General features: G+C 45.2%; 226 protein-coding genes and 2 pseudogenes (1 of these 228 cut by a window edge). 24 read left to right on the forward strand and 204 right to left on the reverse strand.

Annotated features, from left to right (window positions below; all coding sequences use genetic code 11):
- Positions 1-112: 112 nt before the first annotated feature.
- From BLQ53_RS06130 to gltB, 3 genes are all read right to left on the reverse strand, one after another.
- The gene (locus tag BLQ53_RS06130) at positions 113-1,408 is read right to left on the reverse strand and encodes a globin-coupled sensor protein (protein WP_170829599.1); all 1,296 of its coding nucleotides are present in this window, start codon (positions 1,406-1,408) and stop codon (positions 113-115) included.
- Positions 1,409-1,579: 171 nt separating this feature from the next.
- Positions 1,580-3,064 (reverse strand): glutamate synthase small subunit, encoded by a 1,485-nt coding sequence (gene gltD / locus BLQ53_RS06135; protein WP_093726421.1) that lies wholly within the window; start codon positions 3,062-3,064, stop codon positions 1,580-1,582.
- A gap of 15 nt (positions 3,065-3,079) precedes the next feature.
- On the reverse strand, positions 3,080-7,627 hold the full coding sequence (gene gltB / locus BLQ53_RS06140) for a glutamate synthase large subunit (RefSeq protein WP_093726422.1): 4,548 nt from the start codon (positions 7,625-7,627) through the stop codon (positions 3,080-3,082).
- A 133-nt stretch (positions 7,628-7,760) separates the two neighbouring features.
- On the opposite strand from gltB, the gene gltC reads away from it, so the two are divergent.
- Complete coding sequence (gene gltC / locus BLQ53_RS06145; protein WP_093726423.1) at positions 7,761-8,663, forward strand: glutamate biosynthesis transcriptional regulator GltC; 903 nt, start codon at positions 7,761-7,763, stop codon at positions 8,661-8,663.
- Between the two features lie 34 nt (positions 8,664-8,697).
- On the opposite strand, the gene BLQ53_RS06150 is transcribed toward gltC, so the two are convergent.
- Complete coding sequence (locus BLQ53_RS06150) at positions 8,698-9,585, reverse strand: 5'-3' exonuclease (RefSeq protein WP_093726424.1); 888 nt, start codon at positions 9,583-9,585, stop codon at positions 8,698-8,700.
- A 132-nt stretch (positions 9,586-9,717) separates the two neighbouring features.
- On the opposite strand from BLQ53_RS06150, the gene msrA reads away from it, so the two are divergent.
- Entirely contained in the window at positions 9,718-10,248 is a 531-nt protein-coding gene (gene msrA, locus BLQ53_RS06155; protein ID WP_093726425.1) for a peptide-methionine (S)-S-oxide reductase MsrA, read from the forward strand.
- Between the two features lie 38 nt (positions 10,249-10,286).
- On the opposite strand, the gene BLQ53_RS06160 is transcribed toward msrA, so the two are convergent.
- On the reverse strand, positions 10,287-11,291 hold the full coding sequence (locus BLQ53_RS06160) for an LLM class flavin-dependent oxidoreductase (protein ID WP_093726426.1): 1,005 nt from the start codon (positions 11,289-11,291) through the stop codon (positions 10,287-10,289).
- Positions 11,292-11,416: 125 nt separating this feature from the next.
- A complete protein-coding gene (locus BLQ53_RS06165) occupies positions 11,417-11,968 on the reverse strand; it encodes a GNAT family N-acetyltransferase (RefSeq protein WP_093726427.1) in 552 nt (183 codons plus the stop codon).
- 932 nt (positions 11,969-12,900) lie between these two features.
- On the opposite strand from BLQ53_RS06165, the pseudogene BLQ53_RS06170 reads away from it, so the two are divergent.
- Positions 12,901-13,266, forward strand: a pseudogene (locus tag BLQ53_RS06170) (ArsR/SmtB family transcription factor); the annotation flags it as partial.
- 66 nt (positions 13,267-13,332) lie between these two features.
- On the opposite strand, the gene BLQ53_RS19160 reads toward BLQ53_RS06170, so the two are convergent.
- On the reverse strand, positions 13,333-13,590 hold the full coding sequence (locus BLQ53_RS19160; protein ID WP_244499274.1) for a hypothetical protein: 258 nt from the start codon (positions 13,588-13,590) through the stop codon (positions 13,333-13,335).
- Between the two features lie 163 nt (positions 13,591-13,753).
- On the opposite strand from BLQ53_RS19160, the gene BLQ53_RS06175 reads away from it, so the two are divergent.
- A complete protein-coding gene (locus BLQ53_RS06175; RefSeq protein WP_244499275.1) occupies positions 13,754-16,042 on the forward strand; it encodes a heavy metal translocating P-type ATPase in 2,289 nt (762 codons plus the stop codon).
- Positions 16,043-16,706: 664 nt separating this feature from the next.
- Positions 16,707-17,057 carry a hypothetical protein gene (locus BLQ53_RS06180; protein ID WP_093726428.1) on the forward strand — a complete coding sequence of 117 codons (351 nt, stop codon included), beginning with the start codon at positions 16,707-16,709 and terminating at the stop codon, positions 17,055-17,057.
- A gap of 56 nt (positions 17,058-17,113) precedes the next feature.
- On the opposite strand, the gene BLQ53_RS06185 is transcribed toward BLQ53_RS06180, so the two are convergent.
- The 3 genes from BLQ53_RS06185 to xylA form a co-directional block, all read right to left on the reverse strand.
- Positions 17,114-18,076: a TRM11 family SAM-dependent methyltransferase gene (locus BLQ53_RS06185; protein WP_093726429.1), complete on the reverse strand. Its 963-nt coding sequence runs from the start codon at positions 18,074-18,076 to the stop codon at positions 17,114-17,116.
- Between the two features lie 504 nt (positions 18,077-18,580).
- Entirely contained in the window at positions 18,581-20,080 is a 1,500-nt protein-coding gene (gene xylB / locus BLQ53_RS06195; RefSeq protein ID WP_093726790.1) for a xylulokinase, read from the reverse strand.
- 73 nt (positions 20,081-20,153) lie between these two features.
- Positions 20,154-21,476: a xylose isomerase gene (gene xylA / locus BLQ53_RS06200; protein ID WP_093726431.1), complete on the reverse strand. Its 1,323-nt coding sequence runs from the start codon at positions 21,474-21,476 to the stop codon at positions 20,154-20,156.
- A 401-nt stretch (positions 21,477-21,877) separates the two neighbouring features.
- Between xylA and BLQ53_RS06205 the strand changes: the two genes are divergently transcribed.
- Complete coding sequence (locus tag BLQ53_RS06205; RefSeq protein ID WP_093726432.1) at positions 21,878-22,492, forward strand: YesL family protein; 615 nt, start codon at positions 21,878-21,880, stop codon at positions 22,490-22,492.
- Positions 22,493-22,537: 45 nt separating this feature from the next.
- On the opposite strand, the gene BLQ53_RS06210 is transcribed toward BLQ53_RS06205, so the two are convergent.
- From BLQ53_RS06210 to BLQ53_RS06220, 3 genes are all read right to left on the reverse strand, one after another.
- Positions 22,538-23,359, reverse strand: a complete 822-nt coding sequence (locus tag BLQ53_RS06210; RefSeq protein ID WP_093726433.1) for a carbohydrate ABC transporter permease — start codon at positions 23,357-23,359, stop codon at positions 22,538-22,540.
- A gap of 15 nt (positions 23,360-23,374) precedes the next feature.
- The gene (locus BLQ53_RS06215; RefSeq protein ID WP_093726434.1) at positions 23,375-24,253 is read right to left on the reverse strand and encodes a carbohydrate ABC transporter permease; all 879 of its coding nucleotides are present in this window, start codon (positions 24,251-24,253) and stop codon (positions 23,375-23,377) included.
- A 76-nt stretch (positions 24,254-24,329) separates the two neighbouring features.
- Positions 24,330-25,619 carry an extracellular solute-binding protein gene (locus BLQ53_RS06220; RefSeq protein ID WP_093726435.1) on the reverse strand — a complete coding sequence of 430 codons (1,290 nt, stop codon included), beginning with the start codon at positions 25,617-25,619 and terminating at the stop codon, positions 24,330-24,332.
- A gap of 139 nt (positions 25,620-25,758) precedes the next feature.
- Here BLQ53_RS06220 and BLQ53_RS06225 point away from each other — a divergent pair, with 139 nt between their 5' ends.
- Together BLQ53_RS06225 and BLQ53_RS06230 are read left to right on the forward strand one after the other, a co-directional pair.
- Positions 25,759-26,943: an ROK family transcriptional regulator gene (locus tag BLQ53_RS06225; protein ID WP_093726436.1), complete on the forward strand. Its 1,185-nt coding sequence runs from the start codon at positions 25,759-25,761 to the stop codon at positions 26,941-26,943.
- Between the two features lie 35 nt (positions 26,944-26,978).
- The gene (locus tag BLQ53_RS06230) at positions 26,979-28,610 is read left to right on the forward strand and encodes a glycoside hydrolase family 43 protein (RefSeq protein WP_093726437.1); all 1,632 of its coding nucleotides are present in this window, start codon (positions 26,979-26,981) and stop codon (positions 28,608-28,610) included.
- Between the two features lie 72 nt (positions 28,611-28,682).
- Here BLQ53_RS06230 and hisIE read toward each other — a convergent pair whose 3' ends face one another.
- From hisIE to BLQ53_RS06265, 7 genes are read right to left on the reverse strand one after another with little or no spacing between them, the layout of a single operon-like run.
- Positions 28,683-29,333 carry a bifunctional phosphoribosyl-AMP cyclohydrolase/phosphoribosyl-ATP diphosphatase HisIE gene (gene hisIE, locus BLQ53_RS06235; protein WP_093726438.1) on the reverse strand — a complete coding sequence of 217 codons (651 nt, stop codon included), beginning with the start codon at positions 29,331-29,333 and terminating at the stop codon, positions 28,683-28,685.
- A complete protein-coding gene (gene hisF, locus BLQ53_RS06240; RefSeq protein ID WP_093726439.1) occupies positions 29,323-30,081 on the reverse strand; it encodes an imidazole glycerol phosphate synthase subunit HisF in 759 nt (252 codons plus the stop codon). Before hisF ends, hisIE begins: the two co-directional genes overlap by 11 nt.
- A complete protein-coding gene (hisH, locus tag BLQ53_RS06245; protein WP_093726440.1) occupies positions 30,078-30,701 on the reverse strand; it encodes an imidazole glycerol phosphate synthase subunit HisH in 624 nt (207 codons plus the stop codon). Before hisH ends, hisF begins: the two co-directional genes overlap by 4 nt.
- Positions 30,698-31,285, reverse strand: a complete 588-nt coding sequence (hisB, locus tag BLQ53_RS06250; protein ID WP_093726441.1) for an imidazoleglycerol-phosphate dehydratase HisB — start codon at positions 31,283-31,285, stop codon at positions 30,698-30,700. The genes hisH and hisB overlap by 4 nt, the downstream gene beginning before the upstream one ends.
- A gap of 16 nt (positions 31,286-31,301) precedes the next feature.
- Positions 31,302-32,576: a histidinol dehydrogenase gene (gene hisD, locus BLQ53_RS06255; RefSeq protein WP_093726442.1), complete on the reverse strand. Its 1,275-nt coding sequence runs from the start codon at positions 32,574-32,576 to the stop codon at positions 31,302-31,304.
- Entirely contained in the window at positions 32,573-33,193 is a 621-nt protein-coding gene (hisG, locus tag BLQ53_RS06260) for an ATP phosphoribosyltransferase (RefSeq protein WP_093726443.1), read from the reverse strand. Before hisG ends, hisD begins: the two co-directional genes overlap by 4 nt.
- Complete coding sequence (locus BLQ53_RS06265) at positions 33,190-34,308, reverse strand: ATP phosphoribosyltransferase regulatory subunit (protein WP_093726444.1); 1,119 nt, start codon at positions 34,306-34,308, stop codon at positions 33,190-33,192. Before BLQ53_RS06265 ends, hisG begins: the two co-directional genes overlap by 4 nt.
- 122 nt (positions 34,309-34,430) lie before the next feature.
- Between BLQ53_RS06265 and hisJ the strand changes: the two genes are divergently transcribed.
- Entirely contained in the window at positions 34,431-35,258 is an 828-nt protein-coding gene (gene hisJ / locus BLQ53_RS06270; RefSeq protein ID WP_093726445.1) for a histidinol-phosphatase HisJ, read from the forward strand.
- Positions 35,259-35,456: 198 nt separating this feature from the next.
- Here the strand turns inward: hisJ and BLQ53_RS06275 are convergent, their stop codons facing one another.
- The 9 genes from BLQ53_RS06275 to BLQ53_RS06315 form a co-directional block, all read right to left on the reverse strand.
- Complete coding sequence (locus tag BLQ53_RS06275) at positions 35,457-35,903, reverse strand: hypothetical protein (protein WP_093726446.1); 447 nt, start codon at positions 35,901-35,903, stop codon at positions 35,457-35,459.
- A 207-nt stretch (positions 35,904-36,110) separates the two neighbouring features.
- Entirely contained in the window at positions 36,111-36,317 is a 207-nt protein-coding gene (gene copZ / locus BLQ53_RS06280; protein ID WP_093726447.1) for a copper chaperone CopZ, read from the reverse strand.
- A 27-nt stretch (positions 36,318-36,344) separates the two neighbouring features.
- On the reverse strand, positions 36,345-38,729 hold the full coding sequence (locus BLQ53_RS06285) for a heavy metal translocating P-type ATPase (RefSeq protein ID WP_093726448.1): 2,385 nt from the start codon (positions 38,727-38,729) through the stop codon (positions 36,345-36,347).
- A 14-nt stretch (positions 38,730-38,743) separates the two neighbouring features.
- Positions 38,744-39,046: a metal-sensing transcriptional repressor gene (locus BLQ53_RS06290; protein ID WP_093726449.1), complete on the reverse strand. Its 303-nt coding sequence runs from the start codon at positions 39,044-39,046 to the stop codon at positions 38,744-38,746.
- Positions 39,047-39,288: 242 nt separating this feature from the next.
- Positions 39,289-39,525, reverse strand: coding sequence for a glutaredoxin family protein (locus BLQ53_RS06295; RefSeq protein WP_093726450.1), 237 nt, complete (start codon positions 39,523-39,525; stop codon positions 39,289-39,291).
- A gap of 10 nt (positions 39,526-39,535) precedes the next feature.
- On the reverse strand, positions 39,536-40,144 hold the full coding sequence (locus tag BLQ53_RS06300; RefSeq protein WP_093726451.1) for a methyltransferase domain-containing protein: 609 nt from the start codon (positions 40,142-40,144) through the stop codon (positions 39,536-39,538).
- 36 nt (positions 40,145-40,180) lie between these two features.
- Entirely contained in the window at positions 40,181-40,534 is a 354-nt protein-coding gene (locus BLQ53_RS06305; protein ID WP_093726452.1) for a rhodanese-like domain-containing protein, read from the reverse strand.
- A gap of 52 nt (positions 40,535-40,586) precedes the next feature.
- The gene (locus BLQ53_RS06310; RefSeq protein WP_093726453.1) at positions 40,587-40,883 is read right to left on the reverse strand and encodes a rhodanese-like domain-containing protein; all 297 of its coding nucleotides are present in this window, start codon (positions 40,881-40,883) and stop codon (positions 40,587-40,589) included.
- 314 nt (positions 40,884-41,197) lie between these two features.
- Positions 41,198-42,895: an FAD-dependent oxidoreductase gene (locus BLQ53_RS06315; protein WP_093726454.1), complete on the reverse strand. Its 1,698-nt coding sequence runs from the start codon at positions 42,893-42,895 to the stop codon at positions 41,198-41,200.
- A 348-nt stretch (positions 42,896-43,243) separates the two neighbouring features.
- Between BLQ53_RS06315 and BLQ53_RS06320 the strand changes: the two genes are divergently transcribed.
- Complete coding sequence (locus BLQ53_RS06320) at positions 43,244-43,504, forward strand: metal-sensitive transcriptional regulator (protein ID WP_093726455.1); 261 nt, start codon at positions 43,244-43,246, stop codon at positions 43,502-43,504.
- A gap of 602 nt (positions 43,505-44,106) precedes the next feature.
- A complete protein-coding gene (locus BLQ53_RS06325; RefSeq protein ID WP_093726456.1) occupies positions 44,107-44,406 on the forward strand; it encodes a metal-sensing transcriptional repressor in 300 nt (99 codons plus the stop codon).
- Between the two features lie 254 nt (positions 44,407-44,660).
- Here BLQ53_RS06325 and BLQ53_RS06330 read toward each other — a convergent pair whose 3' ends face one another.
- The 3 genes from BLQ53_RS06330 to BLQ53_RS06340 all read right to left on the reverse strand — a co-directional run bounded on the left by BLQ53_RS06330 (position 44,661) and on the right by BLQ53_RS06340 (position 47,071).
- The gene (locus BLQ53_RS06330) at positions 44,661-45,878 is read right to left on the reverse strand and encodes a multidrug effflux MFS transporter (RefSeq protein WP_093726457.1); all 1,218 of its coding nucleotides are present in this window, start codon (positions 45,876-45,878) and stop codon (positions 44,661-44,663) included.
- A gap of 51 nt (positions 45,879-45,929) precedes the next feature.
- On the reverse strand, positions 45,930-46,178 hold the full coding sequence (locus BLQ53_RS06335) for an HPr family phosphocarrier protein (RefSeq protein ID WP_244499276.1): 249 nt from the start codon (positions 46,176-46,178) through the stop codon (positions 45,930-45,932).
- Positions 46,179-46,333: 155 nt separating this feature from the next.
- Positions 46,334-47,071 carry an SDR family oxidoreductase gene (locus BLQ53_RS06340; protein ID WP_093726459.1) on the reverse strand — a complete coding sequence of 246 codons (738 nt, stop codon included), beginning with the start codon at positions 47,069-47,071 and terminating at the stop codon, positions 46,334-46,336.
- 138 nt (positions 47,072-47,209) lie between these two features.
- Between BLQ53_RS06340 and BLQ53_RS06345 the strand changes: the two genes are divergently transcribed.
- Positions 47,210-48,106 (forward strand): LysR family transcriptional regulator, encoded by an 897-nt coding sequence (locus tag BLQ53_RS06345; RefSeq protein WP_093726460.1) that lies wholly within the window; start codon positions 47,210-47,212, stop codon positions 48,104-48,106.
- Between the two features lie 98 nt (positions 48,107-48,204).
- Here BLQ53_RS06345 and BLQ53_RS06350 read toward each other — a convergent pair whose 3' ends face one another.
- Positions 48,205-49,245, reverse strand: a complete 1,041-nt coding sequence (locus BLQ53_RS06350) for an NAD(P)-dependent alcohol dehydrogenase (RefSeq protein WP_093726461.1) — start codon at positions 49,243-49,245, stop codon at positions 48,205-48,207.
- Between the two features lie 232 nt (positions 49,246-49,477).
- Between BLQ53_RS06350 and BLQ53_RS06355 the strand changes: the two genes are divergently transcribed.
- The 3 genes from BLQ53_RS06355 to BLQ53_RS06365 all read left to right on the forward strand — a co-directional run bounded on the left by BLQ53_RS06355 (position 49,478) and on the right by BLQ53_RS06365 (position 51,239).
- Positions 49,478-49,897: a MerR family transcriptional regulator gene (locus BLQ53_RS06355; RefSeq protein ID WP_093726462.1), complete on the forward strand. Its 420-nt coding sequence runs from the start codon at positions 49,478-49,480 to the stop codon at positions 49,895-49,897.
- A 134-nt stretch (positions 49,898-50,031) separates the two neighbouring features.
- On the forward strand, positions 50,032-50,778 hold the full coding sequence (locus BLQ53_RS06360) for an SDR family oxidoreductase (RefSeq protein ID WP_093726463.1): 747 nt from the start codon (positions 50,032-50,034) through the stop codon (positions 50,776-50,778).
- 80 nt (positions 50,779-50,858) lie between these two features.
- On the forward strand, positions 50,859-51,239 hold the full coding sequence (locus tag BLQ53_RS06365) for a DUF2255 family protein (RefSeq protein ID WP_093726464.1): 381 nt from the start codon (positions 50,859-50,861) through the stop codon (positions 51,237-51,239).
- Between the two features lie 71 nt (positions 51,240-51,310).
- Here BLQ53_RS06365 and BLQ53_RS06370 read toward each other — a convergent pair whose 3' ends face one another.
- From BLQ53_RS06370 to BLQ53_RS06380, 3 genes are all read right to left on the reverse strand, one after another.
- Positions 51,311-52,486, reverse strand: coding sequence for a NupC/NupG family nucleoside CNT transporter (locus tag BLQ53_RS06370; protein ID WP_093726465.1), 1,176 nt, complete (start codon positions 52,484-52,486; stop codon positions 51,311-51,313).
- A gap of 786 nt (positions 52,487-53,272) precedes the next feature.
- Positions 53,273-54,226, reverse strand: a complete 954-nt coding sequence (locus BLQ53_RS06375) for an SDR family oxidoreductase (protein WP_093726466.1) — start codon at positions 54,224-54,226, stop codon at positions 53,273-53,275.
- 349 nt (positions 54,227-54,575) lie between these two features.
- The gene (locus BLQ53_RS06380; RefSeq protein ID WP_093726467.1) at positions 54,576-55,094 is read right to left on the reverse strand and encodes a TetR/AcrR family transcriptional regulator; all 519 of its coding nucleotides are present in this window, start codon (positions 55,092-55,094) and stop codon (positions 54,576-54,578) included.
- Between the two features lie 265 nt (positions 55,095-55,359).
- Here BLQ53_RS06380 and BLQ53_RS06385 point away from each other — a divergent pair, with 265 nt between their 5' ends.
- Together BLQ53_RS06385 and BLQ53_RS06390 are read left to right on the forward strand one after the other, a co-directional pair.
- Positions 55,360-55,809, forward strand: a complete 450-nt coding sequence (locus tag BLQ53_RS06385) for an AraC family transcriptional regulator (RefSeq protein WP_093726468.1) — start codon at positions 55,360-55,362, stop codon at positions 55,807-55,809.
- Positions 55,810-55,885: 76 nt separating this feature from the next.
- Positions 55,886-56,392, forward strand: a complete 507-nt coding sequence (locus BLQ53_RS06390; RefSeq protein WP_093726791.1) for a DUF6141 family protein — start codon at positions 55,886-55,888, stop codon at positions 56,390-56,392.
- A gap of 37 nt (positions 56,393-56,429) precedes the next feature.
- Here BLQ53_RS06390 and BLQ53_RS06395 read toward each other — a convergent pair whose 3' ends face one another.
- From BLQ53_RS06395 to BLQ53_RS06470, 16 genes are all read right to left on the reverse strand, one after another.
- Complete coding sequence (locus tag BLQ53_RS06395; RefSeq protein ID WP_244499293.1) at positions 56,430-56,825, reverse strand: PH domain-containing protein; 396 nt, start codon at positions 56,823-56,825, stop codon at positions 56,430-56,432.
- 146 nt (positions 56,826-56,971) lie between these two features.
- Positions 56,972-58,474: an FAD-dependent oxidoreductase gene (locus tag BLQ53_RS06400; protein WP_093726470.1), complete on the reverse strand. Its 1,503-nt coding sequence runs from the start codon at positions 58,472-58,474 to the stop codon at positions 56,972-56,974.
- Between the two features lie 60 nt (positions 58,475-58,534).
- On the reverse strand, positions 58,535-62,095 hold the full coding sequence (locus BLQ53_RS06405) for a dynamin family protein (RefSeq protein ID WP_170829600.1): 3,561 nt from the start codon (positions 62,093-62,095) through the stop codon (positions 58,535-58,537).
- 89 nt (positions 62,096-62,184) lie between these two features.
- Positions 62,185-63,231, reverse strand: a complete 1,047-nt coding sequence (locus BLQ53_RS06410) for a C45 family autoproteolytic acyltransferase/hydrolase (RefSeq protein WP_093726472.1) — start codon at positions 63,229-63,231, stop codon at positions 62,185-62,187.
- Positions 63,232-63,303: 72 nt separating this feature from the next.
- Positions 63,304-63,699 carry a hypothetical protein gene (locus tag BLQ53_RS06415; RefSeq protein WP_093726473.1) on the reverse strand — a complete coding sequence of 132 codons (396 nt, stop codon included), beginning with the start codon at positions 63,697-63,699 and terminating at the stop codon, positions 63,304-63,306.
- 108 nt (positions 63,700-63,807) lie between these two features.
- Positions 63,808-63,897, reverse strand: coding sequence for a YjcZ family sporulation protein (locus BLQ53_RS06420; protein WP_093726474.1), 90 nt, complete (start codon positions 63,895-63,897; stop codon positions 63,808-63,810).
- A 249-nt stretch (positions 63,898-64,146) separates the two neighbouring features.
- Entirely contained in the window at positions 64,147-64,746 is a 600-nt protein-coding gene (locus tag BLQ53_RS06425) for a PepSY domain-containing protein (protein ID WP_093726475.1), read from the reverse strand.
- 89 nt (positions 64,747-64,835) lie between these two features.
- A complete protein-coding gene (locus BLQ53_RS06430) occupies positions 64,836-66,173 on the reverse strand; it encodes a sensor histidine kinase (RefSeq protein WP_093726476.1) in 1,338 nt (445 codons plus the stop codon).
- Positions 66,170-66,862, reverse strand: a complete 693-nt coding sequence (locus tag BLQ53_RS06435; RefSeq protein WP_093726477.1) for a response regulator transcription factor — start codon at positions 66,860-66,862, stop codon at positions 66,170-66,172. Before BLQ53_RS06435 ends, BLQ53_RS06430 begins: the two co-directional genes overlap by 4 nt.
- Before the next feature lie 16 nt (positions 66,863-66,878).
- The gene (locus BLQ53_RS06440; RefSeq protein WP_093726478.1) at positions 66,879-67,343 is read right to left on the reverse strand and encodes a flavin reductase family protein; all 465 of its coding nucleotides are present in this window, start codon (positions 67,341-67,343) and stop codon (positions 66,879-66,881) included.
- Positions 67,344-67,493: 150 nt separating this feature from the next.
- Positions 67,494-69,935, reverse strand: a complete 2,442-nt coding sequence (gene parC / locus BLQ53_RS06445; RefSeq protein ID WP_093726479.1) for a DNA topoisomerase IV subunit A — start codon at positions 69,933-69,935, stop codon at positions 67,494-67,496.
- Positions 69,936-69,947: 12 nt separating this feature from the next.
- Positions 69,948-71,900 (reverse strand): DNA topoisomerase IV subunit B, encoded by a 1,953-nt coding sequence (parE, locus tag BLQ53_RS06450; RefSeq protein WP_093726792.1) that lies wholly within the window; start codon positions 71,898-71,900, stop codon positions 69,948-69,950.
- A gap of 333 nt (positions 71,901-72,233) precedes the next feature.
- Positions 72,234-73,658, reverse strand: a complete 1,425-nt coding sequence (locus BLQ53_RS06455; RefSeq protein WP_244499277.1) for a protein adenylyltransferase SelO — start codon at positions 73,656-73,658, stop codon at positions 72,234-72,236.
- Between the two features lie 87 nt (positions 73,659-73,745).
- Complete coding sequence (locus tag BLQ53_RS06460; RefSeq protein WP_093726481.1) at positions 73,746-74,174, reverse strand: CoA-binding protein; 429 nt, start codon at positions 74,172-74,174, stop codon at positions 73,746-73,748.
- Between the two features lie 17 nt (positions 74,175-74,191).
- Complete coding sequence (locus tag BLQ53_RS06465) at positions 74,192-75,712, reverse strand: ABC transporter permease/substrate-binding protein (RefSeq protein ID WP_093726482.1); 1,521 nt, start codon at positions 75,710-75,712, stop codon at positions 74,192-74,194.
- On the reverse strand, positions 75,709-76,776 hold the full coding sequence (locus tag BLQ53_RS06470; RefSeq protein ID WP_093726483.1) for an ABC transporter ATP-binding protein: 1,068 nt from the start codon (positions 76,774-76,776) through the stop codon (positions 75,709-75,711). The genes BLQ53_RS06465 and BLQ53_RS06470 overlap by 4 nt, the downstream gene beginning before the upstream one ends.
- 155 nt (positions 76,777-76,931) lie before the next feature.
- On the opposite strand from BLQ53_RS06470, the gene plsY reads away from it, so the two are divergent.
- The 3 genes from plsY to yidD all read left to right on the forward strand — a co-directional run bounded on the left by plsY (position 76,932) and on the right by yidD (position 78,827).
- Positions 76,932-77,534, forward strand: coding sequence for a glycerol-3-phosphate 1-O-acyltransferase PlsY (gene plsY, locus BLQ53_RS06475; RefSeq protein WP_093726484.1), 603 nt, complete (start codon positions 76,932-76,934; stop codon positions 77,532-77,534).
- 107 nt (positions 77,535-77,641) lie between these two features.
- Positions 77,642-78,574, forward strand: a complete 933-nt coding sequence (gene folE2 / locus BLQ53_RS06480) for a GTP cyclohydrolase FolE2 (protein ID WP_093726485.1) — start codon at positions 77,642-77,644, stop codon at positions 78,572-78,574.
- Between the two features lie 4 nt (positions 78,575-78,578).
- On the forward strand, positions 78,579-78,827 hold the full coding sequence (yidD, locus tag BLQ53_RS06485; RefSeq protein ID WP_093726486.1) for a membrane protein insertion efficiency factor YidD: 249 nt from the start codon (positions 78,579-78,581) through the stop codon (positions 78,825-78,827).
- 26 nt (positions 78,828-78,853) lie between these two features.
- Here the strand turns inward: yidD and BLQ53_RS06490 are convergent, their stop codons facing one another.
- The 5 genes from BLQ53_RS06490 to acnA all read right to left on the reverse strand — a co-directional run bounded on the left by BLQ53_RS06490 (position 78,854) and on the right by acnA (position 85,144).
- Positions 78,854-79,162 (reverse strand): hypothetical protein, encoded by a 309-nt coding sequence (locus BLQ53_RS06490; RefSeq protein WP_093726487.1) that lies wholly within the window; start codon positions 79,160-79,162, stop codon positions 78,854-78,856.
- A gap of 3 nt (positions 79,163-79,165) precedes the next feature.
- Positions 79,166-79,585, reverse strand: a complete 420-nt coding sequence (locus tag BLQ53_RS06495) for an acyl-CoA thioesterase (protein WP_093726488.1) — start codon at positions 79,583-79,585, stop codon at positions 79,166-79,168.
- The gene (locus tag BLQ53_RS06500) at positions 79,582-81,834 is read right to left on the reverse strand and encodes an AAA family ATPase (RefSeq protein WP_342005100.1); all 2,253 of its coding nucleotides are present in this window, start codon (positions 81,832-81,834) and stop codon (positions 79,582-79,584) included. Before BLQ53_RS06500 ends, BLQ53_RS06495 begins: the two co-directional genes overlap by 4 nt.
- A 65-nt stretch (positions 81,835-81,899) precedes the next feature.
- On the reverse strand, positions 81,900-82,343 hold the full coding sequence (locus BLQ53_RS06505) for a TlpA family protein disulfide reductase (protein WP_093726489.1): 444 nt from the start codon (positions 82,341-82,343) through the stop codon (positions 81,900-81,902).
- A gap of 92 nt (positions 82,344-82,435) precedes the next feature.
- Positions 82,436-85,144, reverse strand: a complete 2,709-nt coding sequence (gene acnA, locus BLQ53_RS06510) for an aconitate hydratase AcnA (protein ID WP_093726490.1) — start codon at positions 85,142-85,144, stop codon at positions 82,436-82,438.
- A gap of 245 nt (positions 85,145-85,389) precedes the next feature.
- Here acnA and BLQ53_RS19300 point away from each other — a divergent pair, with 245 nt between their 5' ends.
- On the forward strand, positions 85,390-85,515 hold the full coding sequence (locus BLQ53_RS19300) for a small acid-soluble spore protein P (RefSeq protein ID WP_084160682.1): 126 nt from the start codon (positions 85,390-85,392) through the stop codon (positions 85,513-85,515).
- A 40-nt stretch (positions 85,516-85,555) separates the two neighbouring features.
- On the opposite strand, the gene BLQ53_RS06520 is transcribed toward BLQ53_RS19300, so the two are convergent.
- From BLQ53_RS06520 to BLQ53_RS06575, 12 genes are all read right to left on the reverse strand, one after another.
- Positions 85,556-86,662 (reverse strand): ATP-binding protein, encoded by a 1,107-nt coding sequence (locus BLQ53_RS06520; RefSeq protein WP_244499278.1) that lies wholly within the window; start codon positions 86,660-86,662, stop codon positions 85,556-85,558.
- 187 nt (positions 86,663-86,849) lie between these two features.
- Entirely contained in the window at positions 86,850-87,323 is a 474-nt protein-coding gene (locus tag BLQ53_RS06525) for a CcdC family protein (RefSeq protein WP_093726491.1), read from the reverse strand.
- A 29-nt stretch (positions 87,324-87,352) separates the two neighbouring features.
- The gene (locus BLQ53_RS06530; protein WP_093726492.1) at positions 87,353-87,718 is read right to left on the reverse strand and encodes a response regulator; all 366 of its coding nucleotides are present in this window, start codon (positions 87,716-87,718) and stop codon (positions 87,353-87,355) included.
- On the reverse strand, positions 87,687-88,160 hold the full coding sequence (locus BLQ53_RS06535; protein ID WP_093726493.1) for a Na(+)/H(+) antiporter subunit B: 474 nt from the start codon (positions 88,158-88,160) through the stop codon (positions 87,687-87,689). The genes BLQ53_RS06530 and BLQ53_RS06535 overlap by 32 nt, the downstream gene beginning before the upstream one ends.
- A gap of 54 nt (positions 88,161-88,214) precedes the next feature.
- Entirely contained in the window at positions 88,215-88,910 is a 696-nt protein-coding gene (locus tag BLQ53_RS06540; protein ID WP_093726494.1) for a cytochrome c biogenesis CcdA family protein, read from the reverse strand.
- Positions 88,911-88,995: 85 nt separating this feature from the next.
- Entirely contained in the window at positions 88,996-89,409 is a 414-nt protein-coding gene (locus BLQ53_RS06545) for a YndM family protein (protein ID WP_093726495.1), read from the reverse strand.
- A 280-nt stretch (positions 89,410-89,689) separates the two neighbouring features.
- Positions 89,690-90,451, reverse strand: a complete 762-nt coding sequence (locus BLQ53_RS06550; RefSeq protein ID WP_093726496.1) for a nucleotidyltransferase domain-containing protein — start codon at positions 90,449-90,451, stop codon at positions 89,690-89,692.
- 312 nt (positions 90,452-90,763) lie between these two features.
- On the reverse strand, positions 90,764-90,985 hold the full coding sequence (locus tag BLQ53_RS06555; RefSeq protein ID WP_093726497.1) for a YneF family protein: 222 nt from the start codon (positions 90,983-90,985) through the stop codon (positions 90,764-90,766).
- A 43-nt stretch (positions 90,986-91,028) separates the two neighbouring features.
- Positions 91,029-91,427, reverse strand: coding sequence for a sporulation inhibitor of replication protein SirA (gene sirA, locus BLQ53_RS06560; RefSeq protein ID WP_093726498.1), 399 nt, complete (start codon positions 91,425-91,427; stop codon positions 91,029-91,031).
- Between the two features lie 154 nt (positions 91,428-91,581).
- A complete protein-coding gene (gene tkt, locus BLQ53_RS06565; protein WP_280137060.1) occupies positions 91,582-93,609 on the reverse strand; it encodes a transketolase in 2,028 nt (675 codons plus the stop codon).
- A 102-nt stretch (positions 93,610-93,711) separates the two neighbouring features.
- Positions 93,712-93,936, reverse strand: coding sequence for a DUF896 domain-containing protein (locus BLQ53_RS06570; protein WP_093726500.1), 225 nt, complete (start codon positions 93,934-93,936; stop codon positions 93,712-93,714).
- 42 nt (positions 93,937-93,978) lie between these two features.
- Complete coding sequence (locus BLQ53_RS06575) at positions 93,979-94,638, reverse strand: YneB family resolvase-like protein (RefSeq protein ID WP_093726501.1); 660 nt, start codon at positions 94,636-94,638, stop codon at positions 93,979-93,981.
- Positions 94,639-94,922: 284 nt separating this feature from the next.
- On the opposite strand from BLQ53_RS06575, the gene lexA reads away from it, so the two are divergent.
- On the forward strand, positions 94,923-95,552 hold the full coding sequence (gene lexA, locus BLQ53_RS06580; protein WP_093726502.1) for a transcriptional repressor LexA: 630 nt from the start codon (positions 94,923-94,925) through the stop codon (positions 95,550-95,552).
- Between the two features lie 356 nt (positions 95,553-95,908).
- Here lexA and BLQ53_RS06585 read toward each other — a convergent pair whose 3' ends face one another.
- From BLQ53_RS06585 to BLQ53_RS06615, 7 genes are all read right to left on the reverse strand, one after another.
- A complete protein-coding gene (locus BLQ53_RS06585; RefSeq protein WP_093726795.1) occupies positions 95,909-96,688 on the reverse strand; it encodes an AraC family transcriptional regulator in 780 nt (259 codons plus the stop codon).
- Positions 96,689-96,908: 220 nt separating this feature from the next.
- Entirely contained in the window at positions 96,909-97,739 is an 831-nt protein-coding gene (locus tag BLQ53_RS06590; protein ID WP_093726503.1) for a carbohydrate ABC transporter permease, read from the reverse strand.
- The gene (locus BLQ53_RS06595; protein WP_093726796.1) at positions 97,739-98,644 is read right to left on the reverse strand and encodes a carbohydrate ABC transporter permease; all 906 of its coding nucleotides are present in this window, start codon (positions 98,642-98,644) and stop codon (positions 97,739-97,741) included. The genes BLQ53_RS06590 and BLQ53_RS06595 overlap by 1 nt, the downstream gene beginning before the upstream one ends.
- Positions 98,645-98,715: 71 nt before the next feature.
- Positions 98,716-99,963: an ABC transporter substrate-binding protein gene (locus BLQ53_RS06600; RefSeq protein ID WP_093726504.1), complete on the reverse strand. Its 1,248-nt coding sequence runs from the start codon at positions 99,961-99,963 to the stop codon at positions 98,716-98,718.
- 104 nt (positions 99,964-100,067) lie between these two features.
- Positions 100,068-101,393 (reverse strand): alpha-glucosidase/alpha-galactosidase, encoded by a 1,326-nt coding sequence (gene melA, locus BLQ53_RS06605; protein WP_093726505.1) that lies wholly within the window; start codon positions 101,391-101,393, stop codon positions 100,068-100,070.
- A gap of 336 nt (positions 101,394-101,729) precedes the next feature.
- A complete protein-coding gene (locus BLQ53_RS06610) occupies positions 101,730-102,110 on the reverse strand; it encodes a DUF2513 domain-containing protein (RefSeq protein WP_093726506.1) in 381 nt (126 codons plus the stop codon).
- 388 nt (positions 102,111-102,498) lie between these two features.
- Positions 102,499-103,257, reverse strand: a complete 759-nt coding sequence (locus BLQ53_RS06615; RefSeq protein WP_093726507.1) for an SDR family oxidoreductase — start codon at positions 103,255-103,257, stop codon at positions 102,499-102,501.
- A 147-nt stretch (positions 103,258-103,404) separates the two neighbouring features.
- Here BLQ53_RS06615 and BLQ53_RS06620 point away from each other — a divergent pair, with 147 nt between their 5' ends.
- Complete coding sequence (locus BLQ53_RS06620) at positions 103,405-103,962, forward strand: TetR/AcrR family transcriptional regulator (RefSeq protein ID WP_093726508.1); 558 nt, start codon at positions 103,405-103,407, stop codon at positions 103,960-103,962.
- A gap of 17 nt (positions 103,963-103,979) precedes the next feature.
- Here BLQ53_RS06620 and BLQ53_RS06625 read toward each other — a convergent pair whose 3' ends face one another.
- The 123 genes and pseudogenes from BLQ53_RS06625 to smc all read right to left on the reverse strand — a co-directional run bounded on the left by BLQ53_RS06625 (position 103,980) and on the right by smc (position 226,882).
- A complete protein-coding gene (locus BLQ53_RS06625; protein ID WP_093726509.1) occupies positions 103,980-104,258 on the reverse strand; it encodes a holin in 279 nt (92 codons plus the stop codon).
- 315 nt (positions 104,259-104,573) lie between these two features.
- Positions 104,574-105,314, reverse strand: a complete 741-nt coding sequence (gene map, locus BLQ53_RS06630) for a type I methionyl aminopeptidase (RefSeq protein ID WP_093726510.1) — start codon at positions 105,312-105,314, stop codon at positions 104,574-104,576.
- Positions 105,315-105,948: 634 nt separating this feature from the next.
- Entirely contained in the window at positions 105,949-107,283 is a 1,335-nt protein-coding gene (gene glnA, locus BLQ53_RS06635) for a type I glutamate--ammonia ligase (protein WP_093726511.1), read from the reverse strand.
- A 16-nt stretch (positions 107,284-107,299) separates the two neighbouring features.
- Positions 107,300-107,692, reverse strand: coding sequence for a MerR family transcriptional regulator (locus BLQ53_RS06640; RefSeq protein ID WP_093726512.1), 393 nt, complete (start codon positions 107,690-107,692; stop codon positions 107,300-107,302).
- A gap of 97 nt (positions 107,693-107,789) precedes the next feature.
- Positions 107,790-109,043: a methionine gamma-lyase family protein gene (locus BLQ53_RS06645; protein WP_093726513.1), complete on the reverse strand. Its 1,254-nt coding sequence runs from the start codon at positions 109,041-109,043 to the stop codon at positions 107,790-107,792.
- On the reverse strand, positions 109,040-110,281 hold the full coding sequence (gene hflX / locus BLQ53_RS06650) for a GTPase HflX (RefSeq protein WP_093726514.1): 1,242 nt from the start codon (positions 110,279-110,281) through the stop codon (positions 109,040-109,042). The genes BLQ53_RS06645 and hflX overlap by 4 nt, the downstream gene beginning before the upstream one ends.
- Before the next feature lie 146 nt (positions 110,282-110,427).
- Entirely contained in the window at positions 110,428-111,573 is a 1,146-nt protein-coding gene (locus BLQ53_RS06655) for a Ger(x)C family spore germination protein (RefSeq protein WP_093726515.1), read from the reverse strand.
- Complete coding sequence (locus tag BLQ53_RS06660) at positions 111,545-112,657, reverse strand: GerAB/ArcD/ProY family transporter (protein WP_170829602.1); 1,113 nt, start codon at positions 112,655-112,657, stop codon at positions 111,545-111,547. The genes BLQ53_RS06655 and BLQ53_RS06660 overlap by 29 nt, the downstream gene beginning before the upstream one ends.
- Before the next feature lie 12 nt (positions 112,658-112,669).
- Positions 112,670-114,310: a spore germination protein gene (locus tag BLQ53_RS06665; RefSeq protein WP_093726517.1), complete on the reverse strand. Its 1,641-nt coding sequence runs from the start codon at positions 114,308-114,310 to the stop codon at positions 112,670-112,672.
- A 130-nt stretch (positions 114,311-114,440) separates the two neighbouring features.
- Positions 114,441-115,361: an AAA family ATPase gene (locus BLQ53_RS06670; protein ID WP_093726518.1), complete on the reverse strand. Its 921-nt coding sequence runs from the start codon at positions 115,359-115,361 to the stop codon at positions 114,441-114,443.
- A gap of 138 nt (positions 115,362-115,499) precedes the next feature.
- Positions 115,500-115,733: an RNA chaperone Hfq gene (gene hfq, locus BLQ53_RS06675; RefSeq protein ID WP_038560416.1), complete on the reverse strand. Its 234-nt coding sequence runs from the start codon at positions 115,731-115,733 to the stop codon at positions 115,500-115,502.
- Positions 115,734-115,768: 35 nt separating this feature from the next.
- Positions 115,769-116,704, reverse strand: a complete 936-nt coding sequence (gene miaA / locus BLQ53_RS06680; RefSeq protein ID WP_093726519.1) for a tRNA (adenosine(37)-N6)-dimethylallyltransferase MiaA — start codon at positions 116,702-116,704, stop codon at positions 115,769-115,771.
- An 85-nt stretch (positions 116,705-116,789) separates the two neighbouring features.
- Positions 116,790-117,248: a Dps family protein gene (locus BLQ53_RS06685; RefSeq protein WP_093726520.1), complete on the reverse strand. Its 459-nt coding sequence runs from the start codon at positions 117,246-117,248 to the stop codon at positions 116,790-116,792.
- Positions 117,249-117,285: 37 nt separating this feature from the next.
- Complete coding sequence (locus BLQ53_RS19170) at positions 117,286-117,519, reverse strand: peptidoglycan-binding domain-containing protein (protein ID WP_244499294.1); 234 nt, start codon at positions 117,517-117,519, stop codon at positions 117,286-117,288.
- Positions 117,514-117,909, reverse strand: a pseudogene (locus BLQ53_RS19175) (M23 family metallopeptidase); the annotation flags it as partial. The pseudogene BLQ53_RS19175 and the gene BLQ53_RS19170, both read right to left, overlap by 6 nt.
- 111 nt (positions 117,910-118,020) lie before the next feature.
- On the reverse strand, positions 118,021-119,853 hold the full coding sequence (gene mutL / locus BLQ53_RS06695; RefSeq protein ID WP_093726522.1) for a DNA mismatch repair endonuclease MutL: 1,833 nt from the start codon (positions 119,851-119,853) through the stop codon (positions 118,021-118,023).
- Between the two features lie 12 nt (positions 119,854-119,865).
- The gene (mutS, locus tag BLQ53_RS06700; protein WP_093726523.1) at positions 119,866-122,457 is read right to left on the reverse strand and encodes a DNA mismatch repair protein MutS; all 2,592 of its coding nucleotides are present in this window, start codon (positions 122,455-122,457) and stop codon (positions 119,866-119,868) included.
- Between the two features lie 114 nt (positions 122,458-122,571).
- A complete protein-coding gene (gene cotE, locus BLQ53_RS06705; protein ID WP_093726524.1) occupies positions 122,572-123,144 on the reverse strand; it encodes an outer spore coat protein CotE in 573 nt (190 codons plus the stop codon).
- Between the two features lie 300 nt (positions 123,145-123,444).
- A complete protein-coding gene (locus tag BLQ53_RS06710) occupies positions 123,445-123,807 on the reverse strand; it encodes a YlbF/YmcA family competence regulator (protein WP_093726525.1) in 363 nt (120 codons plus the stop codon).
- Positions 123,804-125,366 (reverse strand): tRNA (N6-isopentenyl adenosine(37)-C2)-methylthiotransferase MiaB, encoded by a 1,563-nt coding sequence (gene miaB, locus BLQ53_RS06715; RefSeq protein ID WP_093726797.1) that lies wholly within the window; start codon positions 125,364-125,366, stop codon positions 123,804-123,806. The genes BLQ53_RS06710 and miaB overlap by 4 nt, the downstream gene beginning before the upstream one ends.
- 101 nt (positions 125,367-125,467) lie before the next feature.
- Positions 125,468-125,728 carry a stage V sporulation protein S gene (locus BLQ53_RS06720; RefSeq protein WP_093726526.1) on the reverse strand — a complete coding sequence of 87 codons (261 nt, stop codon included), beginning with the start codon at positions 125,726-125,728 and terminating at the stop codon, positions 125,468-125,470.
- 156 nt (positions 125,729-125,884) lie between these two features.
- Positions 125,885-126,682, reverse strand: coding sequence for a TIGR00282 family metallophosphoesterase (locus BLQ53_RS06725; protein ID WP_093726527.1), 798 nt, complete (start codon positions 126,680-126,682; stop codon positions 125,885-125,887).
- Between the two features lie 61 nt (positions 126,683-126,743).
- The gene (rny, locus tag BLQ53_RS06730; RefSeq protein ID WP_093726528.1) at positions 126,744-128,306 is read right to left on the reverse strand and encodes a ribonuclease Y; all 1,563 of its coding nucleotides are present in this window, start codon (positions 128,304-128,306) and stop codon (positions 126,744-126,746) included.
- 411 nt (positions 128,307-128,717) lie between these two features.
- Positions 128,718-129,761, reverse strand: a complete 1,044-nt coding sequence (gene recA, locus BLQ53_RS06735; RefSeq protein WP_093726529.1) for a recombinase RecA — start codon at positions 129,759-129,761, stop codon at positions 128,718-128,720.
- 168 nt (positions 129,762-129,929) lie between these two features.
- Positions 129,930-131,174, reverse strand: a complete 1,245-nt coding sequence (locus tag BLQ53_RS06740; protein WP_093726530.1) for a competence/damage-inducible protein A — start codon at positions 131,172-131,174, stop codon at positions 129,930-129,932.
- Position 131,175: 1 nt separating this feature from the next.
- Complete coding sequence (gene pgsA, locus BLQ53_RS06745) at positions 131,176-131,754, reverse strand: CDP-diacylglycerol--glycerol-3-phosphate 3-phosphatidyltransferase (RefSeq protein WP_093726531.1); 579 nt, start codon at positions 131,752-131,754, stop codon at positions 131,176-131,178.
- 75 nt (positions 131,755-131,829) lie between these two features.
- Positions 131,830-132,756, reverse strand: coding sequence for a RodZ domain-containing protein (locus BLQ53_RS06750; RefSeq protein ID WP_170829603.1), 927 nt, complete (start codon positions 132,754-132,756; stop codon positions 131,830-131,832).
- Positions 132,757-132,785: 29 nt separating this feature from the next.
- Positions 132,786-133,541: a DUF3388 domain-containing protein gene (locus BLQ53_RS06755; RefSeq protein ID WP_093726533.1), complete on the reverse strand. Its 756-nt coding sequence runs from the start codon at positions 133,539-133,541 to the stop codon at positions 132,786-132,788.
- A gap of 158 nt (positions 133,542-133,699) precedes the next feature.
- A complete protein-coding gene (locus BLQ53_RS06760; RefSeq protein ID WP_093726534.1) occupies positions 133,700-133,960 on the reverse strand; it encodes a DUF3243 domain-containing protein in 261 nt (86 codons plus the stop codon).
- A gap of 79 nt (positions 133,961-134,039) precedes the next feature.
- The gene (ymfI, locus tag BLQ53_RS06765; protein ID WP_093726535.1) at positions 134,040-134,753 is read right to left on the reverse strand and encodes an elongation factor P 5-aminopentanone reductase; all 714 of its coding nucleotides are present in this window, start codon (positions 134,751-134,753) and stop codon (positions 134,040-134,042) included.
- 2 nt (positions 134,754-134,755) lie between these two features.
- Complete coding sequence (gene yfmH, locus BLQ53_RS06770) at positions 134,756-136,045, reverse strand: EF-P 5-aminopentanol modification-associated protein YfmH (protein ID WP_093726536.1); 1,290 nt, start codon at positions 136,043-136,045, stop codon at positions 134,756-134,758.
- Complete coding sequence (gene yfmF, locus BLQ53_RS06775) at positions 136,038-137,324, reverse strand: EF-P 5-aminopentanol modification-associated protein YfmF (RefSeq protein WP_093726537.1); 1,287 nt, start codon at positions 137,322-137,324, stop codon at positions 136,038-136,040. The genes yfmH and yfmF overlap by 8 nt, the downstream gene beginning before the upstream one ends.
- 164 nt (positions 137,325-137,488) lie before the next feature.
- Positions 137,489-138,442: an ABC transporter permease gene (locus BLQ53_RS06780; protein WP_093726538.1), complete on the reverse strand. Its 954-nt coding sequence runs from the start codon at positions 138,440-138,442 to the stop codon at positions 137,489-137,491.
- A gap of 1 nt (position 138,443) precedes the next feature.
- Positions 138,444-139,487, reverse strand: coding sequence for an ABC transporter permease (locus BLQ53_RS06785; RefSeq protein ID WP_093726539.1), 1,044 nt, complete (start codon positions 139,485-139,487; stop codon positions 138,444-138,446).
- Entirely contained in the window at positions 139,487-141,019 is a 1,533-nt protein-coding gene (locus BLQ53_RS06790; protein WP_093726540.1) for an ABC transporter ATP-binding protein, read from the reverse strand. The genes BLQ53_RS06785 and BLQ53_RS06790 overlap by 1 nt, the downstream gene beginning before the upstream one ends.
- A 150-nt stretch (positions 141,020-141,169) precedes the next feature.
- Positions 141,170-142,240, reverse strand: a complete 1,071-nt coding sequence (locus BLQ53_RS06795) for a BMP family lipoprotein (protein ID WP_425288287.1) — start codon at positions 142,238-142,240, stop codon at positions 141,170-141,172.
- A 220-nt stretch (positions 142,241-142,460) separates the two neighbouring features.
- Positions 142,461-144,779, reverse strand: coding sequence for an FtsK/SpoIIIE family DNA translocase (locus tag BLQ53_RS06800; protein ID WP_093726542.1), 2,319 nt, complete (start codon positions 144,777-144,779; stop codon positions 142,461-142,463).
- 152 nt (positions 144,780-144,931) lie between these two features.
- On the reverse strand, positions 144,932-145,141 hold the full coding sequence (locus BLQ53_RS06805; protein WP_093726543.1) for a YlzJ-like family protein: 210 nt from the start codon (positions 145,139-145,141) through the stop codon (positions 144,932-144,934).
- Entirely contained in the window at positions 145,138-145,869 is a 732-nt protein-coding gene (locus BLQ53_RS06810; protein ID WP_093726544.1) for a ClpP family protease, read from the reverse strand. Before BLQ53_RS06810 ends, BLQ53_RS06805 begins: the two co-directional genes overlap by 4 nt.
- A 100-nt stretch (positions 145,870-145,969) precedes the next feature.
- Entirely contained in the window at positions 145,970-146,833 is an 864-nt protein-coding gene (gene dapA / locus BLQ53_RS06815) for a 4-hydroxy-tetrahydrodipicolinate synthase (protein WP_093726545.1), read from the reverse strand.
- A gap of 35 nt (positions 146,834-146,868) precedes the next feature.
- Positions 146,869-148,080 carry an aspartate kinase gene (gene dapG, locus BLQ53_RS06820; RefSeq protein ID WP_093726546.1) on the reverse strand — a complete coding sequence of 404 codons (1,212 nt, stop codon included), beginning with the start codon at positions 148,078-148,080 and terminating at the stop codon, positions 146,869-146,871.
- Between the two features lie 9 nt (positions 148,081-148,089).
- On the reverse strand, positions 148,090-149,139 hold the full coding sequence (gene asd, locus BLQ53_RS06825; protein ID WP_093726547.1) for an aspartate-semialdehyde dehydrogenase: 1,050 nt from the start codon (positions 149,137-149,139) through the stop codon (positions 148,090-148,092).
- Positions 149,140-149,261: 122 nt separating this feature from the next.
- Positions 149,262-149,852 (reverse strand): dipicolinate synthase subunit B, encoded by a 591-nt coding sequence (gene dpaB / locus BLQ53_RS06830; protein ID WP_093726548.1) that lies wholly within the window; start codon positions 149,850-149,852, stop codon positions 149,262-149,264.
- 15 nt (positions 149,853-149,867) lie between these two features.
- On the reverse strand, positions 149,868-150,746 hold the full coding sequence (dpaA, locus tag BLQ53_RS06835; RefSeq protein ID WP_093726549.1) for a dipicolinic acid synthetase subunit A: 879 nt from the start codon (positions 150,744-150,746) through the stop codon (positions 149,868-149,870).
- A gap of 150 nt (positions 150,747-150,896) precedes the next feature.
- Positions 150,897-151,127, reverse strand: coding sequence for a YlmC/YmxH family sporulation protein (locus BLQ53_RS06840; RefSeq protein WP_093726550.1), 231 nt, complete (start codon positions 151,125-151,127; stop codon positions 150,897-150,899).
- 16 nt (positions 151,128-151,143) lie between these two features.
- Entirely contained in the window at positions 151,144-152,358 is a 1,215-nt protein-coding gene (locus BLQ53_RS06845; RefSeq protein ID WP_093726798.1) for a M16 family metallopeptidase, read from the reverse strand.
- A gap of 40 nt (positions 152,359-152,398) precedes the next feature.
- Entirely contained in the window at positions 152,399-153,352 is a 954-nt protein-coding gene (locus BLQ53_RS06850) for a polysaccharide deacetylase family protein (protein WP_244499279.1), read from the reverse strand.
- 110 nt (positions 153,353-153,462) lie between these two features.
- Complete coding sequence (gene pnp, locus BLQ53_RS06855; RefSeq protein WP_093726552.1) at positions 153,463-155,592, reverse strand: polyribonucleotide nucleotidyltransferase; 2,130 nt, start codon at positions 155,590-155,592, stop codon at positions 153,463-153,465.
- A 137-nt stretch (positions 155,593-155,729) separates the two neighbouring features.
- Complete coding sequence (gene rpsO, locus BLQ53_RS06860) at positions 155,730-155,999, reverse strand: 30S ribosomal protein S15 (protein ID WP_093726553.1); 270 nt, start codon at positions 155,997-155,999, stop codon at positions 155,730-155,732.
- Positions 156,000-156,136: 137 nt separating this feature from the next.
- On the reverse strand, positions 156,137-157,075 hold the full coding sequence (locus BLQ53_RS06865) for a bifunctional riboflavin kinase/FAD synthetase (RefSeq protein ID WP_093726554.1): 939 nt from the start codon (positions 157,073-157,075) through the stop codon (positions 156,137-156,139).
- Complete coding sequence (gene truB, locus BLQ53_RS06870) at positions 157,062-157,982, reverse strand: tRNA pseudouridine(55) synthase TruB (protein ID WP_093726555.1); 921 nt, start codon at positions 157,980-157,982, stop codon at positions 157,062-157,064. Before truB ends, BLQ53_RS06865 begins: the two co-directional genes overlap by 14 nt.
- Positions 157,983-158,057: 75 nt before the next feature.
- On the reverse strand, positions 158,058-158,408 hold the full coding sequence (rbfA, locus tag BLQ53_RS06875; RefSeq protein WP_093726556.1) for a 30S ribosome-binding factor RbfA: 351 nt from the start codon (positions 158,406-158,408) through the stop codon (positions 158,058-158,060).
- Between the two features lie 30 nt (positions 158,409-158,438).
- Entirely contained in the window at positions 158,439-158,717 is a 279-nt protein-coding gene (locus BLQ53_RS06880; RefSeq protein ID WP_093726557.1) for a DUF503 domain-containing protein, read from the reverse strand.
- The gene (gene infB / locus BLQ53_RS06885; RefSeq protein ID WP_093726558.1) at positions 158,714-160,867 is read right to left on the reverse strand and encodes a translation initiation factor IF-2; all 2,154 of its coding nucleotides are present in this window, start codon (positions 160,865-160,867) and stop codon (positions 158,714-158,716) included. Before infB ends, BLQ53_RS06880 begins: the two co-directional genes overlap by 4 nt.
- A 4-nt stretch (positions 160,868-160,871) precedes the next feature.
- Entirely contained in the window at positions 160,872-161,189 is a 318-nt protein-coding gene (locus BLQ53_RS06890) for a L7Ae/L30e/S12e/Gadd45 family ribosomal protein (RefSeq protein ID WP_093726559.1), read from the reverse strand.
- Positions 161,186-161,458 (reverse strand): RNase P modulator RnpM, encoded by a 273-nt coding sequence (gene rnpM, locus BLQ53_RS06895; protein WP_093726560.1) that lies wholly within the window; start codon positions 161,456-161,458, stop codon positions 161,186-161,188. Before rnpM ends, BLQ53_RS06890 begins: the two co-directional genes overlap by 4 nt.
- Positions 161,459-161,473: 15 nt before the next feature.
- Entirely contained in the window at positions 161,474-162,577 is a 1,104-nt protein-coding gene (gene nusA / locus BLQ53_RS06900) for a transcription termination factor NusA (protein WP_093726561.1), read from the reverse strand.
- A 14-nt stretch (positions 162,578-162,591) separates the two neighbouring features.
- Positions 162,592-163,065, reverse strand: a complete 474-nt coding sequence (gene rimP / locus BLQ53_RS06905) for a ribosome maturation factor RimP (protein ID WP_093726562.1) — start codon at positions 163,063-163,065, stop codon at positions 162,592-162,594.
- 277 nt (positions 163,066-163,342) lie between these two features.
- Positions 163,343-167,635, reverse strand: a complete 4,293-nt coding sequence (locus tag BLQ53_RS06910; RefSeq protein WP_093726563.1) for a PolC-type DNA polymerase III — start codon at positions 167,633-167,635, stop codon at positions 163,343-163,345.
- A 78-nt stretch (positions 167,636-167,713) separates the two neighbouring features.
- Positions 167,714-169,411: a proline--tRNA ligase gene (locus BLQ53_RS06915; protein WP_093726564.1), complete on the reverse strand. Its 1,698-nt coding sequence runs from the start codon at positions 169,409-169,411 to the stop codon at positions 167,714-167,716.
- Positions 169,412-169,426: 15 nt separating this feature from the next.
- Positions 169,427-170,683 (reverse strand): RIP metalloprotease RseP, encoded by a 1,257-nt coding sequence (gene rseP, locus BLQ53_RS06920; RefSeq protein WP_093726565.1) that lies wholly within the window; start codon positions 170,681-170,683, stop codon positions 169,427-169,429.
- 15 nt (positions 170,684-170,698) lie between these two features.
- Positions 170,699-171,844 (reverse strand): 1-deoxy-D-xylulose-5-phosphate reductoisomerase, encoded by a 1,146-nt coding sequence (dxr, locus tag BLQ53_RS06925; RefSeq protein WP_093726566.1) that lies wholly within the window; start codon positions 171,842-171,844, stop codon positions 170,699-170,701.
- Positions 171,845-171,869: 25 nt separating this feature from the next.
- Entirely contained in the window at positions 171,870-172,694 is an 825-nt protein-coding gene (locus BLQ53_RS06930; protein ID WP_093726567.1) for a phosphatidate cytidylyltransferase, read from the reverse strand.
- A gap of 15 nt (positions 172,695-172,709) precedes the next feature.
- Positions 172,710-173,474 carry an undecaprenyl pyrophosphate synthase gene (locus BLQ53_RS06935; protein ID WP_093726568.1) on the reverse strand — a complete coding sequence of 255 codons (765 nt, stop codon included), beginning with the start codon at positions 173,472-173,474 and terminating at the stop codon, positions 172,710-172,712.
- Between the two features lie 144 nt (positions 173,475-173,618).
- On the reverse strand, positions 173,619-174,176 hold the full coding sequence (gene frr / locus BLQ53_RS06940) for a ribosome recycling factor (protein ID WP_093726569.1): 558 nt from the start codon (positions 174,174-174,176) through the stop codon (positions 173,619-173,621).
- Positions 174,176-174,901 (reverse strand): UMP kinase, encoded by a 726-nt coding sequence (gene pyrH, locus BLQ53_RS06945; protein ID WP_093726570.1) that lies wholly within the window; start codon positions 174,899-174,901, stop codon positions 174,176-174,178. Before pyrH ends, frr begins: the two co-directional genes overlap by 1 nt.
- A gap of 67 nt (positions 174,902-174,968) precedes the next feature.
- Positions 174,969-175,850, reverse strand: a complete 882-nt coding sequence (tsf, locus tag BLQ53_RS06950; protein WP_093726571.1) for a translation elongation factor Ts — start codon at positions 175,848-175,850, stop codon at positions 174,969-174,971.
- Positions 175,851-175,931: 81 nt separating this feature from the next.
- Positions 175,932-176,678 carry a 30S ribosomal protein S2 gene (gene rpsB / locus BLQ53_RS06955; protein ID WP_093726572.1) on the reverse strand — a complete coding sequence of 249 codons (747 nt, stop codon included), beginning with the start codon at positions 176,676-176,678 and terminating at the stop codon, positions 175,932-175,934.
- Positions 176,679-176,842: 164 nt separating this feature from the next.
- Positions 176,843-177,316 (reverse strand): DUF6115 domain-containing protein, encoded by a 474-nt coding sequence (locus BLQ53_RS06960; protein WP_093726573.1) that lies wholly within the window; start codon positions 177,314-177,316, stop codon positions 176,843-176,845.
- Positions 177,317-177,352: 36 nt separating this feature from the next.
- Positions 177,353-178,129, reverse strand: a complete 777-nt coding sequence (locus BLQ53_RS06965; protein ID WP_093726799.1) for a FliA/WhiG family RNA polymerase sigma factor — start codon at positions 178,127-178,129, stop codon at positions 177,353-177,355.
- Between the two features lie 50 nt (positions 178,130-178,179).
- Positions 178,180-178,674, reverse strand: a complete 495-nt coding sequence (locus tag BLQ53_RS06970) for a chemotaxis protein CheD (RefSeq protein ID WP_093726574.1) — start codon at positions 178,672-178,674, stop codon at positions 178,180-178,182.
- Positions 178,667-179,311, reverse strand: a complete 645-nt coding sequence (locus BLQ53_RS06975) for a chemotaxis protein CheC (protein WP_093726575.1) — start codon at positions 179,309-179,311, stop codon at positions 178,667-178,669. The genes BLQ53_RS06970 and BLQ53_RS06975 overlap by 8 nt, the downstream gene beginning before the upstream one ends.
- Positions 179,311-179,781, reverse strand: a complete 471-nt coding sequence (locus BLQ53_RS06980) for a chemotaxis protein CheW (protein ID WP_093726576.1) — start codon at positions 179,779-179,781, stop codon at positions 179,311-179,313. Before BLQ53_RS06980 ends, BLQ53_RS06975 begins: the two co-directional genes overlap by 1 nt.
- A 12-nt stretch (positions 179,782-179,793) precedes the next feature.
- Positions 179,794-181,794 carry a chemotaxis protein CheA gene (locus BLQ53_RS06985; RefSeq protein ID WP_093726577.1) on the reverse strand — a complete coding sequence of 667 codons (2,001 nt, stop codon included), beginning with the start codon at positions 181,792-181,794 and terminating at the stop codon, positions 179,794-179,796.
- Complete coding sequence (locus tag BLQ53_RS06990) at positions 181,785-182,861, reverse strand: protein-glutamate methylesterase/protein-glutamine glutaminase (RefSeq protein ID WP_093726578.1); 1,077 nt, start codon at positions 182,859-182,861, stop codon at positions 181,785-181,787. Before BLQ53_RS06990 ends, BLQ53_RS06985 begins: the two co-directional genes overlap by 10 nt.
- Entirely contained in the window at positions 182,833-183,720 is an 888-nt protein-coding gene (locus BLQ53_RS06995; protein ID WP_170829604.1) for a MinD/ParA family protein, read from the reverse strand. Before BLQ53_RS06995 ends, BLQ53_RS06990 begins: the two co-directional genes overlap by 29 nt.
- Positions 183,713-184,813: a flagellar biosynthesis GTPase FlhF gene (flhF, locus tag BLQ53_RS07000; protein WP_093726580.1), complete on the reverse strand. Its 1,101-nt coding sequence runs from the start codon at positions 184,811-184,813 to the stop codon at positions 183,713-183,715. Before flhF ends, BLQ53_RS06995 begins: the two co-directional genes overlap by 8 nt.
- Positions 184,810-186,843: a flagellar biosynthesis protein FlhA gene (flhA, locus tag BLQ53_RS07005; protein WP_093726581.1), complete on the reverse strand. Its 2,034-nt coding sequence runs from the start codon at positions 186,841-186,843 to the stop codon at positions 184,810-184,812. Before flhA ends, flhF begins: the two co-directional genes overlap by 4 nt.
- 18 nt (positions 186,844-186,861) lie before the next feature.
- Complete coding sequence (gene flhB, locus BLQ53_RS07010; protein ID WP_093726582.1) at positions 186,862-187,941, reverse strand: flagellar biosynthesis protein FlhB; 1,080 nt, start codon at positions 187,939-187,941, stop codon at positions 186,862-186,864.
- Positions 187,942-188,721, reverse strand: coding sequence for a flagellar biosynthetic protein FliR (gene fliR, locus BLQ53_RS07015; protein WP_093726583.1), 780 nt, complete (start codon positions 188,719-188,721; stop codon positions 187,942-187,944).
- A gap of 4 nt (positions 188,722-188,725) precedes the next feature.
- Entirely contained in the window at positions 188,726-188,995 is a 270-nt protein-coding gene (gene fliQ, locus BLQ53_RS07020) for a flagellar biosynthesis protein FliQ (RefSeq protein WP_093726584.1), read from the reverse strand.
- A gap of 22 nt (positions 188,996-189,017) precedes the next feature.
- Positions 189,018-189,683 carry a flagellar type III secretion system pore protein FliP gene (gene fliP, locus BLQ53_RS07025; RefSeq protein ID WP_093726585.1) on the reverse strand — a complete coding sequence of 222 codons (666 nt, stop codon included), beginning with the start codon at positions 189,681-189,683 and terminating at the stop codon, positions 189,018-189,020.
- Entirely contained in the window at positions 189,676-190,365 is a 690-nt protein-coding gene (fliO, locus tag BLQ53_RS07030; protein ID WP_093726586.1) for a flagellar biosynthetic protein FliO, read from the reverse strand. Before fliO ends, fliP begins: the two co-directional genes overlap by 8 nt.
- A gap of 15 nt (positions 190,366-190,380) precedes the next feature.
- Positions 190,381-190,743, reverse strand: coding sequence for a response regulator (locus tag BLQ53_RS07035; RefSeq protein WP_093726587.1), 363 nt, complete (start codon positions 190,741-190,743; stop codon positions 190,381-190,383).
- Between the two features lie 26 nt (positions 190,744-190,769).
- Entirely contained in the window at positions 190,770-191,888 is a 1,119-nt protein-coding gene (gene fliY / locus BLQ53_RS07040) for a flagellar motor switch phosphatase FliY (protein WP_093726588.1), read from the reverse strand.
- A complete protein-coding gene (fliM, locus tag BLQ53_RS07045; protein ID WP_093726589.1) occupies positions 191,881-192,882 on the reverse strand; it encodes a flagellar motor switch protein FliM in 1,002 nt (333 codons plus the stop codon). Before fliM ends, fliY begins: the two co-directional genes overlap by 8 nt.
- 32 nt (positions 192,883-192,914) lie before the next feature.
- A complete protein-coding gene (locus BLQ53_RS07050) occupies positions 192,915-193,328 on the reverse strand; it encodes a flagellar basal body-associated FliL family protein (protein WP_093726590.1) in 414 nt (137 codons plus the stop codon).
- A complete protein-coding gene (locus tag BLQ53_RS07055; RefSeq protein WP_093726591.1) occupies positions 193,318-193,536 on the reverse strand; it encodes a flagellar FlbD family protein in 219 nt (72 codons plus the stop codon). Before BLQ53_RS07055 ends, BLQ53_RS07050 begins: the two co-directional genes overlap by 11 nt.
- A 35-nt stretch (positions 193,537-193,571) precedes the next feature.
- Positions 193,572-194,447: a flagellar hook-basal body complex protein gene (locus BLQ53_RS07060; protein ID WP_093726592.1), complete on the reverse strand. Its 876-nt coding sequence runs from the start codon at positions 194,445-194,447 to the stop codon at positions 193,572-193,574.
- Between the two features lie 21 nt (positions 194,448-194,468).
- Positions 194,469-194,912, reverse strand: coding sequence for a flagellar hook capping FlgD N-terminal domain-containing protein (locus tag BLQ53_RS07065; RefSeq protein WP_093726593.1), 444 nt, complete (start codon positions 194,910-194,912; stop codon positions 194,469-194,471).
- A complete protein-coding gene (locus tag BLQ53_RS07070) occupies positions 194,909-196,291 on the reverse strand; it encodes a flagellar hook-length control protein FliK (protein ID WP_170829605.1) in 1,383 nt (460 codons plus the stop codon). Before BLQ53_RS07070 ends, BLQ53_RS07065 begins: the two co-directional genes overlap by 4 nt.
- Positions 196,284-196,928, reverse strand: a complete 645-nt coding sequence (locus BLQ53_RS07075; protein ID WP_093726595.1) for a magnesium transporter MgtE N-terminal domain-containing protein — start codon at positions 196,926-196,928, stop codon at positions 196,284-196,286. Before BLQ53_RS07075 ends, BLQ53_RS07070 begins: the two co-directional genes overlap by 8 nt.
- Positions 196,929-196,931: 3 nt before the next feature.
- The gene (gene fliJ / locus BLQ53_RS07080; protein WP_093726596.1) at positions 196,932-197,378 is read right to left on the reverse strand and encodes a flagellar export protein FliJ; all 447 of its coding nucleotides are present in this window, start codon (positions 197,376-197,378) and stop codon (positions 196,932-196,934) included.
- A gap of 4 nt (positions 197,379-197,382) precedes the next feature.
- Positions 197,383-198,693 (reverse strand): flagellar protein export ATPase FliI, encoded by a 1,311-nt coding sequence (gene fliI / locus BLQ53_RS07085; protein ID WP_093726597.1) that lies wholly within the window; start codon positions 198,691-198,693, stop codon positions 197,383-197,385.
- Positions 198,693-199,436 carry a flagellar assembly protein FliH gene (gene fliH / locus BLQ53_RS07090; RefSeq protein ID WP_170829606.1) on the reverse strand — a complete coding sequence of 248 codons (744 nt, stop codon included), beginning with the start codon at positions 199,434-199,436 and terminating at the stop codon, positions 198,693-198,695. The genes fliI and fliH overlap by 1 nt, the downstream gene beginning before the upstream one ends.
- A complete protein-coding gene (gene fliG / locus BLQ53_RS07095) occupies positions 199,429-200,442 on the reverse strand; it encodes a flagellar motor switch protein FliG (protein ID WP_093726599.1) in 1,014 nt (337 codons plus the stop codon). Before fliG ends, fliH begins: the two co-directional genes overlap by 8 nt.
- 15 nt (positions 200,443-200,457) lie before the next feature.
- Positions 200,458-202,074 (reverse strand): flagellar basal-body MS-ring/collar protein FliF, encoded by a 1,617-nt coding sequence (gene fliF, locus BLQ53_RS07100; protein WP_093726600.1) that lies wholly within the window; start codon positions 202,072-202,074, stop codon positions 200,458-200,460.
- A gap of 78 nt (positions 202,075-202,152) precedes the next feature.
- Positions 202,153-202,452 carry a flagellar hook-basal body complex protein FliE gene (fliE, locus tag BLQ53_RS07105; RefSeq protein WP_093726601.1) on the reverse strand — a complete coding sequence of 100 codons (300 nt, stop codon included), beginning with the start codon at positions 202,450-202,452 and terminating at the stop codon, positions 202,153-202,155.
- A gap of 13 nt (positions 202,453-202,465) precedes the next feature.
- Positions 202,466-202,921 carry a flagellar basal body rod protein FlgC gene (flgC, locus tag BLQ53_RS07110; RefSeq protein ID WP_093726602.1) on the reverse strand — a complete coding sequence of 152 codons (456 nt, stop codon included), beginning with the start codon at positions 202,919-202,921 and terminating at the stop codon, positions 202,466-202,468.
- Between the two features lie 2 nt (positions 202,922-202,923).
- A complete protein-coding gene (gene flgB / locus BLQ53_RS07115; RefSeq protein ID WP_093726603.1) occupies positions 202,924-203,322 on the reverse strand; it encodes a flagellar basal body rod protein FlgB in 399 nt (132 codons plus the stop codon).
- Positions 203,323-203,735: 413 nt separating this feature from the next.
- The gene (codY, locus tag BLQ53_RS07120; protein ID WP_093726604.1) at positions 203,736-204,512 is read right to left on the reverse strand and encodes a GTP-sensing pleiotropic transcriptional regulator CodY; all 777 of its coding nucleotides are present in this window, start codon (positions 204,510-204,512) and stop codon (positions 203,736-203,738) included.
- A gap of 17 nt (positions 204,513-204,529) precedes the next feature.
- Positions 204,530-205,918 carry an ATP-dependent protease ATPase subunit HslU gene (hslU, locus tag BLQ53_RS07125; RefSeq protein WP_093726605.1) on the reverse strand — a complete coding sequence of 463 codons (1,389 nt, stop codon included), beginning with the start codon at positions 205,916-205,918 and terminating at the stop codon, positions 204,530-204,532.
- A 2-nt stretch (positions 205,919-205,920) separates the two neighbouring features.
- Positions 205,921-206,469, reverse strand: coding sequence for an ATP-dependent protease subunit HslV (gene hslV, locus BLQ53_RS07130; protein WP_093726606.1), 549 nt, complete (start codon positions 206,467-206,469; stop codon positions 205,921-205,923).
- A 15-nt stretch (positions 206,470-206,484) separates the two neighbouring features.
- Positions 206,485-207,393 (reverse strand): tyrosine recombinase XerC, encoded by a 909-nt coding sequence (gene xerC / locus BLQ53_RS07135; RefSeq protein WP_093726607.1) that lies wholly within the window; start codon positions 207,391-207,393, stop codon positions 206,485-206,487.
- 450 nt (positions 207,394-207,843) lie between these two features.
- Positions 207,844-209,925 (reverse strand): type I DNA topoisomerase, encoded by a 2,082-nt coding sequence (gene topA, locus BLQ53_RS07140; RefSeq protein ID WP_093726608.1) that lies wholly within the window; start codon positions 209,923-209,925, stop codon positions 207,844-207,846.
- A gap of 152 nt (positions 209,926-210,077) precedes the next feature.
- Complete coding sequence (gene dprA, locus BLQ53_RS07145; protein ID WP_170829607.1) at positions 210,078-210,974, reverse strand: DNA-processing protein DprA; 897 nt, start codon at positions 210,972-210,974, stop codon at positions 210,078-210,080.
- Positions 210,975-211,035: 61 nt separating this feature from the next.
- Positions 211,036-211,938, reverse strand: a complete 903-nt coding sequence (sucD, locus tag BLQ53_RS07150) for a succinate--CoA ligase subunit alpha (RefSeq protein WP_093726610.1) — start codon at positions 211,936-211,938, stop codon at positions 211,036-211,038.
- 16 nt (positions 211,939-211,954) lie between these two features.
- The gene (gene sucC, locus BLQ53_RS07155; protein ID WP_093726611.1) at positions 211,955-213,115 is read right to left on the reverse strand and encodes an ADP-forming succinate--CoA ligase subunit beta; all 1,161 of its coding nucleotides are present in this window, start codon (positions 213,113-213,115) and stop codon (positions 211,955-211,957) included.
- 201 nt (positions 213,116-213,316) lie between these two features.
- On the reverse strand, positions 213,317-213,592 hold the full coding sequence (locus BLQ53_RS07160) for an EscU/YscU/HrcU family type III secretion system export apparatus switch protein (protein WP_093726612.1): 276 nt from the start codon (positions 213,590-213,592) through the stop codon (positions 213,317-213,319).
- On the reverse strand, positions 213,589-215,364 hold the full coding sequence (locus tag BLQ53_RS07165; RefSeq protein WP_093726613.1) for a hypothetical protein: 1,776 nt from the start codon (positions 215,362-215,364) through the stop codon (positions 213,589-213,591). Before BLQ53_RS07165 ends, BLQ53_RS07160 begins: the two co-directional genes overlap by 4 nt.
- A 15-nt stretch (positions 215,365-215,379) precedes the next feature.
- Positions 215,380-216,156: a ribonuclease HII gene (locus BLQ53_RS07170; RefSeq protein ID WP_212733358.1), complete on the reverse strand. Its 777-nt coding sequence runs from the start codon at positions 216,154-216,156 to the stop codon at positions 215,380-215,382.
- A 78-nt stretch (positions 216,157-216,234) separates the two neighbouring features.
- Positions 216,235-217,089, reverse strand: a complete 855-nt coding sequence (gene ylqF, locus BLQ53_RS07175; protein WP_093726614.1) for a ribosome biogenesis GTPase YlqF — start codon at positions 217,087-217,089, stop codon at positions 216,235-216,237.
- A 15-nt stretch (positions 217,090-217,104) separates the two neighbouring features.
- Positions 217,105-217,662, reverse strand: a complete 558-nt coding sequence (lepB, locus tag BLQ53_RS07180) for a signal peptidase I (RefSeq protein ID WP_093726615.1) — start codon at positions 217,660-217,662, stop codon at positions 217,105-217,107.
- An 85-nt stretch (positions 217,663-217,747) separates the two neighbouring features.
- The gene (gene rplS / locus BLQ53_RS07185; protein ID WP_093726616.1) at positions 217,748-218,092 is read right to left on the reverse strand and encodes a 50S ribosomal protein L19; all 345 of its coding nucleotides are present in this window, start codon (positions 218,090-218,092) and stop codon (positions 217,748-217,750) included.
- Positions 218,093-218,220: 128 nt separating this feature from the next.
- Entirely contained in the window at positions 218,221-218,949 is a 729-nt protein-coding gene (trmD, locus tag BLQ53_RS07190) for a tRNA (guanosine(37)-N1)-methyltransferase TrmD (RefSeq protein ID WP_093726617.1), read from the reverse strand.
- Positions 218,946-219,467 (reverse strand): ribosome maturation factor RimM, encoded by a 522-nt coding sequence (rimM, locus tag BLQ53_RS07195; RefSeq protein WP_093726618.1) that lies wholly within the window; start codon positions 219,465-219,467, stop codon positions 218,946-218,948. Before rimM ends, trmD begins: the two co-directional genes overlap by 4 nt.
- Before the next feature lie 16 nt (positions 219,468-219,483).
- Positions 219,484-219,867 (reverse strand): YlqD family protein, encoded by a 384-nt coding sequence (locus BLQ53_RS07200; RefSeq protein ID WP_093726619.1) that lies wholly within the window; start codon positions 219,865-219,867, stop codon positions 219,484-219,486.
- A 71-nt stretch (positions 219,868-219,938) separates the two neighbouring features.
- Entirely contained in the window at positions 219,939-220,166 is a 228-nt protein-coding gene (locus BLQ53_RS07205) for a KH domain-containing protein (protein ID WP_093726620.1), read from the reverse strand.
- 14 nt (positions 220,167-220,180) lie between these two features.
- On the reverse strand, positions 220,181-220,453 hold the full coding sequence (rpsP, locus tag BLQ53_RS07210) for a 30S ribosomal protein S16 (protein ID WP_093726621.1): 273 nt from the start codon (positions 220,451-220,453) through the stop codon (positions 220,181-220,183).
- Between the two features lie 79 nt (positions 220,454-220,532).
- Positions 220,533-221,876 carry a signal recognition particle protein gene (gene ffh / locus BLQ53_RS07215; RefSeq protein WP_093726622.1) on the reverse strand — a complete coding sequence of 448 codons (1,344 nt, stop codon included), beginning with the start codon at positions 221,874-221,876 and terminating at the stop codon, positions 220,533-220,535.
- A 12-nt stretch (positions 221,877-221,888) separates the two neighbouring features.
- Complete coding sequence (locus BLQ53_RS07220) at positions 221,889-222,215, reverse strand: putative DNA-binding protein (protein ID WP_093726623.1); 327 nt, start codon at positions 222,213-222,215, stop codon at positions 221,889-221,891.
- 74 nt (positions 222,216-222,289) lie between these two features.
- Entirely contained in the window at positions 222,290-223,300 is a 1,011-nt protein-coding gene (gene ftsY / locus BLQ53_RS07225; protein ID WP_093726624.1) for a signal recognition particle-docking protein FtsY, read from the reverse strand.
- A 15-nt stretch (positions 223,301-223,315) separates the two neighbouring features.
- Complete coding sequence (smc, locus tag BLQ53_RS07230; RefSeq protein WP_093726625.1) at positions 223,316-226,882, reverse strand: chromosome segregation protein SMC; 3,567 nt, start codon at positions 226,880-226,882, stop codon at positions 223,316-223,318.
- A 134-nt stretch (positions 226,883-227,016) separates the two neighbouring features.
- On the opposite strand from smc, the gene BLQ53_RS07235 reads away from it, so the two are divergent.
- A complete protein-coding gene (locus BLQ53_RS07235; RefSeq protein WP_093726626.1) occupies positions 227,017-227,238 on the forward strand; it encodes a DUF1128 domain-containing protein in 222 nt (73 codons plus the stop codon).
- 36 nt (positions 227,239-227,274) lie between these two features.
- Here the strand turns inward: BLQ53_RS07235 and rnc are convergent, their stop codons facing one another.
- From rnc to plsX, 5 genes are all read right to left on the reverse strand, one after another.
- Positions 227,275-227,958, reverse strand: a complete 684-nt coding sequence (rnc, locus tag BLQ53_RS07240) for a ribonuclease III (protein WP_093726627.1) — start codon at positions 227,956-227,958, stop codon at positions 227,275-227,277.
- Between the two features lie 93 nt (positions 227,959-228,051).
- Complete coding sequence (gene acpP / locus BLQ53_RS07245; RefSeq protein ID WP_093726628.1) at positions 228,052-228,285, reverse strand: acyl carrier protein; 234 nt, start codon at positions 228,283-228,285, stop codon at positions 228,052-228,054.
- Positions 228,286-228,353: 68 nt separating this feature from the next.
- Positions 228,354-229,097, reverse strand: a complete 744-nt coding sequence (fabG, locus tag BLQ53_RS07250) for a 3-oxoacyl-[acyl-carrier-protein] reductase (RefSeq protein ID WP_093726629.1) — start codon at positions 229,095-229,097, stop codon at positions 228,354-228,356.
- A complete protein-coding gene (fabD, locus tag BLQ53_RS07255) occupies positions 229,094-230,044 on the reverse strand; it encodes an ACP S-malonyltransferase (RefSeq protein WP_093726630.1) in 951 nt (316 codons plus the stop codon). Before fabD ends, fabG begins: the two co-directional genes overlap by 4 nt.
- On the reverse strand, positions 230,045-230,686 hold the 3' portion of the coding sequence (gene plsX / locus BLQ53_RS07260; RefSeq protein ID WP_093726631.1) for a phosphate acyltransferase PlsX. It continues 369 nt past the right edge of the window; only the last 642 of its 1,011 coding nucleotides appear in the window; its start codon lies off the right edge, out of view — the gene reads right to left on this strand; its stop codon occupies positions 230,045-230,047.

The raw sequence follows: 230,686 nt of genomic DNA on the forward strand, positions 1-230,686 counted from the left end.
TTTTCTGCATAAAAAATACCCTCCAAATTGACACTTAGTTTAAGTGTACCACTTGAAGGGTGTTTTTTTATGTCCCATTTGACTAGGTTAGTCTACTTGACTGCTGGTTTTTTTATGCTTCTGTCAGTTCATTCAATCGACGCAAAATACCTTCTGCTTGCTCCATGGCTCCTTTCACATCCGTGAGCTCAGCTGAAAATCGTTTGATGCTTTCCTCCGTCCGGCTGCTGATTTGTTCATTGCTCTGGGAATGGGTCATGATGTTTTCGAATTTACTGGTGACATCCCCAAGCTGCACCGTACCATTGGAAATCAAATCCTCCGCCGTTGCCATGAACTTGCTTACATTGCTGATTTGCGCGTGTGTATCTTGAATAAGCACTGAGACATCGGAGACAGATGTTTTCGTCTCTTCTGCTAGTTTCCGGACTTCGCTTGCGACAACAGCAAACCCTTTCCCCTGCTCACCTGCCCGAGCCGATTCAATCGAAGCATTAAGAGACAGCAGATTTGTCTGCTCGGCAATACCTTCGACCAGACCTACAATGCTGCCAATTTTTGCAGCCGCTTGCTCCAAAGCGATCAGTTCCTGCTGTACCATCGTCATCTGCTCTCCGATACGCTGCATCCGTTCCTGTTGGGATGCAAGTCCTGCTTGTCCTTCCTCCGAGTGACTCACGACTTCTTTTGCTGTATGTTTCGTTTCATTGCTCTGCTCTGTCAGTGTTGCCGAGAATGCAACCAGCCCCTCTACAGCTCGGTTCACCTGCAGGAATATGCTTGTAAGGCTCTCGGAAGTAACTTGAATGCGCTCATGCAGCTTATCTTGCGTTGTAATATGTTCAATATGTACTCGTTCATGTTCTGTATTGTAAGCATCCAATACAATTTGCTGTTCGATATTGAAAATTTTCGTCGTAGCCAAAACGGCTGTACGATAAGCGTGGAAGTCAGTAATATGCTTTTCATAAATGGACAGCATCTGCTGCAGAAGATCTTGGAAAGCTCCCATATACCATTTCGGTTCCAAGCCGATTTTGGCATGTATCAAAGCGATTCGTTTGCGTTTCTCCACATAGTCTCCGTCTACTTTTCCATCAAACATTTCCTCGATATGCCGTTTCAACGTTTGCTTCAGCCTGTCAACGGAACTATTTGATTCGATGATAGCAAGCAAATTATCTTGATTTGTAATGTTTTGATAAAAACGGCTCACAATACTGTCGATCTCCTGATAAACAAGCGGCTGCATATTGATCAAGATACGCAAATCCTCTGCTGTCAAATGGATCATATCCAGTTGCTTCCTGAGCTCGCCATCGATTTGCACGACTACTTTGGCTTCTTTTGTTTGCTTTGCATGTTCCTCGGTTTCAATTTTTCTCTCTTTTTTTCGTTTTAATAACATTTTGGTCCTCCTTATTGAATCCCCCATTTTTACATTATCGGTTGATCAGCAGAAAAATGAAGGTGTCCTTCCAAAATACTGGCAGGAATCCTCACAAGTTGCTGGCTCCATGGCGTTTCTCAAGGCATAATAAAAGCAGAACTTCCGTCTGACGGAAATTCTGCTTCTTGATTAAGGTAAAACTGTCTCACCCATAAGCTGAAGATCGACTTGTTTGGCAACGTCCCTGCCTTCATTGATAGCCCAAACGATCAGACTTTGTCCGCGACGGGCATCGCCGGCAGCGTAAACGTTATCTACATTCGTACGATAATTTCCATATGCTGCTTCTACACGTTTATTCGGTGTAACGTTAACCCCAAACTCTGTAAGCAATGGCGTTTCAGTACCTTCAAAGCCGATCGCAATCAACACGAGCTCAGCAGGCCATACTTTTTCAGATCCTTCGACTTCCTGATAGACGAACATGCCTTGTTCATTACGGACTTTCTGCATATCGATCGTATGCAATTCCTTTAGATTTCCTTGCTCATCCATTACGAATTTCGTTGTCTGGATGGAGTATTGGCGCGGGTCTTGGCCATAGACCGCTTTTGCTTCTTTGTGTGCATATTCCAAGCCGAATACATGCGGATATTCCGGCCATTGGTTATCAGCACTGCGAGCAAGCGGCAGCTGTGGATGTTTACCGAATTGCGTAACACTTTTCGCTCCTTGACGGACAGCAGTTGCGATACAGTCTGCTCCAGTATCTCCGCCGCCGATGACGATGACATTTTTACCTTCAGCATCGAACGCAGGCTGAATGGTGTGTTTGTCATCAAGCAGCGCTTTTGTGGAAGCTGTCAAATAATCCATAGCGATGTGGATTCCTTTTGCTTCCCTTCCTTTGATGACAAGGTCGCGCTGTTTCTGTGCACCTGTGCAGAGAATGACCGCATCATACTGTTCGCGAAGCTCCTCAGCAAGGATATCTTTGCCGATTTCTGTGTTCAGGATAAAATCGATTCCTTCCTGGCGTAATAAATTCACACGGCGCTCTACCACGTCTTTTTCGAGCTTCATATTCGGAATACCATACATTAGCAAACCACCAGCACGATCAGCACGCTCATAAACCGTTACAGAGTGACCAGCTTGGTTCAGCTGATCGGCACTTGCAAGACCAGCAGGGCCGGAACCGATGATGGCTATCTTTTTGCCAGTCCGTTTCTTCGGGATACGTGGTGTAATCCAGCCATTTTCAAAGCCTTTATCGATGATGGCCCGTTCGATATTCTTGATGGTCACTGCCGGGTCGCTGATTGCAACCGTACAGGAACCTTCACAAGGTGCCGGACAGACACGGCCTGTGAATTCCGGGAAGTTATTTGTCAGCATCAATCTTTCCAATGCTTCTTTCCATTTCCCCTTATACACTAGGTCGTTCCACTCCGGGATCAGATTGTAAATCGGACAGCCGGATGTAGCGCCGCCGATTTCCATGCCGATATGACAGAACGGTGTACCGCAGTCCATACAGCGGGCCCCTTGTGTCTTCAGCGTAACATCAGAGAAAGGAGCGGCGTATTCGTTCCAGTCCCCGGTGCGCGTTTTCGGATCGCGTTCAGTTGCTTCTTCTCTTTTGTAGTCGATAAAACCGGTTGCTTTCCCCATACTTCCACCTCTTTCTTAATGTACAGCTGCTGGTTTCTCGGATTCTTTCACTGGTAGCGGCTGCTGATTCTTCAATACAAATGCTTCCATGGCCGCTTCCTCCTGAGAAAGTCCAAGTTCACGCTGTGCATCAATTTGATGCATCATGCTGCGGTAATCAATTGGAATCACTTTTACAAAGTAAGCTAGTTCCGCTTCCCAGTTTTCCAGGATGAAGGATGCTTTTTCACTTTCTGTGTAAGCAGCATGCTTCTCGATCATACTCCGAAGCTCTGCAATTTCTTTTTTATCTGTTAACTGTTCAAAGTCGATCATTTCCGTATTGCAAAGCTGTTTGAATGCTTCCCGATTTGCAGTGTGGACATAAGCGATACCGCCAGACATTCCGGCTGCGAAGTTTTTGCCAACCTCACCGAGTATGACCACCTTACCGCCTGTCATATATTCACAGCCATGCTCCCCGATTCCTTCCACAACTGCTGTCGCGCCGCTATTACGGACTGCGAAGCGTTCACCAGCCATACCGTTGATATAAGCTTCGCCTGAAGTAGCTCCATACAGCGCCACGTTTCCAGCAATTACTTGATGGGCAGCGGATGCTTGGAATTCAGCCGGTTTTTTGACGATCAGTTTTGCCCCGGATAAGCCTTTGCCGACATAGTCATTGGCATCTCCTGTCACCTTCAGCGTCATTCCTTTTGGTGTGAAAGCACCAAAGCTCTGTCCTGCTGAACCGTTGAAATGCAGATTCACTGTGTCTTCCGGAAGACCAGCTTCGGCAAATTTCTTGCTGATATTGCTTCCTGCAAGCGTCCCGGCCACACGGTTGATATTGCGGATCGGCATTTCCAGATTTACTTTTCCTTCGCCAGAAAGTGCTTTTTCCAGCTGCGGCAGGATATCAGTCGTATCCAACGCGATATCGATCTTATGGTTTTGCGGTGTGCTGTAAGTCCGCGGACCATCGATTTGATGAAGCAGTCTGCTCAAATCTAGCTGACCTGCTTTCCAATGCGATTTGGCCCGTTCGGAAACTTCCAGCACGTCTGTTCGGCCGACCATTTCTTCCATTGTGCGGAAACCAAGCTCTGCCATTATTTCCCTGACTTCCTGCGCGATGAACGTCATGAAGTTGACGACATGATCCGGATCACCCATGAATTTCTTGCGCAGCTCTGGGTTTTGCGTCGCGATGCCGACAGGGCAAGTATCGATATGGCAGACACGCATCATGACACAGCCCAAAACTACCAGTGGAGCTGTCGCAAAGCCATACTCTTCTGCACCAAGCAGTGCTGCCATGACAACATCACGGCCAGTCATCAATTTACCGTCGGTCTCCAAACGGACACGGTCGCGCAAACCATTCAGCATAAGCGTCTGGTGTGCTTCCGCCAGTCCGATCTCCCATGGAAGACCAGCGTGCTTGATACTTGTTTTCGGCGATGCTCCTGTACCGCCGTCGTAACCACTGATGACGATAACGTCAGCAGCGCCTTTGGCAACGCCGGCAGCAATCGTTCCGACGCCGCCTTTTGCGACCAATTTAACACTGATTCTTGCGTCGCTATTGGCATTTTTCAAATCGTGGATCAGCTGCGCCAAATCCTCGATACTGTAAATATCGTGATGCGGAGGCGGAGAAATCAAACCGACACCAGGAGTCGATTTCCGAACATCTGCAACCCATGGATACACTTTCTTGCCTGGCAACTGTCCGCCTTCTCCTGGTTTTGCACCTTGAGCGACTTTGATTTGCAGCTCATTTGCTTGCACTAGATAAGAACTCATGACACCGAAACGGCCAGAAGCTATCTGCTTGATGGCACTGCGGCGATAATCCCCGTTTTCATCCGGCGTATAGCGCTTCGCGTTTTCGCCACCTTCACCACTGTTACTTTTTCCGCCTAAACGGTTCATTGCTATGGCTAATGCTTCATGTGCTTCTTCGCTGATCGAGCCAAAGGACATCGCACCAGTCTTGAAGCGCGTCACGATGCTTTCCACCGATTCAACTTCTGCAAGCGGAATCGCCTTCGTTTTCTTGAAATCAAATAAGTTGCGGAGGAAGCCGAGCCGTTCTTGATCGGCAGCTTCGGTATATTCTTTGAACAAATCGTAATTATTGCGTCGGCATGCCCATTGCAGTGTATGGATCGTTTTCGGGTTGAACGCATGATGCTCGCCGTTTTTACGCCATTGATACTCGCTGCCCGTTTCAAGGGTTGTCGTTTGTGATTTATAAGCCTCCTGATGGCGTTTTTTCGCCTCAAGAGCAATCGTGTTCAAGTCGATGCCATCAACTTGGGATGTTGTTCCAGTGAAATACTTGGAAATGACTTGATGACTGATACCGACTGCTTCAAAGATTTGGGCCCCGCGGTAGCTTTGTACAGTGCTGATTCCCATTTTGGACATGACCTTGACGACGCCTTCTGTCATCGCAGCAGCATATTGTCTGATGGCATCAGGATATGACAATGCAATATCATCGTTATCGATCGCTTCCTTCACTGTTGCATAAGCCAGATAAGGATGGATGGCATCTGCTCCATAGCCGAGCAGTGTTGCAACATGATGCACTTCCCTAACTTCCCCGGCAGAGGCGATCAAGCTGACCTTCGTCCGAAGACCTTTGCGGACAAGATGCTGATGCAAGCCGCTCACAGCTAGCAGCGTCGGAACCGGTACATAAATATCCGACATGAGGCGGTCTGTCAGCACGAGTACGCTGACACCCTTACTGATCGCTTCCTCTGCTTCCTGGAAAATGCGCTGCATGCTTTTCTTCAGATTTTCCCCGAATAATGTGTGGATTTCCTGCAGCTTGAAATCACCGCTTTGGTCGGATACCAGCTGTTCCAGTTGATTATTCGTCATGACAGGTGATGATAATTTGATCCGTCGGCAATTCGTTTCATCCGGATGCAGCAAATTGCCCTCTTTGCCAAGATAAGAAAGCGTGCTTGTGACGATTTGCTCTCGATACGCATCGATTGGCGGGTTCGTTACTTGGGCGAATAGCTGTTTGAAATAATTGAACAGCGATTGCGGCCGATCGGACAGCACGGAAAGTGGCGTGTCATTCCCCATCGCTCCGATTGGGTCTTTGCCTTCCGATACAAGCGGAACAAGATACTTCTTCACATCTTCATAGGTGTAGCCGAAAGCTTTCTGTCGTGTGACAAGATCTTCGATAGCGCTATCGTCCGAAACCGTCTGATCATGAAGTTCCACGATATGATCATCCAGCCATTTTTGATACGGCTGTGCCGCAGCCATTTCTTGCTTGATTTCCTCATCAGGGATCAGGCGGCCTTGCTCCATATCCAATAACAGCATTTTGCCAGGGCTGAGTCGTTCTTTGAGCAGGACATTTTCTTCTTCGACATCAATGACGCCTACTTCAGAGGAAAGGATAAGATGATCATCTTTCGTCACATAATAGCGGCCTGGACGCAAACCGTTGCGGTCAAGGACTGCTCCGATTTGTTTGCCGTTCGTGAATGAAATGGCTGTCGGTCCGTCCCATGGCTCCATCAATGTGCTATGATAAGCATAAAATGCACGTTTTTCTTTATTCATGTATGGGTTCTTATCCCATGGTTCCGGAATCATCATCATGGCTGCATGAGCCGGTTTGCGACCCGCAAGCACGAAGAATTCAAAAGCATTATCCATGATGGAGGAATCACTTCCGTCCGTATCAAGAATCGGCAGAATCTTCGCAGTGTCCTTACCAAAAGCTTTTGAAACCAACTGCTTCTGTCGGGCGTGCATCCAGTTGACGTTCCCTTGCAGTGTATTGATTTCGCCATTATGGATGAGATAACGGTTTGGATGGGCGCGTTCCCAGCTTGGGAATGTATTTGTACTGAATCGAGAGTGTACAAGTGCAAAAGCACTTTCAAAAAGCGGATCCTGAAGATCCAGATAAAACTGATCCACTTGCACGGAAGTCAGCATCCCTTTGTAGACGATCGTTTCACTGGAAAAGCTTGCGAAATACAAATGCTGCTGCATTTCTTTTGCTTCGTTTTCCGCTTGCTTGCGAATCACGTACAGTTTGCGCTCGAACGGGAGCCCTTTTTCAGTCTGCTCGCCGATTCCGACGAACAGTTGGCGGACAAAAGGCTTCACATCGCGTGCCATCGTGCCGATGTGCGTGTCATCGACAGGTACAGTGCGCCAGCCGATTACGTGCTGCCCTTCTGCTTCCACAAGCGCGCTGATCTTGCTTTCCAATTCTTCTTGCTGTGCGTCCTGTGTGTTGAAGAAAATCATGGCTACGCCATAGAGCCCTGCTTCAGGTAAAGAAAATTCCGTCTTTTCGGAAAAATAACGGTGTGGAAGCTGTACCATGATCCCTGCTCCGTCCCCTGATGCGGGATCGCTTCCTTGACCGCCGCGGTGATCCAGCTGACATAATAGCTGCAATCCTTTTTGAACGATATAATGGGCGGCTTTCCCCTTCATATGCGCGTATAAGCCGATACCGCATGCATCGTGCTCGAATTCCGGGCGATAAAGGCCTTGTGCTTTTGGTAGAAAATGAAATGCCATTATTAATCCCTCACTCTCTGTCTCGAAACCGACATGTTGTCTTATAGAACATTGTAGGTTTTCTGATTGATCGAAACAATATATAATTTAGATAGAATCAATCTCATTTTGAGATAGAACGGAGGAAAACTGCATGGAATTACGTCAACTGCGCTATTTTATCGAGGTTGCCAAGCGGGAGCATATGTCGGAAGCGGCCGAATATTTGCTTGTTGCACAGTCAGCCATCAGCCGGCAAATCAGTAATTTGGAAGATGAACTTGGGGTGGACTTGTTCGAACGGGAAGGTAGAAATGTCAAGCTGACCAAAATCGGCCGCACCTTCCTTTCCCATGTCGAGACAGCCATGCAGGCAATCGATTATGCGAAAAAGCAAATCGATGAGCATTTGGATCCGGAGCGCGGGTCCATCAAAATCGGCTTTCCGACCAGCTTGGCCGGTCAGCTCTTGCCGACAGTCATCTATTCTTTTAAAGAAGCTTACCCGAACATTCAATTTCAGCTTCGCCAGGGTACCTATCAATTCCTTATCGAGCAAGTATCCCGCGGCGATATTGATATTGCTTTCATCGGCCCGGTTCCTAGGGATCATGACCGGATTGAAGGCGAAATCCTCTTCACGGAAAGCTTCTCTGCGCTCGTACCTGTCGCGCACCGTTTCGCTGAGAGGGAACAGCTGCAGTTGAAGGATCTGCAGAATGAGCAGTTTGTGCTTTTCCCTGACGGATATAAGCTGAGGCAGCTGGTGATGGATGGGTGTAAAAAAGCAGGTTTTGAACCGACTGTATCATCGGAAGGCGAAGATCTTGATGCCATCAAGGGCCTTGTCGCGGCTAGTATCGGCATCAGCATTTTGCCGGAAAGTACATTCTATGATGCCACGCCCCGGCTGACAACAAAAATCCCCATCACCTTCCCGGAGGTCAGGAGATCTGTCGGTATCATTATGCCGAAGGAAAGGCAAGTGGCGCCTTCTGAACGTTTATTTTATGAATTTGTGCGGGATTTCTTTTCCCGTCTGCAGCAATTCAGATGAAAAAAAGCGATTGTGCGTTGTGCACAATCGCTTTTTAGTTTGCCAGCTGGTCAGCCGGGCGCAGTAGACGGCTTAGTTTTGTCAGTTCGAATTCCTCAAGCATCGCTTGTTTCTGCTTCTCATCCACTGCCCAGACAGCATCTTCCAGAGAACAGCTGATCGGAACCTCACAATGGATAGCCGCGAGCTTTCTGCTCAAATGCAAGTTATCCAAGTCTGACTCGATCTTTTTTCTGACGCCATTGGGCAGTTCTGTTAAGTTCTCCAGCAGTTTATCGATGTTTTCAAATTGGGTCAGCAGCTTAATCGCTGTCTTTTCACCGATTCCTTTGACACCAGGATAGTTATCCGAGCTATCTCCCATCAAACCTTTCATATCGATGATTTGTGCTGGAGTCAGGCCTTTTTGTTCCAAGAAGGTGGCTTCCTGGAATACTTCATAGTTGCCTTCGCCTTTACGCATGATGGCCACATCGACATTCGGGCGGACAAGCTGCAGCATATCCTGGTCACCGGTAACTATCGTCACTTGATGTCCTTCTTCTGCATAAAGACATGCCAATGTCCCGATGCAGTCATCTGCTTCATAATTTTTGAGTCCGATATTGGGGATGCCATATCCAGCTGCGACCTGTTTGACTGCCTCGAATTGCGGAATCAGTTCAACAGGCGGTGCTTCACGATTACCTTTGTACGTATCCAGCATCTCGCTGCGGAATGTCTTCGAACCCATATCCCAGCAGGCAGCAACATGCGTCGGTTCAAAGTGTTCGACAGCTGCGGACAAATGCCGGATGAAGCCATGCAGGCCATTTGTCGGCATCCCTTTTGAATTGACCATATAATAATTGCGGTAAGCTGTGGCATGAAATGCTCGGAATAAAATCGCCATGCCATCTATTAATAAAATGTGGTTTTTCATACGTTTCTCAATGTCCCCTTCTTTTCTTTCATCCTCTTATCCAATATTACAAGCTTTTAGTTTAACATACTAGTACAAGTTATTTATATAGGGTAAAATAAGTCATATTACACCAGGAAGGAGCTATTGAATATGACAACAAACTTTGCCAAAGCAACATTCGCAGGAGGATGCTTCTGGTGTATGGTGAAACCATTCGATCAATGGGATGGAGTGGAATCAGTCATTTCCGGCTACACAGGAGGCCACGTCGAAAATCCGACATACGAACAAGTGAAAACAGGGACATCGGGACACTATGAAGCTGTCGAAATCACCTATGACCCAACCAAAATAACATACCAGCAAATTCTGGATTTATATTGGCCGCAAATCGATCCCACCGATGCAGGCGGGCAATTCCACGACCGCGGCGACCAGTACCGTACAGCTGTCTTCTACCATGATGATGTACAGGAAGAGCTAGCCCAATTTTCCAAGAAGGCGCTAGAAGAAAGCGGCAAGTTCAAGCAGCCGATCGTGACGGAAATTCTTCCGGCAGCTGTCTTCTACCCTGCCGAGGAATATCATCAGGACTTCTATAAGAAAGAAAAAGAAGCTTATGAAGAAGACCGCGCCAAATCCGGGCGTGATGAATTCATCGATGAGCATTGGAATAAATAAAGGAGCGACTTTTCGCTCCTTGTTTTCAACTCTTTGGTTTACATAATGATATTATGGTCGACTTCATGCTTGATCAGTTCATATGATTTCCATTTCGCTTCCTTATCGTGGATATTCGTGATCAGCATGAACTCGTCCGCTTGATAAAGTTCCTTCAGTCTTTCCAGCTCCATCCTGACTTGCTCAGGTGTTCCAATGACGCAGCGTTTGCGGTTTTGCCGAATTGTTTCTCTATCCGTTTCTGTAAGCTGGCGTTTTGCTATAAGCTCAGGCGACGGAACTTGTGTATCGCGCCCTTTCCCGACGCTCAGCAGCCAATGATCCTGACTCTCCGCCAACGCTTCCGCCTGTTCTTTTGTTTCCGCACAGACAACGAAGATACAAACAATGCCATATGGTTTCTCCCTCGTGACCGATGGACGAAATGCTTCCTTATATATAGGCATCGCTTTTGGCTTAGCTGGACTGATGAAGTGACCGAATACATAACCGATACCCAATTCACCCGCCCGTTTGGCACTCTCTTCCGATAAACCAAGGACCCATAATGGAGCTGGCTCCTTAACACGCGGTGATGCTTTCACCGAACGATAAGGGTGATCACGCGGGAGTGTGTTGGATAGAAAGCCTTGGAGTTCTTCGAGCTTTCTTGGAAATGCTCCCATGCCGTTTTCTGCTCCATCCGCCAAAGCACTTCTCGTCTGTTCATTTCCCCCTGGTGAACGGCCGACTCCCAAATCGACCCGTCCAGGAAATAATCCCGCCAACGTATGAAAGGTTTCCGCTACCTTCAACGGGCTGTACTGCGGCAGCAATACCCCGCCCGTCCCAACTTTTATCGTTTTCGTCGCACTAGCAATTCTCGTCGCCATGATTTCAGGTGCGACGCTGACCAGTCCGTTTGTATTGTGATGCTCTGCAAACCAGTAACGCTCATAACCTAATCCTTCTGCATGCTGGGCAAGTTCTACTGCTTCTTGTAATGCATCTTCCGGCGTAGCGCCCCTTCTGATCGGTGCCTGATCCAATATGCTGAGCTTCATGCGCCCACCTCTTCTCTGATCTTCTCATTTTTATTTTAGGGAAAGTGATGGGAGGCATACAAGGTATTCGCTCAGCAACGCTAAAAATTACTTTTTAAGGGAGATGCCTAAATTATGAGATTGGCTTACTTTATTATTTTTCGTTCTAAAGTGTCCTCTATCAAGGACCAGGCTTCATGACAGCTGGGAGTTGTGATAAACGGTTTAAATCCATAGTTTAGGTACATATTAACCGCTTGGTAACTTGTTGTTTGCGAAGTTAGATAGGCCTTTGAGTGATAGTTTGCCAAGATATTCATGGCTGCACTCAGTAAAGGTTTGGATAGTTTTTTTCCTTGATATGCAGGAACAATTCCTACCCAATGGATTCTCCCTAAAATTTCTCCATCGTCTTTTAAGCTGCCATACCATGCCGTTGTGGTTCCAATCACTTCTCCATGTTCATTTTCGATGAACACACATCTTTTTATCATTTCTTCAATGTATGGTCCAAATTCTTTATGAAAGTGCTCTATTGCAGATTCTTTACTATCAAATTCATCTACACTTGCTTCCACACGTGCCCAATGATGTTCGTCACCTTTCTCAAAAAATCTGATTCGAAATCCATCAGGAAGCGGGTATTGAGGAATATGCAACAAATCCTCTCTCACCATACGAAGTGGAATTCTTTTCATTTAAATCATCTCCTTATAAAATTACATGTCTTGTACGCATCCGCCTCGAAGTTCGAAGTGATTCACTTTACTAAACCTTGCATTCACTTATGTATTCTACTAAAAAAAGTGTTTAGTCTTTACCAATCCTTCAATAACTGCTCAGAAGTGGCATATCCAGCACCCGGTGCTGCGTTCAGTGACAATTACAATCTCTCCTTTCTACGAATGCACTTTCATCATTTCATTGCCTTTTACTAGGTTTTGAAACACATGAATGCGAGGTTAAGCTGGCATTTAATTAAGTTTCTCAACGCAAAAAAGCTTCATTAACAAACTACTGCCTGCCACGAAAACAATGCCTTCACCCCCTTGTTGGCAACACAGGGTTCAATTATCGCAAATCCTGCTTTAACAAGGCATCGCATCCATACCCTCAATTGTAAGCGATAACAAGTCTATCAGCTATTCTTCTTGCATGTTTGATGATTATATGAGGGCTGTACTGCGGCAGCAATACCCCGGATGTTCAAACTTCGATTGTATGGAACGTACTCGCAATCCGCGTTGCCATGATTTCAGTGCGACACTCCCTTTTGTATGATGATGCTCCGCAAACCAGTATAGCTCATAGCCTAATCTTTCTGTATGCCAGGCTAATTCTGGGCTTTTCCTGCAATGCCTCTTCCGGCGTAGTTCCCCTTCTTATCCCTGCTTGCCTCAATACGCTGAGCTTTTTGCGCCCACATCTTCTCAGCTAATTCTATTTAGCATTGTAGGGAATGAAACAGGAAGCATGCAAGGTATTCGCTCAGCGATTGTAAAGACAAAATTTTAAAAAGGGGTGAGCAGCACTAATGCTTTTTCATACTATATTCAAATATAAACTTGAACAAAAAAACCGCATTCTATATACTTTATTCAAATATTACTTTGAATATGGAGATGACGAAATGGCAAAAGAAACAGCTTTTTGCAATGTTACCTGCCTCCACGAGGATAAAGTGAACCGAGTCAAGGAGAACTTGTCCGATGAACATTTACATGATGTTACCAAGTTATTGAAAGCTGTTGCGGATCAAACACGTATAAAGATCATTTCAGCTTTGACAATCGAAGAAGAATTATGTGTCTGTGACGTAGCCAATATTCTGGATTGCAGCATTGCCACCACATCCCATCACTTGCGTACGTTAAAAAAAGCTGGACTTACGAGTACAAGGAAAGAAGGCAAAACGGTTTATTATAAGCTTAGCGATCATTATATGACCGGCTTTATCCTCCAGGCCATTTCACAACAAAAAGAAATAGCACTAATAAAAGGAGAATGCGAAAATGACAAATCAAAGCAAAAAAAGCTCCTGCTGTCAGGGAGCCGTTCAGAATCAAAATAATTGCTGCAGCACGAACATGCAAGTTGCTGCAACGTCCACTGCATCCCATGCCAATTCAACTTCAGAAGGAATTAATAACACTGTCACTGTTGCGGTAAAAAACGAGAAAAAAGAAGATTGCTGCTCGGCGGACGACCCCGACGAATCGGACAGAGGAAACTGTTGTCCTTCTGGCGGAATCGGGACTGACGAAGCACCTTGTTGCTCTTCTTCAAAAACCCAAACAGAAACATCTTGCTGTTCTCCCATTGAAGTGGCCACTTCAGAGATTTCTTGCTGCATAAATAGTACGGTAAAAGACCTTGATACCCTATCAAAAACAGACACCTTAGCAGGCAGTAACTGCTACACTGCTGATACTTGCAAATCAACTGCAGCGGCACAGCATAAGGCTCTTTCTAATAGCCCAATCATGACATATAATGTCTCCGGCATGGATTGCGGTGCATGTGCAAAAACAATTGAGAAAGCGGTCCGGATGCTGCCTGGCGTTCAATCCGTCAAAGTGCAATTTTCCACTGGAAAGATGAAAGTTGCTGCCAAAGAAGCGTCACAACTTACCATCATTCCGAAGACTGTTTCGAAACTTGGCTACAGTGCTGTTGAGCTTCCTGGTAATGGAGAAACATATGTGGTCGAAGGAATGGACTGCGGTGCATGTGCCAAAACGATCGAGAATCATTTACGGAAAATACCTGAAGTCAAACACATAGAAGTTAACTTTTCTACAGGTAAAATGCAAATTGATCACGAAGCTGATAAAGAAACGATTATCCGTGAGGTTCAAAAAGCTGGTTATAAAGCAGAGTTATCCTCCAAGCGAAATCCTTCAGACCCCGAGGAGAAAAAAAGTTTTGACTTTGGCAGTATTTCTGTCGCTGGGTCCGGTATCCTCCTCGTCCTGGGATTTGGCCTTAGCTATACTGAGATACCAAGCCTTGTCTCAGTTCTGCTTTATGCACTTGTGATGGTAATCTGCGGGTATAAGCCTCTGAAAAGCGCTTATTACGCTGTTAAAAGCGGTTCACTTGATATGAATGTACTGATGTCTGTAGCCGCGATCGGCGCTGCCATTATCGGCGAGTGGCTGGAAGGTGCCGTTGTCGTCTGGCTGTTCTCCCTAGGCGCCATGCTCCAAATGAGGTCGGTGAATCGAACACGTCATAGCATCAAAGAATTGATGGACCTTGCTCCACCGGAAGCATGGGTAAGAAAAGGCGGTGACTTAATAAAAGTCGCCGTGGAAGAAGTCAAGCTTGGTGACACGATTGTTGTCAAAGCCGGTGATCGCATTCCGCTTGATGGTGAGGTAATCAAAGGAGAATCCAGTGTAAATCAGGCATCGATCACCGGAGAATCCATCCCTGTTGATAAAACAGTCAACGATAATGTCTTTGCAGGTACAGTAAATGAAAATGGCACATTGGAAATCAATGTCACCAAGCTAGTCGAAGATACAACCATCGCTAAAATCATTGAAATGGTAGAAGAGGCACAAGGGAAGCAAGCGCCAACCCAAGCATTCATTGATCGGTTTACCAGCATCTATACACCCGTCGTGTTTGTACTGGCGCTTTTGGTTATCGCTGTTCCCCCTTTTTTTGGATTTGGCACTAGGAGTGAATGGGTTTATCGGGGGCTTGAACTGCTTGTCATTGCATGTCCTTGCGCCTTGGTCATTTCCACTCCCGTAGCAATCGTTGCGGCAATCGGTAACGCTGCAAAAAATGGCGTGCTGATCAAAGGCGGCACTTCATTGGAAATCGCAGGAAAAATCAGTGCGATTGCATTTGATAAGACAGGAACAATAACGGAAGGAAAACCGAAAGTTACCGACATACGAGTATGCAGTGGCAGTCAGGAATCTTTGTTGGAGATCGCAAAGACACTTGAAGCTTATTCCAATCATCCAATCGCTAATTCGATTGTTGCATATGCGGATGAACTGAATATTCACCAATTAGAAGGCGATAAGTTTCAAAGTATTGCCGGAAAAGGTGTATCTGCTTTAATAGATGGAAGAACCTATTTCGCAGGAAATGTAAAGTTATTCAATGATTTGAAAGTAACCATTCCTCCTGTCATTGGGGATATACAGGAGCAAGCAAAAACAATCGTTATCGTTGGCAGCAGGCAAGCGATACTTGGTGTTATTTGTGTAGAGGATACAATCCGCCATATAACGGTGAAAGCAATCCAGCAGCTGGAAGCAGACGGCCTGAAGGAAATGGTCATGCTCACCGGCGATAATGAAAAAACAGCCGCACTTATGGCCAAGAAATCAAAGGTGAACCGCTATTTCGCCAACTTACTGCCGGAAGATAAAGTGACATCCATCAAAAAGCTGCAGCAGGAAGGCTACAAAACGGCAATGGTCGGAGACGGCATCAATGATGCTCCTGCCTTGGCAACAGCGGATCTGGGAATCGCCATGGGCGGTGCCGGCACGGATACGGCCATCGAAACAGCAGACATCGTCCTGATGGCCGACAATCTTGAGAAACTGCCTTTCACGATAAAACTCAGTAAAAAAGCCATAACTATCATCAAACAGAACATCTGGTTCTCCATTTTGATAAAAGCGGCAGCTTTAGTATTGATTGTTCCCGGCTGGCTGACCTTGTGGCTGGCGGTTTTGAGTGATACCGGTGCGGCAATACTCGTTATATTGAGTAGTTTACGTCTGTTTAAAATGAAATAACGTATTGTTAAAACCCTGATCAGCAATCTTAGATCGGGCTTTAATAAGAAAAGTTGTATCATTGTAATTGAGGATCTCTTCTTTATTCAGAATTGAAGTGGCTTTCCTTAAACATTGAACTCAATTCATCAAATAACGAATCTTATTTCCATCAAGGTCATAGAAAACACAGTTTTTCCTGCATGTACCCTGCTTTTAATCTGTCCACCCATAATTTGTTTGTCCATAAAATCCCTTAGTATTGATTACAACGCACTTAATCTATTAGCTTACAAAAGGTAATGAAAATGCTCTTTGCCGTGAATAGCAATGATAATTGCGAGGTGATTTTCTTAGCCGATCCAAGCATTTTTCCTTGAAAAATACGGTTGGTGCACGCTGCATCGGTATTCTTTCCATGAATGCTTGGTTCTTTTCTTGGTTCTCAGTTGTAAGTGGCCGTTCTACTGAGCCTAGCAATTTCGTATTGTCCCGTATATTGTAACGAGCTATCTCAAAAGCAAACAGCTGATTATAGCTGAATGCATAATCATTTCATACCTTATGCAACTTGGAGCCATATAATTAAAGAATTGAATGAAATTAAAGAGGATCATTAGTCGCGACTAGTAAAAAGCATCACAAACATAGCATTGCAACACAAAAAATGTAAAGGTGTTTCAAAATGAAAAAAATAACCCATTATTTTTATGTCACCTGCTTCCTTTTTCTCATTACAGGTTGTCAACAACAACAAAATACAGGCGAAGAGAAAGTGATTATTTACGTTATGGAATCTGTTACATCACCTGTGCAGGGTTTTACTGTCACACTAGCAGAAACAGGTGAAGAAGTACTTGATATAGGAATAATACTTGAGCCGACAGATACGCAAGGGAAAACAGAAGCAGTGTTGAAAGTTGGGACGACGTACGAAGCTTCCTTAGTTCTCAATGATCACCAAACTCAATACGAAAAAATTACAGTTTCAGAAGATGCAGACGATAATATATTCACTTTTGTACTTGATGAATAATGAAACAGCCATCTGTTTCTACATAAATGGCTGTTTTGAGATACTAACGTAATTATCTATTCACAAACAATAACCTGCCTAGAAAACAAAGCCTTGAGACCCTTATTAGCAACACATCGATCAATTATTGTGAATCCTGCCTCCCACAACATCTCATCCATATCCTCGATTGTAAGGATCACAAGTCTATCAGCTATCCTTCTGGCGTTCTTGATAATAGTGAATTGCTCTTCTGCAGTCGCACGGGAATACAGATTATAAGGCATATCAACGATTGCGACATCGTAGTGCCCTTCTTGTTCGGCAATGTCTTTGACAGCAACTTCCCCCTGATAGTTAAAGTGCGCAATATTTTCCCGTGCTCCTTTTACTGCGAGCGGATTACGATCGGCACCAACGATAGGGATACTCATCGATAAAGCTTCCACTAAAACGGTGCCAATCCCACAGCAAGGGTCGATAACACTGACTCCACGTGGATTTGGCACTGCGATATTTACAATCGTTCTTGCCAAACGTGTGTTTAAAGCTGTTGAATATTCCTGTGGCTTTTTGGCATGATGCAGCCAGACCGATTCATTCTTTACATAGGTGCCGAAATACCATCGCCCTTTGAATGGAACGATGCCAAAAAGAACATCAGGATTCCGCATTTTTGCTTTTCCGGTTATATTCCAGCCAACTTTCCTCTCAATAGCTCGCTGTTCCTCAAATTCTATTTTCTGTTCATTGTCTAAATCATTTATTTTTAGGTAAAGTACCTTAAAGGTTTTATCTTGAAGCTTTATTTGATGCACCAGTTCGGCGATATCATCAATAGTCTCCCCTGAGTAAAGAATGGAAAGTCTTCCTTTGATGAATGGACTCCTGCTTGGCTCGATTTTTGTCGTACTTTTGATCAGGTTGTCTGATTCCTGTCCGAAAAGTGATCTTTGCTCCAATTTACATAGGGAAGTCTCTTCCCTGCCCGCTGTAAAGGTATATAAATATTCCAATGATTCGATGGATTTTATCGTCATGTATCTGCCTTTCTTAAACCGCAATTAAGAATCCATTATAACAGAAATGGCGTAAAGGTCTTCGAAAGTATATGACAAAAGAAAATTCTCATAATGAAAGGAGCGAAAATTGATAGCGCAGGAAAGATTGAAAGATATTCAGGTTTGCATGCCCTATGTGGAGTGATTCTGGACTCGGATACAGCGGTCTTTTAAGCTTCGCATTGAAACAGGCAACCTATAAAACAGTGGAAAGGGGGATTGATTACATTCCAAATTTCAGTAATAATGAATCGAACTTGGAGAAGGAACATAAAAGTCCAGGGCTTATCCGCTTACCGGTAAGGCTAAATGATGTGAAGGATTCACTTGAGGATTTAAAGCAGACTGCAATACTATTGCTGGGATATAACTCTTCCTAAATCGAGAGAGGATAAATCAGAAAAGCCAAGCCTTCCTAGTGACCTGGCCTCATCCATTAGCAGAAAGACTACATTTTAAGATGGATGCCTTCTAACAGCAATACTACTTTCTAAATGATTTCAGTTCCTGATTTAAGCCCTTCGTAGAAACATAAACTTCCTGATAAATGCGGAATAATCTTTTGTATCTTTCCACGTTTGCAGCAATCGGCTTGAACTCTTTCATCTTTTCCGTAAACACTTCGGCACATTCTTCAAGTGACGTAAACCACCCGACACCGACAGCTGCCAGCATTGCCGCTCCAACACCGGGGCCTTGTTCACTCTTTAAGCGTACAATCGTGGCATCGAAGATATCCGCCTGCATCTGAAGCCATGCATCATTTTTTGCTCCTCCGCCAATCGAGACAACGGTATCAATGACTTTGCCATTCTCCCGGAATATCTGGATGGATTCATGAAGTGAAAACGTTATTCCCTCCAGTACCGCTCTTACAAAATCTTTAATCGAATGAGAAGAGTCCATACCAATAAAACTTCCGCGAATAACCGAATCAGCATAGGGAGTTCGCTCACCAGTAAGATACGGTGTAAAGATCAATCCGTTGGAGCCGATTGGTACATTGTCAGTTCCCTCCAACAATGTTTCAAAATCATTCTCTTTGGCAAAAACCTCTTTGAACCAATGAAGACTGTGGCCTGCCGACAGAGTGACACCCATGGTATAGAAGGCGTCCTTTTTGCCATGATTAAAATAATGCACCTTTCCTTCAAAATCCAAGTCGCCTTTGTCTTCATAAGACAAGATGACTCCCGAGGTTCCAATACTGCATAAAGTTTCCCCTTTTTTTAAAATTCCGGAGCCAATTGCTCCGCAGGCATTATCCGCCCCTCCGGCAAACACTTGCGTTGCTGGTGACAGGCCCGATTCAGACGCAAAAGCCGGAGTCAGTGTTCCGACACAGTCCTGTGATTCTACCAGCGGAGGACATAAAGTAGGCGGGATTCCCAAAGCTTCGCATATTTCCAAACTCCATGTTTTTTCATTTATATTCAATAAGAGCGTCCCCGCCGCATCGGAATATTCAGTCGCGATATGGCCCGTCATACGATAACGCACATAATCCTTTGGAAGCATGAATGTTGATGCCTTACTGAATAATTCCGGTTCGTTCTCTTTCACCCACAATAATTTTGGTAATGTAAAGCCCTCCAGCGCTGGGTTTTTAGTGACAGTCAATAGCTTTTCCTTGCTGAATTTATTATAAATTTCCTCACATTGCTTGGCAGTGCGGGTATCATTCCATAGGATAGCATCACGCAGAACATTCCCATCCCCATCAAGCAAAACAAGTCCATGCATCTGACCGGAAAAACTAATCCCTTCTATATCCTCGATATTTCCTTCAAATCTCCTTAATAAGCTTTGCAGGGCGTCAATCGTCTTACGTATCCACTCCTCCGGATCTTGTTCGCTGAATCCAGATTTTATCTGTATTAAAGGATAGCCCCTTGTTTCCTCCAAACAAACTGCTCCCGCTTTGTTTAGGAGCAGTATTTTTACAGCGCTTGTTCCTAAATCTATTCCAAGCACATATTTCAATTCCTCTCCTCCTTTTCTCGAAACAATAGGATATACCAAATGAAATCCCTCCATGTGGTATATCCTGAATTTCCTATTCTGCCAGAACGGTTAATAAGTATTGATTAATGGTCGCTTTCAGCTGTTCTGTACGGCCTGAATCGTTTTTGATTTCTCCTAATCCCAAAGCATATTCCTCGAGTTTATGAAAGTCCGTATTGTTGTCTACGATTTCCTTTCCTATCCCGCTTCCAAAACTGTTATAACGAGTTTCGATAAAGTCCTCCAATACGCGGTCTTCCAACAATTTTTGGGCCGTCTTCAAACCTGCCGCAAAGCTGTCCATTCCCGCAATATGTGCATGGAATAGATCCTCCGCTTCAAATGACCCTCTTCGTACCTTCGCATCAAAGTTTAAACCACCTTTACCAAGTCCGCCGTTTTGCAGGATTTCGTACATCGCTAAAGTGGCAGCATACAAATCTGTTGGAAATTCGTCTGTATCCCAGCCAAGCAGTGGATCACCCTGGTTTGCATCAACGGAACCCAACATGCCATTGATGCGCGCGACTCGAAGTTCATGTTCGAACGTATGGCCGGCCAATGTGGCATGATTTGCTTCTATATTAAATTTAAAATGATCCTGCAAATCATAATTTTGGAGAAATGCTAACCCGGTGGCCACATCAAAGTCATATTGATGTTTTGTAGGCTCTTTTGGTTTTGGTTCAATCAAGAATTGTCCGGTGAATCCGATTTCTTTAGCATAATCCACAGCCATGTGGAAGAACCGGCCAAGATTATCCTGCTCCAGCTTCATATCTGTGTTCAATAGCGTTTCATATCCCTCGCGGCCGCCCCAAAATACGTAATTTTCAGCCCCAAGGTCTTTGGCTATTTCGAGTCCCTTCTTTACCTTGGCAGCAGCATAAGCATACACGTCCGCATTGACCGCAGTTGCGGCACCATGGACAAAGCGAGGATGTGTAAACATATTCGCTGTATTCCACAAAAGCTTCGTTTTACTCGTATTCATATATTCCTTGATCATAACTATGATTGTATCTAGATTTTGATAAGTTTCCGCCAAGGAACTTCCTTCAGGTGCAACATCTACATCATGGAAACAAAAGAATGGGACATTCAGCTTTTCGAAAAACTCAAATGCTGCCTCAACACGTGCCTTAGCTAGATCCATCCCGGAGAATCTATCCCATGGGCGCAGCATATTCCCGCTGCCAAATGGATCGGAACCATCCATGGTCATCGTGTGCCAATACGCAACACCAAACCGAAGAATTTCTTCCATCGACTTTCCCGCAACCATTTCTTCAGGGTTATAAAATTTAAAGGCTAGTGGGTTGGTAGAATCAGCACCTTCGAATACAATTTTATCAACGTTTTCAAAATAAGCCATGTTACGACCTCCTATTGTTTTTTACTTGAAATATTCAAACAATCAAGATGATGTATCGTTTCCTTTGCCTGCATCTCCATTTCCATATCATCCGCACTGTCATTTCCAACTTCTTTACCGATAAGCGGCTAAGCTGAACAGCAGACAATCCCAACATAAGTAAGCCCTTACATTTTTCCGCGTAACCTAAGCCTCCCCTTCTTCCATCATCAACTCTTTCCATTTGATGATATCACTGAAAACTTAGTTTGTCTAGACGATAAACTAAGTTTTATGAACGATCATCATCCCCATCTTCCGGAAAAAAGCGTATACTTATGGAATCTATTATCTTATAATGTAAGTGCTTTCATTTTTTTTGGGGGAGTGTTTCTTTTCATGACGGAAAAGGAGGTATTGAAATGGACAGAATCAGCAGTTCCATTTATCTTATATTGGAATGGATCACCCGTTTTGCTTATTTGAATGTCCTCTGGATATTATTCACTTTTGCCGGCGGTATTATCTTGGGATTTTTCCCTTCCACAATTGCTATGTACAGCATCATCAGGAAATGGTTGAGAGGAGATGCGGATTCTGCCCTATTTACGACGTTTTGGACATCATACAAAAAGGAATTTTGGAAAAGTAATAAATTAGGGCTATTCGTTGCACTGCTCATGGTTGCCATCATCTTGGATATATGGTACATGTACATTCTTCCCCCTGGCTTGTCATGGACGCACGTTCCTTTTCTGGTATTCATCCTTTTTTCCTTTCTTTTCTTATTTTATCTTTTTCCGACTTTTGTTCATTTTGATTTGAATGTAAGAACAATCATCAAACATGCTTTTTTGATCATGTTGATTCATCCTTTGCACACACTTTTTATCATTGTCTGTCTTGCTTGTTTGTTGCTTATCATGTATACGCTCCCTTCCTTGGCATTTATATTTGGCGGCAGTTCTTTTGCATTCATCACGATGTGGCTCTGTCTGCATGCTTTTACTGGATTGAATAGAAAAAATACCATGTAAAAAAGAGCAATCTTCGTTTAGAGATTGCTCTTTGGCTTTTTCTCCTTACCCTTTCACTGCACTGGAAGAGATGCCTTCTACTACTTTATTGCTGAAAAATAGGAAGGCTAGCAATATTGGCAGCATGCTGATGATTAAAGTTGCCCCGATTGCTCCCCAATCCGTCATATACTGTCCAATGAAATTTTGTATCCCGACTGTCAGTGTTTTGTATTCATCTGAGCTGATAAAAGTATTCACGAACACAAACTCGTTCCAGTTATAAATCATGTTGATGATCACTGTAGTGGACAGAACTGGCACTGTCATCGGTAGGATGATCCGGAAAAATATCCGATGAACTGAACAGCCATCCATGATGGCTGCCTCTTCTATTTCGCGTGGTAATGTATAGTAAAACCCTAACAAAATCATCAAGGTGATCGGCAAATTATAAGCTGTATACGTTATAACGATCGACCAAGGATTGTCTATCATATCCACTTTTAAAAACATGTTGAATAAAGGAATGATGGAAGAATGTATAGGAATCATCAATCCCACCATAAATAAGCCCAGCACGGCCTTGCTTAACTTCCATTTCATCCGGGTAATTGCGAATGCAGCCATACTCGCCAATAATACGGTAAAAACGATGGCAACTCCTGTGATCCAGACACTGTTCCAGAAATAACCGCCTATCCCGCTATCCCATACTTTCATATAATTTTCCCATCTAAATTCCGTCGGCAAGGAGAATGGGGACTTAGAGAAGATCTCCTGATTATTTTTCAAAGAAAAAAGAAACAGCCATAAAATCGGGAATACTTGAAACACAGCTACCACAGCCAAACAAACGTAAAGTAGAATGTATCCTACTCTTTTCAAGGCAATGACCTCCTTTTAATATTGCAGTTCCTCTTTAGAAGCTGTAACTTTTCGCACAATGACGGTAACAACCAGTGTGATAAGCAATAATAGGAACCCGATGGCACTGCCGTACCCAAAGTCATTACTTGAAAATGCCAATTTGTACATATAGGATGCCATCACTTCACTTGCACCATTTGGTCCGCCGCCGGTCATGACATAAATCAAATCAAAATACTTCAATGAACCGACAACCGCCAGGACAATCGTTACTTTGACAACCCCCATGATCAAGGGTAATTTGATTTTATAGGCAATCTGTAATGGAGTCGCTCCATCTATCCTGGCTGCTTCAACTATCGACTCAGGGATATTTTTTAATGCAGCATAATAAATCAATATATAAAAACCAGCGTATTGCCAAAGTATTGGAATAAAGATGGCGTACAGTACCACATTCGGTTCAGCAAGCCAAGCTGGTGGATTCTCTACCCCAAAGAAAGCTAAAATGCTATTTAAAATACCATTGGAGGGGTTGAAGACTTTGATCCATAATTGTGCGATTGCCACCGAAGATAACAACATTGGAATCAAATATATTTTCCGCAATACATTGGAGCCTTTGATTTTTGATGCGAGCACTAAAGATATTGCCAAATAGACAATCAAACTCACCGTGGAAAACAGTGCAAGCAAGAATGAATGCAAGGCGCTTTCCCAAAATAGTCCATCCCGAATGGCATTGAAGTAGTTTTCCATACCTATGTACTTCATGGCGCCTATACCATCCCAATCCATCAAGCCATAGTATCCAGATAGCAGCAAAGGAATAAAGATGAAAATACTGATGAGCAAAAATGCCGGGAGAATATACAGCCCGACTACCCATTTGTTGGACATCACTTTATCCATGGTGATCAACCCCTTTTTTATAAGAAAAGGACAATCCAGCTATAGGTTTGCCCTTCTCTTCCGTTGATTTCAAAGCTTATTTTGACAGCGCCTCTTCATGCTTTTCGGCAAATTCTTCTGGCGATACCTCTTTTCCAAACAAGGACTGGATCATATCCAAGTGAACCTGTGCAACATCCGCACTCATTTGAACATCGGCAAATAGTGTAATATTACTCGCATTGTTCAAGTCATCCAGTACATTTACATACATATCGGGCAGATCCAATGAAGCAGCATCCACTTTCGTAGCCGGGATAACTCCTGCTTCTGTAACCGACTTTTCTCCCCACTCTTTTACGAAGAAAGATACAAATTCTTTCGCTTCTTCTTTTACATCCGAATCCTCAGCAACAAACAAACCTACTCCAGGTCCTCCTACATAACTGCTCATATCCCCACTTCCATCAACAGTCGGAAAAGGAAAATAACCTACAGAATCACGAAACTCTTGAGGAACATCTTCATTGGTTGTGTAGTTAGGAAGATCCCATGTCGCAATCAGATACATGGCAGCCTGTTCGTTCATGAACATGCTTTTTGCTTCTTCGTCTGAAAGCCCGTTGAATCCTTTCACAAATGCATCCATATCCACCATGCTCTGAACTTCTTCCGCAGCGGAAACCAGCGCAGGATCAGTGAAAGAACCTGAACGGTTGATTGCATTAGTCAATACATCTCCCCCGCCGATCCTGTCGGCGAAATACATATACCATAAAGATCCTGTCCAGCTATCTTTATTGCCCAGTGCAATTGGAGCCACATCATTTTTGGCCAGCGTTTTTACGACACTTTGAAATTCTTCATATGTTTTTGGTACTTCCAAACCATTCTCTTCAAAAATCTTTTTATTATAGAATACAGAGGCAATATTCAATTCAAGCGGTAATCCATACGTACTGCCGTCGATCGCATAAGCTTCTGGGATTCCAGAAACAAAGCTGTCTTTTAAATCCCCTTCAAGCAAATCATCCAAAGGGGCAAACTTTTTACCGTCCACATATGGTTCCAAATACCCCGCAGCCCACGTCATACCTACATCAGGCAGCTCATTGGAGGTAGACAAAACTTTGATTTTATCCTTATATTGCTCATTGCTCATCACTTCCAACTTTACCTTTACATCTGGATTATCTGCTTCAAAATCGGCAACGATTTCTTTCACAATTTCATTATGCTGCTTAGAACTGCCTTCTGGCCATAAATGCATAAACTCAATTGTTTTACCACTAGAACTTGAAGCATCATCCGAACCGGAACACCCACTGATTAACAACAACGAGGAAATAACAGCAAACACCATTGTAACCGCTTTCTTTTTTATCAATTGATACTCCTCCCATTATTCTTTGGAATGGTTGTGTTACTGGAATCAGTTTATCACCGAAAACAATGTTTGTCTAGTGGATAAACTAAGTTTATCATGTTAATATGGAAATATTCAAACATCAGAATGGAGCTTTTGCATGAAATTATCCCAAACCTTTAATCAGCATGTTGTTAAAAAAGGAAACAAATCATTGGTGTTACAAACCATTCAAGATCACATGCCTATATCCCGAGCAGACATCGCAGCTAAAACAGGTCTGAATAAAGGAACTGTATCATCTCAAGTTAGTGAGCTCCTGGAAGAAAACTTGATCATGGAATCCGGACCGGGAGTTTCAAGCGGCGGCAGGCGCCCTGTCATGCTTTTATTCAACCACATTGCAGGGTACTCTATCGGGATTGATATTGGAGTGAATTATATCCTGGGCATTTTGACAGATCTGCAGGGAAATATCAAGAATGAAAAAATCATTCATTTCAGCGACCTTACATATGAAGAAATCCTGGAGGAACTGCATAATTCCATTGATTCCCTCCTTCATTCCATGCCTCCAAGTCCCTATGGCCTGGTTGGAATCGGGGTCGGTGTACCAGGTACAGTTAATACTGACGGAGAAATCCAGCTCGCTCCAAACTTGAATTGGCGAAATATCGACCTGAAAGGAGTGTTGGAAGAAAAATATAACGTGCCCGTTCTAATCGAGAATGAAGCAAACGCGGGAGCTTACGGAGAGAAGCAATTCGGTGCCGGTCAATCCTCCGATAATTTAGTGTATGTCAGTGTGGGGATCGGTATCGGTGTCGGTCTCATCTTGAACGGTGAACTTTATAAGGGGCAAAGTGGGTTCTCCGGGGAACTTGGACATATGACCATTGAAACGGACGGCCCTTTATGCCGTTGTGGGAATCACGGATGCTGGGAACTGTATGCGTCTGAAAAAGCATTGATAGATAGGGCGATGGCATCTGGAATTCCGCCAGTAAGCGGACAGGTCCTCTCCCTCGAAGAGCTTAACGACCTTGCTGAAGGGGGTGATCCGCATGCTGTAGAAGTCTTTGACAAAATCGGCAATTATCTTGGAATCGGGATTAACAATATCATCAATATTTTCAATCCAGAACAAATCATCATCGGGAACCGGCTAGCTTCTTCCGCTAAATGGCTTAGTAAGTCCATCGAGGAGAAAAAGGGGCAAACGCTTCGTACGCATCAAAAAGATTTAAGGATTGGTTTCGCTAAACTATCTCGGTATTCAGCCGCCTTGGGGGCTGCCGCTTATGCCAACGAAAACTTCTTGGCTATTAATATTCAGGACGTTTAATTGTTCCGTATCCTTAAAAAAGAGAGGTTATACAAATGACAATCATTCAAAATCCCATTTTAACAGGGTTTAATCCTGATCCAAGTATTTGTCGGGCAGGAGAAGATTATTATATTGCTGTATCCACTTTCGAATGGTTCCCTGGGGTGGGCATTTATCACTCCAAGGATCTGAAAAATTGGCGTTTGGTATCAAGGCCGCTAAACCGGGTAAGCCAATTGAATATGATGGGAAATCCTGATTCCGGTGGTGTATGGGCTCCGGCTTTATCATATCATGACAATCAGTTCTGGCTTATCTATACCGATGTAAAAGTAGTCGATGGACAATGGAAAGATTGCCATAATTATTTGGTTACCTGTGATACCATAGATGGTGTTTGGTCTGAACCAATATACTTAAACAGCTCGGGATTTGATCCGTCATTGTTCCATGACGACAACGGTAAAAAATATCTTGTAAACATGCTTTGGGATCAACGTGTCGATCACCATAATTTTTATGGCATCGTCCTGCAGGAATACAGCGTTCCAGAACAAAAGCTGGTAGGAAAAAGGGAAATTATCTTCAAAGGAACAGAAGTGAAATTAACTGAAGCGCCGCATCTTTATAAGATAAACGGATTCTATTATCTCTTGACTGCCGAGGGGGGAACCAAATACGATCACCAAGCCACTATTGCCCGATCCGAAAATTTGCATGGTCCTTATGAAGTTCATCCGGATAATCCTTTGATCACTTCTTTTCCGTATCCTAAAAACCCGCTGCAAAAAGCTGGGCACGCTTCCATCGTTCGAACACACACCGATGAATGGTTTCTGGTTCACTTAACCGGCCGCCCTTTATCACAACCAAATAAACCACTGCTGGATCCACGTGGATATTGTCCGCTCGGCCGTGAAACCGCCATTCAACGCTTGGAATGGAAAAATGATTGGCCTTATGTTCCAGGCGGCAATCAACCTTCCCTACAGATAGAAGGTCCAACAATCAAAGAAGTAACATGGCAAAGTGATTATGCCGTAAAAGACGATTTCGACACTGATTCGTTAAATCTTCACTTCCAATCACTACGAATACCTTTGGATAACAAGATTGCAACTCTGAAAGATAACCCTGGACATTTAAGACTGTACGGAAGAGAATCGCTAACGTCTCGATTCACTCAAGCGTTTATCGCGAGAAGATGGCAGCATTTTCATTTTACAGCAGAAACAAAAGTATCCTTCTATCCAACTAACTTTCAGCAGGCAGCTGGACTGGTTAACTATTATAATACGCAAAATTGGTCTGCTCTACAGATCACAGCGGATGAAAATAAAGGAAGGATACTCGATTTGACAATATGCGATAACTTTGTCTTTCAGCAGCCTCTCCGCAATGAACCCATCGTCATTCCGAAAGAAGTGGAATATATTTATTTGCGTTGCGATGTAAACGCTCACATATATAATTATCATTATTCCTTTGATGGAGAAAGGTGGGAGGAAATACCTGTAACACTTCCTTCTCATAAGCTATCGGATGATTATATCCGTGGCGGCGGCTTCTTTACTGGCGCATTTGTCGGAATGCAATGCCAGGACACGTCAGGTCAGCAACTGCATGCTGATTTTGACTATTTCATCTACGAGGCGGAAGATTCACCTGAGGTTGATAGACCTTAACAGTAATCTAACCATAGACATATACACAGTCCGATTGTCGTCATTATTGCATGAGTAGGCAAAGAAAGAGCGTCACCACTCTTCAATCGGGGGACGCTCTCCTTTGTTATTGCCTTTCTTCTGGAATCTGCGGGCGAGCTCTGCTTCCACTTCCTGCAGGCTGACGCCTTGGTTGGCGAGCAGGACAAAGCTGTGATACAGCAGGTCACTCACTTCATTCACCAGTTCCTCTATGTCATCATTTTTAGCGGCGATGACGACTTCCCCAGCTTCTTCGATCACTTTTTTGCCAATTTTATCGATACCTTTTTTGTATAAGTAATTCGTGTAGGAGTTCTCGACTGGATGCTTTTTCCGGTCTTCGGCTTCTTCCATGACAGTGTGGAAAATATTCGTTTCCGCCATAGCTTCTTCAGTTATCGGTGTTTCGTTGAAGAAACAGCTCACTTCGCCTGTATGGCAGGCCGGTCCTTGCGGAATGACGCTGATCAGGATCGTATCATTATCACAATCCAATTTCATGTCGACGACTTGCTGGGTGTTGCCGGAGGTTGCTCCTTTATTCCAAAGCTCCTCACGCGAACGGGAATAAAACCATGTTTCTTTTGTTTCCAGCGTTTTTTTATAAGATTCTTCATTCATATAGGCAAGCATAAGTACTTGCTTGGTCTGATTGTCTTGCACGATGGCCGGAACAAGTCCTTTGGTAAAATCAGGCTTCACGAATTCGTACTCCTTCCTGGTGGCAGCTTTGCTTCACTTCTTCGATGCTGAACGTTTTGTCATGGAATATCGATGCTGCAAGTGCTGCAGATACATTTGTTTCCTGGAATACTTCGGTTATATGTTCGGGGCTGCCGCAGCCTCCGGATGCAATGACCGGGATGCGAACTTGCTCGACAATCACTTTCGTGAGCGGCAGGTCATAGCCAGTTTTCACACCATCTGCGTCCATACTTGTCAGCAGGATCTCCCCTGCTCCTCTTGCTTCAGCTTCTTTCGCCCACTCAATGGCATCAATGCCGGTATCTTTGCGGCCGCCATGCGTGACGACATGCCACCCATCATCAAAGCGCTTCGCGTCAATGGCGACGACAATGCATTGGGACCCGAACTTCTCTGCTCCTTTGGTAATCAGTTCCGGATCGGCAACTGCTGCTGAGTTGACGGCTACCTTATCCGCCCCTGCCTGCAGCATGGCCTTCATATCCTCAATCGTCCGGACACCGCCTCCGACTGTGAAAGGGACAAACACGTGCAATGCCGTCTGCCGCACGATATCCATCATCGTCGATCGTCCTTCATGCGTTGCCGAAATGTCGAGGAATACGATCTCATCAGCACCGCTTTTCGAATAGGCCGCAGCCATTGCGACCGGATCACCCAATTCACGCAAGGAAACGAAATTCGTCCCCTTTACGACTGTGCCGTCCTTCACATCAAGGCATGGGATGATACGTTTTGCGATCATTTGCTTTCCTCCTTGCTAATAGCTTGCTGACTGCTTTCAAACACGCTTTGCAATAGCAACTGGCCGATTTTTTCACTTTTTTCCGGATGGAATTGGATGCCGCAAATATTATCCTTCTGCACTATTGCCGGGATGTTTGTGCCGTATTCCGTGCTGGCAACGATATATTCTTCTGATGTGTATGCCTGGTAGCTGTGCACGAAGTAGACATGCTTGCCGTCGTGCTTTGTGTAAGTTGGGAAACGGTCAGTAACCTCCAAGGCATTCCAGCCGATGTGAGGCAGCAAGTAACTTGTTTTAATTTTAGCAACCATTCCCGGAATCAGTCCTAATCCTTCTGTTTCGCCATGTTCAAAGCCTTTTTCAAATAATAGCTGCATGCCGACACAAATACCGATGAATGGCTTACGTGCAGCTAGATCGAGAAGGAGCCCATGTAGATTGCGTCTTTCGATTTCTTCCATGGCTGCTCGAAATGATCCGACACCCGGCAGGATGATATGTGTTGCTTGTTCGAATTCTTCTTTTTTATCAGTCAGGATCGTTTCATAACCCAGCTGTTTGCAGGCGTTGGCGACGCTTGCGACATTGCCGACGCCGTAATCGACGATTGCGATCATTCGATCATCCCTTTCGTACTGTTGACACCTTCGATATCCGGATTTACTTTAATGGCAATTGCCAGCGATTGGCCAAGTGCTTTGAACAAAGATTCCGCTTTATGATGCGTATTGGAACCATAATGCACCTTGGCATGCAGTGTAACTCCTGCATGAACGGAGAAGGCTTGGAAAAATTCGCGTACCAGCTCGGTATCGAAATTCCCTAGTTTCGGATTCCCGAATGCTGCATCAAACACTAGGAATGGGCGTCCGCTGATATCAAGTGCCACAAAACCAAGTGTTTCATCCATCGGCACAAAAGCATGACCGTAACGGTTGATACCTTCCTTCGATCCAAGTGCTTCTTTCACCAGCTGACCGAGCACGATTCCTGTATCTTCCACTGTGTGATGACTGTCGATGTGCAAATCCCCCTTTGCTTCCACCACGAGGCCTATCCGTGCATGGCTTGCGAACAGTGTCAGCATATGATCGAAGAAACCGACGCCTGTGTTGATTTGGATTTTGCTGTTATCGTCCAGATTCACCTGCATATTGATGTCTGTTTCGAATGTTTTACGTGCTTTTTCTGCTTGACGCATTTTGCTTCCCCCTGTCTCATTTGAACCGGATGTTGATTGATTCACCGTGCCCTGTCAGCTGTTCCTCTTCTGTCAGCCGAGTGATAGCCGTCCTGCTTCGCTTTAGTGCCTGTTTATCGTAGTATGTGTACGTCGTTTTCTTGATAAAATCATCCACGCTGAGTCCGGACGAGAATCTGGCTGTACCATTTGTCGGCAGTACGTGATTCGTTCCACCGTAATAGTCACCCAGCGCTGTCGGAGCATAGGAACCAAGGAAAACAGAGCCGGCATGTTTTATTTTCCCTAGGGTTGATAATGGGTCGGCTGTCTGGATTTCCAAGTGTTCCGGAGCGAAGGCATTGGATAACTCGAAGCTTTCTGCAACAGATTCTGTCAGGACAAGCGCGCTGCTCCCGTTGATTGCTTGGCTTGCTATTGCTTTGCGAGGCAGCTTCTCCAGCTGGGTTGCAAGCTCTGTTTCCACTGATTGAATCAACGTCTCGCTGTCAGTCAAAAGTACCACTCTTGCCTTTTCATCATGTTCTGCCTGTGCCAGCAAATCAGCGGCGATAAAAGCAGGATCAGCTGTTTCGTCGGCGATGATGGCAACTTCCGATGGCCCGGCAATCATATCGATTCCTACCTGACCGAAAACAAGCATTTTCGCCGCAGCCACGTACGTATTACCAGGACCAACAATTTTATCAACCGGATTGATGCTTTCTGTTCCGTAAGCTAAAGCCCCGATTGCCTGCGCTCCGCCGATTTTGTAGACTTTATCCACGCCTGCTATTTCAGCTGCTGCCACTAATACCGGGGCAATACCGCTGTTATCCTTCACAGGTGTCACCATGGTGATTTCCTGCACACCGGCCAGACGCGCCGGAATGCTATTCATCAGAATCGTCGATGGGTATACCGCTTTGCCTCCGGGTACATAAATGCCGATTCTCTCCATCGGCAGGACGAGCTGACCAAGCTGTTTGCCGTCTTCTGCTGCCATGATGCGGGATGGGGTGATTTGCTTTTCGTGGAATGCACGGATATTGGCAGCTGCATCCTGTAAAGCAGCCAGTGTCTCAGGTGTCACCCTGGATTTAGCTTCTAGTTTTTCAGCATCTGAAACCAGCAGCTGTTCCGTTGTCGTACGATCGAATTGGTCAGTGTACTTCCGGACAGCTTGATCTCCCTCCATCCGGACATCGTTTAAAATGGCCGATACGGACTGAAGCACATCTGGATCAAAACTGCTATCTGCTTTCCGGGTGCAAAACTGCTCCAGGAATTGTGCGCGTGTCAGTTTTTTCATCGTTGACTCACCTCTTCCTGTAAAACAGAAAGGTACGGCTTAAGAATATTGCGCTTCATTTTAAGTGATGAACGATTGGCAATGACTCTTGCAGTGAAATATTGGATATCTTCAAGTACTTCCAAGCCATTTTCCTTCAATGTCGTCCCAGTTTCGACGATATCGACAATTGCATCTGCCAGCCCAAGCAGCGGAGCCAATTCCACGGAACCTTCCAGCTTGATGATATCGACTGACTCCCCTTTTTCTAAGTAATATTGCTTTGTGATATTGGTATATTTGCTGGCTATTCGTTTCTTTCGATCCGGCCAAACTTTCCCTTTTTCAGCAGCAACCGCCATCTTGCATGCTCCAAATGGCAACGGAAAGAGATTGAATACATCCGGCTGAAACTCCGCGATGATGTCTTCCCCTACGATACCTAGGTCTGCAATACCGTGCTCTACATAGGTGTTCACATCGACGCCTTTTGCAAAGAAATAAACAGCTTCATCCGTTTCGACGCTCAATTTGCGTCCTTTCTCTGCCAATGGTGTACTGTCGATGCCTCGTTTCTCCAGATAAGAAAGGAATTGTTTCTCGACACGACCTTTTGTTAACGCGATGACTGGTTTCATTTTTCGATCACCTCGTATCCTTCTCCGCTTTTAACCACTTGGTAAACTCGATCATATGTCTCTGCCGTTGTTTCCGTCCTGACGTCTACGACAGCATCCGGGTATTTATAACGCAGCGCTTCGGCAGCAATCAGTCCTTGTTCATCCGTCAGCAGGCAGATGCGTTCTTGCTTTTGTGGTGCCGGCAATGCTGCTGCAAGTACATCCATATCAAACGCCAATCCGACTGCGCTCATCTTGCCGCCAAACTGTTCATACAGCTCATCATATCTGCCGCCGGAAAAGCATTCCGCTCCACTTTCTGCGAGGAATCCCCTGAACATAGCACCATTGTAATATGGAAGCTGCTTGACACGGCCAAGATCAACGATGACATCCTGCCCCAACTCTTCAAGGGAAGCGGCAAGTTTCTGCAGCTCTTGAACGACAAGCAGTAATTTCGGATTATTTCCCCACATTTGTGCGAATTTATCTAAAATGGCTGTTCCGCCGAATGCATCTGTCAATTCAGCCACTGCTTCTGCCGACTCCTCATTCCCTGCTTCATTGACGAGGCGGTACACTTCATCCTTTCGCTTATCATGCATCGCCTGTCTAATCTGGGAAGCTGTCAATTCGTCAAGTTCCAAAGAAGAAATGAAGGTTTCAAAGATTTCTGTGTGTCCAAGCTCGATGCTATACTGCTGCACTCCAAGCTCGGTGAGGAAGCGGGCAGCCGTGAACAGACTTTCAAATTCCCCATACAATCCGGGTGTCCGGATGATTTCGATGCCCGCTTGATGGCTTTCAACACCAGCATGATCCTTTTTGAATACAGACCCGGCATAAGCCCATTTCTGTTGATCTGACTGTTGATTCGCAAGTGCACGGGCAACAGCAATCGTCCAGTCCGGACGCAATACTTCGATTTCCCCTTCTTCATCGAACCATTTGAGCATCTTTTTAAGCGTCATCCCAGCATATGGATTGGTAAAAGTTGTGCTATACTCGACGATAGGTGTTTCAATAGCTTGATAATTCCGTAAATTAACGACAGACTGGAACTTTTCATATATGGTGACACGATTGACAAGCTGTCGACCTGTCAAATCACGGCTTCCTGCAGGTAAGAACATCTATAAGCCTCCGATTCTTTTTCTTTATCATTTTACCACTTTACTTAAATAAAGGATTTCTGTTGATTTGAATGTAACATAATGAGATACTAACGTCAACACGTAACGAAAGGAGTCCGCATATGCCCGGAGATTTCCACGTACATACCCAGTATTGCCAACATGGTGCAGATGATAAGATGGAAGCTTATGTCCTGCAGGCAATCGAAAAAGGACTCACCCATCTGTCTTTCACAGAACACGCTCCGCTTCCGGAAAACTTTACAGACCCTGCCCCGAAAAGAGACAGCACGATGGATCGGGACAAAGTAGAGACTTATTTGAGTGAGGGGAAAGCGCTGCAAAAACAATATAAGGAGGATCTTCAGATCAATATCGGCTTTGAAGTTGACTATATCAAAGGCTTTGAACGAGAAACACAAACTTTCCTTGATACGTACGGCCCGGAAATGGATGATGGCATCCTTTCCGTTCACATGCTGCAAGCGCCGGATAAGACCTTCTTCTGTATCGATTACAGTGAAGAAGAATTTGGGCGTGCTGCTGCGGCGTTTGGCGGATTGGAACCGCTGTATACAGCCTATTATGACAGTCTGCAAGCTTCTGTGGCAGCTGAACTCGGCCGCTTCAAACCGAAACGGATTGGCCACATCACACTAATCCAAAAATTTCAGCTCGCCTATCCGCAGCCTGTCGACTTCTCCAAGGAACAGACGAAGCTTCTGGAACTTATAAAGAAACAAGGATATGGGCTGGATATAAATACTGCTGGACTTTTCAAACCTTTATGTAAAGAAACCTATCCGCCTGTCAAGTTAATTGACTATGCCAAACAGCTCGGCATTCCACTTGTTCCTGGTTCCGATAGTCATACAGCGACAGGAATCGGAAAGGGTTTTGATGAACTTTCTGCTTATCCTTCTCAACTTCCGCAACCATTAAATATATAACAATGGTCAAATAGCTGCGCAGACGATGCTTAAGCGCAGCTATTTTCATATGGAACTCCATGGTGTCGATCATCAGCCACACCAATACTTCTTAATTTGGTTGTCATTATCCCAGTCCTGATAAGCACCTTGGAAAGATCAGATGTATCTATTAAACCCTTCTCTGAATCCGATCTTCATACGATAATTTAAATCTGATTAAAGTGTGATATCTATGACATCTGTTGTTTCATCAGGTGCTATTTCGATCGTTTTTATCAGCTCGGTTTTTATGTTTTTCTTGTTAAAGATCCATTCATTAGCACTGTTAGCTGTCGTTTCCTTTATGCTTATTTCGTAATGGTCTCCTAATGTAGCATGTAGCTTTATAATTTCATTCCCTTTCACAAACTTGATTTCGGCTGTTGGGAAGCTTGCTACATCCCCAGACGATATCCCTTCATTCTCTATGGACAGAACATAATGCTGCTCTTGATTTGCATTCATAAAGTTAAGCTCTATCGTTTTTGATTTTAAAACATTTGTGTCTTCTTCTAAATCATTATTGGATATATTGTCCCGTGAAGAACAACCGATAAGCAGTAACATCACAAGGAGCAAATATATTAATTTTCTGATAATAAACACCTCATTTTTACATCTCATATATTGCCCCTGTGCTTTGCGTCATATTTTCTCCATTTAAATTCATGATTCCAACATCTACAGTGTATTATATTTAGAAATAAAAGGAAATCACGATTATTTGCACTTCGTATATAAAAGGCATCCCATCATATAAGACCGGAGACGCCTTTAAATACCCAAGTAAAAGAAAAAGAGGCTGGCATAAAACCAGCCTCACGATTTGATTTAGGCAGTCACATCATAGCCCTGTTCTTCGATTGCTTCTTTCATCGTGTCAACACTTACTTTAGAATCATCATAAGTAACATCGACTTTCGCGGCAGCTAGATCAACAGTGGCTGTTGATACACCATCTAGTTTGTTCAGAGCACTTTCAACGGATGCTTTGCAATGTCCGCAAGACATGCCTTGTACGTTAAGCGTTTTTTCCATGATTTTTCACCCCCTTTAACGTGTGAATTATAGTTTTACTCGTTTCAAGCGAAGTGCGTTTGTTACAACGCTTACCGAGCTCAATGCCATTGCTGCCCCGGCTATCCAAGGAGCAAGCAAGCCGATTGCCGCAACAGGTATGCCTGCTGCATTGTAGCCAAAAGCCCAGAAAAGGTTTTGACGGATATTACGAATGGTAGCATGGCTGATGCTTATGGCTTTTGGCAAAAGCAATAGTTCTCCGCCGAGTATGGTGACATCCGCAGCTTCAATCGCCACTTCTGTACCCGTACCAATGGCGATGCCGATGTCTGCAGTGACCAACGCAGGCGCATCGTTCACGCCATCGCCGACCATCGCTACTTTCTTACCCTGTGACTGAATCTCTTTCACTTTATCGGCTTTTTCCTCCGGTAATACTTGTGCGATTACTTGATCGATGCCCACTTGCTTGGCAACCGCTTGAGCGGTTCTTTCGTTATCACCAGTCAGCATGACCACGTCGATACCCAGTTCTTTCAACTGCTTGATTGCTTCTGGCGCTGTTTCTTTGATAGTATCGGCCACGGCAACGATTCCACGGTACGTACCTTCAATTGCAACCAACATTGCCGTTTTACCGCTCGTTTCATAACCTACTAAAACTTCTTCAGCGCCTTCTATTTCGATTTGATGGTCTAGCATCAATTTTCGATTCCCAACAAGAATTTGCTTTCCAGCAATCTGCGCTACAATACCATGACCGGGTATAGCGGTAAAATCATCCACATCCAAAAATGCTAGATCCTTTTCAGTTGCATGCGCCACAATAGCTTCGGCCAGCGGATGTTCTGAGCCTTTTTCTGCACTTGCCAACAATTGCAGCGCTTCTTCATCCCCCGTGAAATCCGTCACCTCAGGTTTACCTTTTGTTATTGTTCCTGTTTTATCAAGTACAATCGCTTCCAGCTGATGTGTTCTTTCCAAATGCTCACCGCCTTTGAAAAGGATCCCGCTTTCTGCTGCCCTTCCTGTACCGACCATGATGGAAGTTGGTGTTGCAAGACCGAGTGCGCATGGACAAGCAATGACCAACACAGCAATCGCCGCAACTAAAGCAGGCTCAAACTCACCTGGATGGACAAAAGCAATCCACATGATAAATGTAACGATTGCAATTCCGATGACGATTGGAACAAAGTAACCAGAGATAATATCAGCAAGGCGCTGAATCGGAGCTTTTGATCCTTGGGCTTCTTCCACCACCTTGATGATAGAAGCAAGCGCTGTATCTTTCCCGACTTTTGTTGCTTCCATTTCAATCGACCCATTTTTGTTCATGGTAGATCCAATAAGTGCAGCACCTGGATCCTTTTCAATCGGAATCGATTCTCCTGTAAGCATGGATTCATCAACAGAAGTTCTACCTTTTGCTAATATACCATCCACCGGTATTTTCTCGCCTGGCCTCACAAGCAAATGATCGCCTACTTTTACTTGTTCGATCGGTATCATCATTTCTTTTCCATCTCTTACAACACGTGCTTCTTTTGCTTGCAAATGTAATAATTTAGATAGTGCATTGGTTGTTTGGCTTTTTGCTCTTGCTTCCAAATACTTCCCAAACAGAATTAGTGTAATCAAAACGGCACTTGTTTCGAAGTATAGATGCGGCATATAGCCAGGATTACCAATTGTTTTTGACGCTTCATATAAACTGTAGAAATAGGCAGCACTCGTACCGAGAGCAACCAACACATCCATATTGGCACCGCCGTTTTTCAAATTCTTATATGCCCCAACATAAAATTGCCATCCGATAATGAACTGAACCGGGGTCGCTAAGATAAATTGAAACCAAGGATTCATGAATATTGGCGGTAGTTCCATGCCGAACAAATGAACGAGCATCGTCAGCAATAATGGAGCAGATAATATAGCGGAAATAATCAGCTTTGTTTTTTTACGCTTTAATTCTTTTTCTTTATTTGACTGATTTTCCGCTGCCTCTGCCTTTGGTTTAGCATCATAGCCGATATGTTGGATTTTCTCGATTAACGATTGTTCGTTAACCAAGCCGGCGTTATATTCGATAACTGCACTTTCTGTTGTTAAATTTACAGATGCAGTTTTAACTCCAGCTTGTTTGTTCAACACTTTCTCAATGCGGCTGGAACAAGCTGCACAAGTCATACCGGTAATATCGAACTCGGCTTTATCTGTCTGTACGCCATAACCGACATCCTCAATCTTCTGGGTTATTTCCTCCATCGAGATTTTTTCCGCATCATAATCGACGGTGGCCTTCTCTGTTGTCAAATTGACTTGAGCTTCTACACCATCCATTTTGTTTAGCACTTTTTCAACGCGAGTAGAACAGGCAGCACAAGTCATACCTGTGACACCAAGTGTTACACGGTTTGTTTCGCTCATAATGCATCCCCTCCTTACTTGGAAAATTGCTTCATTACATTCATTAATTCTTCAATGGTTTCTTTACCTTCTCCTTGCTTGATGGCATCACTCACACAATGGTTGATATGACGCTCTGTAATAGAAAAACCTACATTTTTAAGCGCGGATTGAATAGCACTGATTTGAACTAAAATATCCACACAATAACGGTCTTCTTCCACCATTTTCTGAATGCCACGGACCTGACCTTCTATGCGTTTCAAACGATTTATCGTGTTTTGTATTTCATCTTTTGATCTAGGTTTACTTGGGTGATCACGCAGAAACTTTTCCAAACAAATCACTCCTTCCTCCTCTTACTCTTATACTATACCCCAGATGGGTATTAGTCAACATATAAACCCTGATAAATTTCGAAAAGCATCAATCATAGAATTTCCCCGCCTGACTTCTTTTTAAGCGGAATATATAAAAAAACCAAAGAACCCTTATTTCACGATCGAAATATAGGTTCCTTTGGTTTTTTAGGAAATTCTGTTTCTTCGATAACTTTCTTTGCTGGCAGATTGCCATAATATTAAGTGTTCAACTTTTCCAGCATTCCGACTGGATCAAATCCAAATACCCAATGCCCATTAATATTGGTTTGAGGAACAGATAGTCTATACGTTTGACTGATCAGCTTAAGCATGGCTAATGGCTTGAGATCAATATTTATTTCTTGAAACGGTATATCCATGCTTCTCAAGAAGTCTTTGGTCATACGGCAAACTGGACAAAGATTAGAGGTATAGACGGTAATGTGAGGTTCCATGAAACGGCGCTCATTCAACAGGCTTTTGACCAGCAAACTGAATCACATGTGCTAAACCAGTATGATGCATGCCTTCGTGCCGGACTACTTCGCCCATAAAAAAGTGCTTGATACGCCAGTCTGCAAAGTTATCCAGAAATTCTTCGGGTTTGTACAAAAAGTCCTCCTCTTTAGGGCCTCCGCTCTTGTAAGGAATTTGATTGTAGGAGTACACTTCTGTCACGAAATAGCCGCCCGGTTTAATGGCTTCTTTAACTCCCTGCAGCGTCTTATTTCTTAATTCCGTTCGGAAGTGTCCGAATACGCATACTATCTCGTCCCACTTTTCTTTATGCATTTGCCAATCGGCTTCATTTAAATCGACTAGCTTTGTATGAACAGTGACACCTTTACTACTGGCAAGCTTTTCGGTTTTTGCCAAACCAGATTCTGCATAATCCCAGGCTGTCACTTGCATCCCCTGTTCGGCCAGGAAAACTGCGTTGCGCCCCTCTCCCTCTGCAATGGCGAGCGCATTGCCGGATACGTTCAGCTTTCGCTGCATAGCGGCCAGAAATTCGTTAGGTTCTGTTCCATATACATACTGCTCGTTTAGAAAGCGTTTGTTCCACATATTCATCGTAATCCGCTCCCTTTTTTATACGAAATACTTCATTTATCGCCAAGCACTCATGCCGCCTTTTACATTATAAATCTTGTTAAAGCCTTGTTTCTTCAGCATTTTAGCTGCTTTTGCACTCCTCATGCCGCTTTGGCAGATGACAACTACGTCTTTGTCTTTATCTAACGTGTCCATTTTGTTTTGCAAATTGGAAAGCGGGATATTTTTAAAGGGCTTGCTGTGAAATCCGTTAAATTCACCAGGCGTGCGCACATCAATAAATTGAACATGCTTATCCTTACTCCTATCTTTTGCTTCTTGCACACTGATATTCGTAATACCCTTTACCGGTATCAGGCGGTTGACAAAAAATACGACAATCAAAATCATTATAATCCACATTATCATAAGCTTAACTCCGCTCCTGCATTTATATTTTTATTAAGAGAAAAGGGAGAATTCACTCCACTTCTCCCTCCCAAGCAAGCATGCCGCCAGTCATATTGGTAACATTGTAGCCTTGTTGAATCAAGAATTCGCATGCTTTACCGCTTCTTCCTCCCGAGCGGCAAACCATATAGTAATGTTCATTTTTATCTAACTCGTTCAGACGCTCTGGTACTTGACCCAGTGCAATATGATTTGCTCCTGGTATTTTACCCTCGGCCACTTCTTCATCTTCTCTTACATCGATAATACTCAGTTTTTCTCCTGAAACTAGTTTTTGTTCTAATTCTTTTGCTGTTATTTCTTTCATTATACTTGACTCCCTTTATTCAATCTTTTGGCACGGACAATTATTTAACTACAAACAAGCGATTTTATATCCACTTCGAGCCGGTTATCCTGCACCAACATGCCGCTGTTGACGAGGGACCTCTTCACGATACATAAATGATAGGATTGAAAAATCCTCATTATAGTACCTAAGTACCTATGCCAAAATAATCGGTCTGTCCGCCAAGGAATACCAAAAATCAATAAATATCTTTTATAACAAGATATCCCAAGATCACTGCCGCCAATGTCAGCAGATACATACCCTTTTCGTACCTCTTAAAATGCGGAAAGTTAGTTGAAATTATATTCTGTGACGATTTTCTCTCGTCCCGTTACCAGATCATTATAGTATTCGTACAAATTGATACCTAGATAGGAACCCGAGATATTCCACACATTCGTAAACCCAAGATTTTGTAAAGCCATTACCATATTATAGCTGCGCTGACCGGAACGGCAATGGATATAAACAGGTTCATCAGTTGGAATATCATCCAGTCGATCCCTGAATTCACTTAATGGGATATTCTTGGCGTTCTTCAAGTGACCGGAGTTAAATTCATTCTTTTCACGAGCATCAATGATACATGCCCCATTCTCGACTAATGCACGAACTTGGGTAACTTTGACTTCCCGATATACTCCGTTCAGTTGATTCCATGCAACCAATGCAGCGTGATTCACAACATCCTTCGCGGTACCTAACATAGGGGAATAAGTCAATTCAACATCTTTCAAGTCTTCCAATGTCCCATTCATCATGATCATCGTCGCTATTACATCGATTCGCTTATCCACATTGCCTTTACCGATTGCTTGAGCACCTAAAATTCTGCCTGTAGGCGTTTCGTAAACTAATTTAAAGTGCATCACATTGCTGTTTGGCATTAAATTAACTTTGTCTGCTGGCATGATGTAAACAGAATCATAACTGAACCCAGCTAACTCTGCAGTTCTGGCATTCAATCCGGTGGAAGCTGCGTTTAAATCAAATAAATGGATAGATGAAGATCCGATTATCCCTAAATTTCTATTTGGTATACCATAGATGTGATCAGCTGCAGCTCTGGCTTGCTTTTGGGCTGGCCCTGCCAAAGCAAGGCGAGTTGGCTTATGCAATAGCCGGTGATATACTTCAATTGCATCTCCTACTGCATAAATATCCCTATCACTTGTTAAGTAGTTATGATCTACTTTTATTGAACCAGTCTCCCCAATTTCCAGACCGGCATCTTCTGCCAAGGTCGTCTCAGGTCTCACACCAATGGCTAATACAACGGCTTGTGCATCAATTTTTTTACCTGATTGCGTACGGACAAAACCATCACCGATTACATCTAAACCGTCATTGGTTACTAAATTCAAACCATGGTCCACCATTTCCTTATGAAGGATTTGGGCCATGTCGTTGTCATAGGATGTCATCACTTGATCTGCAAATTCAATGAGGGACACATGGTTTCCAGCCAATCTTAAATTTTCCGCCACCTCTACCCCGATAAAACCTCCGCCGATCACGGCAATATCTTTTATGTTTTTTCCTTTAACATAAGCATTCAACTGACGGATATCTTCTACATTCCGAACAGTAAACACATGGTCATTATCTATTCCTTCGATATTACTCGGACGAATTGGCGATGCTCCCGGTGAAAGGATGAGCTTATCATAAGACTCTTCATAGGTACTGTCAGTGGTTGCATCTTTTATAGTGATAGTCTTCTTATCACGATTAATCTTCACAACTTCCTGCTGGACTCTTGCTTCGATTTTATAGCGCTCTTCAAACGTCTGTGGGTTCGTCACCACTAAGGACTCATGATCTTCGACGATCCCGCTTAAGTGATAAGGTAAAGAACAGTTCGAAAACGATACGTGCGGACCTCTTTCAAGCATGATGATTTCTGCGTTTTCATCTAGTCTTCTAATTCTAGCTGCAGCAGAAGCTCCGCCAGCAACTCCACCAACTACTACTATTTTCTTTGACACATTATGCACTCCTTTTTTAAGACTTAAGCATCTATAGTTGACTCCATATACCCCGATAGGTATCTCAAACATTAAAAAAATATGATGAATATCCTTTTGCGAGCCAATCCTTATATTAATTTATACCCCGCGCGGTATATGTGTCAATAGATTAAAATCGTTTTTAGTTTTTTAGACTTTCTTGTTTATTGACTATATACCCTGGTGTGTATATAGTAATTTGATATAAGTTAAAATTTTAATACTGGGCTGTTTATTAAACCTTTCTTAATTTGTTTCTTTTAGCCTTTGCACAACCATTCTAAATATCTTGGCTTTTACGGCACTACTTCTTAAGGAGGAAATATTATGAAATATGATAATCAAATGAAAAATAGGTTAAAACGGATTGAGGGACAGCTACGTGGCATTTTAAAAATGATGGAAGAAAACAAAGACTGTAAAGATGTTGTCACACAGCTTAGCGCTACGAGGACTGCAATTGATCGCACAATTGGAGTAATTGTTAGTTCTAATTTGGTAGATTGTGTGCGAGATGCTAATGAAAGTGGCAAAGAAGCTGACGAATTGGTCAAAGAAGCAGTAAATCTTTTAATTAGGAGTAGATAAGGAAATCGATTTGACGTCCATCTCCTTTTGGATTTGATAATACCCAATTAAAACCAGTAGATACTTGTAAAAGTATATCCGTATAAAACTTAGAAACCTTAGGGAAGTTTTATACGGATATCAAGAATTTTTTTCTGTTGTATACTCTCCTATTGACCGTGCTATTGTTTGCTCTTTTAGTTTATCAATCAATTGAGGCTGTTGTAATTCTCCCTCCATTTTTTCAACAGTACAAGCTTAATCAGCTGCCAGAAATGCCTTTTTAGCACCCTGCACCGGGCAACAATTATGTTTGAATAGCATAATAAAAGTGAAACCTTGACTTTGTTAATTGCTGCTAAAAGATGACAATCGCTAACTTCCCTCTCTGCAGAAAGCACTTGATAAAATGGCCGAAACTTAAATAATAAATGATATATCGACACACACTACATACCATACCCAGGGGTGGTAGAAAACGAATATAGAGTATATGCTTATAGCAGGCAGAAATAGCTCACACAATCGTATAGGTTACTATTATGTTGTTATTAACTTGTGGTATCATTTATGAATACCACAAGTTAATAACAAGGTACACTTTGAAAGAAAGGTGAAATTGCATGGACAACTCACTGAATTCTAAGTTCACACATAGATCAGACAGCAATAAATCACAGTTAATAAACAGATTAAAGCGTATTGAAGGTCAAGTTCGAGGTATACAGAAAATGGTGGATGACGACCGCTATTGTGTTGATATACTGACGCAAATCTCAGCCATAAATGCATCTTTAAAACAAGTTGGATTTCGTTTATTAGAAGATCATACACACCACTGTGTAGCAGACGCCATAAAAGAAGGAGACGGCCAGGAAGCTATCGGTGAGCTTTTGCAAGTGTTTGAGAGGTTTGCAAAATAACAAAAGCAATATTTGAACCAGCACCGCGGTTAAACAAATGCGGTCCTGGAACACAATCTACCTAATTATTGCGTTTAATCGGGCAGTAATCAGGGATAAAAACAAGGCTGTACATTGAATGAGTGTACAGCCTTGTTTTTATAAATCTGTATAGTTTTTACCTTTGGATAATGGCGTTGTCATTGGCAACCCTTCAATCAAGCCACATCCAACTCAATGTTTTGCGTATAATCGCCATCCATTCTGTTACAAATTTAACTATTTTGTGAGGCTGGTGTTGCATCAGCCGATCTTCTCACCAAAATTACGTAGGAGATTAGCGCAAGAATACTTGTCATAAAAATAGTTATTCCGAATGGAACAGCGGAATTTTCTCCAGCAATTCCTACTAATGGAGAAGTGACAGCTCCCAACGCAAACTGGAGACTGCCTAATACGGCAGCCGCGCTTCCCGCAATATGGCCCTGTGATTCCATGGCCAGTGTAAATGAAACTGGTGCGATTATACCGATGGCTGCTGCAAACAAGAAGATTGCAAGGAACAAAGCAACAAAAGGTCCATGAATTAGCACGACAATTAAGATGGTCGCGGTAGTGATGACTGCTAACAACAATCCGCCTTGGAAAATATGGTGTTCATTTAACCTTCCGGAAAGTTGTTTGACAAGCTGTGATCCCAGAATAATACCGAGCCCATTCAAGGCGAAAAGCACCGAGAATAGTTGAGGTGATATGCCATACATATTTTGATAGATGAATGGCGTGCCGGAAACGTAGGCAAACACGCCAGAGAACAATATGCCATTGACAAGCGCATATCCCATAAAACTACGATTGCGAACCAATGAGCCGTAGTTTTTAAATACGTCTTTAAAATCTCCTGCAGCACGTTGTTCAGCAGGCAAACTTTCTTTTATTCCCCATGTGGTCAGGCCGGTTAAGATAAGTCCTAATATACCTAGAAAAAGAAACACGCCGCCCCATGAAGTAAACGAAGTCACCGCGCTCCCAGCGGTAGGTGATATCAATGGAGCAACATTACTGATCATCGTCAGCAGTGCCATGAATTTAACCATTTCCACCCCACTGTAGCGATCGCGAACAATTGCACGCGAAATAACAAGCCCTGCAGAAGCGACGAATCCTTGCATGAAACGCAAAACAATAAACAAACCGATGTTCGGTGAGAAAGCACATGCAATAGAAACTAAAAAATAGAGCAGCATCGAAATGAATAAAGGTTTACGTCTGCCATGTACATCGCTTAGTGGTCCAGCTACGAGTTGACCAAGACCCAACCCAAGCAAACTGGCAGTCAGGCTCGCTTGAATCAAAGATGCCGTTGTATGAAAATCATGCATCATTGTCGGAAGCGATGAAAGATACATATCAACCGTAAATGGCCCTAATGCTGAAAACGCTGCTAACAATAGGGCCGTTCTAAGTGACTTATCATTGATTTTATCATCCATTAAGTCACACCTCCTTGGACTCTCCATTTTAATAAACTGTTTATTCGTTTTTCATTGCTCTAAAAGGAACTTTCTTAATGTATCTATGGCAATCTTTTCATCATCTCCGCTAACAACCAAGGTGATCTCGTCCCCTCCCTGTACATGTAAATCCATGACTTTCATTATTTTTTTCCCATCCATGGATATGCCATTTTTAGAGATAATTACATCGCTAGTAAAGGTACATGCTTTTGAGACAAATATGGCAGTGTTTCTTGCCTGCAGACCGCGCGGAATGCTCACAGACAGTTTAGTCATCAGCATATTTCCCACCTACCTTACCGTTCTTATAAACTAATTGTGATTCTTACTGAGGTTGTACACAAAGTGTCTTGGAATTCGCACTCTGCTTTGTAACCCAATTTTAATCTTACAACTCTATTAGATATTCATAGGGGAGGCTTTTCACTCTCTCAATCAACTTGTTTTGCTGGGCGAATGATGATCTCACTTACTGCCGCTGTTTCCGGTGTATTTATCGCATAGGCAACAGCATCCGCCACATCACTTGCTTGCAGTCCATTTGTCCGCTGAAGATTCTCCACCCAGGCTCTTCTTCCTGAGTCGTTTATGGTGGTATGAAGCTCTGTATTCACTGTTCCCGGTGAGATAATCGTACTGCGGATATTATTTTCACGTTCCTCCTGACGCAGCCCTTCCATGATGGCCCGGACAGCAAACTTCGTCCCGCAATAAACAGCACCTTGCTGGAAGACAACGTGTCCTGCAACAGAATCCGTCGTCACAATCTGTCCGGATTGTTGCTTTTTCATAATGGGTAGCACAGCGGCAATCCCATTTAAAACTCCCATGATATTGATGTCCAACATCTGTCTCCATTCGGCGAACCGTCGTTCCGAAAGGGAAGCAGTTGGCATGATGCCCGCATTATTAAATAACACATCAATTCGGCCATGTTTCTCAGCTGCCAGGTCCACAACTTTTTGGACTTCCTCTTCTTTCGTGACGTCAGCGACAGTATAGATGATATCGGTGTGCGACAATGATGCTGCCAGTGCTTGTAAGCGCGCTTCACGACGGGCAGCGATGACTAATTTTGCTCCTTCTTCTGCTAGTTTTTTAGTTGTTGCCTCCCCTATTCCGCTTGATGCTCCCATGATTACAACGACTTTATTTCGAATGTTAGGCACATTCATGCATCCTTTCTAATTATCTATCATTATTTTAGCTGTGCCTTTCTTCTATAACAAATACTTATATCTCATATCTTGTTATGCCTGATAAGCATTTCTGGTCGTGTATAATGAACAGTATAAGGAGGATGGAAAATGGAATTAAGGGTTCTTCGTTATTTTCTTACTGTAGCCAGAGAAGGTAGCATTACGAAGGCTGCCAACTTTCTTCATGTCACACAGCCTACTCTATCGAGACAATTAAAAGACCTGGAACAAACGTTAGGGAAAAAACTATTCAATCGCAGCAGTCACAGTATTTCCCTTACCGACGAAGGAGTTCTTTTTAAAAAAAGGGCTGAGGAAATTGTATATATGGTCGATAAACTAGAGACTGAATTCCGCTCCATGAAGCAAATGGTGAGCGGAGATGTTTATATTGGCGGCGGAGAAACCGATGCCATGAGACATATCGCTCGAATAATCAAGGTTTTGCAGGGAAAATACCCAAATATACGGTATCACCTGTACAGCGGCAATGAAGAAGATGTGACGGAACGACTTGACAGGGGGATGCTTGATTTTGGTATATTGATCGAGCCCGCTGACATATCGAAATACAATCATCTCCGTATTCCAGCCAAAGATCTTTGGGGTGTCATCATGAGAAAAGACAGCCCGCTTGCGGCCAAAGATACCGTTGATTCAGCTGATTTATTACATCTCCCGCTGATCTGTTCCAGACAAGCCATGAGCCAGAGCTATTCAAAAAATGAGTTTGCAGATTGGTTTGGTGAAGATATGGATAAGCTGAATATTGTGACTACTTACAATCTGGCTTATAATGCTGCTCTTATGGTGGAAGAAGGCATGGGTTACGCCATCACACTTGATAAGATAGTAAATACGTCAAAAGAAAGCGCGCTTTGTTTCAGGCCGCTGGAACCCAAACTTGAATCTGGTTTAAGCCTTGTATGGAAAAAACATCAGGTTTTTTCGGCAGCAGCCGATATTTTCCTTAAAACAGTTCAAATAGAATTTACAAGACAATAAAATGGCTTTCAAGTAGTGGATCAAGGTCTTTAGCCTGCCATGTAAGAAAAAGGATGTCCTTTCGTTCGCAGGACATCCTTTTTACCTTCATCACATAATCACAATGTACTTGTATCAATTACGAAGCGATAACGTACATCGGAAGCTAAAACCCGCTCATATGCTTCATCGATTTGTTCAGCTGAGATGATTTCTATTTCAGGTACAATATTATGTTCAGCACAGAAATCCAACATTTGCTGTGTCTCCCGGATACCGCCAATCATGGAACCTGCGAATGTGCGACGCTGACTGATGAGATTAAAGACGTTCAAGGATAATGGCTCTGCCGGAGCGCCGACATTAACAAGTGCACCGTCCAATTTTAACAAGGAAAGATACGCATCCATATCGATTTTTGCGCTCACTGTGTTGACAATCAAATCAAAAGAGCCGGCTAATTCTTCAAAAGTCTCCGGTTCGCTGGTAGCATAGTAATGCGCTGCTCCGAATCGAAGTCCGTCTTCTTTTTTCTTCAAGGACTGGGACAGTACCGTAACTTCAGCTCCCATGGCATTTGCGATCTTTACAGCCAGATGTCCGAGACCGCCCATCCCTACTACAGCTACTTTCTTTCCGGGACTTGCATTCCAGTGATGGAGAGGCGAATATGTTGTGATGCCTGCACACAACAAAGGTGCTGCAGCATCGAGCTCGATACCATCGGGAATACGGAGGACAAAGTCTTCGGTTACGACAATATGACTGGAATAGCCTCCTTGGGTAGGCTGGCCATATTTATCCACTCCAGCATAAGTTGGAACATTGCCTTCGTGACAGTACTGTTCCTCCCCTTTGTGGCAGTTATCGCATTTGCCGCAGGAATCGACCATACAACCGACCCCTACTCGGTCTCCGACTTTATACTTTGTAACTTCAGGGCCTACATCCGTGACAATTCCAGCAATCTCGTGTCCCGGAACGAGCGGGTAATCCACTGGCCCCCATTCTCCGCGTGCAGTATGTATATCGGAATGACATATCCCCGCGAATTTAATCTCAATGAGGACGTCATGCGAATCAAGATCACGTCGCTCAATTTCGGCTGCATGGAAAGGTTTATCCGGTCCATTTACAGCTCTTGCTTTTGCGATTACCATATCAACAACCTCCAAAGGAATTAGTTTGATCACAAGAATAGTCGCTTGGAAAATGCATTAACTACCAGCTGCAATCTCTTGGTTAAACCAATCCTAAGCTATAGAGTGGACTCTAAGTCAAGGGAAAACAAAATCTTAGGTGACATGAAATAAAAAGTCATTGCCGTCCCGGAAAGAGATTGATAAAATGACTTCACACTCAAGACTATTAAACCAGTTTAGGAGCGATATCATGAAAACCTATACGATTAGTGAAGTCGCAAAAGTATTGAACGTTACAGCGTACACCTTGCGATACTATGATAAAGAAGGGCTCTTGCCCTTTGTCGAACGCACAAGCAATGGTCAAAGATTGTTTAAAGAAGCCGATATTGCTGCTTTAAGAGTGATCGAATGTCTTAAAGCTACTGGGATGCCTATCAAAGGAATCAAGCGTTTCATTGATTGGTGTTCGGATGGAGATGCAACATTACAACAACGATTTGACATGTTTGTGGAAAGAAAAGCTGCTGTGGAAAGACAGATAAATGAACTTCAGGATACATTGGGACTCATCGATCATAAATGCTTATATTACAAAGAGGCTTTGGCGGCCGGAACCGAAGCGGTTCATAAACAAGATAAAATTGAAATACCAGTTACAACGAATTAGTATTGGAGGCATCTGTATCTACAATGGATATGGATGCCTTCTTTTGACTTATGAAAATTTTTTAGAGAATGTCACTTGCCATAGAGCCAACTCTAAGGTGTAGGCTTGCAGTAATCAGTAAAGGAGGACAAAACATGACAATCGAAAACAAAGTTGTAGTAATTACGGGGGCTTCTTCTGGTATCGGAGAAGCGACTGCAAAATTATTGGCCAGTAAAGGTGCAAAAGTTGTCCTGGGTGCCCGACGTAAAGACAAATTAAAAGCATTGGCTGATGAAATTCAAAACGCTGGCGGACATGCTGTCTATCGCGTTACCGATGTGGTAAACCCAGATGACAGCAAGGAACTTGTTCAGTTAGCGAAAGATACTTTTGGCAGTATCGATGTCATCTTCCTGAATGCCGGCCTCATGCCTAATGCGCCGCTTTCCGCACTAAAAACGGACGAGTGGAATAGTATGATTGACGTCAATATCAAAGGTGTCTTGAACGGTATTGCTGCCGTATTGCCAACATTCACTTCACAAAAATCCGGTCACGTCATCACTACTTCATCAGTAGCTGGTCTCAAAGCTTACCCAGGCGGTGCTGTGTATGGCGCAACCAAATGGGCTGTCCGGGATTTGATGGAAGTTTTGCGCATGGAATCTGCCCAAGAAGGAACGAATATTCGTACAGCAACCATTTATCCAGCCGCTATTCATACGGAATTGTTAGAGACTATCACGGATAAAAACACTGCTGAAGGCATGACTGCGATGTACGAACAGTATGGGATCACTCCTGATCGGATCGCCAAAGTTGTGGCGTTCGCAATCGATCAACCAGAAGATACGAATGTTAATGAATTTACAGTTGGACCAACTAACCAACCTTGGTGACATATACTACCAATTTGGCTGTCGATAAAATCTCGACAGTCTCCTTTTACTTTTCACATTCTGGAGGTGGAAAATAACTTATGACTCATTCATGGCCGAAAGAAGTGTTAACCAAAATCAAGGATACTGATGACTTGCACATCTCACCTTTCCGTGAAGACGGAACGACTTACGGAACTCCGACTTGGATCTGGTCTGTCGTAGTCGATGAAAACCTTTATGTGCGGGCTTATAACGGACAGAATTCACGTTGGTATAACGCTGCACTACAGCAGAAAGCTGGGCGAATAACTGCCGCTGATATGACGAAAGAAGTGATTTTCGAACCTGTCGAAGATTCTATCCACGACAAAATCGACGAAGCTTATAAGTTAAAGTACAACAGCAGTCCGTATCTTGAGCCTATGATTGATAAAAAAGCGAGCGCTGCGACAATTAAGATTTTACCTCGTGAAGATTAACAGAAGCATGGCCCAATATAAAAAGACTGTACACATTGAATTTGTGTACAGTCTTTCCTGGTTTATTTGGGTTAGAGGAATAAACCTACAATCGTACCGGTTAATATCGATCCCATTGTTGCGACAAGCAGAACTTTCAAACCAACTTTGGCAAGCAGACTTGCCTGCTTTTGATCGATTGCTTGTACTGTTCCCAGAATCATACCGATAGAAGAAAAGTTAGCGAATGAAATCAAATAAGCCGACACAATCCCGACTGTTTTTGTGGACATATCAGGAACCATCTTCACAAAATCAAGGATTGCCACAAATTCATTGGCAGCTACTTTGGTTCCCATGACAGACCCTGCGTTCACAATTTCGGAGGCTGGTATTCCCATAATAAATGCTATCGGAGCAAAAACATAACCTATAAGTTCCTGGAAAGTCATTCCTACCACGCCATCCAAAATAAAGTTGATCATAGCAAGTAACGCCATGTAGGTGATTAACATTGCTCCCACGATCAGAGCGGTTTTACCACCTAATAGTGTGCCGTTCCCAATGGCTTCAAAAAATGATTTATCCGTATTCATTTCTTTTACGTCGATATCGTAGTCTTCTTCACTTTTAACAGGAGCTACAATCGAAGATAAAATCAATCCTGAAAATACATTTATCGGCAGGGCAACTAAAACATATTCAGCAGGAATCAGCTGCAGATACGCTCCCAGCGTCGAACATGATACGGCTACAAGGGATGAAGTAGCAACGATGAACAAACGATTTGGGCTAAGTTTGTGAATTTGCGATTTTACAGATATGATTGCAGTGGTATCGCCGAATATCATGGAATTAACCGCGACAAATGATTCAACTTTAGGAAGTCCAGTTATTTTGGAAACCAAACCACCCACGTACTTAATTGCCAATGGCAGTATTCTGGTGTAAGTCAGAATAGAAAGCAATGCCGATACAAAAATAATCATCATAAGAACATCGAGGAAGAAATAGCCTTTCGTTGACAAGTCACCAAATACAAATGAAATACCTTCATGTCCGAAGGAAAGTACTTTAGAAAATACATCTACTATTTTCTTTATGATCATTCTGCCGATTGAGGTATTCAGCAAAAACCAAGCCAATACAAGCTGAACAGCCAGCATGATACCGGTTGCCCGATAATTGATATTCTTTTTGTCATTTGACATAGCCCATGCAATAGCGACTAAAACAAGTATTCCTAAAACTCCAATAACAATAGACACTCCATTTACCTCCCACCCTGCAGAACCAAAGATAGTCAACAGTGAAATCCTTATTTACTTAGCTTTGGACAATTTTAATATGTGAAACGGTTCATGCAAGGAAAAAGCTGATTTACCAGCAATTACGTCTCTATTAAAATTTTTCGTTCCAACTACATGATCAACTTTAAACCCTTTTTATAAGTAAGCATAATCACTGTCAAATGTACCCCAAAACTATTGTCATCTATTATGACATATTTAACATTCCATGATAACACTTTTAGAATTAGTTATATTATTTACATTTTTCCTAAAATACGCTTAAATGAGTCAATGGATTTCTCCCATCAAAATCACCAAATCGATACCTACATTATGCCTTAACGGCTCGGCAAAAATTCCACTTGTATGGATTCAGTAATGTCTATTAAGAAACTTTATGATAACATCTGAATGTGTGCAGCCAAATAAATAGATTTGAATAATGCTAAAAGTCTATATTTGTATAGATTGGTTAATAATAAAAGGATCATTGTGTTATCAAACGCTGATATAAGTTATACTAATATATTTTTGTCTAGTAATGATCGAACATCATTTGTTCTCTAAAGTAGATGATCTCTTTCCTTCCTGAGTAGACCCATATACATTTCTAGTTAATCTAAACCTACCATATTAAATAAACTGTACGAGTAAGAATCGGACGCATTCTTACTCGCACACATGTCTAAAACTTCTCTTTTCAGCAATTGCAACAGTTTCTGTAAAACGTTAGGATTCCACCTAGGCAATCTTATCCAAACATTAATTTTTATTACTCATTATAAACCTTAAAGTTTCTTCAAGTCCCTCTCTGAAAGAAGTTGAGGGAATGGAACCGATTCGTTTTTCGTACTTTTCCCCACTCAACACAAAACCTTCTTTCGTAAGATACATAATCTCAACAATTTCTCTCATAAACGAATCAAACAACCCAATGAAACGAATCGCATTTTTAGTTAAAGGGATTACCATCTTTCGATTTCCAGTTATTTGGCGCGCAATCTTGATGATTTCTTTGCCTGAAATCAATCCCGTTCCGGGGATGTTCCAGTTTTCCCCGTAGGAATCGTCTTTTTCTGCTATATTTACAATCATTTTGGCAGCATCCGGCAAATAAACATATTCACGAGGTGTTTTCAAGTTTCCAATAAAAATAGAGGTTTTATTTGCAGCCATCCCTTCCAAAGTGGGCTGCAAATAAGAATTTTGTGAAGTAGAACCGTAATAATCCGGCAATCTAACAATTAACGGTTTTGCCTTTTTCCATTTGTTACTAAATATCAATTGCTCGAATTCCATTCTTATTCTACCTTTTTTTGTGTGTGGATGTCGTGGATGATTCTCATCCCCTTTCGCCGTCTGATGTCCATATACGTAAATGCCATCTACAATGACTATTCTTTTCTCCAGCTTTTCTGCTGCTTTCATTACACTTTCACCAAGCAAATGAAGTTTTTCTTCCATCTCTTGGTATTTTACATTTGCGCATTGAAATATAACTTCTGCCCCTCCCACTGCCTCGACAATAGTTTGGTAATCAAATATATCTCCCAACTTGTATGATAATTTTGGATTACAATGGTGCTTTTCCATCAATTTATTTAGTTTACTTCGGGAGCGTCCAAAGGCAATAACTTCTATTCCTCTGTCTAATAATTCTGAAACAACGACTTGCCCTGTTCCACCAGTTGCTCCTAATACAATTGCGGTTTTCATATGTTAGAACCACCTTTTAATTTAGTGATTAATCAATAATTAAAGAATAAAACTAACGAGCGTAAGTTAGTCCCATAACGTGAACAAAACAACCACTATAGCTGTAATCCCCAGTCCAATGGATAAAGGGGAAAAAGAATATTCTTTTTTATTTTCATTCATTGGTTTCACCTCCTCTATCACTTAAAGATTAAGTCACATTATTCCTTTAACCCAACCAACTAATAATACAAACGAGAGTAATTATGAAAGAAGTATAATCAAATCGGTTTAATTTCATATTTTCACCTCCTTGTTAGTTATTAATTGATCAATAACTAGACGTTAAATAAATAACCAACTTGATTATTTATTTGCTATTCTCATCAATAAGCACAGGGAAATCTAAGAAATAAGAAATATTACATAATATCCCTCGTGCTAGAAAAGTAGTTACTTCTCTTTCAGCATTCTCTATCCCAGCTGATTTAAAGCGTTCTAAAGTGTAGCTTCTGATAAGGGCCAAGCCTTTCTTTGTAGCCTCCCGTATTGCTTCTTCTGTCACTGAAATTCCTATTACCTGCAAAGCTATCTCATTAGGATGTAATACAGACAGTTCTTCATAAGCTTCAATCATTTTGATAACAAGTTTTTCTGAGTTCGACTCAACATCTTTAAAAGTTTGAATAATTCTATCAAACGCACGATCTAAGGCAGCGATAAATAACTCTTCTTTTGTTTTAAAGAATTTAAATACATAGGGCTGTGATATGCCCGCTTTTTCTGCAATATGCGCAGTAGTTGTATTATAGTAACCTTTTTTCGCAAATACTTCTAATCCTGCTTCAAGAATATCTTCCTTACGATTTCCCTTTTTTGGTCTTACCATATTAAGCACCCGTTCTTTCATTTATTGATTAATCAATTACAAATTAATATAATACATTTTTGCACCTAGCGCAAGTACAATGACAATTTTTTTAAAGGAGTTCAATATACAACGAATCACCACTTCTGCTGTTCGCTCTTACTCGCATTTTGTCCCTTGTACTTTTTCAGACATCCTCTTATAGACGCACGACTGCAAGAAACTTTAAAAACAATCTTGAAAAACATTTTATATCATATTACCTTCTAAGAAAGGAGGAAAAAATGTGAAAACAAAAATTGAAGAATTACCTGAATCAAGGATTGCTTATTTTCGGAATATTGGGGAATATGGTGAGAAGCAAAATAAACAACTAATGGAGTCGTTTAAAAAGTGGCTGCATTCGAATGGTGAATTTGATCATTCATCAATTTTAGGTATACCACAGGATAATCCCGCAATTACGCCTAAAGAGGAATGTCGTTATGACGTTTGCGTCATGATAGATGAAAATTCTGCAGTATCAGCCCCTGCTCAAGTTGGTTATCTTTCTGGTGGGAAATACGCTGTCTTCTTGCTTGATCATACCAAAGAGGCAGTCAGCGGATTTTGGGAAAATATTTTTTCTGAGATGGAAAAGAATCATCTCTCAGTCAGACAACAGCCAATCATAGAAAGATACTCGCAGCAAATGATTGATAATCATCTGTGTGAAATCTTGGTGCCAATTCAGTAACAGGTGGGACATCTCCCACCTCTCTTTTTTTGTATATCCGCAATAATCTAATGAATAGTCAAAAGGAGTGACAAATATCAAATCAACCAACGTAATCTACAAGGAAGTCCAAAAGCCGCGGCAGCCTTTACTTTTGCTGATCGTTTTCTCCATTGCCGCAATCATGTGGATCGGGTTTATCCGGCAAGTTGTTTTAGGAATTCCAGTTGGTGACAAGCCTGCTCCAGATGGTGTGCTGATTGTCTTTTGGATTGTTTTTGGCATGGCTCTCCCTGTTATCTTACCTATATCGATAAAGCTGATCATTGAAGTGCACGAGGATGGACTTTATATTCGCTATACTCCTTTTCATCTTCATTATAAGAAATTCTTATTCAAGGACATAAAACAATACAAACCATTAAACTACAGAACATGGAAGCGTTTTGGCGGCTGGGGATTCAGAGTGAATTTCAACGGAGAAACAGGTTATATCTTAAGCGGCAAACAAGGGATAGAACTGACTCTAAAATATGAAACCATCGTAATCAGCACGGATCGACCAGAAGAGCTAAAAAAGGCAATGGATGTTTTCAAAGAATAATTTTCATCATGAGCTGCGGGTGTGGTATAACTGAAATTTATACACGCATCTCTGCATGCGGGCAACGTTTGGTTAACTCGTGTAAAAATTCTTTTTTGTAATCTGGTGCAATTGTAACACTTCCCCAAAGTGCATGTTTATAAAATATTTCGATTGCGTCCCTGGATGACAAAACCCTGTAACCCGAGAAAATATTATTCGAAAGGGTAACGCTTGTAATCTTGTCGTATGGGATTCGGCTTACGAATGGTCCCCCTTTCACTAATAAGTAATCTGGATAGAATTCATAATTGATTTGAAAAGCCGACCATGAAATAATACTTACCCCGATTACAAATACCGAAAGCAATAGAAGAAATTCAACCAAGACAATTCCACTAAATATAATTAATGGCCAAAATGATACCAACCAGAGTAAAAAGACGATTATCATGATGAAATGAACGAAAAAGGTATCTATTTTCGGACGAAAAACCACTGGATTGCATTCACCTCCTAATATATATACGGCATCCTATTCGCAAAGTTTCATACACTGCAAAAAGCTGCCGGGAAACCCCAGCAGCTTATAAGACATATTTATTCCTTATCCAATGCGCGCAACGCAGGTCCTTCCACAACTTCACCGACAGCTGTAAAGCGGGAGCCGTGACACGAGCAATCCCATGTATGATCGGCATCATTCCAGGAGACTGGACAGCCATTATGGGTACAGGAGGCACTCATTTCGTGCAGCTCCCCGCTGTCATCCCGGTAATACGCCATTGTCTGACCATCTTTCTCGAGGATGGCACCTTTTCCGTTTGTCAGATCTTCCGGCTTTACAACCGTTTCATTGCCGATGCGATTCACATCGTCTTCGCCGAAGCTGGCGGATTCTGCTTCTTCCATTTCCCTTCCTATCTTGTACAAGTCGGCAAATTCATTATCTTTTCCATCGATGAGATCGGCCAGCAAGGTGGCCGCGGCGACACCATTGGATAAGCCCCATTTCCCGAAGCCGGTTGCGGTATAGATTCCAGGTGCATCGTCGCTGACTTTCCCGATGAATGGCAGCTGATCGGTTGTAAGTAAATCATGGCTGGACCAGTGCTCATACAACGCCTCCACACCAAACTGCTCTTCGGCAAATTGATAGATTTTCTCGTATCGGTCAAGTACAGAGGATCCATCCCCCGTCACATGGGATTCCCCGCCGACAAGTACATAGTGGTCATCCCCTTTTTTCAAGCTCCTGATGGAACGTTTCGGAGATTCGAGACTGATATACATGCCTTTCGGATAAGGTTTTTTGGACTTGATGGCGATACCGTATGAGTTCTTCGGATTCATATTCGAAGAGAAGTATTGATTCTCCACTTGCAGTGGGAAATGTGTGGCACTGACAACATAATTGGCTGTGATCGTGTAACCATTTTCAGTGTGCACGACTGGACGGGTCTCGGTATCGAAAGACACAGCCAATGTCTGTTCATGAATGCTTCCGCCGCGCAGCTCGATTTCCTTCAACAAGCCGACCAGATATTTCACTGGATGGAATTGGGCTTGCTGACGCATCACGGCAGCTGCTTTGATTGGAATATCCAGCGGTATGGAATCCGTCAAAAATCCATCAATTTGCAGCTTCCGGTAAGCCTCGACTTCTTTTTCGATTGTTTCTACGCCTTCATCCAGCTGCGTATAGATATATGCTTCCTGCTCTTCGAATTCACAATCGATACCGTGTTCGGCTGCTGTATCTTTAACATAATTGATTGCCTGCAAATTGGCTTGGAAATAGTTTTTAGCTATCTCTTCACCGTAGCGCTCCATCAAACCTTGATAGATGATATCATGCTGTGCGGTCAGCTTGCTCGTTGTGTAGCCGGTAGTGCCTGAAATAAGTTCGCGCCCCTCGATAAGCACGACACTTCTGCCTCGCTTGATCAGTTCATAAGCTGTCGTGATGCCGGCAATCCCTGCACCAATGACTAAAACATCCGTATCCAAATCTTTATCCAAGGCTGGATACGATGGCATATCCGTTGAATTGCGCCAGTATGATGAGGGTTTCTCTGAGAATAGTTTTTTCGTTTGCTCCATGACTGTTAACCTCCTGGACTATTACCTATTTGGTAATACAGTATCCTGGATTGCCCCTTGTCAAACTTTTTCCTGCAAAAGAGCAGTGAAAGTATCGACTGCCTGTTGAAGCTGCTGTCGGGAGGACGTATCTGTCAAAGCATGAAGCAGGCCATTGTAATAGCTAGCCAGCTGTCCGGCTGCCTGCTTCTGCAGCCTTTCTTCTGCTGTCTTCCAAATTTGGTCATAGTGATGCTCCATAGCTGATGTATATCCTTGCACTATCTCCGCTAGAATTGGCTCCATCAGCATTAGAAGTTCATCTTTCAGCTTCTCTTTCTCATTTCCTTGGAAAAAGGCTCTTGGACCACGATATAACTTCTGCAGTCTTGCAACAGTGCCCTGTTCGAATTGGACCATCGATTCCGGCGGTGCTGTTTCCGGCAGTTCATCCGAATCCGATACTGCCAAGGACAACGATTCATTCACTGTCTGCACTGCTTGTTCCAGCCCCTTCCTCCATCTTTCCGCCTGTTCCCGCACGGTTCTGTCGACACGAATGGTGACAGCCCGGTATTCCTGTTCCAGCTGCATTTGGATAAGGCGCGCAAACTCGCGTATCTGCCGGGCAACTTCTTCCTTACCCGATGCGCCGCTGCTTTTGATAAGGGATGGATTGAAACATTGCTTGAATAAATCATTGGCTTCCAACAGCTGCCTTTCCTTTACATAATGCAGTTGTTTTTCGATGCGCTGGATGATGGCTTGTTTGAAAACAGGCTGTGAATAGGAACGCGCCTTCTCCACGACTTCGTATTGTTCATGTTTATACTGGCGGCCTTTTTGCAATTTCGCCTCTTCATCCAAGTCCATCGCATCAGCGTATGCTTGAAGCTGTCCATACTGCCTTGTCAATTCCTGGCGGGCACCTTGGATAATCACTTCTGTCAGTTCGTTGCGAACGAAGCCATACAGTTCCTTTTCGAGCATTTCAAGTCCTGAATCAAGCTGACAGGAAGTCTGCTTCTCCTGCAGGCCAAGCAGACTGCTCAAAGCGAAAAGACGAGGCTGCCTGATTTGAAAGTTTGCCAGATTGGCTGCTACATAGGAGGTGACATAATTTATTTCTTCTTCATCCTTAGCCAGATCGCTCGCATTCACGATAAAGAACATATTGTCCTTCTCCAGAGCTCCTTTTACCTTGCCCAGCTGCTGCAGTACTTGTTCATCCGCTTTCGAAAAAGCATGATTGTAGTACGTGACGAACAGTATCGCATCCGCATGCTTCATGAATTGGAAGGTAACATCCGTATGGCGGGCATTGACGGAGTCTGCACCAGGCGTATCGATTAATGTAACCCCTTGGTTAAGAAATGCATTATCCAGATAGACGGTTATTTGTTCAATGAAACAGCTCAATGACTCTTTCGTCACATGATCACTGAATTCCTCGAACGGGATGGTCCCTTCCGAGCCAAGCTTGGTATGAACACCATTGTATCCTGCCTGAACAGCCTGTAAAAATGCCTGGTGTCTTTTGTCGTTTACAAGCTCAGCAGGGGATTCAGACAAAAATTCCTCCAATTTGAGCTGTTTCCCGCTAAGACTTTCGATGTCTGCTTCGATCTGCTTATGGGTTTTCCATTTAACGAGTACAGTTTGATGAGGATGCCGTTTAGTAGCCTGTTTCAACATATTGATTGATGCAGTCGTCGGATTCGGCGACACCGGCAATAAACTCTCACCAAGCAGGGAATTTGCAAAAGACGATTTACCGGCGCTGAAAGCTCCAAACAATACCAATGAATAATCTTGGTGTATCAATTTGTCTTGTCTATTCTTCAGATCATCTATCGCCGATTGAAAACCTTCCACACCTTGGAGGGCAGCAGCTGCTGCGCCGAGGTGTTGAGCCATCTTATCCGGTGACAGTTCTGTGGTCGGATTCTCCTTTTCAATCGTCTCTACCTCCAGCTTTTCCGTCAATGTATCTGATCTGTCCGAGATTTCCTTATTTCTTTTTATCTGGTATCTCTTTACCATCACCTGTCTAGCTTCTTCGATACTTTCTGCATCCCTATGCTGTCCTGTCTGCTGGATATGCTTTGCAAGTTCTTCGTACGACAACTTCAGCTGGTGGATTTCTGATTCAATTCGCATGTTTTCTGCCGCTTTGTTTTTCTCCTGTTGTTCCAGCTTTTCTACCTGTTGGTAAGTACTCTTTTTCGTATCAATGGCAGCTTCCACTACATGCATTGCAGCTTTCTTAAAGCTGCGCTTGATATGATCCTGAACCGCTGCTGTATAAACCAGTGTGTACGTCCCATTCATGCTGGCACCCGTCTGGACATGCTGCTCCAATAAATCTGCTGGCAGTGTCACTGCGAAGTCCTGCAGCAGGACTTGTACGGATTCCGTATAGACCTCATGCTTCCTTGCCCAATCGCTTAGCTTATCGCGAAGCCTCCATACTAGCTGCTTCTCGATTTGCTGTTGAATCAATGCTTCTGTCATCGATCGGCGTTTTGCCCTTTCTTCTGCTGTTTTCTTTTTACTGCCGAACAACCCGACCTTAAAGTCAGGAAAGGTGGATTCAAGGTACTTTTCAGCCGTATCACGTACTTCAAATGGCATCAGATTCGCATTTTTCAATGTCTGTTGAATTGTTTCGCGTGCGTCTTCCTCTGCTGCTTTTTGTTTCTCGCGCCAGTTACCGGCCGCATCTGCAGCAGTGCCATCCAATTGATGAAGACTTTCTTTTAATATTGCTTCCTTTTCATCAAGTTCTTGTTTCTTATCTTGAAGGTAATTGGTAATCAGCCGCTGTCTGCCTCGCTCCAGCCCCGCTTTATGCAGCTGCTCCCTATCTTTAAGCAGCAGATCCATTTTTTCTTTTACAGCATACAGCTGATTGTGCTCATGTCCTGAATCCTTCAGGGTTGTGTAATAAACGCCTGCTGGTGTGATGTGCCACTGTTCAAACACTTTCATGACACTATTTTTGAAGGCAGTCCAAGAGAGCTCTTGATCGCGATGCTTATCGATTTGGTTGATGATTAAATAAAACGGTTGCCCTTGCTCGGAAAGCTGCTGTAAAAACAGCAAGTTCACTTCCGACTGCACATGGTTGTAGTCGGTCACATAAAACATCGTGTCCACGAGATGCAGTGCCGATTCCGTCATCAAACGGTCGGCATCATCGCTTGCATCTATTCCTGGTGTATCCATCAAAGCGATTTCGTACGGGAGATCGGTTTGATCATCATGTATTTCGATTCTTTGGATATCCTTATTTCGGCAATATGTATCCAATGTTTCTTTCCGGTACGGTGCCGGCAGCTCATATTTCGTGTCATTACCCGCATAGGCGAAGACTTTCGGCTCCCCGTGCTGGATGGTGACGATATTGGCGCTCGTCGGAATCGGACTAGCCGGAAGCACTTGATTACCAAGCAGTGCATTGATAATCGAACTTTTCCCAGCTGAAAAATGACCGGTGAAGCAAATGAAGGCAGTCCCCTTCTCAGCTTTTTCCACCAGATCAAGCGCTTTTTTGCTATATTGTCCTTCCTTTTCCGTTTCGAAAAATTGATATAATGCTGACAGACTGAACAATTCCGTTGTTTCCGCTGTACGCCGCATCGAGGCTCCCTCCTTGTATGTATGCGCATTCATATTTTTTATTATAAAACAGGAAAACCGCACTTACCATCGTAAATGCGGTTTTCTTCTTATTCTCCCATATAGGGTATCCGGACATCCGTCTCTAAAGAACCAGTGAATTGGTTGAATGGCAAATTTTCACCCTTGAGCCAACTGCCGAAATCAACTTCAGCCGGCTGCTGATTACCGATGGAAAATCCCATTTTGAGTTCCTTCGGTTTGTAGACAGATGTATGAATCGTACCGGCCCAGTTGCGATAGCTATCTGAAAATACGTCATAGTCCGGATCATTCAAAAGTCGGAATCCTTCATCGGCATCCATATCTTCCTTATGATGTGCCTTGATGATATCGAATCGGCGATTGCTGTCCACCAAGTGATGTCGATTTTCCTTTGTCAGCACATCATAATGGTTCGTACTATAGTAGGCTTCCTTTACAGCCGTTCCGCGCGGGCTTCCTTCGACAACTCGCCGAATACCTTCAGCATCATTGATGACATAGTTGAAGGAGTGCCGATGCGGCATTTCTGTCAGCTTCTCGACAGCTTCCTCCGTAGTGGAACATGTTTCCAATAGGATGCGTGTCAGCATATTACAAATGAATCCTTCTTCTGGAAAACGCTGATGCACGAAGTTATAGCCAATCGTCAACCCTTTTTCATTCATTCCATCGATACGACCGAGAATCCGCTGAGACGGACCGATGGTAGCAAAATAGTCCGGCTCCGATGGCTGATACAAAAGAAATCTTCCTTCATATGTTTTCGGATGATAATCATAGTTACGTGCCAGGAAATCATTCCCCGTGACTATCGAACAGCCTGAGTTGATTCTCCATTCCTGCTGAAAGCCGCTGTAATCCATCAAAGTCTCTTCGATCGAGAGACCTAATGCGTCACTGAGACCGGTCAATTCTTCATAAATACCTGGATGATAGCTGCGGAACATACGGAAGGCATCCGCTGGATCGACCGTGAAACGACGGCGGTTCCGTTGCTTTTGTTTTTGTTGGTATGCAAATAACGGTGTATGTTTTAAACGCTCTCCTTGCATGACGCCGAAATCATAATGCGATCCACGGAAGGTGAACACATTGGAATGTATCTGTTTCATAGGCGGACCCTTCTTTTCTGCATAGTATTTTCCTATTATCCAATACGATGCAGGATGGGGAAAGTGATATGCTTACTTGTCTTCAACTTCGCAGACGTTGAGCTGCGGCGGATAAGATTCCAGTATGCTTGAATATGTAACGGTAATTTCCTGTCCATCCTCAAGCGTATTAGGTATAACAGCTCCGTTCAGCATATAACGAACATCATCATGGTTCGGGATGATATAATGCTTATCATCTGTAAAATCCACATGCCCGTCCATTTTTTGCTGGCATTCATCTGCTATGGATTCCTCCGTGCTGCACCTTGTTAAATGGATAGTCAGGAAAAGTAACACAGTGATATACCGCATTTCAAGACTAACCATGATTAAAACACTAATTCCCGGCTGCAGACGTTCAATTTTATTAAATCGATTAACAACGAATTCAAATGTTTCTCCCCCAGACCATATTCCTGTTTTCATATAATATTACTTTATAAACATGAAGTCAGCAAAATTTCCCATCGTTTCGCTTCAAACGAAAAATGAGACTGCTTTGTTTCACAGTCCCATCACATACTACGGATCAAATCAGCACCAAGCTGCTCCCACGATAATTAGTAAAATGAACAAAACAACAATTAGCGCGAAACCTGCGCCGTAACTGTTTCCTCCGCTCATGATAACACCTCCATAAGATTTGTTAGTAATTTATGCATCGACCTTAGCCTTTGCATGGTCATTTGCCCATTTAAGCTAAATAACTTGGAGGCACTATTCAAATTAAAGTCCATGATGTCATCAAAAACAGTGACTCACATTGATACAGAGGAGATTAGGATCGGTGCCACGGGCGGAGAGACATGCTCGTGCGTAAAAATCGTCTGTGAGAGCAGACAAACATAAAAAGAGAAGCAGCTGCACGCTGCTTCAATCATCTTCCTTATCATAGGTGATGGTCACAATTTCGCCGGATTGTGCATTAATAACAACTTCCGCTTCATCATCCGCTGTTTCGAGCTCAAGTTCATACACAGGCAATCCATCTTCTTCATCGAACTCGGCATTTGTCACGGTGCCGCCAACTTCATCAGTGGCAATGTTGACAGCTTCGTCCATCGTGATTTTCACTTCAGCCTGAGAAGCTTGTTTTTGGGACGGTGCAGTCTTCTGATTATCAGACTGCTGCTGATCATCAGCTGATGCTTGACTCTGATCTTTTGGGTCTTTTCCCGGTAACGTTTTCTGTGTGCTGCTTTCTTTCAAGCTGATCACTTCACCGGTATTTCCGTTTAAAGTCAGATCATACTGTGTTTCATTGTTTTCCAAATCAATATCATATCTCGGCTCGCTGCCACTGCGATCCAATTCGATTTCTGTCACGGTCGCATTATATTGTTTCTCCGCCTGCTGTCGTGCTTGATCAATTGTCATCTCCGGTTCTCCAGCAGATGCTTGCATCTGATAAATACCAAAGACCGCAGCAACAAGTACGGCGATAGCAGCGGGGATAATCCATTTTTTCTTCATATCGATCGCCTCCAGCTATGGTTGTATAGCCAGTATATATCTTCTTCATTAAAGAAATGGTGAGTGCTTTATTAAAATTCCATGAGAAGCTACAATGGCAGTCGTATCGTGAACGTAGATCCTTTTTCCAGGATGCTGTCCACTTCGATCTTTCCATTATGCAGTTCCACCAGCTGTTTGGCAATGGCCAAACCGAGCCCGCTGCCTCCCTTGTCACGCGTACGGGCTTTATCGACCCGGTAAAATCGGTCGAAAATACGACGCTGGTCTTGCTCATCAAGACCTTCCCCAAAGTCGGTGACGGACAAAATCGCTTCATTCCGCGCAGATTTAACGGCGATTTCGATGTGATCGTCACTATATTTGATGCTGTTGCTTAGCAGTATATAAACGACTTGCTTGAGCATATTGGCATCTGCTTTGATGACAATATGCTGCTCGGTGTGGACCATGATTTCCCTCTGGTGAGCTGTTTCCATGGCTGCTGCACAGCTTTTAGCAATTCTTCCGAGATCGACCGATTCTTTTTGGAGCAATGCTGGGTCATCTTTTGCCAAAATCAATAGCTGATCGACCAATGCCTGCATCCGTTCTGTCTCACCGTGTATCGCTTGTACCGCTTCTTGCTGGACAGCAGGGTCGTCGGCGCCCCAGCGATCCAATAGCTTGCTGTAGCTCTTGATGATACTGATCGGTGTCTTCAGTTCATGCGAGGCGTCGGAAACGAACTGCTGCTGCTTCGTAAAATTCTCTTCCAGCTGATCGACCATTTCATTGAACGTATCACTGAGGGTCTGCAACTCATCATTGCTTCTATTTCCCGTCTCCATCCGCTTCCACTTTCCGCTTTTGCGGATTGCCTGCATGGTTGAAGTCAGAGCGAGGATTGGCCGCAGCAGGAAGTTCCCCAGCAGCCTGCCACCGAGAAATGAGGGTATCAAAATGATCAATCCAGCTATCGACAGGCTATATTTCAGTACTTGAAACGTCTGTTGAAGACTGACAAGCTCTTCTGCGACCTGCATGGAGTAGATGCCATTATCCCGGATGACCGGGATGGATACTTCTGCATACCAGCTGCCATCACGATGGAAAGTTTGATCCTGCTCCTGAGATGTGAACGTAAACGGAAGCTCCCGATACTTTTCCGCCCTGGTGATCACACCTTCACTTTTGCCGTCGGGACCAATGAATCGTACCATCCCTTCAGTCGGCAGGTCTGCCTGGAACAGACTCGTCCGCGTTGTATCCTTCCAATCAACTGTCGCAGCTGTCTCTGCCAAAGCGCGGCCTTGTTCGTGCAGCCGATCGACGCTGTTGTTTAAACTTACTTGCCTGAACAAGAAGTAGATGGACATATTTGCGACTACTAACAGGATCACAAGTGTAACGATTATGTATAGCTGGATCCTTGTCCGCAGCTTCACTTCTCTTCATCCTTGATCGTATATCCGACTCCCCGCACCGTCTTGATCAGCTTCTGTTTTTCATCTGCATCGACCTTTTTCCTTAAATAACGGATATACACATCGACTACATTCGTGTCTCCTGCATATTGGAACCCCCAAACCCGCTCCAGCAGCTGATCTCGTGTCAGGACTTGTTTTTCGTGCTTCATAAGGAATGAAAGCAAATCATATTCACGTGGTGTCAGCTCCAATTCCTTTTTGCCGCGCTTAACTGTCCTTGTTTTTTCATCAAGTGTCAAGTCACCGACCTGCAGCAGTGGCTCTTGCACCACAGCTGTTGCGGTGTGGCGGAGGTGTGCACGAATCCGTGCCAATAATTCTTCGATCTCGAATGGCTTCGTCATATAATCCGTGGCACCAAGATCAAAACCGCTCACTTTATCCGGTACCGCATCTCTTGCAGTCAGCAGCATGACCGGAATATGGGCGTCTTGCTTGCGGATGCGTCGAAGCAGTTCCATCCCGCTCAAGGACGGCAGCATCACATCCAGCAAAATGAAGTGATAGCTCTTAGCATAAAACGCTTCCAATGCATCCAGCCCATCAAACTTAACATCAACTGCGAAGCCTTCGTGCTCCAGCTCCAGCTGAAGCAGTCTTGCCATTTTCTTTTCATCTTCGACTACCAGGATTGTCGTCTGCTCCACGGGCTAGGCTCCTTCCTCATATCGATTTGATTTCTCGATAATTGCCGCCAAAGTACAGCACCGGATCACCATCGCGAAGCACCAGGTCCTCGACTTCCCCAATGATGATTACATGATCGCCGGCTATCACTTTGTCGACTGCTTTACAAGCCAAATTGACAAGAGCACCATCCACAACCGGTACATCCTGCAGCATGGTGATCGCTACTGGCTCTTTTTGTACTTTCTGTTTGGCAAATACCATGCTGACATCCTTTTGTTCTTCCTTCAGGACGCTGACTCCGAATGTAGGATTAGTTTGTAAAATATCGTAAAGGGACGCTTTTTTATCGATTGATACGGCGATAAGCTTCGGTTCCAGTGATACCGACATAAAGGCATTCACAGTCATCCCTTTTGTCTCACCAGCCACATCGGTCGTGACAATCGTAATACCTGTTGCAAATTTTCCCATTGCATCTCTAAACGTTCGATTATCCATTATGCTCCCCCGTTCCATATGCTATACGTAAAACTATACCATGTAAATTGCGTTGTCTGTCAATTATTCTATCCTTACATAGGGCTTCTTTTGCAGAAAAAAAGAGAGGCTTTACGCCTCTCTAGTTTACATAATAATATTATTGTTCACTTATTCTTTTTCCTGCGGAAATGCTACTTCGTATATTGCTTCAGGATAAGTTGCTATAACTTCTCCATGCTTGTCTGTGTCCAGCACATAGGAACCATTGCTATAACGATCATTCGCATTCAAATTCATTGGCGTAAGAATATGATCCTGTTTATCCTTCGTTTCCAGATGAATCGTCGCAGCATCTTCCAATACATAGAAACCAACAATACGGTGCGGATTCTTCTTCAGCTCCCGAAGCATGACAACGCCTCGTTTTGCTCGGCCGGTTGGCTCGAATTCTTTCAATTTCATCCGTTTTGCCGAACCTCTATGCGTGATGACGACAACACTTGGCGAATGCTTGAGTTCAAAGGCCTGAGCACCAACTACATATTCGCCTTCTTTCAGCTGCATTCCTTTTACTCCTGCTGCCCGTATGCCGATCGGGCTGACTTCTTCTTCCGTGAACCATAGGCCATAGCCTGCGTTCGTCGCCATGAACAGCTGTTTATTACCATCAGTCAAGGCAACGTGACATACTTCATCGTCCGCTTTCAGGTTGATTGCAGTAAGTGACTTGTTCGCACGTGTCGCTTCATAAAGCTGAAGTCCACTCCGTTTCACCATACCATTCTTTGTGAAGAAGACGAGGTAGTCGGCTTTTTTGAAATCACGAACCGGAATGCTGGCAATGACTTTTTCGTCCTTATCCATACTAGCGATATTGGCCAGATGCTGTCCTTGGTCTTTCCAGCGAATATCCGGCAGCTCATGCACCGGCATAAAAATGAACTTCCCTTTATTCGTGAAGACGAGCAGTTTGTCGGTCGTATTTATCTCCTGCATGCCGATCAGGTGGTCTTCTTCCTTGATTGCCAGGTCTTCCCCATTGGAAGCCTGATAGGAACGAAGGCTGGTCCGTTTGATGTATCCATCATGTGTGACCGTAACCAATACGTCCTCTGATGCCACCATAACCTCAAGGTTTATTTTCAATTCCTCGATTTCATCCTCGATCTCTGTAAGACGATCCGTATGATAGTTTTTCTTGATTGCCCGCAGATCCTGCTTGATCACTTTGAGCAATGTTTTTTCGTTCTTCAAGATATCCTCAAGCTTTTCGATCTGTTCATCCAGCTCTTCGGCTTCCCGCTGCAAGGCTGTAATATCGGTGTTCGTCAAACGATAAAGCTGCAAATTCACAATCGCTTCTGCCTGCGTTTCGGTAAAGCCATAAGCTGCCTCGATCCGCTGCTTTGCATCGGCTTTATCCTTGGAAGCGCGGATTGTCGCAATCAGTTCATCCAAGATGGAGATTGCTTTGATCAGCCCTTCCACAATATGTTTGCGGTCTTTTGCTTTTTGCAAATTGTAAGCGGATTGTCTCGTAACGACTTCTTTTTGGTGTTCGATATACGCATCAAGCAAGCTCGCCAATCCCAACAGCTGCGGGGTCTTGTCTTTGATTGCTACCATGTTGAAGTTATAAGATATCTGCAGATCCGTATTTTTGTACAGATAATGCAGGATTCCTTGTGCATCAGCCTCTTTTTTGAGTTCGACAACAATTCGCATACCCGTACGGTCCGTTTCATCACGAACTTCCGCAACGCCTTCGACTTTGCGGTCCAGACGCAGCTCATCCATCCGTTTGACAAGATTCGCTTTATTCACTTCATAAGGGATCTCATCGATGACGATCTGCTGTTTGCCGCCTTTGATATCTTCGATGCTCGTTTTACCACGAACGATTATTTTCCCTTTACCAGTTTCATACGCCTTCTTGATTCCTTCGACGCCCTGGATGATCCCGCCAGTCGGGAAATCGGGTCCCTTCATGACAGTCATCAATTCATCCACAGTACTATTCGGCTTATCCATTCGCATGATGACAGCATCAACCACTTCACCAAGATGGTGCGGCGGTATCTCCGTTGCATAACCGGCAGAAATACCCGTCGACCCATTGACAAGCAGATTCGGGAACTTAGCCGGGAGAACGGTTGGCTCGGCGTTTGTATCGTCAAAGTTTGGCACGAATTCGACTGTATTCTTATCGATATCCCGCAGCAGTTCAGAAGCGATGCTGGATAGTCTTGCTTCTGTATAACGCATCGCTGCCGGCGGATCACCATCCACGCTGCCGTTATTTCCGTGCATCTCAACCAGCACATTGCGGACTTTCCAAGTCTGACTGAGCCGGACCATCGCTTCATACACCGAACTGTCTCCGTGCGGGTGGAAGTTACCGATTACCGTACCGACAGTCTTGGCTGCCTTTCGAAACGGTTTATCATGTGTGTTGCGCTCATCGTACATCGCGTATAAAATCCGGCGCTGCACCGGTTTTAGTCCATCCCTGGCGTCAGGCAGCGCACGGTCTTGAATGATATATTTACTGTATCTGCCGAATCGGTCTCCGATGACTTCCTCCAATGGCAGATCCAAATAATTTTCCAAAAGAAATCCCCCTTAGTTGTGCAGCTTGTCGTTTTCGAGGATATTCCCGTCTTCTTCCATACCGAAAGCGACATTACTCTCGATCCATTTGCGTCGTGGTTCCACTTTGTCACCCATCAGTGTCGTGATACGGCGCTCCGCACGGGCGAAATCCTCGATCGTCACACGGATGAGTGTACGTGTTGCGGGATCCATCGTCGTTTCCCAAAGCTGATCGGCGTTCATTTCCCCAAGTCCTTTGTAGCGCTGGATCGTGTAGCCGTTTTTCATGTCCCGGACGATTTCCCGCATCTCTTCATCGCTCCAGGCATAGCGAATCACTTCTTTTTTACCTTTCCCTTTGGAAAGCTTGTACAAAGGCGGCAGGGCGATGAATACCTTGCCCTTTTCGATCAATTCCTTCATATAGCGGTAGAAGAAAGTGAGCAATAGGATCTGGATATGGGCACCGTCAGTATCGGCATCGGTCATGATAACCACTTTGTCATACTGTACATCCTCAAACGTGAAATCAGCTCCGACACCGGCCCCGATCGTATGGATGATTGTCGAGATCTCTTCATTTTTCATCACATCCTGCAGCTTGGCTTTTTCCGTGTTGATGACTTTCCCACGCAAAGGCAGGACAGCCTGGAATTTCCGGTCACGGCCTTGCTTGGCAGAACCGCCGGCAGAATCACCTTCCACCAAATACAATTCATTCTTTTGCGGGTTACGGGATTGTGCTGGTGTAAGCTTCCCGCTCAGCAGCGTATCCTTACGTTTCTTCTTCTTACCGCTGCGGGCATCTTCGCGTGCCTTGCGTGCTGCTTCTCTCGCTTCCTTGGCCCGGATTGCTTTCTTTACGAGCATACCGGCAATATCAGGATTTTCGGAGAGGAAATAAGAAAGTTTCTCCGATACGAGGGCATCGACGGCCGAACGAGCTTCGGATGTTCCGAGTTTACTTTTCGTCTGCCCTTCGAATTGGAGCAATGCTTCCGGTATCCGGACACTGACGATTGCCGTCAATCCTTCCCGGATGTCCGTTCCTTCGAGATTTTTATCTTTTTCTTTCAGTAATCCATTACGGCGTGCGTATTCATTGAATACACGTGTCATACCGGATTTGGCACCAGCTTCATGGGTACCGCCATCTTTCGTCCGGACGTTGTTGACGAAGCTGAGCATCGTTTCTGTGTAACCGTCATTGAACTGGAAGGCAAAGAAAATCTCGATTCCTTGCTGCTCGCCTTCAAAGGCAAGTACGGGATGGAGGGTATCTTTTTCCTCATTCAAATAATCAACGAACGACTGCAGACCGTCTGGATAGACATACGTATCTTCCTTTCCGCTTCGCTTATCCGCTATATGGAATGCCACACCCTTAAGCAGGAATGCCGCTTCACGCAGACGTTCAGCCAGCGTGTCAAAATTGTAGCTGGTCGTAGAAAACATCGACGGATCCGGTTTGAAATGGATACTCGTTCCTGTCTTTTTCGTCTTTCCTTGCTTCACAAGCGAAGTCACGGGCTTTCCGCCGTTTTCGAATCGCTGTGTATACGTATTGCCATCCCGATGGATCGTCACTTCGAGCCATTCGGACAGGGCATTGACGACAGATGCCCCGACACCGTGCAAACCACCGCTCGTGCTATAGCCGCCTTGGCCGAATTTCCCTCCAGCATGCAGCACAGTGAAGATCACCTCAGGCGTAGGTCTTCCGGTAGCATGCATGCCTGTTGGCATACCACGGCCGAAATCCTCAACAGAAATACTGTTATCCTGATGAATTGTCACATTGATTTTTTTCCCATAGCCTGCCAGTGCTTCATCGACACTGTTATCGACTATTTCATAAACTAAATGATGTAATCCCCGGCTGTCAGTGCTACCGATATACATGCCGGGCCGCTTCCTGACCGCTTCAAGCCCCTCGAGCACTTGAATTGAGTCATCTGAATAATGCGATGCTTGTTTTACCAATGCCACATCGGCTCCCTTCTTCGAACATAAAACTGTTTCCAAGTCATTCATCCATCCGTTCGTTGGAAAACGACAGTACGTTATATTTCATCATAACGCAAACATATGTTCTTGTAAACTGGCTCCCTTGCTTTGCAGAGTCCAGTATATGCCTAATTAAAAGTAGCAGAATAATGCCAGTCAATCAATCCACATTTTGGAATTAATCACAAAATATCGTTTGTTTGATGCGATTTTCACAGTGATTCATGGTTACAAACGGATCATATTCAACCTGCTATCGCTGTTCTTGACTTCCCATTATGTATACCTGCCCTTAGGCAGGCTGGATCATCAGGTACCGCAAAATGTCTGGAAAGGCTCTTTTGGTTCGGGAGGATCTTCGGTGTATTTCGAATCCACTTGCTCATACTGAAATGGGTTGGAAAGTAGTTCGCAAAGGCGATCGAACAGCGTATAATCCCCGTTTCCTGCTGCATCCAGTGCTTCTTCCACCAAATGGTTGCGCGGGATGAGGTTTGGATTAAACTGATGCATCAAGTCATGCGCAGCTTCCATTCCGTCAGCTCCAATCCGTGCTTCCCAGCGTTTCTTCCATGATCCAAAGCCTTCCATCTGTTCGAGTGCAGCTGTTTCATCTATTGTCAAAGTCCGGAATGTATTTGTGTAATCCGCACCAGCTTGTTCCATCCATCCGAGCAGATCCTCCACAAGTGTTTCATCGCCCTCTTTCGCATCCGTGATACCAATCTTACTATACATGATGTCAAGCCAGGATTTCCTGTAAACTTGCGGAAATTCACGCAGGATGTCTTCGGCTTGTTTCACTGCTTTTGCTGGAACTTCGTCGAATAAAGGCAGCAAAGCTTCGGCAAAACGCGCCAAATTCCAAGCTGCAATCGGCGGCTGATTGGAATAAGCATAGCGACCTTGAATATCTATGGAGCTGAAAACTGTCATCGGCTTGTACGCATCCAGGAAAGCGCAAGGACCATAATCGATCGTTTCGCCGCTGATCGTCATATTATCCGTGTTCATCACACCGTGAATGAATCCGACACTCACCCATTTCGCCAGCAGCTCTGCTTGCCGCTCTACTACTGCTTGGAAAAAGCGCACATACTTATCAGGTTGTCCAGACAATTCAGGGTAATGACGGTTTATGCTGTAATCAGTCAAAGCTATCAAGTCAGTTTCTGTACAAAATCTTCTCGCATATTCGAACGTCCCCACCCGGATATGGCTTGAGGCAATCCGGGTAAGTACCGCACCAGGCAATTCCGTTTCCCGATAAACAGGTTCACCCGTGGAAACGACAGCTAAGCTACGCGTTGTCGGGATATGGAGTCCATGCATCGCTTCACTGATGAGATATTCCCTTAACATCGGACCAAGCGCCGCACGGCCATCACCGCCTCTGGAATAAGGCGTACGGCCAGCGCCTTTCAACTGGATATCCACCTTTTGGCCGGAACGATTTTGCCATTCACCAAGAAGGGTGGCTCTACCATCTCCAAGCATTGTAAAATTGCCGAATTGGTGACCTGCATATGCTTGTGCAATTGGCTGTGCTCCGGTTGGGAAGGAGTTGCCCGCCAAGAAATCAAGAACACCTTCCCGTTCGATTCCAAGCTGGTTGGCAAGTTTTTCGTTCCATTTTACCATTTGCGGCTCACGGACTGGGTTCGGTGACATCTTCGTATAAAAAGATTCAGGTAACTCCGTGTAGGAGGCATCCAAATTATCATCCAAGCGCATCATTCTTCCTCCTTCATCGATCTGCTTAATACTATTATACGCTATTGATACAAGAACCCCATCTGCATACTTGCAGATGGGGTATATTCATTTGCCGGAAGGCCCGACAAGGACACTATGTGCGACTTTGATACATAAATCCATCAAGACCGTGCAACCTTCCTGTTCCAAATGAGCAGCTGCTCCTTCATCATAGACACCTTGCTGGGTCCAGAATACACGAGCATTCGTCCTGCCCGCTTCCCTTGCCAATCCCGGCAGGAATTCCGAACGGCGGAAAACATTGATGATATCAATCTCATCGGGTACTTCAGCCAAGCTGGGATAGGCTTTCTCACCGAGGACTTCGGTCACGTTCGGATTGACTGGTATGATTCTGTAGCCTGCCTGCTGCATCGCCCGGGAAACACCGTAGGATGTCCTGTCCGGTGAGTCGGACAGCCCTACTACTGCAATCGTCTTCGCTTTTAGCAATATGTCACGAATCTGTTCATTTTCCGGATTCTGAAATGCCATTTCACATACCCCTTTCCTTAGAGTAGACCTTCCTGCTCGAGGAACTCTCTTGCTACATCCTCTGGCTGCTTCCCTTCGAAATCGACTTGGTAATTCATTTCTGTCATCTGCTCATCTGTTATCTTGCCCGCAAGCTGATTCAATATGTCTGCAATCTCTGGGTGCGCATCGAGCGTTTCCTGACGCATCAGCGGAGCGCCTTGGTACGGTGGAAACAGATTTTCCGGATCGTCCAATGTAACAAGATCCAAATCCCTGATATAACTGTCCGTCGAATAAGCATCGATGACATCGACATCGTCTGCTTCTATCGCTTGCTGACGGATACCTGGATCCAGTGTCCTCAGCTCGCCGAACTCAACACCATACACATCCTGGATACCCAGATAACCATCTTCCCGGTCGCTGAATTCCAATGTGAAGCCAGCGGTCATGTCATCATCCATTTTGCGAAGGTCCGCAATCGTCTGCAAATCGTTCTCCTCGGCATAAGATCGTTTCACTGCAAGTGTATACGTATTATTGTACGCCATCGGCTCCAGATATGCCATGTCGAAGGCTTCTGCCATACTTTTTTTGGCTTGCTCATACACTTGCTGACTGTCATTGCTTTGTGCTTGTTCACCTGATAATGTCACCAAAGCTGTACCGGTGAACTCCGGATAAATGTCAATGCTGCCGTTTTTTAAAGCTTCGAAAAGAAAATCTGTCTTTCCTAAATTCGGTTCCAATGCGACCTGTAAATCTGTCTCATCCTCGATCAGCATTTTGTACATATTGATTAAAATCGTCGGCTCGGCATTGAGCTTGCCGCCTATCACCAAATCAGGCTGGTCATCTTTCGCCACCACAAAGGGAGCCACGACAACAATGACAGCAACTATAAGCAAGACAGCCAACGACTTGAAACCGAACTTGCGGCTGGTGCGCTCGAAAATCCGGATTACAAAATCCAGCAAGATGGCGAGCAATGCAGCTGGTATTGCACCAAGCAAGATGAGATTCACATCCCCTCCTCGGTCGATACCTAACAGTATCAGTTCACCGAGTCCGCCGGCACCAATCAAAGCGGCAATCGTGGTTGTCCCGACTATCATCACCATGGCAGTCCGAATACCAGCCATGATGACTGGCATCGCCAATGGCAGCTCGACTTTGCGAAGGCGGCGAAAGCTGTTCATTCCCATACCTGTGGCCGCTTCTTTCAAGGCCGGATCCACTTCAGCGATACCGGTATATGTATTGCGCAGTATCGGCAGCAATGCATAAATGATGAGTGCTGTAACTGCAGGCTTCGTTCCGATGCCAATCAGCGGAATCAAGAAAGCCAGAATGGCAAGACTGGGAATCGTCTGCAAGACTGCTGCTACGGCGATGATCGGCTCGGCAAGCTTTTTGGATCTGCTCAGCAAAAGACCAAGTGGTACCGCAATGGCAATACTGATCAGCAATGCTATAATCGATATTTGCAAATGTTCACCCAATGCCGTCCATAAGGAATCACTGCGCTGCTCGAACACATCCAGGAATTCGTTCATTGGGTCACCACCCCATTCTTGACTTCCGTTTTGCTAGCCAAATAATGCAACAGCTCCTGCTGTGTAACCGTACCTATCAACTCATCACCTTTTGCGACTGGCAATATACTGGCTTTAGCTTTTTCGAAAACACGAACTGCTTCCAGTACATTCATATCGTTCGACATCGTCAGGATATCCTTCTGCTTACCATGCTCAACAGCACAAAGTATTTGTCCATCGTCGCTTGTCAGGATATAAGCTTGCTCCGGATCGAAATTGCCTGCTTCGAAATCAGTCTGCGTCAAAATATGGGAAACGGTTTGGGCAACGACGATATCAACTGCAGTCTGCCAGGGTGATTTTTTATCACCGATAAAACTGCGAACAAAGGAATTACGCGGCTCGAGTATTAATTTTTGCGGCGTATCGACTTGAATGATTTCCCCTGCGTTCATCAGGCAGATACGATCTCCTAAAGCTGTCGCTTCATCGATATCATGTGTGACAAACACAATCGTCTTTTTGATTTGCTGCTGTAATTTCCTGATGTCCTTTTGCAAACCCTCCCTGCTAATCGGATCCAAGGCGCTGAACGGCTCGTCCATCAGCAAAATCTGCGGATCGGCTGCGAGCGCTCGAATCACTCCTACACGCTGCGCTTGACCGCCGGATAATTCGGAAGGCTTCTTCTTCATATAGATGGACGGTTCCATCCCGACCATTTGCATCAATTCCTTTGCACGGTCACGAATTTGCTGCTTCTTCCACTTTTTCATCTCCGGAACGACAGCGATGTTTTCCTCGACAGTCATATGGGGGAATAATGCGATTTGCTGCAGGACATAGCCAATATTCCATCGAAGCTCATGGATATTGTAGTCTTTCAAATCTTTACCATCTATGTATATCTCACCTGCTGATGGCTCGACAAGCCGGTTGATCATTTTCATCGTCGTCGTCTTGCCGCAGCCGCTTGGTCCGATGAGCGTGAGCATTTCCCCCTCCTGCACTTTCAGATTAAAATTTTTGATAGCCTCTGTACCATCCGGGTATGTCTTTTGTACGCCTTTGAATTCAATCATACCTTCACCTCGAGTTATGTACTAACTATTTTTTTACCCTTGCTTGCGGAATGTTAATCTTATAGTATGTAAAAAGTTATGCCCTTCCATGATACTTCGTGCTAAAATGGATTAGCAAGCAACAGGAACGCCTAAGCAGTTAAAGGAGAATGTAAATGGAGTACGTGTTATTCATCCTGCTCGCCTATATCATCGGTTCGATTCCATCTGCCCTGATTGTCGGTAAGGTAGGCTATAATATAGATGTAAGGGAGCATGGGAGCGGAAATCTCGGCGCAACGAACACTTTCCGGACGCTCGGTAAGAAAGCCGGGACAATCGTGCTGATTACCGACATCCTGAAAGGGACCGTCGCAACCATACTGCCCGTTCTATTCGGGTTCGACTTATATCTGCTTGTCATCGGACTCGGCGCAGTCATCGGACACGTTTATCCGATCTTTGCCCGCTTCAAAGGAGGAAAAGCTGTCGCGACATCTGCCGGGATCATCCTGGGAGTAAATGCCTTGCTTTTTGTCATCATCCTGGCAAGTTTCATCGTCGTTTTGCTCATCAGCAAATATGTATCGCTTGCCTCCATGACAGCAGGTGTTGTCGGTGTCATCGTCTCGATCTTCATTGCGCAGGATGTCATATTATCCATCGTACTCGGACTCTTGGCGGTATTCATCCTTTATAAGCACCGACAGAACATCGTCCGTATCATCAGACGGGAGGAACCAAAGGCTTCCTTCCTTGTGAAAAACAATTCCAAGTAACGGGATTGTTTTTTTCATTTCACCTTACCCGGTTCAGACAATTGAATTTCGAGCTTTGCATCGGGTATACTTTAAGCTAGTCATGCGTCTTTGAAAGGAGTACAAACATGCAACACCTACACACACCAACTAGAAAACAACTGCCATCCAAGGCGGAACGTCATAAATTATTCGGATCTGTGCCGCCAGGCAAGAAAACAAAACCAGAAAACAAAGCCGATATGGCTGATTTGCAGAATACGAAAAAGAATTTCCTTTTCCATATAGATGCGGTCGGGATCGCGAATGTCAAACATCCGATCCAAGTGATCAGCAACACCAGCCCAGCAATGCAGACGACGATTGGAACGTTCGAGTTCACCTCTTCCATCCAACAGGACAGCAAAGGTACTAACATGAGCCGATTCACAGAGCAGTTGGATTTGTATCACAAAAATGGCTTTACTGTTTCTGTGAAAAGTTTGCAAACCTTCGTCGCAGAGCTTGCCAATCGCTTAAAGCAGGATGATGCACGGGTCAAGGTGACATTTCCTTGGTTCTTCGAACGAAGCGGTCCTGCATCCGGCATGACGGGACTGAATCATGCGGATGCAACTTTGGAAGTGGCTTATGACAAGCAAACTGGCTTCCGAACAACCGCTAAACTTTCTGGCACAGTTACGACACTTTGCCCTTGCTCAAAGGAAATAAGCGAGTACAGCGCACATAATCAGCGTGGAATCGTATCGATGGAAGTACAGCTGACAGATGCATTTGACGAAGATGTACGTGATTGGAAAGAAGACTTACTCGAAGCGGCGGAAAGCAATGCAAGCGCCCGTATCCATCCAGTACTGAAACGACCGGATGAAAAAATGGTCACCGAGACTGCCTATGAGAATCCACGCTTTGTCGAAGACATGGTCCGTCTTGTGGCGGCTGATTTGTATGAGCTGGATTATGTCGAAAAATTCACCGTTTCCTGTAGCAACCAGGAATCGATCCATTTGCACGATGCCGTAGCGACGTTGAGCTACGACAAGCGCGACGAAGAGGAATGAACCGATGGACAAGGTATTCCTGGCCTTGATCCGTTTTTACCGGCGCTTTATCAGTCCCCTGACCCCGCCATCCTGCCGCTTTTATCCGACATGCTCCCAATACGGACTGGAAGCAATAAAACGGTATGGTGCGTGGAAGGGCGGCTGGCTCACCATCAAGCGCATTTCCAAATGTCATCCGTTTCACCGGGGCGGATTCGACCCTGTACCTGGCACGACGTGTGAACATCATCACCATGAAAAAAAGCAGTAATCCCCCAAAAAAAGGGATACTGCTTTTTATTTTGGAAGCAAGTTAAATCTTTCTAACTGCTCCCATTGCTGCTCTGCTTGAAGTATACGAAGCTGATAGTCTCCGATCAGATCGAAATGCAGCAAATCCTCATGCTCATCAATCCAAGCTTCCTGGAGACCATACTGTCCCCCCCACTCTACCAGCTTCTGCCGATCGGCACAGCCTGCTTTCGTCACTGTTTTTGCCTCCGGAAACCGCGCATCCAGCCAATAATGGGTCAAAAAGGCGACTTCCCCTTGGCGGACCTGCTCTTTCCATTTTTGCAATTCACCGCGTCTGATTCCGAATGCCATCTGTTATGCTTCCAGCGCTTTCGAATAAGCAGCATGCCATTCGGGCAGTGACCGACGTATTGAAACAGGGCGGAAGTTTTCTTTTTTCACAACTGTGTGAGTAGTTGTACCGGACACGCATAGTTTGCCATTTTCATTTTTGATTTCATAGCCATATTGTGTCCGGATACCATCATACGAACGAAGCCATGTTTCTACAACCGGCTTCTCCCCGTAACGTACGGGGTAATGGAAGTTCAGCTTGGCATCCACAACCGGGGAAAGGAAACCATCTTCCTCCATACCTGCATAACGCAAACCTAATGTTTCGATAAAATCAGTTCGGCCGATTTCAAACCAAATAAGATAATTTGCATGATATACGACTCCCATTTGATCTGTTTCGCCATATCTTACATTTATTTCTGATGTCGATTTCTTCATAAAGCACTTCTCCTTACCATATCCCAAGCATTCTCTATATCTTTCTTGTTCAAATAATCCATTTCCAGCTGTTCTTCATCTTCCACAAGGCGAAGAGATTGGAACTGGATTGCTTCGTCGAGCAGATTCGTGACGAATCTGGCATTGCCGGAAACAGATTCTGTTTCTAGTCGTTCCCTTAGGAAAGCTTCCGCATCTTCTGATAGCGTATACGCATAATTTTCCATTGCGCGCTTAAAGATTGCGACGAGCTCTTCACTGTTGTAATCAGGGAAAATGAAATATTTCTTAAAGCGTGACGCAAGTCCAGGATTGCTGTCGATGAACTGCTTCATTTCCTTTTGGTATCCTGCCAGTACCACAACGAGATTTTCATTATGTTTTGTCATTTCATCCACAAGTGTATCGATCGCTTCTTTACCGAAATCTTGAGCGCCTCGGAACAAACTGTACGCTTCATCGATAAATAATACACCGCCCAGTGCATCACGGATGACCGTTTTCGTCTTAGACGCTGTCTGACCGACATAACCGGCAACCAAATCACTTCTTGATGCGACAACCAGATGTCCCCTTTTCAGCAGTCCGCGCTCTTTTAATATCTCGGCATAAATCTTGGCAATCGTCGTCTTACCGGTTCCCGGATTGCCGGTAAAAACAGCGTGCAGCTGAATCGGGACTGCCGGAGCACCTTTTTGTTTCCGTGCCTGCTGGATTTGGACGAAGGAAGACAGTTTTTTGACCTCTTCCTTGATCGATGGCAAACCAATCAATTTATCCAGCTGCTGCAATGGCTCTGATTCCTTTTCGTTCCGATCTTGATCTTTGACATCATGGGCAGATAATGTCATATGATCGATCCATGACTCCGTCGTCAATTTGCGATCGGCTCCCTTCTGGAAGATGATACGCAATACAATATCCCGGACAGAGCGGGCATTTCCGAATGTTTCATCGACCCGAGCCTGTTCGATTTTGTCCTCAACCAGGCGCAATGCTTCCTCAGTGAAGAAAAAATCGTTGGCAAGCGCCGTATTTTCGGCAATCTGCAAAAGCTCCTCGGTTTCAAAATCCGGTAACTCGATGTAATTCTGATCTGGAATACGGCTGCGCAGTCCTGGATTGGCAAACAGGAATTGACGCGTCTCCTCGGGATAGCCTGCCAGGAAAACAGCAAATTTCCCGCCATATTCGCTGCTTGTCATACTGGAAACAAGCGTGTCGATCACTGCCTGTCCATAATCATTTCCGCTTTGGCCTTCCCTTTTCAGACTGTACGCTTCATCAATGAACAACACGCCGTCGATCGCCTGCCGCACATAATTGGTTGTATTTTCTTCGCTTTGGCCAAGATACGAACCAACCAGATGAGAGCGGTTCACCTCGACGACATGATCGGATTCCAACAACCCCAGCTGATGGTAAAGCTTGGCCAAAAGACGTGCAATCGTCGTCTTCCCGGTTCCGGGATTGCCGGTGATGACCATATTCAGACCCGGTTCATCCACCATCTGGAAACCAAATTGCTTCCTTTCCTGCTGATAGCGCAGATAATGGTAATAATCATGAATATATGTCTTCACATCCTGTAAACCTATCAGTTGATCCAGGGCTTCAAGCGGACGGCTTTCACTTGCCTGGCTTAATACATCAGGCAGCGCTTCCTGCACGGCTTCCAATGACTTCAATATTTGCAAGACAGTCGCATTCATTGCAGTGACAGGTGATCCTGTCTTCCTGTTTTCAATCGTTTCGATGGTCTGCTCTAAGAGGACTAGCAAATCCTCCAGTTCCTCATAAGAACGGTTGTATGCTGCCGCTAATTTGCTTGCGCCAGTCAATCTGCGTGGATATGCTTTCATTACTTCGTTCAGCTGACTGTTCAAGCTTTGAGACTTCTTTAGTTTGGCAGGATCAAAATCTGTTTCCCTTACCGACCACGCTGGCAAATCTGTGTCCATCAATGCCTGATAATATTGATTTACCTGTGCAAATTGGTCAATTTCAAGCACAATTGGGTGTGTCCGCTCCGATTCTGCCAGCAACTGTCTGCTGATTGGATCCTGCTTTTGCACGCGCATGATCCGGTAAAAAGCTATGATTCGATACAAGCCTTGTTTTAAGGCTTCTTCCCCAGAATCGAGCTTTGATGCCATACGTAACGCCTCTATCTCCGATAGAGGCGGTGAGGTGTCCATTGAACTCCATGCAATCACTTGTTCGGTCAGGGTTTTCTCTGTCTGTGCCACAAGTATGCCCCCTTTTCTACCATCATTTTAGCATATTAATGCTAAACAGGTGAACTGGCGGGACTTTAATCGATCCATGCATCTAGCTGTTCCTTCGTTACTGGTCCAGGAATGATCTGCTTTTTCCCGGATTTATCGACCAGTATCGTGAATGGAACCGAAACTTGGCGGAATTGATGTGCTACAGCACCCTTCATATCCAAATAGACAGGTACTTGAAGTCCGCTTTTCTCAATGAAGGTCCTCACTTGCTTCACGCTTCGTTCACTTTTTGTCGCATTGATACTGTATACGCTGACCTTACCGCCAGCTGAAGCATGAAACTCCTCCAGCTCGGACAAATCCGATAGGCACGTTTCACACCATGTAGCCCAATACGTTATCACGACAGGCTTCCCATCAGCACCATCGATCAATGCTTCCACCGATTCGAGCTCCAGTGCATCGGCTCGTACGATGGCCGGGAAGACGAACAAAATAGCACACAAGAGGATTAGTCCTTGTTTCATACAAATTCCCCCTTTGCCGTTTATTTTAAGCGGAAAGGAGTCAATCTAACCAAAAAAAGAAGCAGCCATTTCGGCTGCTTCTTATAAATACTTTATGCATGCTGCAATTTGTCACGAAGGACCATGTTCAAAATACCGCCATGACGGTAATAATCGATTTCCACTTCACTATCGAAGCGCGCTACAGCTTCGAATTCAGTCACTTTGCCATCTTCGGCAGTTGCTTTTACTTTGACGACATCGCGTGGCGAAATATTCTCATCGACTGCAACATCGATGCTCTCACGTCCAGTCAATCCAAGGGATTCCGCACTCTCACCTGGCTGGAACTGCAATGGCAGCACACCCATCATGACAAGGTTGGAACGGTGGATCCGCTCAAAGCTCTGTGCGATGACAGTCTTGATGCCAAGCAAGTTCGTCCCCTTAGCTGCCCAGTCACGAGAGCTTCCCATGCCATAGTCTTCTCCGGCGAAGATAGCCAGTCCAGTCTGATCAGCTTGATATTTCATTGCTGCATCATAAATCGGCATCACTTCATCCGTCGGCCAGTAAGTTGTATAACCGCCCTCTGTGCCTGGTGCCAGCTGGTTGCGGATACGGATGTTTGCGAATGTACCGCGCATCATGACCTCGTGGTTACCGCGGCGGGAACCATAGGAGTTGAACTCGCGAGGAGTTACACCTTTATCCTGCAAATATTTACCTGCTGGCATATCTTTCGCAATTGCACCTGCCGGAGAAATGTGGTCCGTTGTCACGGAGTCTCCAAATTTTCCGATTACACGCAATCCTTGTAAAGGCTGCACCGTGCCGCTTCCTCCAGAGATGTTCTCAAAGAAAGTAGGATTCTGGATGTAAGTAGAATCCGCATCCCATTTGTAAAGCGGTTCGTCAGTTGTATCAATTTCATTCCATTTGGCATTGGAATTGAAGACATCCTCATACTCCTTCCGGAAGATTTCCGGTGTAACAACTTCTGCGACTGCATCCCGGATTTCTTTAGGAGATGGCCATAGGTCTTTGAAATAGACTGCATTTCCGTCTTTATCCGTTCCGATTGGATCATTATCCAAGTCTATATCGACTGTACCTGCAAGCGCGTAAGCCACGACTAGCGGCGGTGAAGCCAAATAGTTCGCTCGCACAAGCGGATGGATACGGCCTTCGAAGTTACGGTTACCAGAAAGTACGGATGCCACTGTCAAATCGCTGGAAGAGATCGCTTCTTCGATTTCAGGAGACAATGGTCCAGAGTTACCGATACATGTCGTACAGCCATAACCAACAAGTGTAAAGCCTAATTGGTCTAGATAAGGCGTCAGACCTGCATCATCCAAGTAACGCGTTACTACTTTCGAACCTGGTGCAAGGGATGTTTTCACATACGCAGGCACGTTCAGGCCTTTTTCAACCGCATTCTTCGCAAGAAGTCCAGCTCCAAGCATAACGTATGGGTTTGATGTATTCGTACAGGAAGTAATCGCAGCAATTGCGACAGCACCTGTTTTCATCGTGGATGTCTTGCCATCCGGATGATGTACATCAACTGATTTATCGAATTCACTCTTATCAAGTCCAAATCCTTGGTTGCCAGATGGTGCTGTAATGGAATTAACGAATGATTTCTGCATGCCGGAAAGCGGGATCAAATCCTGCGGACGCTTCGGACCAGAAAGATTCGGCTCCAACGCGGAAAGGTCGATTTCCACAATTTCCGTATATTCAGGATCACGGGCATCCGGAGAATACCAGAAGTCGTTTTCCTTCGCATATTTCTCAACAAGATCGATTTGTTCTTTGCTTCTGCCTGTCAAATGCATGTAGTTCAATGTTTCTTCATCGATCGGGAAGAAACCGCATGTCGCCCCGTATTCCGGCGCCATATTCGAGATTGTCGCACGGTCTGCAAGCGGCATATCCGCAAGTCCAGGACCGAAGAATTCAACGAATTTTCCGACCACGCTCTTTTGACGGAGCACCTGTGTCACTTTCAGCGCCAAGTCGGTCGCAGTGGAACCTGCTGGCATCGTACCAACGAATTTGACTCCGATTACATCTGGAGCCGGGAAGTAAGATGGTTGTCCAAGCATGCTTGCTTCTGCTTCGATACCGCCGACACCCCAGCCAAGGACACCAAGGCCGTTGATCATCGTCGTATGGGAATCGGTACCAACCAATGTATCAGGATAAGCAGTATACGAACCGTCTGCTTCCTCGTTACCATGGACAACATTGGCTAAGTATTCCAGGTTAACCTGGTGGACGATTCCAGTCGCAGGCGGAACAGCACGGTAATTATCGAATGCTTTTTGCGCCCAATTCAAAAACTCATAACGTTCTTTGTTTCGCTCAAATTCCAATTCCATGTTCACTTTCAGCGCGTCTTGCGTACCATACTTATCAACCTGTACGGAGTGGTCGATGACAAGATCAACCGGGATTTCCGGATTGATCCGGTCTGCATCCCCGCCTAGGTCAACCATCGCTTTTCTTAGGGAAGCAAGATCTACGACTGCCGGCACACCGGTAAAGTCCTGCAGGATAACACGGGAAGGCTTGAATGGTACATCCGTGATGTTCCCATTCCCCCAGTTTGCTAAGCCTTCTACATGCTCGTCCTTGATTGCAAAGCCATCATGCTGACGAATCAGCGATTCAAGCAGTACACGGATAGAGAATGGCAAACGAGAGACTGTTCCGAGCCCTTTCTCTTCAAGCGCTTTCAATTGATAGTAATTGTACGTCTTTCCGTTTAATTCAAACTGTTTCTTTGCGTTGTATGAATTATTTCCCACCATCGTATGAACAAACCCCCTTGTGAATTAGCCTGCTCTATCACAATCTTATGATAGAACAGCACGAGCTAACATTGATTTGCACTTTTTATTCTAAATGAAAACGATTCATAAGTAAATTAATTAAGAGCAAATTACACGCGTAAAATAGGGAATCCTAGCGTATTTTGCAGTCAACCTATAGATTTTGTTAACAATCGAATAAGCCCTTATACACAAGGGATAATAGGTAATATGGAGGTGAGAAAATGGGAGATCAGAAAGGGAAACAACGAAAACACCCAGAGAAGGTGAATGAGCCGCTGAGCGGGTCGAAGAAAGTAAAAAACAAAAATCATAGCAGACAAAAACACAACAGTTCTCACGACATGTAAAACAAACATGGCCTCTTATAGAAGAGGCCATGTATAAATATTATAAGCTAATTGGCAGGGACACCCGGAAGGTACTCCCCTTCGTATCATTGCGAAGGATATCAAGCGCTCCGTTATGCTTATCCAGTATTTGCGTACAGATCATCAAACCAAGGCCTGTCCCTTCTTTCTTTGTCGTAAAGAAAGGCTCCTTGAGCTTGGCAAGCACATCATCGGGGATACCAGGACCTTCATCAACAACATCCACAATACATTCTGTGCCAACTTGACGCTGACGTATATCAATCTTACCGCCCTTCGGCATTTCTTCAAGTGCATTCTTGATGAGATTGATGAAGAGTTGCTTGATTTGCGATCGGTCACAGAGCAGCCTGCTATTCGATCCTTTTATAAAATTGATTTGGACATTCTGCAAACGCGCCTGTGAGTACAGAAGTGTAATAACATCCTGCAGCATTTCATGAATCGTTTCCGATTCTTTGTTTTCCGCTACTGGCTTTGAAATGAATAGAAGCTCCGAAGTGATCGTTTCGATTTTCTCTATTTCATCTACCATGATCTTGTAGTACTCTTCCTTGCGGCTGATACCCGCCTGGATGAGCTGAAGGAAACCTTTTAGACTTGTAAGCGGATTACGGATCTCGTGGGCGATTCCAGCCGCAAGCTGTCCAGCCACACTCATTTTTTCCGATCGGAACATCATTTCCTCGATTTCTTTTTTATCGGAGACATCCTTGGCGACTCCGATATAATACGGGGCATCCTGCTCCTCTATGAGTGAGATGCTGGCTTCCATCCATATATGCTTACCCCTGTTATCCAGTGCAGTGAAATGGAATCGCTGAGGCCATTCTGTTGCTGATCGGAACCTGTTCTTCAGGACAGCCACGTCACATGGATCCAAATAAGTCAAAGAAGACGTGCCGAACACTTCCTCTGGTAGATAGCCCAGCAGCCGTGTAACCGACGTGGAAGTATACTGGATCACCCCATCATTGCTGCAGACGAACACGATATCAAAACCGTTTTGATCGATCCATTGCAGCATCGGCGCTGGCAGTTTAGCCAAAGAATGTGCCTCAAAGCCTGTCGAATCAAATGAAGCCGCTTGTTTCTTTTTCTCTGTCTTATAGTCGTCTTCGTTCAAGCTCCTTCGCCCCCTTTTTTGTGACCTTGTTCGTGCATCTATGTATGTATAAGTCCTTTTGTAATGTATGTTACTACAATTAGGCAAAAAACAAAACGCTCGTGCCACGATTTTCCTAAAACTTGTATAGACATAATCACGATATGAAAAAAGACTTTCTCACTGGAAGAAAGTCTTTCCACAACCATCAGGCGACATGCAAGCTTCTCTCAAGCCGTTTATACTTCCAAAGCATCGCAATCCGCCAGGAAACGATCATGCCGAAGGCCAGCAGGAAGAAGACACCGCCCATCTCCCCTATTTCAATCGTTTGGCCGATTGCCACCTTGAGCAATACCCGCACAAACACAAGCCCGACGAGTATGATGGCAAATGCCTTGGAGGGCTTTAAGAAAATCTCCCCGTCCCGCACTTCAAAGTTGGAAGTCAGGATCAGCAAACTGGAGAAAATGACTCCAGCACCAAGTGAATACCAAACCTCCAACCATGGTACACGGAACACTGGAAAAAGAAACATCAGCGCTCCCGTGCTCATGAACAGCGGCGGCAGGATGATTTTCTTTGCTGTCACTGGTCTGGCCGCAGCCCGCATCCGGATCATCGCAACAGCCAGACCCATACATGCAACCAGGATGGTACTGATGATAACAGGTAATGTCATACCCTTACCTTCTTTCAATTTACATTTCTTTAAGCGAGGATACGCTCCACTGTTTCAATTACGCGGGCATCTTCGAAAGGCTTCGTAATGAAATCCTTTGCGCCAAGTTCGATAGCCTGCATGACAATGCGCTGCTGCCCCATTGCAGAGCACATGATCACTTTGGCTTCCGGATCAATGCCGATGATCTCCTTCAGAGCTGCAAGCCCATCCATATGCGGCATCGTGATATCCATGAACACGATATCAGGATGCGTGTCGCGAAACTGCGAGACTGCCTCGTATCCATCCGCAGCCTCTCCGACAATCTCATGACTGTTCTCTGTAAGCAGACCCCGCAACGTCTTCCGCATAAATTTTGCATCATCTACTATCAATATCTTTGCCACTTGCATTCTCCTCACTGCTTGAACGATCTTGTGCGATGGACAAGATGATCGTCAGGGCGATACCGACTACTGTAAGATAAACCCCAAGATCAAAAATTGTCGCGGTAGCCAATTCCAGCTCCCCTAGTACAGGTAAGTGAATATACGTGAATGTATGACTCAGGAATGGCTGTCCGAATAGGAATGAACCAGCACTGCTCAGGATGGCAATCAGCACACCAGTAATCGTCAGCACACGATAATTGATCGGCAGAATCTTGCTGACCGTCTTAAAACCGTATGCCATATACATGAGTACTAAAGCAGCAGCAGTTCCAAGTCCTCCGATGAATCCACCGCCCGGGGAATTGTGGCCCGAAAAAAACAGATAGACCGAAAACCCGAGCAATAAAAAAGAAATGAGCACGGTAGTTGTTTTGAAAATTAGATTATTCGGTGAAAATTCCACAATCGACACCCTTTCCCTACATATTCTAAACTACTTCACAGCTTTTTTCACGATTTAAAAACCGTAAAAAGAGAAAAAACCAGCAAGATAAGCGGTTATCCTTGTCGTAAGATCGAATAAAAGCAAAATACCGATAAGAATCAGGAAATAGCCACTTATTTCATGCAGGATCTTCCCGGTTCTTTTTAATCTCTGCAATCGAGATCCGAAGAATCCCCAGAAAAAGAAAGGAATACTGAAGCCCAGTACATAAGCTGCCATAAGCGGGACGGCTCCAAGCGGCTGCAGAGCAGCGCTAGTCATGATGCCCGCTAAGATTGGACCTGTACAAGGCGTCCACCCCATCGCGAAGGAAAGTCCAATCAGGAACGAACCAGCATATCCAGGAGGCCTGTTCTTAAAACGAAGCAAGGTTTTAGATGTCTGCCATCTTCCTCCAAGCAACCCTATCTGCACTGCACCCATTAGAATCAAAATTATTCCACCAATTACTCGTATGTATGATTGATATGTAAAAAGCCACCCAGATAACGCTAGTGCGCTGTAGCCAAGCAGTAAAAAGATCGACGAAAAGCCAATAAGGAAGAAAATTGTATGCAGAAACCATCCCGAAGCATGCGATTTTTTAGCGGATGAGCCTGGATTGACACCTGCCAAATAAGACAGAAATGCCGGATAAAGAGGCAGTACACAAGGTGAAAGAAAAGAAAGGAATCCAGCAGTTAGCGCCAGCAGTATTGTTACTTCCATGAGCGTCCCTCCTGAAATCGACAAGCAAAAGGAACCCCGCGACACAGGATTCCTTCTATTAGCTTATTCTACACTATAGCACAGTTCAAGACATGCCAACAGTTTGAGCATTATGGTCCTCTATTACTTGATTATTGACATAACGATGGAAGAACCACTCGCCTATTCCAATTACAACTGTGGAGATCAAGGATGCCAACACAACATTATCATCAGGATTCAGTAATGCCTCTCCTAATGCCCAAAGAACGATGAATGTCAGTATAGCATCACTAACCGTAGCAATTGTATTCCGCTTCTTAAAATCGCCATCTGGCTTACTGCGGTCACCCGCCCTGCTCAGGATTAATAAGTCACCAATTACATAAGCAGCTATCGTCAAAACTACACTCATAAGCAGCGTATCACTGAATTCCGTATTGAACATAAGGGTGAAAACAATCCATAAAACAGCTAAAATCATGATGAATTTGATCACAAGTGCTTTCACATGTTTCATTTCTTATCACTCCTTCTTTATTTATATTCCAATTCCTTGATTATCAAAGAAGTAAACCTACTCTTTTTTTAGTATGGCTGCTGTTTCAAATTTCATGCATGAAAAAAAGCTGCTAAGTAAAGAAAAGCATAGTCCCCCTCCGTTTCCAGCACGGCATACTTTCGCTTACCACGGAAACATAGATAATCCAGTTTTAAAGGATGTAACTTTTGAAGCAGCTCAGAGAGCACGGAACACACTTCGAATTATCAAAACCACGTGCAGATGATTTCTTTTGGTTTTATCTTTCATCGTGCTTTTGCGCAATTGCCGCAGTATTAATACTAACTAAGAGCTTATTGATCGCATGATAATCCGGTTTCTCAGGCAATGTGGAATGCTCCACGGCCTTCTTAAGTTCGATGTCTAACGACGCTACAAGTTCTACAGCTTCGCTAAATGTGTATTTGCCATTCCTGCAGTCGAGCAATAAGCCTCGATTCGGCCTATATGTACTGAAATCTCCTGTCTCCAGGATTTCAATAGCGCTAGTCAGCAGCCTAACGCTGTGCATAAAGAATTTCGTGTCATATCCATACTGTTGGATTAAATCCATTCTGCCGGATCGACTTTTGTTCCTTTGCTTAAGCTGTTGAATTTGCGCGTTAGCGTATCCTCCAAACTTCTTTTGAATTGCTTTGGAAAGGAACAGATGCCGATTATCAATTAACCGCTGCCCTAAAGCAGTCACTTTCAAATACTGTTCTCTCCTTAAAAACAGGATCTCGATGTTATTTGGTACACCAGTCATGGCATCTTTTACAAACTTGGTAATATGTATAATGTTAATATCAACATCATCTTTAGTATTCTTGAAGTTCTTGCCGCCGCTATTATTGTATTCATTGAATGATTCCAAACCCAAGTAGTAGCTTACAGGCGGAATGCACACACCTTTATAATCCTTATCCGATTCTTCCGTATTTGTCCCATAAGCGTAGCTGCCTGTTGGAGCCAGGATGATCGTTCTCTCATCAAGCCATTCGTAATGGATGGGTTTCATATTTCCTCCCTATACTCAACAAATAGATAGTCATATTTTATCCAATTCTAAAACATGTAGTGACAGTTTGATTATCTGCTCTGAAATACTAAACAATTTACCCCTAGAAAACTACACACTCTATTAATTAATATGCCACACCAACCAACTATGTATTGATCCTCCATCAACAAAAAAACCACCCTCCCTGCTAAGTCTCTCAACAGAAAAAGTGGTTCCCGGATTTAATTAAACCAATTGCAGCCATCAAATCCCTTTTTTGCAATGCCATATCGCCAACGTGAAACGTCAAAGCTATATAGAAATAATTGCTTATTTACCTTGTTGGTTATTCATTGCGCGCATCATTTGGTTGATTTTCTTTTGTGATGGTTTTTGACCCATTTGCATCATCATTGTACGAAGCATCTGTTCATTAATTGGCGGGTTTTTCTTCAGATAGTTCATCATGTATCTTCTGGCGATGAAAAATCCAAGCGCTACGCCGATAATCAATGTAGCCAGTGCTATAAGTACGACCCAGATCGGACTCATATTGGCTTCCTCCTTCAAAATATCTCTAATCTAGTATAGACAATCAAAAGGAAGAATACAATAGATGAACCCGTGATTGCAGGTCATTTTTTATGATTGGTGCGATCCAGCCGCAGTTGTTGGCTGCAGGTTCTATGATGAAAAAGGATGAATCGAAGTGGCGCAGTTCCGAAAAGATGGTTTCTTCAGCTGTCGTCAAAGAGTCGCAAGTGACACGAAGGCAGTGCTGATCAGCCTCAATGTGGACATTTTCATCCTGATGGAATGCTTGCTGCAGTGATGCATTAGGAGGAAAATCATTTGTAATATAGTCCAGCTGCTCCTGTACATAAGCGGTTTTCTCCATCTGGCTGGAGAGGAAAAAGCGATAGAGGATATCCGATTTATAAAAATAGCGGAAGTAGATCTCATGTTTCACCCAATAGACAAAGTACTCTTTCATAAACTTGTCCCCCTTCTCCTTTGAAAGAATAGTATACGCGAGACAGCATTACTTAATCCCTCGGAACTTGTAGCAAAGAGACACGAAGATGCAGAGCTTTCCTCGAAAATTGTCGATAAGAAAATACCGGTCACAAGCGTGACCGGTATTTCCATTAATCCATTATGGATTTCACTTGTTCGATAACATTTTCGACCGTGAAGCCGAATGCTTCGATCAATTTATCGCCGTTGCCAGACGCACCGAATGTGTTAATGCCGATGACCTTGCCTTCAAGGCCGACATATCTTTCCCAGCCAAGCGGGGAAGCCATTTCGATACCGACACGTTTCTTCACTGCTGGCGGCAGGACACTGTCTTTATAGGACTGCTCTTGTAGTTCGAAACGATCCCAAGATGGCATGCTGACGACAGAAGCGTCGATGTTCTGTTCACGAAGCGCTGCTTGGGCACGTACAGCGAGCTGTACTTCCGATCCGCTTGCAAGAAGCAATACATCCGCTGTTTCTTTTTGCGCTGGGCTGACAACGTATGCACCCTTCTTGACGCCTTCATACGCCGCTTGCTGCGTCGATGGCAGTGTAGGAAGATCCTGACGCGTAAGAACTAGCGCCGTTGGAACTTTTTCAGATTCAATTGCCAGTCTCCATGCAGCCTGTGTTTCATTGCCATCAGCAGGACGGACAACGCTCAAACCAGGCATTGCACGCAATGATGCCAGCTGTTCGATCGGTTCATGCGTCGGGCCATCTTCCCCGACAGCGATGCTATCATGAGTCAATACGTATGTCACAGGTGTTCCCATCAAAGCGGACAGACGGATAGCCGGGCGCAAGTAATCACTGAAGACGAAGAATGTACCGCCGTATACTTTCAGACCGCCGTGAAGCGCCATACCATTCAAAGCAGCCCCCATCGCGAATTCACGCACACCAAACCAGATATTGCGGCCGCTGTAGTTGGTTTTGGAGAAGTTCTCTTCTTTTGCTAAGAGCGTCTTGTTGGAACCAGCAAGGTCGGCACTTCCGCCAAACAAAGCTGGCACAGTATCGGCAATTGCATTCAATACTTTACCGGAAGCAGAACGAGTGGCAGTCGCATCCTTGCCTTCTTCGTATGTCGGAAGCGCATCCGCCCATCCTTCCGGGAGTTCACCTTTGATTACAGCAGACAGTTCTCTTGCAAGCTCAGGATGTGCTTCTTCATATTTCGCAAATAGCTCATTCCAGGCATTTTCAGCTTCGGCGCCATTTTTGACTACCTTCTCTTCAAAATCTGCATAAACCTCTTCCGGAACGTGGAAATCTTCATGTTCCCACTTATAATATTCCTTCGTAAGTTTTACTTCATCAACACCCAACGGCGCACCATGCGAAGCACTTTTTGCTGACTTGTTCGGAGAACCGTAACCAATGACAGTTTTCACTTCAATCAAAGTAGGCTGTGTTGTATTCGCTTTCGCTTCTTTGATAGCTTCACGAATTGCATCCACATTCGTGCCTTCCTCGACACGAATCACTTGCCAGCCGTATGCTTTGAAGCGGTCTTCCACATTCTCAGAGAAACTGTGATGAAGGTCGCCATCGAGCGAGATATCATTTGAATCATACAGGACAATCAGCTTGTCCAAGGCAAGATGGCCCGCAAGTGATGCTGTCTCATGTGAAATACCTTCCATCAAGTCACCATCACCGCAAATGGCATATGTGTAGTGATCCACAACCGGGAAGCCCTCTTTATTATACTTCGCTGCAAGATGCGCTTCAGCCATTGCCATACCGGTCGCCATCGCGATACCTTGTCCAAGCGGTCCAGTTGTTGCCTCGACACCATCCGTATGATGGACTTCCGGATGACCTGGTGTACGGGAGCCGTATTGACGGAATGATTTCAAATCATCGATGGATACTTTGTATCCAGATAAATGCAAGAGGGAATACAAGAGCATGGAACCATGTCCGGCAGACAAAACGAAACGATCCCGGTTGAACCAGTGGGAATTCTTCGGATTGTGAGCCATGAAATCGGTGAAAAGCGTATACGCCATCGGTGCAGCACCCATCGGCATACCTGGATGGCCGGAATTAGCTGCTTCGATTGCATCGATCGATAACGTACGAATTGTATTGATTGAAAGCAATTCTGTTGTCTGAACCATGTGAACATCCCTTTCATCTAGCAAATTATGTACTCATGTTCATCCTATACCGAAATGGTCGGATAGACAAGGTTTTATACATAGAAAAAGAAGGGAATGGCTGAGCATGAAGCCAGCCTCCCCTTCTTAGTTATCGTCTCGCATTTTCTTCACTTTATCCGGTGTAACATCGTTTCCTTCCGGATCAATAATCGTCATAGTCTTGAATTGATTCTTGAACGAAGAGCGGACATTCTTCAAATATTCCTGTCTAAGTTGTTTCTGCTCCTTCTGTTCGCCAAGGGTAAGTCCTTCTGTTTTCGCTTTATGTGCCAACGCATTGATGCGCGCCAATTTTTCTTTGGATATCATTTGTGTATGCTCCTTTAAGCATTAAAGTTCATACACACTATGTTACCTGCTGATGTCCTCCGATTCAAGCGAAAGATATTCCTGGTACCTTCTATGCACGGTTGCCTTCGATACACGGAACCCCATACCGCGAAGAACAGAGCTGATTTCCTGGAACGTGAGCTTGTTGTTTCGCAGTCTGACCACCTCTTGGATCGGAAAGTCAATCCTTTCCCTGCCTGGTGCGGCCTGCTGGTTGCTCAAATTCTTACCCGGATCATATCCCGCCTCAATCGCCCGTCTCATGCCCCGTTTTATCTTCATATTGTGAATCTTCCTCTGATACTCCTCGACAATACCGACAATCTGGAGCACCATACCATCCGATTCAGAAAGCTGGAATTCGCCACGCTGACTGAGCGTATAGACTTTGACCTCAAGCTTTTGCAAGTGATGAAATAAAGCAATTTTGGTATTCCCTCTGCCAAGCCTGGTTTCATCCTGGACTAGAAGGCAATCTGCTTCACCTGCTGTAAAAAGATCCAGCATGCGAAAGATACCTGGCCGTTCGATTTCATAACCGCTCTGTCTCTCTTCTATGATATCGATGACCTCTATATTGGAAGAAGCAGCAAGGCTGATGAGCTCCTCACGCTGCCGCTCAATGGAACTTGCCTGCTCGTCCTTTTCTGTACTGACTCTGCAATAGATGACTGCTTTCATTGATGTACCCTCTCACTTCAGCTAATTAGACACTCATAATAAGTGTAAAGTATAAGAAGAAAAGCGTGAAGCCGAAAAGCACATAATAGAATAGATCTGATTTCGCTAATTTTTTGAACATGGTTGACCCCTCCGTATTCAAGAACGTGCGTTCTCATTTGTTAATTCCATTATATACGAACATAGGTTCTAGTCAAGCGTTTTTTTCGAACGGATGTTTGTATATTGAAATCTATCATGGTATACTGTATGTAATAAAAATATATGCACGGGGTGTTCGATACATGATGAAACTATCGAAAAGACAGGAAGCGATTCTAGCATACATAAAGGAGCAGGTACTCGATAAAGGCTACCCGCCATCCGTCAGGGAAATTGGGGAAGCAGTCGGCCTGGCATCCAGCTCCACGGTACATGGCCATCTTTCCAGACTGGAAAAAAAGGGACTGATTCGGCGCGACCCTACAAAACCGCGTGCCATCGAAGTACTATCATTAGATAGCGAAGAACAGACGGATATCCCCCGCGGCGAGGCAAATTACGCGCCGGTCATCGGGAAAGTAACGGCAGGTATTCCAATCACCGCCGTAGAGAATATCGAAGAATATGTACCGGTACCAAGCCACCTGGTCGGTCCGGATGACAATATTTTCGTTCTTGTTATTGTCGGGGAAAGTATGATTGAAGCTGGTATTCTGGATGGGGACATGGTCATCGTCAAACAGCAGCAGACAGCTCAAAACGGTGAGATCGTCGTTGCGATGACAGAGGACAATGAAGCGACGGTGAAACGGTTCTTCAAGGAAGAGAATCAGATCCGCCTGCAGCCCGAGAACAGCACGATGGAACCTATCATCCTGGATAATGTTAGCATCCTTGGAAAAGTAATCGGTTTATATCGATCCATTCAATAAAAAATCGGCTTCGGTCGATTTTTTTTCATAGAATTTACACACTTTCCCCCTTCTTTCGACACATTTTTTGGGTATATTAGAATATGCTTTTACCAAAAGCTAGAAAGCAGGTGGAATCGTGAAGCTATTTTACAAGCTTGTGTGCAAAATACGAGGCCGTCATAAGATTGATAGTGTTACTGATTCATGTAAATGCGGGTATACGAGGAGCTACCGCAGGGAACAACACAGTATGGACGATTATTATCTAAAAGAACGTTAAGTACAGTGAGATAAGAGCTTGCCTATGCGGCAAGCTCCTCTTTTGTGTGTTGGGTTTCTTTTTGGTTCCGGTGCGTTTAAGCAAGGGAAATTTATCAATCCGTGATAACATGGTCAATCTTGGCTGGGTTCTTTCTTTTCCTGAATTCTCCTGCAGCCATACCGACTGCTTTCCGAAATACTTTATTAAAATAATTTGCGTTTGAATACCCTACCCTTTCCGCAATCTCCGAGATGGATAATCTTGTTGTCATAAGCAAATCAACAGCTTTTTGAATCCTTATTTTAGTGAGGTATTTGATCGGTGTTGTATCGAGCTGTTCTTGAAAATGCCTGACTAAGTAATATTTGGAATAACCTGATGCTGCAGCGATGTCACTCAATGTAAGGGGATCAGCATAATGCGTCTGCATATAAGATAAGGTTTTTGCAATTTGATCGGAAAGATCTTTCTTATGATTTTCCATCTCCCTTACAAATCGATAACACTCCATGATATATTCATAAGCTCGGGCAGATGCTAGATAACCATCTGTAATTTTATTTTCGATCGTATCCTGGTATATTCCGAACAATAGCTGAATCAGCTTTGATTCTGGAGAGATTTTCAGTATGGGTCCGTTATTTTCTTTGATATAACGCCAGCACTCCATTGCTTTACGGCCAACTAAGGTAATGAAGATGAATTCCCATCCGTCACTGTCCTTTGAGAGGTAATAACGATGTCTACTCGGAATTTCAACAAGAAATGCTTCCCCTGCTTTTAATGCATAACACTCTCCATCAATCTCAAGATTTCCTGTTCCTGATAACGTGTACTGAAATACATACGTGCCAATATCCTGTCTTTTCAATCCATCCCAGTCATAGCTCATACCAGGTTTTTTTTTATCTCTGCCGAGCAAGAAAATGTTTGCTGTTTCATCTATTTCCGCATCCTGGAAGTGAAAGCCATAGACACCATAACCTTTCGTCTTATCTATTTGACTTGTTTGGATGATTATCTCCCCCTTAACCTACAGTTTAAATCAGCGTACACAAAAAAACGACCGGAATAACAATTGGTCGTTTTTTCAACTCCATTTCCACTACTGTTTATCCTTTGACACTACCAGCTGCTAATCCTTCGATAAAGAATCGCTGCAGGAGCAAAAATAAGATGACCATCGGCAAAGATGCAATGAGTGCCGCAGCTCCGACAAGACCCAACTGGCTCGTATTTTGACCAAAAAAGCTTGAAAGTGCAACCGTCAACGTGTGCATATCGGAGTCCTGCAGGAAGAAAATCGCAAACTGGTAATCATTCCAGATGTATACGCAAGACAAAATCAGCACGGTCGCCGTGATTGGCTTCAATAACGGAAAAACCACCCGGAAGAATACACCAATCGTGCTCGCCCCATCCATCCTGGCTGCTTCTTCTAATTCTTTCGGAATCGTGGAACGGATAAAACCCGCATACAGGAAAATGGTCAATGGCAAGAAAGCCGCGACATTGTTCAATATGGCAACAAGTCGTGTATTCATCAAGCCAGCGTCCACGACAAGCTGATACAAAGGGACAAGCGCAGTAAGCGGCGGGATCACCATTACTGCCACAAATAACATATAGATATATTTGTTCAGTTTTGTCTGGCGTCTTGCCAAGGCATATGCAGCAAGAGAACCGAAAATGATCAGCATAGCCGCTGCAGCTATTGTGATAATGAATGTATTCATGAACGCAGTTGACAAATTGGCTTCTTCCCAGGCAAGTGTGAAGTTCTCCAGGCTGAAGTAATCCGGGAGCAGCCATTTCGAAGAAAAATCACCTGCACGCTTCAGGGACGTCGTGATCAAAATATAGTAAGGAACCACATGACAAAGGGTGATGAGCAATGCCGCACCAGTTGAAAGCCATTTTGCCCGCTTAGATATCTGGTTCATCACGCTTCAACCTCTTTTCGTTTAAAGTAGATTAGGGCTGCCATGCTCAGAACAAGTATGATGACTGCCATCAAAACCCCTTGTGTAGCCGCATAGCCTGCATCCTGACGAGCAAAGTAAAGGGAATACATGAATGTGGACATCGATTGAGAGGCATTGCCTGGTCCCCCATTCGTCAAGGAAACGATGACGTCGAATAGTTTCAAACCACCGATGATATTGATGACGATGTTGATTGTGATTGCCGGCATCAGCAGCGGGAGCGTAATATTCTTGAATTTGGACCAACTCGATGCGCCATCGATATTAGCTGCTTCATAATAATCTTTTGAGATACTTTGTAAACCGGCAAGATAGATTATCATGGCAACACCGACGAATTGAAATGTATTAACGAAAACGATGATAAAAGGGTTCAAATCAGGATTACCCAGTGCATTCACCGGCTCCATTCCGAGCCACGAAATAATATCATTCAGAGCACCACCCTGATAAGCGAAGAAAAAGTACCAAATATAGCCCATCACGATCGGACTGATAATGACAGGCAAGTAAATGATTGTCCGAGTCAGGGATCTGATTTTCAACGTTTGATTCAGCAATAAAGCGTATCCGAGCCCGATGATATTCTGCAAAATGGCGCTGCCGATGCCGTATAACAGCGTATTTTTCACAACTAGCCAAGTGTCGGGATCTGCAAACATGCGCTTGTACTGCTCAAGCCCAACATAATCGTAAATCTGGGAGAAACCATTCCAATTCGTCAGGGAAATACGGATGCCATCGAAAAATGGATAGATAATAAAAAGAAAGACTAATAAGACACTCGGAAGATACATCCACCAAAGAGATGATTCCCTCCGTCGTTTCGTCAACCTCTTCGGTTCTGCGTCCGATGGTAGCATTTTGGCCATTATCATCATCTCCTCTTATTTAAACAAAAGGAGCAATAAGCTCCTCCTGTGTTGCCATTGATTCATTTTACTAAGCGCTCATATTCTTCACTCATCTTCTCAGACACTTGCTTAGGCGACATAGCTCCAGATACGAGCTCCTGCCCGGTTGCTCCCATCGGATCCCACATGCCGCTCGGCAAATAAGCTCGATCAAAGTACGGTTCGATCCGGGTACCTTCATATTGCGAATAAAAATCCGCAAAATAATTTTCTGCATCTACATTGGTCAAGGCATCCGGGAGCGAGGTACCTTCTGCAAATTTCTTTGCTACTTCTGGCTGCGCGATATATTCAATGAATTTCTTGGCTTCTTCCTTATGCTCTGAATTCTTCGAAACAGCCAAAGTGAACCGCTCTCCGCCAATCCAGCTAGGCTGATCATCCTCATGAATGGCCGGCACCGGCATCGTACCGATCTGTACCTCTGGATTGAGCGCCGTGACTTCACGTCCGATTGATCCGCTCATCATTGTAAAAGCCACTTTGTTTTGGGCCAGCAGCTCTGCAGCCTGTGTGGTTTGTGCAGTGACTGCATCTTTATTGAGAAGCTCTTTCTCATTCATTTCCTTGAGCTTTTCCGGTAAAAAGGTATAGGAAGACCAGTCGAATGATCCATCGAGCAGTGCATCACCATGACTGTTTGATGGTGACGTGATCAAAAGCGGAGTGGCAAACTGGTCAAAATATTGCCCAAATTGGCTTTTGTCTGATCCCCCGAGCCAAAAAGGTATTACCTCTCCTTTGCTCTTTTCTTTTATCGTCTCCAGAGCTTTCATGAATTCATCAAATGTTTCCGGCGGCTCCACTCCGTATTCATCAAGAACGTTCTTATTATACGTCAATCCATCCAGTGCTTGATTGATAGGAAAAGCATGCAATTTTCCGGAATCGTCCGTTAACAGGCTCTTCATAGCTTCATCCAAGTTGGCTGTCCACTCCATGTCACTTAAATCCTCGGTATATTCTGCATAACGGGTTTTCGCCCATCCATGTGTATCAAATAGATCCGGCATATCATCAGCCGCCATTTTAACCCGCGCCATCTCTTCATACCCATCGGTTGGATAGCTATCTTCAATATCGATATTGGGATTTTCTTCTTCAAAATCCGCAACGATTTCCTTAAAAATCTTTTGATCTTCCTGATTGGTTGCTGTTGACATGAGCGTTAGCTTGACTTCTCCATCTCCGCTTGCATTATTTCCGCAAGCAGCAAGCAAAAAAGTGAAAGATAAAGAAAGTGCAATGAGTACCATTCTTTTTTTCATGATATCCCTCGCCTTTGTTTTTATTGAGCAGCTGGGCACTGCTTTCCAACCATAAGTTAAGCGCTTACATTTTTATTTTAAGAAAACGTCAGACTTTCACTTGCTCAAAGTCTGACTGTTTCTTTTTCTGAAATATAAGCCGGAAGCATGTCGCCATGTGCTTCGATCAATTCATCGCACATGCTGATGATATCATCCATGGAGAGTTCAGCGGCTGTATGCGGATCAAGCAAGGCTGCTTGATAAATTTTTTGTTTTGATTTCGTAATGGCTGCTTCAATGGTCAATAGCTGCGTATTGATATTGGAACGATTCAGAGCTGCCAGCTGCTCCGGAAGCTCTCCCATATATGCTGGGGTAATGCCGTTACGATTTGCGATACACGGTACTTCCACAACAGCATTCCGAGGCAGATTGGCGATTAGACCGCCATTATTCACTACATTTCCTCCGAAAACGAACGGTTGATTCGTTTCCATCGCTTCGATGATGCGTGACCCATATTCACGTGAACGTTCATGTGTCAAATTGTTGTCGCTCATTAGCTCTTGCTTTGTCTTCTGCCAATTTTTAATTTGTGCCTCGCAGCGGCGCGGGTACTCATCCAGTGGTATGTTAAAACGTGAAATCAGTTCCGGGTACTTATCTTTCATAAAATAAGGGTGATACTCCGCATTGTGTTCAGAAGATTCCGTCACGTAATAGCCGAATTTATCCATCAGTTCGTAACGGACCATATCATGATGTTTTCCTTTTTGCTTCTCTTTGGCACGCTTCTTGATTTCAGGATAGAGGTCTTTGCCATTCGATTTGATCTCAAGCAGCCAAGCCATATGGTTGATGCCAGCAATCCGTTCTTCAATATTCTCATGGGGAATCTCAAGGTCCTTGAGTAAGTCCTTCGTGCAAACCTGTACGCTGTGGCATAATCCAACGACTTTTACATTTGTAAAACGAGCGACCGCTCCGGTGAGTGCAGCCATAGGATTTGTATAATTCAACAGCCATGCATCGGGGCAAACCTCTTCCATGTCCCTTGCGATATCCAGCATGACAGGAATGGTACGCAATGCCCGAAATACCCCGCCGATTCCAACTGTATCTGCAATTGTCTGGCGAAGACCATATTTTTTGGGGATCTCAAAATCGATGACAGTACTTGGCCGATACCCCCCTACTTGGATAGCATTAATGACATACTTGGCACCCTCCAAAGCCTCTTTGCGGTCTGTATATGCTTTGATCGTAACCTCTGCCTGCAACGAATTTTTCAACGCATTCAACAGCAGCTCGGACTCGGACAAGCGTTCTTCATCAATGTCGAACAAAGCAAATTCGAATTCCTGCAAAGCTGGAGACAACATACAATCTCCTAGTACATTCTTTGTGAAAATGGTACTCCCTGCTCCTATAAACGTGATTTTTCCCATTTGACTGCCTCCCTGAAATCTTACTGGATTATAAGTTCCTTACTTGCATCTGATGATACAGCGCTTTCAACCGGTGGGCAATGGTAAATAAAAAAGCGAAAAGGGTAAAATATTGCTATCTATATTTATTGATAATAAGGCATTCACATTACATTTTAATTAGGAAATGATATTGAAAAGCACTTTTTACAGTCACATCATTATCGTTAAGAATCCTAGCTTCATAAGATATGGAGATTAAAGGAATCCGTTTGCAGCTGCATCATTACTGGAAATTTTGATATGTATACTCCTTCTCTCCCAGCAGTGGGGCTCCTCATATAACAAAGAGCTTGCCTACACAGCAAGCTCCCCTTTTGTATCCCGTTTCATCGCTACATGCAGAGCCCGGAGCAGGATACCTGGAGTAGCTTTTTCGTATGTCTCTCCCAAAAGCTGCCGGGCACCTTCCAGAATCCGCTCGTTCCCGATCAAAGCTAACAGCTCGTGTCCTTTTACGGAAATATCATCAATGAAAACATCCCTATAATCCTTTGAGTTTGTCACAACACCGGTAATGAACCCTTCCTGCAGCAGTACCTCTGTGTGATGGACGACATCATACGGGGTACATGTCCCTACAGCGCAACGATAATCTCTTACTTTCGTTCCTTGGAGTTGGTCTGCTTCTAACTGTTCCAGTATTTCTTGAAATAATGTAACGCGTAGTTTTGGCATATGATCTCCTCCTTGTTCATACTTCTATTGTTCCACAGATTGAGTATTGGTTGCTCGAAAAGTATGTACATTGTTTCACAATAATGTGACAAGTCAAGTAACAAATATGAAGCACATTGACTGCTAGAGATGATGATTTGACTAGACTTCCGGTAATAATTGCACATGGCAAATTATCAATGCATGCGGGAACAGAGCATCTGCCTCCTTTGGCAGACAAAAAGGAAGCTATGGGCAAAGGGGAGTAAGGATAGGGAAATATACGTATATGATTGCTAGGGAAGCCTGCAAAATTAATAGATCAATTGAATGAATAGTAAAGTCTAATACCAGTACTCTTTTATAAAGAAAGACAGAACCCCATTATTATGAGATTCTGTCATTTAACTCAGTATGCGATCCATCCAGCGTCAGCTGCAATCACTTGTCCATTTATAAAGCTAGATTCATCAGAGCCTAAGAAAACGGCCAGTTGAGCAATTTCAATTGGTTTCCCTGCACGCGGCATGGTACCAATTCCAGTCGATTGACGCCCTGCTCCAAATTCGGACACATTCGTCATAGATGTACCAATATTAGTCTCGACCCCACCTGGTGCGATACCATTACAACGGATACCTGATTGAGCATACATGTATGCTGTATTCTTTGTTAATCCAGTCACTGCGTGTTTAGAAGCTGTATATGCTGCACCTGCACGCGCACCGCGTAAGCCGCCTGCCGAGATATTATTCACGATTACCCCATGTCCTTGTTCCAAGAAGATGTTAGTAGCAATACGCATGGCACGCATAACACCTGTTGTATTAACCGCAAAAACATGATCCCATCGTTCATCCGAAATCTCCCCGACTGGTTCCATACCATCCATGATTCCAGCGTTGTTCACCAAAATATCCAACTTACCAAATGCTTCTTTCGTTTCTTGGAATAATTGCTCCAAGTCCTTTAATTCAGCCACATTTGTACGGTTGGCAATGGCATTGCCGCCATCGTTATTTATTGCTTCCACCACTGCTTTAGCACCATCATAGTTATAATCAGAAACAACTACTTTGGCTCCCTCTTTTGCATAAAGCTCTGCGATTGATTTTCCCATACCAGATGCTGCACCTGTTACAATCGCTACTTTATCTTTTAACCTCATCCCTAATCATCCCCTAAAAATTTAATGTACATATGTTCAATAAAGTAATAATATTAATTTGTAATCGCATTCAATAAGCAAAAAAAGTGAATTTGTACGATATTGAACAAAAAACCTAAAAAGCGTTCGATAAAGGAGAACCACGACGTGAATAAAAATGATCTGCGTATATTGAAAACAAAACAAAATATACATTTGGCATTAACCAAATTGCTAAAGAAAAAAGCCTTACCCCACATAAAAGTAACGGAACTTTGCAGGGAAGCTAATATCAATCGAGGTACATTCTATTTTCATTATCAAGAAGTCGGGGACGTTTTTAAGGAATATTATGAAGAAGTCGTGATGGATCTGAAAGAATCTTATAATGAACCATATCGTCACACAGTTATTTTAGATCCGAAAAATTTGAACCCTAAAACCGTGCGTATTTTTCACCATATAAAGAAATATGAAGAATTTTATAGAATCATATTATCGAAAGAAGTGCCTTTGGAATTTTATCTCATGCTATTCGATGAAATACGGTCGATCCTGATGGAAGATAAACACGCGGTACTGCCTAAAGAAATCAAAGATTATCTCTATTCCTATAGCGCTAATGCGATCATTGGATTAATAATTGAATGGTACCGCCGCGACTTTCAGGAGTCTGCTGATGAAATGAATGTCCTGTTGGTGAACATCCTAAGATTAAAGGTTTAACATGTAAAATAGCATCCTTAGGCAGCATTATTGTTATCATTATTTTTATTTGGTATTGTTCTCTTCCCCAAGGAATACAATCCCGATGCCGCCAGCCCAGCAAAACCTCCTGACCATAATCGCAATACAAGATCCATTTCAGTGAACGGCCAAGCAAGAGATCCTACTAATAGACCTATCAACAAGCTGATCAAGGGTAGATACCTGTTATTTACGGCAACTGTCTTTTTGATCAGCTGCACCAAAGCAACTACAACGGGGCTGATAATCGAAGCAAAGGTCATTACCTCTTCCATGATTCCTCATCTCCTCCGATTTTTGTATTGTCTTAATAGATTCTAGATGTAGTACGTGGTTTCCCTTCAATCATTCAGATGTCCCAAGTCACATGATCATAAAACAATTCTTTGGGATCAGAGGATACAAAGAAAAATTATGGATTTAGTTTAGTGTTATGGTTCTGTTTAAAATCAATCATCAGAAAAATCTTTGAAGTTCTTCCATAAACGTTACCGTATTTTACTTAATTTTATGACACAATTTGTTAAGCCAAATAAAAAAAGCCGATTCCTAAGAAAGGGAATCGACCTTAAATGATTCTCATGAACACATTATAGTGTGACAATGATCGGACCATTTTTAGTCAGGATAATCGTATGTTCCAATTGAGCTACAAAGCTTTCTTCTGTAGCATAGGTCCAGCCGTCGTTTTTTTGGAATACTTCTTCTTCAGAAGTGGAGATAAATGGTTCGAACGCGATAACCATGCCATCCTTCAATAATTCATCATCCGTTGTATCCCGGTAATTATAAATATGGTCAGGCGCTTCGTGTATGGTACGCCCAATACCGTGTCCTGTAAGGTTTGTGATAACAGTTAAGTCATGTTGTTTTGCTGTTTGGAATACTGCTCTTCCGATTCCGCTTTTTTTGGAACCGGGTTTTGCTTTTTGAAGACCTGCTTCAAATGCCTTTTTAGCAACATCGCAAATCTTCGTCAGCACTTCGTCACCTTCGCCTACTACAAACGAGATTCCTGTATCTGCGAAATAACCATTCTTTGAACCGGAAACATCGACATTCACCAGATCCCCTTCTTGAATGACGCGCTGCCCCGGAATACCATGTGCCACCTCATCATTGACACTGATACAAGTAAACCCTGGAAAATCATATTCACTTTTTGGAGCTGAAACGGCGCCTTCCTTCTCAAACATTTCCCCAGCTATATCATCAAGTTCTTTTGTCGTTACACCAGGCACTGTTTTTTGTACCAATTCATCCCTGATGGAGGCAACGATCCTGCCAATTTCCTTTAAAGCCTTAAAGTCTGCTTCTGTTTTTGCAATCATTTTTTTACCTCACTATCTTTTATCATCAATTTTAATCGTATCAAGAGTTTCTTAACATGTACCGATCGCGTCATGAGTCCGTAAAAATGGCACTAGTACATTCCATTATATCACCTTATTTTAGCTGATGTAATGGGATGTATTTATATACTTCCTTAAATCTTTTTCCTTGAAGGTGGATTACTTTAAAACCTCTTCCCTTCTTAGAAAAAAAGCTACTCTCTTAAGAGTTGCTGCTAATCCATCAAATAGAACAAGTCTACTGGTACTGTTGCCTTTCACCATGGAATGTCCGCGTGTCTCATTGGTATTTGACTTGCTAATACCCCACTGATACGCATGCAAATGGTGCTGATTGGGCAGTAAAGCGTTCGTATCAAATAGGGGTACAGAGTTAGAAGCACCTTCAGCAATCCTAATTTTTCGGTGGGATCTGCTGCAAATGCATATCGAGGTATGGATAAAGAAAGGAATACTTCATCTTCACAGTCAATAGCAAAGGACCTAGGAAGTTTGATGGAGAGGATTCTATAGGTGTCATAGATGATCAAAACGAAAAATCAAATTTCACCTAATGATTAAATAATTAGTAAAACCCCTGATACCATTGTATCAGGGGTTTGCCTATTACATATTAAAAGTCTTCCATATACTGTTCGCGTTCCCATGGGTGAACTTGTGTGCGGAACATATCCCATTCGATTTCTTTTGCTTCGATGAAGTGTTCGAATAGGTGATCTCCTAGTGCTTCGACGATAATGTCGTCGGATTTAAGCTGTTCCAGAGCATCGAATAGTGTAGCCGGAAGATCTGCTACGCCGTTCTTTTCTCTTTCTACTTTATCCATGACATAGATATTGCGGTCGATGGATGCTGGTGCTTCCAGGCTGTTCTTGATTCCGTCAAGTCCTGCAGCCAGCAATACGCTCATTGCTAGGTATGGGTTTGCAGATGGATCAACGCTGCGCACTTCGACACGTGTACTTGCTCCGCGAGCGGATGGTACGCGGATCAATGGGCTGCGGTTCTTACCGGACCAAGCAACGTAGCATGGGGCTTCGTAGCCAGGTACCAGGCGTTTGTACGAGTTTACTGTTGGGTTCGTTACCGCAGTGAAGTTAATCGCATGCTTCAATGTACCTGCGATGAATTGGTAAGCTGTTTCAGAAAGCTTCAGCTCGGCGCTTTCATCGTAGAATGCGTTTTTGCCGTCTTTGAATAGAGACATGTTGCAGTGCATACCTGAACCGTTCACACCGTATAGTGGTTTCGGCATGAATGTTGCATGCAGACCATGTTTTCTGGCGATTGTTTTAACTACTAGTTTGAATGTTTGGATATCATCAGCATGTTTCAATGCATCTGCGTATTTGAAATCGATTTCGTGCTGTCCTGGTGCCACTTCATGGTGGGAAGCTTCGATTTCAAAGCCCATTTCTTCCAATTCCAACACGATATCGCGGCGAGTCGTTTCGCCCAAGTCAGTTGGTGCAAGGTCGAAGTATCCGCCTTTGTCATTCAATTCCAAAGTAGGCTCGCCTTTTTCATCGAGTTTGAACAAGAAGAATTCCGGCTCTGTTCCGATGTTGAATGCACTGAATCCAAGCTCTTCCATCTTTTTCAGATTACGCTTCAGATTGTAACGCGGGCAGCCTTCGAATGGCTCTCCGTCTGGAGTATAGATATCACAGATGAAACGTGCCACTTTGCCTTTTTCACTAGTCCAAGGGAATACAACGAATGTATCCAAGTCCGGATAAAGTTTCATGTCGGATTCCTCGATACGTACAAAACCTTCAATAGACGATCCATCGAACATCATTTCGTTGTCCAAAGCTTTGTCCAATTGGCTAAGCGGGATTTCCACGTTTTTGATTGTGCCAAGCAAGTCGGTGAACTGCAAGCGAATGAACTTTACGTTCTCCTCCTTGATAATCTTGATAACATCTTCTCTAGTAAATTTCGCCATTCTTTCTCCTCCTCTATTAATGGAAGAATCGTGATAACTCTCCCTGACGTAACGAAGCTTTACCCAAACGGCCGGTGTCCATCAATTCCTGACGCAGCATCTGTCTTAGTGCCTTGTCGGAGATTTCCGGTGCGATCGGGGTCTCAAGCATATCAGCTGACGGTTTTTCTTTATATGGCAGCATTTGCTTGATACCGGCAAGATTGATTCCTTTGTCGATCAATTCCTTGATCTCCAGCAGTCGATCCACATCATTGAATGAGAAAAGACGCTGATTGCCTTCTGTTCTTGCTGGGAAAATCAGTCCATTATCTTCATAATAACGGATTTGCCTTGCTGTTAATGCAGTAAGTGATTTTACAATACCAATAGAGAACAAGGGCATAGATCGGCGATTCATGTCACTCATTTATCGTCCATCCCCTTTCCTTATGTACTCTACGTCTATTATAAACGTAGGTAATTTTAAATGTCAACACGTGTTAGCTTAGTTGACACGAAAATTTTTAGTATGCTTGATTCGTTGATATCAAGCCTTTTTCTAATAGATTTTGAGCAGCATCGATAATAGCGAGCTTCACATGGGCATAAGTTAAACCACCCTGTACAAAAGCTGTATATGGCGGACGGATCGGCCCATCTGCTGTCAGTTCCAGGCTGGCACCTTGGATGAAGGTGCCGGCGGCCATGATGACATCATTTTCATACCCTGGCATTGGTGCCGGATGTGGCGTCACGTGCGCATTGACTGGTGACGCGTGCTGGATGGCCTGGCAGAAGGCGACCATTTGATCTGCGGTATGGAAGTTCACCGATTGGATCAAATCAACACGTTTGGCATCGAATTTCGGTGAAGTCGAAAAGCCAAGTAACTCCAGGAATCTGGAAGTGAAGATTGCTCCCTTCAGTGCTTCACCGACAACATGAGGCGCCAGGAAAAATCCTTGGAACAGTTCCTGCAGCATACCCAATGTCGCACCTGTCTCTTTACCAAGACCTGGCGCAGTCAAACGGTTGGCGCATAGCTCGATCAAATCGGCTCGTCCGGCAATATAGCCGCCTGCGCGGACAATACCGCCGCCTGGGTTTTTAATCAAAGAACCGGCGATCAAATCCGCTCCGACATGAAGCGGTTCTTTCGTTTGTGCAAATTCCCCATAACAGTTATCGACAAATACGATGACTTCCGGATACTTTTCTTTGACAAAAGCGACCATGTCACCGATCTCGGCAACAGAAAACGAAGGTCGGTCGGCATATCCTTTGGAACGCTGGATTGCCACCACCTTCGTCTTTTCGGAAAGCTTCGCTGCTACAGCTGGATAGTCGATTGCCCCTCCTTCGGTCAAATCAACAGCATCATATAACACCCCAAAATCCTTCAATGCCCCTGTGTCTTCCTGTCGGTTCCCAATGACACCTTCCAATGTATCGTATGGTTTGCCAGTGATATATAGTAACTCATCTCCCGGACGAAGTATACCGAACAAGGAGGTTGTGATCGCATGCGTTCCGGAAACAATCTGCGGCCGCACAAGTGCGTCCTCACCGCCGAATACTTCTGCGTATACTTGTTCGAGTGTCTCGCGGCCGAAATCATCGTAACCATAGCCCGTTGTCGGGTTGAAATGGCTGTCACTCACGCGCTGGTTGCGGAAAGCATCCATCACTCGTTTTTGGTTTTCCTCTGCAATACGGTCTATCTCAGCGCGCCTGGCGCTTGTTTCTTCTTCTGTTTTTCTAGCTGTTTCTTTTATCATGCTTCATTCTTTCCTTTCAATTGATGAGAAAGCGGATGATCAGGCAATACATACCCGCTCACTTCATAGGCATCCAGTGCCTCATTGTATGTCCTTTTTGTCATAATCGTTTCCTGGGTGAGCTTGTCCAATAGACGACCGCCTGTTGCAGGTACGATTGTATCATAGAATTCACTAGTTTCCTGGATCATTTCCTGCACTTTCTCCATTACAAGTCGGCGGTCTTCTTCTTTAAACGCCGATATTTGCAAGTATGGATGCGCGCTGGCAATGAAATCCTCCGTCAGTAGATCTGCTTTGTTATAGACTGTCAGAATCGGCAAATGATCTGCTTCAAGATCTTTAAGCAATTTCAGTACAGTCGCTTGCTGCTGTTCATGATCGGGATGGGCACTATTGACCATATGAATGATGAAATCCGCTTCGGTCACTTCTTCCAGTGTCGAACGGAAAGCTGCGATAAGTGCTGTCGGCAAATCTTGGATGAAGCCGACCGTATCGGTCAGTAATGTCTGGAAACCGGATGGTAGGCGCATTCTGCGTGTCATCGGATCGAGTGTGGCAAACAGCTGATCCTGCTCGAGGCTGTCATTCCCAGTCAGTCGGTTGAATATCGTCGATTTGCCGGCGTTCGTATAGCCGACCAAAGCTATCTGGAATGCCTGATTCGCTTTGCGTCTTTCCCGGTAGCGAGATCGATGCGAAACCACCGCTTTTAGCTGGTGCTTAATTTCATCAATGCGGCGACGAATATGCCGCCTGTCGGTTTCCAGTTTCGTTTCTCCAGGGCCCCTTGTACCGATTCCGGCACCGAGGCGGCTCATTTCCGTACCTTGTCCATAAAGTCTTGGCAGCAAATACTGCATCTGCGCCAGCTCCACCTGCAGTTTCCCCTCACGGGTATGCGCGCGTGTTGCAAATATATCCAGGATCAGCTGACTCCGGTCAATGACACGGACGCCGATATGGTTGCTGATATTCTTCAATTGTCCCGGAGACAATTCATCATTGGATATGACGAGGAGCGGCTCTTCTTGCTCGACCAGTTCGGCAAGCTCATCCAGCTTGCCGGCTCCAAAATATGTACCAGGATGCAGGCGTTCCCGTTTCTGCGTCACAATTCCTGCAACGACCCCGCCTGCTGTCTTTGTTAGAGCTTGCAATTCATCGAGCGAGGATTGAAATCGCTCCAAAGTTTGATTTTGGTGATGGACTGCCATCAATAATACACGTTCCATACTGTCACCCTTTCCTTTTGTCATTATACCCTATCAGACAAGGAAAAAGCCTTCGCTTTATGCGAAAGCTTGTCAAATGGAACCAAAAATATATACAGAACATATCATCCACTGGAATCCATCCAAGTTACCTGCATGAAGGGCTCTTATTTCACTACATCGCCTGTGTTGATAATCTTGATGCATACGTCATAATTCAAATCAGCATCTGCAAAATAGTCATCCCAATCCTTCTTCATTTTTTCAAAGTCCCTTGGATAGTGAATCCGAAAACTTTCCGAAAAACCAACCACATCCGCTTCGTAATCTCGCTGCAGTTTTTTCATCGTTCCTTTCATCAGCCTTTCGACTTCTTTCGCCGCTAAATGTTCCAGATGTTGTACATATCTTTCAGCCAAATTATGAGCTGAGCGTGACCAATCTTCCGTTATCCATCCTTCAGCTTTAATTTGTACATAGAAGGAAAGACGCCCTTTTTTGAACCTTGGCTTTATTTTCGTCTTATAATGCTGTACTTCGTAAACGATCGTATTGTCCTCTTCATCATGGAACTCAAGTAAACCAGCCTTTCCTTCTTCACTCAGCCAGTTTACCCCTTCCACCTCTTTATCCGTTAAAAACCCAACGAATTTCTTTTGTTTCCCTTTTATCACCCCTGCCCCATCTACCTTGATCACATTCTGCTGCTTCACTACATTAGGCAGCATAAAGCTGGCTTGGGAAGAAAGGTTTGCCGAAACTTCCCCTACACGCACAGAGGGGGCGATCTTTAAGGTAGTTGTCTTATTCTCAAAAATGCTGCTGAGATAACTGCTAGGTATTTCTCCTTCGATGTTTGTGTCCAATATGTCGCTTGCTTGCTGCTTGCTTAGCACGACCAGCGGACTAAGACGTGTCACATTATCACGTAAGATTTGGTCCAGCAAAATGGAAAGGTCATATTTACTTGCCGTTTCTGAATTGATGATTATCGTTTCCAGGTGATCCGTATACACAGGGTAAGGCAGCTGAAGGGAGATGCTCCGCAGAATATCCTGGATCGACTTCCCTTCAAGCGTAAGATCTTGATATAGTTTACCTTGCGGCATTACTCCTTGTTCACCTTTCTTCTTTGTGCTGGCAATCTGTGTCGTATGCTTGATCGGAGTCTGATCATTTTCGCTGCTATCGATTCCAAAACCTATTACAAAAGACATATCTTCAATATCCGAGCTGTCCCAACAGCCAGAAACGCATAACAACGAAACGATGCATAAACAGAAATTACGGACCATTTTGCGGTTCTGCTTCATGCTTCAGCCTCCTTATAACTGCAATTATCAATAGTATGGAAGGTATAAAGAAAGAAAAAGCAAAGCTGGTCCAGCCAATGATCGTACCCATCTTCTCTAATTGATTCAAATCCTGAGGGATCAGGCAGATAATGTAAACCGCGGCCAAAAGAACATAGTTTGCCTTTTTATACGATATACGTGTTAGCTGAGAAATGCCTTTGGCAGCCACATATTGACAGACAACATATGTTGTAAACATCTGAATCAGCCAAACAACCAAAAATAAAGAGTCAAAGCGTTCAAACAGGATACCTTCGTACTCGTATTCTTGGATAAGGGCAAATGTGGGCCACTTCTGATGCTTCATTCTTTCTACCGACAATCCACCAGTTATGATGACTACTGCCAGCAAGTATATAAATACCGGTATGCCCAACCCAATTAGGGCAACCTTCTTCGCATCTTTTGGTTTTTGCATCATCGCAATGAAAACAAGTAGAAATTCCAACCCACTGAATGTAAGGAATGTCGGCGTCATCCCTTTCAATATAGGTCCAGCACCAAGCCCGAACAGCGGCCGCAAATTATCGAGCTCAAAGACTTTGAAACCGAGACAAAATACGAGTATGAAAATAAGTATGCAGATAGGATTCAATAGCTCGATCAGCCGGGCTATAGGATTGATTCCACCTATCAGCAAGTAAATCGCGACCCAGTACATAGTGATCAAAATAACAGAAATCGGCGTCTCCTCCAGCAAATAAAACTGCGTCAATTCACCCATGGAACGAATTTCAAAAGCTCCGATCAAAAGTGCATACCCAATAAAACAGATACTTAGTATCGTTCCCAGCCATTTGCCGATTATCAACTTATTGAATTCGAAAAAAGTAAGGCGTTCAAATCGGAGACTCAAAGACACAATGATAAGGGACGATAAATATCCGCAGATACCACCCAATATCACACATATCCACAAATCCGGGGTCCCGACTTTCATTGCCAGATCTCGCGGAAGTGTAAAGATACCTACAGCAATCAATGCAGACGAAAGCAATGCAACCATTTGTATAGTCGTGATCCGTGTCGTTCCCATTTTCATGTGCTGCATCTCCTAATATTTCTTTCTTCTGACTTGATCCTTTGGAAAGTATTCGGCTGGCCGCTTTCTCATCGTAAACAAAGGCATACGCAGGAAGAAATCCTTCCAGTCATCTTTACTATAAAGCGTTCCCGGCGTAACATATGGAACCCCAAAGCTCCGCAGCTTGACTGCATGGACACAGAGCGATAAGAAGAATAAACTGATTCCATATAATCCAAGGAAGGCAGCTGAAAACATAGCCAGGAAACGAAGTGCTCTTTGCGCAATACCTGCGCCGTAATGAGGAGAAACAAATGATGCAATGGCTGTGGCTGCAACGACAATGACCATGATTGGACTGACCAGTCCAGCCTGCACCGCTGCCTCCCCGATAATCAAAGCACCAACCAATCCGACAGTTTGTCCCACTGGCCGCGGCAGCCTGAGACCTGCTTCTCTCAACAGTTCTATCGATACTTCCATCAAAAGCGCTTCGATGATTGTCGGAAACGGGACACCGACCCTCGTTCCGGCAATTGCAAGGGCTAAATCAGTCGGTATCAATCCTTGATGAAAGGAGACGAATGCGATATAAAAGGACGGCAGGAAGATACTCAAGAATGCCGCGACGTACCGAAGCAGCCGGATGAGGGACATTGGGATCCAGCGCTCATAATAATCCTCTGGTGACTGCAGCATCATGGAGAAAGTTGCCGGAACAAGCAAAGCATAGGACGTGCCATCAAGCAAGATGGCAATCCGCCCTTCCAGAATGGCACCCATTACACGATCCGGCCGCTCTGTTGCTTGTACTTGAGGAAAAATGGACATATAGTCATCCTCAATCAGCTGTTCGATATAACCAGATTCAGCAGCATGGTCTATATCCAGATTCTCGATGCGCTCTTTCACGTTGTTTAACAGCTCTTCATTGGCTATGTCCTTTACATAGGCAACAGTCAGCTGTCTGCTCGTCCGTTTTCCTATTTCGAAATCCGCAAAGGTTAAATTCGCATCTGTCGTCATCCTTCGAAGCATTGCCGTATTATCACGGAGGTTCTCAATGAAACTCATTCGAGGTCCCCTGACAAGCGCTTCTGTAATCGGTTCATCCAAATTGCGCGAAAGCCATTTTTTCACACTCAGGACAACCACCTCATCCAAGCCATCAACGAAAAGCAAAACCGAACCTGACAGCAGCTGCCGTACAATCTTCTTCATATCTTTTATCACTGTCACATCGCTGACCTCTAGCACATGATGAAGCAGATAATCCTTTATGCTTTCACTTTTGAATGGATTCAGTCCCGATTTCATTTGTTTCGCATGCATCAGGGAATGCAATATGGATTGCTGCAGCTGCTGCTGATCTACTAAGCCATCAATGTGCACGATACTGCAGCTGCGGTTATCCATTCCCAGTTTAAACTGACGGAAAATAATATCGGAACTATCTCCTACGATTGCTTTGAGTTGATTCACATTTACCGATAATTTTGCCGACAAGACATGGTTCTCTGGAATGAATTGCTGCTCTATCCTTGTATGTTGCTTTTCACGAAGTTTTTTCACCTTATCAGTCAGTAATGTCAGTCCGATAGGAATAAGCACGACGACTATCGTTCCAAGCCATACATCCGTCCGGCCTAAAAATTGCAGTATTTCTCCCATAATTTGCACTCCTTGCTAAGTATGGTTCCCTAGCGGATTCCGGCTATACACGCCGTGCTTATGGGTTATATTAACAAGAAAAAAGCTCGAGCGTGCTGACTACACATACTCGAGCTTTCGATGCGTACTATTATTCTTCGTGATTCAAATCGGCGACTGTCATTTTCATCAATTCCTCTGTCGACAAATGATGATCATGGCGCACAAGCCGGACCGCTTGCATCCGTATCGCTTTCTCAATGATGTTACGTACAAAGCGAGCGTTGGAAAAATCCGCTGTCCGTTTCGCTTTCTGCTGGACGATGATTTCTTTCAGCTTCCATTCCGCTTCTTTCGTCAGCTGATACTCTTTCTCTACAAGCATACCTTTGGCTATATCCATCAGTTGTTCAGACTTATAATCAGGGAATTCGAGCTGGATGGGAAACCGTGAACGCAGACCAGGATTCAAACTCATGAAATGCCTCATCTCTCGGGGGTAACCGGCCAGAATAAGGATAAACCGATTGGACGCATCTTCCATATGTTTGACGAGCGTATCGATTGCTTCTTTCCCGAAGTCTTTTTCTCCTCCGCGCGCAAGCGAATAGGCTTCATCTATGAATAGAATACCACCCATGGCACGCTGGATGAGGGCTCTTGTTTTTTGAGCTGTGTGGCCGATGTATTCGCCGACTAAGTCTGCTCTTTCCGCTTCGATGAAATGACCTTTATCCAAGACATCCATATCGCGAAAAACAGTAGCAAGCTTACGTGCAACCGTCGTCTTTCCTGTGCCGGGGTTGCCTTCGAACAGCATATGCAGCACTTGCTTCTCTTGTTTTAACCCCGCTGCCTCTCGTTTCTGGCTGATATGGACATTTGCATAAATTTCTTTGATTGTTTTCTTGAGCTTCTCCATTCCGATGAAGGAGGCGAATTCCTGGTCGATATGACGGAACGGATCGATATCGCGCTTGGCAGCACCACTTTGCAGCGGTTCCGTCTCCTGCTGCCTGTTTTTCAGGACGATATTGATTTTTCCTTTCGCATTCGTAACTTGAGCTTCCATATGATCACCCCTCACTGCAGTTTACGCTCAAGACAGGTAGGCCGTGACAAATGCCCAGATGGTCTTTTTCTAACTTATTCAGACCGACCGCGCTTTAAAACAAAAATAAAAACGAACGCCTGAGGCGCTCGCTTTGTTTTAGCTCTGTTCTTTATAATCCAGCGATACATTCTTCACTGGGGAGAATGTAGAAATCGCATGTTTGAAGATTAATTGCTGTCTTCCTTCCGTTTCGAACAATACAGTGAAATTGTCAAAAGCCTTCACAGTTCCGCGAATTTGGAAGCCATTCGTCAGGAAAACAGTGACTTGCATACGTTCTTTGCGCAGTTGATTCAGATATTGGTCTTGGATATTAACAGATTGAGACATCTATTCCCCTCCTAATTTCTATACGGTTCCTATTTCTACCTTTGTTCCAGCTTTCCTGCAAGTTCTTCTAAAATAATTCTAAATTTTTGTTTTTTTGTCGCAGGTGTTATCGTATACCAGTTCACATCCATCTTATTACGGAACCATGTATATTGCCGTTTGGCATAGCGCCGGCTGTTTTGCTTCAGCTGGGCAACCGTATCTTCCCAGTCCATTTTCCCTTCCAGATAAGGGATAAACTCCTTATAGCCGATTGCCCGCATGGATTGGGTATCCTTGATGCCGCGATCGACCAGTTGCTTTACTTCTTTCAGCAAACCGTCAGCAAGCATCTTATCAACTCGGAGATTTATCTGTTCATAAAGCAAATCCCGGTCCATCTCCAACCCGATCACTGCAGCATCATAACAAGCATCAGGTTCGACTTCTTCGTGCTCACTCATTTTTTTACCGGTGCGGTGGTAAATTTCCAGCGCCCGGATGACCCGGCGGATATTATTAGGATGAATACGATCCGCTTGTACTGGATCTACTTCCTGCAGCTGGCTGTGCAAGTGCAGTGCTCCAAATTCTTTAGCTTCCTGCTCCAGCTGCTGCTGATAGCCGTCATCCCGTTTTGCCTCAGAAAAATCGTAGCCGTAAAGGGCGGCCTGTATGTATAAGCCGGTTCCGCCTGCAATGACCGGCAGTTTCCCGCGACTTGCAATGTTCTTGACACAAGCCTCCACATCGGCTTGGAAATCAGCTGCAGAATAATTCTCATCGGGATCGCGGATATCAATAAGATGATGCGGAATGCCTTGCTGTTCTTCTTCGGTGACTTTCGCTGTTCCAATATCCATGCCTCTGTATATCTGCATGGAATCGCCGCTGATCACCTCACCGTCGAATTTTTTTGCGATTTCGATACTCAGCTGAGTCTTGCCGACACCCGTAGGTCCGACAACGACGATTATTTTCTGTTTCTCCATGTCATTCTCCTTCTTTAACATGTCATTAGTTTAGCATAACACTGCAAAGAAAGATAAACGAAAAGCCGTGCGCGCCTCGCACAGCTTATTTTTGGTCGGAATCGATAAGATACTTCGTCAGGCGGATGGCTTCATATTCCAATATGCCGAGGATACTCACAAGCAAGCCAGCCGTGGCATCGTCTTCCTGCCTTTTCGCAAGCGGTATGCCGGTGATTTTGATCTCCTGTGCGAGCTGACTGTAATCATGACGCAAAGTCCTGACTACCTCATAATCTTCATCATCGGCTTGTGCTTCCTTTATGGTAGTTTCCTGGAGGAATTTGCTCATGACTGCTATCGGTCTGCCGCCGATGGCAAGCACACGTTTGCCCAATGATTTCTTCATTTCATCCAATTGCTTGTGCAGATCCTCGGTATATTGTTCAATCACATAACCATATGGACCTTTGGCATACCAATGATAACGCTGAAGTTTCACGTGCAATACACTCATATTGGCTATTTGCTGGTTCAGAAAATCCACAAGATGCTGATTCTGCATGGCTAACGCCCCCTCTGGCTAATCAGCATGCCCAAAATCAGAACAATCTATTCCACGTTTGCGGTCCAACAATGCCATCTACACCAAGGCCATTGTTGCGTTGGAAGTTGATGACGGCCTGTCTTGTGATCGGGCCAAAAATTCCGTCGGCTGTTACACCTAATGCCCGCTGGATCCGTCGGACATTTTCTCCACGAGATCCCGTCCGAATATAACTTCCCGGGTATGGGACACTGGCAGACTGCTGTGTCCTGCTTGCTGATGGCCCGATGTAATCGAGCGGGTTGACTGCATTCGATTTTTCCGCATTCCATCTGCCCCGATGCAATTCAAAATGCAGATGCTGACCAGTTGAATCCCCCGTGCTGCCCATATATCCGATAAACTGACCCTGCCTGACCGTATCTCCCACGCTGACTTGACGTGATCCGGACCGCATATGCGCATATACTGTTTCATACGTCTGACCGTTTAGCTGATGGACAATAAAGACGACTTCCCCGTATGAGGAAGACACATACGATCTGCTGACAGTACCTGCGGCAGCTGCGGCAATTCGCACAGTTCCGGATTGTGCCCAATCTACACCATTATGGGACGATCCAGCACCTCGAAAGCCGTTTGTCAGCCTGCCTGCCGTCGGTTTGATGAATAGTGCCATACTGTAATCTCCTTCCTGTCAGTATTCAGGTTACAGGATAGTATAAGCACGATTCCCATCCTCCGGGGCGGTGAACACCTAGACAAGCAAAAAAGGCGCAGTTGCCTGCGCCTATTGTACCCGTTTGAAAAGTTTTTCCAGCTCATATGAAGTGAAGCGAATGATAATCGGCCGACCATGCGGACAGGTGAAAGGATCTTGCGATGTACGAAGCTCTTCCAATAGATGGAACATATCGTCATGATTCAAATGATGATTTGCTTTGATAGAACGTTTACAGGACATCATGATAGCCGCTTCTTCGCGTAATTTATGGATATCCACTTTGCTTTCCTTCATCACCTGTTCCACAATTTCGCGGATGATTTCCTCTTCAAAGCCTTTCGGGAACCATTGCGGATGGGAACGAACGATATACGTATGACCGCCAAAGGATTCAAAGAATAATCCAACTGCCTCAAGCTCGGTCCGATACTGCTCGACAATCAGTGATTCCTGTCTAGTGAAATCGAACGTAAGCGGAATGAGCAGCTCCTGCAGTTCCTTCTCCACTTCCCCGATTTTTTCCCGGAAATATTCATATTTGATCCGTTCCTGTGCAGCATGCTGATCGACCAAGAAGAGACCCTCTTCATTTTCCGCCAGAATATACGTTCCATGATGCTGCCCGATTGGATACATTGGCGGCACAGAATAATCCAGCTCGTTTTCTGATTCGATGCTGTACTGCGGTTCATCCGCTTTATCATTGGCAGAGTCAATAAAGATTTCAGATTCTGATTGTACTTCCCTTTCTTCCTCAATAATCGGAAGGGCTGTTTCTTTCACTTCGTCAAAGAACCATCGATCCGGTTCTGGCTGTGGTTCTTTGACAGGTTGATTGTCAAAGAAAGTAAAGCTTTGCTGTTCGCTTCGTTCCTGGATTTTTTTCTGCTTCGGCACAACAGCTTCCGGAATGAGCCGCTGCTGTCGCAGTGCTTTGCCAACTAACTGCTCGACAGCTTCAAACAGCTCTTTTTCCTTGCTGAAACGAACTTCGAGCTTAGCCGGATGCACGTTTACATCCACAAGAATCGGATCCATCTCGATTGAAATGACGGCAAGCGGAAATCTGCCGATCGGCAGTAAAGTATGATACGCCTGCATCACAGCTTTGGCCAAGACATGGTTCCGAATGTATCTGCCATTTACGATGAAAGATACATATTGACGGGAAGCGCGATTGATTTCTGGTTTGGCAGCTAAAACCGCCAGCTTATAATCCAATGTTTCATGTGATGCTTCAACCATTTTCTTCGCTACGGAATTACCATAGATTTGAGCGACGATCTGCAGCATATCCCCTCGCCCGCTGGATTGGAACAAAGGTTTACCATTATGCGTCAGTTCGAATCGTATTTCTGGGTGGGCAAGCGCAAGGCGGTTGATCACCTCGGACACGTGTCCAAGCTCTGTATGAATCGTTTTCATATACTTCAGACGGGCCGGTGTATTGAAGAACAAATGCTTTACCGTAATCTCCGTGCCTTTCCGCGCATCGCATTTGCCTCTTTCTTTAATCGCCCCGCCTTCCATGACAAGTTTCACACCGGCATTTTCGCCTGTACTTGTCTTGATCTCAAGCTGGCTCACCGCGGCGATACTAGCCAAAGCTTCCCCGCGGAATCCCAATGTACGGACATGGAAAAGGTCATGTTCATTCCGGATTTTACTTGTAGCATGACGGAAGAAGGCACGCTCCACATCGTCTGGATCCATGCCGTCTCCATTGTCGACAATGCTAATTTCGGTCAGACCTGCTTCCTGCACGGAAACCTTGATCACTGTACTGTTTGCATCGATACTGTTTTCCACCAGTTCCTTGACGACCGAAGCCGGCCGCTCGACCACTTCACCCGCTGCAATCTTATTCGCTAAATCATCCGGCATCAATTGAATCGCCATATGGGAACCTCCTTACTTCTTCACTGCCATTTGCTGCAATTTATATAATAGATTCATTGCTTCAAGCGGTGTTTGCTCCATCAAATTGATCGATGTGAGCTCTGTTATTACTTTATCGGCTCGGCTGTCTTGTTTTCGAGTTTCTGTTTCCACAGCAGGCGCTGCGAAAAAGGATAGCTGAACATCTTCCTGCTCTTGTCCAGGACTAGGAACCATTGCATCTTCGTCCTGCCCTTCCAGATCCTTGAGGATGTGTGAGGCCCGTTCGATAAGGCTGTCCGGGAGTTTTGCCAGTTTCGCAACATGGATTCCGTAGCTTTCATCTGCCGCTCCTTCACGGATTTGGTGAAGGAAAACGACATTGCCATCATGCTCTTCCGCCCGGACATGGACATTACGCAGCTTGCTTAAATTCTCCTCCAAAGAAGTTAGCTCGTGATAATGCGTCGAGAATAATGTCTTTGCATGAATATTATCATGGACATATTCGATGATTGCTTGCGCCAGAGCCATGCCATCATATGTGCTTGTCCCCCTGCCAATCTCATCCAGCAAAATTAGACTCTTGTCGGTTGCATGCTCCAGTGCATGTCTCGACTCCAGCATTTCGACCATGAAGGTACTTTGGCCAGAGACCAGATCGTCCGCTGCGCCGATGCGCGTAAAGATTTGATCGAAAAGCGGCAGATCAGCGGCTTCACATGGAACAAAACAACCGATTTGCGCCATGATACTCGTCAGAGCTACTTGGCGCATATACGTGCTTTTACCACTCATGTTCGGCCCAGTGATCAGCAAGATATCTGCGTCATTTTTCATCTGCACATCATTCGGTACAAACTCTCCGGATTTCATCACTTTTTCAATGACAGGATGACGTCCTTCGGTAATCGATACGGATCGGTCAAGATTGAATGTCGGACGAGCATAACGCTGTTTTTCACTTACTTCGGCAAAGCTTTGCAAAACGTCCAATTGACTGATTTGATCGGCGAGCTGCTGCAGCGCAGGGATGTACGTCTTGACATGATCCCGTATTTCCATGAATAGGGAATATTCGAGATCCACACTTTTCTCCTGTGCTTCCAGAATCAGTGCTTCTTTTTCCTTTAATTCCGGCGTAATGAAACGTTCTGCATTACTGAGCGTCTGTTTGCGTTCATATTTCCCTTCCGGCAGCAGATGCAGATTCGCACGCGTTATCTCGATATAGTAGCCAAACACCTTGTTATAGCCGACTTTAAGCGATTTGATACCCGTTTCTTCGCGTTCCCGCTGTTCGAGTGCCGCAATCCATTGCTTCCCGTTTCTTGAAGCATCCCGGTACGTATCAAGCTGGTCGTGGAAACCGTCTTTCAGGATGCCGCCTTCCCGGACACTGATCGGCGCATCTTCATGCAAACTGCTTTCCAAATACGCACACAGGTCCGGTAGCGGATTAAGCTTTCGGCCAATGCGCTGTACTTCCTCTTCCTCAAAGCCGGATAACACTTGCTTCAATTCAGGTAGCTTTTCCAATGTGCGTTTCAGCTGCAGCAGATCCCTCGCATTCACGTTTCCGAAAGCGACCCGGCCGGAAAGTCTTTCGATATCATACACGGATTGCAAATGCTGCCGGATTGTATCCCGTTCGAAGAAGTGATCTAGAAAGGCTTGGACCAAATCCTGGCGTCTTGTGATCGCTTCTTTTTGCAGCAGCGGGCGCTCCAGCCATTTTTTCAGCATACGCGCTCCCATTGCCGTAACGGTGTCATCAAGCACCCATAGAAGACTTCCATGTTTGCCCTTCTTCAAAATAGTTTCAGTCAGCTCAAGATTGCGTTTTGAATACATATCCAATGTCATGAAATGTTTGAGCTCCATCACTTGAAGCGGCTTCAGATGATCCAACCCACGCTTTTGCGTCCGTTCCACATAGTTTAATAGCATGGCAAAACACTCTAACAGTCTAGTATCGGTCACATCACCAATCAGCTTTTCCTGTGACATACTGGTGCTGTTCATTTCCTGATAGGATAACGTGACACCTAAACGAACCCGCAAAGCTTCCTGCAGCTCTGCACTCAACCCTTCGGAAATGACGATTTCCCGCACTGGCTGATTGTAAAGCTCACTTAATAAACCATCAAAGCCGCCTTCCAGCAATGCAGCCCGGTTTTCCCCTGTGGAAAGGTCATGATATACAAGACTGTATGTACTGTCCTCGTTTTCTGTTACAGCTGCCAGGTAATTGTTCTCTTTTTCATCAAGCATGCCGTTTTCCATGACAGTACCTGGTGTGATCAGCTGGACCACTTCGCGTTTGACGACACCTTTAGCTGTCTTCGGATCCTCCACTTGTTCACAGATGGCGACTTTGTAGCCGCGCGATACAAGTGTCTTTATATAATTATCAGCCGAATGGTACGGCACGCCGCACATCGGCACCTTCTCTTCAACCCCCGCATTCTTACTCGTCAAGGTGATTTCCAGTTCTTTCGTCGCTTTCAGTGCATCCTCAAAGAACATTTCATAAAAGTCACCGAGCCTAAAGAAGAGGAATGCATCCTTATAGTCGGCTTTTATTCTTAAATATTGCTGCATCATCGGTGTGTACCCTGCCATTTTCCTACTCCTCTGTTTCATTACAATTAATCCTATTATAACACAGGTATTTTCCTTGTTTCTTCTGTTGCGTCATTCTGAATAATACAAAAAACGAGAGCAAGTGCCCTCGTTTTAATCGTCGTTGTCCTTTTTATCCAAAAAGTCAGGATCTAGATCTTTGAAATCATCTTCAGAAAGCTCATAATCCCATTCTTCTTCTACTTCCTCAACTTCGCATCCATCAGGATCCACTTTCACGCAAAGCTTTGTTTCTCCCACAACTTCCACAAGGAATTCCTTCTCGACTTCGACGAAAATCTTCTGGCCATGCTGCACAATTTTGCATTCCAGGCAATTAGGCTGTTGGATTGCTTTTGCATAAACCTCAAACTCATCGTCCAGACAATTATCGTCTTTGATACTCAATTTGACCAATTCCTTATACTCGACCGTTTCTGAGACAACATCGGTTTTTGAATTATCATTGTAGGAATACCACACATTGATATCGTACTTACCGACTACTTCCACCCCTACGTCGCCTTTCTTTTTTGCGTGGTAGCGGTGATTGATAATCCAGCAGCCAAGGATGCTGGACGGTTTGTTGTCCGGACGTATATGGTCAATATGCTTGCTGAATTTACGTCCGCGGCCGATGACCGCTTTCGTGATTATTTCACGGTATGTTTTATCTTGAAAACCCATCTTGCCAAAACCTCCTCTTTTTACATAGTCATGTTATGCAGGGTGTTCACCTATGGTGCCAGAAAATAAATCTTCTGCTCACCACAACTGGACGCTCCTCCATCCTATGCAGATGCCTAGAGAGAGGTTATTGAAAACTTGCCGGCCGGCAACTTAAAATCCCGGATTGATTTCCAGCTGTGTATGCACTTCATGAATGCTGTGATACTTCTAAATTTCCCCCAATATGACAGGTATGTTTAAAGTGATTTCTAGATGACAGTATAGAACGCGGGAAAGTTTAAGAAAAAAGAAACGGACTTAGTTGTCCGTTTCTTCCTCATTGAACACAGTATGCTCGATATTCTGGCTGATGCTCTGAAGGATATGGTTCGTGATGACCTGGGATTCCTTGAATTCTTGAACGACAGGGATACTATCGATTTTTGCCTGGAGCTCATCTATTTCCTTTTCCATTTGCTGCTGCGCTTCCCGTTTGCCATAAGCTTGCAGATTGACAGCCTGCTTTTGCTTCATTTTAATCTGATTTATATATGTCTGCACCTTTTGGTTCTCGTTCAGTTTCGCTTCCAGCTGGTGAAATTGTTCAATCTCGTCCAGATTGCCCATTTCTTCTGCCAAACTTTCAGCTTGCTTGAGAATTTCGTCGGTGGAATAACTCATTTGATCTGTACCTCCGCTGTTGTTTCTATTAACTCGCCATCGAGTGACCACGTTTTTGCTTTTATGATGCGGACCGGGACGATTTTACCGATCACTGACTTCGGAGCCCTGAAATTGACTAGCTTATTCTTTTCCGTATAACCAGCAAGTACATCCGGATTCCGCTTGCTTTCTCCTTCTACCAACACGAGCACTGTTTTCCCCTCATATGCACGCATGGACTTGGCGGCATACTCGTCCACCACTCGATTCAAACGCTGCAGGCGCTCCCGCTTCACCTCGATCGGGATATTATCCTCCCATTTGGCAGCAGGCGTTCCTTCGCGAGGGGAATAAATATATGTGTAGGCAGCCTCGAAACCAACTTCTTTGATAAGTGATAAAGTTTCCTGGAACTGCTCTTCGGTCTCATTCGGAAACCCGACGATGATGTCCGTTGTAAGCGTCACATTCGGTATCCGCTGTCTGATCTTATCCACTAGAGTCAGGTATTCTTCCCTTGTATAACGACGGGCCATTACCCGTAGTATCTCACTGCTTCCCGATTGGACTGGCAAGTGGATATGATCAAGGAGATTTTCGCCTTTGGCCAGTACTTCTATTAGTTTATCATCAAAGTCACGCGGATGGGAAGTGGTGAAGCGCACACGCGGAATATCAATCTTTCTGATTGCATCCATCAAATCCCCAAGTCCATAATCGATATCAGGCAAATCTTTACCGTACGCGTTCACATTCTGACCAAGGAGCGTAATCTCTTGATAACCCTGCGCCGCAAGCTGCCTTACTTCCTGGATGATATCCTCCGGCCGTCGGCTCCGTTCTTTGCCACGCGTGTATGGGACAATACAATACGTGCAGAATTTATCACAGCCGTACATGATATTGACCCATGCTTTGATTTTTCCTTTTCTTGCTTTGGGAAGGTTCTCGATGACATCGCCTTCTTTAGACCATACCTCCAGCACCATTTCCTTGCTGAATTGCGCTTCTTTCAATAACTGCGGAAGCCGATGGATATTGTGAGTCCCAAAAATCAGGTCGATATGACTATGCTTTTTCAAAATCCGATTGACGACCGCTTCCTCCTGGGACATACAGCCGCAAACACCAAGAATCAAATCCGGCTTCTCAAGCTTCAAGGCTTTAAGATGACCGATTTCTCCGAATACCTTATTCTCGGCATTTTCCCGAATAGCACAAGTATTAAGGAGTATGACATCCGCTTCATTTGTATCTGTAGTAGGCTCATAACCCATTTCCAAAAACAGCCCTGCCATCACTTCGGTATCATGTTCGTTCATCTGGCAGCCATATGTACGGATGAGGAATTTTTTGTTCTGGCCTGCATTCTGCATCTCTGGGGGAATCGCGAAATCATAATGAAACTTGACATCTTCCCTGCGCCGTTTTTTTGCCTGCTTCAAGTTCGGCGGCTGGTACGTTGTCTGGAAATATTTTGCGAAATCAGCAGTTGTCTTTTCATGAAGCGGCTTCTCGACCTGATTTGTCTGTTCTGCACTTATCAAACTAACGGATTTACGCTGTTCTTCATTCACTGTTTCCTGCTCCCCCATCCATTGATCGTTTTTGTCCATTATACCAATGCTCTCATCAAGGTCCAAGTATTGGAAATAAAAAATCCCGCCATAAGCGGGATTTATCGTGGTTCTACAATTAATTTGATGGCAGTCCGTTCTTCATTATCGATCATGATATCCGTGAATGCCGGGATACAGACCAAATCTACACCGCTCGGAGCAACAAAACCTCGGGCGATGGCAACAGCTTTCACTGATTGATTGAGTGCTCCTGCCCCGATTGCCTGGATTTCCGCTGAGCCACGTTCTCTTAATACGTTCGCAAGTGCGCCTGCTACTGAGTTTGGATTGGATTTCGCTGAAACTTTTAGTATATCCAACACTGGTACCTCCTTCGTTTACTGGACTACTTTCCTTTTAACTATATTTCTGCGAGATGATAGATATGCCCATTTCAGGCGATGTCAGAAAAAAGTGCTGCGGTCTGTCCTGGTTTATGTCTGTAAACAAAAGACCTAGTGAAGGAGCAGCAAAGATCAATCCATATACGGGTGGTCATCATTGATCAAGATGCGTTTGATGGAGGAAGCTTTCCCCGTTTGCGGATCCAAATCGATTACTACTCCATTTAATTGTGTTTTACCCTTTTTCGGTACTTCAAAACGTACTGGAAGATTAGTTAAAAATCTCTTGATGACTGCCTCGCGATCCATCCCAAGGATTGCTTCATACGGACCTGTCATACCTGCGTCCGAAATGTATGCTGTTCCGGAAGGCAATATGCGTTCATCCGCTGTCTGGGTGTGCGTATGGGTACCGACGACAGCACTGACTCGACCATCCACATACCAGCCGAATGCTTGCTTCTCACTTGTTGCTTCCCCGTGGAAATCGATGAAAATAAGATTCGTCCGTTTTCGCGCTTCCTCGATCAGCCGATCGGCTTCCCGGAATGGATCATCTGCCGGCATCATGAATGTACGTGCCAGCAAATTGATGATTGCCACTTCGTGCTTGTTCACCTTCACATAAATGATTCCCGATCCTGGAGTTTGCGGCGGCAAGTTGGCCGGTCGGACCAGATATTTTGCATCGTCGATGAATTCGAAAATATCCCGTTTGTCCCATGTATGATTGCCCATTGTGATTGCCTGTGCGCCCCATTCCAGGAATTGTTTGTATATACGTTCATTGATTCCTTTTCCGTCGGCACTATTCTCTCCATTGATGATTGTCAGCTGCGGCTGATAGCGCTGTTTCAGGCGCGGCAAGTATTCCTGTACCATCTGACGTCCCGGTTCCCCAACAACGTCCCCGATAAATAATAGCTTCATAATCCATCCCTTTCTCCTTACCTACTAGTATCATGAAAAAAAGCGGCACAAGGCCGCTTTCTTATTTAGCATATTCAACTGCGCGTGTTTCCCGGATGACCGTGACTTTGATGTGGCCAGGGTAATCCAGCTCGCTTTCAATGCGTTTCCGGATATCACGAGCGACCTTGACGGATTCCAAGTCGTTGATTTCATCCGGTTTGACCATGATACGGATCTCACGTCCAGCCTGAATCGCGAAGGATTTCTCCACGCCCTGGAAGGATTCTGAAATCTCCTCCAGTTTCTCCAGACGCTTGATATAGTTCTCCAGTGTCTCGCTTCTTGCTCCCGGACGAGCAGCGGACAATGCATCGGCCGCAGCAACAAGCACTGCAATAATCGATGTTGCTTCCTCATCGCCATGGTGGGAAGCGATGCTATTGATGACAACTGGATGCTCTTTGTATTTGATTGCGAGTTCTTTCCCGATTTCAACGTGGCTGCCTTCGACTTCGTGGTCGATCGCTTTACCGATATCATGCAAAAGACCCGCACGTTTGGCCAAGGTAACATCTTCGCCAAGCTCGGCTGCCAGCAATCCCGACAAGTAAGCGACCTCTATAGAGTGCTTCAGGACGTTTTGGCCGTAACTTGTGCGATACTTCAATCTTCCAAGTATCTTCACAAGATCCGGATGCAAGCCATGTACGCCGACTTCGAAAGTCGTTTCTTCACCTGTCTCACGAATGTACTCATCAACTTCCCGTCTGGATTTCTCCACCATTTCCTCGATTCGGGCTGGGTGAATGCGTCCATCCTGGACAAGTTTTTCAAGAGCGATTCGTGCGATTTCACGACGAACAGGATCAAAACCGGACAAGATGACCGCTTCTGGTGTATCATCAATTATTAGATCAATTCCCGTAAGCGTCTCTAACGTACGAATGTTACGGCCTTCCCGTCCGATAATGCGCCCTTTCATCTCGTCATTCGGCAAGTTCACGACTGATACTGTCGTTTCCGCAACATGATCGGCTGCACAGCGTTGAAGTGCAAGGGAAAGAATGCTCTTCGCTTTCTTATCGGCCTCTTCCTTGGCACGATGTTCCGCATCTTTGATCATGACAGCTGCATCGAAGGCAACTTCCTGCTCGACTTTGTCCAGCACGATTTGACGCGCTTCATCGGACGTATAGCCAGAAATCCGCTCCAATTCGAGCTGCTGTTCTTTCACCAAGACTTCCACTTTGCTTTCCAATTCTTCAATTTGTTGTTGTTTTTCAGCTAATGATTGTTCCTTTTTCTCTAACGTAATTTCACGCTTATCAAGCGTATCGCTTTTACGGTCCAGATTTTCTTCTTTCTGCATCAGACGATTCTCCTGCTTCTGCAGTTCGAGACGTCGCTCACGTAATTCCTGCTCCGTCTGCTGACGCAGCTGGAAGTTCTCATCCTTCGCTTCGAGAAGCGCTTCTTTCTTAGCCGTTTCCGCATTGCGATGGCCTTCTTCTACTATTTGCTTCGCCAATTCCTCCGCACTGGAGATCTTTTTCTCAGCAATAGATTTGCGAACAAGATAACCAACAACACCACCGACGATTAGAGCAAGCAAAATGGAGATGATCAGGTAAATTAGATCCATGATTTCACCTCCCCTGCTATGAAATTGTACAAACATGTCTGTCGGCATGCACAATGTTTTTCATTAAAAAAACTATGGTAACCTTAGAGAAGTATAATAAGAAATAAAATTATACAAGTTAATTTTAATCCTGTGTTCGCATGTTGTCAAGGAAACATGGAAAGTACTAGCAGATTGCCCTCTATAAAAAGGGATTGAGACAAAATCTGATTTTCACTTTCTAAGTACGAACAATTTAGAAGTCCGAGCGATGGAGGAATCAATCCGGCAGAATACTGCGCTTATCATGAAAAATGCTTTTGAATGAATACTTCTAATTTAAATAAACCGAACTTCAAGGTGAAATCTAATCTGATTTGCCCTGAAGTTCGGTTTTTAATAAGCTACATTACTTTTGTTCTATGCTCTTTTCTACATATCCAGTGTTTCTTGTTCTTCTGCCTGTGATTCTTCCGGAAGCTTCTTATCTGCATCCAGATTATAATGCTCACGTACAGACATCTGAATTGTAGTGGATAGTTCCGGGTTTTCTTTCAGGAATTGCTTCGCATTTTCACGGCCTTGACCGAGACGTTCCTCATTATAGGAATACCAAGCTCCGCTTTTCTGAACGATATCCAAGTCGCTCGCGATATCGATGAGTTCCCCTTCCCTAGAGATCCCTTCTCCGTACATGATATCAACTTCCGCTTGTTTGAAAGGCGGCGCCACTTTGTTTTTCACCACTTTGATTCTCGTTTTGTTACCGACCATGTCATTTCCTTGCTTCAATGTTTCGGCACGGCGTACTTCCAAACGGACAGAGGAATAGAATTTCAACGCGCGTCCGCCTGGTGTCGTTTCCGGGTTACCGAACATGACACCGACTTTTTCACGAATCTGGTTGATGAAGATGGCAGTCGTCTTGGACTTGTTGATTGCACCGGATAGTTTACGAAGTGCCTGGGACATCAAACGTGCCTGTAAACCGACGTGGGAATCACCCATCTCCCCTTCAATCTCTGCTTTTGGTACAAGGGCGGCAACAGAGTCGACAACCACGATATCAACTGCTCCGCTGCGCACCAGCGCCTCGGCGATTTCCAATGCTTGTTCCCCCGTATCCGGCTGGGAAAGCAAAAGTTCATCAATGTTGACACCCAGCTTCTCTGCATAAACGGGATCCAATGCGTGTTCTGCATCGATGAAGGCCGCTTGTCCGCCGTTGCGCTGCGCTTCTGCAATCGCGTGCAGGGCAACAGTTGTCTTACCTGATGATTCCGGACCATAAATCTCGATGACACGGCCTTTCGGATATCCGCCGACACCAAGTGCGATATCAAGGGCAAGGGAGCCGCTGGATACGGTAGAGACCTTCTGTTCCGCTCTTTCGCCGAGTTTCATGATCGAACCTTTACCGAATTGCTTCTCTATCTGTCTCAAAGCCATATCAAGGGCTTGTTTACGTTCACTCAAATGTGTTTCCTCCTTTGGATTATCTATATCTATTTTAACTTGTTTTTTGAGATATAACAAGCAAAAAGCGAATAAATGTTCCCTTTTTTTATTTCTACAGAACATGTCCAAAATGACAGTTCCCCAGGCAAAAAGAACATTTATCCGCTTTTAACGATGCTTAAAATATCATTTCAAGTAATGGAAGAGCAAATCAAAGCCCTTCTTCACCGCCTGCGCCCGCACGCCTTGACGCGAACTCCGAATCGACAGCTCGGTTGTACGTGTTTGTTTGCCTTTTTCATGAAGACTGATGAAGACAGTTCCAGGCTCTTTCCCCTCCGAACCATCCGGACCGGCAACGCCAGTGAAACTGATACCGATATCGGCACCGGTCAGACGGACAGCATTCTCCGCCATCTCAATGGCGCATTGTTCACTGACAGTGCCCTGGTTCTGGATCGTTTCTTCCTTCACACCAAGTACTTTCTGTTTCACTTGGGGTGAATACGCAACGAAGCTGCCAAGAAATACTTCAGATGCTCCGCTCAAGGAAACGAGTGCGTCCGCGAACAATCCGCCGGTCAGGCTTTCGGCACCAGCCAATGTGAACTGCCGTTGCTTGAGCAATTCGAAAACTTGCTGCTGTACAGAGGTCTCGTCATACCCATAGAAGTATTGGCCGACGCGATCCATCACTTCTTTTTCCACGACATCTATCAATCGGTCTGCTTCTTCCTTTGTTTCTGCACGGGCTGTAAGCCGCACAGCAACCTCTCCTTCAGAGGCATACGTCGCAATCGTCGGATTTTGCTGTACTTGAATCAAATCAAGCAGGTCGGTTTCCAGCTGTGATTCCCCGATGCCGATGAAGTGAAGCAAGCGGGACTGTAAAACGGATTGAAGCTGAAATTTCTCACGTACGTAAGGCATGACATGATCAGACATGATCTGTTTCATTTCACGAGGCACACCCGGCATGAACGCCCAGACTGTTCCATCATGTTCGACAAGCATACCCGGCGCCATTCCGACTGTGTTTTCCAGCACTTTTGCTCCTTCAAACACTCGGGCTTGTTTATGGTTGTTCTCTGACATCGTGCGGCCCCGCTTGATGAAGAATTCTTTGATGCGGTCCATGGAACCTTTGTCTTCATGGATTTCCAGGCCAGACACAAGCTGAAAGGCTTCCCTGGTCAGGTCATCTTCCGTTGGCCCCAGCCCTCCGGTCACGAGGACCAAATCCGCATGCCGCTGCGCTTTTTCAAAGGACGTTCTGACTCTTCCAAGATTATCGCCCACTACGTGATGATAAAACACATTGATTCCGTGATCAGCCAGTTGTTTGGAAATCCATTGGGCGTTCGTATTATTGATTTGTCCGATGAGGATTTCGGTTCCTACAGCTATCACTTCTGCATTGATTTGCTTCATATTATTTCGACTCCTTCATGACACTCCAGTTTCTTACAAAGTAGTCGACTCCGGACACGATTGTCAGGATCAGTGCAAGATAAAGGCAAATCGTGGCGAATGGGAAACCAAGATAAGAAAACGGCCAATTATGCAGCAATAATGCACTGATGGCAACAATCTGGACGGCCGTTTTCTGCTTACCCATTTTACCTGCTGCCAAAACGAGACCTTCTCCCGCTGCAACCAGGCGCAATCCTGTAACAGCAAATTCACGACTGATGATGATGATCGTGATCCAAGCCGGCGCTAAATCTAATTGTACCAATAAAATGAGCGCAGCTGAAACAAGTAGCTTATCCGCGAGCGGATCCAGGAATTTACCAAGATTCGTCACGAGATTATGCTTGCGGGCATAATAGCCATCCACCCAGTCAGTACAAGATGCGATGATGAAGAGAATCGCCCCCGCCAGATGATTGACCGGCAGGGAGTTCTCGCCGATATCGATTGTCCCCCAGTCGAATGGGACTGCCAGCAGGATGATGAAGATCGGAATCAGAAAAATTCGGGATAATGTAATTCTATTAGGTATATTCATGTCTGCCTCCTGTGTATGTATGGTCAAACAAAAGTTAAACCCTTTCCAGAGACGTAAAGGGTTTAACTCACACCATTATTTTTTGATATTGACCGTGATGGTCTGCACATCATTATCGATCGGGAAAGTCAGTTCCTGACCGTTGATTTCCAGTTTAGTCGCGCTGGCAAAACCCGTCTTGATGGACACTGTTTCCAAATCACTTACGTCCTGCTCCACAGGCTCGCTGCCGGCAGAAATCGTACCAGTGTATACATTTCCAGCATTATTGCCATCGCCTACTTGCAGCCAAGCATCGCCATCTTCAGCAGCAAGCGTCAATGTCACTTCATCACCAGCATCCTCCAGTGTATACGTTGTTACGGGATTGCTGGCGGTACCTTCTTCATCAACAGATAGCGAAGGTTCTGCCTGTTCTTCTTCCTCCTGTGATTGCTCTTCTTCAGCCGCATCATCAGTTTGTTCCTCGGAATCAGCAGACTGACCAGCATCAGGTTCCTGCTCTGTCGATTGATCAGTTTCAGGTGATGTCACCTGATCTTCATTCTGCTGGTTTTGGGCAGAATTGTTATCCGTATTGTCATCGGTACCTCTTGCATAGATGAAAATGACAACAACAATAGCCGCCAATACAAGCAATCCGATAATGATCGAAGACAAATAAGGAATGCCTTTGCGCTCCCGGCGGGGAGGTCTGTCATTTTCCTGGACACGACTGCGTTCCTGACGGGAAGACGCATCACGCTCATCTTGTACAGGAGCTGCAGCTGTTTCCTGCGGCTGCTGATTCTTAGGCTCGAGCACCTCATCCGGATCAAGCCCTACTGTTTGCGCATATTCTTTGATAAATGCACGTGTGTAGAATTCTCCAGGCATCACACTGTGATTATTCTCTTCAATCGCTTTCAAATAACGCTTTTGAATTTTGGTGCGCTGTTGTACATCTTCCAAAGTCATTCCCTTGGATTCTCTTGCCTCCCGGAGCTTTGCACCAATGTCCATTAATACCACCATCCATCTTTAAAAATTGCTTAAATCTGTCTGAATTCGGGTTCATATATGATCTGTTCCTCATCATGATTCCGAAGTTCAATAATATAATCGAAATCATCCAATGTAAACTCCGTATCCCGGACGAATATATCCGGATGCTCGATTACCTTTGCTACAGGGAGCCGCATCACTTCGCGTACAAGCTCCCAATGACGCTCACTCGAACGGCTGGTCGAAACGATGCCATCGATGATGAAGAGGTTGTCCTCATTGTATTCATCCTGCAGCAGCTGGTTCCTTGCAGTTTGCTTTAAAAGGGTGCTGGAGACGAATAGCCAGCGTTTATTGGCACTGACACTGGCAGCGACGATCGATTCTGTTTTCCCGACACGAGGCATCCCACGTATTCCTATTACCTTGGAACCTTCCTGTTTAAACAATTCTGCCATGAAATCGACAAGTAGGCCGATTTCACTACGGACAAATCGGAATGTCTTCTTATCGTCCACATCCCGGTGTATATATCTGCCGTGCCGCACAGCAAGCCGGTCGCGAAGCTTCGGTTCCCTGGACTTTGTGATATGTACATGTTCCATCGTCCGCAAAATGGAATGGAGACGGATGATCTGCAGCTCTTTTTCAGCTGAAAGCAGCATCCCGCGCCGTTGGTTCTCCACCCCATTTATCGTCTTGATGTTGATGGATAACATACCGAGCAGGGAAGAGATGTCCCCAAGTAAACCTGGCCGGTCATGCTGGATCTCATATTCCAAATACCATTCCAACGTTTCCATAGAAAAGCCCCTTTACAGGAAAATAGCGTCTGATAACGAAACCTATTCTTACTATAAAGGAAAATAGTAGATTAGAAAAGCCATAACAGGCTGTAGAATAACTATAAAGAAAACCTGCTTCTGTTTAGAAGCAGGTTTCAATGAAGTTGGCTTACCTATTAGCGAGTATGGCCATTGTCTTGGACAAGCTTAACCATTATGTTGGCGATAGCTTGCTTCTCATCCTTGGACGCGACAGTCCATAGATCACGAAGGATTTTTTCTTCCGTGTTCTTTGCATCCACTTTCGTCGCCAGATAATCACCGATCTCATATGCAATTCCAGAGACAGTATTATTCTCCATCCCTTTGTCTTGCGCCTGATGCAGGCGATCACCCAGGAAATCTTTCCAAGAATCAAAATTATCAAGAACTGACATGGTATCTTCCTCCTTCATTAGCTTGCAGTTTAGCTTTTGACAGAAGGAGGTTCCTTATACACAAAAATATAACTTAATTTTACCAGCCGCCATTGACTCCCAGTACATGTCCATTCACATAAGAAGCATTATCACTTAGCAGGTAACGGACAGCATCGGCCACCTCGCTTGCCTTCCCAAACCGGTCCATCGGTATATCATCTGTAATTTGGTTCCTCTCTTTATGGGAAAGCTGGCTGTTCATGTCGGTATCGATGGCGCCGGGACTCACAGCATTGACGCGTACGCCGCTTGTTCCAACTTCCTTGGCCAATCCTTTGACGAAACCGATTTGAGCGGCTTTGACACTGGAATAAGCAACTTCGAAGCTCGCGCCCCTTTCTCCCCAAATGGAAGAAATGATGACAATCGCTCCATCCCGACGGGAGAGCATCGATGGCAGGACGTGCTGACTGATGCGCCAGGGAGCTTTTACATGTACGCTGAGCAAATCGTCCATCTCTTGATCCGTCATATCCTGGAACATGCCGTAATGTGCCATACCGCCAGCGTAGACCAAATGATCGATCGGGAAAGACAAAAAATCTATCAGCTTCGACAGGCCTTGCACTGTTGTCAAATCCGCCTGGATCGTCCCGAGCACACTCTCTGGTATCTCGCGGCATAGCGCCTGCATCGCCTGTTCATTCTGGTTGTAATGAAGCAATAGCTGATGACCTTCACTGGCAAGCTGACGGGCGCAAGCAGAGCCGATAGCCCCGCTTGCGCCCGTGATGAAAATGACTTTGCTCATGGTCATGCCTCCTGCGGCAGGATCTGGCAGACGGACAGTCGATCTTCGCTGAACCATTCTTTCAGAAAATCATTCGCATCTTCCGCCGTCAATTTCTCGATCGCTGGTACGATTTCGAATAAATCAACCCCGGCAAGATGGTATTGAATGAATCGATTGGAGACGAATTCCAAGCTGTTCATCGCTCTCAGTATCTGACCGATCGTTTTTTTCTTCATTCGTTCCATTTCTGCTTCCGTTACAGTATGATCTTTCATCCGATGCAGCATTCCTTTGACAGTATCGGCGAATCGATCTGGCTCTTTCGTATTGCCCCCGATGATGGAGAAACCAAAGTTCTTCTCCAGACTGGTTTCAAAACTGAAACTGTCATCTATCAGGTCTTCTTTATATAATTCCTCATAATTGACCCCGCTCTTAGAGAAATAATAATCCAACATCATATCTGTCAGCAGCTCTTGTTTGAGATATGCTTCCGGCGATGCATAATCCGTTTTTTCTTTGATGCCGATCATGCACTTCGCCACACTTACCGGCATACGCACTATCTTTTTCTTTTCCGCTACGGTTTCTGGCTCTTTCGGGAAAAAGCGTTCTATCTCGGCAGGCGGAGCAAATGTCTTTCCGTCTTGGTTGGCCCGGATGAGGTCCATCATCTTCTCTTGATCGATGTTGCCTGTAACGAATAACGTCATATTCGAAGGGTGGTAGAACGTGTTATAGCAAGTATAAAGATCTTCCTTCGTGATTTCTTGAATCGATTCCACTGTCCCAGCGATATCGATTCTTACAGGGTGCGACTGGAACAGGCTTTGGATAGTACCAAAGAAAGAGCGCCAGTCAGGCTGATCATCATACATACGGATTTCCTGGGCGATGATTCCTTTTTCCTTTTCCACCGATTTATCCGAGAAATAAGGATCTTGGACGAAGTCAAGCAATGTCCTCACATTCTCTTCGATATTGGAAGTTGCAGAAAACAAATAAGCCGTCTGCGTGAAGGATGTGAATGCATTTGCTGATGCACCTTGCTTCGTGAAATCCTGGAACACATCCCGATCTTCCTTTTCGAAAAGCTTATGTTCCAGAAAATGCGCAATCCCTTCCGGTACAGTGATTTTTTCCTTTCCGTCCAGCGGAACAAAAGTCTGATCGATCGACCCGTAATTAGTGGAAAATATCGCATACGTTTTTGCCATTTCCGATTTCGGCTGCAAGAATACCTTCAGGCCGTTCGGCAGCGTTTCTGCGTATATTGATTCTTGAAGTTGTTCATAGTGCTTCTTATGCATCCTTTTCGGCCTCCTTATTCGTCAGCAGGTATACGGTATCCAGCTGGACTTTTTCTGCCACTTGCAGGACGCCTTCTTTTGTAACCTGTCTGATTGCTTCCAGCATTTTCTCGATAGGTATGTTTTTGTGACCCACAACTTGCTGGTACAGTGTTTCGATATGCCCTGCCGGGTTGTCGATCGTCTCCAGGATTTGGCTGACGATGAGATCCTTCACTTCCCCGACTTCATTAGCCTCGAAATCCCCTGCTTGCATGGCGGCAAGCTGTGCATCGATGATTTCTTTCGCTTTATGGTAGTCTTTCGGATCGATTCCCGAAAAGACGAATAATAGGCCTTTATGGCTTTCAAATCGTGAAGCTGCATAATAGGCCAGGCTGTGTTTTTCCCTGACATTCCGGAACAGTTTTGAACTCGGGAAGCCGCCGAATAGTCCATTGAATACCTGGAGCGCTGCGTAATCAGAGTCATCATATCGAATATTCGTACGATATCCTAAATGAAGTTTCGCTTGCTGAACATCCTGTGTCTCCACTATTTCCTTGACATCTTCAGCCAATGGATGAACAGCGGCTGCTTTTTCTTCCATTGGCGTAACGTCCCGTTCCAGGAATGGTCGGACTGCCTTTTCAGCAAGCTCTTTTTCCACATCGCCTAAAATGTAAATATCCATCTTATCCTGCTTCAGCAGCTGCTTATAATAGGCGAACAGCTTTTGACCGTCCATTGCTTCCAAGTCTTCTTCATATCCGTGTACATGCAGGCTGTATGATTCGCCTTTGCACATCTCATCGATAAGCCGCATATTTGCATAGCTCATCTTATCGTCTTTCAACGCTGTCATCTTTTGTCTCAAGGTTTGCATTTCACGTGTTACGATCGATTGTGTAAAGGCGCCATCCTCCACTTTGGGCTCGAATAAAATTTCGCGCAGTAAATCAACTGCTTTTTCGAATAATGGAGCCCGATCGCTCAGATAATTCTCATTCGCTACGTCCAGACGGAGCGTAATGATATGCTTTTCGCCTTTCTTCGTTCCTGATATGGACAAAATGGCACCATATAAATCATCGAGTTTGATACGTAATGCGCGTGCATCCGGAAGATTGGCAGTACCCTGCTGCAGCACATACGGAAGCAAAGCCCTTGCCGTTATCGTCTTTCGCTCAAGTGGTGCCTGGAGCTTCACAGCAATGCTGATTGTCTTGTATTTCTTTGTTGGTATAATATGCAGCGTAGCACCTTTACCTGTGATGATTTGTTCATCTGCGATTTTCATAAGGAACCTCCCTGACTTCTGTTATGTATAGCTTCTCTAGTTTTGCTTATATATATCCGACAATCCTCGCTATGATTACCATATTAATGAAAAATCGACTAGAAGTAAAAGAATCAGATTGCACAAAAAGGCCCGACACTATGTTACGCGTCGGGTCTTTCGTCTTATCGGCTTCCTTTCACGTATGGAACGCCGCTTGCCTTCGGTGCAACGGAACGGCCGATGAATCCCGCCAAAGCAAGGATGGTCAGTACATAAGGTGCAATCAGCAAGTATACTTGCGGTACATTTTCAAGCAATGGAATGGATGATCCGACGACGCTCAATGATTGGGCAAAACCGAAGAACAAAGCTGCCCCCATTGCACCAAGCGGATTCCACTTGCCGAAAATGACCGCCGCAATTGCCATGAATCCCTGACCAGCAATTGTGGAGACAGAGAAGTTCAAGGAGATTGTCATGGCGAATACGGCACCGCCGAGGCCGGCAAGAGCCCCAGAGATGATAACGCCGATATACCTTGTCGTATATACTTTGATACCATTCGTATCGGCAGCCATCGGGTGTTCCCCGACTGCACGAATGCGCAATCCGAAAGGCGTCTTATAAAGTACATACCAGGCAACAAACGATAGGACGATTGCAATGTATGACGTGATGTACATATTATTGAAGAACATTTTACCGATAACCGGAATATCTACCAAGAATGGCACATCTGTCGAATAAATCGGCTGCGAGATGAAATCTGTTTGACCTTTTCCAAAGATTTGCTTGATCATGAACACACCAAATCCAAGCGCCAGCATGTTGATTGCTACCCCTGTCACCGTCTGGTCGGCACGGAAAGTGATCGTAGCGACAGCGTGAATCAACGAGAAAAGCATACCTGCGATGATGGCTACCAGCAAGGAATACCATGGCGTTGCATCACCTAAAACATCAGCATAAAGCAGGTTGAACGTCACCGATGAAAAAGCCCCGATGACCATGAGACCCTCAAGACCGATATTGATGACACCTGAACGCTCACTATATACACCGCCTAATGCGGTGAAAATAAGAGGAGCGGCAAAGAACAGCATTTGCGGAATAATGGAATATAGGATATCCAGCATTTTATTTTTTCTCCCCTTTTTTCAATTGCAACAGCGCCCAGCGAATAATGAAACCCGAAGCAACAAATAGAATGATCAATGCAATGACGATTTCGATGATTTCATTCGGCACACCAGCTGAGGACATATTGAGCGATCCCACTTTCAGGAACCCAAACAAGCTGGCTGACAGCACAACACCGAACGGATTGTTTCCACCTAGAAGTGCTACAGCGATACCATCAAAACCAAGGTTGGAGAATGCTGTATTCGTGAAGGCATTACCAAAGCTGCCAAGCCCTTGCATTGCACCCGCAAGCCCAGCGAAAAGCCCTGAAATCAGCATGGAAACGACAATGTTTCTTCCTACTTTCATCCCCGCATAATTGGACGCATGCTGGTTATACCCTACAGCTTTAAGTTCATAACCCAGCTTTGTGCGCTCCAGGATGATCCACATGACAAGCACCATCAATAAAGCTACGATGAAGCCAAGGTGCAGTCGCGATCCCGTTAAACCAATCAGAAAATCATTGGTAAGTGAAGCGCTCTGTTTGACTGGCTCCGTCGTTTCCTGATTGTCTGTCAGCACGAAACGGATCAGATAATTCGTTACATGAAGTGCAATATAGTTCATCATGATGCTGACGATAACTTCATGGACTCCAAGTTTTGCCTTCAGGATTCCCGGGACAAACGCCCAAAGTGCTCCTGCTGCTGCTGCTGCAAGAAGGGCGAGCGGCAGATGGATAAAAGCAGGTGCATCCACTGCGGTACCTACCCAGACAGCTGCAACCCAGCCGACTAGTACCTGTCCTTCTGCACCGATATTGAACAATCCGGTACGAAAAGCAAAAGCGATTGCCAAACCAGTCAGGATATAAGGCGTGATACGGTTGACTGTTTCGGACATGAAGAATGGGCTGTCGAAGACTCCATTCCATAATGCCTGATAACCGAGAATCGGATTATAACCGAAAATAAGCATGATGATTGCGCCGGCAGCCAAACCAAGCAAGACCGAAATGATTGGTATGATGAAATTAAACTTTGTGCTGGAAAACATTAGTTTTGCGCCCCTTCTTTCTCAATCTTCGAACCTGCCATCAATAATCCAAGCTCTTGTTCATTCGTTTCTTTCGGATTTACTGTTGCAATGATTTTCCCATCGAACATGACAGCAATACGATCACTCACATTCAAAATCTCATCTAATTCGAAGGAGACAAGCAGGACAGCTTTTCCTTGATCACGCTGTTCGATCAACCGCTTATGAATGAATTCGATTGCACCTACATCAAGTCCCCGTGTGGGCTGAGCTGCAATCAATAAATCCGGATTGCGATCAATCTCACGACCGATGATCGCCTTTTGCTGATTCCCGCCGGATAAAGCGCGAGCTTTCGTCAGGTGACTTGGTGTGCGCACATCATACTCTTCGATCAATGCTTTCGCTTTGTCATAAATCCGTTTGAAAGAAAGAATACCGCCTTTTGCGTAAGGCTTTTGGTAATACGTCTGCAGGACGATGTTTTCCCCGACGGAGAAATCAAGCACCAAACCCAGCTTGTGACGATCCTGCGGTATATGACCCACGCCGCTTTCCGTTATGGCGCGGACAGGCATACTGGTTATATCCTGGTTTTTCAGCATCACTTTTCCAGCCGATTTCTTTCGAAGTCCGGTAATTGCCTCAATTAATTCTGTTTGCCCATTTCCATCTACTCCGGCAATTCCGACAATTTCACCTGCACGGATATCCAGATTCAGATCTTTTACCATGTCAACATGACGGGAATCCTGAACAGTCAGGCCTTCGATGGCAAGAATCGTTTCTTTAGGCGCAGCAGGTTGTTTTTCCGTGGAAAAGCGAATCTCACGGCCTACCATCAAGGAAGCCAGCTCATTTGGGTTTGTTTCAGATATTTCAACAGTGCCGATACCCTGCCCTTTCCGGATGACAGTACAGCGGTCACAAACTTCCATGATTTCTTTTAATTTATGGGTGATCAAAATGATGGATTTACCTTCTTTGATCAATGTCTGCAAAATGACGATCAATTCCTTGATTTCCTGAGGCGTTAATACAGCCGTCGGTTCATCCAGGATGACGACATTCGCTCCGCGGTACAAAGTTTTCAGAATTTCCACCCGCTGCTGCATGCCTACGGATATATCACTGATTTTCGCAGTGGCATCCACTTGCAAGCCGTAGCGGTCAGATAGTTCCTGGACTTCCCGGACCGCTTTTTTCATATCGATCTTCAGCCCTTTTTTCGGCTCGCTGCCAAGAACGATATTTTGGGCGACCGTGAACGTATCAATCAGCATGAAGTGCTGGTGCACCATCCCGATACCCAGTTTATTGGCAACATTCGGGTCATTGATTTCCACTTTCTTACCGTCGACGCGGATTTCTCCCTTGTCGGGCTGATAAAGGCCGAATAAGACGTTCATCAAGGTGGATTTACCGGCGCCATTTTCTCCCAGCAGCGCATGGATTTCTCCTTTTTTCACTTGAAGCGTGATGTTGTCATTGGCGACAATTCCGGGAAATTCTTTGCGAATGTTCAGCATTTCAATTACATAATTCTCCATATTTTACACTCCTTATCGGAATTACGAACTTTCTTTGATTTCGTTCAAAAAAAAATCGTCAATTGAAGCGGGGAATTGTCTGGTTAATAGACGCTTCAGTTGATGATTTTTATAAAAGGCTAGAGTGCGTACTCTAGCCTTTCTGTTTTCTTATAGAGAATCTACATATGCTTTCAGTTCGTCAGCCGTACCCGGAGCAGTTACATCACCATCGATGATCTTTTGCTTCCATTCATCTACAGCTGATTTGATATCGTCTGTGTATGCTTCTGTGTTTGTTTCTGCAATACCGATTCCATCATCTTTCAAACCGAATGATACGATTTCTCCACCAGGGAATTCGCCGTCTTTGGAGTCCTGAGCTACTCTAGCCACGGCAACATCAACAGCTTTCAGCATGCTTGTCAATGTCACGTTGTTGTCTCCGATTTGGCCTTCATCATACTGGTCACGGTCAACACCGATTACCCAGTAGTTTCCTTCTGGATTATTGTTTTTCAAATCTTTCGCTTGGGCGAAAACACCATTACCTGTACCGCCGGCAGAATGATAGATAACATCCACGCCGGAGTTGTACATGTTGGATGCAATCAATTTACCCTTATCAGGTGCACCGAAAGATCCAGCGTACTGTACATCCACTTCGATATCTTTATTGACTGATTTCGCACCAGCTACGTATCCTGCTTCAAACTTCTTGATCAATTCACTTTCTTCTCCACCAACGAAGCCGATTTTACCGGAGTCGGACTTGGTCGCAGCAGCTACACCTGCAAGGAAAGAGCCTTGCTGCTCTTCGAACACGATGCTTGCTACATTATCTTTTTCTACGACGGAGTCAATAATGGCAAAATGCGTTTCTTTGTTCTGATCAGCAACCTTACCAATATCCTCTGCAAGTTTGAATCCGACTCCAAAAATCAGATCCGTGTTGGATTGCACAAGGCGATTCAGGTTTCCTGCATAATCAGATGCACTGTTTGATTGGAGGTAATCATAGCCTTCTTTCTCTTTTAGGTCATTGTCTTCACCGAACTTTGTTAGACCTTCCCAAGCGGATTGGTTGAATGATTTATCATCGATACCGCCAGTATCGGTAACCATTGCTGTTTTGAAGCTGTCACCGCTTCCGCCTTGCCCTGAGCTGCTGCCTGATCCGCATGCACTAAGCACGACGCCGACAACAAGGATCAAACCTAAAAGTACTGCATAACGACGCATTTTCAAGATAGAAACCCCCAAATATAGATTGATAGCTAAGTTGAAGCATGATACATAATTAGTAGATTATTAGGTCATAATTACTACATTTGCTTCACTCGAACATAATATAACATCTTTTTTACAGAAAATAAATACTTATTTTACAAAAAACACGAATATTTTCGAATTATTTGGGGTGATTCAACTAGCTTTTGGCGCTCCACTTGTCCATTGTGTCCTACGAAAGTTTGTCCTCTGCCGATTTCGATACTAGCACTTGCCGCGGCTTGCTTCCTTCATAAGGTCCTACGACACCGCGTTCTTCCATTGCATCTATCAAACGGGCTGCCCTTGTATAGCCGATGCGGAACCTGCGCTGCAGCATGGATACGCTGGCACTCTGCATATCCGTCACGAGGAAGACGGCGTCATGATATAATTCATCCTCGACTTCCGATTGTACATCCTGTTCTTCCTCGGGAATCATATCGGTCTGATATTGTGCTTTCTGCTGCTGGATACAATGATTGACAACTTTCTCCACTTCTTCATCCGAGAGAAAAGCGCCTTGGATTCGAGTCGGCTTGGAAGTGCCGACTGGAACGAACAGCATATCCCCGCGTCCGAGCAGCTTCTCGGCCCCCCCGCTGTCGAGGATCGTCCGGGAATCGATCTGGGAGCTTACGCTAAAGGCAATCCGGGATGGGATGTTTGCCTTGATGACCCCGGTAATGACATCGACAGAAGGACGCTGCGTGGCGATGATCAAATGGATCCCTGCAGCACGTGCCATCTGTGCCAGTCTGGTGATGGCATCCTCCACTTCACTGGAAGCAACCATCATCAAGTCGGCTAGCTCATCGACTAATACGACAATGAATGGCAGGAATGGCTGCTCTTCTTCACTTTGTTCATTTTGCTTTTTGATATAGGCATTGTAACCTTCGATATTTCTCGTACCGGAATCGGAGAACAGATCGTATCGTCGTTCCATTTCGGCCACAACTTTTTTCAAGGCTCTGGACGCTTTTTTCGGATCTGTCACAACAGGCGTCAGCAGATGCGGAATACCGTTATACACATTCAGCTCCACTTTTTTCGGATCGATCATCATCATCTTGACTTCATGTGGTTTTGCCTGCATGAGGATGCTTGTGATGATGCCGTTGATGCACACACTTTTACCGCTTCCGGTAGCACCTGCCACAAGCAGATGGGGCATTTTGTTCAATTCGGCCACGACTGACTCTCCGGAAATGTCACGGCCAAGCGCGAAGCTCAGCTTGGAACCAGCCTTCATCTGATTATTATCGAGCACCTCCCGCAAAGATACGCTTGCGACTTCCTTATTCGGCACCTCGATACCGACTGCTGATTTTCCTGGTATCGGTGCTTCGATTCGGATATCTTTGGCTGCCAGGGCAAGGGCCAGATCATCGTGGAGATTTACAATCTTGCTCACCTTCACCCCGGTATCCGGATAAACTTCATACTTCGTCACGGCTGGACCGACATGTACCTTGCTTACTTTAGCCTTGACGCCAAAGCTCTGGAATGTCTGCTCGAGCTTGCGTGCGACGGCCTGGATTTGGGAGCGTTCCTGTTTCTGGCTGTTTTTCTTCGGCTGTTTCAGCAATGAGATGCCAGGCAGCTGATAATCCCTGTTTTCCAGCTCAGAGGCAGGCAATGCCTCTTTCTCATCCGCTGGTTCTGCTTCCGTCTCTTTAGGCGGTGACTCTTGTTTTGGCTCGACGATTTCCGGTTCCGGATCTGCGTAAGCAATATTCGTGAAGTCCTGGATGATCGGCTCTTCGTGGATCGGCTCTTCGTGGACCGGTTCTGCTTCCGCTGCTTCTTCTTTCTCTGCCAACACTGGCTTACGTTTTGACTTTTCTCGCGGACGTTCTGTCTTTTTACGCTCCTTGTTCTCCGAAAGCTTGTCTTTCATTTTAGCCGAAGATGCACTTGCCCCTTTCTTCACCGCATCGACCATTTTTTGGACGACCACAGAAAGGGATGTATTGCTTAAAATCAGAATCCCGATGACCACAAGGAAGAAGGCGATGATCTTGGCTCCTGTCGCTGACAGCAGATAATAACTCAACGCGAAAAGGATAGCTCCTATCATCCCGCCTCCTAAAGCTGCTGGGTCGATCGTATCTTGTATATATGCTAAAAAGTAGTTCCAAGTCGTTTTGATTATGGAGGGCTGCTCGACTTGACTCAGCTTGTCCTCAAATGCTTGGATATGGGTAAACAGCAGGATACCAGCAGTGATAAGATACAGCCCGATCAGCTTCTTATGAAGCAGATTCGGTTTTTTGCATCGTGCCATCAAGTAGATGCCCACCCCACCCATAAATACGGCAAGCAGGAAATACCAGCTTCCGAAGAAGAAGCGGAATATATGCTCAAGTGCATTCGGTATGGCCCCATCACTGATGGCTCCCGCGCCGCTGCCGAACACTGCGAGAAATACCAATAACAGTCCGATTACTTCATAGCTCATCACTTGCTTGAACTTGGTTTGACGTTTTTTTGTTTTTCGTTTAGCCATTGTAGCTTAATCTCCTTGTTTTACATTGCTTATGTACTTCTTTAGATGTAAAGAAAACCCCTGCCAACGGCAAGGGTTTTCTATAGCTTGCATCAATTTGCCATCCCAATCAGTATAACACAGGAAGCAAAAAGACGAACATACGTATTCATTTATAAAGAGAATAACTTCCCCGGGGCACAGTTTTCATCCAGGAAATCGGCTGGGTCGGTCGATAATAACTGATGGACACGATACATGCCGTTACCCAGATGCTCAGCCTGAACCGTCCTCCCCCTGTATTGCATAACTTGATGCGAATCAAACTGCGTCGTCTCGGCGGGGAAGATATCCTCGGCTGCAAGCGGTGTATACAAAATCATTGCAATTCCCCGTTCTGGGCTGCTTTTCGCTGATCCATCAATTCATTCAGCTTCTTCATCGCATGTTCCACACCGCCGACTTCATGGATCAGCCCATAAGAAACTGCATCGGTCCCGACGACATTTGTACCAATGTCACGTGTCAGATTACCTTTGGCAAACATGAGCTCTTTGAATTTGTCCTCTGTAATCGAAGAATGGGAAGTGACGAAGCTGATGACTCGATCCTGCATCTTATCCAAGTATTCAAAGGTTTGCGGTACACCGATGACAAGTCCGGTCAGTCGGATCGGATGGATCGTCATCGTTGCAGTCGGTACGATGAAACTGTAATCCGTACTCACAGCGATTGGTGCCCCGATCGAATGCCCCCCTCCAAGGACGATGGAGACAGAAGGCTTGGAAAGTGAGGAAATCATCTCCGATATGGCAAGTCCTGCTTCTACATCTCCTCCGACTGTATTCATCAGTACTATCAATCCCTCTATCTTCGGATTCTGTTCGATTGCAATCAATTGAGGGATGACATGCTCATATTTCGTCGTTTTATTTTGCGGAGGCAGCTGCATATGCCCTTCTATCTGACCGATGATGGACAATACGTGGACATGGGAGTCAGGTGCCTGGGCAACCGATGTCTGTCCGAGCTGCTGAATTTTTTCGAGGATGGATTTCCCGCCGGATTCTTCGTTTTCATTCTCTTGGTTATCATTACGTTCCTTTGCCATTTTCCTAGCTCCTTTCCATACTTGTTTTTAGTATGGACAGCGAGCCGAGCGGCATACATATACAAAAAGCAGGAGGCTACCCTCCTGCTTCTATCGTCGTTTATTTCAAGAGCTTGCTGATGTTTTCTTTCTCTGCTTCGGTCAGTTCGACAAGCGGCAAACGGACACCGCCTGCCGTGACGCCTTTTTGATTCAAAGCTTCTTTCACCGGGGTAGGACTTGGTGCTTGGAACATGCCTTGCATCACCGGCAGAATTTGCTGATGGATACGGGCAGCTTCTCCGACATTACCCGTTTCAAATGCCTGCAGCATAGCCTGCATTTCATTGCCGATGACATGGGACGAAACGGATACGATGCCATCCCCGCCGATAGCAGCTACCGGAAGGGACAAATCATCATCACCGCTATACAGGCTGAAATCATCAGGCGTATTTGCGATGACCTTCGTCATGCTGCTCAAATCTCCAGTGGAATCCTTCACAGAAACAATGTTTGCTATCTTTGAAAGCTCAATCACTGTATCCGCTTCGATTTTCACAACGGATCGCCCTGGAATATTATAAAGCATGATCGGCAGCTTCGTGCTATTTGCCACTGCTTCGAAATGCGCAAATAAACCACGCTGATTGGGCTTGTTGTAGTACGGTGCAACGATCAGGGCTGCATCGACACCGATTTCTTCTGCTTCTTTTGTCAGCTCGATACTGTCCTGCGTGTTATTGCTTCCTGTCCCAGCAATGATCGGAATCCGACCGCCGACTGTTTTAACCACATGGCGGAACAGCTCAATCTTTTCTTCGTGGGAAAGTGTCGGCGATTCACCGGTCGTGCCAGCTACGACGACAGCGTCTGTCCCGTTTTCGATCAAATAATCGAGCAAACGAGTAGTTGCATCAAAATCAATTTTTCCCTCGTTATCGAATGGCGTTACCATAGCTGTAATAATTTTACCGAATTTCATCGTAAAACCCCTCTGTCTTCAACAATTATCAGACCTTATAGACTAAGCTCGAATGTCGCATGAAGCGCGTTCACTGCTGCTACAAGATCTTTTTCATTAATCAATACCCAAATGGTCGTGTGGCTATCGGCTGATTGCAGGATGTCGATTTCCTTATCGGTCAATGTTTGGACAATTTTTGCCGTCACGCCGGGAATGCCTGTCATACCGGCACCAACAAGGGATACCTTCGCACAGTTGTTAATCACCTTTGGTTTCAGGCCAAGATCCTGAAGGATACCCTCTGCAAGCATGACCTGTTCGGCAGCAATCGTGTAGACGACACCATTTGGCGAAATATTGATAAAATCGACCGAAATATTTGCCTCAGCCATCGCTTTGAAAACACTGGACTGTGTTTTATACGCATCCGTATCGGTTTCGATTTTGATTTGGGAGATGCCGGCAAGATGTGCAATTCCGGTAATCAACCGGTCTGGGATATCTTTACCTGCAAAGCTCTCTCTGGATGATGTGACGAGCGTTCCCTCTGAGAGAGAACCGGTTGAACGCACACGCATCGGGACTTTAGCCTGCATCGCGATCTCTACAGCGCGCGGATGCACCACTTTTGCACCTTGATATGCCAGATTGCAAATTTCCGTATATGTGACGACATCCAGCATACGCGCTTCTTCGACAACGCGAGGATCGGCAGTCATGATGCCTTCCACATCCGTGAATATGTCGACAAATTCCGCTTGTAAAGCAGCACCGAGAGCAGCTGCGGATGTATCGCTGCCGCCCCGGCCAATGGTCGTGATCTCTCCTTCTTCCGTCATACCTTGGAAACCGGCTACAACGATGACATCATGCGTCTTGAGCTCTTCCCAAATCCTATCGACCCGCATTTCCTTGATTTTCGCAGCTGTGAATTCTTCATTTGTGATGAAACCAGCCTGGGCCCCAGTCAATGCGGCAGCTCGGATTCCTTTTGCATTAAGCGCATTGGAAAAGACGACGGAGGAGATGACCTCGCCGCAGGAAAGCAGCAAGTCCTTCTCCCGTTTGGAAATATGCGTCTCATCTGGCACACCGATGAGTCCAAGCAAGGAGTCGGTTGCATATGGATCTGGATATCGCCCGATTGCCGATACGACGACCACTACCTTATTCCCGAGCTGCAGGGCTGCCTCTATATGCTGAATGGCTTCCGTCTGATTATCCCTTACAGACGTTCCGCCGAATTTCTGGACTAACACTTTCATTTTTACACCTCAGACTGTAAGCAAGTTATGTTGGATCAAGCGTTCCGCGATTTGGACACTGTTCCACGCTGCACCTTTCAACAAGTTATCGGATACGATCCACATATGGAATCCATTGTTATGATCCAGATCCTTACGCACTCTTCCCACGAATACTTCTTTTTTGCCAGCGGCAGAAAGCGGAGTCGGATAGGTCTGTGTGCTTGGATCATCTTCCAGCACAATTCCTTCTCCGGCTGCCAATTTCTCTTGAATGTCCTTGACAGTCAGACCGCTTTGTCCGAGCTCGACATAGACACTCTCGGCATGGGATGTGAAGACTGGCAATCGTACACAAGTAGCCGAAACGTGAAGGTCTTCTGCATGCATGATTTTTTTCGTTTCATTGATCATTTTCATTTCTTCATATGTGTAACCATTATCTTGGAACACATCGATTTGCGGGAGCGCATTGAATGCTACTGGGAAGTGGCGTTTATCGCCTTTCACTGGAAGGACGCTTGCCTCCATGTCTTCTCCATTAAGGAATTGCTGCGCTTGGTTTTTCAATTCATCGATTGCGACCGCTCCGGCTCCGGACACAGCTTGGTAAGTAGAGACGATGATACGGGAAAGCCCGTATGCTTCTTTCAGTGGCTCCAGCGCTGCAACCATCTGAATTGTGGAACAGTTCGGGTTAGCGATGATACCGTTATGAAGCTTTAGATCATCCTCATTCACTTCCGGTACAACGAGCGGTACTTTCGGATCCATACGGTATGCACTCGTATTATCGACAACTACTGCGCCGCGCTTCACTGCTTCCGGGGCCAATGCTTTAGAAACGGAACCACCTGCAGAAAACAGTGCGATATCGACACCTTCAAAGCTCTCCGGTTTGGCTTCCTTCACAGTATAGCTTTTGCCTTTGAAATCTATTTGCTGTCCAGCGGATCTTTTGGAAGATAATAAGGATAGCTCGCCGATTGGAAAATCGCGTTCTGCAAGAGTCTCCAGCATCTTTTGCCCAACAGCGCCTGTCGCGCCTACTACTGCGATATGATAACCTTGCTGTGTCATGAAAAACCCTCTCCTCTGTCTATCTGAATGGATACGTATTATATAGTTGTTACACTAGCTTTGATTTAACGCTAGCACTATTCTATCATAATTTTTCTGTCATTGGTTATCGTTTGAGGAGTTTAGGAAAAACGTTGGACTAATACCGGCTGCAGCTGCTTATATTCCAGGGCTGATTCAATCGTTTCCGTAAGCTTTGTCATATCCGCAACAAGGGAGTTCGGCTTTTTGAATGGATCGTCTTGTCCGAACGGGATGAAATACATATATTTGGCAGCCATGAGCCGCATCAAATTGACACCGTTGAGTCCGAGTGCATCATTTGTGCTGATTCCAAGCACAATCGGTTTTCCATTCCGGATTGTCGCTTTCACCGCCATCAGCACAGGGCTATCCGTGAGTGCATTTGCAAGCTTTGACATGCTGTTTCCGGTAAGCGGTGCCACGACCATACAATCCAGCGGTTCACGCGGACCTAAAGGTTCTGCTTCCGGGATCGTGCGGATGATGTTCGTTTTCGTCAAATCACTGATTTTTTGCATATGATCCTTGGCGTCTCCGAAATATGTGTCAGTGAATTGAACCGTGTTGCTGACGATGGGCACTACTTCTGCCCCGAGCTTCACCAGCTGTTCGATTTGTGGAAATATTTCACTGTACGTACAGTGGGAGCCCGTAATACCGAACCCAATCCGTTTTCCTGCCAAACTCATATAATACTCCTCCTTTTAGCTGTTTGTTAAAATCTGTTTGATGACGACAGACAAAATATTACCGGCCGTTTTTGGTGCGACAATGCCAGGCAGGCTCAAGGCGTGGATGGCCTGGATGCCCCGTTTTTTCGCATAGTCGAAGTCGACTCCGCCCGGTTTGGAAGCAAGGTCGATGATCAGCGTCTGTGTAGGCAGCTGCTCAAGGATGGCTTTCTTCACGACAAGTGCTGGAATGGTATTGATCAGGATGTCACTATCATTGATCACTTCCGGAAGACTTTCGAGGAAAAAGGCATGCATTCCCATTTCGCTTACGCGGGCAATATCAGCATCATGGATGGAACCGACATGGACATCGGCGCCGAGTGCATCGAATTTACTTGCCACGCTCATACCGACGCGCCCGAAACCAAGTACGACGACTTTCGAGCCATGGATGGTGAAATCGGTATGTTTGATAGCTGTCATAATGGCCCCTTCGGCTGTTGGGATCGAATTATAGATCGCGACATCATCCCTGTCGAAAAGGGAAACCAGACGCAAATTCCGCTTTTTGCATAAATCTGTCAGATAGTCGTTTGTGATACCTGTAAAAACGACACAATCCTTGGGCAATCGATCCATCCAGCTTTCCGTCAATTGAATGCTTTTATCAGAAAATACTGTTGCAATCTGCCCATCAGGACCAACCCCGGGAATCGGAAGGATGATCGCATTCAGACGCTGCGGATCAAGATCATCCAGTTCCCGCTGGATACCGCCGGTGAAGCTTTGACTGATTTGTTCGAAGCCCACCGCAAATACAGATGCATTCGCACTGCATTGCAAGCTGCGAATCATCTCCAAGTAGCGGGCATCACCGCCAAGAACAGCGATAGTCAATTCAGTGGTCAAACTCTCACCTCGCTCTAGAACATATTTTCATACATCTTTTCATTGAGATAATTGCTTTCCAGTTATCATATGAGGAGAACCGTAAGGAGTGATTGAATTGGGGCATGATGCAAACACAAAAAAGCCAGTGCATCCATGCACTGGCAAGATTTACGTCTTTATAAGTATCATATGTTTGCCGACTGTCTGGATTTCCTCCCAGGCGATGCGATTATCACTGCCTTCCTTGCGCAACCCGAACCATTTATAATTCGGTATGAGAAATGCATCGATTTTTCCAGTGACCGGGTTGAACTCGATATCAGTCTGACCAAGCACACCTAAACGTTCGCCATTGTTCACATCAATGATCTCTTTATCACCTATGTCCTTGAAACGCAAAGCAGATCAGCTCCTTTTATTTTGGTGCGACAATCGCCGTCGCCTGTTCTTTGCCGAAGATCTCTTGGATGACAGCGTCCACATCGTCCATCGTTACATTGTCGATTCTTTCAATCAATTCATTCAAAGATGGATGCTTGCCAAGGAGGAGTTCATTTCGGCCATTCCGGCTCATTCTGCTATTTGTACTCTCCAATCCAAGCATGTAGTTCCCTTTCAGCTGTTCTTTCGTGTTGTTGAACTCTTTGTCGGTGATGCCGTCTGCTTTCAGCTTCGAAAGCGTCTCGGAAATTGTTTTCTGGAGTTTTTCCAGCTGTTCTTTGCCAGTTCCGGCATAGATGGTAAGCATACCGCTATCCATGTGCGTACTATGATAGGAAAATACAGAGTAAGCCAAACCTTTTTCTTCCCTGACATCCTGGAACAATCTAGAGCTCATGCTGCCGCCCAAGACATTGTTCACGACCATCAGGCTATAGCTTGATGGATCATCCAATTTCAATCCTTGATAACCGATTGCCAAATGAGCTTGTTCCGTTTCCTTGGTTCGGCTGATCATATTCGGATTGAATCCCGGCACTTCAAGCGTCCGGTGAGCCGAATCGGCTTGGAAGGCTCCAAAATGTCCCTCCACAGTCTGGATGAAGGATTCATCAACATTCCCGGCGACTGACACGACCATTTTCTCCGGTACATAATGCGACTCTTTGTAATTCCTTACCGATTCACTGGTAAAACTCATCAGCGTATCTTCTGTACCGAGAATCGGCAATCCAAGCGGATGCTTGCCATAAGCAGCTTCAGCCAGCCAATCATGGATGATATCATCGGGCGTATCTTCAGCCATCTTGATTTCTTCCAAGACGACCTTCTGCTCCTTCTCGATTTCTTCCTGCGCGAACTGAGATTCAAAGAACATGTCAGCTAATACTTCCAGTGCAAAATCTTTATGCGTGTCCAGCACTTTAGCGTAATAGCATGTATATTCCTTGGAAGTAAACGCATTAACCATACCTCCGATAGCATCGAAGGCCTCGGCTATTTCTTTGGCAGAACGATTCTTCGTCCCTTTGAAGAACATATGCTCCAAAAAGTGAGACAAACCATTATTTTTCGCTTCTTCGTTCCTTGAACCTGTTAAAATCCAAATGCCAATTGTAACAGACCGTACTGATGGCATGTTTTCCACTACCACTCTTAGACCATTTTTGCATGTATGCTTCTGCAGCAAAATCAAATCCTCCCAATCAACAGTACATCGTATTGTACCATTATCTTCCTTCATTCAATATCGTATCCAAACTAGACACACTGTACCCCTTCTCTTCCATCATCTTCAGCATATCTGCCAATCCCGCCTCCACGACTGGGGTAGGATGCATGAGGATGAAAGCTCCGGGATGCAGTTTTTCGGTCACGCGTTTCATCATAACAGGAACTGTCGGCTTTTGCCAATCAATGGTATCGACTGACCAAAGAATTGTTTCCATCTGCTGTTCATTGGCAGCTTGGATGACCCCGTCATTGAAGCTACCGCTCGGCGGGGCAAAATAGACTGGTTTGTCACCTGTTATGGCATGGATGATTTCGTTCGTCTGACTTATTTGCTCTGCCGAGTCGATTTTGCTCATTTTTTTCATATCAGGATGGTTGTATGCGTGGTTCCCGATGACATGTCCTTCTTCCTTGATCATCTCGACAAGCTGATTATGTTCCTTTGCCCATTTTCCTTCGATGAAGAAATTAGCCTTCACATTGGCATCTTTCAACGTTTGCAAAATTGATGGAATATGGTCTTCCCCCCATGATACATTAATTAATAGAGCGACTTGCTCCTGGTCATCCCTGGCACGGTATATTGGAGATGCGGGCAGCTCATCAAGCGTGATTTCCGGCTTTACTTCTTCGACTACAAGCAGCTCACGATCAAACATACCAGCCTTCTTCATTTTTTCCAAGGAAGCATCGATGTCTACCTTGGTACCAGCCTTTCCGGGCACCTTCTTCCATATCTTATCGATTCGCGCATTTTCAGCCGGCCGTTCGACTTCTTTGCGTACTGCTTCTATTTCCTGTCGCAGCTCTTCTTCATCTGCCCGTACTGCCACATCAGAAAAAGCCGGATGATGAGCGACAGATGCTGTCTGGAACGGCGCGTGACCGCTGTCGATAAGCAGAAATATCAGTGTGATGAATACGATTAGGTGAATGATAATCCGGTGCATTCCCATCCCTCCCTAATCTAGCTTATGAAGGGTTGGGACAAGGAAGAACAAGCATAGCATCTTTATCCGTCAAAAAAAGAAACTGGCTGAACCAGTTTCTTCGCTTTTGCTCATTCTTCAGCAGATTCCTGCTGTTCTTTTTCCTTTTTGGCTTCGATCAATAATTGTTTATGTGAAAGGTTCACTCGTCCTTGACGATCGATTTCTTTGACTTTCACTTTCAGCTTATCGCCGATTTTCACAACATCTTCCACTTTGCCTACGCGTTCTTCAGCAAGTTCGGAGATGTGAACCAAGCCGTCTTTTCCTTTGAACAATTCAACAAAGGCCCCGAATTTCTCGATTCGTTTGACTGTTCCTTCATACACTTCACCGACTTCGACCTCACGTACGATGTCTGAGATGATCTGCTTCGCAAGTTCGTTCTTCGCAGAATCAGTGGAAGAGATGAATACTGTGCCATCTTGTTCGATATCGATTTTGACACCAGTTTCTTCGATGATTTTATTGATTTGTTTACCGCTTGGCCCGATGACATCACGGATTTTATCCGGATTGATTGTCATCGTCAGGATTTTCGGAGCATATGCGGACAGCTCTTCTTTCGGTTCACTGATTGTTGACATCATATGATCGAGGATTTCCAAACGGCCTTTACGCGCTTGCGTAAGTGCTTCTTCAAGGATTTCCCGGCTCAAGCCTTCGATCTTGATATCCATTTGCAAAGCTGTGACGCCTTTTTCGGTACCGGCAACTTTGAAGTCCATATCGCCCAGTGCATCTTCCATGCCTTGGATATCGGTAAGGATCGTATAATCATCACCTGATTTAACCAATCCCATTGCAATACCGGCTACCGGAGCTTTGATTGGGACACCAGCATCCATCATCGCCATTGTGCTGGCACAAATGCTAGCCTGGGACGTGGAACCGTTCGATTCAAGGATTTCGGATACAAGGCGGATTGTATACGGGAAGTCCTTCTCGGAAGGAATGACCTTCTCCAAAGCACGCTCACCAAGGGCACCATGTCCGATTTCACGACGGCCTGGTCCTCTGATCGGTCCTGTCTCCCCAACACTGAAATGAGGGAAGTTATAATGATGCATGAAACGCTTCGTTTCTTCTGTATCAAGCCCATCAAGAATCTGCACATCGCCAAGTGCGCCCAATGTACAAACACTAAGTGCCTGAGTCTGACCCCGTGTGAATAATGCAGATCCATGTGTACGAGGTAGTACACCAATGCGGGAAGACAATGGACGAATCTCATCGACGCCACGACCATCAGGACGGATTTTGTCTTTCGTGATGGCACGGCGGACTTCTTCCTTCACAAGCTTGTCCAAGATGCCCTTGACCTGCTTGATTGTATTCTCATCTGCTTCCTGCTCTTCATAGAACATGACCATCTCGTTCTTGACTTCACTGATCGCCGCTTCGCGTGCTTTCTTCTCGTGGACTTCGATTGCCGCTTTCAGCTGATCATAGCAGCGGTTCTTGACATCTTCGGTCAATTCCTTGTCCAAATCGAAGAGCTGCACTTCCATTTTTTCTTTGCCGACAGCAGCAACAATCTCTTCCTGGAAAGCAACAAGCCGCTTGATCTCTTCGTGACCGAACATGATAGCTTCCAGCATGATATCCTCAGGCACTTCCTGTGCGCCTGCTTCCACCATGTTGATTGCGTCTTTTGTTCCAGCTACAGACAGATCGATATCACTTTTCTCTTGCTGTTCCTTCGTCGGGTTGATAACGAATTCTCCGTCGACACGACCTACTACCACACCCGCTATTGGACCGTGGAATGGGATGTCAGAGATGCTGATTGCAATGGAAGAACCGATCATTGCTGCAATCTCAGAAGAATAATCCTGATCCACACTCATGACCATGCTGATGACTTGCACGTCGTTTCTGAATCCATCCGGGAATAAAGGACGAATCGGACGATCGATCAAACGTGAAGCGAGCACTGCTTTCTCACTCGGACGTCCTTCTCGTTTGATGAAACCGCCTGGGATCTTACCTACTGCATATAGTCTTTCTTCGTAGTTCACTGTCAATGGGAAGAACGGCAAGTCCTTCGGTTCCTTCGAACCTGTGACAGTGGACAGTACGGAAGTATCGCCGTACTGGATGAGACAAGCGCCGTTCGCTTGCTTGGCAAGTTCTCCAATTTCGACAGTGAAAGTCTGTCCGGAAATTTCGGTGGAGAACACTTGTTTTTGGTCTGCCATTAATTAAAGCCCCTCTCGTTAATCTTACATTGGACCCTGTCTTTGTATTATGCACCAGTCCAGGTTCCGTTTACACTATGTATAATAGGTTTTCTCCTATAGAAAAAGCGGGAAAAATTCCCGCTTTTTAGTCAATCTTATCGGCGTAGGCCAAGTTTTTGGATTAGTTCGCGGTAACGTGTAACATCTTTTTCGCGAAGATAGTTCAACAAGTGACGGCGACGACCAACCATTTTCAATAGGCCACGGCGTGAATGGTGATCTTTTTTGTGTGTACGAAGGTGATCGTTAAGTGTAGTGATTTCCTCCGTCAAAACAGCGATTTGCACTTCTGGTGAACCAGTATCAGTGTCATGTGTTTTGTATTCTGCGATCAGTTGATTCTTGCGCTCTTTAGAGATTGCCATTTGTAATTCCTCCTAAAAAATCTGATAGTAACCCCATTCCCCGAGCAATCGCCGGAGTAGCGAATTGCCAAGCGAAGGTTTTCCATAGTCCAGATTACACTTTTTACAGACAGATTGCAAGTCTCTTGGACAACATTCTATGCAAAATATGCGCTGATCTGTTCTTTATCGCGGTCCAGCTGTGCAACAAGTGCTTCAATTCCGTTGAATTTGACTTCCTCCCGGATGAATTTACGCCAGGATACGGTAACTTCCTCACCATATATCTGTTCATCGAAATCGAGTATGTGCACCTCCAGATTCGGAGCGACAGCATCTTGCTGGAAAGTTGGTTTGAAACCGAGGTTCGCCATCCCGGCGTAGGTTTTGTCCTTGATCCTTACGTCTACAGCATAAACGCCCACTTTAGGCAGGAAATAATCCTCCTTGATGCGGATATTCGCTGTCGGATATCCGATGGTGCGTCCGCGCTGGTCGCCAGTGATGACTTCCCCTGTCAATGTGAGCGGATGACCGAGCAGCTCGGTGGCCGCTTCCACTTCTCCATCGGCTACAAGCTGACGGATTTTCGTCGAACTGATTTTCTCTTCATCACTTTCCACTTTCGCCACGGCTTCATAAGAGAATGCTTGCTGCGCAGCAGCATCCTGAAGAGTATCCGCATTCCCTGCGCCTTTTTTGCCATAGGTGAAATCGAAACCAGATACAAGATGGCGCACTGCCAGCCCGTTGATAAAGCGCTCGATGAAGTTCTCGGGACTTAGACCAGCAAGCTCCTTCGTAAAGCCAATCAAATACAGGTAATCAATACCCATACTCTTTAGAATCGCCTCTTTTTCACGGAGCGGGGTTAGATAATCTTCTCTTGTATCCGTTTTTCCCAATACGACGGATGGATGCGGATGGAAGGTAATGACCGCACTTTTCAGCTGTTTTTCCCGAGCAGCATCGATTGCCCGGCGTATGACCTCCTGATGCCCTCGGTGGATGCCATCAAAAAAGCCGATAGCTGCACTGACTGCAGGCATGTCATCCAGTTTCATCGTTTCTGAATAATGTAGTTTAATCGTTTGCATCTGTGCCTCCTGCTTTCCCTGATACGAATACTCGTTTTGGCTTCAGTAAATGTGGATAGGCAGGGTGCGTCTCATAAATCCCGAGAAGCTGATCACCCTTTTGAACACGATAGAGATCCGCTTCTGCCGGTCGTTTGAGTCGCTGGCCGTACCTGACCTTTTGTTCAATCACGGCATCTGCCTCGATCAGAGGCATGAAATCTACCGCCTTCGTGATCGGCTGCAGCAATTGTTCCATACTGCCTGCTTCCATTGCCTCTTCCATTTTAGCAAAAGTGACCGTATCCTGTGTACGAAATGCTCCTGCCTGTATTCGTTCCAAGCTGCTCATATGGGCAGGGTAGCCAAGTGCTTTGCCTATATCCACACAAAGTGTACGGACATAAGTACCTTTTGAGCAGCTGACGGTGAACCGGAACACACTGCCATTTTCGCTTACAGAAGCTTTGTCCAGGACGATTTCATGTATCGTCACCTTCCGGATGGGACGCTCTACTTCTTGCCCTTTCCGAGCGTATTCATACAATTTCCGCCCCGCCACCTTGATTGCGGAATACATCGGCGGTACTTGTTCGATTTCTCCGGTGAACTGCTGGAGGACCGACTCGATAGCTTGCAAAGGAATCGGTTCAGTGACCGGCTTTTCCTCGATCACAGCGCCGCTTTTGTCCTCGGTCTCTGTTGCGGTACCGAGTGACACCTCTGCGACATAGGTTTTGGACGTGTCGGTCAAATAAGGAACAATCTTAGTTGCCTGGCCGATACAGAGCGGTAATACGCCTTCGACGTCCGGATCCAATGTGCCTGTGTGCCCGATCTTTTTCGTTTGTAATATTTTGCGCGCCTTGAACACGCAATCGTGGGAAGTCATCCCTTTTGGTTTCCATAATGCCAGGATACCATTCAATGCCAGCACTCCTTTGTCCTATGTAAAAAAGAATCCCTTCCTCCCATGAAGGGCGAAGGGATTCTCCATCGTCTCTTATCTGTCGGAATCGTTGAGCTCCTTCAAGAGATGTTCGATTCGATTACCTTGTTCTACAGCTTCGTCGAATTCAAATGCCAGCTCCGGGGTCTTGCGCAAACGTATGCGTCTGCCGATCTCTGAGCGGATGAATCCTTTTGCTTTCGCCAATCCAAGAAGCGTATTATGCTTTTGCTTCTCATCGCCAAGGACGGAGATATAAACTTTCGCCTGCTGCAGGTCTCCAGTCACTTCCACATCTGTCACCGTCACAAAGCCAATTCGCGGATCTTTGATCTTTCTGGATATAATATCGCCAAGCTCTTTTTTCATCTGCTCTGCGACGCGATTTGCTCGTAATTCACTCATATAATCACCTCATCGTCATTCGGAGGGATGCTAAAGCCACTGCTTTTCAGTAGCTGTTCTCTCAATCTCCGGAAAAGAATCAATCAAGGCAAGCGCCTGATCCATCACCCGTTCAGCCCGGACACGATCAGGGGATGTCGTCACCAGTTCAAAGCAAGTGCGCTGCCATAGATCATGGTAGTCTGCTTCGCTGATGGCAATATTGAACGATCCCCCGATCCTTGTGGTGATCCGTTTGACGACCGAGCGCTTATCCTTGAGGGAATGCGCGTCATAGATCATACACTCTACAACCGCAGACAGAATCATTTTCTTTCGATTTCTTCCATCACGTATGCTTCGAATATGTCGCCTTCTTTAAGATCGTGGAAATTCTTCAATGTGATTCCACACTCATAGTTTGTGGCAACTTCACGGACATCATCCTTGAATCGTTTCAAGGAATCGATTTCATCCTCGACGATGACGATCCCATCACGAATGACACGGATCGAAGAATCACGTGTGATTTTACCTTCCGTGACATAACTTCCGGCAATCGTACCGATACGGGACACCTTGATGATTTGGCGAACTTCCGCTTGTCCGATGACTTTCTCTTCGAACTCGGGATCAAGCATCCCTTTCATCGCGGATTCGATTTCCTCGATCACTTTGTAGATGATGCGATGCTGACGGATATCAACGTTTTCGGATTCCGCCGCTTTTTTCGCATTAGCATCCGGACGAACGTTAAACCCGATGATGATTGCATTCGAAGCAGATGCCAAGATGACATCAGATTCTGTAATCGCACCTACACCAGTGTGAATGATGCGGACTTTAACACCTTCGACTTCAATTTTCTCCAAAGATGCAGCCATCGCTTCCACGGTACCATGCACATCCGCTTTCACGATTAGGTTGATATCTTTCACTTCCCCTTGCTTGATCTGGTTAAACAGATCATCAAGGCTGACTCGCGCACCAGTGGAACGATTTTCTTCCACTTGTTTTTGTTGTCTTGCTTCCCCGACTTGACGAGCTTGCTTCTCGTCTTTGAATACCATGAATTGATCTCCTGCATTAGGCACGGAGTTCAAACCGGTAATCTCGACTGGAGTGGAAGGCGGCGCTATTTTCACACGACGGCCCAAGTCATTGACCATTGCACGTACACGGCCGAATGCATTACCGACGACAATGCTGTCACCGACATGGAGCGTACCGTTCTGAACAAGCAAGGTTGCTACCGGACCGCGTCCTTTATCCAATTGTGCCTCGATTACAGTTCCCTCTGCCGAGCGGTTCGGGTTCGCTTTCAATTCTTCAACCTCGGTTACAAGCAGGATCATTTCAAGCAAATCATCGATACCTTCACGTTTCTTCGCAGAAAGCTGGACGAAAATTGTATCCCCGCCCCAGTCCTCAGGAATCAGGCTATGTTCCGTCAGCTCTTGCATCACTCGATCCGGGTTGGCACCTTCCAAATCGATTTTGTTTACCGCTACGATGATCGGAACTCCAGCAGCTTTTGCGTGGTTGATCGCTTCGACTGTCTGCGGCATAACACCATCATCGGCAGCTACGACTAGAATCGCGATATCCGTTACTTGCGCACCGCGGGAACGCATGCTTGTGAAAGCTGCGTGACCAGGAGTATCAAGGAAAGTGATTTTCTTGCCATTATCTTCCACTTGATACGCACCGATATGCTGCGTGATTCCGCCTGCTTCGCCTTCAGTGACTTTCGTGTCACGGATGGAATCAAGCAAAGTTGTTTTACCATGGTCAACGTGTCCCATGATCGTAACGACAGCAGGACGTTCCTGAAGGTCTTCTGCTTTATCTTCGATTTTATAGTTATCCAGATCTGTTACATCAACGTCCACTTCTTCTTCCACTTCGACATTGTACTCTAAACAAATCATTTCAATTGCATCTTTATCCAAGTCCTGGTTTTTCGTTGCCATGACACCTTGGAGGAAGAGTTTCTTGATGATTTCAGTGGACTCCCTGTGAAGCTTGGCTGCCAATTCACTGACAGTCAAAGACCCTTTGAAGGTAATTTTATCTGGAGTCGGCATTTCCGGACGTTTCTGCTGCGGAGCTTTTTGGTTACGATTGTTGTTCCGGCCGCCGCGTCTGTTATTGTTCTGTCCGCCCTTGCCAGGTTTTTTGTTGCCATTGCGCTGCTGGTTGCGGTTTTGACCGCCGCCGGCTTTGCTTTTCGGCTTGTTGTTCTGACCATTGTTATTGCTTGAGTTGGATGTGTTTGCTGAGTTCCCCGTTTTAATCGCTACTTTCTCGCTGCTCGCGCTTTTTCCTGTGAAGCTTTTATCCAATCTATCCTTCGCCGATTCATTGATCATGGACATATGATTGGACACTTCGATATTCATACTTTTAAGTTTATTGATGATTTCCTTACTGGAAACGTTTTTCTCTTTTGCGTATTCGTAAACACGAATCTTTGACATACGTTCACCTCCGAGTGGATTCAGTGAGCAAAGATTTCAATTTGTCTGCAAAGCCTTTATCCAAAATGGCAATTGCGACTCTGCCGGATTTACCAATCGCTTGTGATAATTGCTCCCGGTCCTCCTCCACCTGCCAAAAGGCGATGTTGTAAAAATCGGTCTTGTTGCGAAGTTTCTTCAAGGTTTGGGGACCGATATCACTGGCAGCTATTACTAGCTTTGCTTTTTGCCGTTGGACATCCCGGACAATCGCTTCTTCCCCGAAGGTGCATTGTCCGGCACGCACAGCAAGCCCTAACAAATTCAAATAATTTTTACTCATGAGTGCTGACCTTTTGCTAATCGCTCAAGTTCTTCATAAATAGAATCATCGATCTGTGCATTCAAGTGACGCGCCAGCGTATCTTGTTTCTTCGCTTTTGCAATGACAGCCGCATCCTTGGAGACATACGCACCGCGGCCATTCTTCTTGCCGGTTTCATCCACGAAAACTTCGCCTTCTTTGTTACGGACGACCCGGATCAATTCCTGTTTCGGCTTCATTTCATTGGAAACCACACATTTTCGAAGCGGAACCTTCTTTTGTTTCATATACAGCGCCCCTTATCAATATGTGTCTTCGTCTAAATCGTCGAAGTCCATCGCTTCTGTATCCTGATCAGTCAATAAACCGAGCTCACGTGCTTCTGTCTCGGATTTGATATCGATTTTCCAGCCTGTCAATTTCGCTGCCAGGCGTGCGTTTTGACCGCGCTTACCAATGGCAAGGCTAAGCTGGTAGTCAGGCACGATGACTGTTGTCGCTTTTTCTTCTTCATCAACCAGTACAGAGATGACTTTGGATGGACTAAGGGCATTGGATACATACTCGACAGGATCTTCTGACCACTCAACGATATCGATCTTTTCACCTTTGAGTTCATTCACGATTGCTTGGACACGCTGACCGCGCTGACCAACACAAGAGCCGACCGGATCGACTTCCGCTTGGGAAGCGTAGACGGAAATCTTCGAACGATCCCCTGCCTCACGAGCGACTGAGCGGATTTCTACAGTACCATCATAGATTTCCGGCACTTCCATTTCAAATAATCGCTTCAATAGACCTGGATGGGTCCGGGAAACGAAGATGCTCGGTCCTTTGTTTGTGTTCTCAACTTTTGTCACGTACACCTTCAGGCGATCATGAATCTCATATTTTTCTGTCGGCATCTGCTCGCTTTCCGGCAGCTTTGCCTCGATTTTGCCAAGATCCACATAGATGAATCTTGGATCATTGCGGGAAACGATACCAGTCATAACATCTTCTTCCCGATCAGCATATTCACTGAAGATGACGCCGCGCTCAGCTTCACGCACGCGCTGTGTGACCACTTGTTTTGCAGCCTGTGCTGCAATGCGGCCGAAGTCCTTCGGTGTCACTTCAATTTCAACGACATCGCCGATATCGTACGTACCAGAAATGGCACGGGCCTCATCGAGCGTCATTTGCTGCTGGCTGTCCTCGACTTCCTCGACTACATCCTTGCGGGCGAATACTTTCATGGATCCAGTTGTTTCATTCAAATCGACACGTACATTGGTCGCGGACTTGAAGTTCTTTTTATAAGCGGAGATCAAGGCTGCTTCCAGCGCTTCGATCAGGACATCCTTATTAATCCCTTTCTCTTTCTCCAAATAAGTAATGGCATCAAAAAGCTCGCTGCTCACTCGTATATCCCCCTTTAGTTAAACGTTACAGCCAGACGTGCCTTCGCGATTTTCTCATATGGAAGGGACACTTCCTTTTTCCTCGCTTTGATCATGACTTCCAATGTCAATACATCGTCTTCGAACGCCTTCAATGTACCTTGGTACTCTTTCTCATTATCGATCGGCTCGTACAGTTTCACATAGACTGTCTTGCCGATGCTGTTTGTGATTGCTTGTTTTGTTTTCAGCGGTCTTTCCGCTCCTGGCGAAGAAACCTCCAGGAAGTATGGGAAATCAACCGGATCATTCTCATCGAGAACTGCGCTCAATTTCTCTGAAACGATGGCGCATTCTTCGATATCGATGCCTTCCGCTTTATCGACATAGACACGCAGGAACCAGTTCTTGCCTTCCTTGACGAATTCCACATCGACCAGCTCCAGATGCAGCTCTTCCATGATTGGTTGTAGATAGCTTTCCGTAACTTCCGTTATATTGGCTGCCAAAATGCTTCCTCCTTTACTGCACGCTTTCAGGCGAATATTACTTTAAATCGGGTAGGGTATGCCTCTCAATAGAAAACCCTTGCCCGAAATGGAAGCAAGGGAACAATGTTTATCATGTGCTTTTTGCTACAAAACAACGAAGAGGCGCTCCCCTTACAAACTTGATGCCGAATCCATGGGTATGAAAAAGAGTGGGTAATCCCACTCTTGATCTGGTTCGTATCAATACCGCTATTGGATAATATACCACAAGTTTCTTGTTTAGGCAAGATTCCTGTTAGAATAGCGAAAGCTGGTTCTGGTCGGCCATTCCTTCCAGACAGCCATGCTGATCCATATACTCCAATACTGTCTTACTGATCCTGCTTCGCTCACGGAGATCTTCTTTCGAAAGGAATTCCCCGTCTTCCCGTACTTTCACGATATTGAGCGCAGCGTTGGTACCGAGTCCGTCAATGGCGTTGAACGGAGGGATCAAACTATCCCCATCCACCAGGAAATCTGTGGCACTGGACTTGTACAAGTCCACTCGCTGGAAGTGGAATCCACGCTCGCACATTTCCAGGGAAAGCTCCAATACAGTAACAAGGTTCTTCTCTTTTGGAGAAGCATCATGTCCTTTTTGGTTGATTTCGTTGATACGCTGACGGATCGCTTCCGGGCCTTTGATCATCGTATCAAGCTCAAAATCACTTGCACGTACACTGAAGTACGCGGCATAGAAAAGAATCGGATGATGCACTTTAAAGTAAGCAATCCGCACTGCCATCAGGACATATGCAGCTGCGTGTGCTTTCGGGAACATGTACTTGATCTTCAGGCAGGAGTCGATATACCAATCAGGTACATTGTTCTTTTTCATCTCTTCGACCCATTCATCTTGGAGACCTTTCCCTTTACGGACAGACTCCATGATCTTAAAGGCAAGCGATGAGTCCAGACCCCGGTGCATCAAATAAACCATGATGTCATCACGACAGCCGATTACTTCAGGCAATGTGCAAATGCCGCTGTTGATCAGTTCCTGGGCATTGCCAAGCCACACATCGGTACCGTGGGAAAGTCCGGATATCTGGACCAGTTCGGCAAATGTCGACGGATTAGTGTCCTCCAGCATCTGCCGGACGAAACGTGTACCGAACTCCGGTACACCAAGTGTACCCGTTTTACACATGATTTGTTCTGGTGTCACACCTAATGATTCCGTTCCGGAAAAAATCTTCATCACTTCCGGGTCATTTGTCGGAATTGTCTTCGGATCGATACCGGACAAATCCTGAAGCATACGGATGACGGTCGGATCATCGTGTCCGAGTATATCCAGTTTCAGCAAGTTATCGTGAATAGAATGGAAATCGAAGTGAGTCGTCTTCCATTCTGAATTGCGATCATCCGCCGGGAACTGGATCGGTGTGAAGTCATATATATCTTGGTCATCCGGTACAACAATTATACCACCAGGGTGCTGACCGGTCGTTCTTTTCACACCCGTACACCCTTGGACCAGCCGATCCACTTCCGCGTTGCGGATATGGAGCTGATTATCACTGGCATATCCTTTCACATAGCCATAAGCAGTTTTCTCAGCGACGGTACCGATCGTACCGGCACGATATACCTTATCTTCCCCGAAAAGCACCTTCGTGTAGTTATGGGCTTGTGGCTGATAAGCACCGGAGAAGTTCAAATCGATATCGGGAACTTTGTCTCCTTTGAATCCGAGGAATGTTTCGAACGGGATATCCTGACCATCACGCTTCAATGGCTCCCCGCATGTCGGACATGCTTTCTCTGGCAGGTCATAGCCGCTGGCAACCGATCCATCATTGAAAAATTCGTTATATTTACAGCTTGGACACACATAATGCGGCGGCAGCGGGTTTACTTCGGTAATATCGGTAAGTGTCGCTATCAGCGACGAACCGACCGATCCCCGGGACCCGACTAAATAGCCGTCATCCAGTGATTTTTTCACCAGTTTATGCGAAATAAGATAGATAACGGCAAAACCGTGCCCGATGATGCTTTTCAGTTCTTTTTCAATTCGTTTCTCGACTATTTCCGGCAAAGGGTCGCCATAAATGCTCCGTGCGCGGTCATAGCTCATCTGACGCATTTCATCCTCGGCACCATCGATGTTGGGCGTGTACAAATCTTCCTTGACCGGCTTCACATCATCTATCATGTCCGACACTTTCTGTGTGTTGGTTACGACCACTTCTTTTGCCTTTTCGGCAGGCAGGAAATCAAAACAAGCAATCATCTCGTTCGTTGTGCGGAAATGTACATCCGGCAATGTCTGCCTGCTAAGCGGATTACCATTCTGTGTCTTGATCAAGATGTTCCGGTACTGCTTTTCATGTTTTTCAATATAATGTACATTACCAGTCGCCACTACGGGTTTCTCCAAATCTTCACCAAGCTCGACAAGATTACGCAGAATATCAAACAGATGCGCTTCATTCTGCACAAGCTCTTTTTCGATCAAGTGATAATAATTTGATGGTGGCTGTATTTCGATGACATCGTAAAAGGCTGCGGCTTCTGCTGCATCTTCCTTTGATTTTTGCATCATCGCTTCGAACACTTCCCCTTTGTCACAGCCAGAGCTGATGATCAAGCCCTCCCGGTGCTGTTCCAGTTTGGAGCGCGGAATCCGGGGAACACGGTAGAAGTAATCCACATGGGACATGCTGACAAGCTTGTACATATTTTTCAAGCCGACTTCATTCTGAATATAAATCGTACAGTGGTATGGACGGGAGCGTTGATAGGCATTCCCTTCGCCCATATAATGATTGAGCTGATCATGGTTCATTATCTCTTTTTTGAACGCTTCTTTCAGCAATCGCCATAATAAATAGCTGGTTGCTTCCGTATCATAAATCGCCCGGTGATGCTGCGTCAGTTCTATATCAAGGAACTTACATAGCGTATTCAGCCGGTGGTTCTTCAGCTGCGGAAACAAAAATCTGGCAAGCTCCAATGTATCAATGACAGCATTGGGCGCCTTCTCCAAACCGATCCGCTTGAACCCTTGATTCAAAAAGCCCATATCAAAGCTTGCATTATGCGCAACCAATATATCATCGCCCATCCAAGCATGGAAATCGTTTAGCACATCCTCGATCTCCGGGGCATCCACCAGCATATCATCTGTGATTCCGGTAAGGTCGATGATTGTCTGACTCAGTTTTTGATGCGGATTGGCGAAACGTTCAAATCGATCGATGATTTCACCGTCATGGAATTTCACCGCAGCTAATTCAATGATTTTGTCGTAAGAAGCAGAAAGACCTGTCGTCTCTACGTCAAATACGATGTAAGTCGCGTCTTCCAGATTGATATCCTTACTATTGTAGGCAATCGGCACCCCGTCATCGACAAGGTTGGCTTCCAAGCCATAGATGACTTTAATATTGTTCTTCTTACCAGCAGCGAATGCTTCCGGGTAACTCTGCACGACAGCATGATCGGTGATTGCAATACTATCATGACCGAACCTTGCTGCTGTCTCGATCAAACGGCTGGCTGACGTGACAGCATCCATTTGACTCATGAGCGTATGAGCATGCAGCTCGACTCGCTTTTCCCCTTCTTCAGCTTCATCTTTACGAAGCGTGACAGTTATTTCATTGATGTCATTTGCCATCATGGTCAGTTCATTGGTGAAGTTATCTGTCTGGATGCTTCCGCGCGCCTTTATCCACATACCCTTTTTGAGCTGTTTGAATTTATCCGCATCTTCATTGCCTTTGGAAAACATTTTGATTTGGAAACTGTCTGTGTAATCCGTCACTTTTGCGATAAGCAAGTGGCGGCCAGAGCGCAACTCTCTTATATCCACATCAAATACATAACCCTGAACTGCCATGCGGCGTTCTTCGTCTTGGATATCCTGCATTGGTGTGATCTCGTCATTGATACCATAACCGATCATAACAGGACCTTGCGGAGCTTCCTCCTGTTTCTTCGCCCGTTCTTCGGAATCCTTGATTGCTTTTTGGACGAGCAAGCTGTCTTCCATCGCTTTTTGCTCACGGAATTTGGTCAATTCCTCCATGTTTTGTTCCTGAACAGTGACCGTAAGCATGTAAAGGCCGGCCCCGATTTTCTCACAATAAGTTTGGAAAGCAGGTTCCAGCCTTTTTTTCAAAGCGCTTGCTTCCGCTTCATTCCTCGCAGTTAACATAATCTTATTACCGTTAACTACTGGAACTTGTGTTTGTACCAAATCCTTGTAAGCAGGTGATAATTTGGGATAAGTAAGAACGAAATCCTTCCAATAATCCTGGATGTGGTCACTTTCGACTGTATTCGTGACACAACGAATCGACCAGTTCACAGCAGCGATATGTGCAAATGCTTCTGTCAGCTTGGCAGTGAAGATTTTATATATTGTTGGCGGCAGCAGATTGGCCAGTTGAAAATGAAAATGCCAGGACTTCGCTTTTGGGTCCACTTCCAATTTCTCAAGCTGACTCTCTTTGAAATGAGCTGCAATGGTTTCTTCATCTAGCTGGATCTGCTCAAGGAGCATGTCCATTTTTTCGTTTTGGCTTAGACTCATTGACTTCTCCTCCCCCGCTAGTGGTACTGCGGTCTTGCGAAAGCCCCTGTCAAAGATTTGACAAGGGCTTGTACATTTTTATAAATAAGCAGCTATTTGATCCAGCAGATCATTCTCATGTGAAACTGCTTCTTGTTCAGTATCGCGGAACTTCACTTCCACTTCGCCATCAGCAGCAAGTTTACCGACTGTGACGCGAACTGGGATACCGATCAAATCACTATCAGCAAATTTGACACCGGCACGTTCCTTTCTATCATCGTACAACACATCGACGCCCGCTTCAAGTAATCTTTCATATAGACGATCAGCCAGTTCACGCTGCTCGTCTTTTTTAGGATTCAAGCTGATCAGATGCACCTGGAATGGACTGATGGATTTTGGCCATACAATCGCGCCTTCCTTGCTGTGCTGCTCGACGGCAGCTGCAAGCGTACGCGATACACCAATACCATAGCAGCCCATGATCAAGTTTTTAGCCTTTCCTTGTACATCCAGGAAAGTTGCTTGCATCTTATCGGCATAAAATTCGCCTAGCTTAAATACCTGGCCAATTTCGATACCCTCAGCAAATTGGATCGTACCTTGACCGTCTGGTGATGGATCACCAGCTTGAATGAATCTTAAATCAGCATATTGCTTTACTCGGAAATCCCGTTCCGGATTCACATTCTTATAATGGAAACCATCTTCATTGGCACCGCAAGTAACATTTGTCACATATTTTACCGCATTATCCGCAATGACATCCATTTCTTCCGGTACATTGATCGGTCCCAGCGAGCCGAATCCTGCACCTAGCATTTGCTTCACTTCCGCTTCAGCGGCAAGTTCGACAATTTGCGCTTGATACAGATTCTTCACTTTAATGTCATTGATTTCATGATCGCCGCGTGAAATGACCATCACAAGACGATCATCCACTTTGAAAACAACTGCTTTCAGACCTTCTTCAAGTGAGTGACCAAGATAATCCGCCACTTGCTGCATCGTCTTTACGTTCGGTGTTTCAATTTTTTCAAGAGGCATAGAATCCACTTCAGGCTTTTGACCTTGATCGAGTACTTGGGCCATCTCGATATTGGCCGCATAATCGGATTGATCACTGAAGGCAATCGTGTCCTCCCCGATCGAAGCAAGTGCCATGAATTCGTGGGTATCCTTTCCGCCCATTGCACCTGAATCGGCGACAACGGCACGGAAATTCAAGCCTACTCGTTTAAAGATGCGATGATAAGCGTCAGAGATAGTCTCATAGGCTTCATCCAGACTTTCATAATCCGCATGGAAACTATACGCATCCTTCATGATGAATTCACGTCCGCGCAAAAGGCCAAAACGAGGACGTTGTTCATCCCGGTACTTCGTTTGAATCTGATACACTGTAAGCGGTAATTTCTTATAGCTGTTCAATTCATCACGTACTAAGCTAGTCGTGACTTCCTCATGAGTAGGACCCAGCGCGAATTCCCGATTATTCCGGTCATGCAGTCGCATCAGTTCAGGTCCGTATACCTTCCAGCGGCCTGTCTCTTTCCAAAGCTCTGCCGGCTGCAGTGCTGGCATGAGCATCTCGCTCGCACCGATGCGATCCAATTCCTCACGGATGATCGCTTCCACTTTTCGCAGCACCTTCGTACCGAGCGGCAGGTAGCTGTATATTCCAGAAGCAGTCTGACGGATATATCCGCCTTTTACAAGCAGCTGATGGCTGATTGCTTCTGCATCTGCAGGCACTTCTCTTAATGTTGGGATAAATGTTTTACTTTGTCGCATACTTCCACCTCTGCATCATAAAAATAACCGCTGTATATCATTCCAGGTGACCACGATCATCAAAAGCATCAGCAAAGCGAATCCGATGAAGTGGACGACCGCTTCTTTCTGTGGCTCAACCGGCTTGCCTCTCAATGCTTCCACACCGATGAACAATAGACGTCCGCCATCAAGTGCGGGAAGCGGGACAAGATTGACGATTCCAAGATTGACACTTAGCAATGCTGTCCACTGGATAAGATTGATCAGACCTGTTTTCACGACCTGATCTGTCGCATCATAAATACCAACTGGTCCGGATAGCGCATCGATACTGAGCTGACCGGTTATGAGCTGTCCCAAATTAGTAATGATCATCGTTCCGAATTCATATGTTTGCTGGAAGCTATAAGGAATCGCGCCAAGGAAATCTTTCTCCATCGCGAGCGTTACACCAATTTGACCGATTTTCTGGTCGCCGCTTTCCACAAGTGCAGGAGTGATCTGCAGCTGCTGTTCTTGCCCGTCCCGGACAATCGTCGCTTCAAGCTCTTTTTCGGGATTTTCACGGACGATGGCCGTAAACTCTTCCCATGTCTGTACCGACGTACCGTCGATTGCTGTTATCTCATCCCCTGACTCAATCCCGGCTTCTTGGGCAGCAGATCCATCTTGTACAGTTCCTACGGACGCATTATCCGCTGGTACTCCCTGTATAAGGGCAAGGATGAAAAACAGCACAAGCGCAAGCAGGAAATTCATCAGCGGTCCGGCAAATAATTGCATTGCGCGCTGCCGCTTGTTCTTGGAAGCGAATTGCCGATTATAAGGAGCGATTTGCGTCTCCGTCTCATCCATTACATACATCGCCTTCTCATGGACAGGGAAAGACAGGCGTTCTTCCTCGCCTATCTCATAACCATGAATCATCAGGCTGTGATCCAGATCCGCATTCTCGACTTCAATGACACGAGCGTTCGGATGCTTGGATTTATTGTTGACAATAATCTTTGTTACTTCTTGTTTTCCATTGAACTCAAGCCCGATGTGATGACCTGGCTTCAATTCAACGATTTCAGGATCTTCACCGGCAACACGAACGTACCCCCCGATCGGGAGCAGTCTGATTGTATAGAGAGTTTCATTTTTCGTCCAAGTAAAAATCTTCGGTCCAAAACCGATGGCGAATTCACGTGCTAACATGCCAGCTCGCTTCGCAAAAATCAAATGTCCGAGTTCATGCACGAAAACGAGCAGCCCGAACACTAGGATAAACGCAATGATAGTTGTCACAATGGGCACCTGCCTTTATTGGATATAGGACCTCACTTGGCTCCGCGTGAGACGATCTGTTTCCATGATTGTTTCCAAAGAAGGGAAAGATTCATAAGCATGTGCATCAAGTGCCCGCGCTACATAATCCTCTATCGTCAGGAAATTGATTTTCCCTGCGAGAAACAGGGCTACCGCCTCCTCATTCGCCGCATTCAGTACAGTGGTGGCAGTTCCTCCTGCCTTACCTGCTTCATATGCCATACGCAAACAAGGGAATCGCTCCATACTCATTTCTTCAAAGTGGAGTTTGCCTATTTCCACTAAGTTTAACCTTTTTGAAACTGCTAAATCAAGTCTTTCAGGGTAGGTGAGGGCGTACTGGATCGGTACCCGCATATCAGGTGTGCCAAGCTGGGCGATGACACTGTAATCCTTGTACTCGACCATGGAATGGATGATGCTCTCCCGATGCTGGACAACTTCTATGTCCTCATAATCGATTCCAAAGAGCCAATGAGCTTCGATGACTTCCAAACCTTTGTTCATCATCGTTGCCGAATCGATCGTAATTTTCTGGCCCATGCTCCAGTTCGGGTGGCGCAGTGCGTCCTCCAAAGTTACAGTCTTAAGTTCTTCTCTTGTCTTATCACGGAAACTTCCGCCGGAAGCAGTGATGATCAGCTTGTTTACATCTTCGAGCTTCTCCCCGTTCAGACATTGGAAAATCGCTGCGTGCTCACTATCTACCGGCAGCAGATTGACACCATGCTTTTTCGCTTCTGCCATGACTAAGTGTCCAGCCGAGACCAATGTTTCTTTATTTGCAAATGCCACTTGCTTTTTGGAGCGGATCGCTTCCAATGTTGCCTCGAGACCGATACTGCCAAGAACGGCATTTACAACGACGTCTACTTCCCCGGCAGAACTGATCGCTACCATCCCCTTGGAACCGACCAGGATTTCTACATGTGGAAGTGCCTGATGAAGCTTCTGTTTTGTCGATTCATCTTGTACGACGACAACAGCCGGTTCGAATTCCTTGATAAGCGGCATCGCTTTTTCAATATTACGGCCAAACGCCATGCTATGCAGCCGGAACGCCTCCGGATGGTTGCGGATGACATCCAATGTCTGAAGGCCGATTGAACCAGTTGCACCTAATAACGCGATTGTTTTCATCGGACACGCTCCTCTTAATACTCTATTAAATGAATTGAATTAAATGCAGGATTGGGAAAACAAAAATCATACTGTCGAAGCGATCCAATATTCCGCCATGCCCCGGCAGGATTTTTCCGGAATCCTTTACAAGATAATGCCGTTTAAAAGCAGATTCGACCATATCTCCAAGCTGCCCGAAGACAGCAATCAAGATGCAAACACCGGCGACGATCCAAACGGACCCGCTCACAGGCGAAACCAGATGGAACACAACCCCGGCGATACAGCCTAGAATAAGTCCACCGATACCACCTTCAACCGTTTTATTCGGGCTGATTGTCGGCCATAGCTTACGTTTGCCAAACGCTCTTCCGAAGAAATAAGCTCCTGAATCAGTAGCCCATATAACAACCAGTACAAAAATGAACTTGGATAACCCGGTTACGACATGTCCTTCGATCACTTCATTCGGGGCATTCCTTGTAATGATGAAATAAAGGAAGCCGAATCCTATATACACAACAGTGATCAGCAGGAATCCCGCATCTTCAAACGTGAACCGATTCTTTGCGAGTACCGTGTAGCTCAATAGAAGAATGACGGAGAATAACAAGATGTCCGTTTTATTGGTATGTATATCGAATATTGTGTTGATCATGCCCAATTCCGGGGAGAGCAGTCCCCATAACAGCAAGACACTCACAACGGATGGCACTTTGTATTTTGCTATTTTGCGCATACGCAAAAGCTCGATGAAGGCGATGGTCGCTATCAAATAAATGAACGCCTCAAACCAAACCTTACCAAGCAGCACGAATACCATGAAAAATATTCCTGCGATAATCGCTGTAATCAATCGTTGCTTCATTGTTAATTATTCACCTCAAATACCGCCATAGCGCCGTTTTCTGTTCTGGAAATCACTGACTGCCTGCTCGAACAGCAGCTCGTCGAAATCAGGCCACAGTACTTCCGTAAACCAGAGCTCTGCATAAGCACTCTGCCAAAGGAGGAAGTTGCTTAATCGGTGCTCACCGCTCGTACGGATTATCAAATCAGGGTCTGCCATTTTTTCTGTATATAAATAGCGGGAAATACACGTTTCATCAATATCTGTCATTTGCAGCTTATTGTCGTGGATGTCCTGCATCATATTTTTTACAGCATGTACAAGCTCATACCGTCCGCCATAGTTCAAGGCAAAGTTGAGGATTAGACCATCATTATGTTTGGTCTTCTCCATCGCTTCTTTAACAGCTTCCCTGGTGAAGGACGGCAGCCCTTCCAAGTCTCCGATTGTCTGTACCTTGACATTCTCTTCGATAAGCTCCGGCAAGTATGTCGTCAGAAACTCCTTCGGCAGCTTCATCAAGAAATCCACTTCTGTTTGCGGACGTTTCCAATTTTCCTTGGAAAAGGCATATAAGGTAAGTACCTTCACATCAATCCGGTTGGCAGCTTTTACAATGCGCCGAACTGTCGTCATCCCTTCTTTATGTCCAGCAATCCTCGGAAGTCCGCGTTTTTTCGCCCAGCGTCCATTTCCGTCCATGATGATGGCCACATGGTCCGGGATATTCTCAAGCTGCAGTGTCGACGGCTGTAATTCTATTCTTCTTTTCCTGTTGAAAAAAGGAAGTTTAATCATCTTGAATCCTCCATTGGGCTTTATTCTCTGATGACTAGGTAGCCATAGGTGCCCTGTGCAGTACTGCTCTTTGTTTCTCACAAAAAGAGCAAAAACCCCCTTTGGCAAGAGGGTCTTGTACTACTTATTTTACATGGTTAAGGGTCAAACTTCCATTATTTCTTTTTCTTTGTCTTTCGCAAGACCTTCAAGCTGGCTGATATGCTTATCCGTTTCCGTTTGCACATCATCCTGGAAGCCCTTCAAATCATCTTCCGTGATTTCTTTATTCTTTTCGGCTTTCTTAAGCTGCTCGTTGCTGTCACGACGAACATTACGAATTTGTACTTTTGCTTCTTCCAAATACTTGGACACAACCTTGACCAATTCTTTCCGGCGCTCCTCTGTCAATGCAGGGATGCTCAGCCGGATCAAATTACCGTCGCTGGAAGGAGAAAGACCTAAGTCTGCTTTTTGAATCGCTTTTTCGATGTCAGAAATCGCAGTTTTGTCATAAGGTGTGATCACAAGCATACGTGCTTCCGGAGCAGTGACGCTTGCGAGCTGATTCAATGGTGTGGATGCCCCATAATAATCTACATAGACACTATCTAAAAGAGATGGATTCGCACGACCTGCACGTACAGTTGCCAGCTGTCTCGAGAAAGCCTGTACTGCTTGTGTCATTTTGCTTTGCGCATCCGAAATGATTGCTGTTGACATTAGTTATTCCCCCTGATAATCGTTCCGATGCTCTCACCGGAAACCGCTTTTTTGATATTTCCTTTTTCGCTGATAGAGAAGACAAGCAATGGAATATCATTATCCATACATAGTGAGGAAGCAGTCGAATCCATGACGCCCAGTCCTTCATTCAGGACATCCAAATATGTCAATGAGTCATACTTCACTGCATCTGCTACTAGTTTAGGATCTGCATTATATACACCATCGACGTTATTCTTAGCCATCAGGATGACTTCTGCTTCGATTTCAGCTGCACGCAAAGCCGCAGTTGTGTCTGTTGAGAAATATGGATTACCTGTACCTGCTGCAAAGATGACGACACGTTTTTTCTCGAGGTGACGAATTGCCTTGCGGCGGATATAAGGCTCAGCTACCTGACGCATTTCAATGGAAGTCTGCACTCTCGTCGGGATGCCAAGGTTCTCCAGGCTATCCTGCAGCGCAAGTGAATTCATCACAGTAGCAAGCATGCCCATGTAGTCAGCATTCGCGCGATCCATTCCCATTTCGCTGCCGACTTTTCCGCGCCAGATGTTACCGCCGCCGACAACAACCGCAACTTCCACTCCCATTTCAGCTACTTCTTTCACTTGTTCCGCAATCGAGCGGATGACGGAAGGTTCGATACCATAGCCTACCTGTCCGCTCAATGCTTCTCCACTTAGTTTCAATACGATTCTTTTATAGCGTGCTGTAGTCATCAGATCCTCCAAAGGTATGTATTTTGTAAAAAAGGGAACACCAAGTGTCCCCTCTCTTTTGTCGTCCTTATTTTTTAACTTGGCTCATTACTTCATCAACGAAGTTATCTTCGCGTTTTTCCATACCTTCGCCAACTTCATAACGAACAAAGTTAACAACGGAAGCACCTTTGTCGGTTACGTATTTCTTCACTTTTTGATCTGGATCCTTGATGAAGCTTTGTTCAAGCAAGCAGATTTCTTCGAAGAATTTACCAAGGCGGCCTTCTACCATCTTCTCAACGATGTTTTCTGGCTTACCTTCGTTTAGAGCTTGTGTTTTCAATACTTCGCGCTCGCGTTCCACTTCTTCCGGAGCTACTGCATCGCGGGAAACGTAGCGAGGGTTTACCGCTGCAACGTGCATTGCAACATCTTTTCCAAGCTCAGCATCAGTTGTACCATCAAGCAATGCCAATACACCGATACGTCCACCGCCATGGATGTAAGCACCAAATGCTTGGTTCTCCGTTTTGTTGACTAGAGCAAAACGGCGAAGGGAGATTTTTTCTCCAATTTTAGCAATCGCAGCGTTGATGTACTCACCAACAGTCTGCTCTTCATTAATTTTCTGATCAAGAGCTTCTTCCACGCTTGCTGGTTTGTTAGCAAGGATGTGCTGTGCAAGTTCGTTAAGTAAAGATTGGAACTGATCGTTTTTTGTAACGAAGTCAGTTTCACAGTTCACTTCAAGCAATACTGCAGAATCGCCTTCTGTAGCGATGAAAGTAGAACCTTCCGCAGCAACGCGGTCTGCTTTCTTAGCAGCTTTCGCAATACCGTTCTCGCGAAGGTAATCGATCGCTTTTTCCATATCACCATCAGTTTGTGTCAATGCTTTTTTACAGTCCATCATACCTGCGCCCGTTTTTTCGCGCAATTCTTTTACCATTTGTGCCGTGATTGCCATCGTAAATGCCTCCTTAAGGGTTTGGACAATTAGTCTTTAAAAAAGGGTGATAAAAGGTCCCCCCTTATCACCCTTCATCCATTACTCGCTTACAGCTTCTGTAGCTTCTTCTTCAGCAGCTGGAGCTTCTTGGTCTTCCAATTCTTCACCTTGCTTGGATTCCAGGATAGCATCCGCCATTTTGGAAGTAAGCAATTTGACAGCGCGGATTGCGTCGTCATTTGCAGGGATCACGTAATCGATTTCGTCCGGATCACAGTTCGTATCAACGATACCGATGATTGGAATGTTCAATTTGTGAGCTTCTGCAATTGCGATTCTTTCTTTACGTGGGTCGATAACGAATAGAGCGTCAGGAATTCTTTCCATGTCTTTGATACCGCCAAGGAATTTTACAAGACGTTCTTTTTCTTTAAGCAAACCTACTACTTCTTTCTTAGGAAGTACTTCGAAAGTACCGTCTTCTTCCATGCGCTCGATGGATTTCAAACGGTTGATACGTTTGCGGATAGTCTGGAAGTTAGTAAGTGTACCACCCAACCAGCGTTGGTTGACAAAGTACTGTCCAGAACGGATAGCTTCTTCTTTCACAGATTCCTGTGCTTGTTTCTTCGTACCTACGAATAGGATTGTACCGCCATCAGCAGCAAGTTCTTTCACGTAGTTGTACGCTTCGTCGACTTTCTTGACCGTTTTCTGAAGGTCGATGATGTAGATGCCGTTACGCTCAGTGAAGATATATTTCTTCATTTTTGGGTTCCAACGGCGAGTCTGGTGACCGAAATGAACACCAGCTTCAAGCAATTGTTTCATTGAAATGACTGACATAGTGTTTTCCTCCTAATGGTTTTTTCTCCTCCGACTGCTTCATCTTTTATCGGGAACTGACAGTTTGTCAGCACCTCCCGTAAAAATCGGCAGACGTGTGTATTAACACCAAAAATAAATATAGCACAGCTATTTCCGTCAATCAAGCATCTTAGACATGTTTCTCAGCTATTTCTGTTCTTTTCCCCATTTTTCTTCATCAAAAGTATCAATTCCACTTCCGTTTTGCCCATTCCAAGCTGTTTTGCAATCGCCGCAGCTGACAGACCAAGGTCTGCCAGCTGCAGCACGCGCCCTAGATTGGACATGGATAGATCATCTTCTGCTTCTGCCGGCTGCGGAGGTGAATACTCTGATTCAAGTTCTTTGTCCTCCCCTGTTTCCGCAATGGCATCAGGCTGACTGTTTTTTTCTTTTACAGTGGGAGTTTCAGGTACCTTTGGTGATTGCTTTCCGTTCAGAAGTCGCTCATTCTCTTCCCTGAGTTCTTCAAGGATGGTACCGAGCATCGCTTCATATGCTCTCTTCTCCTCTTGATGCTGGCTTTCCTGATACGTCACCTTTGATTGCAATGTTCGGATAGCGATGAAAGTCAATACATGAAGCAGAAGGCTGGCATAGACTAATAGTGTGAGCATGGAAAACCTTCTTTCTATATAAAGTGGAAATAGCTTTCAGCTGATTGCTGAAAGCTTGGCTAGGGATTCCCGTAATTTAAAAACGGCACGTTTGTGAATCTGTGAAATTCGTGATGTCGTCAATTCCAGTATGTGACCGATTTCTGTAAACGTCAATTCTTCTTTGTAAAAAAGGCTGATCACCAGCTGTTCATGATCATTCAGCTGCTTGATGCTGTCTGTCAGCTGGCTTAAGAGTTCCTTTTGCAGCATTGCTTCTTCCGGTTGGGGTGTCTTGAGATCCGGCAGGACATAGCTTGTATCTTGTTTGTCCTGCTTTGGCAGGGCTGGTTTGTCATCCATCGAGAGGACATTGGAAAATAACGCATCACGCACAGCTTCTTCCACTTCATCCCGACTTAATCCAGTGGACTTGGCAATCTCCATGCTGGTCGGTTTCCTTTCCAGCGATTGTTCCAGCGCAGCAGCCGCTGCTTCTATTTTTTTCACTTTATCCCGCACCGTACGGGGAAGCCAGTCTTCCTTCCGCAGACCGTCCATGATGGCACCTCTGACACGGAAGGAAGCATAGGTTTCAAATTTGAGATCCCTGCTTGGTTCGAACTTTTGTAAAGCATCATACAACCCTGTATAACCGAAGCTTCTGACATCATCCCTGCTCACACTGGAGGGGAGGTGAGCAGCGATGCGCTGCGTATGGTATTCGACAACATGCATATACATCCGCATCAATTCATTGGCAGCTTCGTTATCTTTCTTATAAAACCAGCTGTTCCAATACTGCTGTTCTGTTTCCGATCCATAACTGATCATGAAACTCCCTCCTTTGTTTGCTGCTCTGTCCCAAGCTTGAAGCTGCTCCATTATATGATCGCTTCCTCTTTATTAACTGTTTTTATCTTCAATCCACATGTCTCCGTGTCAAATTCAATCGTACGTCCATTGGTGCCCCCGACATCCTTGCTCTCGATAGGTATCCGATATTCCCGAAGCTTTTGTTCCACTGCTTCGATATTACGCGGCCCAATCCGCATCTTTTCATCAGTCGACATAAAAGAAAACATCTGTGCTCCTCCTGCAAGCTTGGCTTTGAAGCGATTGTTGCTCGCCCCTTGCCTCACGAGGTTCGCGATTAAATCATCCATGGCAGTATCTGCATATTTATTGCGGTTCATCTGTGCTTGCTTGGCAAGGTTCGAATCCGGAAGCATGACATGCGCCATACCCGCCACCCTTTTTTGTTTATCATAAATGACAACTCCGACACATGATCCAAGTCCAGCAGTACGGAGATGCTGTGGATGGACGGCGATTTTGGCATCAGCTATCCCTACATGCAATATTTCCGTTTCAGTCATCTTCTTCGACTCCTAAAGCACGGAATAAATAGCCGAATGCTTCGGGGTCGAGCAGAAGCAGGAATTTACCTTCGACCATATGTTGCTGCTGATTTGGATGGCTGAGTGAGATGACAGTATCAATGACAACTGTATAATCACTCTCCTGAGCGATTTCAATCAAACCATTAGCCAGGATGGCACCACCCATATCGACACTGATCTGCGGAACTGATGGCTGCATATTCACTTTCGAGAAGTCGCTTATTGCGGACAGATAGCTTCCTGCCAGTATATTTCCCATCTCATTCAAAGCAGAAAGGTTGATGTCATCTTTGGATGTATTGGACCATGAAAAACTCGCATCACCGGTTATATAATGGACGAATAGCTCCGCTTCTTTTGGCTCCAGGAGGAAAAACATATTTCCAGGTGCATCCCCCTGAACTCTGAGATAAATAGCCGCCAGCGGCTGTTCGGCTCCGCCGATTGATTCGATTAATTCATTGAAGTGACAAATTCTGACCGCAGGAACCTTCATGTCAATGTCCTGCTGAAGTAAGGTGGAAAGAGCAGTAGCAGCATTGCCTGCCCCGATATTACCAGCTTCCTTCAATGCATCCAGCTGATCTTCCGTTATATGCTGAAGATCATACATCAGCTTTCGATAGACTTGATTGCTTCGATCTCATGGAATTTCAGGACTTTTCTAAGATCAAGCAAGATGACAAGTCTGTCCTCCAAATTCACTACTCCGTCAATGTAATCTATATCGATTGCTCCGATCACTTGTGGCGCTTCTTCGATTTTATTGACTGGAATATCGACGACATCATTGGCTGCATCAACAATCAAACCAATCGAGGTCTCCTCCAAGTCCACGATGATGATTCTCGTGTTTTCATCGACTGGGGTTTCCTCCAGCCCAAGACGGCTTCTCAAATCAACTATCGGCGTAACGACCCCGCGCATGTTGATGACACCTTTGATGAAATCTTCCGTATTCGGGACCCTGGTAATGTGTTCCATCTTCTCGATTGAACCTACTTGTGTAACTGGTACTGCATATTCTTCGTTTTTCAATTGAAAAACGATCACTTTTACATCTTGTACGATTTCTTCTGCCATGATAAACCCTCCTTATTTGATTAGCGCATTGCTGTCAATGATAAGCGCCACTTGACCATCTCCTAAAATAGTGGCACCGGAAATAGCAAATATCTCAGTCAAGTAGTTTCCGAGAGATTTAAGTACGATCTCTTGCTGGCCGATAAACCCATCCACGATCAAGCCAGCCGACTTATCACCTTTTTTGATGATGACGACAGAGTAATAATCCGTCTCCTCATACACATTTGGTACTTGGAATACATCTTTCAACGAAACAAGGGGAACGACTCTTCCGCGAAAATCGATTACAGCCTGATTATGCACATGCATGATGTCCGATTTTGGAATGATGGCTGTTTCGATGATAGAGGAAAGCGGAACAGCGTATTTCTCTTTTTGGATTTCCACTAGCAACACACTGATGATGGACAAAGTCAGCGGCAGCTCGATGCTGAACATTGATCCTTTTCCTTCTTCGGAACTTATCGTAATCGTACCGCCAAGTGATTCGATTGTATTCCGGACGACATCCAGCCCTACACCGCGACCGGAAATATCCGAAATGGTTTCAGCCGTGGAAAAGCCGCTTTCCATGATCAAGCCGAATATTTGGTTGTCATTCATGATTGCTGCTTGTTCTTTTGTGATAAGACCATTATTGATTGCTTTATCCGTAATTTTCTTCCGATTGATCCCGGCGCCATCATCACTGATGTCGATAAAGACGTGGTTGCCAGAATGGTAGGCTTTCAGCTTGATAGTTCCCGTTTCCGGCTTTCCTAGTCCCCGTCTTACTTCCGGGGTTTCGATACCATGATCCAAGCTGTTTCGAATCAGATGCACTAGTGGATCACCAATTTCATCGATGACTGTACGATCGAGCTCTGTTTCAGCACCTTCAATCTGCAAATCGATTTTCTTGCCCAAATCTTTGGCAAGCTGGCGCACCATACGCGGGAATCGATTGAATACTTGGTCAATGGAAACCATGCGCATTGTCAATACGATGCTTTGAAGGTCACCGGAAATCCTGGCCATTCGCTCCACTGTCTCATGCAGTTCCGGATGCTTTACTTCTTCAGCGATCTGTTCAAGTCTGCCTCGATCGATTACCAGTTCCTCGAACAGGTTCATCAAGATATCAAGACGTTCGATATTCACACGGATCGTCTTATTGCTTTGCTGCGCTTTTTTCTCGGTTGTCATCGCTTCTGTTTTTTCTTCCATCACGGCAGCTGCTGTTTCTTCATTTGCTGCATCCTGGACATGCTTATATGTATCGATGAAGAAATTCTGGATCGAAACGGCATCTATTTCGGATACTTTCAGGATTTTTTCCTCGATAAGTTCTTTCGGTTCTTTTGTAACGAGTAATACTTCAAACGTCAGATCAAATGCCTCATCTTCAAGCTGGGAAACATCAGGATTGGATTTAACTACTTCTCCTAACGATTCAAGTACTTCGAATACCATGTACACACGGGCTGCTTTCAGCATACAGTCTTCGCGCAAAGTGACTTTCGTGTAGAAGTTCTGGAATCCTTTTTCTTCACTCTCACGCAATACAGCCAGTTCGAACTCATCCAAAAGAAGACTGGATTCCTCTTCAGGTGTTTTGTGTTCAGCTGCTGCATTGCTTTGATGCAGCGCTTCACCAGACTCAATCGCTTCCAGCTGACGAACCAATTCTGTTACTTCTTTGGTCCCTGCTCCTCCTGATTCGATATCCAGTACCATTTCTTCCAGATTATCCACAGCCTCAAATACGATATCCAGTATATCTGGATTGATTGTAAGCTGGTGGTTCCGGATTGCATCGAGTACGTTCTCCATCTGATGCGTCAAATTAGCCAAGTCCTGGTACCCCATCGTGGCGGACATACCTTTCAGCGTATGCGCGGAGCGGAAGATTTCATTGACCAATCCGATATCCTCAGGCTGTTTTTCCAGTTCCAGCAAATGCTGATTCAAGCTTTGCAGATGTTCTTTGCTTTCTTCAATGAATACACCTAAATACTGATCTATTTCCATTGGTTGACCCCCTCTAAAAGATTGACCCTCTGTTGTATAGCTGCAGCGATGGACTGTACCGGACATACATGATGGAGCAATCCTGCTTCTGCAGCAGCTCTTGGCATACCATACACAACACAGGATTCGGCCGATTCACCGATACTGTATACAGATGGCTGCCTCTCTCTGATTTTGCGTAAGCCATCCGTTCCATCCGCCCCCATGCCTGTCATAATGACAGTACAAATATCCACATTTTCTAAACTGCTGATTGATGCGAACATACGATCCACAGAAGGACGATGCCCTTTCACGGGATCCTCCATCGTCAGTTTGGCAATAAGCTGGCTGTCTGCCTGCTCGATCGTCAGATGCTGGCCTCCGGGTGCAATGTAAACCACGCCATTTTTCAATGTTTCATTTTGCTGGGCTTCTTTGACTTTTATCACACTCAATCCGTCCAAGCGTTCTGCCAAGGATTTTGTGAACCCTACCGGCATATGCTGCACAACGACAACTGGCGCAGCCAGCGCAGATGGAAGTTTTCCGACTACTTCCTGCAAAGCTCGCGGACCTCCGGTAGATGTGCCGATCGCTACAAGACTCCGATCAGCTCGTTTCCTTCCAGGCGTCTTTGCAATCATCTTCACATCAGCGGTTTTGACTTGCTGTTTAACCGACAGGCGGGAAGCTGACGCTGCTACAACTTTGACAACCAGCTCATCCCGCACCTTGTCCAAATCCAAGGATATCGAACCAGAAGGCTTTGCAATGAAATCAACCGCACCAATTGACATGGCATGAATGGTCATATCCGCACCTTGCTTTGTCAGGCTGGAGAGCATGACCACCGGCAGCGGATGCTTCTGCATGATTTCCTTCAGTGCATCGATCCCATTCATAATCGGCATCTCGACATCCATTGTCACTACATCAGGCTTTAGCTGACTGATTTGTCCCAATCCGTCCTTGCCGTTACGAGCTGTTCCGATGACTTCAAGCCGATCATCGCTATTCAAGAGGTCCGAAATGATTTTTCGCATAAAAGCGGAATCATCAACGACCAAAACGCGTATTTTTCCCATTGGCTCCTCCTCCCCCCATCCAGATATCTTTTAATCTGCCAATGAATGATGTTCTTACTTTAGCTGTCGTTTCTTCCTTAGGTTTCAGATAATTGGCTGCGAGCTGCTTGATGATGGCTCCTGCTTTGGACTCCTTCTGATTTATAAACGGCTCCTGCATCTTTACTGATTTAGGAATCTGTTTATCTTCCGGAAGAATTCCCAGGAGAACGATTTCTGCTTGGAGGAAAGTCTGCACCACTTCCTTCATGCGGGCAGCGGTATCCCGCCCTTCTCGCTTATCCATTGCCCGATTGACTAGGAGGTACATTGGTAGATCAGCATTCCGGTTCTTGATATGTTTGATCAGCGCATAAGCGTCCATCATACTCGTCGGTTCGGTAGTCGTGATGATGATACTTTCGTCCGCTGCCAAAATGAAACCTGCACTTTCTTCAGTTAAACCGGCCCCCATATCCAGGATCACAAAGTCGTATAGCCGCTGGGCCCTTTCAAATTCCTGCTGGAAATGGGCAACCCCCGCTCGATCCATCCGGAAAAATTCATCCATTGCTGCACCAGCGGCAATGAAGTGGAGACCATCTGGTCCGGCTTCTGCGATCTCTTCTATCCTTAATCTGTTCTCGATCATTTCCACAAAAGATCGTTTAGCCGAAGTGCCCAGCAGTATTTCAATATTCCCCATACCAAGATCCAGATCGATAAGCAGTACCGATTTTCCAAGCTTACCCAGTGCTAAAGAAAAGTTCAGCGCAACATTCGATTTGCCAACTCCGCCTTTCCCGCTGGCTATAGCTACAGTGCGTGCCAGTGACTTCCGCTGGATGCTTGCCCGGAGTTTAGCAGCTTGATCATACACGAGCAGTCGCCTCCATCACACTTTTCGCCAGATAAGATGCAGAAGGGACGAGAATATCATCTGGTACATCCTGACCATGCGTCAGATAAGCAACGCCTATATGGGCTTGCTGAATCAAATTCAATATGCCGCCATAGCAGCTTGCTTCATCCATCTTCGTGAATATGAACTGCTTGATCGGTAAATGCGCAAACTGTTCGTAAACTTCGGATAAATCACCGGCCCTCGTTGTGAGGGACAATGCCAGATAAGATTCTGCCTCATGATGCAAATCAAGTGTGTGCTCCAGCTCTTTGACGTAAGCTGAATCTTTGAAATTCCTGCCTGCAGTATCAACGAAAACCAAATCATAATCGGCAAGCTTTTCCCTTGCAGCCTTATAGTCTTCAAGCGAATAAGCAACTTCCAGCGGTACTTCCAATATTTTGGCGTACGTCCTGAGCTGATCGATGGCCGCAATCCTATATGTGTCTGTCGTGATAAATGCAACTCTCTTCTGATCGACCAAAGCGCTTTTGGCAGCCAGTTTGGCAATGGTTGTTGTCTTGCCTACTCCGGTCGGACCTACAAGATGGATGAACTTCTTCTCGAACTGTACTGGCGTTTGAACCTTTTCAAACCGTTTTACCAAATTCTCATAAAGTACCTGTTCGGCATCCTCATCGGAGTCATTCCCTAGAAGATGTTCCATCAGCTCGGAAGCAATCTGCGGATGAACCTCATTGTGCAGTAGTCGATCATACAATCCTTGCAGCGGCAGGGCATAATGTCTAGTCTGATTGGAAATGGCAGACTTCACTTCCTGTTTAAGCGCTGCGATTTCAGCTGATAAATCCTTATCAGCCGAAACCTTCTCTGCTTTCGGCAGAGGCGCGGCCCTTGAAATCACAGTTTTTTGCACTGTGTGGCTTCCGTTGGTGACATCAGGGTCAAGTGCTGCGATGACTTCGATCCGCTTCTTCTTAAACAGACCGAAGATACCGCCGCTTGTCAGTTCTTTCGTGCGCAGGATGACTGCATCCTTGCCAAGTTCCCGTCTGATTTGAATCATCGCTTCAGGCATCGTAGCAGCTGTATATTTCTTCATTTTCATGCGACATTCACCATCCCGACACTTCTGATTTCTGTTGTATTGTCCAATTCATTGTAGGATAGTACGACTGCATGAGGCAGACTGCGATCAAGCAGCTGGCGTATGTACATGCGGACCGTAGGAGAACATAAAACGATGACTGTCTCTTCCCGCAATGACAAACGTTCTGCCTGTTCCATGACTGACTGTACGATTTTTTGCTGTGATTCCGGATCCAGGGACAAATAGTTTCCATGTTCTGTTTGCTGAATATGGTCGGCTATCAATTTCTCGACAGCCCCAGAAACGGTAATGACTTGTAATGGCTGTCTATTTTGGACATATTGCTTGGTGATTTGCGGCGCTAGTGCTTGGCGAGCGTATTCTGCAAGCAAATCGGTATCCGTTGTCATCCGGCCAAAATCAGCCAAAGTCTCGAAAATGACCGGCAAGTTCCTGACAGATACATGCTCACGCAGCAATTTTGCCAGCACCTTTTGCACATCCCCGACGGAAAGCGGCTCTGGTGTCACTTCCTCTGCAAGAATCGGATACGATTCCTTCAAATGATCGATTAGCTGTTTCGTTTCCTGTCTGCCGAGCAGTTCATGGGCATGGCGTTTGATCGTTTCCGTAATATGAGTCGATACAACCGATGGAGGATCGACTACTGTATAGCCGGAAAGCTCTGCTTCATCCTTCGTTTCCTCACTGATCCATTTGGCAGGTAAACCAAAAGCTGGTTCTAGCGTATCGATACCATCCAAGCCATCATCTTCGACTCCCGGACTCATCGCTAAGTAATGGTCAAGCAGCACTTCACCGGCTGCCACTTCATTTCCTTTGATCTTCAAACGATATTCATTTGGTCCAAGCTGGATATTATCGCGTATACGAACAACCGGGATGACAATACCGAGCTCGATTGCCAGCTGCTTACGGATCATGACAATCCGATCAAGCAAGTCTCCGCCTTGATTCGTATCAGCCAGCGGTATGAGTGCATAGCCGAATTCGAATTCGATCGGATCCATACTGAGCAGGTTCACTACATTGTCGGAAGACTTCATCGAAGTCTCCTCCTGTACATCTTCCGACTCGACGCTTATCGTCTCTTCTTTCTTCTGTGCCCGGGATAGGAAGAAGGCGGCACCAGCAAGTATGGCGGCGATGGAAGTTGTCAGGAAGAAGTTGATCGGTGTCAAACCAAGCAGGAAGATCGTACCTGCTGCGATGTACAGCAAGCTAGGAAAACGGAATAGCTGTTTGGTTACATCACTGCCGAGGTTCCCTTCTGAAGCTACCCTTGTCACAACGATACCTGTTGCAGTAGAAATCAGGATTGCCGGGATCTGTGTTACCAATCCATCACCTACCGTAAGACGCATATACGTATTGATTGCTTCCTGGAAGCTCATCCCCAATTGCATCATTCCGATGATCAAACCGAAAACAATATTGATCAACACGATGATGATCCCAGCAATGGCATCACCTTTTACGAACTTGCTCGCACCATCCATTGCACCGTAGAAATCGGCTTCATTCTCTACTTTTTCTCGGCGTTTTTTTGCCTCCACATCAGATATCATGCCTGCATTCAAGTCAGCATCGATACTCATCTGCTTTCCTGGCATCGCATCAAGGGTGAAACGGGCAGCCACTTCAGAAACTCGCTCCGATCCTTTTGTGATAACCAGGAATTGGATGATGACCAAAATGATGAAAACGACAAAGCCGACAAGCGGGTTACCCCCGATCACGAAGCTGCCGAACGTCTCTACTACCCCACCGGCGTGTCCTTCAGAGAGGATGGCTCTAGTGGTGGAGATATTCAATGCCAAGCGGAACAGCGTCAGCAAAAGTAAGAGAGAAGGAAAGATCGAAAATTGCAGCGCTTCCTCGGTATTCATCGACACGAGAATAACTATCAAAGCAAGCGAGATATTCGTCAGGATCAAAATGCTCAAAAGCCAGCCCGGCATCGGGATGACGAGCATGACGATCACTAAAATTACTGCTATAAGTACTGACATATCCTTAAGTTTCATGTTGAATTTCCTCTTCTCTTACAATTTACGCTCCGTGCGGTAAACGAAGGCGAGCACTTCTGCAACTGCTTGGAAAAACTCTTCCTGGATCGGCTGATTAAGCTCCACTTTTTTATATAATCCGCGTGCCAGCGGTTTGTTTTCCACCATCATTACATCATTCGCCTTTGCAATTTCCTTGATTTTAAGCGCTACATGGTCCATTCCTTTCGCAATGACAATCGGTGTATCAGACTTTTTGTCGTCATACTGTATGGCAATCGCGAAGTGAGTCGGGTTGGTAATGACGACATCGGCTTTTGGAACCTCACTCATCATCCTCATCATGGACATCTGACGCTGCTTTTCTTTAATTTTGGAACGAATCAATGGATTACCTTCCATGTTTTTATGCTCATCCTTGATATCCTGTTTGGACATGCGGATATTCTTCTCAAAGTCAAACCGCTGATACGCATAATCCAGTGCTGCAATAAACAGCAAAGCCAAAGTAGCTGCAAAACCCATATATAACGTTATCTTGCCGAAAAACTGCATGGCATTCTCCGGAGCCTTCATGAACATGGTCATAACCGTATCCATGTTCTGCCAAAGCACATAGAAAGTCACCGCACCTACCAACCCGATCTTCAGCAAAGATTTCAGCAGCTCGACCAAAGCTCGGACAGAAAAAATACGTTTTGCCCCTTGGATTGGGTCAATCTTTTTCAAGTCAAACTTTATTGCTTCCCCGCTGAAAAGCAATCCGAACTGCCCAAAATTAGAAACCAGACCTGCAACGATGGCAAAGCCCATTATCGGGCCGACGATTTTAGCCAGGGCTATGCTCATCTCGACTAGCAGCGTCTGCACTGTATTTGCGGTGACTTCCTGTGTGAGATATACATCAAATACACTTGTGAATAACTGGAGGAACTGTCCTTTGAAATATCCGCCCATCAAAGCCAGGACCCCTAAGGAGATTAAAAGCAATATTGCGGTATTGACATCCTGACTCTTGGCAACCTGTCCTTTTTTCCTAGTATCCTGCCGTTTTTTCGGCGTCGCTTTCTCTGTTTTCTCACCAGCGAAAAATTGCAGATCCAAACGGTATTTCATTTAAGCCCCTCCAAACAGAACCATCAAATCACGCATTGCCACCAGCATATAGTCGAACAAGTGCCGAACCACTGTCATATAAACGCCGATCGAAAGAAATAGCAGCACGAATGCCACAAGTATCTTAATCGGCAAGCCAACGACAAAAACATTCAACTGCGGCACTGTTCTTGCTACTATTCCGATGGCTACGTCAACCAGAAACAGACAGCCGACAAGCGGTATACTCATCTGGAATGCGATTAGAAACATCTGCCCGAAGGATCGGAGCACCAATTCTATAAATGATTGATCGCCAAATGGCACCATTTCATCCAAAGGAATCAGCTGATAACTGTAGAAAATACCATCGATCAAGAGCAGATGCCCGTTGACGGACAGCAGGAACAACGTTGCAATCGTATAAAGGAATTGACCTGTCAAAGGACTTTGAGCCCTCGTAACCGGATCGATGACATTGGCAATCGCAAATCCCATCTGAAAATCGATCAAACCTCCGGCAACATTGATTGCCTGAATGACGATGAAAGCGAGCAAACCGATTGCCAGGCCAACCATCGCTTCTTTGAAAAGTAAAAGGAAATACGTATGATCGACCGGAATCGTCGGGCGATCGATCGTAAAGAATATGATCAAAGCAAGAAAAAAACTGAATCCAATCTTGAATGTTGTCGGCACATTCCGATAAGAAAATAGCGGGACTGTCACAAAAAAAGCAACAAGACGAACCAAAATCAATGCAAATGCTGGTACAACGGTATAATCAATCTGTGCAAGCATCTACTCAGCCCACAAATTGATCCAAATTCTGCAGTATACCTGCCGCGAACTCGACCATTCTTGTCAGCATCCATGGACCGAAGAATACCAAACCCACTAATACTGCGACTATTTTTGGAATGAACGCAAGCGTCTGTTCCTGTATTTGCGTCGTCGCTTGGAATATACTGACGATCAGACCGACAGCAAGCGCCAAGATAAGCAAAGGTCCGCTGACAATCAGCACTGTATAGATACCGCGTTCTGCAATGGAAATAACAAATTCACTGCTCATAAACGTTACGCTCCTTCATCTGTTAAAACCCTCGCAGTAACGAGGATGTAACCAAATACCAGCCATCCACCAAAACAAATAACAGAATCTTGAATGGCAAAGAAATGATTACCGGCGGCAGCATCATCATCCCCATTGACATAAGGATGCTGGCTACAGCCATATCAATGACCAGGAATGGGATAAAAATCATGAAACCCATTTGGAAAGCCGTCTTCAGCTCACTGATGGCAAAGGCCGGCACAAGCGTTGTCAACGGAATATCCTCGACTGATTCCGGTTTTTCCAAGCCGGCATAATTCATGAATAGAGATAAATCCTTTTGTCTTGTTTCTTCCGCCATAAACGTCTTGATCGGACCGCTTGCTTCCGTATAGGCGTCATCAAGCGATATTTCATCATTCATCAATGGTGTGATAGCCTGATCATTTATTTCATTGAAGGTCGGCGCCATGATGAAGAAGGTCATGAATAATGCAATCCCGATCAATACTTGTGTCGGAGGTGTCTGCTGTGTGCCTAAGCTCATCCTTACAAACGACAGCACGACAACAATCCTCGTAAAGCATGTCATCAGGATCAAAATCCCTGGTGCCAAGGAAAAAACAGTCAATAATAGCAGCAATTTTACCGAGGTCGATACACTCTCGGGGTCGGTTCCAGAAAATATATTGATAAAATCATTCATTGTCTGTATCCTTCCTTTGCTGCTGTTTCAATTGGTTTCGTGACTGTTTCAGCTTCCTTATTTCCGCTTTGAATTGTTCCTGGAAGCTGGATGCAGCCCCGCCTTCACGAGCTGCTGTTTCCTGCTGGTGCTTTTCCTCTTGCTGTTTCTTGCCCGGCATGATATTCGCCAATAAGGCGGATGCCTTCATTTCCTGCTGATCTTGTTCCGTTAGTTCCTTGATTGTCTGCTCATCATCGATTTCAGTCAGTAAATCAACGTTGTCCCCGACTCCAAGCATATACACCTTTTCACCAACCCGGACAATTTGGACGGATTTATTGTTACCAAGTGCGATCCCTCCAATATTCTCCATAGCCCGGACTTGCTGGAATAGGCGATTCCGCTTATTCAAAAACTTGAGTAGGACATAGATCAGTCCAAGCACGACTGCCAGTGCCAATGCAAGCTTTACTAGATTCAAAAAGGTCGATGTGCCTCCAGCTTTTGCATCAGCCGAATCCGCTGCAGGTGTATTTTCTTGTTGATTTCCGGCTTCATTCATATCTTTGCAGTCATCCGATTGCGCAGCATCTGTCTTCATGCAATCCTCCACACTCGCTGCCGCATCGGCAGAAATCGGAGAAATGACGAGATGCACCAACACAAGGAGCATGCATGCCCAGACTGTTCTTTTCATCATTTCCTACTCACCTTTTTAGCTCAATGCTTTTTGAATTGCTTCTACAACACGGTCAGCCTGGAATGGTTTGACGATGAAGTCCTTTGCACCAGCTTGGATGGCATCGATGACCATCGCTTGCTGACCCATGGCAGAGCACATGATCACTTTAGCTTCTGGATATTGGTTTCTGATTTCCTTCATTGCTGCAATACCATCCATTTCCGGCATTGTAATATCCATCGTCACCAAATCAGGAGTCAATTCCTTATATTTTTCAACAGCCTGCTGGCCATCTTGTGCTTCCCCTACAACTTCAAAGCCGTTCTTTGTCAAGATATCCTTGATCATCATGCGCATGAATGCAGCGTCGTCTACGATTAGAATTCTGTTTCCCATATTTTCTCTTCCTTTCAATGGTCAAATTAGTTGATCGATCTTAATCTATCGGATTGGCTAAGGATATCCGTAACACGTACACCGAAATTCTCCTCGATGACGACAACTTCTCCTTTGGCAATCAATTTATCATTTACATGGATGTCCACCGGTTCACCTGCGAGCTTGTCCAATTCCACGACAGAACCGACCGATAGCTCCAGGATCTCCTTGATGGTGCGTTTTGTACGGCCTAACTCAACCGAAACTTTCAAAGGGATGTCCATCAGCAAGTCCAAATTGCGCGGCTGCTCGGCCGGGGCAGCAGCTGGTGTATCAAAACTCGTGAAAGCTGCTTGCTGCACATTCGGAGCAGGCTTTGTCGGCTGCGGCGCTGTTTGTGCAGGTGTTTCCTGAACAGCCGGCTGTACTTGAATCGGAGCTTCCTGTACCGGCTGTGCTGTCACTTCCGGCTCTGGCTCAGCAGGCTGCAGCAGCTCATTCACCATATCCTTGGCAAAATCGGTTGATAATAGCTGCATGATGGAAGAGTCGATCAAGTCACCGATTTTCAAATCGAATGACACACTTACTACCTGATCATCGTCTGGCAATTTATCGGCTCCAGTACCATCTGATAGATTCATCAATGCAATGGATGGCGGAGAAATATCCACTTTTTTACTGAATACGGTGCTCATGCTCGTAGCCGCTGCACCCATCATCTGGTTCATTGCTTCCTGTACAGCACTTTGATGGATCTCGTTGAACTCTTCGGCTGGTGCATTTCCATCACCGCCAAGCATTAAATCCGCAATGATCGCAGCATCACGCTGCTTGATGACGAACAAGTTCGTACCCGAAAACCCTTCCGTATAGCTTACTTCGATAGCCACATTGGGCTGTGGGAATTTTTCATACAAATCGGACCGTTTGACAACTGACGTTTTAGGTGTTGTAATGTCCACCTTCTGATTCAAAAGTGTCGATAATGTAGTTGCTGAACTACCGAACGAGATATTGCCTATTTCACCAAGTGCATCTACTTCCATCGAATCCAAATCTTCTTTAGGGAGGATCTGCTCATCATCTGTGCTGGTCGAATCATCATCTGATCCTTTCAATAATGCATCTATCTCTTCTTGGGATAACATATTGTCAGTCATTTTCTTCCCCCCCTGTTTCAATCTCTTCCATTATTTGTATCGCCATTCTATTTTTCTGTTTGCCTGGCTGTGCTTTGAATTTCACTTGGTTGTCCACTTTTACATCCATTGGACGATCAATCGGCTGATTCAGCATCAGCACATCACCTTCCTGGAGTTTCATCAACTCCTCGACCTGGATCATCGTTTCCCCGAGAATCGCCTTCAAGTCGATGGAAGCTTTCTGTATACTAGCCGATAAATCCCGCCATTCCGTCTCGTTACCTTGCTTGTCTACAGGAGCCTGCATCCAGTAATGAATGGAAAGCTTCGATATAATCGGCTCCAAAACAACATGCGGAATACAGATATTGATCATCCCGGACGTTTCCCCGATTGTTGAATTCAGTGTTACCACGACGACCGTCTCATTCGGCGACACCATTTGAAGGAACTGTGGGTTGACCTCAAACTCTTCCAATACAGGCTCTACTTCCTCTATCGATTGCCATGCCGCTTTCAAGTTCTCCATTCCGGATTCAAACAACTGTGTCATGAGTATCGTTTCAATTTCAGTCAAATTGTTGATTTTATTGACACTGCTGCCGCGCCCGCCAAGTGTCCTATCCAGCATTGCAAACGCAATGTTCGGGTCATACTCCATCAAAATCTTGCCCTCGAGTGGTGACAGACTATATGTATTCAGAATGGTCATCGTCGGAATCGAACGGATGAACTCCTCGTAAGGCACTTGATCGACAGACGCAACTGATATCTGAACAAACGTCCGCAGCCTGGCTGAATAGAAAGTCGTCAGTAATCTTGCGAAATTCTCATGAACACGCGTAATGCTGCGTATTTGATCTTTCGAGAAACGGAGTGCCCGTTTAAAGTCATATGTTTTCACCTTTTTGGCTTTATCGTCCTGTTTCAGCTCATCTGCATCCATTTCACCGGAAGATATAGCGGATAACAGTGCATCGATCTCATGCTGTGATAAGACCTCTTCTGCCATGCACGTCACCTCCGTTCCTGCTTTTCAGTGGTTTATTGTAATACTTTGCTGATCGTATAGGCATCCTTGATCGAGCCTTCTTGCATTTCCTCATTCAGTTTTTTCTTCAGATTGGCTTCCAAGTCCGCCAATCCAGCTTGGAAATCGTCTTTATTCATCGTGGTCATTTCCTTGATCACCAGATTCTTCAGCTGAAACTGTCTTGCAGTCAGTTCTTCCTTCGCTTTTTCACCGTCTGTGATGAGCTGGAATTGAATCCGGACAATACTGCCATCTTCCAAGTCCGTCGTGATCTCATCCGTTGTCACGGAATGTTCAGCAAGCTCTGTTGCAGAAGGTTCCTTCGCTTCGGATGTAGGGCTCGTGAAGAAATTCCAAGCCGCGTAACCGCCAGCACCCAAGATGATGACAACCGATAAAATGATTATAATTACTTTAGCGTTCATTCTTCTCTTGTTTCTCCTTTGTACCGATCAAGCCGATAGATTGATAGAATTCGCGGATTTTCCTCACAACTTCTATCTCTGACTCCTGAACGATGATTTTTTTACTGGAAGTGAGTGTGATCGTCGTATCAGGAAAGGATTGGATTTGCTCAATGAACAATGCATTCAATGAAAATGATTCTCCATTCAATCTTGTTAACTGAATCATATCTAAAGGGAGCCAGGAACCCCCTTCACCTCCTTTTAACGTTTCAGGTTAACAAGCTCTTCCAAAATTTGATCGGAAGTAGTGATGATTCTAGTATTTGCCTGGAAACCACGCTGCGCGATGATCATATTGGTGAATTCTTCGGAAAGGTCGACGTTGGACATTTCCAAGGCACCAGCAACCACTTTCGCAGTACCGTCAGCCTCGCTGTTTGGTATTTTAAAACCATTCAACGGCACATCCGCTCCACCCTGATAGTTATCTTCAATCATTAATCCTGCATTTGCAGTTAAGCTGTATGTGCTGCCACCATTCTTCACAAGGCCACCTGGATTGGAGAATTTAGCAAGTGCAATTTGGTAGGAGTTATCAGTTGCGCCCTCCGGGATTTCCCCGCCAGTGAACGAAATCTTCCCGGTTCCATCTATACTGATTTGTGTAGCACCTTCTGGAACTGTAATGGCTTCACCTAGAGCATTGAGAACAAATAGACCATCACTATTGACGAGTCTGCTCTCGCCGTCCAGGTAGAAGTTGCCCGCTCTAGTAAAACTGATGCCCGCATCATTTATACTATCTACTTCCGGATTTGATGAAAGTATGAACATTCCATCACCTTCCAATTGCAAATCCAGATTACGATCTGTATTTTGACGGTTACCTTGAGTATGTACATTATCAATTGCACCAATTTGGGATCCAGTACCTACTTGGCTGGCATTTGTTCCTCCAGTGCCATTGGCAACAGGGTCAGTGGAGGCTTTAATTTGCTGACTCATCATATCTTGGAACGTTATTCTGCTTTTTTTGTAGCCTGCTGTATTGACATTGGCGATATTATTTCCGACAACATCCAAGTTATTTTGAAAACCTTTCATTCCCGAGATACCAGAGTAAAGTGAGCGTAACATGCTTCATCATCCTTTTCTTTTTTATTCGTTGCTTACTTTAATAACAGCGTCTGCGTAAATCGACTTTCCATTCTCAAGTTCCAAAACAGCGTAGCCACCATTTTGCGTCACAGCTGTCACCTTACTGGTGATAGTGTCAGTGATTTCGCCTGAATCCAAGTCATATTCGTTATAAGTCACTTGCTTATCGATCATATGACTATACTGGAGAACAGGAGACATGACTGTCTGATTAGTGGCAATGGATTCAACGGCTTCCGATATATTCATCACTTGCTCCAAGTTGGTAAAGGAAGTCATTTGATCAACAAACTTCGAATCATCCATCGGGCTAGTTGGATCTTGGTTTTGCAATTGGACCATCAGGATCTGAAGAAAATCATCTTTGTCCAGTGTGGCACTTGGCGTTCTCGTTTTCTGCGAGTCTAAATAATAGCTGGAATCAATACTGCTTGTTGTTGTCATACCTTCAGCTCCTCCTGTTCAGAGAGAATTTCTGCAAAAGCTGTATCAAAACTGTCTTGGCTGTGCTGTTCTTGCTGGCCTCGTTCGCGGTTCTGCTGTTCTTCATTGGCATCTTGAAACTGTTGCTGACTGCTTCGCTCAGGTGATGTGGTTTGAATTTGATCCACACGCTCTGTAATACTCACTTGATGTGGAGAAAACATATGCTTGAGGCTCGATATATTGGAATCCAGCATTTCTTTTGCTTGTTTGGAAGCTGTAACGATCTGAACAGTTATATCCCCATTCTCACGGACCAGTTTCACTTGTAAATCACCAAGATTACCAGGCCGGAGCTGGATCGATAATTCCTTCAAACCATTCCTGTCAGATAACATACCGCTGAACTTTACAGCTTGTTCTATCTTTTGAACCAACTCTTTGCCAGCTTGCTCCGGAGCTTGTTCAGCTTGCTTCAGGTGGAAAACAAGCTGCTCCTGTTTCGATACTTGCAGCGTGCTGGCTTGTTTTGCATCAAAATTCTGAAGTTCTTGTTTTGGCTGTGTTGATCCTGCCTTGCTGGTTTGAGCTGTTTCATCCTTAGCAGCCTCTACTACTTGGCGGATTGCATTAGCAGCTTCGGTCAACTTAGGCGTCTGCTTAAGTTCTTGCAATGCTGTTTGATTTCTCACTGTCTGGCTATCCATTGTATTGGTGGCGGTCATTGCCTTTGCCGGCTGGAACAAGGATAGTGCATCTCGTTTGTTAGAAGGTGACGTGGTAGCCATCGACAAATCTTTCGGAGCATGCTTCTGAACGTCCGTATTTTCCGCTTGAGTTTCAGACGATTGATTACCTGCTTGTATCAATGTAGATAGAGCCGCTGAATTCGTCTTGGCTGGTAATGTTTGTTGCAAGAATGCCCCGATTCCATTACTGTTTGCAGCAGCATCGCTGTTCGCCAACTTAATCTGTAATTCCGCAAGCTGCGCTAAAATATCCTGAACCCCTGACTCCTGCTCCGACGGTTTGATGTTTCTCAGTACTTCTTCCGCCTTGTTCTTCAACTGGGTTGGCAGGAAAGCTGCTAAAATATCTTCCCCTAGCACTTGTTCCACAAGTTCCCAAGCATCTTCAGGTTGCTCTTTAAGGTCAAGGGAATCCTCTGAAGGAGACTTATCGAAGAATGCCTTTAAAACGACCTGCATATCTTGCTTATCCTGTAAATCTTCCATCTCAGGTACGGAGCCTTCGGGATAATTCAATATCTCGTTATTTGTTTTTGCCGTAGCTTGCTGAAACAGACTTTGAAATACATCACTTCCAGCGGTTGTTTTCTTCTGTGCCTGTAAAGTAGGAACAGCCTGGGCTGAAGGTAAAGATAAGATCATATTATTCATTCTTCTCCTCCCCCTTCTCGGCCTCATCAACCATCGCACTCGTGTAGGTTGCCGCTGCCTCCGCATCCATGGCAGCAAGGATCGTTCCCCGTTTTTTACCAGAAAGCTCCTGCAGAACTCCCAAGGCTTTTTCGTTATCCATCTTGCTGATGATGGCCGCTGCTTTTGCGTCATCCATCTTACTAAAAGACGATGCAGCTTCCTTATATGGTGTCGCCGCTTCTTCCCCTTCTGCTGTCCCTCCACCAGAAGTCGATTGTGTCCCGGCAGTATCACTGGCTGGTTCGGTACCATTGAGCTGATTCTCCAGTTTGATGATCTGTTGATTGAGATCATCTATTTCTGCATTTTTAGCATCCTCGGTGTCTTTCATCATGTCGATTGTTGCTTGCTGGTCTTTCAGCTGTTTTTTCAGTTTTTCTGCATCTGCGGTGCTGCTTGAAGCAGAGGTCGATTCATCATTGACCATGTTGCCAATGACTGGAATGCCAGATGCGAGCTTTGCGACCGACACACCCGAAAATTCCAATATCGCGATAACAAGTACTGCTGCCAGTACGACTGGCAATAAAAAGTAGAGGATGAATCCTTTTCCTTTACCTTTTTTCTTTGGTTGATCGTTTTTTTGTTTTGCCATATACTATCGTGCTCCATTTGCTAAGAATTGGCGGATGGATATGTCATCCATCTGCTTATTTTCTTCATCCTGCAGCTTCCTCCATGCTTCCTGGCGCTTCTTCTCCAAAAGCTTTTCGATTTTCTTCACTTCTATATAAGCTTCCGAAAGCAATTCCTGCTTTTCCATCATGGCCTGACGAGCAAATTGTACCGCTAGCTGGGCCCGGTCTATCTGTCGGTTGATCGATTCCAAAAAAGCGTGATGTTCGGATAACCGCTGGATAGGAACGGAAGCTGCCAAACCTTTGGAAAGCTGCTCTTCAGCATCTTCTTTTTTCTTGAGCAATTCATATAAAGTTGTTGCTGCTGCTTCGAACTGCTGCTGTTTCTCAGCAAAGGCTTGCTGTGCTGTTTTCCGCTCACGCTCTTTCATGCGCAATATCTTTTCGAACACCTTCATGTCGGCCATCGGATCATCCCTTTCCTATCAGCTGCCGCATCAGCTGGATTGCTTCTGGACGACTGGTAAACTCATGCATCCCTTGCTTCAGAAAATCGAGTATCGGTTTTTGATAGCTGATTGCTTCATCGATATCCTTACTCGTCCCTTTTTTATAAGCGCCGATTTGGATCAATTCCCGGTTTTCTTCATAAAGTGCCAGCATCGTCCGAAGCCGCTGTGCCAGCTGATACACTTCTTCATCGGTAATCTGCGGCATCACCCGACTGATCGATTTCAGTACATTAAGCGCAGGAAACTGGCCTTGTTCAGCTAATTTCCGATCCAGGACAAAATGCCCATCCAAAATCCCTCGTACTGTATCTGCAATCGGTTCATTCATATCGTCCCCATCCACAAGCACGGTATAAAACGCAGTAATGGCACCCGATTCATTCGTTCCAGTCCGCTCCAAGAGCTTAGGGAGAGCAGCAAATACTGATGGCGTATACCCTTTCGTTGTTGGCGGCTCACCTGAAGCCAGGCCGATTTCCCGCTGTGCCATCGCCACCCGGGTGACCGAATCCATCATCAAGTTCACATGCATTCCCTGATCACGGAAATATTCACAGATAGCTGTCGCCGTGTACGCACCTTTGATTCGCATGAGGGCAGGCTGATCGGATGTAGCAACAACGATAATCGACCTTTTGATTCCTTCCTCCCCTAAATCTTTTTCAATGAACTCACGTACTTCTCTTCCGCGCTCGCCGATTAACGCGATCACATTGACATCGGCACTCGATTTACGAGCTATCATTCCAAGAAGTGTACTCTTCCCCACGCCACTTCCGGCGAAAATACCGACTCGCTGCCCTTGACCGACCGTCAAAAGGCTATCTATCACACGGACACCTGTTTCAAGTGGTTCCAATATCCTTGGTCTGGTCATCGGATTCGGGGGATTGCGGTCCGTCGTAAAAGATTTCAATCCTTTCGGGAGCATGCTGCCATTCAGCGGCTGACCTAATGGATCAATGATGCTGCCAATCAACCCATGACCGATTTTGACTGACAGCGGGGCACCGGTCGCTTCGACCAGACAGCCAGGTCCAACATCTTTCAGCGGTGCAAATGGCATGAGCAATACTTTCTCGTCATCGAACCCAACAACCTCTGCCAGGAACTTTTCCTCTGACGCAGAAGATGGATGTATATAGCAGATTTCCCCGACACTCGTCACCGGACCATGTGACTCAATCAGCAATCCGACGACTCTATGAATTCTCCCGTATCGTTTGTAGGTATCTAAGTTATCCAATTCATCGATGTATCGACTTAGCATCACTTCGATTCCTCTCGCCTGAGCTCAAACAGCTTCTCTCGGAGAACAGCCAGCTGGGAATCGATGCTTGCATCGATCCTTCCATGCTTGGTTTCCAAAATGCAGCCGCCTGCTGGCAAATCATGCTGCGGCATGATCATGAGATCGAAATCTTTGCCAGTCAATAAAGCCAATTCCTCTTTTTGCTGCAAAACTAGCTCATAGCTGTCGGGATGAACATAAAGACGCAAATCGCTGCGTTCCTTCCAGTCAGCTATTGCACCTTTTACAAGTGCCAAATAACTTTCCGGTTCAGCTTCCAATTGCTGATGCAAGATCTTTTCTGCTAGCTTCAAACCAAGATCCAGTAAGGCGTCCTCACTTGTTTCGACGGTTTCTTTATAGTCTTGCTGCGCCAGCTCAATAAGGTGCTTTGCTTCGTCAATTCGTGATTGATACGATTGCAAACCTTCGTTCTGGCCGGCGTCGAAGCCTTTTTGATACCCTTCAAGCTGTGCTTGTTCCATCAGTTCCTGCTTTTTTGACTCCCATTGACTTTTCTGTTCATCCACTGCCTGTTGGGCTGCTAGCAGAATTTGTTCTGCTTCCGCTTTCGCATCCTGGATATACTGATAGTGCTCTGTCTCTGCTTGGCGTGCTGCTTTCTGTTCGGCATCTTCATCGGTATCAAGCGTCAGCTTGATTGGCCTGATACCGATGATTTTCGATTCTTTCACTGCAACTGATTGCCAAATATTAGACAATGATGTCATCTCCTCCGCCACGGGATATGATTATCTCGCCGACTTCCTCCAATCGTCGAATAACGGAAACGATACGGCTTTGCGCTTCTTCTACATCCTTCAGACGTACAGGACCCATGAATTCCATCTCCTCTTTGAATGTCTGCGCCATCCGGTCAGACATATTCTGGAATACGATGTCTTTCACTTCGTCGCTGGCCACTTTCAGGGCTAGTTTCAAGTCATCATTTTCAACTTCACGTATGACACGCTGAATGGCACGGTTATCCAATGTGACGATATCTTCAAAGATGAACATGCGTTTCTTGATTTCCTCAGCAAGTTCGGGATCCTGAACTTCCAACTCTTCCAGTATCGTCCTTTCGGTGCTGCGATCTACACCATTAAGCACTTCTACCACTGCCTGGATACCGCCAGTCTGTGTGAAATCCTGTGTTGCGGTTGTCGATAAATTCTTTTCCAGGATCTGTTCAACCTGATTGATGATTTCAGGAGATGTGCTGTTCATAGTGGCAATGCGCTTTGCCACATCGGCCTGCATATCCTGCGGCAATTCAGACAGGATCTGTCCGGATTGACCAGGATCCAGATAGGACAGCACCAATGCTATTGTCTGCGGATGCTCATTTTGGATGAAGTTTAGTACTTGTGTCGGATCTGCCTTTCGTGCAAAGTCGAAAGGTCTTACTTGCAACGTGGAAGTCAGCCTGTTCATGATTGCAGCGGCTTCTTCTGTTCCTAAAGCTTTTTCCAGAATCGACTTCGCGTAAGCAATTCCGCCTTGGGATATATAATCCTGAGCAATGGCTATTTGGTGAAATTGATCTATTATGGATTCCTTCTCTTCGCTGTCCACTTTCTTGACAGAAGATATTTCCAATGACATTCGCTCAATCTCTTCTTCAGTCAGATGCTTATATACATTTGCAGCCGTATCAGCTCCAAGGGAGATCATCAAGACCGCCGCTTTTTGTTTACCTGTCAAACGTCCTTTCACAGCTGCCATTCCTTCATTGCTCCTTTAATCTTCAGCCATCCAGCTTCGCAATAGTTTGGCGAAGTCCTCTGGAGACTCTTGTGCTAATTTTTCCAATTGCTTTTGTTTCAATGTTGCTTCCGTTTCTGGTGTATCATCAATCTCTTCTACGACGACAGGTTGTACTGCCACATCTTCTTCCAGCAATTCATCGTCTTCTTCCATTTGATTCCTTCTGGAGCGGATGAGCATAAATACGAGAACTGCCACTGCAGCCAAGAGAATACCGCCAACAACATACGCCCATATCGGAATGCCTGCACCGGCATTATCATCTGCTTGTGCGCCTTGATTTGCAGCAAATGGCTGGAAAACGACCGAGACACTGTTTTCCGGATTAATTGTCTGTGCCACTTCCGCATCGACAGATGTCGACACGATCGAATTCAGAATGGATGAGATACTTTCTTCTACTTGGGTTTGCTCCTGCTGTGTCAGTTGTTCTGCCTCTCCATTTTCTGCTGTAGTGTTCTTGTTGCTATCAACTGCGACTTGAATTCCGATGTCCCGAATGCTGTATGGGCTCTCTGTAATTTCTTTCTTGATTTTATTGAACTCGTAATTTACGGATTCTTTCACATTATTGTAAGCCCCATCACCAGTTGTTTCATCTTCCGCTGCAACATTCGGCACTTCTTCTTCACCGGTTCCGGCAACCCCGCCATCACCAGTCGGTTCACCTTCATATGTTTCTGTGATAGTCTCCACACTTACCGGTAAGCCCTCGTTATTTTCCTCATCAACAGGCTCCACAAGTTCCTCCGTCCGTGTCTCCTGATCAAAATCAATATCCGTTGTCACGGATACACGGACATTTTCAGCTCCGACCATGGCTGCAAGCATTTGCTGCACACGCTGCTGAATCCCTTGTTCCACTTCCTGTTTGATCCCCATCTGATTTGAATAAACATCTCCGCCAGCTTGAGCTGTATCCATGTTGATATACTCAAAATCCTGGTTGGTAATGACGATATTTTCTTCCGGAAGATTTGGAACCGTCTTGGAGACCAGTCGATACATCGCTTCTACTTGGTCAGGCTGAAAATCATATCCAGTCTCTGTGTTAAGTACAATTGAAGCGGATGCCTCTTCTTGCTGATCCGTGACAAAAACAGGGTCAGAAGGTTTATTTATCATAACTTCCGCACTCTTGATACCATCTATGTTGGTCAGCAATGTTGACAATTCCGTTTGAAGGGCATCAAGTTTGATCACATCGAATTCGTTGTCTGTCATTCCCCATGAAGCATTGTTACTGAAGAAGGAATAATCGATACTGCCCGTCTCCGGCAGGCCCGCTGCTGCCAAATCAACGAGCAGCCCTTCCGCCTGTGCATCCGGAACAAGTACGGTGGTTCCATTTCCTTCGAGTTCATATTTAACACCTTTTGCTTCCAGCTCTTCTTTTATCTTGCCGGCTTCCTGGGCAGAAAGATCTTTGTACAGCGGCACCATCGTCTCTTTCGTAGCAAAATAAGAACTGATACCGATGATTAAAACAAGAACAATCGGGGTACATATCAACAGTGCCTTTTGCCATACTGGTCTTGTCTGCCAGAAACTAGTTATCTTTTCTTTGTAACTTGCAATTCGCTGATTCATCTGGTTCCCCCAAAGCATAGGTCAAATTCATAATAAAAGCATATCTACTTTGACTGAGGATAGACTTACCATCCTTTTCTACATAGACATGCGCATCATTTCAGTATAAGCATCGATCGCTTTCTTTTGCACTTGAACAGCCGCATCCATAGCTACACTTGCTTTTTGAGACGCAATCATAACATCGTGCAGATTATCCACTTTTCCAGCGGCAAGGGCTTCTGTCATCTTATCAGATTCCTGCTGCGTTTCATTCAAACTCTCGATTGCAGATTTCAAACTATCAGTGAAACTAGCTTGGGCTTGGGCTGGTGTAGACTGTTTAACTGCAGAAAGACTGTTTGTTCCACTCAGTCCGCTGATTCCTTCAACTGCCATTTGTCACCCTCCTTTATTTTCCGATTTCCAAAGCTTTCTGGAGCATACCTTTTGTTGCATTCATTGCCGTAACGTTAGCTTCATATGATCTAGTAGCGCTAATAAGATCGGTCATTTCTTTTAAAGGGTCGACATTCGGCATTGCTACATATCCTTCTTCATTCGCATCAGGCGAAGTAGGGCTATATACCAGTTGAAATTCCGATTCGTCCTCAGTGATTTCAGAAACCCTCACACCCTTAGAGCCTGTCGAACTGCCTTGCGCTCGCTCTAAAAAGGAAGAGAAACTGTTCGTATTTTGCGATTCCAGCGAAACCATTTTCCGTCTGTACGGAACATAATCGCCATCTTCATCAATCGTTGCCCGTGTCGTCTCTGCATTCGCAATATTGGATGATACCACATCCATCCGCAGCCGCTGTGCAGTCAATGCACTAGCGCTTGTATTCAAGGAAGAAAAAATTGTCAAGATTAGTTGCCTCCTTTGATCACTTTGGATAAGCTGTTGAATTTGCCACTCATCCTATCGACAAGTGCCTGGTAGTATAACTGGTTATCTGCCAGTTCGGACATTTCCTTATCGACATCAACATTGTTTCCGCTATTGGTATAAGATGTATCTTCCTTTTTCGTCACTTGGAATTCAGAATGATCCGTTGTACTTCCAAAAGCGAGGTGTTTCGGATTTGTACGCTTGGCAGTGAAGGAGGCATCCATTGTCTCCTGCAAGGTATCCTTGAACGAAACTGCTTCTGCCTTATATCCAGGTGTATCAGCATTCGCTATATTATTAGCAATGGTCTGATTTTTGAGATTAGCGTAATCCAGTGAACGATCCAATGATTGTATCGTTTTACCATATAGGTCCATTGTAACTCCTCCCAGAGTGCTATGTATGCCGTCGAATTAGCTCTAATGTACACGATTATTGTATTGAATGCAGGAAGTCATGTCTATACGTTCTATGATAATTTTCTTATATTTAAAAAAATGGTCTAAGCATACTAAGTCTTTTAATCTACTTAACATCCATTTAATTACATTTTTCGCGTGATTTTTGGTGTTAACTTTTTTAATGGTATGAATAAAGTCTATTATCCACAATTCCCATCCCGAGTTTTTTCCTTTCTGAACCAGAAAATCTGAACACATTTTACTACTGTTTGATTAGAAATATCTGATTTTTGAAAGGGCTTTCTATAAAATGAATAAGTTATAGTATAAGAGTCACAAACAACCATAAAAAAAAAGGAAGCAGGCTTTTAGACCTGCTTCCCTTTTGATTAGCTTGTATGCTTTTGTAATTCAACTAGGAATTTATTATTAAGGACCTTGATGTATGTTCCTTTCATCCCTAAGGATCGAGATTCGATTACCCCTGCGCTTTCAAGCTTACGCAAAGCGTTGACGATAACAGAACGTGTAATGCCTACGCGGTCTGCCACTTTACTTGCCACCAACAAACCTTCGCTACCGTCCAGTTCCTCAAAGATGTGCTCGATCGCTTCCAGTTCACTATAGGAAAGAGAACTGATTGCCATTTGTACGACAGCTTTGCTGCGTGCTTCTGTCTCGATCTCTGCTGATTTCTGATGAAGGATCTCCATACCAACAACCGTTGCACCGTATTCAGCAAGCAATAGGTCATCATCACTGAAGTTCTCTGCAACCCGGCTGAGAATCAATGTTCCAAGACGTTCACCACCGCCGATGATTGGTACGATCGTTGTCAATCCGCCTTGGAAAAGATCTTTATTTTCGACAGGGAATGCTGTATGAGGGCTGTCGATACCGATGTTTGCAGTCGTTTGCTGTACTTGGAAAAGACCTTCCGTATACTCCTTGGGGAACTGTCTTTCCTCGAGCATTTGTTTCATTCTGTCATTCTCGATTGCCTGGTTGATCGAGAAACCGAGCAGTTTGCCGCGGCGGCTTACGATGAAGATATTACTCTCGATGACCCGCTGCAAGGTCTCGGACATATTGTTGAAGTTAACAGCCTTTCCTGCTGCTTTTTGCAGCATGAAGTTTATATCTCTTGCCTTATCTAATAATTTCATGATTTCCTCCTGTGATTTTATAAAATATACTGGCTCAGATCTTTATTTTTCGCAATTGATGCCAGCTTGTCATCTACATAACTAGGTGTGATCTGAATCGTACCCATGTTGATATCTGCCGCTTCGAAACTTAAGTCCTCCAGCAGCTTCTCCAAAATGGTATGAAGTCGACGTGCTCCTATATTGTCTGTTTCCTGATTCACTTCAAAAGCCACTTCCGCCAGTCTGGTAACAGCTTCGTCCGTAAACTCCACATTTATACCTTCTGTTTCCAATAAAGCACGGTATTGTTTCAGTAATGCATTGGAAGGTTCAATCAGGATCTTCTTGAAATCATCGACGGATAATTTCTCCAGTTCCACACGTATCGGGAAGCGCCCTTGCAGCTCAGGTATCAAATCCGACGGCTTTGCCATATGAAAAGCACCAGCTGCAACGAAAAGAATATGATCTGTTTTAACAGGTCCATATTTCGTCGTCACAGTGGATCCTTCCACGATCGGCAGAATATCACGCTGGACACCTTCACGGGATACATTGGCTCCTTGATCGCCCTTTGAAGCGACTTTATCTATCTCATCGATGAAGATGATACCAGCTTGTTCCACAAGCTGCACAGCTTCCTGGGATACTTCATCCATGTCGATCAGCTTCTGCGCCTCCTGCTGCACAAGCAGCGGACGGGCCTCGGATACAGGCAGACGGCGCTTTTTCTTCTTCTTCGGCATGAATTGACCCAATGCATCCTGCATATTCATACCCATCTGCTCCATACCTGAACCTTGCAGCATATCGAACATGGAAGCTTGCTGCTCCTCGATTTCAATTGTCACCATCGTATCTTCCAATTCCCCCATCGCAAGCATCCGCTCCGTACGGGCGCGTTTGGATTGGATCTCATCAGAAGGCTTTTCATCCTGTTCTTCATTTTGCTGCTGGTTGAAAAGCATCTCAAATGGATTTTTGAAATTACTCGACTGCTTCTTCGTTTCCGGTACAAGGAGTTTGATTAAGCGTTTCTCCGCTTGCTCTTTGGCTTTATCCTGGACAGCTTCCATTTTCTTTTCCCGTACGAGGCGAACGGAAGCCTCGACTAAATCCCGGACCATCGATTCGACATCACGTCCGACATAACCCACTTCCGTGAATTTCGTTGCTTCCACTTTGACAAATGGTGCACCAACCAGCTTCGCAAGCCTTCGGGCTATCTCTGTCTTACCAACGCCAGTCGGCCCGATCATCAGAATATTCTTCGGCGTTATTTCATCGCGCAAATCACTTTCCAGCTGCATACGGCGATATCTGTTCCTCAATGCCACCGCTACCGATCTTTTTGCATTTTGCTGTCCGATGATATAACGATCCAGCTGTGCTACGATTTGTTTCGGGGTCAAATTTGCCTCCATCATTACGCCTCCAATGTTTCCAACGTGATTTGATCGTTCGTGAATACACAGATTTCCCCAGCTATCTCGAGTGCAGCCTGTGCAATTTCAGCTGCACTTTTTTCTTCGGAATATCGCTTCAATGCCCGTCCTGCGCTGAGAGCAAAATTGCCGCCTGAACCGATGGCCAAAATGTCATCATCCGGTTCGATGACCTCGCCGGTTCCTGATACGAGGAACATCTGCTCTTTATTCATCACGATCAACATCGCTTCCAATTTGCGAAGGACTTGATCACTGCGCCATTCCTTCGCCAATTCCACCGCAGCCCGGGCAAGATTTCCATTATACGCTTCCAGCTTGCCCTCAAACTTTTCGAATAATGTGAAGGCATCCGCAACAGAGCCTGCAAAACCTGCCAGCACCTGTCCCTTGAAAAGTCTTCTCACTTTCTTCGCTTTATGTTTCATGACAACTTGATTGCCAAGTGTCACCTGTCCATCTCCAGACATCGCGCACTCGCCTTTATGGCGTACAGCGAAAATAGTGGTTGCATGAAATTCGGAACTCATGGCTATCCATCTCCTTTATTCCCGATTCGCTCTCGGATGGGTATTCATATATATCGTACGCAGTCGGTCTTTCGTCACATGCGTATAAATTTGCGTGGATGACAGATGTTCGTGACCAAGCAGTTCCTGCACAGCACGCAAATCAGCACCTTCATTCAGCATGTGCGTGGCAAATGTGTGGCGCAGCTTGTGCGGATGCAGGTGCATATGTACAGCGGACTGCTCAACCAGTTTATTCAGGATGAGACGTATCCCCCGTTCCGTAATCGGTTTTCCCCGGCTGTTCAAGAACAGTTTGCCGGTTTCTTCCTTTGATTTCTCCAAAAGGCGCTCGCGTCCGTCCTGTAAGTATCTACGAAACGCTTTCTCCATGAAACTGCCAAACGGAACATACCTCTCCTTGCGTCCCTTCCCTCGTACAAGGACGGTACCGATAGATAAGTCCACGTCATCAATCGTAATACCTGCACACTCACTGACACGCATACCTGTTCCGTAAAGGCACTCGAGGATGGCTTGATCCCTCTGTCCTAAAGGAGCTTCCAAATCCGAAGCCTCGAACAGTTTCTCTAACTCCTGTTCGTAAAGGAAACTCGGAACATAAGCAGGTGCCTTCGGCTGGACGAGCCGCAAGAACGGATTTGCCGCCACAACATCTTCCCGCTCCAGAAACTTATAAAAAGAACGCAGACTGGATATCTTGCGCGAAACAGTCCTTCTTGACAGCTTTTTCTCATATAGCTTAGTGAGGAATACGCGAACCACGGCAGGATCTGCTTGTTCAAATGATATAGATTCTGAAAGAAGGAATTCCAGGAAAAAATTCACATCATTCAGATAATAATATACGGTGTGCGGAGAAGCATGCTTCTCTACTTGCAAATAAGATTTGAACTCTTGGACGTACTGTTCTGCTCTTTTCAAATTGATCGCCTCACTTCAAGCGTATAAAGCTTAACATAACTTCAAGCAGAGAAGCAAACATTAGAAATCAAATTGTGGAAAAATTCTGAATCGGGGTCAGCATTGGCTTTAGTATGCCGTGCTTATACTTCATTGGCTTGTCCGTTGCTTGATTAGGTCGCTAAGTGGATGGAAGTCCTAACTGTTGTATACGTAAATGCAAGACTTCGAAGGGGCTCTCCTGCAGCAGGATGATCGGTGCTTCTTTGCAACAGGAAACCTTTGAAATATTACCTGAGTCTTCCAGCATTCTCCCCCTCAAGTGTGTCAAGCAAAATCCCTTTCCAATCCGTTATTATAGACCTCGTACAAAACTGTGTCAAATCATTTTCGCTTTATACTCCTATTTTCACAGACTCTTAACAATTTAAACAAAAAACCCCAGCTTATTACAAGCTGGAGTCCATTGTATCACTGCTGTACTTCTTCTTTATAATCACAGCTGGAACACGTGATCTGGGTTCCTTTTTTCGCCTTTTTCTCGACCAGCATGGAAGCACATTTCGGGCATGGTCTGGAAATCGGTTTATCCCAGCTGAGGAAGTCACAGTCCGGGTAACGGTCGCAGCCGTAGAACACACGGTTTTTCTTCGATTTGCGTTCGACGACTTCGCCTTCCTTACATTTCGGGCAAGTTACGCCGATTTTTTTCAAAATTGGTTTTGTATTGCGGCAATCCGGGAAATTGGAACATGCAAGGAACTTTCCATAGCGCCCCATTTTGTATACCATCTCATGACCGCATTCCTCGCAATCGATTCCAGCCGGTTCATCGCGTATCTCGATTTTTTCCATTTCCTGCTCGGCTTTTTCCAAGCGTGTATCGAATCCTTTATAGAAATCATCGATGATCTTAACCCACTCTGTTTTGCCTTCCTCGACATGGTCAAGGTCTTCTTCCATTTTCACCGTGAATTCCAGATCGATGATTTCAGGGAAGAATTCTTCCAAGATATCAATGACGATTTCTCCTAATTCTGTCGGAACAAAGCGTTTGTTGTCCAATGTTACATAGCCGCGGCGCTGGATGGTGTCCAATGTCGGTGCATATGTGGATGGTCGGCCGATTCCTTGCTCTTCCATCGTGCGTACAAGCCGGGCTTCCGTATAGCGTGGAGGCGGCTGTGTGAAATGCTGATTTGGTGTAATCTCATCCGCCTTCACTGTCATTCCTTCTTCCAAATTCGGAAGAAGACGATCTTTTTCACTCTTGTTATCATCATTACCTTCCACGTATACCTTCATGAAACCTTTGAATTTGACTTTGGATCCTGTGGCACGGAACTCCACGCCTTCATTGACTAGATGCACCGTCATCGTATCTAGCACTGCCTGCGCCATCTGGCTTGCAATGAAGCGTTCCCAGATAAGCTTATACAGTCTGAACTGATCACGTGACAGAATTGCCTTTACACTATCGGGGTGACGGTAAGCAGATGTCGGACGGATACCTTCGTGGGCGTCCTGTGCACCTTCCGTTTGTTTCGCTTTCTTACCGCCAGAACCAAGGAACTCTTCTCCATAAGTCTCTTTGATATAATTTGCCGATTCTTCTTTTGCCGTATTGGAGATACGAGTGGAGTCGGTACGCATATATGTGATCAAACCTGTGATACCGCCTTCTTTGCGGCCCAAGTCAATTCCCTCATAGAGCTGCTGTGCAACCATCATCGTTTTGCGGGCGCGGAAATTCAGTTTCCGGGCTGCTTCCTGCTGAAGGGAAGATGTCGTGAATGGCGCTGCTGGGTTACGTTTACGTTCCCGTTTGTTCACTTTGTCGACTTGGAAGTCTTTCCCTTTTAGTTTTTCAAGGATTTCGTTGACTTCTTCTTCCGAAGCAAGACCGACCTTTTCCCCGTCCACTCCGTAAAATGCACCTTCAAAATTATTTTTGCCTGATTGGAAAGCGGCATCAATCGACCAGTATTCTTCTGGAATGAATTCTTTGATTTCATTTTCCCGATCCATGATCATTTTGACGGCTACAGACTGGACACGGCCTGCACTCAAGCCCTTCTTAACTTTTTTCCAAAGCAGCGGACTGATGTTATAACCTACCAGCCGGTCCAGTATCCGGCGCGCCTGCTGTGCATCAACCAAATCCATATCGATACTGCGAGGATGCTTGAATGATTCTTTGATCGCATCTTTCGTGATTTCATTGAAAACTACCCTGCACTGAGAAGTTTCATCGATATTCAAGCTGTGTGCCAAGTGCCAAGCTATTGCTTCTCCCTCACGGTCGGGGTCGGCTGCGAGATATACTTTCTTCACTTTTTTTGCTGCGCTTTTCAATTCTTTAAGCACAGGTCCCTTGCCGCGGATCGTAATGTAACGAGGTTCAAAAGATTCCTCGACGTTGATACCCATCTGACTTTTCGGTAAGTCCCGGATATGTCCCATACTTGCTTTCACTTTATATTTTTTTCCTAGATAGCGTTCGATTGTTTTCGCTTTTGCTGGAGATTCCACGATTACAAGATAATCTGCCATATTGTTTCCTCCCAAGAGGTTTCTTTTTCTGTTTGTCTTTTAATATGAAGCTGTTCGATAAATCTTCCCTATTATTGAATACTTATATTCCGTTTGTCAAACATAATTTGTTATTTCTTGTAACGGAACATACATAAAAAAGCTAGTTTCTTCTATATAAAGTGTAGCCATTTCGACTTATTATGCTCCCATTCGTCAAGCAGCTGACCTGGCTCGAAAATAATCCCGGCTCCATCTGAAATCATCTGATGACAGCCCGCCGTCTGCTCTTTTTGTGGATCTCCAGGTATAGCGAATACATCCTTTCCTTGCTCCAATGCATGCATGACTGTATGCATCGAACCACTCTGTTTTTTCGCTTCGATTACAAGCGTACAAAAGCCGAGCCCGCTGATGATACGGTTTCTTTCCGGGAAATGGTGCTGTTTGGGGTACTGATCCGGATAGTACTCACTGAGGACAAGCTGCCCAGCCGCCAAGCAGTCAAATAACTGCTGATTAGAACGCGGATAGATTTGGCGCAAACCGCTTCCCAATACTGCTATCGTATTGCCTTCGTTGCGAATCGCTGCATGATGTGCCATACTGTCGATTCCTTTCGCCATTCCGCTCACAATTGTCCATCCGGCAGCTGCCAAGGGGTCCAGCAGGTAAGCAATTTTAGCTGCTGCCGCTTTTGTAGGCCGACGAGTTCCGACTACACTGATCGCCGGGTGCTTTACAAGCAGTTCGAGTCTGCCAGCTGCGTAAAGGACAAGTGGCGGGTCCGGAATGTGCTTTAGGATAACAGGGTAATCTTCGTCAAAGCAAGTCAATGTATGGAAACTCTGCATGTCGCGTTCCAACGCATTCATGTGGCTTTCCTCCTGCAGTTCATGGAACAAAGTGACTGCAAAGGTTTCAGGAAGCTGATAATGAATCATCAGTTCATGGAAGGATGAATGTAGAAGGTTGTCCAATTGAGGGTCGAGTCTGAGGATCCGCTGCATTGTTTTACGGCGCCCGCGCAGTACTCTGTGCAGCAGTAATAATCTTTTCCGTTTCTCCAAATTTACACTCCTGTCTTTTGAAAAGATAAGAAAGCGGGCCGAGTATCGACCCACTTTCATCTTAGTGCGTTTGACAGATTTCGTACAGTCCTTTTTCTTTCAATACCTCGATCAAAGTCTCTCCCATAACTGCTGGTGTGTTCGCTACTTTTACACCGCAAGCTTCCAGGACCTTGATTTTTTCATCTGCTGTGCCTTTCCCTCCGGAGATGATCGCACCTGCATGACCCATGCGCTTTCCTGGAGGTGCTGTCGCCCCGCCGATGAAGCCGACGACTGGTTTATTCATATTTTGACTGATCCATTCGGCTGCCTCTTCTTCCGCTGTTCCGCCGATCTCCCCGATCATGATGACAGCCTTCGTTTCCCTGTCTTCATTGAATGCCTTCAATACATCGATGAAATCCGTACCGTTGACCGGATCTCCGCCGATTCCGACAGCCGTGGACTGGCCGATGCCAGCCTGTGTGAGCTGATGCACCGCCTCATACGTCAATGTACCGGAGCGTGATACGACCCCGATATGCCCCTTCTTATGGATATATCCAGGCATGATACCGATCTTGCATTCCTCAGGAGTGATGACACCCGGGCAGTTCGGTCCAATCAATCTAGTGTTCTTGCCTTCCATCGCCCGTTTGACGCGTACCATATCCATGACTGGAATGTGCTCTGTGATACAGATAACTAAGTCAAGCTCGGCATCTACCGCCTCCAAAATGGCATCGGCCGCAAAAGCTGCCGGTACATAGATGACAGATGCAGTGGCACCGGTTTCGTGAACGGCCTCCTTGACTGTATTATAAACAGGTACACCTTCCACTTCGGTACCGCCTTTTTTCGGCGTGACACCAGCAACGATACGGGTGCCGTATTCAATCATCTGCTTTGTATGGAATAGCGCAGTAGATCCAGTAATACCTTGTACGAGTACTCTTGTATCCTTATTAATAAATACACTCATGATTCATACCTCCCCGTTAGTTTACAAGTGCTACGATTTTCTCTGCTGCATCTGCCATGGACGCTGCTGAAGTGATGTTCAGTCCGGACTCATCAAGCAGCTTCTTGCCCTGCTCCACATTCGTCCCTTCCAAACGCACAACAAGCGGAATGTCCAATCCGACTTGACGGGACGCTTCGATGACACCTTCAGCGATGACGTCACATTTCATGATGCCTCCGAAAATATTGACCAAAATACCTTTTACATTCTGATCAGCCAGAATGATCTTGAAGGCTTCGGTTACTTTCTCTGTCGTAGCACCGCCACCAACATCGAGGAAGTTAGCGGGATCACCGCCATAATGCTTGATGATATCCATCGTTGCCATGGCAAGACCCGCCCCGTTTACCATACAGCCGATATTCCCATCAAGGGAAATATAACTCAAGTCATGCTTGGAGGCTTCGATTTCCTTTTCATCTTCTTCATCCAAGTCCCTGAGTGCGAAGATATCTTTATGTCTGTACAATGCATTTTCATCGAAGTTCAGTTTTGCATCCAGCGCCAGTACTTGACCATCACCAGTTGTTACAAGCGGATTGATTTCAGCGATGGAACAATCCTTCTCCACGAAAGCCTGATACAGGCTCATCATGAAACCGACAGCTTTATTCAATGATTCTGGCGGAATATTAATGGCAAATGCCAATCTTCTAGCTTGATAGCCAGTCAAACCGACAACAGGGTCGATCGTTTCCCGGAAAATCTTCTCCGGTGTCTCTGCTGCAACTTCCTCGATCTCCGTACCGCCTTCTTCAGACGCCATCATGACGACCCGGGACGTGCTGCGGTCGAGAACAAGACCGATATAATATTCTTTTTGGATATCACAGCCTTCTTCAATGAGAAGCCGTTTCACTTCTTTTCCTTCCGGGCCTGTCTGATGCGTCACAAGCGTCTTGCCTAAGATTTCCTCCGCATATGTACGAACTTCATCCAAGCCTTTTGCGACTTTAACGCCGCCTGCTTTTCCGCGTCCGCCGGCGTGGATCTGCGCTTTGACAACGCATACATTTGTGCCCAGGCTCTCTGCTGCTTCCACAGCTTCCTCGACACTGAATGCCACTTTACCAGCAGGAACAGACACACCAAATTCACGTAAAACCTCTTTGCCTTGATACTCATGAATATTCATTCTGTACCCTCCCCGTCAGATTCCGTGCAAGACTATTGTAAACGATTACTTCTGCAAAAGTCTACCAAAAACTATAGAAAAGACAGAATCTACATAAAACTTATAACAAAAGATTAAGAAGAAGGTGCCGCTTCCTGGGAAAGTGTATGAAAATGCTTTCATAAGAGAATTTATGGAATAAGCGTCCGGCTTTTCGGACGCTTATTTTCCTGCCTGCTTGTCTGCTTGATAAATGAAAGCGAAAACTTCGGCTACCGCGTCATAAAGATCGGCTGGAATCATTTCATTTACTTCCAGTTCAGACAATAGGCCAACCAATGCCGGATCTTGCTGGATTGGCACCCCATTATCTGTCGCCCGTTTTATGATTGCCTCTGCTGTCAAGCCTTGGCCGCTTGCCGTGAGGACAGGTGCTTGGCGTTTGGCAGCGTCATATTTCAAAGCAGCTGCTTGCCGTATGTTCTTCTTATCGGTCATATACGATAATCGACACCTTTCTGTTCAGATAAATCAGCCACCAAACCGGTACTGATGTGATTTGATTCCTTGGCTTCAGCGCTGACAGTGTACTTAATAGATGACAGATGATAGCCGCTCGCCTCCAGTGCAGATTTCAGCTTATGCTGAAGCGGGCGCATCACTTGCTCTGTTTTTTCAGTTTCTGTATAAATATGCAGATTGACTGCTTTCTTCTGTATATACATATCGACAACCATGTCGTTCAAAATCGGTAAATGCAAGTAAAACAAAATCCTGCAGTGATCAGAGGATATTTTTCCATTATCCTCTTTTCTTCCTTCAAGTTCCATCAGCAGATCTTTATCGAATCCAAAAGGTGCTCCAGGTAGCTGGAGCTGGATGTAGGCCATCTGCTTTTCATCATGCACTTGAAGCAGTTGGCTTCCGGTGATTTGCTGGAGAAGCTGAGCAGGCAGCTCCGCCTTTTCAGCACCATGCGCTGCATGTTGCAGCAGCAAGCCTTTCAGTGGTAGTTCCGCAGTATTTGCTTCTTTTATATCATGTTCGAATGAATACCCGACTTGCCGGAAGATATCCTGCATCATTTGTTTGAAAAAAGCTCCATCCTTACTCTGCTCATTCTTACTCGAAGCTTGCAGCATCTGCAGCAATTCTGTTGTCTTCACCAATAACTGCTCGTTGTCGATGCTCCCTTTCAAGAGCTGACTGTGCATGTCCCGGACCAGGGGGACCGATTGTAAAGTTTCCAATGAATTACGCAGATTACCAGCGATATGTTCCGGAAGCGCACGCTCTGGAAACATGCTGAGCAGCTGTCTTACTGTCCCAAGGGTGGTCTGCAGACTATCCTGAGATGCTGCAGTATATTTACCAACACCTTGCAACTCACCCATGAAAGTATCCAGTAGAGCAGCGTATGGTAACGTTACTGCCGTTCTTGTCGGCAATTTGCCTGACTCGGTTACGGATTGTGGATGAATATTTCCGGTATCAGTCCATTGTCTCTCAAATGCAAGCCACTCTTTCTGCCATGCATCAAAAGATGGTGCACTGGTTGAAAAAGACGGACGGATAGCCAAGTACAAATCCTGTTTGCCCATCTTAGCTTCCTGGGTGATCCGCTGTATCAGATGCTGCTCGTTGACTGCAGGTCCATCGGGTGAAAGCTTAGCCAGTATTTGCTTGAGCGGCGTTGCGCTGTCACTTTCAGCAGTCAAATTATTGGTCAGCTGATTCAGAGTGGCTGTCATATCCTGTGTCTGACGAGCCGCGATTGCCTGCAAAACATTCTCTGTCACAGGCAGCTGCCGATTCATGATGAGCTGGAGCGCGTCTTTCCTAGCCTCCAAGGGCTGCAAATCTGTTTGCTGCAGAAGGATCAGGGCTTGTTTCAGCTGCGGCATTGTAAAGGACGTCTGCTGTTTCAACAAGCCTTCCACAAAGCTTGTATTCGTTTTATTCGGCTTATTGCCGGCAAGCTCTATCAGCTGTGACACACTCGCCTGCTTTCCTGAAACATGCGGGAGAACCTGTAATAGAGGGCGCTCGCCGCCTTCTTTCACTTCAAACCAGTAAGTGCCGCCTGCGGATAATGCTGTCTGCAATTCTGCTATGACTTGCTTGGCACCGATTTGCAGCAGTGCTTTGTTATCTGGAAAAAACTTATTTATCCTGCCGGTAACGATCTCACCCAGCTGAAATCTTTTCTCCTGCTGCGGGTGTATGGCAGGCGGTAATCCGATTGACCCTTGAATGGATAAATGATGCATGATATCCCTTCTTTCTTAGACGCGGGAAAGTTCCTTGACAGGTGCAAAACTCATTCGATGCAGAGGTGTGATACCTTGTTTATGCAATGCTTCCAGATGCTGCTTTGTTCCATAACCCATATTATCTTTGAACCCATAGCCTGGATATTGTATATCGGCTTCTTTCATCAAACGGTCCCGTGTCACTTTCGCAATTATACTTGCTGCTGCAATCGAAACACTCCGCTGATCTCCTTTGATCAGCGATTCATGGGTACAAGCCAATTCTGCAAGCGGCATGGCATCCACCAGCACATGATCCGGCTGGCATTCCATCGCTGCGACAGCTTCCAGCATTGCTTGTTTAGCAGCTTGATAGATATTTACTTCGTCAATTCTTTGACTGTCCACGATTCCGACACCAAAGGCGATGCATGTATCGATGATTTGATCATACAATGCTTCCCTTTTCAGCTCGCTCAGCTGTTTGGAATCATTCAAACCTGCTATGTAGCCATCTTTGGGCAAAATCACCGCAGCTGCAACGACTGGTCCTGCAAGGGGTCCCCTGCCTGCTTCGTCTATACCAGCAATGTAACGCTTTCCTTGTTCATAGCTGTCATTTTCGAAGCTGGACATCTGATTGTATCGTTCGCGAAGTTCTTTTTCCTTCTCCACTTTTCGTCTATGTGTTTCCATGAGTTTTTGGACACCTGCACGATGATCCTCTTGCCAGGAGGAGAGCATCTCGTCTGAATATGTACCGTCCTGCAAACAGACGCGTATTTGCTGAATCGTCATTGCATCTTTCATGAACAATCTCCCTTTTCTCTATTTATCGGTTATGCATGCAAAAAATAAAGACATACATAAAGATATATGTATGTCCGTTCATTCCGTTTCTGGCTTTTCGAATGTTACATTCGCTATCCGTTTGCTGCGGAGATCACGAATGATGATGTCGTAAGTCTTTTCATAATTGATGGCACCGCCGGCTTCAAGTGCACCTCTGAATCGCCCGATATGTGTGAACATATCGACTGTATCCATGGAGATATCCTCAATCGCATATCTTTCTGCCAATTGCTTTGGATAGTGCTCTTTCAAATAAGCAAGGATGAAAGTCGCCACTTCTTCCATCGGCAGGATCTGGTCTTTGATTGTACCGATGGCAGCAAGGACAAGACCAACCTGCGGATCTTCGAATTTCGGCCAGAGGATACCCGGCGTATCGAGCAGTTCGAAATCTTTTTTCACTTTGATCCATTGCTGCTGTGTCGTTACCCCAGGACGATCGCCTGTCTTGGCAATTTTTTTACTTGCAAGACGGTTTATGAGCGTCGATTTTCCGACATTCGGAATACCGATGATCATTGCCCTGCCTGGCGGTGGATTCTGCACGCCTTTACGCTTCCATTTTTCCCGTTTGGCAGCGTGCATATCGTGTGCGCGCTGGATGACACTTTGGATATCCCCTTTTTCATCTGCATTGACTGCAAGAGCCGGTGTGCCTTGCTCCTCATAATGGTGGATCCAAGCGTCGGTTACCGATTTATCCGCCAAGTCTTTTTTCATAAGTACAACCATCTTCGGTTTATTGCCGAGCACTTTCCGGAGCATCGGATTTTGTGATGCTTCAGGTGCCCTTGCATCCACCAGCTCGATGACAAAGTCCACGAGCTTTAGTTTTTCTTCTACTTCTCTTCTAGCTTTGGCCATGTGGCCGGGAAACCATTGAATCGTCACGAGAATATGTTCCTCCTATTTTGTCAGACCGATGCGATCCAGCGGCCAGAACGTCAGCTGTACTTTTCCGACAATCTGCTCTTCCGGTATTAAGCCGATGTATCTGCTGTCGGTTGAATTTCTGCGATTATCCCCGAGTACGAGTACGTAGCCTTCTGGGATCTCCTCGTAATTGCCCGGCAAATCTTCAAGTGTGAAATCATTCGTCAAATTGCCGCCATCCGTAAGTGAGGCTTTCTCACTTTCCAAATAAGGCTCCTCCACGATTTCACCGTTAATATACAATGTATCATCGATCATCTCGACATGATCTCCCGGCACACCGATTACACGTTTGATATAATCCTTCGATTCAGTTGCATGAAAGACAATGATGTCCTTCCGTTCTGGTTCACCGAAGCGATAATTGATCTTATTCACAATCATGAAATCATTGTCATGCAAGGTCGGCTGCATGGAAGGTCCGTCGACTACAATCGGAGCAAACAGGAACATCCGAACGACCACCGCAATGATGACTGCGATGATCAAAGCCTTCAGCCAGTCCAGCCACTCATTTTTCTTTTTGGCCATCTATAAGCCTCCAATTGTTTAGTAGATCCATTTAGTTTATATAGCAAAAAAAGAGCTTGACGAAGCAAGCTCTCTTTTCTGGTACTTAGCGGATTTCTTTGATACGAGCAGCTTTTCCGCGAAGTTTACGTAGGTAATAAAGTTTCGCACGACGTACTTTACCACGACGGCTTACTTCGATTTTATCCAAACGTGGGCTGTGTACTGGGAAAGTACGTTCCACACCAACGCCTGAAGAAATCTTACGTACTGTGAAAGTTTCTGAAATTCCACCGTTTTGCCGTTTGATAACGACACCTTCGAATACCTGGATACGCTCACGTGTACCCTCTACTACTTTAACGTGAACTTTAACCGTATCTCCAGCACGGAATTCAGGATGATCAGCGCGAAGCTGTTCTTTTGTAATGTCATGAATTAATTCCTGCATTCTGTTCAACTCCTTCTCACCAATGCTCATCCTCGCAAACGCGACAGCGGAACATCGTAATATGGCACTTACCTTTGTAAGCACAGCATTAAATATATCATATTTACATCATGAATTCAAAGTATTATTTAATCTTTTTGCCACTTTTTCACTAGTTCCTGCTCTTTATCGGTAAGTTCTGCATCGACAAGGAGATCGGGTCTTCTCGTAGCTGTCCGGTAAAGTGATTGTTCCCGGCGCCAAGCTTCGATTTTGCCATGATCACCTGATGTGAGGACTTCAGGCACTTGCATGCCGCGGAAGTCGGCAGGACGTGTATAATGCGGATGTTCCAACAGGCCGGTGGAAAAAGAGTCTTCCGGAGCAGATGATGCATTGCCCAATACATCCGGCAAAAGTCGGACAACACTGTCGATCACTGCCATGGCGCCGATTTCCCCGCCAGTCAGGACATAGTCCCCGATGGAAATTTCATCCGTCACAAGCTTCTCACGAATACGTTCATCATATCCTTCATAATGACCGCAAATGAAGATAAGATGTTCTTCTTTCGCTAGTTCCTCTGCCTTCTTCTGATTAAATGTCTCGCCTTGCGGACACAGGAGAATGACACGCGGCTTAGCAGATCCTTCGGTCACGTGCTCGATTGCATCGAATATCGGCTGAGGCGCCAAAACCATACCAGCTCCACCACCATATGGATAGTCGTCGACTTTTTTATGTTTGTTGGTCGTGAATTCCCGGAAGTTCACGAGATTCGGCTGAAAAGCCCCAAGATCTTGTGCACGTTTCAGGATGGAATGCTGCAGCACCCCTGCAAACATCTCGGGAAATAGTGTCAGAATATCAATTTTCATAGGTCCAGCAATCCTTCCATCGGTTCGATCACAATACGCTTGCTATCGACATCAATCTGTTTGACGACCGGCTCGATATACGGCACCAGCAAATCTTTTTGTTTCGGGCGTTGTACAACCCATACATCATTTGCGCCCGGGGAAAGGATTTCCTTTACCTTTCCCAGCGTTTCCCCATCAACTGTCTCAACTGTGCAGCCGATGATTTCATGGTAATAAAACTCATTTTCTTCCAAGTCTCCCAGCTGATCCTCGCGTACCTTCAGGATACCGCCTTTGAATGCTTCCACTTGATTGATGGAGGTGTACCCTTGGAAAGTGAGCAAATCAAACGTTTTATGTTTTCTATGTGTTTTCACAATCAGCTTTTGTGGCTTACTGTTCTCATCCTGGAACCAATACAATTCCTCGCCCGGTTCAAATCGTTCATCGAAATCCGTGATCCGAACGACCCTGACCTCTCCTGCAACGCCATGGGTATTGACAACTTTTCCTACGTTAAACATTTTCATTTCCATTGTATAATCACCTTCATTATTCTATCCGGATGACAATGCCATCTTGGATGACGATTTTCTGCGTTGTAAGCTCGTCCCACTTCATGCCTACTTCAACCTCAACAAGAGCTTCAACCTCTTGGATCATGATTTCGCTGCCGATTGGCAGCACGTCCAGCTGCGTGAGCTGGAAAGCGATCGAAGCCGCCTTTTCCTCCCGCTTCCGGATTTCTGCTTGGAAACGCCTGTGTACGTCCTGTTTGGATACACCTTGTTTCTTTTCGAGTTTTCGTTTCTCGAATAACAGCTGTTGACACTCTTGGTCAAGTTGATGCGCCGATCTTTGAAGACGTTCTCTGATGGCTGTTTTGCTGGATTCAGTGATTACTTCATCGACGCGCAAGCTTCTGATTATCTTCATCGGACACCCCGGCTTTCTGCTGACAAAGCTTTTTTGACATGGTAAAAAAGGGAAAGGTTTCCCTCTCCCTTTTAACATATGTCCAAATAAATGCGTTTTTTGTGATCGTCAGCCGCGGCGCGCAGCACTGTGCGCAGGGCACGTGCATTGCGTCCGTCCTTGCCGATCACCTTGCCAATATCAGATTCATGCACTTGAAGCTGATAGATGACCTTTTGCTGCTCTTCCCTTTGACGTACGACGATCTGCTCGGGAAAATCAACAAGCGGAGCAACCATCGCTTCAATTAGTGCTTTCAGAATCGATCAGCCCTTTACTTCTGGTTTTTTGAATCGTGGAACTTTTGCATGATTCCTTCGTTAGAGAAAAGGTTGCGAACAGTGTCGCTTGGCTTCGCACCTTTAGCCATCCAGTCGAGTGCTTTCACTTCATCCATTTTAACCTCAGCTGGGTTAACTGTAGGATTATATGTTCCGATTTGCTCGATAATACGTCCATCACGAGGAGAACGAGAATCAGCAACTACCACACGATAGAAAGGGTTTCTTTTAGAACCCATACGTTTTAGACGAATTTTAACTGCCATGTTGTTGCACCTCCAAAATAATGTTTCTCACAAGATATGATTGTATCAGATTAAATAAACACTGTAAAGGGTTTTTACATTACATAAAAGGAAATTTCATTCCGCGCCCTTTTTTGCCCTTTTGCATGTTCGTCATTTGCTTCATCATTTTCTTCATATCTTCGAATTGTTTCAGCAGACGATTGACTTCGGATACGCTGCGACCAGAGCCTTTTGCAATCCGTTTCTTGCGGCTGGCATTAATCAAAGAGGGCTCTTGCCGCTCCTTGCGTGTCATCGATTGAATGATGGCCTCCACATGCACGAGCTGCTTCTCATCCAGCTGGACGTTCTTCATATTTTTCATCTTGCCTGCACCAGGAAGCATGCTCAATAAGTCATCAAGCGGCCCCATTTTCTTTACCTGGCTCATCTGCTCCAGGAAATCATCAAATGTAAAGCTCATGCTGCGCATTTTTTCTTCCAAATCGCGAGCTTGCTTCTCATCCACATTTTCTTGTGCTTTCTCGATCAGAGAAAGCACATCGCCCATCCCAAGGATACGGGATGCCATCCGTTCAGGATGGAAGGCTTCCAGCTGATCTGTGCGCTCACCCATACCGACAAATTTGATCGGTTTCCCGGTTACAGCACGGATGGATAGTGCGGCTCCGCCTCGTGTATCACCATCAAGCTTGGTCAAGACCACCCCTGAAATATCGAGTTGATCATCAAAGCTTTCGGCAACGTTCACTGCGTCCTGACCAGTCATCGCATCGACGACAAGGAAAATTTCTGCTGGTTTCACATCCGTCTTGATCTGCGTCAATTCATCCATCAGTTTTTCATCTACGTGCAGACGACCGGCTGTATCGATGATGACATAATCATGGTGTTCTTCTTTGGCTTTCTTGATTGCCTCGTTGGCAATATCAACAGGATTCGCATCCGTACCCATGGAGAATACCGGCAGATTCAACTGTTTGCCAAGTGTCTCAAGCTGATCGATGGCAGCTGGACGATAGACGTCCGCAGCTACGAGTAATGGATTCCGGTTATGCTTTTTACGCAGAAGATTCGCAAGTTTCCCTGTTGTTGTCGTTTTACCTGCACCTTGCAACCCGACCATCATGATGACGGTCGGCGGCCTGTCTGCGACAGCAATCTTGCTTTGCTCCCCGCCCATGAGCTGCGTCAGCTCTTCCTGGACGACCTTGATGACCTGCTGACCAGGTGTAAGGCTCTCCATCACTTCCTGACCGACAGCCCGTTCTTTGATTTTATTGATAAGCTGCTTGACAACTTTGAAGTTAACGTCTGCTTCCAAGAGCGCAAGTCTTACTTCCCTTGTCATTTCTTTTACATCTTGTTCTGTAACTTTACCGCGCCCGCGTATTTTCTGTATCGTACTCTGCAGTCGGTCGGCTAATCCTTCAAATGCCATGGAATCGACCTCCTAATCTAATTCTTTTATCTTTTGGATCAGATTCTTTGCACCAGCCTGATTATCGGAATCGAATACTACTTCCAATTCATCCAGCAGTGCACTCCTCTCCTTGAAACGATCATATAGATGCAGTTTTTTTTCGTAGCTCTCGATCATCGCTTCGGTGCGCCTTATATTATCATAGACTGCCTGGCGGGATACATCGAATGATTCGGCAATTTCCCCCAGTGATAAATCCTCCAAATAATACATTTCCATATAACTTCGCTGCTTCGGCGTAAGCAGTGCCTGATAAAAATCAAATAAATAATTCATGCGAGTCGTTTTCTCTAACATGCGCTGCACCCCTTGTTAAGTGAAATGCCTTTACAAAATTGTAGCCAAACGTGAGTGCAGCTGTCAAGAAACTGCTACTCCGCCTGCTCCTCTTCCTGCATCAAGTCAGCGAATAAGCCGTACACGAAGGCATTTGGATCGAACTCTTGCAAGTCCTCCATCTGTTCACCAAGTCCGACGAATTTGACCGGGATCTGCATTTCATTCCGAATTGCCAGGACAATACCACCCTTGGCTGTTCCATCCAGCTTAGACAGAACGATTCCAGATACTTTCGCAGTTTCCTGGAATGTCTTCGCCTGTGCGAGTGCATTCTGTCCCGTCGTCGCATCAAGGACCAGCAATACTTCATGCGGCGCACCTGGAACCTCGCGTTCGATGACACGATGCACTTTGTTCAGCTCGTTCATCAGATTCACTTTATTCTGCAATCGACCCGCAGTGTCACACAGAAGGACATCTGCACCGCGTGCTTGTGCCGCTTTGATCCCATCATAGATGACGGCTGCCGGATCACTGCCGGCATTATGGCGGATCACTTCGACACCAGTACGCTCTCCCCATACTTGCAGCTGCTCGATCGCACCAGCACGGAATGTATCTCCAGCCGCCATGACGACTTTTTTGCCTTCTTGCTTCAGCTTATATGCCAACTTACCGATACTAGTCGTTTTTCCAACACCATTGACCCCGACAAACAAGTAAATTGTAAGCCCATCTTCATTGACATGCAGTCTCTGCGGCTGTTCATCTGCATCCCCTTGGTAGATTTCAACCAGTTTTTCAGAAATGACATCCTTCAGTTGACTGCTGTCCTTGATATTCCGGCGCTTTGCTTCCATCCGAAGCTCATCCACCAAATCCATTACGGTGTTGACACCGACATCAGAAGCGATCAATACTTCTTCCAATTCTTCGAAGAAATCCTCATCAACTTTCCGATAGCGCGCCATCAGATTATTCATCCGCTCGGAGAAGGAAAAACGTGTCTTCTTGAGACCTTCCTTGTATTTTTCGGGTGTTTTTTCTTCTGTTTCGTTATTGGTGTTGGAGAATCTATTTTTCAGTTTCTGAAAAAAACTCATTTTGTTCTTCCTTTCTTATACCTTTACTAGTTCAGGTGCATCTTCCAAGCGGACAGACACGAGCCTTGAGACTCCAGATTCCTGCATCGTCACGCCATAAAGAACGTCGGCTTCCTCCATTGTACCCTTTCTGTGGGTTATCGCAATGAACTGGGTCTTTTCACTGAATTGCTTCATATATTGGGCAAAGCGGCTGACGTTTGCATCATCCAGTGCTGCTTCCACCTCATCCAGGATACAGAAAGGAACAGGTCTTACCCGCAAGATGGAAAACAGTAAAGCAATTGCTGTCAAAGCACGCTCCCCCCCTGAAAGCAGACCTAGATTCTGCAGCTTTTTGCCAGGTGGCTGGGCGATGATATCGACCCCTGTCTCCAGCAGATTACCAGAATCGGTCAGCTTGAGCTCTGCATGCCCCCCGCCGAAGAGGGAACGGAATACTTCCGTGAATTCGGCTTTGATTTTCGTAAAGACGTCCTCGAAAAGCCGCTTCATCTCTCCATCCATTTCATCGATGACAGCAAGCAGCGTCGCTTTTGCTTGATAAAGGTCATCCTTCTGTTCGGTAAGGAAGCTGTATCTTTCGTTGATCCGATCAAACTCTTCAATCGCCCCTACATTGACTGTGCCGAGTTCAGAAATGGCACGTTTGATAAGCTTCACTTCAGTTTGGGCAGTTTCGATATCTTCCGCTCTTCCAAATGTAGCCAGTGCTTTCTCAAAGGTCAAGGAATAGCTTTGCTGCAAATTCATCAAACGATTCTCGAGCTCCACATCCAGGCGGTTTGAACGGACCTCCTGATCTTGAACTTGCTGCACCAGGTTCTGATGGAGACGATTTGCTTCCTTGACAGAAAGCTCCTCTTGCTGCACCCGGTCATGACGCTCCTGGCGCTCGGTTTTGCGCTCCTCGATTAAAGTCGTTGTCTGCTGCTTATGCAGTTGTTTCACCTTGATCAGCTCAATGATCTCTTCCTCCGTCTGGCCTTTTTCGGACACTTCCGTCATCTGCTGCAATAATTGCTGCTGCTCTTCGTATTTCAGCTCGGTCTCTTCCAACTGATTTGTAAGTTCAGCCAGTCGCTGCTGCTGATTCTCAAGCTTGGCAAGACTTTCTGCAGAACGTATCTGAAGGGCTTGCTGCTCTTTTCGTTTGGTCTCCTTTGTCTGCTGCCAAGCCTGGTGGGCTTTGGTCAGCTCGCTGATTTCCTGCTGTATTTCCTGAAGCTGCTCATCCAAATCGGAAAGTTCAGCCTGAAGCTGCTCCATACGTTTCTCGACTTCTTCCCGTTCTGCATCATACTGGGCGTTATCCTGATCATACATTGTAAGATTGTCATTGGCATGCATAAAGCGAATGCTCGTTTCGGTATATGCAGCCTGAAGTTCCTGCTCTGCTTCCTGAAGCTGTTTCAAACTATGACGCGTTTCTTCTGCTGAAGCCTCCAATTGCTGGAGTTCTTCTTTCAGCTGTGCAACTTTTCGTTCGAAAACTTCGGTTCTTGCTTGAAAATCGGATAGTTTCTCCGTTACTTCCTGCATTTCCTTTTCCCTGGTGAACAGGGACTGACTGTTGCGTTTTTGCGCCCCTCCGGTCATCGATCCCCCTGGGTTCACCACATCACCGGTAAGTGTAACGACTCGATACCTTCTACCCAAGCTAGCAGCAATCGCATTGGCATGCTGAAGGTCTTCTGCAATGACCACATTGCCTAAAAGGAAATCCACTGCCGGTTTGTAAGCAGGGTCCACCCTGATTAAATCTGCTGCAACACCAACATATCCTTCCCGATTGGAAGCGTTAGCCAATACATTCCCCGGAATCTGCTTCGGCTGAATCGATGTTAACGGCAAGAATGTTGCCCGGCCGTTAGACGTCTGCTTCAGCCAGTTGATGGCCTGACGTGCACTCGCTTCTGTATCGACCACGATGTGCTGCGCTTGACCGCCAAGGGCTGTTTCCATAGCAGTCACATATGCTGATGGGACATCGATCAATTCGATGACAGCTCCTTCGATGCCCCCAAGCTTTTCTTCCTGCCGTGCTTTTAGGACTGCTTTGACTCCTTGGAAGAAGCCTTGGTACTCTTCTTTCATTTCTTGCAGCATCTCCTGCTTGGAACGCAGTTTCTCGATATGCTGGTAGCCAGTGTACAATCTGCTCTGTGCTTCCTGGTACTGCTCTCGTTTTTTCGCTGCTTCGGTTCGAAGTGAATCGGCTTTTTCCTCAGCTTGCTCCCTGCTGGCAGTAGCTTCTGCTAAACTTGCAGCCAGCTGGTCTCGCTTCTCACTGATTTCGTCTCGATTCAGAACGACATCCTTATATTTCGTACGCTGACGTTCCTTTTTCGCATCAATTCCAGTGAGCTGTTGTTTCAGTGAATTGGTTTCATTTCGTTTGGCAGCTTGTTCATTCAGCAAATCGATATAATCACTTTTCTTTTCCTCGATTTGCTCACTCAAATCTTCCTGTGTACGAGACAGCTGCTTGTCCAAGGTACGCAAATCCGACTTGATCGCTTTATTTTCTGTATCCAATGCAGTCAGTGCAGCTTGTTCCTGCTCCAGCTGTTTCTTTTGCTGCTGGAGGGTACTTTCGAGCTGCCCTGTATCCTTCTTTAGCTTCTCCTTGTTTTCGGCCAGATGCTTGGATCGTTCGTTCAGCAATTGTTTCTTGCCTTCTAGATTTTCCAATTCCTGCGTGACGATGAGTAAGGATGCCTGCAACTCATCAATGGAAGCATCCAATGCTTGCAATTCCGTTTTATCAGACTCCAGCAGCTGCTCTTTCTCATTGATCGATTGTTTCTGACTTTCCATCTTGTGCTTATTTACCTCAAGCTCCTGTAGTACGGCTTGCCATTCCTTATGTAATTGCTCGATTTCGGCAACAAGCAATCCGATTTCGATATCTTTCAGCTGTGCTTTTTTCTCCAAAAAGTCTTTTGCGATGGCGGCCTGTTCACGCAACGGTTCAAGCTGGCCTTCGATTTCATACGTGATATCTTCCACTCGGTTCAAATTTTCCTGCGTTTCGGCTAATTTATATTCTGCTTTTTTCTTTCGCTGTTTGTATTTCAATACACCGGCAGCTTCTTCAAAGATCGATCGTCGCTCCTCAGGTTTTGAATTCAGGATTTCCTCCACTTTACCTTGGCTTATGATCGAAAAGGCTTCCCGGCCCAACCCTGATCCCATGAACAAATCGATGATATCCTTCAGACGGCAGCTTTGGTTATTGATCAAAAATTGACTCTCCCCAGAACGGAACACCCTTCTGGTAACACTCACTTCCTGATACTCCAGCGGTAACGTCTGATCAGCATTGTCCAATACGAGTGTCACTTCCGCTACATTCAGTGCTTTTCTCGTATCACTTCCCTGGAAGATGATATCTTCCATCTTGGATCCGCGCAGACTTTTTGCCGACTGCTCGCCTAATACCCAGCGGATGGCATCGGTTATATTACTTTTCCCGCTCCCATTCGGCCCTACCACTGCTGTTACACCCGGCACGAAATCCAGTGTCACTTTTTCAGCAAATGATTTGAATCCGACGGTTTCTAATCGTTTCAGGAACATACTCATTCTCCTATATAAAAGCTTTATGCTTGTTTCTGCAATGTCATTGATTTCACTTTTGTTTTTAACTTATTTATTTTATCATAAACTAAGGGTACATAATAGGTATCAATTACGTCAAAGGAGGCTCGCCCATGAAGCTCGAACAGGCATCGGAGGAGAACTTGTCCATCCTCATCAATGGTATCGCAGACCGGCTTAACCTCGTCAATCGTTCCATCCTGCAGCCAGAAGATTATCAGCTTGGGAACTATCAAGATATCAAGGAATTATATGATCATATCGAATCAAAAAAACAGCTCAGTGTCTATGAGACAGAAGCATTCATTCAGGAACTGGCTAATTACCGGAAATAGAAAAACGGCAAAGAGCATCAGCTCTTCGCCGTTTTTCTATCCTTTCAACGCTTCGAGTGCAATCCGGGCAGCTTGCTGTTCCGCTTCTTTCTTCGTGCGGCCAATACCTGTGCCGACTAATTCTCCCTGAATCTTCAGCTCTGCCACGAATTCCCGATTATGAGCAGGACCTCTCTCATCGATGATCGTATATGTGATCACCTTATCCTTGTCCTGCTGAATGACCTCCTGCAGCTTGCTTTTATAATCCATCGCATGTGAAAAAGCACCTTGGCTGATTTTCGGAAAGACGATCTTTTCAAAGAATCCGAGTACCACTTCGAAATCCTGATCAAGATATAACGCACCGACAAACGCCTCGAATACATCGGCCAGCAATGCAGGACGAGTCCTGCCGCCCGTGCGCTCTTCCCCTTTTCCGAGCAGCACATAAGCACCGAGATCCATTTCCTTGGCGAATAGTACAAGGGATTCCTCTCTGACGATGGCAGCACGGAGCTTCGTCATATTCCCTTCCGGCATATCCGGATAATGCTTGTACAAGAATTGGGACACACCAAGCTCAAGTACCGCATCGCCCAGAAATTCCAAACGCTCGTTATCCGTCTTTTTCAGGTGACGATGTTCATTCACATAAGATGAATGGGTCAAGGCATTCTGCAATAAAGCATCATCATGGAATTGTATCCCGAGCTTCTCCTGCAGTGTAGATAAATTCATTCTGCTGTCCCCACTTTCCATTTGTTGTGATGATGCGGAGAGAGTCCCGCCTGAAATCAAGCGGGACTCTCTCCTATGCATCTTATTTAAATCTTACTGTTTGCTGTTTATGTAGTTTACAGCGTCGCCAACAGTAGCGATTTTTTCCGCATCTTCATCAGAAATTTCCATGTCGAATTGATCTTCCAATTCCATAACCAATTCCACCACATCAAGGGAATCTGCTTCTAGATCTTCTTTGAAAGAAGCCTCTAGTGTTACTTTGGATTCGTCTACATCAAGACGATCAATAACGATTTGTTTTACTTGCTCGAATACATCTGCCATAGGAAATTCACCTCCCTTCAGTATTATAGGACATTTCGTCCCGGAAAACTACAATTTTTTCACTCGAGTTACATAACCATGCCGCCATCAATGTGCAAGGTCTGGCCAGTCATGTAATTGCTGTCCTCGGATGCAAGGAAGCGAACGACACGGGCAACGTCTTCCGGCTTGCCCGGTTTACCGAGCGGAATCATGCTTTGCATTGCCTGTTTCTGCTCGTCTGTCATTTCATCCGTCATATCAGTCGTGATGAATCCCGGAGCAACGGCATTGACCAGAACGTTTCGCGCAGCAAGCTCCTTGGCAGCCGTTTTCGTTAGGCCGATGACCCCTGCTTTTGCTGCGACATAGTTAGCCTGCCCAGGATTACCGCTGACACCGACAATACTCGCCACATTGATGATGCGGCCAGCTTTTTGTTTCATCATTTGACGTGTCACTGCTTTCGTGCAAAGGAATACACCTTTCAAATTCGTCTGGATGACTGCATCGAAATCTGCTTCCTTCATACGCATTAGCAGGTTATCCCGCGTGATACCAGCATTGTTCACTAGTATGTCCAAACTTCCGAATGCTTGAATAGTCTGCTTGACCATATCTTTTACGCTTTCTTCTTCTGCTACATTCGCCTGTATTACGATCGATTCCTGCCCAAGGGCGCGGATTTCCTCTGCAACGTTCTCTGCTTTTTCTTTGCTTCCGGAGTAGTTCACCGCTACGTTCACGCCGTTACGCGCAAGTTCCAATGCGATTTCCCTGCCGATTCCACGAGATGCACCTGTAACAAGTGCTGCCTTACCTGTAAGCATCATTCTTCCTCCTTGTACCACGCCAAGAATGCTTGCAATGATTCAGGGTCTTGTACGTTGAAAGTAGTTGTACGGCGATTGATTTTCTTCACTAATCCACTGAGCACTTTGCCATTTCCGACTTCCACGATGGCATCCAACTCGTCGTTTTGAAGCATGTTGACAACAGTCTCTTCAAAACGGACCGGGGAGTACAACTGCTGCACGAGCAGCTGCTCGATTTCTTTCTGATCCAGTACTTTTTCTGCCGTTACGTTAGCATATACCGGAATCGATGCATCTGCTTTTTCCACATCTCCAAGTACAGATGCGAATTCTTCCGCAGCTTGTTTCATCAATCTGGAATGGAATGGTCCGCTGACGTTCAGCATAAGCACGCGTTTAGCTCCAGCTTCTTTCAAAAGCGGCTCTGCAAGTTCGATTCCTTTTTTCGTACCGGAAATGACAACTTGGCCTGGGCAGTTAATATTCGCAGCATCAACAATTTCGCCATGCTCCTTATCAACCGTCTCTAGAACGTCCTGGATAGCTTCCAGACTGAGTCCCAGTACTGCGGCCATCGAGCCTTGACCTGCTGGATAAGCTTTCTCCATAAGCTGACCGCGTTTGTTGACAAGTACAGCTGCTTCTTCTGCCCGAAGTACACCAGCTGCCACAAGCGCACTGTACTCACCGAGGCTATGTCCTGCTGTAACGACAGGCCGTACGCCCTCATTTTGCAGCACTTGATATATGGCAGCGCTTGTCAGAAGCAATGCCGGCTGTGCATTTTCTGTCTTCGTTAGCTCTTCTGCCGGTCCTTCGAACATCAAAGGTGTAATCGGCTGAGGCAACCGTTCATCTGCTGCCTGGAATAGACTTTTCACTTCTTCGTATGCATTATACATATCCTGACCCATGCCCACTGCCTGTGAGCCTTGTCCTGGAAATACAAAAGCTACTCGTTTCACTTATGCTTCCTCCTCATCTTTTTTCATGCCCTGTATGGTTTCTTCTATGACTTTTGTTACATTATTTTCGGCCATTTGCTTGGTCTGCTGGATAGCGACCTGGATGGCGCGCGCATTGGAGGATCCATGCGCTTTCACTACTGGCGCAGCAAGGCCAAACAACGCAGCACCGCCGTATTCAGCATATTCCGTGCTGGCTTTGAGTTCCTTCAGCTCCGGTTTCATCATTCCGGCAGCAAGCTTTGTCTTCATATTCTTCAGGAAGGCCTTCTTGATCATCGAGAAGAACATCATTGCTGTACCTTCGGTCGTCTTCAATGCGATATTACCGCTGAAGCCGTCTGTCACAACCACATCATAATCCCCGGAAAGGAAATCCCGTCCTTCGACATTGCCGACGAAATTGATCGGTGCTTTGCCGAGAAGCTCGAATGCTTTTTTGGTCAGGTCATTTCCCTTACCATCTTCCGTGCCGACATTGAGCAAGCCTACACGCGGCTTGTCTATTCCCCGGACCTTCTCGGCATAGATGGAGCCCATGACGCCGTATTGTAATAAATGGTTCGCTTTGGCGTCAATATTGGCACCGACATCCAGCAAAACAAAGCCTTTTCCATCCACTGTCGGAAGCGTAGGGGACAG

The organism is Terribacillus halophilus (assembly GCF_900101385.1).
GTDB lineage: Bacteria > Bacillota > Bacilli > Bacillales > Amphibacillaceae > Terribacillus > Terribacillus halophilus.

What these genes read in the sequence shown, in the direction of transcription:
- fliE (WP_093726601.1), bottom strand. Translation starts at nt 202,452, where the DNA reads ATGGCAGTTGAAGGAATCAGCGGACTGAGTGGAACAAACAGTCTTTCT.
- BLQ53_RS06455 (WP_244499277.1), bottom strand. Translation starts at nt 73,658, where the DNA reads ATGCGCTTGGATGATAATTTGGATGCCTCCTACACGGAGTTACCTGAA.
- BLQ53_RS06175 (WP_244499275.1), top strand. Translation starts at nt 13,754, where the DNA reads ATGACATATAATGTCTCCGGCATGGATTGCGGTGCATGTGCAAAAACA.
- cotE (WP_093726524.1), bottom strand. Translation starts at nt 123,144, where the DNA reads ATGGGTTTTCAAGATAAAACATACCGTGAAATAATCACGAAAGCGGTC.
- BLQ53_RS06440 (WP_093726478.1), bottom strand. Translation starts at nt 67,343, where the DNA reads ATGGATAATCGAACGTTTAGAGATGCAATGGGAAAATTTGCAACAGGT.
- BLQ53_RS06930 (WP_093726567.1), bottom strand. Translation starts at nt 172,694, where the DNA reads ATGAAGCAACGATTGATTACAGCGATTATCGCAGGAATATTTTTCATG.
- gltC (WP_093726423.1), top strand. Translation starts at nt 7,761, where the DNA reads ATGGAATTACGTCAACTGCGCTATTTTATCGAGGTTGCCAAGCGGGAG.
- BLQ53_RS06540 (WP_093726494.1), bottom strand. Translation starts at nt 88,910, where the DNA reads ATGGAAGTAACAATACTGCTGGCGCTAACTGCTGGATTCCTTTCTTTT.
- BLQ53_RS06600 (WP_093726504.1), bottom strand. Translation starts at nt 99,963, where the DNA reads ATGAAAAAAAGAATGGTACTCATTGCACTTTCTTTATCTTTCACTTTT.
- BLQ53_RS19160 (WP_244499274.1), bottom strand. Translation starts at nt 13,590, where the DNA reads ATGGGAGAACAGCAAGATGTTTCTGTTTGGGTTTTTGAAGAAGAGCAA.
- hisH (WP_093726440.1), bottom strand. Translation starts at nt 30,701, where the DNA reads ATGATCGCAATCGTCGATTACGGCGTCGGCAATGTCGCAAGCGTCGCC.
- gltB (WP_093726422.1), bottom strand. Translation starts at nt 7,627, where the DNA reads ATGGCATTTCATTTTCTACCAAAAGCACAAGGCCTTTATCGCCCGGAA.
- fliG (WP_093726599.1), bottom strand. Translation starts at nt 200,442, where the DNA reads ATGGCAGCTGTGAAAGGACGTTTGACAGGTAAACAAAAAGCGGCGGTC.
- hfq (WP_038560416.1), bottom strand. Translation starts at nt 115,733, where the DNA reads ATGTCTCAATCTGTTAATATCCAAGACCAATATCTGAATCAACTGCGC.
- BLQ53_RS07035 (WP_093726587.1), bottom strand. Translation starts at nt 190,743, where the DNA reads ATGGGAAACAGAATTCTAATCGTAGACGACGCTGCATTCATGCGCATG.
- BLQ53_RS06425 (WP_093726475.1), bottom strand. Translation starts at nt 64,746, where the DNA reads ATGAAGAAAAAATGGATTATCCCCGCTGCTATCGCCGTACTTGTTGCT.
- dpaB (WP_093726548.1), bottom strand. Translation starts at nt 149,852, where the DNA reads ATGAGTTTGGCAGGAAAACGGATTGGGTTCGGTATTACGGGCTCCCAC.
- acpP (WP_093726628.1), bottom strand. Translation starts at nt 228,285, where the DNA reads ATGGCAGATGTATTCGAGCAAGTAAAACAAATCGTTATTGATCGTCTT.
- BLQ53_RS06985 (WP_093726577.1), bottom strand. Translation starts at nt 181,794, where the DNA reads ATGGAAATAGATCAGTATTTAGGTGTATTCATTGAAGAAAGCAAAGAA.
- BLQ53_RS06490 (WP_093726487.1), bottom strand. Translation starts at nt 79,162, where the DNA reads ATGGCATTCGGAATCAGACGCGGTGAATTGCAAAAATGGAAAGAGCAG.
- topA (WP_093726608.1), bottom strand. Translation starts at nt 209,925, where the DNA reads ATGGCAGATTATCTTGTAATCGTGGAATCTCCAGCAAAAGCGAAAACA.
- codY (WP_093726604.1), bottom strand. Translation starts at nt 204,512, where the DNA reads ATGAAATTATTAGATAAGGCAAGAGATATAAACTTCATGCTGCAAAAA.
- rnpM (WP_093726560.1), bottom strand. Translation starts at nt 161,458, where the DNA reads ATGAAACAAAAGAAGGTTCCGCTTCGAAAATGTGTGGTTTCCAATGAA.
- BLQ53_RS07165 (WP_093726613.1), bottom strand. Translation starts at nt 215,364, where the DNA reads ATGCATCATTTATCCATTCAAGGGTCAATCGGATTACCGCCTGCCATA.
- BLQ53_RS06405 (WP_170829600.1), bottom strand. Translation starts at nt 62,095, where the DNA reads ATGCGGCGTACAGCGGAAACAACGGAATTGTTCAGTCTGTCAGCATTA.
- BLQ53_RS06610 (WP_093726506.1), bottom strand. Translation starts at nt 102,110, where the DNA reads ATGCCAAAACTACGCGTTACATTATTTCAAGAAATACTGGAACAGTTA.
- BLQ53_RS06375 (WP_093726466.1), bottom strand. Translation starts at nt 54,226, where the DNA reads ATGAAAACCGCAATTGTATTAGGAGCAACTGGTGGAACAGGGCAAGTC.
- pgsA (WP_093726531.1), bottom strand. Translation starts at nt 131,754, where the DNA reads ATGAATATACCTAATAGAATTACATTATCCCGAATTTTTCTGATTCCG.
- BLQ53_RS06460 (WP_093726481.1), bottom strand. Translation starts at nt 74,174, where the DNA reads ATGGCATTTCAGAATCCGGAAAATGAACAGATTCGTGACATATTGCTA.
- BLQ53_RS06470 (WP_093726483.1), bottom strand. Translation starts at nt 76,776, where the DNA reads ATGATTGAATTCAAAGGCGTACAAAAGACATACCCGGATGGTACAGAG.
- BLQ53_RS19300 (WP_084160682.1), top strand. Translation starts at nt 85,390, where the DNA reads ATGGGAGATCAGAAAGGGAAACAACGAAAACACCCAGAGAAGGTGAAT.
- BLQ53_RS06555 (WP_093726497.1), bottom strand. Translation starts at nt 90,985, where the DNA reads ATGAGTCCGATCTGGGTCGTACTTATAGCACTGGCTACATTGATTATC.
- fliJ (WP_093726596.1), bottom strand. Translation starts at nt 197,378, where the DNA reads ATGGCCGACATGAAGGTGTTCGAAAAGATATTGCGCATGAAAGAGCGT.
- rbfA (WP_093726556.1), bottom strand. Translation starts at nt 158,408, where the DNA reads ATGAGTGAATTACGAGCAAATCGCGTCGCAGAGCAGATGAAAAAAGAG.
- BLQ53_RS06710 (WP_093726525.1), bottom strand. Translation starts at nt 123,807, where the DNA reads ATGAGTTATTCCACCGACGAAATTCTCAAGCAAGCTGAAAGTTTGGCA.
- BLQ53_RS07200 (WP_093726619.1), bottom strand. Translation starts at nt 219,867, where the DNA reads ATGAAGATAATCAGAAGCTTGCGCGTCGATGAAGTAATCACTGAATCC.
- BLQ53_RS06265 (WP_093726444.1), bottom strand. Translation starts at nt 34,308, where the DNA reads ATGTTCTTACCTGCAGGAAGCCGTGATTTGACAGGTCGACAGCTTGTC.
- BLQ53_RS06550 (WP_093726496.1), bottom strand. Translation starts at nt 90,451, where the DNA reads ATGAAACCCATCCATTACGAATGGCTTGATGAGAGAACGATCATCCTG.
- hslU (WP_093726605.1), bottom strand. Translation starts at nt 205,918, where the DNA reads ATGGAGGCAAATTTGACCCCGAAACAAATCGTAGCACAGCTGGATCGT.
- rpsO (WP_093726553.1), bottom strand. Translation starts at nt 155,999, where the DNA reads ATGGCAATCTCTAAAGAGCGCAAGAATCAACTGATCGCAGAATACAAA.
- BLQ53_RS06285 (WP_093726448.1), bottom strand. Translation starts at nt 38,729, where the DNA reads ATGAGCGAAACAAACCGTGTAACACTTGGTGTCACAGGTATGACTTGT.
- ymfI (WP_093726535.1), bottom strand. Translation starts at nt 134,753, where the DNA reads ATGAGCAAAGTCATTTTCATCACGGGCGCAAGCGGGGCTATCGGCTCT.
- fliR (WP_093726583.1), bottom strand. Translation starts at nt 188,721, where the DNA reads ATGCTTGCACAGATTGATTATACCGTTGTACCAGCATTTGCATTGATT.
- BLQ53_RS06130 (WP_170829599.1), bottom strand. Translation starts at nt 1,408, where the DNA reads ATGTTATTAAAACGAAAAAAAGAGAGAAAAATTGAAACCGAGGAACAT.
- BLQ53_RS06225 (WP_093726436.1), top strand. Translation starts at nt 25,759, where the DNA reads ATGAAATTATCCCAAACCTTTAATCAGCATGTTGTTAAAAAAGGAAAC.
- BLQ53_RS06910 (WP_093726563.1), bottom strand. Translation starts at nt 167,635, where the DNA reads ATGAGTCTAAGCCAAAACGAAAAAATGGACATGCTCCTTGAGCAGATC.
- BLQ53_RS06665 (WP_093726517.1), bottom strand. Translation starts at nt 114,310, where the DNA reads ATGGGAGAAATACTGCAATTTTTAGGCCGGACGGATGTATGGCTTGGA.
- BLQ53_RS06760 (WP_093726534.1), bottom strand. Translation starts at nt 133,960, where the DNA reads ATGTCAGTTCTTGATAATTTTGATTCTTGGAAAGATTTCCTGGGTGAT.
- xylA (WP_093726431.1), bottom strand. Translation starts at nt 21,476, where the DNA reads ATGGCTTATTTTGAAAACGTTGATAAAATTGTATTCGAAGGTGCTGAT.
- BLQ53_RS07060 (WP_093726592.1), bottom strand. Translation starts at nt 194,447, where the DNA reads ATGTTACGCTCACTTTACTCTGGTATCTCGGGAATGAAAGGTTTTCAA.
- melA (WP_093726505.1), bottom strand. Translation starts at nt 101,393, where the DNA reads ATGGGAAAAATCACGTTTATAGGAGCAGGGAGTACCATTTTCACAAAG.
- BLQ53_RS06205 (WP_093726432.1), top strand. Translation starts at nt 21,878, where the DNA reads ATGGACAGAATCAGCAGTTCCATTTATCTTATATTGGAATGGATCACC.
- BLQ53_RS06625 (WP_093726509.1), bottom strand. Translation starts at nt 104,258, where the DNA reads ATGGAAGAGGTAATGACCTTTGCTTCGATTATCAGCCCCGTTGTAGTT.
- sirA (WP_093726498.1), bottom strand. Translation starts at nt 91,427, where the DNA reads ATGAAAGAGTACTTTGTCTATTGGGTGAAACATGAGATCTACTTCCGC.
- BLQ53_RS06725 (WP_093726527.1), bottom strand. Translation starts at nt 126,682, where the DNA reads ATGAAGCTATTATTTATCGGGGACGTTGTTGGGGAACCGGGACGTCAG.
- rpsP (WP_093726621.1), bottom strand. Translation starts at nt 220,453, where the DNA reads ATGGCAGTTAAAATTCGTCTAAAACGTATGGGTTCTAAAAGAAACCCT.
- glnA (WP_093726511.1), bottom strand. Translation starts at nt 107,283, where the DNA reads ATGGCGAAATTTACTAGAGAAGATGTTATCAAGATTATCAAGGAGGAG.
- BLQ53_RS06295 (WP_093726450.1), bottom strand. Translation starts at nt 39,525, where the DNA reads ATGGAACCTCACATTACCGTCTATACCTCTAATCTTTGTCCAGTTTGC.
- folE2 (WP_093726485.1), top strand. Translation starts at nt 77,642, where the DNA reads ATGCAACACCTACACACACCAACTAGAAAACAACTGCCATCCAAGGCG.
- BLQ53_RS06415 (WP_093726473.1), bottom strand. Translation starts at nt 63,699, where the DNA reads ATGAAAACAGGAATATGGTCTGGGGGAGAAACATTTGAATTCGTTGTT.
- BLQ53_RS06300 (WP_093726451.1), bottom strand. Translation starts at nt 40,144, where the DNA reads ATGAATATGTGGAACAAACGCTTTCTAAACGAGCAGTATGTATATGGA.
- BLQ53_RS06980 (WP_093726576.1), bottom strand. Translation starts at nt 179,781, where the DNA reads ATGGCAGAAGAAATCGTACAAGATGTAAAAGTGATCGTTTTTCAATTG.
- BLQ53_RS06185 (WP_093726429.1), bottom strand. Translation starts at nt 18,076, where the DNA reads ATGACGATAAAATCCATCGAATCATTGGAATATTTATATACCTTTACA.
- BLQ53_RS06595 (WP_093726796.1), bottom strand. Translation starts at nt 98,644, where the DNA reads ATGCTACCATCGGACGCAGAACCGAAGAGGTTGACGAAACGACGGAGG.
- BLQ53_RS06970 (WP_093726574.1), bottom strand. Translation starts at nt 178,674, where the DNA reads ATGACTGAAACGGAAATATTGCATGTAGGGATAGCTGATGCCAAAATC.
- BLQ53_RS06495 (WP_093726488.1), bottom strand. Translation starts at nt 79,585, where the DNA reads ATGAAGAAATCGACATCAGAAATAAATGTAAGATATGGCGAAACAGAT.
- BLQ53_RS07170 (WP_212733358.1), bottom strand. Translation starts at nt 216,156, where the DNA reads ATGAAAGATGCAATGACGATTCAGCAAATACGCGTCTGTTTGCAGGAC.
- lepB (WP_093726615.1), bottom strand. Translation starts at nt 217,662, where the DNA reads ATGGCCAAAAAGAAAAATGAGTGGCTGGACTGGCTGAAGGCTTTGATC.
- BLQ53_RS07070 (WP_170829605.1), bottom strand. Translation starts at nt 196,291, where the DNA reads ATGAATAATATGATCTTATCTTTACCTTCAGCCCAGGCTGTTCCTACT.
- rplS (WP_093726616.1), bottom strand. Translation starts at nt 218,092, where the DNA reads ATGCAGGAATTAATTCATGACATTACAAAAGAACAGCTTCGCGCTGAT.
- pyrH (WP_093726570.1), bottom strand. Translation starts at nt 174,901, where the DNA reads ATGACTACAGCACGCTATAAAAGAATCGTATTGAAACTAAGTGGAGAA.
- BLQ53_RS06865 (WP_093726554.1), bottom strand. Translation starts at nt 157,075, where the DNA reads ATGCAAACGATTAAACTACATTATTCAGAAACGATGAAACTGGATGAC.
- BLQ53_RS06395 (WP_244499293.1), bottom strand. Translation starts at nt 56,825, where the DNA reads ATGATAATCGTCTTTTTACTCTGGTTGGTATCATTTTGGCCATTAATT.
- hisB (WP_093726441.1), bottom strand. Translation starts at nt 31,285, where the DNA reads ATGCGTCAAGCAGAAAAAGCACGTAAAACATTCGAAACAGACATCAAT.
- BLQ53_RS06585 (WP_093726795.1), bottom strand. Translation starts at nt 96,688, where the DNA reads ATGAGCTATGACTGGGATGGATTGAAAAGACAGGATATTGGCACGTAT.
- BLQ53_RS06525 (WP_093726491.1), bottom strand. Translation starts at nt 87,323, where the DNA reads ATGACATTACCTGTTATCATCAGTACCATCCTGGTTGCATGTATGGGT.
- flhA (WP_093726581.1), bottom strand. Translation starts at nt 186,843, where the DNA reads ATGAAACTTAAGGATATGTCAGTACTTATAGCAGTAATTTTAGTGATC.
- hisJ (WP_093726445.1), top strand. Translation starts at nt 34,431, where the DNA reads ATGCCCGGAGATTTCCACGTACATACCCAGTATTGCCAACATGGTGCA.
- BLQ53_RS06360 (WP_093726463.1), top strand. Translation starts at nt 50,032, where the DNA reads ATGACAATCGAAAACAAAGTTGTAGTAATTACGGGGGCTTCTTCTGGT.
- BLQ53_RS06780 (WP_093726538.1), bottom strand. Translation starts at nt 138,442, where the DNA reads ATGCTGGATATCCTATATTCCATTATTCCGCAAATGCTGTTCTTTGCC.
- map (WP_093726510.1), bottom strand. Translation starts at nt 105,314, where the DNA reads ATGATTGCAAAAACAGAAGCAGACTTTAAGGCTTTAAAGGAAATTGGC.
- gltD (WP_093726421.1), bottom strand. Translation starts at nt 3,064, where the DNA reads ATGGGGAAAGCAACCGGTTTTATCGACTACAAAAGAGAAGAAGCAACT.
- BLQ53_RS06355 (WP_093726462.1), top strand. Translation starts at nt 49,478, where the DNA reads ATGAAAACCTATACGATTAGTGAAGTCGCAAAAGTATTGAACGTTACA.
- lexA (WP_093726502.1), top strand. Translation starts at nt 94,923, where the DNA reads ATGATGAAACTATCGAAAAGACAGGAAGCGATTCTAGCATACATAAAG.
- flhB (WP_093726582.1), bottom strand. Translation starts at nt 187,941, where the DNA reads ATGAAATACCGTTTGGATCTGCAATTTTTCGCTGGTGAGAAAACAGAG.
- BLQ53_RS06670 (WP_093726518.1), bottom strand. Translation starts at nt 115,361, where the DNA reads ATGGAAGCTCAAGTTACGAATGCGAAAGGAAAAATCAATATCGTCCTG.
- BLQ53_RS06795 (WP_425288287.1), bottom strand. Translation starts at nt 142,240, where the DNA reads ATGCGTCGTTATGCAGTACTTTTAGGTTTGATCCTTGTTGTCGGCGTC.
- BLQ53_RS06380 (WP_093726467.1), bottom strand. Translation starts at nt 55,094, where the DNA reads ATGGTAAGACCAAAAAAGGGAAATCGTAAGGAAGATATTCTTGAAGCA.
- BLQ53_RS06325 (WP_093726456.1), top strand. Translation starts at nt 44,107, where the DNA reads ATGGACAACTCACTGAATTCTAAGTTCACACATAGATCAGACAGCAAT.
- BLQ53_RS06410 (WP_093726472.1), bottom strand. Translation starts at nt 63,231, where the DNA reads ATGAAACAGATACATTCCAATGTGTTCACCTTCCGTGGATCGCATTAT.
- BLQ53_RS06790 (WP_093726540.1), bottom strand. Translation starts at nt 141,019, where the DNA reads ATGGAGAATTATGTAATTGAAATGCTGAACATTCGCAAAGAATTTCCC.
- BLQ53_RS06655 (WP_093726515.1), bottom strand. Translation starts at nt 111,573, where the DNA reads ATGAAGCAGAACCGCAAAATGGTCCGTAATTTCTGTTTATGCATCGTT.
- BLQ53_RS06785 (WP_093726539.1), bottom strand. Translation starts at nt 139,487, where the DNA reads ATGTTTTCCAGCACAAAGTTTAATTTCATCATACCAATCATTTCGGTC.
- BLQ53_RS06545 (WP_093726495.1), bottom strand. Translation starts at nt 89,409, where the DNA reads ATGAAACATGTGAAAGCACTTGTGATCAAATTCATCATGATTTTAGCT.
- BLQ53_RS06960 (WP_093726573.1), bottom strand. Translation starts at nt 177,316, where the DNA reads ATGCTCACACTATTAGTCTATGCCAGCCTTCTGCTTCATGTATTGACT.
- fliF (WP_093726600.1), bottom strand. Translation starts at nt 202,074, where the DNA reads ATGAATCAGCGAATTGCAAGTTACAAAGAAAAGATAACTAGTTTCTGG.
- msrA (WP_093726425.1), top strand. Translation starts at nt 9,718, where the DNA reads ATGACAACAAACTTTGCCAAAGCAACATTCGCAGGAGGATGCTTCTGG.
- BLQ53_RS06645 (WP_093726513.1), bottom strand. Translation starts at nt 109,043, where the DNA reads ATGATAAAAGAAACAGCTAGAAAAACAGAAGAAGAAACAAGCGCCAGG.
- BLQ53_RS06990 (WP_093726578.1), bottom strand. Translation starts at nt 182,861, where the DNA reads ATGGGAAAAATACGCGTTTTGGTCGTTGATGATTCCGCTTTTATGCGA.
- BLQ53_RS06660 (WP_170829602.1), bottom strand. Translation starts at nt 112,657, where the DNA reads ATGAAAATGGGAACGACACGGATCACGACTATACAAATGGTTGCATTG.
- fliP (WP_093726585.1), bottom strand. Translation starts at nt 189,683, where the DNA reads ATGAATGATTTTATCAATATATTTTCTGGAACCGACCCCGAGAGTGTA.
- BLQ53_RS07235 (WP_093726626.1), top strand. Translation starts at nt 227,017, where the DNA reads ATGAAGCTCGAACAGGCATCGGAGGAGAACTTGTCCATCCTCATCAAT.
- BLQ53_RS06935 (WP_093726568.1), bottom strand. Translation starts at nt 173,474, where the DNA reads ATGATTAAACTTCCTTTTTTCAACAGGAAAAGAAGAATAGAATTACAG.
- dapG (WP_093726546.1), bottom strand. Translation starts at nt 148,080, where the DNA reads ATGAAAGTGTTAGTCCAGAAATTCGGCGGAACGTCTGTAAGGGATAAT.
- BLQ53_RS06800 (WP_093726542.1), bottom strand. Translation starts at nt 144,779, where the DNA reads ATGGCTAAACGAAAAACAAAAAAACGTCAAACCAAGTTCAAGCAAGTG.
- flgB (WP_093726603.1), bottom strand. Translation starts at nt 203,322, where the DNA reads ATGGACCTATATGGTAAAACGATACAATCATTGGATCGTTCACTGGAT.
- BLQ53_RS06530 (WP_093726492.1), bottom strand. Translation starts at nt 87,718, where the DNA reads ATGCAAGTGGCAAAGATATTGATAGTAGATGATGCAAAATTTATGCGG.
- trmD (WP_093726617.1), bottom strand. Translation starts at nt 218,949, where the DNA reads ATGAAAATTGATATTCTGACACTATTTCCCGAGATGTTTGCAGGGGTG.
- yfmH (WP_093726536.1), bottom strand. Translation starts at nt 136,045, where the DNA reads ATGCATAAGAAGCACTATGAACAACTTCAAGAATCAATATACGCAGAA.
- sucD (WP_093726610.1), bottom strand. Translation starts at nt 211,938, where the DNA reads ATGAGTGTATTTATTAATAAGGATACAAGAGTACTCGTACAAGGTATT.
- BLQ53_RS06275 (WP_093726446.1), bottom strand. Translation starts at nt 35,903, where the DNA reads ATGAGATGTAAAAATGAGGTGTTTATTATCAGAAAATTAATATATTTG.
- fliI (WP_093726597.1), bottom strand. Translation starts at nt 198,693, where the DNA reads ATGCTAAGTCGATACATCGATGAATTGGATAACTTAGATACCTACAAA.
- ffh (WP_093726622.1), bottom strand. Translation starts at nt 221,876, where the DNA reads ATGGCATTTGAAGGATTAGCCGACCGACTGCAGAGTACGATACAGAAA.
- infB (WP_093726558.1), bottom strand. Translation starts at nt 160,867, where the DNA reads ATGTCAAAGATTCGTGTTTACGAATACGCAAAAGAGAAAAACGTTTCC.
- BLQ53_RS06750 (WP_170829603.1), bottom strand. Translation starts at nt 132,756, where the DNA reads ATGGACATTGGTGCAAAGCTCCGGGAGGCAAGAGAATCCAAGGGAATG.
- BLQ53_RS06215 (WP_093726434.1), bottom strand. Translation starts at nt 24,253, where the DNA reads ATGGATAAAGTGATGTCCAACAAATGGGTAGTCGGGCTGTATATTCTC.
- BLQ53_RS06335 (WP_244499276.1), bottom strand. Translation starts at nt 46,178, where the DNA reads ATGACTAAACTGTCTGTGAGCATTCCGCGCGGTCTGCAGGCAAGAAAC.
- BLQ53_RS06365 (WP_093726464.1), top strand. Translation starts at nt 50,859, where the DNA reads ATGACTCATTCATGGCCGAAAGAAGTGTTAACCAAAATCAAGGATACT.
- acnA (WP_093726490.1), bottom strand. Translation starts at nt 85,144, where the DNA reads ATGGTGGGAAATAATTCATACAACGCAAAGAAACAGTTTGAATTAAAC.
- BLQ53_RS07160 (WP_093726612.1), bottom strand. Translation starts at nt 213,592, where the DNA reads ATGACCGATAAGAAGAACATACGGCAAGCAGCTGCTTTGAAATATGAC.
- BLQ53_RS06160 (WP_093726426.1), bottom strand. Translation starts at nt 11,291, where the DNA reads ATGAAGCTCAGCATATTGGATCAGGCACCGATCAGAAGGGGCGCTACG.
- BLQ53_RS06975 (WP_093726575.1), bottom strand. Translation starts at nt 179,311, where the DNA reads ATGTATGATCTTCAGCATATAACGGAAGATCAGCTGGATGCATTGAAG.
- BLQ53_RS07075 (WP_093726595.1), bottom strand. Translation starts at nt 196,928, where the DNA reads ATGGCAAAACAAAAAAACGATCAACCAAAGAAAAAAGGTAAAGGAAAA.
- smc (WP_093726625.1), bottom strand. Translation starts at nt 226,882, where the DNA reads ATGTTCCTGAAACGATTAGAAACCGTCGGATTCAAATCATTTGCTGAA.
- BLQ53_RS06915 (WP_093726564.1), bottom strand. Translation starts at nt 169,411, where the DNA reads ATGCGACAAAGTAAAACATTTATCCCAACATTAAGAGAAGTGCCTGCA.
- yfmF (WP_093726537.1), bottom strand. Translation starts at nt 137,324, where the DNA reads ATGAAAATCGCAGATGAACAAATCATCACAGGTAAAGGTGCTACGCTG.
- fabG (WP_093726629.1), bottom strand. Translation starts at nt 229,097, where the DNA reads ATGATGCTTACAGGTAAGGCAGCACTTGTTACAGGTGCATCTCGTGGA.
- BLQ53_RS07065 (WP_093726593.1), bottom strand. Translation starts at nt 194,912, where the DNA reads ATGACAACAACAAGCAGTATTGATTCCAGCTATTATTTAGACTCGCAG.
- hisG (WP_093726443.1), bottom strand. Translation starts at nt 33,193, where the DNA reads ATGAAACCAGTCATCGCGTTAACAAAAGGTCGTGTCGAGAAACAATTC.
- mutS (WP_093726523.1), bottom strand. Translation starts at nt 122,457, where the DNA reads ATGGCAGGGTACACACCGATGATGCAGCAATATTTAAGAATAAAAGCC.
- dxr (WP_093726566.1), bottom strand. Translation starts at nt 171,844, where the DNA reads ATGAAAACAATCGCGTTATTAGGTGCAACTGGTTCAATCGGCCTTCAG.
- pnp (WP_093726552.1), bottom strand. Translation starts at nt 155,592, where the DNA reads ATGGCAGACCAAAAACAAGTGTTCTCCACCGAAATTTCCGGACAGACT.
- BLQ53_RS07220 (WP_093726623.1), bottom strand. Translation starts at nt 222,215, where the DNA reads ATGTTAGAGAAAACGACTCGCATGAATTATTTATTTGATTTTTATCAG.
- BLQ53_RS06755 (WP_093726533.1), bottom strand. Translation starts at nt 133,541, where the DNA reads ATGGAAACGTTGGAATGGTATTTGGAATATGAGATCCAGCATGACCGG.
- BLQ53_RS06330 (WP_093726457.1), bottom strand. Translation starts at nt 45,878, where the DNA reads ATGGATGATAAAATCAATGATAAGTCACTTAGAACGGCCCTATTGTTA.
- BLQ53_RS06590 (WP_093726503.1), bottom strand. Translation starts at nt 97,739, where the DNA reads ATGAACCAGATATCTAAGCGGGCAAAATGGCTTTCAACTGGTGCGGCA.
- BLQ53_RS06505 (WP_093726489.1), bottom strand. Translation starts at nt 82,343, where the DNA reads ATGAAACAAGGACTAATCCTCTTGTGTGCTATTTTGTTCGTCTTCCCG.
- hisD (WP_093726442.1), bottom strand. Translation starts at nt 32,576, where the DNA reads ATGAAAAAACTGACACGCGCACAATTCCTGGAGCAGTTTTGCACCCGG.
- hflX (WP_093726514.1), bottom strand. Translation starts at nt 110,281, where the DNA reads ATGGAACGTGTATTATTGATGGCAGTCCATCACCAAAATCAAACTTTG.
- fliQ (WP_093726584.1), bottom strand. Translation starts at nt 188,995, where the DNA reads ATGAGCAGTGAATTTGTTATTTCCATTGCAGAACGCGGTATCTATACA.
- BLQ53_RS06320 (WP_093726455.1), top strand. Translation starts at nt 43,244, where the DNA reads ATGAAATATGATAATCAAATGAAAAATAGGTTAAAACGGATTGAGGGA.
- copZ (WP_093726447.1), bottom strand. Translation starts at nt 36,317, where the DNA reads ATGGAAAAAACGCTTAACGTACAAGGCATGTCTTGCGGACATTGCAAA.
- BLQ53_RS06810 (WP_093726544.1), bottom strand. Translation starts at nt 145,869, where the DNA reads ATGGCAAAGGAACGTAATGATAACCAAGAGAATGAAAACGAAGAATCC.
- asd (WP_093726547.1), bottom strand. Translation starts at nt 149,139, where the DNA reads ATGACACAGCAAGGTTATCATATCGCAGTAGTAGGCGCGACAGGCGCT.
- flhF (WP_093726580.1), bottom strand. Translation starts at nt 184,813, where the DNA reads ATGAAAATGAAGAAATATACAGCTGCTACGATGCCTGAAGCGATGATT.
- BLQ53_RS06465 (WP_093726482.1), bottom strand. Translation starts at nt 75,712, where the DNA reads ATGAACGAATTCCTGGATGTGTTCGAGCAGCGCAGTGATTCCTTATGG.
- BLQ53_RS06575 (WP_093726501.1), bottom strand. Translation starts at nt 94,638, where the DNA reads ATGAAAGCAGTCATCTATTGCAGAGTCAGTACAGAAAAGGACGAGCAG.
- BLQ53_RS06640 (WP_093726512.1), bottom strand. Translation starts at nt 107,692, where the DNA reads ATGAGTGACATGAATCGCCGATCTATGCCCTTGTTCTCTATTGGTATT.
- BLQ53_RS06570 (WP_093726500.1), bottom strand. Translation starts at nt 93,936, where the DNA reads ATGATATCCAAAGAAAAATTGGCGCGCATCAATGCGTTGGCACATAAA.
- BLQ53_RS06965 (WP_093726799.1), bottom strand. Translation starts at nt 178,129, where the DNA reads ATGATCAGTTATGGATCGGAAACAGAACAGCAGTATTGGAACAGCTGG.
- miaA (WP_093726519.1), bottom strand. Translation starts at nt 116,704, where the DNA reads ATGGAGAAACAGAAAATAATCGTCGTTGTCGGACCTACGGGTGTCGGC.
- fliM (WP_093726589.1), bottom strand. Translation starts at nt 192,882, where the DNA reads ATGGCAGAAGAGGTCTTATCACAGCATGAGATCGATGCACTGTTATCC.
- hisF (WP_093726439.1), bottom strand. Translation starts at nt 30,081, where the DNA reads ATGATCGCAAAACGTATCATCCCATGCCTTGATGTGAAGGACGGCACA.
- BLQ53_RS06685 (WP_093726520.1), bottom strand. Translation starts at nt 117,248, where the DNA reads ATGCAGAATCAGCATCTTGTGGATTTTCTGAACCAGCAAATAGCCAAT.
- BLQ53_RS06305 (WP_093726452.1), bottom strand. Translation starts at nt 40,534, where the DNA reads ATGATAATGTGGATTATAATGATTTTGATTGTCGTATTTTTTGTCAAC.
- yidD (WP_093726486.1), top strand. Translation starts at nt 78,579, where the DNA reads ATGGACAAGGTATTCCTGGCCTTGATCCGTTTTTACCGGCGCTTTATC.
- BLQ53_RS06345 (WP_093726460.1), top strand. Translation starts at nt 47,210, where the DNA reads ATGGAATTAAGGGTTCTTCGTTATTTTCTTACTGTAGCCAGAGAAGGT.
- BLQ53_RS06805 (WP_093726543.1), bottom strand. Translation starts at nt 145,141, where the DNA reads ATGATTTTGTATACACCGCTTGCAGCCGAGGATATCTTCCCCGCCGAG.
- ftsY (WP_093726624.1), bottom strand. Translation starts at nt 223,300, where the DNA reads ATGAGTTTTTTTCAGAAACTGAAAAATAGATTCTCCAACACCAATAAC.
- tsf (WP_093726571.1), bottom strand. Translation starts at nt 175,850, where the DNA reads ATGGCAATCACGGCACAAATGGTAAAAGAATTGCGCGAAAAAACGGGC.
- BLQ53_RS06350 (WP_093726461.1), bottom strand. Translation starts at nt 49,245, where the DNA reads ATGGTAATCGCAAAAGCAAGAGCTGTAAATGGACCGGATAAACCTTTC.
- BLQ53_RS06890 (WP_093726559.1), bottom strand. Translation starts at nt 161,189, where the DNA reads ATGAGTAAAAATTATTTGAATTTGTTAGGGCTTGCTGTGCGTGCCGGA.
- BLQ53_RS06850 (WP_244499279.1), bottom strand. Translation starts at nt 153,352, where the DNA reads ATGCACCGGATTATCATTCACCTAATCGTATTCATCACACTGATATTT.
- mutL (WP_093726522.1), bottom strand. Translation starts at nt 119,853, where the DNA reads ATGGCGATTCAATTGATGCCGGATGATTTAGCGAATAAGATTGCAGCG.
- rnc (WP_093726627.1), bottom strand. Translation starts at nt 227,958, where the DNA reads ATGAATTTATCTACACTGCAGGAGAAGCTCGGGATACAATTCCATGAT.
- BLQ53_RS06180 (WP_093726428.1), top strand. Translation starts at nt 16,707, where the DNA reads ATGAAAAAAATAACCCATTATTTTTATGTCACCTGCTTCCTTTTTCTC.
- rimM (WP_093726618.1), bottom strand. Translation starts at nt 219,467, where the DNA reads ATGGAAATGAAAATGTTTAACGTAGGAAAAGTTGTCAATACCCATGGC.
- BLQ53_RS06230 (WP_093726437.1), top strand. Translation starts at nt 26,979, where the DNA reads ATGACAATCATTCAAAATCCCATTTTAACAGGGTTTAATCCTGATCCA.
- sucC (WP_093726611.1), bottom strand. Translation starts at nt 213,115, where the DNA reads ATGAATATTCATGAGTATCAAGGCAAAGAGGTTTTACGTGAATTTGGT.
- hslV (WP_093726606.1), bottom strand. Translation starts at nt 206,469, where the DNA reads ATGAGTTCCGAATTTCATGCAACCACTATTTTCGCTGTACGCCATAAA.
- BLQ53_RS06165 (WP_093726427.1), bottom strand. Translation starts at nt 11,968, where the DNA reads ATGAAAAGAATTCCACTTCGTATGGTGAGAGAGGATTTGTTGCATATT.
- BLQ53_RS06740 (WP_093726530.1), bottom strand. Translation starts at nt 131,174, where the DNA reads ATGAAGCAAATCAATGCAGAAGTGATAGCTGTAGGAACCGAAATCCTC.
- rny (WP_093726528.1), bottom strand. Translation starts at nt 128,306, where the DNA reads ATGGATCTAATTTACCTGATCATCTCCATTTTGCTTGCTCTAATCGTC.
- plsY (WP_093726484.1), top strand. Translation starts at nt 76,932, where the DNA reads ATGGAGTACGTGTTATTCATCCTGCTCGCCTATATCATCGGTTCGATT.
- BLQ53_RS06310 (WP_093726453.1), bottom strand. Translation starts at nt 40,883, where the DNA reads ATGAAAGAAATAACAGCAAAAGAATTAGAACAAAAACTAGTTTCAGGA.
- dapA (WP_093726545.1), bottom strand. Translation starts at nt 146,833, where the DNA reads ATGAAATTCGGTAAAATTATTACAGCTATGGTAACGCCATTCGATAAC.
- BLQ53_RS07055 (WP_093726591.1), bottom strand. Translation starts at nt 193,536, where the DNA reads ATGATTCAGTTAACAAGATTGAATGGAGAATCATTTTCATTGAATGCA.
- BLQ53_RS06400 (WP_093726470.1), bottom strand. Translation starts at nt 58,474, where the DNA reads ATGGAGCAAACGAAAAAACTATTCTCAGAGAAACCCTCATCATACTGG.
- BLQ53_RS07050 (WP_093726590.1), bottom strand. Translation starts at nt 193,328, where the DNA reads ATGAACGCTAAAGTAATTATAATCATTTTATCGGTTGTCATCATCTTG.
- frr (WP_093726569.1), bottom strand. Translation starts at nt 174,176, where the DNA reads ATGTCAACAGCAATCATTTCGGATGCGCAAAGCAAAATGACACAAGCA.
- BLQ53_RS06420 (WP_093726474.1), bottom strand. Translation starts at nt 63,897, where the DNA reads ATGAGCGGAGGAAACAGTTACGGCGCAGGTTTCGCGCTAATTGTTGTT.
- rpsB (WP_093726572.1), bottom strand. Translation starts at nt 176,678, where the DNA reads ATGTCAGTCATTTCAATGAAACAATTGCTTGAAGCTGGTGTTCATTTC.
- BLQ53_RS06880 (WP_093726557.1), bottom strand. Translation starts at nt 158,717, where the DNA reads ATGATTCTGTCTGCGGTTGTAGAGTGTATGATCTATGACGCGCATTCC.
- fliO (WP_093726586.1), bottom strand. Translation starts at nt 190,365, where the DNA reads ATGATGAAAAGAACAGTCTGGGCATGCATGCTCCTTGTGTTGGTGCAT.
- fliY (WP_093726588.1), bottom strand. Translation starts at nt 191,888, where the DNA reads ATGACTGACAATATGTTATCCCAAGAAGAGATAGATGCATTATTGAAA.
- BLQ53_RS06150 (WP_093726424.1), bottom strand. Translation starts at nt 9,585, where the DNA reads ATGAAAAACCACATTTTATTAATAGATGGCATGGCGATTTTATTCCGA.
- BLQ53_RS06615 (WP_093726507.1), bottom strand. Translation starts at nt 103,257, where the DNA reads ATGAGGTTAAAAGATAAAGTAGCGATTGTAACAGGTGCAGCATCTGGT.